At 73.5% G+C, this 228,709-nt stretch carries 195 protein-coding genes and 4 pseudogenes (2 of these 199 cut by a window edge); 88 read left to right on the top strand and 111 right to left on the bottom strand.

What is annotated here, in order from left to right:
• Positions 1-1,089, top strand: the final stretch of a protein-coding gene (locus tag ACN9MM_RS04520; protein WP_426362398.1) for a tetratricopeptide repeat protein. It extends 1,143 nt beyond the left edge of the window; the window shows 1,089 of its 2,232 coding nt (coding positions 1,144-2,232); its start codon lies beyond the left edge, outside the window; its stop codon occupies positions 1,087-1,089.
• Between the two features lie 192 nt (positions 1,090-1,281).
• On the opposite strand, the gene ACN9MM_RS04515 is transcribed toward ACN9MM_RS04520, so the two are convergent.
• Positions 1,282-1,944 carry a M15 family metallopeptidase gene (locus ACN9MM_RS04515; protein ID WP_426362397.1) on the bottom strand — a complete coding sequence of 221 codons (663 nt, stop codon included), beginning with the start codon at positions 1,942-1,944 and terminating at the stop codon, positions 1,282-1,284.
• A gap of 63 nt (positions 1,945-2,007) precedes the next feature.
• Here ACN9MM_RS04515 and ACN9MM_RS04510 point away from each other — a divergent pair, with 63 nt between their 5' ends.
• From ACN9MM_RS04510 to ACN9MM_RS04490, 5 genes are all read left to right on the top strand, one after another.
• Entirely contained in the window at positions 2,008-3,564 is a 1,557-nt protein-coding gene (locus tag ACN9MM_RS04510; protein ID WP_426362396.1) for a phytoene desaturase family protein, read from the top strand.
• A 349-nt stretch (positions 3,565-3,913) separates the two neighbouring features.
• Positions 3,914-4,948 carry an L-threonine 3-dehydrogenase gene (tdh, locus tag ACN9MM_RS04505; protein ID WP_426362395.1) on the top strand — a complete coding sequence of 345 codons (1,035 nt, stop codon included), beginning with the start codon at positions 3,914-3,916 and terminating at the stop codon, positions 4,946-4,948.
• 3 nt (positions 4,949-4,951) lie between these two features.
• On the top strand, positions 4,952-6,151 hold the full coding sequence (locus ACN9MM_RS04500; RefSeq protein WP_426362394.1) for a glycine C-acetyltransferase: 1,200 nt from the start codon (positions 4,952-4,954) through the stop codon (positions 6,149-6,151).
• Between the two features lie 63 nt (positions 6,152-6,214).
• Entirely contained in the window at positions 6,215-7,123 is a 909-nt protein-coding gene (locus tag ACN9MM_RS04495) for a LysR family transcriptional regulator (RefSeq protein WP_426362393.1), read from the top strand.
• A gap of 148 nt (positions 7,124-7,271) precedes the next feature.
• Entirely contained in the window at positions 7,272-8,048 is a 777-nt protein-coding gene (locus tag ACN9MM_RS04490; RefSeq protein WP_426362392.1) for an alpha/beta fold hydrolase, read from the top strand.
• A 114-nt stretch (positions 8,049-8,162) separates the two neighbouring features.
• On the opposite strand, the gene ACN9MM_RS04485 is transcribed toward ACN9MM_RS04490, so the two are convergent.
• The gene (locus tag ACN9MM_RS04485; RefSeq protein ID WP_426368672.1) at positions 8,163-8,702 is read right to left on the bottom strand and encodes a LamG domain-containing protein; all 540 of its coding nucleotides are present in this window, start codon (positions 8,700-8,702) and stop codon (positions 8,163-8,165) included.
• 152 nt (positions 8,703-8,854) lie between these two features.
• Positions 8,855-10,651, bottom strand: coding sequence for a serine hydrolase (locus ACN9MM_RS04480; protein ID WP_426362391.1), 1,797 nt, complete (start codon positions 10,649-10,651; stop codon positions 8,855-8,857).
• A 117-nt stretch (positions 10,652-10,768) separates the two neighbouring features.
• Here ACN9MM_RS04480 and ACN9MM_RS04475 point away from each other — a divergent pair, with 117 nt between their 5' ends.
• From ACN9MM_RS04475 to ACN9MM_RS04460, 4 genes are all read left to right on the top strand, one after another.
• On the top strand, positions 10,769-11,881 hold the full coding sequence (locus ACN9MM_RS04475; RefSeq protein WP_426362390.1) for an NAD(P)H-dependent flavin oxidoreductase: 1,113 nt from the start codon (positions 10,769-10,771) through the stop codon (positions 11,879-11,881).
• Positions 11,878-13,428, top strand: coding sequence for an acyl-CoA synthetase (locus ACN9MM_RS04470; protein ID WP_426362389.1), 1,551 nt, complete (start codon positions 11,878-11,880; stop codon positions 13,426-13,428). The genes ACN9MM_RS04475 and ACN9MM_RS04470 overlap by 4 nt, the downstream gene beginning before the upstream one ends.
• 265 nt (positions 13,429-13,693) lie before the next feature.
• Positions 13,694-14,563: a hypothetical protein gene (locus ACN9MM_RS04465; protein WP_426362388.1), complete on the top strand. Its 870-nt coding sequence runs from the start codon at positions 13,694-13,696 to the stop codon at positions 14,561-14,563.
• Positions 14,564-14,770 (top strand): hypothetical protein, encoded by a 207-nt coding sequence (locus ACN9MM_RS04460; protein ID WP_426362387.1) that lies wholly within the window; start codon positions 14,564-14,566, stop codon positions 14,768-14,770.
• Here ACN9MM_RS04460 and ACN9MM_RS04455 read toward each other — a convergent pair whose 3' ends face one another.
• Positions 14,771-15,664 (bottom strand): nitroreductase/quinone reductase family protein, encoded by an 894-nt coding sequence (locus tag ACN9MM_RS04455; protein WP_426362386.1) that lies wholly within the window; start codon positions 15,662-15,664, stop codon positions 14,771-14,773.
• A 153-nt stretch (positions 15,665-15,817) separates the two neighbouring features.
• Here ACN9MM_RS04455 and ACN9MM_RS04450 point away from each other — a divergent pair, with 153 nt between their 5' ends.
• Together ACN9MM_RS04450 and ACN9MM_RS04445 are read left to right on the top strand one after the other, a co-directional pair.
• Positions 15,818-16,222: a MarR family winged helix-turn-helix transcriptional regulator gene (locus tag ACN9MM_RS04450; RefSeq protein ID WP_426368671.1), complete on the top strand. Its 405-nt coding sequence runs from the start codon at positions 15,818-15,820 to the stop codon at positions 16,220-16,222.
• A 52-nt stretch (positions 16,223-16,274) separates the two neighbouring features.
• Complete coding sequence (locus ACN9MM_RS04445) at positions 16,275-17,372, top strand: calcium:proton antiporter (RefSeq protein ID WP_426362385.1); 1,098 nt, start codon at positions 16,275-16,277, stop codon at positions 17,370-17,372.
• Here the strand turns inward: ACN9MM_RS04445 and ACN9MM_RS04440 are convergent.
• Positions 17,362-19,776 (bottom strand): penicillin acylase family protein, encoded by a 2,415-nt coding sequence (locus ACN9MM_RS04440; RefSeq protein WP_426362384.1) that lies wholly within the window; start codon positions 19,774-19,776, stop codon positions 17,362-17,364. The two genes, ACN9MM_RS04445 and ACN9MM_RS04440, sit on opposite strands and share 11 nt — an antisense overlap.
• A gap of 157 nt (positions 19,777-19,933) precedes the next feature.
• Here ACN9MM_RS04440 and ACN9MM_RS04435 point away from each other — a divergent pair, with 157 nt between their 5' ends.
• Positions 19,934-21,442: a fatty acyl-CoA synthetase gene (locus ACN9MM_RS04435; protein ID WP_426362383.1), complete on the top strand. Its 1,509-nt coding sequence runs from the start codon at positions 19,934-19,936 to the stop codon at positions 21,440-21,442.
• Between the two features lie 56 nt (positions 21,443-21,498).
• On the opposite strand, the gene ACN9MM_RS04430 is transcribed toward ACN9MM_RS04435, so the two are convergent.
• Both ACN9MM_RS04430 and paaK read right to left on the bottom strand, forming a co-directional pair.
• Positions 21,499-21,879 (bottom strand): VOC family protein, encoded by a 381-nt coding sequence (locus tag ACN9MM_RS04430; RefSeq protein WP_426362382.1) that lies wholly within the window; start codon positions 21,877-21,879, stop codon positions 21,499-21,501.
• Between the two features lie 23 nt (positions 21,880-21,902).
• On the bottom strand, positions 21,903-23,189 hold the full coding sequence (gene paaK, locus ACN9MM_RS04425) for a phenylacetate--CoA ligase PaaK (protein ID WP_382858716.1): 1,287 nt from the start codon (positions 23,187-23,189) through the stop codon (positions 21,903-21,905).
• Positions 23,190-23,485: 296 nt separating this feature from the next.
• Between paaK and ACN9MM_RS04420 the strand changes: the two genes are divergently transcribed.
• A complete protein-coding gene (locus ACN9MM_RS04420; RefSeq protein ID WP_426362381.1) occupies positions 23,486-24,907 on the top strand; it encodes a family 2B encapsulin nanocompartment shell protein in 1,422 nt (473 codons plus the stop codon).
• 56 nt (positions 24,908-24,963) lie between these two features.
• Entirely contained in the window at positions 24,964-25,740 is a 777-nt protein-coding gene (locus ACN9MM_RS04415) for a GNAT family N-acetyltransferase (protein WP_426362380.1), read from the top strand.
• Positions 25,741-25,743: 3 nt separating this feature from the next.
• Here the strand turns inward: ACN9MM_RS04415 and ACN9MM_RS04410 are convergent, their stop codons facing one another.
• The gene (locus ACN9MM_RS04410) at positions 25,744-26,085 is read right to left on the bottom strand and encodes an ArsR/SmtB family transcription factor (RefSeq protein ID WP_426362379.1); all 342 of its coding nucleotides are present in this window, start codon (positions 26,083-26,085) and stop codon (positions 25,744-25,746) included.
• 147 nt (positions 26,086-26,232) lie between these two features.
• Between ACN9MM_RS04410 and ACN9MM_RS04405 the strand changes: the two genes are divergently transcribed.
• Complete coding sequence (locus ACN9MM_RS04405; RefSeq protein WP_426362378.1) at positions 26,233-27,237, top strand: zinc-dependent alcohol dehydrogenase family protein; 1,005 nt, start codon at positions 26,233-26,235, stop codon at positions 27,235-27,237.
• A gap of 13 nt (positions 27,238-27,250) precedes the next feature.
• On the opposite strand, the gene ACN9MM_RS04400 is transcribed toward ACN9MM_RS04405, so the two are convergent.
• Positions 27,251-28,066 carry a pentapeptide repeat-containing protein gene (locus ACN9MM_RS04400; protein WP_426362377.1) on the bottom strand — a complete coding sequence of 272 codons (816 nt, stop codon included), beginning with the start codon at positions 28,064-28,066 and terminating at the stop codon, positions 27,251-27,253.
• A gap of 119 nt (positions 28,067-28,185) precedes the next feature.
• Between ACN9MM_RS04400 and ACN9MM_RS04395 the strand changes: the two genes are divergently transcribed.
• The gene (locus ACN9MM_RS04395; protein WP_426362376.1) at positions 28,186-29,706 is read left to right on the top strand and encodes an alpha/beta fold hydrolase; all 1,521 of its coding nucleotides are present in this window, start codon (positions 28,186-28,188) and stop codon (positions 29,704-29,706) included.
• 220 nt (positions 29,707-29,926) lie between these two features.
• Here ACN9MM_RS04395 and ACN9MM_RS04390 read toward each other — a convergent pair whose 3' ends face one another.
• Positions 29,927-31,549, bottom strand: coding sequence for an acyl-CoA synthetase (locus ACN9MM_RS04390; protein WP_426362375.1), 1,623 nt, complete (start codon positions 31,547-31,549; stop codon positions 29,927-29,929).
• A gap of 174 nt (positions 31,550-31,723) precedes the next feature.
• On the opposite strand from ACN9MM_RS04390, the gene ACN9MM_RS04385 reads away from it, so the two are divergent.
• From ACN9MM_RS04385 to ACN9MM_RS04355, 7 genes are all read left to right on the top strand, one after another.
• Positions 31,724-32,524, top strand: a complete 801-nt coding sequence (locus ACN9MM_RS04385; RefSeq protein ID WP_426362374.1) for a crotonase/enoyl-CoA hydratase family protein — start codon at positions 31,724-31,726, stop codon at positions 32,522-32,524.
• Between the two features lie 162 nt (positions 32,525-32,686).
• Positions 32,687-33,646 carry a Zn-ribbon domain-containing OB-fold protein gene (locus ACN9MM_RS04380; protein ID WP_426362373.1) on the top strand — a complete coding sequence of 320 codons (960 nt, stop codon included), beginning with the start codon at positions 32,687-32,689 and terminating at the stop codon, positions 33,644-33,646.
• Entirely contained in the window at positions 33,643-34,701 is a 1,059-nt protein-coding gene (locus ACN9MM_RS04375) for a thiolase domain-containing protein (RefSeq protein ID WP_383661977.1), read from the top strand. The genes ACN9MM_RS04380 and ACN9MM_RS04375 overlap by 4 nt, the downstream gene beginning before the upstream one ends.
• Positions 34,694-35,860, top strand: coding sequence for a thiolase domain-containing protein (locus ACN9MM_RS04370; protein ID WP_426362372.1), 1,167 nt, complete (start codon positions 34,694-34,696; stop codon positions 35,858-35,860). The genes ACN9MM_RS04375 and ACN9MM_RS04370 overlap by 8 nt, the downstream gene beginning before the upstream one ends.
• A 31-nt stretch (positions 35,861-35,891) precedes the next feature.
• On the top strand, positions 35,892-36,311 hold the full coding sequence (locus ACN9MM_RS04365) for an ACT domain-containing protein (protein WP_426362371.1): 420 nt from the start codon (positions 35,892-35,894) through the stop codon (positions 36,309-36,311).
• A gap of 256 nt (positions 36,312-36,567) precedes the next feature.
• A complete protein-coding gene (locus ACN9MM_RS04360) occupies positions 36,568-37,068 on the top strand; it encodes a hypothetical protein (protein ID WP_360811160.1) in 501 nt (166 codons plus the stop codon).
• A gap of 16 nt (positions 37,069-37,084) precedes the next feature.
• Positions 37,085-37,450 carry an RNA-binding S4 domain-containing protein gene (locus ACN9MM_RS04355; RefSeq protein ID WP_329852885.1) on the top strand — a complete coding sequence of 122 codons (366 nt, stop codon included), beginning with the start codon at positions 37,085-37,087 and terminating at the stop codon, positions 37,448-37,450.
• A 51-nt stretch (positions 37,451-37,501) separates the two neighbouring features.
• Here the strand turns inward: ACN9MM_RS04355 and ACN9MM_RS04350 are convergent, their stop codons facing one another.
• From ACN9MM_RS04350 to ACN9MM_RS04340, 3 genes are all read right to left on the bottom strand, one after another.
• Positions 37,502-39,700: a terpene synthase family protein gene (locus ACN9MM_RS04350; RefSeq protein WP_426362370.1), complete on the bottom strand. Its 2,199-nt coding sequence runs from the start codon at positions 39,698-39,700 to the stop codon at positions 37,502-37,504.
• 159 nt (positions 39,701-39,859) lie between these two features.
• Complete coding sequence (locus ACN9MM_RS04345; protein WP_426362369.1) at positions 39,860-41,791, bottom strand: N-acetylmuramoyl-L-alanine amidase; 1,932 nt, start codon at positions 41,789-41,791, stop codon at positions 39,860-39,862.
• 350 nt (positions 41,792-42,141) lie between these two features.
• Positions 42,142-43,269, bottom strand: coding sequence for an aminoglycoside phosphotransferase family protein (locus ACN9MM_RS04340; protein ID WP_426362368.1), 1,128 nt, complete (start codon positions 43,267-43,269; stop codon positions 42,142-42,144).
• Between the two features lie 230 nt (positions 43,270-43,499).
• Between ACN9MM_RS04340 and ACN9MM_RS04335 the strand changes: the two genes are divergently transcribed.
• Positions 43,500-44,990 (top strand): hypothetical protein, encoded by a 1,491-nt coding sequence (locus tag ACN9MM_RS04335; RefSeq protein WP_426362367.1) that lies wholly within the window; start codon positions 43,500-43,502, stop codon positions 44,988-44,990.
• A 148-nt stretch (positions 44,991-45,138) separates the two neighbouring features.
• On the opposite strand, the gene ACN9MM_RS04330 is transcribed toward ACN9MM_RS04335, so the two are convergent.
• Entirely contained in the window at positions 45,139-46,623 is a 1,485-nt protein-coding gene (locus ACN9MM_RS04330) for a PP2C family protein-serine/threonine phosphatase (RefSeq protein WP_426362366.1), read from the bottom strand.
• A gap of 277 nt (positions 46,624-46,900) precedes the next feature.
• Here ACN9MM_RS04330 and ACN9MM_RS04325 point away from each other — a divergent pair, with 277 nt between their 5' ends.
• The 4 genes from ACN9MM_RS04325 to ACN9MM_RS04310 all read left to right on the top strand — a co-directional run bounded on the left by ACN9MM_RS04325 (position 46,901) and on the right by ACN9MM_RS04310 (position 51,262).
• On the top strand, positions 46,901-48,271 hold the full coding sequence (locus ACN9MM_RS04325) for a hypothetical protein (protein WP_426368670.1): 1,371 nt from the start codon (positions 46,901-46,903) through the stop codon (positions 48,269-48,271).
• Between the two features lie 138 nt (positions 48,272-48,409).
• Entirely contained in the window at positions 48,410-49,636 is a 1,227-nt protein-coding gene (locus ACN9MM_RS04320) for a threonine synthase (RefSeq protein WP_426362365.1), read from the top strand.
• A 113-nt stretch (positions 49,637-49,749) separates the two neighbouring features.
• Complete coding sequence (locus tag ACN9MM_RS04315) at positions 49,750-50,271, top strand: GNAT family N-acetyltransferase (RefSeq protein WP_426362364.1); 522 nt, start codon at positions 49,750-49,752, stop codon at positions 50,269-50,271.
• Between the two features lie 58 nt (positions 50,272-50,329).
• Entirely contained in the window at positions 50,330-51,262 is a 933-nt protein-coding gene (locus ACN9MM_RS04310) for a carbohydrate kinase family protein (RefSeq protein WP_426362363.1), read from the top strand.
• Here the strand turns inward: ACN9MM_RS04310 and ACN9MM_RS04305 are convergent.
• Both ACN9MM_RS04305 and ACN9MM_RS04300 read right to left on the bottom strand, forming a co-directional pair.
• Positions 51,240-52,529, bottom strand: coding sequence for an ATP-binding protein (locus ACN9MM_RS04305; protein WP_426362362.1), 1,290 nt, complete (start codon positions 52,527-52,529; stop codon positions 51,240-51,242). The two genes, ACN9MM_RS04310 and ACN9MM_RS04305, sit on opposite strands and share 23 nt — an antisense overlap.
• 248 nt (positions 52,530-52,777) lie before the next feature.
• Positions 52,778-53,137: an SPW repeat protein gene (locus ACN9MM_RS04300; RefSeq protein WP_382858794.1), complete on the bottom strand. Its 360-nt coding sequence runs from the start codon at positions 53,135-53,137 to the stop codon at positions 52,778-52,780.
• Positions 53,138-53,519: 382 nt separating this feature from the next.
• On the opposite strand from ACN9MM_RS04300, the gene ACN9MM_RS04295 reads away from it, so the two are divergent.
• Complete coding sequence (locus ACN9MM_RS04295) at positions 53,520-53,891, top strand: cupin domain-containing protein (protein ID WP_426362361.1); 372 nt, start codon at positions 53,520-53,522, stop codon at positions 53,889-53,891.
• A 65-nt stretch (positions 53,892-53,956) separates the two neighbouring features.
• On the opposite strand, the gene ACN9MM_RS04290 is transcribed toward ACN9MM_RS04295, so the two are convergent.
• The gene (locus ACN9MM_RS04290) at positions 53,957-54,904 is read right to left on the bottom strand and encodes a TauD/TfdA dioxygenase family protein (protein WP_426362360.1); all 948 of its coding nucleotides are present in this window, start codon (positions 54,902-54,904) and stop codon (positions 53,957-53,959) included.
• 543 nt (positions 54,905-55,447) lie between these two features.
• Between ACN9MM_RS04290 and ACN9MM_RS04285 the strand changes: the two genes are divergently transcribed.
• The 8 genes from ACN9MM_RS04285 (at position 55,448) to ACN9MM_RS04250 (ending at position 65,779) form a co-directional block, all read left to right on the top strand.
• Complete coding sequence (locus tag ACN9MM_RS04285) at positions 55,448-56,680, top strand: ROK family protein (protein ID WP_426362359.1); 1,233 nt, start codon at positions 55,448-55,450, stop codon at positions 56,678-56,680.
• 76 nt (positions 56,681-56,756) lie between these two features.
• A complete protein-coding gene (locus tag ACN9MM_RS04280) occupies positions 56,757-56,828 on the top strand; it encodes a putative leader peptide (RefSeq protein ID WP_313896399.1) in 72 nt (23 codons plus the stop codon).
• 332 nt (positions 56,829-57,160) lie between these two features.
• The gene (locus ACN9MM_RS04275; RefSeq protein WP_426362358.1) at positions 57,161-58,753 is read left to right on the top strand and encodes an ABC transporter substrate-binding protein; all 1,593 of its coding nucleotides are present in this window, start codon (positions 57,161-57,163) and stop codon (positions 58,751-58,753) included.
• Between the two features lies 1 nt (position 58,754).
• Positions 58,755-59,699, top strand: a complete 945-nt coding sequence (locus tag ACN9MM_RS04270; protein WP_426362357.1) for an ABC transporter permease — start codon at positions 58,755-58,757, stop codon at positions 59,697-59,699.
• A 5-nt stretch (positions 59,700-59,704) separates the two neighbouring features.
• The gene (locus ACN9MM_RS04265; RefSeq protein WP_426362356.1) at positions 59,705-60,592 is read left to right on the top strand and encodes an ABC transporter permease; all 888 of its coding nucleotides are present in this window, start codon (positions 59,705-59,707) and stop codon (positions 60,590-60,592) included.
• Positions 60,589-62,535, top strand: a complete 1,947-nt coding sequence (locus ACN9MM_RS04260; RefSeq protein ID WP_426362355.1) for a dipeptide ABC transporter ATP-binding protein — start codon at positions 60,589-60,591, stop codon at positions 62,533-62,535. Before ACN9MM_RS04265 ends, ACN9MM_RS04260 begins: the two co-directional genes overlap by 4 nt.
• A 107-nt stretch (positions 62,536-62,642) precedes the next feature.
• The gene (locus tag ACN9MM_RS04255) at positions 62,643-63,467 is read left to right on the top strand and encodes a formylglycine-generating enzyme family protein (protein ID WP_426368669.1); all 825 of its coding nucleotides are present in this window, start codon (positions 62,643-62,645) and stop codon (positions 63,465-63,467) included.
• The gene (locus ACN9MM_RS04250) at positions 63,464-65,779 is read left to right on the top strand and encodes an arylsulfatase (RefSeq protein ID WP_426362354.1); all 2,316 of its coding nucleotides are present in this window, start codon (positions 63,464-63,466) and stop codon (positions 65,777-65,779) included. The genes ACN9MM_RS04255 and ACN9MM_RS04250 overlap by 4 nt, the downstream gene beginning before the upstream one ends.
• 119 nt (positions 65,780-65,898) lie before the next feature.
• On the opposite strand, the gene ACN9MM_RS04245 is transcribed toward ACN9MM_RS04250, so the two are convergent.
• Positions 65,899-66,264 carry a hypothetical protein gene (locus ACN9MM_RS04245; RefSeq protein ID WP_382858821.1) on the bottom strand — a complete coding sequence of 122 codons (366 nt, stop codon included), beginning with the start codon at positions 66,262-66,264 and terminating at the stop codon, positions 65,899-65,901.
• A gap of 153 nt (positions 66,265-66,417) precedes the next feature.
• Between ACN9MM_RS04245 and ACN9MM_RS04240 the strand changes: the two genes are divergently transcribed.
• Complete coding sequence (locus tag ACN9MM_RS04240; protein ID WP_426362353.1) at positions 66,418-67,860, top strand: carboxylesterase/lipase family protein; 1,443 nt, start codon at positions 66,418-66,420, stop codon at positions 67,858-67,860.
• A 190-nt stretch (positions 67,861-68,050) separates the two neighbouring features.
• Positions 68,051-70,282, top strand: a complete 2,232-nt coding sequence (locus ACN9MM_RS04235) for a sulfatase-like hydrolase/transferase (protein ID WP_426362352.1) — start codon at positions 68,051-68,053, stop codon at positions 70,280-70,282.
• Positions 70,283-70,295: 13 nt separating this feature from the next.
• Here the strand turns inward: ACN9MM_RS04235 and ACN9MM_RS04230 are convergent, their stop codons facing one another.
• Positions 70,296-70,802, bottom strand: coding sequence for a DinB family protein (locus tag ACN9MM_RS04230; protein WP_426362351.1), 507 nt, complete (start codon positions 70,800-70,802; stop codon positions 70,296-70,298).
• A 167-nt stretch (positions 70,803-70,969) separates the two neighbouring features.
• Between ACN9MM_RS04230 and ACN9MM_RS04225 the strand changes: the two genes are divergently transcribed.
• On the top strand, positions 70,970-71,662 hold the full coding sequence (locus ACN9MM_RS04225) for an RraA family protein (RefSeq protein WP_426362350.1): 693 nt from the start codon (positions 70,970-70,972) through the stop codon (positions 71,660-71,662).
• 20 nt (positions 71,663-71,682) lie between these two features.
• Here ACN9MM_RS04225 and ACN9MM_RS04220 read toward each other — a convergent pair whose 3' ends face one another.
• On the bottom strand, positions 71,683-72,120 hold the full coding sequence (locus tag ACN9MM_RS04220) for an OsmC family protein (RefSeq protein WP_030689015.1): 438 nt from the start codon (positions 72,118-72,120) through the stop codon (positions 71,683-71,685).
• A 60-nt stretch (positions 72,121-72,180) separates the two neighbouring features.
• Positions 72,181-72,951, bottom strand: coding sequence for a type 1 glutamine amidotransferase (locus tag ACN9MM_RS04215; protein WP_426362349.1), 771 nt, complete (start codon positions 72,949-72,951; stop codon positions 72,181-72,183).
• 186 nt (positions 72,952-73,137) lie between these two features.
• On the opposite strand from ACN9MM_RS04215, the gene ACN9MM_RS04210 reads away from it, so the two are divergent.
• From ACN9MM_RS04210 to ACN9MM_RS04200, 3 genes are all read left to right on the top strand, one after another.
• Complete coding sequence (locus ACN9MM_RS04210) at positions 73,138-73,467, top strand: hypothetical protein (protein ID WP_426362348.1); 330 nt, start codon at positions 73,138-73,140, stop codon at positions 73,465-73,467.
• Between the two features lie 67 nt (positions 73,468-73,534).
• Positions 73,535-75,916 (top strand): molybdopterin cofactor-binding domain-containing protein, encoded by a 2,382-nt coding sequence (locus tag ACN9MM_RS04205; RefSeq protein WP_426362347.1) that lies wholly within the window; start codon positions 73,535-73,537, stop codon positions 75,914-75,916.
• Positions 75,917-75,930: 14 nt separating this feature from the next.
• A complete protein-coding gene (locus ACN9MM_RS04200; protein WP_426362346.1) occupies positions 75,931-76,410 on the top strand; it encodes a (2Fe-2S)-binding protein in 480 nt (159 codons plus the stop codon).
• 35 nt (positions 76,411-76,445) lie between these two features.
• On the opposite strand, the gene ACN9MM_RS04195 is transcribed toward ACN9MM_RS04200, so the two are convergent.
• On the bottom strand, positions 76,446-77,138 hold the full coding sequence (locus tag ACN9MM_RS04195; protein ID WP_426362345.1) for a FadR/GntR family transcriptional regulator: 693 nt from the start codon (positions 77,136-77,138) through the stop codon (positions 76,446-76,448).
• Positions 77,139-77,289: 151 nt separating this feature from the next.
• Between ACN9MM_RS04195 and leuA the strand changes: the two genes are divergently transcribed.
• Together leuA and ACN9MM_RS04185 are read left to right on the top strand one after the other, a co-directional pair.
• Positions 77,290-79,029, top strand: a complete 1,740-nt coding sequence (gene leuA, locus ACN9MM_RS04190; RefSeq protein WP_426362344.1) for a 2-isopropylmalate synthase — start codon at positions 77,290-77,292, stop codon at positions 79,027-79,029.
• A gap of 74 nt (positions 79,030-79,103) precedes the next feature.
• Positions 79,104-79,928, top strand: a pseudogene (locus ACN9MM_RS04185) (ABC transporter ATP-binding protein); the annotation flags it as partial.
• A 1-nt stretch (position 79,929) separates the two neighbouring features.
• Here ACN9MM_RS04185 and ACN9MM_RS04180 read toward each other — a convergent pair.
• Complete coding sequence (locus tag ACN9MM_RS04180; RefSeq protein WP_426362343.1) at positions 79,930-80,310, bottom strand: MerR family transcriptional regulator; 381 nt, start codon at positions 80,308-80,310, stop codon at positions 79,930-79,932.
• A 63-nt stretch (positions 80,311-80,373) separates the two neighbouring features.
• On the opposite strand from ACN9MM_RS04180, the gene ACN9MM_RS04175 reads away from it, so the two are divergent.
• The gene (locus ACN9MM_RS04175; RefSeq protein ID WP_426362342.1) at positions 80,374-81,594 is read left to right on the top strand and encodes an MFS transporter; all 1,221 of its coding nucleotides are present in this window, start codon (positions 80,374-80,376) and stop codon (positions 81,592-81,594) included.
• Between the two features lie 84 nt (positions 81,595-81,678).
• Here ACN9MM_RS04175 and ACN9MM_RS04170 read toward each other — a convergent pair whose 3' ends face one another.
• From ACN9MM_RS04170 to ACN9MM_RS04140, 7 genes are all read right to left on the bottom strand, one after another.
• Positions 81,679-82,506 (bottom strand): hypothetical protein, encoded by an 828-nt coding sequence (locus tag ACN9MM_RS04170; protein ID WP_426362341.1) that lies wholly within the window; start codon positions 82,504-82,506, stop codon positions 81,679-81,681.
• A complete protein-coding gene (locus ACN9MM_RS04165) occupies positions 82,506-83,777 on the bottom strand; it encodes a VWA domain-containing protein (protein ID WP_426362340.1) in 1,272 nt (423 codons plus the stop codon). Before ACN9MM_RS04165 ends, ACN9MM_RS04170 begins: the two co-directional genes overlap by 1 nt.
• Positions 83,778-83,862: 85 nt before the next feature.
• Positions 83,863-84,402, bottom strand: coding sequence for a hypothetical protein (locus ACN9MM_RS04160; RefSeq protein WP_426362339.1), 540 nt, complete (start codon positions 84,400-84,402; stop codon positions 83,863-83,865).
• Positions 84,403-84,687: 285 nt separating this feature from the next.
• Positions 84,688-85,911, bottom strand: a complete 1,224-nt coding sequence (locus ACN9MM_RS04155) for an NADH:flavin oxidoreductase (protein WP_426362338.1) — start codon at positions 85,909-85,911, stop codon at positions 84,688-84,690.
• 205 nt (positions 85,912-86,116) lie between these two features.
• Positions 86,117-87,232 carry a CaiB/BaiF CoA transferase family protein gene (locus tag ACN9MM_RS04150; RefSeq protein ID WP_426362337.1) on the bottom strand — a complete coding sequence of 372 codons (1,116 nt, stop codon included), beginning with the start codon at positions 87,230-87,232 and terminating at the stop codon, positions 86,117-86,119.
• Between the two features lie 45 nt (positions 87,233-87,277).
• Entirely contained in the window at positions 87,278-88,471 is a 1,194-nt protein-coding gene (locus ACN9MM_RS04145) for an acyl-CoA dehydrogenase family protein (protein WP_426362336.1), read from the bottom strand.
• Between the two features lie 23 nt (positions 88,472-88,494).
• Positions 88,495-90,060, bottom strand: coding sequence for a class I adenylate-forming enzyme family protein (locus ACN9MM_RS04140; RefSeq protein ID WP_426362335.1), 1,566 nt, complete (start codon positions 90,058-90,060; stop codon positions 88,495-88,497).
• Between the two features lie 175 nt (positions 90,061-90,235).
• On the opposite strand from ACN9MM_RS04140, the gene ACN9MM_RS04135 reads away from it, so the two are divergent.
• Positions 90,236-90,832, top strand: a complete 597-nt coding sequence (locus tag ACN9MM_RS04135) for a TetR/AcrR family transcriptional regulator (RefSeq protein WP_426362334.1) — start codon at positions 90,236-90,238, stop codon at positions 90,830-90,832.
• Positions 90,833-90,881: 49 nt separating this feature from the next.
• On the opposite strand, the gene ACN9MM_RS04130 is transcribed toward ACN9MM_RS04135, so the two are convergent.
• On the bottom strand, positions 90,882-92,234 hold the full coding sequence (locus tag ACN9MM_RS04130) for an MFS transporter (RefSeq protein WP_426362333.1): 1,353 nt from the start codon (positions 92,232-92,234) through the stop codon (positions 90,882-90,884).
• 196 nt (positions 92,235-92,430) lie between these two features.
• Here ACN9MM_RS04130 and ACN9MM_RS04125 point away from each other — a divergent pair, with 196 nt between their 5' ends.
• The 5 genes from ACN9MM_RS04125 to ACN9MM_RS04105 all read left to right on the top strand — a co-directional run bounded on the left by ACN9MM_RS04125 (position 92,431) and on the right by ACN9MM_RS04105 (position 100,046).
• Entirely contained in the window at positions 92,431-93,618 is a 1,188-nt protein-coding gene (locus ACN9MM_RS04125) for a serine hydrolase domain-containing protein (protein ID WP_426362332.1), read from the top strand.
• 175 nt (positions 93,619-93,793) lie between these two features.
• Complete coding sequence (locus ACN9MM_RS04120; RefSeq protein ID WP_426362331.1) at positions 93,794-96,028, top strand: MMPL family transporter; 2,235 nt, start codon at positions 93,794-93,796, stop codon at positions 96,026-96,028.
• 125 nt (positions 96,029-96,153) lie between these two features.
• Positions 96,154-97,665 carry a streptophobe family protein gene (locus ACN9MM_RS04115; RefSeq protein WP_426362330.1) on the top strand — a complete coding sequence of 504 codons (1,512 nt, stop codon included), beginning with the start codon at positions 96,154-96,156 and terminating at the stop codon, positions 97,663-97,665.
• 90 nt (positions 97,666-97,755) lie between these two features.
• The gene (locus tag ACN9MM_RS04110) at positions 97,756-98,502 is read left to right on the top strand and encodes a response regulator transcription factor (protein WP_426362329.1); all 747 of its coding nucleotides are present in this window, start codon (positions 97,756-97,758) and stop codon (positions 98,500-98,502) included.
• Complete coding sequence (locus ACN9MM_RS04105) at positions 98,499-100,046, top strand: ATP-binding protein (protein ID WP_426362328.1); 1,548 nt, start codon at positions 98,499-98,501, stop codon at positions 100,044-100,046. Before ACN9MM_RS04110 ends, ACN9MM_RS04105 begins: the two co-directional genes overlap by 4 nt.
• 38 nt (positions 100,047-100,084) lie before the next feature.
• Here the strand turns inward: ACN9MM_RS04105 and ACN9MM_RS04100 are convergent, their stop codons facing one another.
• The 3 genes from ACN9MM_RS04100 to ACN9MM_RS04090 form a co-directional block, all read right to left on the bottom strand.
• The gene (locus ACN9MM_RS04100; protein ID WP_426362327.1) at positions 100,085-100,633 is read right to left on the bottom strand and encodes an EF-hand domain-containing protein; all 549 of its coding nucleotides are present in this window, start codon (positions 100,631-100,633) and stop codon (positions 100,085-100,087) included.
• A 138-nt stretch (positions 100,634-100,771) separates the two neighbouring features.
• Positions 100,772-103,069: a molybdopterin-dependent oxidoreductase gene (locus ACN9MM_RS04095; RefSeq protein WP_426362326.1), complete on the bottom strand. Its 2,298-nt coding sequence runs from the start codon at positions 103,067-103,069 to the stop codon at positions 100,772-100,774.
• Between the two features lie 164 nt (positions 103,070-103,233).
• Entirely contained in the window at positions 103,234-104,115 is an 882-nt protein-coding gene (locus ACN9MM_RS04090; protein WP_426362325.1) for a winged helix-turn-helix transcriptional regulator, read from the bottom strand.
• Between the two features lie 139 nt (positions 104,116-104,254).
• Here ACN9MM_RS04090 and ACN9MM_RS04085 point away from each other — a divergent pair, with 139 nt between their 5' ends.
• Positions 104,255-105,511 carry an MFS transporter gene (locus ACN9MM_RS04085; RefSeq protein ID WP_426362324.1) on the top strand — a complete coding sequence of 419 codons (1,257 nt, stop codon included), beginning with the start codon at positions 104,255-104,257 and terminating at the stop codon, positions 105,509-105,511.
• A gap of 222 nt (positions 105,512-105,733) precedes the next feature.
• Here the strand turns inward: ACN9MM_RS04085 and ACN9MM_RS04080 are convergent.
• The 5 genes and pseudogenes from ACN9MM_RS04080 to ACN9MM_RS04060 form a co-directional block, all read right to left on the bottom strand.
• A pseudogene (locus tag ACN9MM_RS04080) lies at positions 105,734-105,997 on the bottom strand (zinc-binding dehydrogenase); the annotation flags it as partial.
• 38 nt (positions 105,998-106,035) lie between these two features.
• Positions 106,036-106,932: pseudogene (locus ACN9MM_RS04075) on the bottom strand (MFS transporter); the annotation flags it as partial.
• A gap of 624 nt (positions 106,933-107,556) precedes the next feature.
• Positions 107,557-108,288: a flavodoxin family protein gene (locus tag ACN9MM_RS04070; RefSeq protein ID WP_426362323.1), complete on the bottom strand. Its 732-nt coding sequence runs from the start codon at positions 108,286-108,288 to the stop codon at positions 107,557-107,559.
• Between the two features lie 242 nt (positions 108,289-108,530).
• A complete protein-coding gene (locus ACN9MM_RS04065; RefSeq protein WP_426362322.1) occupies positions 108,531-108,794 on the bottom strand; it encodes a DUF6296 family protein in 264 nt (87 codons plus the stop codon).
• A gap of 68 nt (positions 108,795-108,862) precedes the next feature.
• Positions 108,863-109,657, bottom strand: coding sequence for an N-formylglutamate amidohydrolase (locus ACN9MM_RS04060; protein ID WP_426362321.1), 795 nt, complete (start codon positions 109,655-109,657; stop codon positions 108,863-108,865).
• 192 nt (positions 109,658-109,849) lie between these two features.
• Here ACN9MM_RS04060 and ACN9MM_RS04055 point away from each other — a divergent pair, with 192 nt between their 5' ends.
• A complete protein-coding gene (locus ACN9MM_RS04055; RefSeq protein ID WP_426362320.1) occupies positions 109,850-110,422 on the top strand; it encodes an HPP family protein in 573 nt (190 codons plus the stop codon).
• A gap of 221 nt (positions 110,423-110,643) precedes the next feature.
• Here the strand turns inward: ACN9MM_RS04055 and ACN9MM_RS04050 are convergent, their stop codons facing one another.
• A complete protein-coding gene (locus tag ACN9MM_RS04050) occupies positions 110,644-111,072 on the bottom strand; it encodes an ATP-binding protein (protein WP_426362319.1) in 429 nt (142 codons plus the stop codon).
• 178 nt (positions 111,073-111,250) lie between these two features.
• Between ACN9MM_RS04050 and ACN9MM_RS04045 the strand changes: the two genes are divergently transcribed.
• Complete coding sequence (locus ACN9MM_RS04045) at positions 111,251-112,114, top strand: RNA polymerase sigma factor SigF (protein ID WP_426362318.1); 864 nt, start codon at positions 111,251-111,253, stop codon at positions 112,112-112,114.
• 57 nt (positions 112,115-112,171) lie between these two features.
• Here ACN9MM_RS04045 and ehuA read toward each other — a convergent pair whose 3' ends face one another.
• The 10 genes from ehuA to ACN9MM_RS03995 form a co-directional block, all read right to left on the bottom strand.
• Positions 112,172-112,951: an ectoine/hydroxyectoine ABC transporter ATP-binding protein EhuA gene (gene ehuA, locus ACN9MM_RS04040; protein WP_426368668.1), complete on the bottom strand. Its 780-nt coding sequence runs from the start codon at positions 112,949-112,951 to the stop codon at positions 112,172-112,174.
• A 61-nt stretch (positions 112,952-113,012) separates the two neighbouring features.
• The gene (ehuD, locus tag ACN9MM_RS04035) at positions 113,013-113,648 is read right to left on the bottom strand and encodes an ectoine/hydroxyectoine ABC transporter permease subunit EhuD (protein WP_426362317.1); all 636 of its coding nucleotides are present in this window, start codon (positions 113,646-113,648) and stop codon (positions 113,013-113,015) included.
• Positions 113,648-114,310: an ectoine/hydroxyectoine ABC transporter permease subunit EhuC gene (ehuC, locus tag ACN9MM_RS04030; RefSeq protein ID WP_382859094.1), complete on the bottom strand. Its 663-nt coding sequence runs from the start codon at positions 114,308-114,310 to the stop codon at positions 113,648-113,650. The genes ehuD and ehuC overlap by 1 nt, the downstream gene beginning before the upstream one ends.
• 66 nt (positions 114,311-114,376) lie before the next feature.
• Positions 114,377-115,297, bottom strand: coding sequence for an ectoine/hydroxyectoine ABC transporter substrate-binding protein EhuB (gene ehuB, locus ACN9MM_RS04025; protein ID WP_426362316.1), 921 nt, complete (start codon positions 115,295-115,297; stop codon positions 114,377-114,379).
• Entirely contained in the window at positions 115,294-116,190 is an 897-nt protein-coding gene (gene thpD, locus ACN9MM_RS04020; protein ID WP_426362315.1) for an ectoine hydroxylase, read from the bottom strand. The genes ehuB and thpD overlap by 4 nt, the downstream gene beginning before the upstream one ends.
• A gap of 47 nt (positions 116,191-116,237) precedes the next feature.
• Positions 116,238-116,642, bottom strand: coding sequence for an ectoine synthase (locus ACN9MM_RS04015; RefSeq protein ID WP_382858906.1), 405 nt, complete (start codon positions 116,640-116,642; stop codon positions 116,238-116,240).
• Positions 116,643-116,670: 28 nt separating this feature from the next.
• Positions 116,671-117,951 (bottom strand): diaminobutyrate--2-oxoglutarate transaminase, encoded by a 1,281-nt coding sequence (gene ectB, locus ACN9MM_RS04010; protein WP_426368667.1) that lies wholly within the window; start codon positions 117,949-117,951, stop codon positions 116,671-116,673.
• Positions 117,952-118,033: 82 nt separating this feature from the next.
• On the bottom strand, positions 118,034-118,564 hold the full coding sequence (ectA, locus tag ACN9MM_RS04005) for a diaminobutyrate acetyltransferase (RefSeq protein ID WP_426362314.1): 531 nt from the start codon (positions 118,562-118,564) through the stop codon (positions 118,034-118,036).
• Between the two features lie 331 nt (positions 118,565-118,895).
• On the bottom strand, positions 118,896-119,699 hold the full coding sequence (locus tag ACN9MM_RS04000) for an endonuclease I family protein (protein WP_426362313.1): 804 nt from the start codon (positions 119,697-119,699) through the stop codon (positions 118,896-118,898).
• Between the two features lie 197 nt (positions 119,700-119,896).
• Positions 119,897-120,361 carry an Lrp/AsnC family transcriptional regulator gene (locus ACN9MM_RS03995; RefSeq protein ID WP_426362312.1) on the bottom strand — a complete coding sequence of 155 codons (465 nt, stop codon included), beginning with the start codon at positions 120,359-120,361 and terminating at the stop codon, positions 119,897-119,899.
• A 118-nt stretch (positions 120,362-120,479) separates the two neighbouring features.
• On the opposite strand from ACN9MM_RS03995, the gene ACN9MM_RS03990 reads away from it, so the two are divergent.
• From ACN9MM_RS03990 to ACN9MM_RS03980, 3 genes are all read left to right on the top strand, one after another.
• On the top strand, positions 120,480-121,592 hold the full coding sequence (locus tag ACN9MM_RS03990; RefSeq protein WP_426362311.1) for an asparaginase: 1,113 nt from the start codon (positions 120,480-120,482) through the stop codon (positions 121,590-121,592).
• Positions 121,593-121,944: 352 nt separating this feature from the next.
• Positions 121,945-123,378 (top strand): aspartate ammonia-lyase, encoded by a 1,434-nt coding sequence (locus ACN9MM_RS03985; RefSeq protein ID WP_426362310.1) that lies wholly within the window; start codon positions 121,945-121,947, stop codon positions 123,376-123,378.
• 180 nt (positions 123,379-123,558) lie between these two features.
• Positions 123,559-125,208 (top strand): GMC oxidoreductase, encoded by a 1,650-nt coding sequence (locus tag ACN9MM_RS03980; protein ID WP_426362309.1) that lies wholly within the window; start codon positions 123,559-123,561, stop codon positions 125,206-125,208.
• 58 nt (positions 125,209-125,266) lie between these two features.
• On the opposite strand, the gene ACN9MM_RS03975 is transcribed toward ACN9MM_RS03980, so the two are convergent.
• The 3 genes from ACN9MM_RS03975 to ACN9MM_RS03965 form a co-directional block, all read right to left on the bottom strand.
• Positions 125,267-125,755, bottom strand: coding sequence for a carboxymuconolactone decarboxylase family protein (locus tag ACN9MM_RS03975; protein WP_426362308.1), 489 nt, complete (start codon positions 125,753-125,755; stop codon positions 125,267-125,269).
• On the bottom strand, positions 125,752-126,831 hold the full coding sequence (locus ACN9MM_RS03970; RefSeq protein ID WP_426362307.1) for a dihydrodipicolinate reductase: 1,080 nt from the start codon (positions 126,829-126,831) through the stop codon (positions 125,752-125,754). The genes ACN9MM_RS03975 and ACN9MM_RS03970 overlap by 4 nt, the downstream gene beginning before the upstream one ends.
• An 80-nt stretch (positions 126,832-126,911) precedes the next feature.
• On the bottom strand, positions 126,912-127,352 hold the full coding sequence (locus ACN9MM_RS03965; protein ID WP_426362306.1) for a GNAT family N-acetyltransferase: 441 nt from the start codon (positions 127,350-127,352) through the stop codon (positions 126,912-126,914).
• Positions 127,353-127,506: 154 nt separating this feature from the next.
• Between ACN9MM_RS03965 and ACN9MM_RS03960 the strand changes: the two genes are divergently transcribed.
• A complete protein-coding gene (locus tag ACN9MM_RS03960) occupies positions 127,507-128,304 on the top strand; it encodes a hypothetical protein (RefSeq protein ID WP_426362305.1) in 798 nt (265 codons plus the stop codon).
• Positions 128,305-128,347: 43 nt separating this feature from the next.
• Here ACN9MM_RS03960 and ACN9MM_RS03955 read toward each other — a convergent pair whose 3' ends face one another.
• Positions 128,348-129,730, bottom strand: coding sequence for an NAD(P)/FAD-dependent oxidoreductase (locus ACN9MM_RS03955; protein WP_426362304.1), 1,383 nt, complete (start codon positions 129,728-129,730; stop codon positions 128,348-128,350).
• A gap of 122 nt (positions 129,731-129,852) precedes the next feature.
• Here ACN9MM_RS03955 and ACN9MM_RS03950 point away from each other — a divergent pair, with 122 nt between their 5' ends.
• Positions 129,853-130,425: an NADPH-dependent FMN reductase gene (locus ACN9MM_RS03950; RefSeq protein ID WP_426362303.1), complete on the top strand. Its 573-nt coding sequence runs from the start codon at positions 129,853-129,855 to the stop codon at positions 130,423-130,425.
• 21 nt (positions 130,426-130,446) lie between these two features.
• Here the strand turns inward: ACN9MM_RS03950 and ACN9MM_RS03945 are convergent, their stop codons facing one another.
• From ACN9MM_RS03945 to ACN9MM_RS03935, 3 genes are all read right to left on the bottom strand, one after another.
• Complete coding sequence (locus ACN9MM_RS03945; protein ID WP_426362302.1) at positions 130,447-131,616, bottom strand: YncE family protein; 1,170 nt, start codon at positions 131,614-131,616, stop codon at positions 130,447-130,449.
• 237 nt (positions 131,617-131,853) lie between these two features.
• Positions 131,854-132,435 (bottom strand): dienelactone hydrolase family protein, encoded by a 582-nt coding sequence (locus ACN9MM_RS03940; protein WP_426362301.1) that lies wholly within the window; start codon positions 132,433-132,435, stop codon positions 131,854-131,856.
• A 123-nt stretch (positions 132,436-132,558) separates the two neighbouring features.
• Positions 132,559-132,831: a hypothetical protein gene (locus tag ACN9MM_RS03935; RefSeq protein ID WP_426362300.1), complete on the bottom strand. Its 273-nt coding sequence runs from the start codon at positions 132,829-132,831 to the stop codon at positions 132,559-132,561.
• Between the two features lie 190 nt (positions 132,832-133,021).
• Between ACN9MM_RS03935 and ACN9MM_RS03930 the strand changes: the two genes are divergently transcribed.
• From ACN9MM_RS03930 to ACN9MM_RS03905, 6 genes are all read left to right on the top strand, one after another.
• Positions 133,022-134,230: an RNA ligase gene (locus ACN9MM_RS03930; RefSeq protein ID WP_426362299.1), complete on the top strand. Its 1,209-nt coding sequence runs from the start codon at positions 133,022-133,024 to the stop codon at positions 134,228-134,230.
• A 2-nt stretch (positions 134,231-134,232) separates the two neighbouring features.
• Positions 134,233-135,150, top strand: coding sequence for an AAA family ATPase (locus ACN9MM_RS03925; protein WP_426362298.1), 918 nt, complete (start codon positions 134,233-134,235; stop codon positions 135,148-135,150).
• A 67-nt stretch (positions 135,151-135,217) separates the two neighbouring features.
• Complete coding sequence (locus ACN9MM_RS03920; protein ID WP_426362297.1) at positions 135,218-135,919, top strand: ribonuclease H family protein; 702 nt, start codon at positions 135,218-135,220, stop codon at positions 135,917-135,919.
• Between the two features lie 287 nt (positions 135,920-136,206).
• Positions 136,207-136,890, top strand: coding sequence for a GNAT family N-acetyltransferase (locus ACN9MM_RS03915; protein WP_426362296.1), 684 nt, complete (start codon positions 136,207-136,209; stop codon positions 136,888-136,890).
• A 278-nt stretch (positions 136,891-137,168) separates the two neighbouring features.
• Positions 137,169-138,272, top strand: coding sequence for an enoyl-CoA hydratase/isomerase family protein (locus tag ACN9MM_RS03910; protein ID WP_426362295.1), 1,104 nt, complete (start codon positions 137,169-137,171; stop codon positions 138,270-138,272).
• Complete coding sequence (locus tag ACN9MM_RS03905; RefSeq protein ID WP_426362294.1) at positions 138,269-139,192, top strand: glutaminase; 924 nt, start codon at positions 138,269-138,271, stop codon at positions 139,190-139,192. Before ACN9MM_RS03910 ends, ACN9MM_RS03905 begins: the two co-directional genes overlap by 4 nt.
• A 13-nt stretch (positions 139,193-139,205) precedes the next feature.
• Here the strand turns inward: ACN9MM_RS03905 and ACN9MM_RS03900 are convergent, their stop codons facing one another.
• Positions 139,206-139,814 carry a TetR/AcrR family transcriptional regulator gene (locus ACN9MM_RS03900; protein WP_426362293.1) on the bottom strand — a complete coding sequence of 203 codons (609 nt, stop codon included), beginning with the start codon at positions 139,812-139,814 and terminating at the stop codon, positions 139,206-139,208.
• 94 nt (positions 139,815-139,908) lie between these two features.
• Here ACN9MM_RS03900 and ACN9MM_RS03895 point away from each other — a divergent pair, with 94 nt between their 5' ends.
• Positions 139,909-140,334, top strand: a complete 426-nt coding sequence (locus tag ACN9MM_RS03895) for a DUF4345 domain-containing protein (RefSeq protein WP_426362292.1) — start codon at positions 139,909-139,911, stop codon at positions 140,332-140,334.
• 16 nt (positions 140,335-140,350) lie between these two features.
• Here ACN9MM_RS03895 and ACN9MM_RS03890 read toward each other — a convergent pair whose 3' ends face one another.
• Complete coding sequence (locus tag ACN9MM_RS03890) at positions 140,351-141,043, bottom strand: lysophospholipid acyltransferase family protein (RefSeq protein WP_426362291.1); 693 nt, start codon at positions 141,041-141,043, stop codon at positions 140,351-140,353.
• A 198-nt stretch (positions 141,044-141,241) separates the two neighbouring features.
• Between ACN9MM_RS03890 and ACN9MM_RS03885 the strand changes: the two genes are divergently transcribed.
• Positions 141,242-141,850 (top strand): hypothetical protein, encoded by a 609-nt coding sequence (locus ACN9MM_RS03885; protein WP_426362290.1) that lies wholly within the window; start codon positions 141,242-141,244, stop codon positions 141,848-141,850.
• Between the two features lie 145 nt (positions 141,851-141,995).
• Positions 141,996-144,284, top strand: a complete 2,289-nt coding sequence (gene secD, locus ACN9MM_RS03880) for a protein translocase subunit SecD (protein WP_426362289.1) — start codon at positions 141,996-141,998, stop codon at positions 144,282-144,284.
• 60 nt (positions 144,285-144,344) lie between these two features.
• On the opposite strand, the gene ACN9MM_RS03875 is transcribed toward secD, so the two are convergent.
• Both ACN9MM_RS03875 and mgt read right to left on the bottom strand, forming a co-directional pair.
• A complete protein-coding gene (locus tag ACN9MM_RS03875) occupies positions 144,345-144,743 on the bottom strand; it encodes a DUF4440 domain-containing protein (RefSeq protein WP_426362288.1) in 399 nt (132 codons plus the stop codon).
• 88 nt (positions 144,744-144,831) lie between these two features.
• Positions 144,832-146,025 carry a macrolide-inactivating glycosyltransferase gene (mgt, locus tag ACN9MM_RS03870; protein ID WP_426362287.1) on the bottom strand — a complete coding sequence of 398 codons (1,194 nt, stop codon included), beginning with the start codon at positions 146,023-146,025 and terminating at the stop codon, positions 144,832-144,834.
• 179 nt (positions 146,026-146,204) lie between these two features.
• On the opposite strand from mgt, the gene ACN9MM_RS03865 reads away from it, so the two are divergent.
• The 3 genes from ACN9MM_RS03865 (at position 146,205) to ACN9MM_RS03855 (ending at position 149,622) form a co-directional block, all read left to right on the top strand.
• Positions 146,205-146,972, top strand: coding sequence for an NPP1 family protein (locus ACN9MM_RS03865; protein WP_426362286.1), 768 nt, complete (start codon positions 146,205-146,207; stop codon positions 146,970-146,972).
• A gap of 65 nt (positions 146,973-147,037) precedes the next feature.
• Positions 147,038-149,089: a CASTOR/POLLUX-related putative ion channel gene (locus ACN9MM_RS03860; protein WP_426362285.1), complete on the top strand. Its 2,052-nt coding sequence runs from the start codon at positions 147,038-147,040 to the stop codon at positions 149,087-149,089.
• Positions 149,086-149,622, top strand: coding sequence for a GNAT family N-acetyltransferase (locus ACN9MM_RS03855; protein WP_426362284.1), 537 nt, complete (start codon positions 149,086-149,088; stop codon positions 149,620-149,622). The genes ACN9MM_RS03860 and ACN9MM_RS03855 overlap by 4 nt, the downstream gene beginning before the upstream one ends.
• Positions 149,623-149,637: 15 nt before the next feature.
• Here the strand turns inward: ACN9MM_RS03855 and ACN9MM_RS03850 are convergent, their stop codons facing one another.
• Positions 149,638-150,405, bottom strand: coding sequence for a class I SAM-dependent methyltransferase (locus ACN9MM_RS03850; protein ID WP_426368666.1), 768 nt, complete (start codon positions 150,403-150,405; stop codon positions 149,638-149,640).
• 129 nt (positions 150,406-150,534) lie between these two features.
• Positions 150,535-150,678, bottom strand: a pseudogene (locus ACN9MM_RS03845) (winged helix-turn-helix transcriptional regulator); the annotation flags it as partial.
• A 204-nt stretch (positions 150,679-150,882) separates the two neighbouring features.
• Between ACN9MM_RS03845 and ACN9MM_RS03840 the strand changes: the two are divergent.
• Positions 150,883-151,533 carry a phosphatase PAP2 family protein gene (locus ACN9MM_RS03840; protein ID WP_426368665.1) on the top strand — a complete coding sequence of 217 codons (651 nt, stop codon included), beginning with the start codon at positions 150,883-150,885 and terminating at the stop codon, positions 151,531-151,533.
• A 63-nt stretch (positions 151,534-151,596) separates the two neighbouring features.
• Here the strand turns inward: ACN9MM_RS03840 and ACN9MM_RS03835 are convergent, their stop codons facing one another.
• The 21 genes from ACN9MM_RS03835 to ACN9MM_RS03735 all read right to left on the bottom strand — a co-directional run bounded on the left by ACN9MM_RS03835 (position 151,597) and on the right by ACN9MM_RS03735 (position 179,182).
• Positions 151,597-152,922, bottom strand: a complete 1,326-nt coding sequence (locus tag ACN9MM_RS03835; protein WP_426362283.1) for a glutamate-1-semialdehyde 2,1-aminomutase — start codon at positions 152,920-152,922, stop codon at positions 151,597-151,599.
• A 7-nt stretch (positions 152,923-152,929) separates the two neighbouring features.
• Positions 152,930-153,481, bottom strand: a complete 552-nt coding sequence (gene rfbC / locus ACN9MM_RS03830; protein WP_426362282.1) for a dTDP-4-dehydrorhamnose 3,5-epimerase — start codon at positions 153,479-153,481, stop codon at positions 152,930-152,932.
• Positions 153,478-154,701 carry a polysaccharide pyruvyl transferase family protein gene (locus ACN9MM_RS03825; RefSeq protein ID WP_426362281.1) on the bottom strand — a complete coding sequence of 408 codons (1,224 nt, stop codon included), beginning with the start codon at positions 154,699-154,701 and terminating at the stop codon, positions 153,478-153,480. The genes rfbC and ACN9MM_RS03825 overlap by 4 nt, the downstream gene beginning before the upstream one ends.
• Complete coding sequence (locus tag ACN9MM_RS03820) at positions 154,698-155,645, bottom strand: glycosyltransferase family 2 protein (RefSeq protein WP_382859017.1); 948 nt, start codon at positions 155,643-155,645, stop codon at positions 154,698-154,700. Before ACN9MM_RS03820 ends, ACN9MM_RS03825 begins: the two co-directional genes overlap by 4 nt.
• Entirely contained in the window at positions 155,642-156,943 is a 1,302-nt protein-coding gene (locus ACN9MM_RS03815) for a hypothetical protein (protein WP_426362280.1), read from the bottom strand. Before ACN9MM_RS03815 ends, ACN9MM_RS03820 begins: the two co-directional genes overlap by 4 nt.
• Entirely contained in the window at positions 156,940-158,223 is a 1,284-nt protein-coding gene (locus ACN9MM_RS03810) for a DUF4910 domain-containing protein (protein ID WP_426362279.1), read from the bottom strand. Before ACN9MM_RS03810 ends, ACN9MM_RS03815 begins: the two co-directional genes overlap by 4 nt.
• Positions 158,211-159,236 (bottom strand): NAD-dependent epimerase/dehydratase family protein, encoded by a 1,026-nt coding sequence (locus ACN9MM_RS03805; protein ID WP_426362278.1) that lies wholly within the window; start codon positions 159,234-159,236, stop codon positions 158,211-158,213. The genes ACN9MM_RS03810 and ACN9MM_RS03805 overlap by 13 nt, the downstream gene beginning before the upstream one ends.
• Positions 159,237-159,239: 3 nt before the next feature.
• The gene (locus tag ACN9MM_RS03800; RefSeq protein ID WP_383668724.1) at positions 159,240-159,887 is read right to left on the bottom strand and encodes a PIG-L deacetylase family protein; all 648 of its coding nucleotides are present in this window, start codon (positions 159,885-159,887) and stop codon (positions 159,240-159,242) included.
• Positions 159,884-160,690: a glucose-1-phosphate cytidylyltransferase gene (locus ACN9MM_RS03795; RefSeq protein ID WP_426362277.1), complete on the bottom strand. Its 807-nt coding sequence runs from the start codon at positions 160,688-160,690 to the stop codon at positions 159,884-159,886. Before ACN9MM_RS03795 ends, ACN9MM_RS03800 begins: the two co-directional genes overlap by 4 nt.
• Entirely contained in the window at positions 160,687-161,922 is a 1,236-nt protein-coding gene (locus ACN9MM_RS03790; RefSeq protein ID WP_426362276.1) for a class I SAM-dependent methyltransferase, read from the bottom strand. Before ACN9MM_RS03790 ends, ACN9MM_RS03795 begins: the two co-directional genes overlap by 4 nt.
• On the bottom strand, positions 161,919-163,199 hold the full coding sequence (locus tag ACN9MM_RS03785; protein ID WP_426362275.1) for a glycosyltransferase: 1,281 nt from the start codon (positions 163,197-163,199) through the stop codon (positions 161,919-161,921). Before ACN9MM_RS03785 ends, ACN9MM_RS03790 begins: the two co-directional genes overlap by 4 nt.
• Before the next feature lie 7 nt (positions 163,200-163,206).
• Positions 163,207-164,475 (bottom strand): O-antigen ligase domain-containing protein, encoded by a 1,269-nt coding sequence (locus tag ACN9MM_RS03780; RefSeq protein WP_426362274.1) that lies wholly within the window; start codon positions 164,473-164,475, stop codon positions 163,207-163,209.
• A gap of 1 nt (position 164,476) precedes the next feature.
• Positions 164,477-166,030 carry a right-handed parallel beta-helix repeat-containing protein gene (locus ACN9MM_RS03775; RefSeq protein WP_426368664.1) on the bottom strand — a complete coding sequence of 518 codons (1,554 nt, stop codon included), beginning with the start codon at positions 166,028-166,030 and terminating at the stop codon, positions 164,477-164,479.
• 12 nt (positions 166,031-166,042) lie between these two features.
• Complete coding sequence (locus ACN9MM_RS03770; RefSeq protein ID WP_426362273.1) at positions 166,043-168,001, bottom strand: alginate lyase family protein; 1,959 nt, start codon at positions 167,999-168,001, stop codon at positions 166,043-166,045.
• Positions 167,998-170,184: a bi-domain-containing oxidoreductase gene (locus ACN9MM_RS03765; RefSeq protein ID WP_426362272.1), complete on the bottom strand. Its 2,187-nt coding sequence runs from the start codon at positions 170,182-170,184 to the stop codon at positions 167,998-168,000. The genes ACN9MM_RS03770 and ACN9MM_RS03765 overlap by 4 nt, the downstream gene beginning before the upstream one ends.
• Before the next feature lie 28 nt (positions 170,185-170,212).
• Positions 170,213-172,147, bottom strand: a complete 1,935-nt coding sequence (gene asnB, locus ACN9MM_RS03760) for an asparagine synthase (glutamine-hydrolyzing) (RefSeq protein WP_426362271.1) — start codon at positions 172,145-172,147, stop codon at positions 170,213-170,215.
• 3 nt (positions 172,148-172,150) lie between these two features.
• Positions 172,151-173,656, bottom strand: coding sequence for a Wzz/FepE/Etk N-terminal domain-containing protein (locus ACN9MM_RS03755; RefSeq protein WP_426362270.1), 1,506 nt, complete (start codon positions 173,654-173,656; stop codon positions 172,151-172,153).
• Positions 173,653-175,050 carry a Wzz/FepE/Etk N-terminal domain-containing protein gene (locus tag ACN9MM_RS03750; protein ID WP_426362269.1) on the bottom strand — a complete coding sequence of 466 codons (1,398 nt, stop codon included), beginning with the start codon at positions 175,048-175,050 and terminating at the stop codon, positions 173,653-173,655. The genes ACN9MM_RS03755 and ACN9MM_RS03750 overlap by 4 nt, the downstream gene beginning before the upstream one ends.
• Entirely contained in the window at positions 175,047-176,324 is a 1,278-nt protein-coding gene (locus ACN9MM_RS03745; RefSeq protein WP_426362268.1) for a glycosyltransferase family 4 protein, read from the bottom strand. The genes ACN9MM_RS03750 and ACN9MM_RS03745 overlap by 4 nt, the downstream gene beginning before the upstream one ends.
• Positions 176,314-177,630: a nucleotide sugar dehydrogenase gene (locus ACN9MM_RS03740; RefSeq protein WP_426362267.1), complete on the bottom strand. Its 1,317-nt coding sequence runs from the start codon at positions 177,628-177,630 to the stop codon at positions 176,314-176,316. Before ACN9MM_RS03740 ends, ACN9MM_RS03745 begins: the two co-directional genes overlap by 11 nt.
• 73 nt (positions 177,631-177,703) lie before the next feature.
• Positions 177,704-179,182, bottom strand: a complete 1,479-nt coding sequence (locus tag ACN9MM_RS03735) for a sugar transferase (protein ID WP_426362266.1) — start codon at positions 179,180-179,182, stop codon at positions 177,704-177,706.
• A gap of 563 nt (positions 179,183-179,745) precedes the next feature.
• Here ACN9MM_RS03735 and ACN9MM_RS03730 point away from each other — a divergent pair.
• Positions 179,746-180,879, top strand: a complete 1,134-nt coding sequence (locus ACN9MM_RS03730; RefSeq protein WP_426362265.1) for an FAD-dependent monooxygenase — start codon at positions 179,746-179,748, stop codon at positions 180,877-180,879.
• A gap of 246 nt (positions 180,880-181,125) precedes the next feature.
• On the opposite strand, the gene ACN9MM_RS03725 is transcribed toward ACN9MM_RS03730, so the two are convergent.
• Positions 181,126-181,683, bottom strand: coding sequence for a DUF664 domain-containing protein (locus tag ACN9MM_RS03725; RefSeq protein ID WP_426362264.1), 558 nt, complete (start codon positions 181,681-181,683; stop codon positions 181,126-181,128).
• A 378-nt stretch (positions 181,684-182,061) separates the two neighbouring features.
• Between ACN9MM_RS03725 and ACN9MM_RS03720 the strand changes: the two genes are divergently transcribed.
• Positions 182,062-182,607, top strand: a complete 546-nt coding sequence (locus ACN9MM_RS03720) for a hypothetical protein (RefSeq protein WP_426362263.1) — start codon at positions 182,062-182,064, stop codon at positions 182,605-182,607.
• A gap of 74 nt (positions 182,608-182,681) precedes the next feature.
• Positions 182,682-183,602, top strand: coding sequence for a GNAT family N-acetyltransferase (locus tag ACN9MM_RS03715; protein WP_426362262.1), 921 nt, complete (start codon positions 182,682-182,684; stop codon positions 183,600-183,602).
• Here ACN9MM_RS03715 and thpR read toward each other — a convergent pair.
• Positions 183,563-184,180: an RNA 2',3'-cyclic phosphodiesterase gene (thpR, locus tag ACN9MM_RS03710; RefSeq protein WP_426362261.1), complete on the bottom strand. Its 618-nt coding sequence runs from the start codon at positions 184,178-184,180 to the stop codon at positions 183,563-183,565. The genes ACN9MM_RS03715 and thpR overlap by 40 nt on opposite strands.
• A gap of 283 nt (positions 184,181-184,463) precedes the next feature.
• Here thpR and ACN9MM_RS03705 point away from each other — a divergent pair, with 283 nt between their 5' ends.
• Positions 184,464-186,500: a calcium-binding protein gene (locus ACN9MM_RS03705; RefSeq protein WP_426362260.1), complete on the top strand. Its 2,037-nt coding sequence runs from the start codon at positions 184,464-184,466 to the stop codon at positions 186,498-186,500.
• 71 nt (positions 186,501-186,571) lie between these two features.
• Here the strand turns inward: ACN9MM_RS03705 and ACN9MM_RS03700 are convergent, their stop codons facing one another.
• From ACN9MM_RS03700 to ACN9MM_RS03640, 13 genes are all read right to left on the bottom strand, one after another.
• On the bottom strand, positions 186,572-187,831 hold the full coding sequence (locus ACN9MM_RS03700; protein WP_426362259.1) for an NADase-type glycan-binding domain-containing protein: 1,260 nt from the start codon (positions 187,829-187,831) through the stop codon (positions 186,572-186,574).
• Between the two features lie 5 nt (positions 187,832-187,836).
• A complete protein-coding gene (locus ACN9MM_RS03695) occupies positions 187,837-188,406 on the bottom strand; it encodes a phage tail protein (RefSeq protein WP_426362258.1) in 570 nt (189 codons plus the stop codon).
• On the bottom strand, positions 188,403-190,397 hold the full coding sequence (locus ACN9MM_RS03690) for a putative baseplate assembly protein (RefSeq protein ID WP_426362257.1): 1,995 nt from the start codon (positions 190,395-190,397) through the stop codon (positions 188,403-188,405). Before ACN9MM_RS03690 ends, ACN9MM_RS03695 begins: the two co-directional genes overlap by 4 nt.
• A 13-nt stretch (positions 190,398-190,410) precedes the next feature.
• Positions 190,411-190,809: a GPW/gp25 family protein gene (locus ACN9MM_RS03685; protein ID WP_382871179.1), complete on the bottom strand. Its 399-nt coding sequence runs from the start codon at positions 190,807-190,809 to the stop codon at positions 190,411-190,413.
• 16 nt (positions 190,810-190,825) lie between these two features.
• Positions 190,826-192,640 (bottom strand): VgrG-related protein, encoded by a 1,815-nt coding sequence (locus ACN9MM_RS03680; RefSeq protein ID WP_426362256.1) that lies wholly within the window; start codon positions 192,638-192,640, stop codon positions 190,826-190,828.
• A complete protein-coding gene (locus ACN9MM_RS03675; protein WP_382871184.1) occupies positions 192,637-193,377 on the bottom strand; it encodes a LysM peptidoglycan-binding domain-containing protein in 741 nt (246 codons plus the stop codon). The genes ACN9MM_RS03680 and ACN9MM_RS03675 overlap by 4 nt, the downstream gene beginning before the upstream one ends.
• 1 nt (position 193,378) lies before the next feature.
• Positions 193,379-193,816 (bottom strand): phage tail protein, encoded by a 438-nt coding sequence (locus tag ACN9MM_RS03670; protein ID WP_426362255.1) that lies wholly within the window; start codon positions 193,814-193,816, stop codon positions 193,379-193,381.
• 41 nt (positions 193,817-193,857) lie between these two features.
• A complete protein-coding gene (locus tag ACN9MM_RS03665) occupies positions 193,858-194,547 on the bottom strand; it encodes a hypothetical protein (protein ID WP_426362254.1) in 690 nt (229 codons plus the stop codon).
• A gap of 2,079 nt (positions 194,548-196,626) precedes the next feature.
• Positions 196,627-196,779 carry a DUF6760 family protein gene (locus ACN9MM_RS03660; protein WP_426362253.1) on the bottom strand — a complete coding sequence of 51 codons (153 nt, stop codon included), beginning with the start codon at positions 196,777-196,779 and terminating at the stop codon, positions 196,627-196,629.
• A complete protein-coding gene (locus tag ACN9MM_RS03655) occupies positions 196,776-197,195 on the bottom strand; it encodes a hypothetical protein (RefSeq protein ID WP_382871190.1) in 420 nt (139 codons plus the stop codon). The genes ACN9MM_RS03660 and ACN9MM_RS03655 overlap by 4 nt, the downstream gene beginning before the upstream one ends.
• Positions 197,195-197,638, bottom strand: coding sequence for a phage tail protein (locus tag ACN9MM_RS03650; protein ID WP_030693830.1), 444 nt, complete (start codon positions 197,636-197,638; stop codon positions 197,195-197,197). The genes ACN9MM_RS03655 and ACN9MM_RS03650 overlap by 1 nt, the downstream gene beginning before the upstream one ends.
• 63 nt (positions 197,639-197,701) lie before the next feature.
• Positions 197,702-199,282 carry a phage tail sheath subtilisin-like domain-containing protein gene (locus tag ACN9MM_RS03645; RefSeq protein WP_426362252.1) on the bottom strand — a complete coding sequence of 527 codons (1,581 nt, stop codon included), beginning with the start codon at positions 199,280-199,282 and terminating at the stop codon, positions 197,702-197,704.
• Between the two features lie 69 nt (positions 199,283-199,351).
• On the bottom strand, positions 199,352-201,013 hold the full coding sequence (locus ACN9MM_RS03640; protein ID WP_426362251.1) for a DUF4157 domain-containing protein: 1,662 nt from the start codon (positions 201,011-201,013) through the stop codon (positions 199,352-199,354).
• A 385-nt stretch (positions 201,014-201,398) separates the two neighbouring features.
• Here ACN9MM_RS03640 and ACN9MM_RS03635 point away from each other — a divergent pair, with 385 nt between their 5' ends.
• Positions 201,399-203,024, top strand: a complete 1,626-nt coding sequence (locus ACN9MM_RS03635) for a hydrolase (protein WP_426362250.1) — start codon at positions 201,399-201,401, stop codon at positions 203,022-203,024.
• A 151-nt stretch (positions 203,025-203,175) separates the two neighbouring features.
• Here ACN9MM_RS03635 and ACN9MM_RS03630 read toward each other — a convergent pair whose 3' ends face one another.
• The 7 genes from ACN9MM_RS03630 to ACN9MM_RS03600 form a co-directional block, all read right to left on the bottom strand.
• Positions 203,176-205,185: an ATP-binding protein gene (locus ACN9MM_RS03630; protein ID WP_426362249.1), complete on the bottom strand. Its 2,010-nt coding sequence runs from the start codon at positions 205,183-205,185 to the stop codon at positions 203,176-203,178.
• A complete protein-coding gene (locus ACN9MM_RS03625) occupies positions 205,182-205,820 on the bottom strand; it encodes a DUF4255 domain-containing protein (RefSeq protein WP_426362248.1) in 639 nt (212 codons plus the stop codon). The genes ACN9MM_RS03630 and ACN9MM_RS03625 overlap by 4 nt, the downstream gene beginning before the upstream one ends.
• Positions 205,820-206,470 carry a helix-turn-helix transcriptional regulator gene (locus ACN9MM_RS03620; protein WP_426362247.1) on the bottom strand — a complete coding sequence of 217 codons (651 nt, stop codon included), beginning with the start codon at positions 206,468-206,470 and terminating at the stop codon, positions 205,820-205,822. Before ACN9MM_RS03620 ends, ACN9MM_RS03625 begins: the two co-directional genes overlap by 1 nt.
• Positions 206,471-206,843: 373 nt before the next feature.
• Positions 206,844-207,491, bottom strand: a complete 648-nt coding sequence (locus tag ACN9MM_RS03615; protein ID WP_426362246.1) for a response regulator — start codon at positions 207,489-207,491, stop codon at positions 206,844-206,846.
• Position 207,492: 1 nt separating this feature from the next.
• Positions 207,493-208,617, bottom strand: a complete 1,125-nt coding sequence (locus tag ACN9MM_RS03610; RefSeq protein WP_426362245.1) for a sensor histidine kinase — start codon at positions 208,615-208,617, stop codon at positions 207,493-207,495.
• A 4-nt stretch (positions 208,618-208,621) separates the two neighbouring features.
• On the bottom strand, positions 208,622-210,820 hold the full coding sequence (locus ACN9MM_RS03605; protein ID WP_426362244.1) for an MMPL family transporter: 2,199 nt from the start codon (positions 210,818-210,820) through the stop codon (positions 208,622-208,624).
• Between the two features lie 151 nt (positions 210,821-210,971).
• Positions 210,972-211,652, bottom strand: a complete 681-nt coding sequence (locus ACN9MM_RS03600) for a TetR/AcrR family transcriptional regulator (RefSeq protein WP_426362243.1) — start codon at positions 211,650-211,652, stop codon at positions 210,972-210,974.
• 161 nt (positions 211,653-211,813) lie between these two features.
• Between ACN9MM_RS03600 and ACN9MM_RS03595 the strand changes: the two genes are divergently transcribed.
• From ACN9MM_RS03595 to ACN9MM_RS03585, 3 genes are all read left to right on the top strand, one after another.
• Positions 211,814-213,325: a flavin-containing monooxygenase gene (locus ACN9MM_RS03595; protein WP_426362242.1), complete on the top strand. Its 1,512-nt coding sequence runs from the start codon at positions 211,814-211,816 to the stop codon at positions 213,323-213,325.
• A 66-nt stretch (positions 213,326-213,391) separates the two neighbouring features.
• A complete protein-coding gene (locus tag ACN9MM_RS03590; RefSeq protein ID WP_426362241.1) occupies positions 213,392-214,342 on the top strand; it encodes an AurF N-oxygenase family protein in 951 nt (316 codons plus the stop codon).
• Between the two features lie 48 nt (positions 214,343-214,390).
• On the top strand, positions 214,391-216,043 hold the full coding sequence (locus tag ACN9MM_RS03585; RefSeq protein WP_426362240.1) for an FAD-dependent oxidoreductase: 1,653 nt from the start codon (positions 214,391-214,393) through the stop codon (positions 216,041-216,043).
• Here the strand turns inward: ACN9MM_RS03585 and ACN9MM_RS03580 are convergent.
• Positions 216,000-217,013, bottom strand: coding sequence for a LacI family DNA-binding transcriptional regulator (locus ACN9MM_RS03580; protein ID WP_426362239.1), 1,014 nt, complete (start codon positions 217,011-217,013; stop codon positions 216,000-216,002). The two genes, ACN9MM_RS03585 and ACN9MM_RS03580, sit on opposite strands and share 44 nt — an antisense overlap.
• A 129-nt stretch (positions 217,014-217,142) precedes the next feature.
• Here ACN9MM_RS03580 and ACN9MM_RS03575 point away from each other — a divergent pair, with 129 nt between their 5' ends.
• Both ACN9MM_RS03575 and ACN9MM_RS03570 read left to right on the top strand, forming a co-directional pair.
• Entirely contained in the window at positions 217,143-218,207 is a 1,065-nt protein-coding gene (locus ACN9MM_RS03575) for a C45 family autoproteolytic acyltransferase/hydolase (protein WP_426362238.1), read from the top strand.
• Between the two features lie 44 nt (positions 218,208-218,251).
• On the top strand, positions 218,252-219,583 hold the full coding sequence (locus ACN9MM_RS03570) for an MFS transporter (RefSeq protein ID WP_426362237.1): 1,332 nt from the start codon (positions 218,252-218,254) through the stop codon (positions 219,581-219,583).
• A 15-nt stretch (positions 219,584-219,598) separates the two neighbouring features.
• On the opposite strand, the gene ACN9MM_RS03565 is transcribed toward ACN9MM_RS03570, so the two are convergent.
• A complete protein-coding gene (locus ACN9MM_RS03565) occupies positions 219,599-220,270 on the bottom strand; it encodes an esterase/lipase family protein (RefSeq protein WP_426368663.1) in 672 nt (223 codons plus the stop codon).
• A 219-nt stretch (positions 220,271-220,489) separates the two neighbouring features.
• Between ACN9MM_RS03565 and ACN9MM_RS03560 the strand changes: the two genes are divergently transcribed.
• From ACN9MM_RS03560 to ACN9MM_RS03545, 4 genes are all read left to right on the top strand, one after another.
• On the top strand, positions 220,490-221,386 hold the full coding sequence (locus tag ACN9MM_RS03560) for a hypothetical protein (protein ID WP_426362236.1): 897 nt from the start codon (positions 220,490-220,492) through the stop codon (positions 221,384-221,386).
• 203 nt (positions 221,387-221,589) lie between these two features.
• On the top strand, positions 221,590-223,947 hold the full coding sequence (locus ACN9MM_RS03555) for a collagenase (protein ID WP_426362235.1): 2,358 nt from the start codon (positions 221,590-221,592) through the stop codon (positions 223,945-223,947).
• A gap of 84 nt (positions 223,948-224,031) precedes the next feature.
• Complete coding sequence (locus tag ACN9MM_RS03550) at positions 224,032-224,991, top strand: proline racemase family protein (RefSeq protein ID WP_426362234.1); 960 nt, start codon at positions 224,032-224,034, stop codon at positions 224,989-224,991.
• A 38-nt stretch (positions 224,992-225,029) separates the two neighbouring features.
• Positions 225,030-225,926 carry an ornithine cyclodeaminase family protein gene (locus tag ACN9MM_RS03545; RefSeq protein WP_426368662.1) on the top strand — a complete coding sequence of 299 codons (897 nt, stop codon included), beginning with the start codon at positions 225,030-225,032 and terminating at the stop codon, positions 225,924-225,926.
• 64 nt (positions 225,927-225,990) lie between these two features.
• On the opposite strand, the gene ACN9MM_RS03540 is transcribed toward ACN9MM_RS03545, so the two are convergent.
• The 3 genes from ACN9MM_RS03540 to ACN9MM_RS03530 all read right to left on the bottom strand — a co-directional run.
• On the bottom strand, positions 225,991-227,271 hold the full coding sequence (locus ACN9MM_RS03540; RefSeq protein ID WP_426362233.1) for an NAD(P)/FAD-dependent oxidoreductase: 1,281 nt from the start codon (positions 227,269-227,271) through the stop codon (positions 225,991-225,993).
• A gap of 167 nt (positions 227,272-227,438) precedes the next feature.
• Complete coding sequence (locus tag ACN9MM_RS03535) at positions 227,439-228,428, bottom strand: ABC transporter ATP-binding protein (protein WP_426362232.1); 990 nt, start codon at positions 228,426-228,428, stop codon at positions 227,439-227,441.
• A protein-coding gene (locus ACN9MM_RS03530; protein WP_426362231.1) for an ABC transporter ATP-binding protein crosses the window boundary here: on the bottom strand, positions 228,425-228,709 show its final stretch. The gene runs 720 nt beyond the window's last position; only the last 285 of its 1,005 coding nucleotides appear in the window; the start codon falls outside the window, past its right edge; it ends in the stop codon at positions 228,425-228,427. The genes ACN9MM_RS03535 and ACN9MM_RS03530 overlap by 4 nt, the downstream gene beginning before the upstream one ends.

Here is a 228,709-nt window from a genome sequence, read left to right as displayed (position 1 = left end):
GGGATGGGCCTCGGCAGGCTCGGCCGCTGGGACGAGGCCGAGTCCGTCCACCGGTCCGTCGCCCAGGACCGGGCGCGCACCCTCGGCGAGGAGCACCCCGACACGCTCACCAGCCGCTACGAGGTCGGCTTCGCCCTCGCCCGGCTCGACCGCCCCGCCGACGCCCTGCGCGTCTTCGGCGAGGTCGCCGGGGCCCGCGCCCGCGTGCTCGGCGACGACCACCCCGACACCCTGGCGGCACGGCAGGAGCGGGCCTACGCCCTGGGCCGCCTCGGACGGCACCCCGAGGCGTACGAGGTGTACGCCGACGTGCTCGCCGCGCGGGAGCGCACCGTCGGCCCCGACCACCCCGACACCCTGCGCTGCCGGCACAACCTGGCGTTCACCCTGGGCCGCCTCGGCCGCCTGGAGGAGTCGTACCGCACGGCGAACGAGGTCGCGGAGGCCCGGGCCCGGCTGCTCGGCGAGGCCCACCCGGACACCCTCGTGACCCGCCACGAGGTGGCTTTCACCCTGACCCGGCTCGGACGGGGGGAGGAGGCGCTCGTCCAGTACCGCGCGGTCGCCGACGGACGCGCCGCCGCCCTCGGCCCCGAGCACCCGGACACCCTCGCCGCCCGCTACGAGACCGGGGTCTGCCTCGGGCGCCTCGGCCAGGCGGCGGACGCCCTCGGCGTGTGCCGCGAGCTCGTCGCCGCCCGCACCCGCTCCCAGGGCGCCGACGGTCCCGAGACCCTGCGCGCCCGCCAGGCCCTCGCCGTCAACCTCGGGCGGCTCGGGCGCTGGACGGAGGCGCTCGCCGAGTCCGAGGGCGTCCACGCGGACCGTGCGCGCGTGCTGGGCGCGGACCACCCGGACACGCTCCTCAGCCGATGGGAGACGGCCGTCGCCCTCGGACGGCTCGACCGCTGGGAGGAGGCGCTGGAGTGCCACCGGGCGATCGCCGCCGCCCGGACCCGGCTCCTCGGCCCCGCGCACCCCGACACCCTCGCCGCACTCGACGACGAGGCCGAGAGCCTGGAGCGCCTCGGCCGCCACGCCGAAGCGGCCGCCCTGCTGCTGAGAGCGGCCACCCCGCCGGAGGCATGACGCCCGCCGGGGCGCGACGGCCGGGGACCCGGGGGCGTGACGGGCCGGTCGAGGCGAGAGAGCCGGGCCCGCCAGCCGGCGGCGGGCGATCACCATCGCACGGCTGCCCCGGTGCTCCTGGGGCGCGACCACCCGGTCCGGCCTCCGCTGCCCGGCGGCCCCCACCGCGCCGGCCCCCGGCCGGTCCCGCGCTCAGCCGCTCGGTGTGAGTTCCTTCGGGCCGTAGGGGGCCGCCGCCGCACCGGTCGCCAGGGCCCAGTAGCGGTCGCCGAAGGACCAGTGCCACCACTCCGTCGGGTAGTTCACCAGGCCCGCGGCCGTGAGCACGGAGCCGAGCAGCTCCCGGTGGGCGCGGGCCTCCGCGCCGATGCCTTCGGCGTGGGTGTAGCAGGCGCCGCCGCTCTCCTCCGGGGACGCGTTCATCCGCGTCCCCAGGTCCAGCTCCCGCCCGTCGGCCGCGGCCAGCGTGAGGTCGACGGCCGCGCCGGCGCTGTGCGGGGCGATCTCGGGCGGCGACACGCACCGGCTCGCCGCCGCGTGGATCCGTTCCCCGGGCCACTCGGGGTGGAGCGCGCGCAGCTCGGCGGCGTACTCCTCGAAGTACGACCGCTGGAGCGACGGAGGGCGGTACCCCTCGACGAACAGCAGACGCAGGCCGTCCGGCAGCGTCTCCTGGGCCTTGAGGAGCCGCTCGACGACACCCTCCCGCAGGTACGCGAACGCGTCCGCCGGGTCCTGCTTGCGCGGGTCGACGAGCAGCGAGCCGACACCTCGCACGTCCACCAGGCGTTCACCGCACTCCGACACGGGTATCGCGGCGACCCTCGGATCCGACATCAGAACGATCTCTGTCATGCCGTGATCATGCCTGACGACGGCGGGGTTCCCCCGGCACGCGGGCGCGTGTGAGCATGAGCCATGACCGCCCCTCACGCTTCCGCCGGGCCCCGCTCCTACGACGCCGTCGTCGTCGGAGGCGGGCACAACGGGCTCGTCGCCGCCGCCTATCTGGCCCGCGCCGGACGCTCCGTCCTCGTTCTGGAGCGGCTCGGCTCCACCGGCGGGGCCGCCGTGTCGACGCGGCCGTTCGCGGGGGTCGACGCCCGGCTCTCCCGGTACTCGTACCTGGTCTCGCTGCTGCCCGAGAAGATCGTGCGGGAGCTCGGACTGCGGTTCGCCGTGCGGAAGCGGTCGATCTCCTCGTACACCCCGAAGGGCGACGGCGGCCTCCTCGTCGGTGGCGGACCGGACCGGACCCGCGCCTCCTTCGCCGAACTCACCGGCTCCGACCGCGCGTACGAGGCCTGGCAGGACTTCTACGCCCGCACCGGCGAGGCCGCCCGCCGGATCTTCCCCACCCTCACCGAACCCCTGCCCACCCGCGCCGCGCTCCGCGCCCGCGTCGACGACGCCGACACCTGGCGGATGCTCTTCGAGGAGCCCCTCGGCGTCACCGTCGAGAAGACCTTCGCCGACGACCTCGTCCGGGGCGTGGTCCTCACCGACGCCCTGATCGGCACCTTCGCCGACGCCCACGACCCCACGCTCCTGCAGAACCGCTGCTTCCTCTACCACGTCATCGGCGGCGGCACCGGCGACTGGGACGTGCCCGTCGGCGGCATGGGCGCCCTCACCGACGCCCTCGCCGACGCCGCCCGCAGCGCGGGGGTCCGCATCCTCACCGGGCACGAGGCCACCCGGATCGAGACCGACGGACACCGCGCCGCGATCACGTACCGCACCGCCGACGGCGAGGGCACCGTCGAGGCCGGGCAGGTCCTCGTCAACGCTTCCCCGCAGGAACTCGCCACGCTCCTCGGCGAGACGCCCCCGGCCGCCCCGGAAGGCGCCCAGCTCAAGGTCAACATGCTGCTGACCCGGCTGCCCAGGCTCCGCGACCGCTCCGTCGACCCCCGCGAGGCGTTCGCCGGCACCTTCCACATCGCCGAGGGATACGGGCAGCTGGCCACCGCCCACGCCGAGGCCGCCGCCGGGCGCCTGCCCACCGCCCCGCCATCCGAGATCTACTGCCACTCCCTCACCGACCCGACGATCCTCGGTCCGGAGCTCGCCGCCACGGGCCACCAGACGCTCACGCTCTTCGGCCTGCACACCCCCGCCCGGCTGTTCGCCGCCGACAACGAGGGCACGCGCGCGAAGCTCCTCGCGGCGACCCTCGCCCAGCTCGACACGCACCTGGACGAGCCGATCGCCGACTGCCTCGCCCTCGACGCGGAGGGCCGCCCCTGCATCGAGGCGAAGACCCCGCTCGACCTCGAACGCGACCTGCGGCTGCCCGGCGGCCACATCTTCCACCGCGACCTCTCCTTCCCGTACGGGGAGGAGGGCACCGGCCGCTGGGGCGTCGAGACCCACCACCCCAACCTGCTGCTGTGCGGAGCGGGTGCGATCCGCGGCGGGGGAGTCAGCGGCATCCCCGGCCACAACGCGGCGATGGCGGCGCTCGGTCGCTGACACCCGGCCGGAGGGCCGCGACCGTCGGCGGAGGGGACCGGGACCGGGACCGTCGGCGGAGGGGACCGGGACCGGGACCGTCGGCGGACGGGACCTGGGCCGCTCCCGACGGTCTACGGAAGCGGCCCCGCTCCCGCCGCCGGTCCCCTCCGCGCGGTCGATTCTCCGTTCGGCCCCGTTGACGTCGCCCCCTCCCCGCCAGGGGTGTGAAGCTGATCTGCGAGCGCGCTTAAGAAATCCTCGATGGACCGCGGGCCTCGCGTACGGAAGATTCTCTTCCAGGGATCTTGGGCGCGCAGCCGTGCCCGCACCCCCGCATCACAGGACACGCACGTCGGGAGCCGTTGCATTGAAGGCGCTGGTCAAGCTGAAGGCGGAGCCGGGACTCTGGCTCACGGATGTGCCCGAGCCGGAGACAGGCCCCGGAGACGTCCTCATCAAGGTCAAGCGGACCGGAATCTGCGGGACCGACCTGCACATCCGTTCCTGGGACGGCTGGGCGCAGAAGACCATCGCCACGCCGCTGACGATCGGCCACGAGTTCGTCGGCGAGGTCGTCTCCGTCGGCCGTGACGTCGCCGACATCGAGGTCGGCGACCTGGTCAGCGGCGAGGGCCACCTCGTCTGCGGCAAGTGCCGCAACTGTCTGGCCGGCCGCCGCCACCTCTGCCGCGCCACCGTGGGCCTCGGCGTCGGCCGGGACGGCGCCTTCGCCGAGTACGTGGCGCTGCCCGCCTCCAACGTGTGGGTGCACCGCGTCCCCGTCGACCTGGACGTCGCCGCGATCTTCGACCCCTTCGGCAACGCCGTGCACACGGCCCTGTCCTTCCCGCTCGTCGGCGAGGACGTCCTCGTCACCGGTGCCGGGCCGATCGGCATCATGGCCGCCGCCGTCGCCAAGCACGCCGGCGCCCGCAACGTGGTCATCACCGACGTCAGCGAGGAGCGCCTCGCCCTGGCGCGCAAGACGGGCGTCTCGCTCGCCCTCAACGTCGCCGAGCACACCATCGCCGACGGCCAGCGCACCCTCGGGCTCAAGGAGGGCTTCGACGTCGGCCTGGAGATGTCCGGCAACCCGCACGCGATGCGCGACATGATCGCCAACATGACCCACGGCGGCAGGATCGCCATGCTCGGCCTGCCCGCCGAGGACTTCGCCGTCGACTGGGCGAAGGTCGTCACCTCCATGATCACGATCAAGGGCATCTACGGCCGCGAGATGTTCGAGACCTGGTACGCGATGTCGGTCCTCCTGGAGGGCGGACTCGACCTGAACCCGGTCATCACCGGCCGCTACGACTACCGCGACTTCGACGCCGCCTTCGACGACGCGGCCTCCGGCAAGAGCGGCAAGATCATCCTCGACTGGACCACGGGAGCCTGACCCATGTTCGATTCCGTACGCGACTCCGTCCGCGCCACCCTCGAAGAGATCGAGCAGGCCGGACTGCACAAGCCCGAGCGGGTCATCGGCACCCCCCAGTCCGCGACGGTCGAGGTCACCGCGGGCGGCCGCCCCGGCGAGGTGCTCAACTTCTGCGCCAACAACTACCTGGGCCTCGCCGACAACCCCGAGATCGTCGCCGCCGCCCACGCCGCGCTCGACCGCTGGGGCTACGGCATGGCCTCCGTCCGCTTCATCTGCGGCACGCAGGAGGTGCACAAGGAGCTGGAGGCCCGCCTCTCCTCCTTCCTCGGCCAGGAGGACACGATCCTCTACTCCTCCTGCTTCGACGCCAACGGCGGCGTCTTCGAGACGATCCTCGGCCCCGAGGACGCCGTCATCTCCGACGCCCTCAACCACGCCTCGATCATCGACGGCATCCGCCTCTCCAAGGCCCGCCGCTTCCGCTACGCCAACCGCGACATGGCCGACCTGGAGCAGCAGCTCAAGGAGGCCACGGACGGCGGCGCCCGGCGCAAGCTGATCGTCACCGACGGCGTCTTCTCCATGGACGGGTACGTCGCCCCGCTCGACGAGATCTGCGACCTGGCCGAGCGCTACGACGCCATGGTCATGGTCGACGACTCGCACGCGGTCGGCTTCGTCGGCCCCGGCGGCCGCGGCACCCCCGAGCTGCACGGCGTCATGGACCGCGTCGACATCATCACCGGCACCCTCGGCAAGGCCCTCGGCGGCGCCTCCGGCGGCTACGTCGCGGCCCGCGCCGAGATCGTCGCCCTGCTGCGCCAGCGCTCCCGCCCGTACCTCTTCTCGAACACCCTCGCTCCGGTCATCGCCGCCGCCTCCCTGAAGGTCCTCGACCTCCTGGAGTCCGCCGGCGACCTGCGCGAGCGCCTCAACGCCAACACGGCGCTGTTCCGCTCCCGCATGACCGAGGAGGGCTTCGACATCCTCCCCGGCGACCACGCCATCGCCCCCGTCATGATCGGCGACGCGGCCGTGGCCGGCCGGATGGCCGAGCTGCTCCTGGAGCGCGGGGTCTACGTGATCGGCTTCTCGTACCCGGTCGTGCCGCAGGGCCAGGCCCGCATCCGCGTCCAGCTCTCCGCCGCCCACTCGACGGAGGACGTGAACCGGGCCGTGGACGCCTTCGTCGACGCCCGCGCCGCCCTCCAGGGCTAGGACTCGCCCCAGGGCCCTGACCTGCGGATCCGGGCAGGGTCCGCGGGCTGAGACACTGGGTGCATGATCGAAGCGCGGCGGTTGCACATCCTCCGTGCGGTGGCCGACCACCGCACGGTGACGGCGGCGGCCGCCGCGCTCTATCTCACGCCCTCCGCCGTCTCCCAGCAGCTCGCCGCCCTGGAGCAGGAGACCGGCCACCGGCTCGTGGACCGCAGTGCGCGCGGCGCGCGCCTCACCCCGGCCGGGGAGATCCTGCTCAGCCACGCCAACGCCGTCCTGGCCCAGCTGGAGCGCGCCGAGGCCGAGCTCGCCGCGTACGGCTCCGGGGACGCCGGTACGGTCACGGTGGCCGCGTTCGCCACCGGCATCGGACTCGTGGTGGCCCCCGCCATCACGGCCCTCGCCCGCACCGCGCCCGGCATCCGGGTCCGGGTCCGGGACGCGGAGGGCGACGAGAGCCTGCTCATGGTCCTGGACCGGCAGGTGGACGTGGCCGTCGCGGTCGAGTACCGGGGAGCCCCGGGCGAGGACGATCCCCGGCTCACCCGCGTCCCGCTCTACGCCGAGCCGTTCGACGCGGTGCTGCCGCCCGGCCACCCGCTGGCCGCGGGCGAGCGGGTCGTGCTCGGCGACCTCGCGAAGGACGCCTGGATCGGCCAGTCGGCCGGGAACCCCTGCCATGACGTGACCGTCCTGGCCTGCGAGTACGCGGGGTTCACCCTGAACCCGGAGCACTCCTCCGACGACTTCCGTGCCGTCGTCGCCCTCGCGGCGGCGTCCGCGGGCGTGGCGCTCGTGCCCCGTTCGGCCCTGGCCGGAATGGACCTCACGGGCGTGGAGGTCCGCCCCATCGAGGGCGTCGCCCCGACCCGCAGGGTCTTCGCCGCCGTCCGGCGCGGCGCGGAGGAACACCCCCTGATCAGCCCCGTCCTGACCGCCCTGCGTGCGGCGTCCGGAAACGGAGCCTGACGGGCGCCCCCGTCCGCCGGAAACGGAGCCTGACGGGCGCCCCCGTCCGCCGGAAACGGTGCCTGGACGGGCCGCCCCGTCCGCCGGAACACCGGAGGCGTACTGGCGCGGCTCCCGCACGCCGCACCAGACTGGGGCCGTGGAAACCATGGTCTCTGTCAAGGACGGCGAAGTCTGGACCCACGACGCGGGAGGGGACGGCCTGCCGCTGGTCCTGCTCCATCCCGGCGTCGGCGACTCCACGGTGTGGGACCCGGTCCTCCCGGCGCTCCGCGCGCGGCACCGCGTGATCCGCTACGACGTGCGCGGCTACGGACGCTCACCCGCGCCCACCGCCCCGTACTCCCCGGTCCGCGATCTGGCCGAGGTCCTGGACCGCTTCGAGATCGAGCGGGCGGTCCTGGTCGGCTCCAGCATGGGCGGGGCCACCTCGGTCGACTACGCCCTGGAGGCGCCCGGGCGGGTGGCGGGCCTCGCCCTGTTCGTCCCCGGGGTGTCGGGGTACGAGGGGCTGGACGCGGGCGAGTTCTTCGAGCGCCTCGAACCCCTGGCCAAGGCCGGTGACATGGACGCCATCGTCCGGCTCGGCCTCGCCGCGTGGGGGCAGGCCGGCGGCGGAAAGCCCGAGTCCGACCCGGTCGCGGCGCAGTTCCTCCGGGACGTGCTCCCCGCCTGGTTCAGCAACATCGGCCACCAGCTCACCGGCCCGCCCGCCTTCGACCGGCTCGGGGAGATCTCCGCGCCGACCCTGCTGGCGCTGGGCGAGCAGGACCGGCCGGAGGTCGTGCGGTGCAACGAGGAGATGGCCGAACGGATCCCCGGCTGCCGTCTCGTCAGGCTGGCCGCGTCCGACCACTACCCGACGCTGCGGGAGCCGGAGCGCGTCGCGCGGCTGATCGAGGAGCTGTACGCCGAGGCGGCGTGAGCTCCGGAGCCCGTGTCCACCAGGGCTGCGGAGCCCGCGTCGGTCAGGGCTCCGGATCCCGCGCCCACCAGGCCCGGGCGTCCTCGTCCGGTGGGCGGGGCTCCGGAACCTCGGCTACCAGATGGTGGAGAAGCCGACGCGGAGCTTCTCCGCGTCGGTCCTCACCGTGAGGGAGCCCGCCTTCACCTCGGCCGCCTCCGTGTCGGTCAGCGCGGTGCCGAACCGCCGTACGTCGTCCAGGGTGCCGCGGAAGAGCTGCGCCACCCCGGCCGGCTGGTTGGGGAAGTCGGGCCGGGCACCGATGTGGATGTTGAACTCGGCGGCCGGAGTGAGGTTCCGCTGCGCCGCCGAGTTCCCCGCCGGCATGGTCGCGGTGGCCGCGGGGCCCCCGTCCACGGCGAGGCGGAGGGTGAGGCCCTGGCGGGTGAACACGGCGTGGTGCCACGCACCGTCGTTGTACGAGGACGGGAGCGTCACCTCGGTGGTGCCGAGGTCCGTGCCGACGGTGGCGCGCATCAGACTGCTTCCGGGTTCGGCACGGACCGAGAGGCGCCGGCCCGTCATGCCGTACGCCCAGACGATCGGCAGCGTGCCCGTCGTGGCGGAGTGCCTGAACCAGGCCGTGACGGTGAAGTCCCTGTCCTCGACCCGCAGGGACGGCGAGCAGACGAGGCGCAGGGCGACGCGACGGACGCTCGCCTCGGCCTTCGTCCCGTCCCCCCCCCGGTGAGATCTCCCGGCGGCGACGCTACCTCATGGTGATCACCTGGACGCAGCCCGCTCCGACGGTCCGTCAGTTCGAAGTGTCAATCGGCGCTCCTGGTCCAGCCGTTCGCTCCGATCCGCGCCCCGTCCGCCGGACGCGCCTCGTCGAACACCGGCCGTCCGGCGCCGTCGAGGAGCCGCAGTCCGTCCACGTACACGCCCCGGCCCACGTACCGCCGATCCGTGGTGTACCGCCAGCGCAGGAGGACGTTCCCGTCGGGCAGCGCCGCGGACACGGTGTGCCAGACGCGGCCGGACCAGCCGCCGACCGTGCCCGCCGGGTGCTCGGTGAGGCCGTCGGTCGTGAAGGGGACCGGCCGCCAGGTCGTGCCGCCGTCGGCCGAGGCCTCCAGGGCGACGGGGTCGGCGCCCGGCTCGGTGTCCCACCACAGGGCGCACTCCAGGTGTGCGGCGCCCAGCACGTGAGGGAGCGTCAGGGTGGCGGTGGTGGCGCTCGCCATGCCGGAGAACCAGGACGTACGGCCCCGGGTCGGGCGTACGGGCACGGCCCTGGCGAGTCTGTCCGCCGTGGCGACGCGCGGCGCGGAGCCGGAGCGCCAGGACCGCACCGGGTGCACGGAGTTGCCGAGCACGATGAGGAACGCGTCGGTCGTCGGGTCGAGGACGAGGCTGGTGCCGGTGAAGCCGGTGTGCCCGGCGGTGCGCGGGGTGGCCATGGCGCCCATGTACCAGTGCTGGTAGAGCTCGAAGCCGAGGCCGTGCTCGTCGCCGGGGAAGGCGGTGTTGAAGTCGGTGAACATCAGCTCCACCGACGCCGGGGAGAGGATGCGGGCGCGGCCGTAGGCGCCGCCGTTGAGCAGGGTGCGGGCGAGGATCGCGAGGTCCCAGGCGCGGGAGAAGATCCCGGCGTGGCCCGCGACGCCGCCGAGGGAGTGGGCGTTCTCGTCGTGGACCTCGCCCCACACCATGCCCCGGTCGAGCCCGGACCAGGGGGGCCGGGCGTCCTCGGTGGCGGCGATCTCCGGCCGCCAGGAGAGCGGGGGATTGAAACGCGTGCGGTGCATCCCGAGCGGAGCGGTGATCTCGTCGTGGAGCAGGGTGTCCAGACCGCGACCGGTGATCTCCTCCAGGATCAGCTGGAGCGAGATCAGGTTCAGGTCGGAGTAGAGGTACGCGGATCCCGGCGGGTTCGGGAGGGTCTCGGCCCACAGCAGCCGCAGCTTGCCCTCCCGTGTGGGCTCACGGTAGAGCGGGATCCAGGACCGGAACCCCGAGGTGTGGGTGAGCAGCTGCCGCACGGTGACGTCCTGCTTCCCGCCGCCGCCGAACTCCGGCAGGTACGCGGTGGCCTTCTCCTCCAGCTCCAGCGCCCCGCGCTCGATCTGCTGCACCGCCAGGATCGAGGTGAACAGCTTCGAGACCGACGCCAGGTCGAAGACGGTGTCCTCGGTCATGGGGAGCTGTCGCTCCGGCGGCAGCTCGACCCCGCTGTCGGTCTTCTCGTCGTACGCCGCGTACCGCACGGCCGCGCCGATCGCCCGGTGCAGGGCGACGGTCCCGCCCCGCCCGGCGAGCAGCACGGCGCCCGCGTACCAGGGGTGCGTGGGGGAGGGCGCGAGGAAGCGCTCGGCCTCCGCGACCAGGCCGTCCAGGTGTGGCGCGAGCAGCCCGGCCCGCTCCGCCGGACCGCGCCGCAGCGTGGTCCGCCGCGCGGCCGGCGACTCCCGGCCGGTGCGGCCGCCGGAACCGTCCCCGCCCTGTGGGGACGCCGCCGCCCCCGGCACCGCACCGATCATCAGCGCCCCTCCGAGGGCCAGTACGCCACCGCCGAACGCGCGGCGGCTCGGCCTTCCGTCTCGTTCCGCGTCGAGTGCCATGCCCACCCTCTCCCACCGGGGGCGGCGGTGAAACGCCGACGTGCCGCCCGCAAAGAATCTGACGATGCATCAGAAAAGGTCTTCCCTCCGCCGCGCCGCTGCGGCATCCTGCCGCCCATGGAGACGGAGCTGAGTCGCACACTGGGGATCGAGCACGCCATCTTCGGCTTCACGCCCTTCCCCGCGGTGGCCGCCGCACTCACCAGAGCCGGCGGGTTCGGCGTCCTCGGCGCGGTCCGCTACACCGCGCCCGACGACCTCGCCCGCGACCTCGACTGGATGCAGGAGCACACCGACGGCCTGCCCTACGGCCTCGACGTGGTGATGCCCGCGAAGAAGGCGGTCGAAGGCGTCACCGAGGCCGAGATCGAGGCCATGATCCCCGAGGAGCACCGGGCGTTCGTCCGCGCCACCCTCGCCAAGCACGGAGTCCCCGAACTGGCCGAGGGCGAGGCCTCCGGCTGGCGGATCACGGGCTGGATGGAGCAGGTCGCCCGGAGCCAGCTCGACGTGGCCTTCGACTACCCGATCAGACTCCTCGCCAACGCCCTCGGCTCACCGCCGCCCGACGTCGTCGCCCGCGCCCACGAGCACGGCGTCCTCGTCGCCGCCCTCGCCGGCAGCGCCCGCCACGCCCGGCACCACGCCGACGCCGGCATCGACGTCGTCGTCGCCCAGGGATACGAGGCGGGCGGCCACACCGGCGAGATCGCCTCCATGGTCCTCACCCCCGAGGTCGTCGACGCGGTCTCCCCGCTGCCCGTGCTCGCCGCCGGCGGCATCGGCAGCGGAGAGCAGATCGCCGCCGGACTCGCCCTCGGCGCCCAGGGCGTCTGGCTCGGCTCTATCTGGCTCACCACCACCGAGGCCGAACTGCACTCCCGCGCCCTCACCGCCAAGCTCCTCGCCGCCGGCTCCGGCGACACGGTCCGCTCCCGCGCCCTGACCGGCAAACCCGCCCGCCAGCTCCGCACCGAGTGGACCGACGCCTGGGACGACCCGGCCGGCCCCGGCCCGCTCCCCATGCCGCTCCAGGGGCTCCTGGTCGCCGAGGCCGTCTCCCGTATCCAGCGGTACGAGGTCGAGCCGCTCCTCGGCACCCCCGTCGGGCAGATCGTCGGCCGGATGAACTCCGAGCGCAGCGTCCAGCAGGTCGTGGACGAGCTCACCCGCGGCTTCGAGAAGGCCGTCGACCGCATCAACCGCATCGCCGGACGGAGCACCCAGTGACTCAAGGTCCCACCGGATTCTGGGCCCAGGCCGCCGCCGACCCCGGCCGCACGGTCCTCGTGGCACCCGACGGCGAGGAGTGGAGCGCCGGCCGGCTGCACGCCGAGGCGAACCGTCTCGTGCACGGGCTGCGCGCCGCCGGACTGGAACGCGGCGACGCGTTCGCCGTCGTCCTGCCCAACGGCCCCGAGTTCTTCACCGCCCATCTCGCCGCCACCCAGGCCGGCTTCTACCTGGTTCCCGTCAACCACCACTTCGTGGGCCCCGAGATCGCCTGGATCGTCGCCGACTCCGGCGCCAAAGTCCTCGTGGCCCACGAGCGGTTCGCCGAGGCCGTGACCCTCGCCGCCGACGAGGCCGGGCTCGCACCCACCCACCGGTACGCCGTCGGTGCGGTCCCCGGCTTCCGCCCGTACGCCGAACTGCTCGACGGGCAGGACGGGGCGGCCCCCGCCGACCGCACCCTCGGCTGGGTCATGAACTACACCTCCGGCACCACCGGCCGGCCCCGGGGCATCCGCCGTCCGCTCCCCGGGAAGCTCCCCGAGGAGACCCATCTCGGCGGTTTCCTCGGCATCTTCGGCATCCGCCCCGCCGACGGCAACGTCCATCTCGTCTGCTCGCCGCTCTACCACACGGCCGTGCTCCAGTTCGCCGCCGCCGCCCTGCACATCGGACATCCGCTCGTGCTCATGGACCGGTGGACGCCCGAGGAGATGCTGCGGCTGATCGACCGGTACGACTGCACCCACACGCACATGGTCCCGACCCAGTTCCACCGCCTGCTCTCCCTGCCCGAGGAGGTACGGAACCGGTACGACGTCTCCTCCATGCGCCACGCCATCCACGGCGCCGCGCCCTGCCCCGAGCACGTCAAGCGGGCGATGATCGACTGGTGGGGACGGTGTGTCGAGGAGTACTACGCGGCCAGTGAGGGCGGCGGGGCGTTCGCCACCGCCGAGGAGTGGCTCAAGAGGCCGGGGACGGTCGGCAGGGCCTGGCCCATCAGCGAACTGGCCGTCTTCGACGACGACGGGAAGCGGCTGCCGCCCGGCGAACTCGGCACGGTCTACCTCAAGATGAACACCGGCGGCTTCCAGTACCACAAGGACGAGGCGAAGACCGCGAAGAACCGCATCGGCGACTTCTTCACCGTCGGCGACCTCGGGATCCTCGACGAGGACGGCTACCTCTTCCTCCGCGACCGCAAGATCGACATGATCATCTCCGGCGGGGTCAACATCTATCCCGCCGAGATCGAGGCGGCGCTGCTCGCCCACCCCGCCGTCGCGGACGCCGCCGCCTTCGGCATCCCGCACGCCGACTGGGGCGAGGAGGTCAAGGCGGTCGTCGAGGCGGCCGAGGGCCACGAGCCGGGGCCCGCGCTCGCCTCGGAGATCCTGGCCCACTGCGGCGACCGCCTCGCGGGCTTCAAGCGCCCGAAGTCGGTCGACTTCGTCCCGGCCATGCCCCGCGACCCCAACGGCAAGCTCTACAAGCGCCGCCTCCGCGACCCGTACTGGGAGGGCCACGAGCGCCCGCTGTGACCGCCCGGGCGCCCTCCGCACCGCTCGATTCCTGCCGCCGCGCGGGTGACCCCGGGCCGGCCTCGGCCCGTGGTGCCCTTCTGACTGCCCTTTCGGCCCTCTCGGGGGCCGTGCAGAGGCCCTAGTCTCGGACTTCGGGGCCGAACCGAGACCTGGGGAGCCGGCGAGCATGCACGAGACAAGGACGCCCGAGGTGCCATCGACGGCTGCGGCAGCACCGAGGAGGCAGGCACCGGGCGCGGCCCCGGAGGGCACCACCCGACAGGTGCCGCACCCCGCCGTACTCGCCGGCCTCCAACGGGCGGTGGGCAACGCGGCCGTGACGCGCTGGGTGCAGCGTCAGGAGGATCCGGAGGCCAGGGAGGAGGCGCGGCGGCACGCCGCCGATCCCACCGCGCACGGCGAGTGGGGCACGTTCCGCGACATGATGGCTCAGGCGGGCTTCCCCGACGGCGTCACGGACGACGCCTGGCAGCTCATCCTCGGTGGCATCGCCGAACAGGGGCAGCTCAACGACGAGGCCATGGCGACCTACGCCGGCCGCCAGGACCAGCGCGACCATCGCGCGTCGAACACCTGGTACCAAGACCTGGTGAAGCTCATCGGCGACTACCTGAAGATCGACACGCCGACGCTGGCTCTCTGGTCGGGCGGCAGGGAGGTCAGCGACTACGCCCTCGCCAGGGGCCACACCCCCCTGGAGGCCACCCCCTTCGGGGGCGTGGTCGACAAGCTGGCCCTGACCTCTGACTGGATGCTCAAGACGCCGATGTGGAACGTCCTGTCCAAGGCCTTCGTGAACCGTGCCCGCGGCCCCGTCCACATCTATCTGCGGACGTACAACCCCGACAGCGTGCTCATCTCGCAGGAGGTCCCGCAACTGCGCGTGGTCATGGCGCTCAACCCTGCGGTGCGACTCATCTGGCACCCGGTGTACGCCGCGGCCGACGGGACGCTGAGGGAGGTCGACAAGCGCCTTGAGCTGACCTCCGACGCCACCTACCCCACCCGGGACGAGTGCGTGCGGGTCCTCGACGAGTACCTCCGGCTCATCCACGACCCGGCCAACGCCCACTCCCAGAAAGCCCACTCGGAGATGAGCGCCCGCCTCGCCGCCAACGGCAACCCGCAGTAGGTGAGGGCGAGCCTCGGCGCCGGACGGCCGCGCACCGGTGCCACCCCGGACCGCGACTTCCCCGAGGCCGGCGCCATCGACCACGAGCGCCGGTACCACCCGACGTACCGGGACCACCTCGGCTCCGGCCCGCGGACCCGGCCCCGAACCGGCCGGAACGTGCCGGGCGCCCCGCACATCCAGTACAGCGAGGACTGGCGGGCCTGACTAGCGCTCCGGTGCCAGGGCCGGGAGCAGCTGGGACTCCTCGTACGTGAAGTGTTCCTCCAGGGCCGTCGCCAGGCGGTCGACCTCGGTGCGCAGGGTCTCCGGGGCGGCGCCGGAGGTCAGCAGGGACTCCAGTTCGCCGACCGTGCGGGCGACCACCCGGTGCTCCCGGCGCATCCGGTCCAGGGGCCCGGCGAGGTCCGGGAACTGCTCCTCCAGGAGGTCGAAGACGCCGTCCTCGTTGTGGTGGTGGGCGTGCAGCGCGCCGCAGAAGGTGAGGCAGTGGCGGGCGAGCTGCCGCCCGAGCGCGGGCGCCGGGGAGTCCGGGCCCGCGCGGAGCTCCGGGGCGTCCGGGCCCGCGCCGAGCCCGGGGGAGTCCAGGCCCGCGCGGAGTTCGGCGAGTTCGGCGCGGAGCTCGTCGTGGACCTTGACCAGGTGGGCGGCGATCGCCCGGTGGCGCGCCGGGTCCGCGAGGTCCACGCGGTGCAGGGCGACGACGGGGATGACCCGGTCCGTGCCGGACTGGTAGGCGGCGAACGCGGGGTCCCGGGCGCTCTGCTCCGCGTACAGCCGGTCCCGCTCCTCGCCCTCCGTCACCACCGCCCGTGCCGCGAAGCGTTCGACGGTCCCGTCGGGGGTGCCGAGTTCGACGGTGACGTGCGCGTCGGCGCGGAGGTTGTGGAACCAGGCCGGATGGCGCGGTCCGCCGGCGTTCGACGCGAAGACCAGGAGCCGCGCTCCGTCGCGTACGAACACGGCCGGATGGGTGTGGGGACGTCCGCTGCGGGCGCCGGTCGTGGTGAGCAGAAGTAAGGACGCGCCCTCGAACATCCCGCCCACACGGCCCCCGTTGGCCCGGAACTCCTCGATGACCCGCTGATTGAAATCGGACATGACGGTGCCCTTCGGTAGCATCGACCACGACAGATCTATTTGCTTTGAAAGCAAAGCTAAATCGGAGGGTGCAGGGTGTCAACCGCACACGAGGGGGGCGGGCGCGGCGACGGACCGGACGTCGACGACGCCGTCCGTACGCTGCTGCTGCTCATGCCCCGGATGGTCGGGCGGGTCAAGCGGATCAGGATCCCCGACGAGCTGCAGTCGCTCACCCTCGCGCCGCGCCACCTCTCCCTCCTCGCCTATCTGCTCTTCGACGGGCCGCTCGGCGTCAACGAGTTGGCGGCACGTCTGGAGGTCGCCCCGACCACCGTGAGCCTGATGGTCGGCGACCTCGCCAAGAAGGGAGTGCTGGAGCGGGCCGAGGACCCCGCCGACCGGCGACGGAAGATCGTCTCCATCGCGGAGGCCCACCGCCCCGCCATCGACGGCTGGCTGGGCCGCAGCGCAGGCGCCTGGCGCGCGGCGCTCGCACCCCTCGGCCCGGCCGAACGAAGGATGTTCGTCGAGACCCTCGCCGCGTACGAGCACGGTCTCGCCGACCGGGACGAATGAGCGAGACGACGAACGAAACGGGCGAAAGCCCCGATGTGGCAGGATGTGGATCATGAGTTCGAGTACGGCGTCAATGGCACGGCAGTGGACCACCTGGGGGCCGGTGGTGGCGGCGCTTGCGCTCGGCGTGGCCTGGGGCCGCGACCTTCCGGGCTTCGCCGTCGGCCTCATCGCGCTCTGCCTGATCGCCGCCGTCCTCGCGGCCGTCCACCACGCCGAGGTCATCGCCCACCGCGTCGGCGAACCCTACGGCTCCCTCGTCCTCGCGGTGGCCGTCACCGTCATCGAGGTCGGACTCATCGTCTCGCTGATGGCGGGAGGCGGCGAGAAGACCTCGACCTACGCCCGTGACACCGTCTTCGCCGCCGTCATGATCACCTGCAACGGCATCGTCGGCCTCTCCCTGCTCGTCGCCGCGCTGCGCAACCGCACCGCGGTCTTCAACGCCGAGGGCTCCGGCGGCGCGCTCGCCACCGTCTGCACCCTCGCGACGATGACGCTCGTCCTGCCCACCTTCACCACGAGCCACCCGGGCCCGGAGTTCTCCTCCGCCCAGCTCGCCTTCGCCGCCGTCGCCTCGCTCGGCCTGTACGCGGTGTTCGTCGCCGTCCAGACAGTCCGGCACCGCGATTACTTCCTCCCGGTGGAGCGCCCGGGGCAGGAGTCGGAGGAAGACCACGCCGACCCGCCGGGCAGCCGCGAGACCTGGACCAGCCTCGGCCTGCTCCTGCTCGCACTCGTCGCCGTCGTCGGCAACGCCAAGCTGATCTCGCCCACCATCGAGGACGGCGTCCAGTCGGCGGGTCTGCCCAAGGCCGTCGTAGGTGTCGTCATCGCCCTGATGGTGCTGCTCCCCGAGACCCTCGCCGCCGTCCGCGCGGCCCGCAGGGACCGCATGCAGACCAGCCTCAACCTCGCCTACGGCTCCGCGATCGCCAGCATCGGCCTGACGATCCCGGCGATCGCGCTCGCCTCGATCTGGCTGTCCGGGCCCCTGGTGCTCGGTCTGGGGCCGCTCCACATGGTCCTGCTCGTCCTCACCGGTGTGGTGAGCGCCCTGACCGTGGTGCCCGGACGGGCCAACCTCCTCCAGGGCGGCGTCCATCTCGCGATCTTCGCCGCCTTCGTGTTCCTGTCGTTCAGCCCCTGACGACCACCACCCTCAGCGCGGGCGAGCGCAGGATGTCCTTCTCGCAGAACCGGGAGGTCACCCAGCGCTCGCCCGCGTACAGCCGCGTCTGGTCGCTGTAGTGCGGCGACGCCGGGTTCGACGACTGGGAGTACGACAGCAGGGTGCGGGCCACCGGACACCGGCTCCCGTCCCAGCCGACCGCCTGCACGTGGCTGGTCCCGTGCGCGACCTCCGCGTAGCCCCCGGCCGCCGCGTTCCACACGGGCTCGGCCTTGTTCCAGACGCCCAGCGCCTCGGTCCCACCGCTCACCGGGATGCGTTCCCCGTTCCGTACGACGAACTGGTGGGCGCCGAGCGGCGCGTCCAGAGCGATGCCCGCAGCCCGCAGCTCCGCCGCCGCGCCCGCGAGGGCCTTCGCGAACTCGGGAAGACCGGTGTTCAGGGTGTGCGGAGTGCGGACCGGATCGGCCGCCGAGAACGGCACCGTCCACTGGTCGGCCGGCTTCACCGCGGCGGTGAACCTCCGCCAGAACCGGTCGAAGAGCAGCGCGCCCCGGCTGTCGGTGTTCACCGTCCGGTCCCAGGCACCGATCACCCGGCAGACCTCCGCGTCCTCCGGCAGCGCCGACGCGCAGGCCTTCGCCGCGTCCGCCGCCACCAGGTCACCGGCCGGCGCCCGGTTCGCGAACTGCTGGCGCTGGAGGTCGGCCACCGTCAGCCGACCCCGGTCCGCCAGCGCCGCCACGTCCTCGACCCCGCCGCGGGTGCGCAGCGAGCGCGGGGTCGCGACCGTACCGAAGATCCGCTCGTACCCGGTCAGCGGCCGGTCGGCGTTGGCCAGCCAGGCGCTGTCGTTGGAGTTCTCCACGTACGGGGCGTCCCGCAGGACCGGCATCCGCGACGGGCCGAAGACACCCGGCTGCACCGCGTCCGGGTCGGAGCCCGGCGCGCAGTCCGACCGCGAGCCGTCGAGCACGGCGACGCCCGAGGCCGGGTACGTCGCCCGGCCGAGCGGGGTCGAGCAGCGCGCGGCGAGCTCGTCGGTGATCCGGGGGAGCACCTGGGACTGGGTGAAGAGCGAGTGCCCCGCCGAGTCCGCCGCGATCGTGTTCACCCAGGGCAGCCCCTGGGTGCGCCGCAGGGCGTCGGCGATGTCCCGCGCGGACCGGGCCTTCGCGAAGCCGAGGGCGGTGTCCGAGCCGCGCAGGTTCGCGGCGTTGGGGTCGTTCAGGGCGTAGGCCGTGGTCGCGGTCCACGGCAGCGGCAGCTGCGCGCCGAGGCCGCCGACGACCGGTCCGTACCGGGTCCACCACTGGGTACGGGTGACAGGGGTGCCGTCCTTGATCCCGACGGTCACCTCGCGCGGGGTCATCCGCTCGGGCTTCCCGTCCACCAGGTACGCCGTCGGGTCGCCCGGCACCAGGGCCAGCTGGTGCAGATCGAGCGGGACGCCGGTGGCGACGGTGTGGCTCCAGGCGACCTTGTCGTTGAAGCCGATGTTCACGACGGGCGTGCCGAGGAGCGAGGCGCCGGAGACGTTCAGCTCGCCGGGGATGGTCTGCTGCGACTGCCAGAACCTGCGCCCGCCCTGCCACGGGTAGTGCGGGTTCCCGAGGAGCAGCCCGCGGCCGTTCGCCGTCGTCGTCCCGGAGAACGCGACGGCGTTGGAGCCCATGGTGGCGTTCTCGGGAGCGAACAGCTCACGCGCCGCCTCGGCCGTACGGGCCGGGTCGGGGGCTTCCGGGTCGGCGCCGGATCGCGCGGCCGAGGCGGCCGCTCCCGGGGTGGCGGCCGGCGGCCGGGCGGCGGTGATGCCGTCCACGGCCCTGCCCTGCCCGCCGAGCACCGACACGGCGAAGCCGCGCCGGGCCACGTCGAGCGCGGTCACCGGGCGGACCCAGTCGGCCTTCGCGCAGGCCGGATCGGTGACCCGGTTCTTCCGCAGCCAGGCGTTGTAGCCGGCCGCCCAGCCGCGCATCAGCTCCTTGACGTCGCGGCTCGGCCCGGCCGGCGCGGGGGTTTCGAGCAGGTCCTCGACGGTGCCCGCGTCCTTGACGCCCCGGAAGTACAGGTCGCTGGAGAGGTTCGTCGTGGCGGAGGACAGCGAGCCGTCGGGAGCGGCGTCCGGCCCGAAGTACCGGGAGCGTTCGCCGTTCACGGTCAGGAAGCCGTCGGCGAGCACACAGACCTGGTCGGCGGCCTGGGCCCAGCCCGTGCCGAAACCGAGGTCCGCGTAGTCCTCGGCCACGATGTGCGGAATGCCGTACTCGGTGTAGCGGATGACGGCCGACAGGCCCCGGTCGGACGGGTGGCGTTCCCGGCCGCCGGAGTCGGCGGCCGCCGCGCCGGGCAGCGAGGCCGTGACGACGGCGAGGGCCGCGCCGGTGAGCGCGAGATGTTTCAGACGGGTACGGAGGTGCAAGATGCCTCCCAACGGGCGGATGACCACTGCGGGTTGGACCATGCACGCAGTCGCGCGGCCCCTTGTCAACATCCCGTTCGGTATCCGAGGTCCGGGCATGTGCGGCGCGCCGCGCGGTACTTGACCTTCCGCCCGCTCCGCGCCGAGGATCACCCCCATGGATCGACTCCTCAGCCGCACCGTCGACGGTTTCCTGCGCGCGAGCGCCCGGCGCGTGCCCGACCGGATCGCCGTCCGCTACGCCGACCGGACCTGGACGTACGCGGAGCTCGACGCGGCCGTCTCCACCGCCGCCGCCGTCCTGCGGGAGCCGCACCACGGCCTCGGCCTGCCGGAGTACGCCCGGGTCGCCACGTACGGCCACAACTCCGACGCCTACCTCGTCGCGTTCCTCGCCTGCGCCCGGGCCGGCCTGGTCCACGTGCCCGTCAACCACCACCTGACCGGCGAGGACCTCACGTACGTCCTGGAGCAGTCGGGGAGCGCCCTCGTGCTCACCGATCCCGCCCTCGCCGACCGGATCCCCGAGGGCTTCGTGGTCAAGGCGCTGCGGGACGCGCCCGGTTCACTGCTCGACGCGCTCGCCGAGCCCGAGGATTTCCCCACCGACCGCGACGCCCGCGACCTCGCCCAGCTGCTGTACACCTCGGGGACCACCGCGCTCCCCAAGGGCGCGATGATGACCCACCTCGCCCTCGCCCACGAGTACGCGAGCGCGATCGAGGCGCTCGACCTGCGCGAGGACGACCGGCCGGTGCACGCGCTGCCGCTCTACCACTCCGCGCAGATGCACGTCTTCCTGCTGCCCTACCTCGCCGTCGGCGCCGAGAACACGATCGTCGACGGACCCGACCCGGCCGTCCTGTTCGACCTGATCGAGGCGGGGCGCGCCGACAGCCTCTTCGCCCCGCCGACCGTCTGGATCGGCCTCGCCAACCACCCGGGGTTCGCCGACCGCGACCTCTCCGCCCTGCGCAAGGCCTACTACGGCGCCTCGATCATGCCCGTGCCCGTTCTGGAGCGGCTGCGCGCCCGGCTCCCGGAGCTCGCCTTCTACAACTGCTTCGGCCAGTCGGAGATCGGCCCCCTCGCCACCGTCCTCGGCCCCGACGAGCACGAGGGCCGGATGGACTCCTGCGGCCGCCCCGTGCGCCACGTCGAGGCCCGCGTCGTCGGCGAGGACGGGAAGGACGTCCCCGACGGAACCCCGGGCGAGATCGTCTACCGGTCCCCGCAGCTGTGCGAGGGCTACTGGGGCAAGCCCGACGAGACGAAGGCCGCCTTCCGGGACGGCTGGTTCCACTCGGGGGACCTCGCGGTCCGCGACGCCGAGGGCTATCTGACGATCGTCGACCGGGTGAAGGACGTCATCAACTCCGGCGGAGTGCTCGTCGCCTCCCGCCAGGTCGAGGACGCGCTCTACACCCACCCCGGCGTCGCCGAGGTCGCCGTCATCGGTCTTCCCGACGAGCGCTGGATCGAGGCGGTCACGGCCGTCGTCGTCCCGAGCGGGGAGGTCACCGAGGCCGAGCTCCTCGACCACGCCCGCGAGAAGCTGGCCCGGTTCAAGGCGCCGAAGCGCGTCTTCCTCGTGGACGCGCTTCCCCGCAACGCCAGCGGCAAGATCCTCAAGCGGGAGCTGAGGGACCGCTTCGGCGCCTCGTGACACGGCCCCCCGTCACGAGGCGCGACCGTGCCTCGTGACGGGGCTCGGCGGGCGCGTCAGCCCGTGCGCTCCTCCACCACGCAGAGAATGTTGCCCTCACTGTCCTTGAACCAGGCGCCCCGCATGGTGTCCGACTCGGCCACGCCGTCGACGGTCTTGATGCCGGGCAGGTCGTACTCCTCGAAGGTGACGCCCTTGGAGCGCAGCTCCTTCATCTCGCCGTCGAGGTCGTCGACCTTCCAGCTCGCCAGCGTGTGGCCGGCCTGGCCGCCGTAGGGCGTCTCGTAGAGGCCGATCGTCGTGCCTCCGCACTCGTACCGGGTGTCCTCGGGCGTCTCCCTCGTGAGGGGAAGTCCGAGGGTGTCCGAGTAGAAGCGCTTGGCCCGGTCCAGGTCATTGACCGGAATGATCGCGGCTATGGGGGAGTCCGACAGCATCGCAACCACCTCCTCCCTCCAGGCTACGCGCCCCGCAGGTCCACGATCCGCCTGATCTTGCCCACCGAGCGCTCCAGCGTCTCCGGGTCGACCACCTCCACGCCGACCGAGACCCCGACCCCGTCCTTCACCGCCGCGGCGACGGCCCGCGCCGCCTCCGCGCGCTCCTCGGGCGTCGCGTCCGGACGGGCCTCGGCCCGCACGGTGAGGGCGTCGAGCCGGCCCTCCCGGGTCAGCCGCAGCTGGAAGTGCGGCGCCACGCCCGGGGTGCGGAGCACGATCTCCTCGATCTGGGTGGGGAAGAGGTTCACCCCGCGCAGGATGATCATGTCGTCGCTGCGCCCGGTGACCTTCTCCATCCGGCGGAACACCCGCGCGGTCCCGGGGAGGAGCCGGGTGAGGTCACGCGTCCGGTAGCGGATCACCGGCATGGCCTCCTTGGTCAGAGAGGTGAAGACGAGCTCCCCCTCCTCCCCGTCGGGCAGCACCTCGCCGGTGAACGGGTCCACGATCTCCGGGTAGAAGTGGTCCTCCCAGATGTGCAGGCCGTCCTTGGTCTCCACGCACTCCTGCGCCACACCGGGGCCGATGACCTCCGACAGGCCGTAGATGTCGACCGCGTCGATCGCGAACCGCTCCTCGATCTCCTTGCGCATCTCCTCCGTCCACGGCTCCGCGCCGAAGACGCCCACCTTCAGGGAGGTCGACCGCGGGTCCACGCCCTGCCGTTCGAACTCGTCGAGCAGCGTCAGCATGTACGAGGGGGTCACCATGATGATCTCGGGACGGAAATCCTGGATGAGCTGCACCTGCCGGGCCGTCATGCCGCCGGAGGCCGGGATGACCGTGCACCCGAGGCGCTCGGCGCCGTAGTGGGCGCCGAGCCCGCCGGTGAACAGGCCGTATCCGTACGCCACGTGCACCTTGTGCCCGGGGCGCGCGCCGGCGGCGCGCAGGGAGCGGGCCACCATGTCGGCCCACATGTCCAGGTCGGCCTCGGTGTACCCGACGACGGTCGGCCGGCCGGTGGTGCCGCTGGAGGCGTGGATGCGCCGGATACGGGACTGGTCGACGGCGAACATGCCGAAGGGGTAGTGGTCGCGCAGGTCCGACTTGGCGGTGAACGGGAACCGGGCCAGGTCCGCGAGCGAACGGCAGTCGTCCGGGGTCAGCCCGGCCGCGTCGAAGGAGCGCCGGTAGAACTCCACGTTCTCGTACGCGTGGCGCAGGGTCGCGCGCAGCCGCTCCAGCTGGAGGGCCGCGAGCTCCTCGCGCCCGAGCCGTTCGCCGCTGTCCAGCAGTTCCGTCATGCGCACTCCTCCGCCGTCGTAAAACGGACTACCGATCATTCGGTTGATCCGTTCCGGGTCAGTAAAACCGGAGGCACCCGGGGGTTGGCAAGGGGGTGGGCCGACTTTTTCCGCCGGTGCGGCGTCCCGGACGGCGGAGCGCGTGCGGCGCTCGCGGGGCGGTCGGCGCCGTCCGGCGCTCCGGCCCGTCCGCGCCGCACCCGGATGACCTACACCACCGTGCGTTACATCTGGACGCGGAGAGTGACGTACGAGAGTCCGCGAGAGCCCGAGAGCCCCTCAGAAAGCGAGTCACCATGTCGGTCGACACCGTGCCGGCGGCCACCCCGCCCGCCATCGAGCTGCGCCAGGTCCAGCTCAGCCTCAGCACCGCCGCCGCCCGCAACCTCGCCACCACCACCAAGTCCGAACCCCAGATGCAGGGCATCAGCTCCCGGTGGCTGCTCCGCAAGCTCCCCTGGATCCACACCCCGGGCGGTGTCTACCGGGTCAACCGGCGCCTCTCGTACGTGGTGGGCGACGGCCGCGTCACGTTCGTCAAGAGCGGCTCCCGGGTCGAGGTCATCCCCGCCGAGCTGGCCGAACTCCCGCTGCTACGCGGCTTCGACGATCCCACCGCGCTCGGCGCCCTGGCCGACCGCTTCGTCCAGCAGGAGTACGAGCCCGGCCAGGTCGTCGTGCACGCCGGCGGGCAGGCCGACCACGTCTACCTCGTCGCCCACGGCAAGATCGAGAAGCTCGGCACCGGGCAGTACGGCGACGAGACCCTCCTCGGGCGGCTCGGCGACGGCGACACCTTCGGCGGCCAGGTCCTCGCCGGGGACGGGACCTGGGACTTCACCGCCAAGGCCGTCACCGCCGTCACCCTCCTCGCCCTGCCCCGCACCGCCTACCAGGCCGTCGCCGAGCAGTACGAGAACCTCCGCGCCCATGTGCTGGGCGCCGGGGCCGACGGTCGGGCCCGCTCCACCAACCGGGCCGGCGAGGCGGCCATCGAGCTGAGCGCCGGTCACGTCGGCGAAGCCGAACTGCCCGGCGCGTACGCGGACTACGAACTCCGGCCGCGCGAGTACGAACTCAGCGTCGCCCAGACCGTCCTGAAGGTCCACACCCGGGTCGCCGACCTGTACAACCAGCCGATGAACCAGACGGAGCAGCAGCTGCGCCTGACCGTCCAGGAGCTCCGCGAGCGCCAGGAGCACGAGCTCGTCAACAACCCCGAGTTCGGCCTGCTCCACAACACCGACTTCGACCAGCGCATCCAGACCCACTCGGGCCCGCCGACCCCGGACGACCTCGACGACCTGCTCAGCATGCGCCGCGACACCGACTACGTCTTCGCCCACCCCAGGGCGATCGCCGCCTTCGGCAAGGAGTGCAACAAGCTCGGTCTCGCGCTCGACTCCGTCGACATCGACGGGCGCAGGGTGCCGGCCTGGCGCGGGGTCCCGCTCCTGCCCTGCGGGAAGATCCCGGTCACCGACCGGCAGAGCTCCTCGATCATCGCCGTCCGCGCCGGCGAGGACAACGAGGGCGTCATCGGCCTCCACCAGACGGGCCTGCCCGACGAGGTCGAGCCCGGCCTCAACTGCCGCTTCATGGGCATCGACGAGAAGGCGATCATCTCCTACCTCGTCTCCGCCTACTACTCCGCCGCGATCCTCGTGCCGGATGCCGTCGGAATCCTGGAGAACGTCGAGGTGCGCCCGCGCGTCTGACGCGGCCCGCGCAAATCCCGTTGCCCGGAGGCGGCCGCGGTGCTGGAGTGGCCGCCATGGAACCCCAGCACCTGCGTGACCTGTACGACCTCCAGCTGCGCCGCGAGGCCCGACCCGACGGGCCCGGCTGCCGTGTCGAGCGCGTCGGCGCCGTCGTCCGCCAGACCGGCCCCGCGCACGCGTGGAACGGAGTGCTCTGGTCCGGCCTCGACGCGCCCGCCGCCGACGCCGCGATCGCCGCACAGATCGACCACTACCGTGCCGCCGGCGTCTCCTTCGAGTGGAAGCTGTACGCGCACGACATCCCGGCCGACCTCGGTGCCCGGCTCCGGGCGGCGGGCCTCACCCCCGAGGCCCCCGAGACCCTCATGGTCGCCGAGGCCGCCGCCCTGCCCCCGGAGGTGCCGCTGCCCGAGGGCGTCGAACTCCGCGCGGTCACCGACGAGGCCGGGGTCCGCCAGGTCGTCGAGGTCCACGAGCGGGCCTTCGGCACCGACAGCTCCCACATCGGCCGCCAGCTCCTGGACCGGCTCGCCGCCGACCCCGGCACGGTCACCGCCGTCGTCGCCCTCGCCGCCGGGGAGCCCGTCAGCGCCGCCCGCATGGAGCTCTGTCCCGGGACGGACTTCGCGGGCCTGTGGGGCGGCGGCACCGTCGAGGGCTGGCGCGGCCGGGGCCTCTACCGTGCCCTCGTGTCCCACCGCGCCCGCATCGCGGCGGAACGCGGCCACCGCTACGTCCAGGTCGACGCGGCGGACACCAGCCGCCCGATCCTCCAGCGCCTCGGATTCCTGACGCTGACGACCACCACCCCGTACGTGTACGAGGTCTGAGGCCTACGCCCGGTCGTGCGCGTCCACCACGGCCCGGAGGAGGCCCGGGAAGCGCTCCTCGAACTCCTCGCGGCGCAGCGCGTTCATGCGGGAGGTGCCGGCGTAGTGCTGGCGGATCAGTCCGGCCTCGCGCAGGACGTGGAAGTGGTGGGTGGCCGTGGACCTGCTGACCGGAAGCTCGATCGTCCCGCAGGCCAGGTCCTCGCCCGCCGCGTACAGCTCGGCGACGATCCGGCGCCTGACCGGGTCGACCAGGGCCTCGAGGACCTGCTGCAGGCCGATCTCGCCCATCTCGGGGTGGGGCGGGACGCGGTCCCGCCGGCTGGTGCGTGCCGCTGCTGTCATCGTGTCGACCTCCGAGGTGCATCGTACGACAGCCGTCGAAGTTTCACGACGGTCGAAGTTTGACAGCTGTCGAACCTTGCGCTTGGCTGGGGCGCGGCGACGCAGCGGTCCGCGCGTCGCCGTCACCGAGCGGGGAGGGGAAGCCCGATGAGCAAGGCCAGGACGGTGCGGTTCCACGAGTACGGCGGTCCGGAGGTGCTCCGCCTCGAAGACGTCGAGGTCGGCGAGCCCGGCTCCGGCGAGGTCCTCCTCCGGGTGGAGGCCATCGGCCTCAACCGCGCCGAGGCCCTCTTCCGCGCCGGCCACTACATCGAGCAGGTCCGGAGCTTCCCCGCGCGGATCGGCCTGGAGGCCGCCGGTGTCGTCGAGGCCGTCGGGGACGGGGTGCCCGGGTTCGCCGCCGGACAGGCGGTCAGCGTCGTGCCCTCGTTCTCCATGAACGACCACGGCGTCTACGCCGAGCGCGCGATCGTCCCCGCGTCCTCCCTCGTCCCCCGGCCCGAGGGACTCGGCCCCGTCGAGGGCGCCGCCGTGTGGATGCCGTACGTCACGGCGTACGGCGGCCTCGTCGAGGTCGGCGGGATGCGCGCCGGGGACACCGTCGTCCTGACCGGGGCCTCCAGCAGCGTCGGCCTCGCCGCCATCAGGACCGCCCACCGGATCGGCGCCACACCCCTCGCCACCACCCGCACCCGGGCCAAGAGGGACGCCCTGCTCAAGGCGGGCGCGGCCGAGGTGATCGTCACCGAGGAGGAGGACGTCGCCGCACGCGTACGGGACCTCACCGGCGGGCGGGGCGCCGACCTCGCCTTCGACGGCGTCGCGGGACCCGGCGTCACCGACCTCGTCAGGTCCGTCGCCCCCGGCGGCACCGTCCTGATCTACGGGGCCGTGAGCGGGCTGCCCACCCCGTACCCCGGCTTCGACCTCGGGATGCCCGCCGTCTCCCTCCGCACCTACACGATGCCGGAGACCACCAGGGACCCCGAGCGGCTGCGCCGGGCCCGCGCCTTCGTCGAGTCCGGGCTGCGCACCGGGTTCTTCGAGGCGGCCGTCGACCGCACCTTCACGCTCGACGACGTCGTCGACGCGCACCGGGCCATGGAGGCCGGCCACCAGGTCGGCAAGATCGTCGTGACCGTGCCCCACTGAGGCACCGGGGGCGTCAGGACGCCCAGTGCGCCGGGCGGTCGAAGCCCTCCGGAAGGCGGGTCGCCGCGTTCCCCCGCGCCGCGTTCAGCTGCGGCTGCGTCAGGAAGAGGGCACCCGTGAGGTCCGCGCCCGACAGATCGGCGTCGCGCAGGTCGGCGCCGATCAGGTCCGCGAGCGTCAGGTCGGCCCCCGTCAGGTCGGCGGCGATGAGCAGCGCCCCGCGCAGGTCCGTGCCCCGCAGCTTCGCCCCGCGCAGCCGCCTGCCGATCAGGTCCGCCCCGCGCCGGCTCTTCGGCCGCCCGCCGGTCGTGGCGCGGACCAGCTCGCTCGTCCTCAGGAGCAGCGGGTTGACCTCGGCGCGCACCGCGGCCACGTCCAGCTTCTCCAGGGCGTCCGGCGTGCCCCCGGTGAGTTCCTCGACGCGGGCCAGCGCGGCCCGCACCCCCTCGTGCACGGGACGGGCCGTCTCCAGGGCCAGGGCCTCCGTGAGGTAGCGCAGCAGCTCGTGCAGCTGGCGCACCACCGGGAACACCTCGTACATCTGCCGGGCCGTCTCCGGAGCCTCGCGCCAGGACACCCCGCCGAACGTCACCTGGGAGACCTGCTGGCCGGCGCCGAAGCAGTCGTACACCGTGCAGCCCTGGAAACCGCTCGGCCGCAGCCGGGTGTGGATCCCGCACCGGAAGTCCTCCTGGAGGTTCCGGCAGGGGTCGCCCGAGGACTTGTTCACGGCGAAGTCGGCCGACTTGGCGAAGGGCAGTGCCACGCAGCACAGGCCGAAGCAGTTGGCGCAGTCGCCGCGGAGGGCGGAATCCCGGGTGTCGGGCACGGTGGAACGGTTCCTTCGCGGTGCGGGGACGGTCCTCCACCGTATCGCGACGCCGCCGTTCTGCCGCTCACGGCGAAATCCGTTGCCATGATCCACCGGCTCCGGTGAAGATCAGCGGCATGCCGACGTTCACCACGTATGACGGAACCGAACTCGCCTACCGCTTCCAGGGCGAGGGGGAGCCGCTCGTCTGCCTCGCGGGCGGGCCGATGCGCGACGCCGGCTACCTCGGGGACCTCGGCGGACTCGCCGCCCACCGCACCCTCGTCCTGCTCGACGCCCGCGGCACCGGGGCGAGCGCCGTGCCCGCCGACCCCGGCACGTACCGCTGCGACCGGCAGGTCGGCGACGTCGAGGCCCTCCGGGCCCACCTCGGCCTGGAGCGGATCGACCTCCTCGGCCACTCGGCGGGCGGCAACCTCGCCGTCCTGTACGCCGCCGCCCACCCCGAGCGGATCCGCTCCCTCGTCCTCGTCACCTCCGCGGGCCGCGCCGTCGGCGTCGAGACCACCGACGAGGAGTGGGACGAGGCCGCCGAGGTCTTCGCCGACCGCCCCTGGTACCCCGAAGCCAGGGCCGCGATCGACGCGATCGACGCCGACACCCCGCTGCGGCGCGTCCACGAGGTCACCGCCCCCTTCGCGTACGGCCGCTGGGACGCCGCCGCCCGGGCGCACGCGGCGGGCAACGGGCGCGAGACGAACTGGGAGGCCGCCCCCGCCTACCACGGGCCGGGCGCCTATGACCCGGCCGTGACCCGGCGTGCGCTCGGCGCGCTCACCGCGCCGGTCCTGATCCTGGCCGGCGAGCACGACGCCGGCCCGACGCCCGCCAAGGCGGCCGAGGCGGCGACCCACTTCCCGCACGCCGAGGTCGTCGTCCAGCCGGGCGCCGGACACTTCCCCTGGGTCGACGACGCGGAGGCCTTCGTCCGCCCGGTCGCCGCCTTCCTCGACCCGGCAGTCCGCACGGTCACCGTCGACGGCGTACGGCTCTCCCACCGGGTCACCGGACCCGAGGACGCCCGGCCCGTCGTCCTCGTCCACGGCCGCGGCGAGAACAGCGGGACCTGGACGGAGATCGCCGCGGACCTGGCGGCCGACCACCGGGTGTACGCGGTCGACCTGCGCGGCCACGGACTCAGCGACCGCCCCGGCCGCTACGGCTTCGACGACTTCCGCGACGAGCTCGGCGGTCTCCTGAAGGCCCTCGGCCTCACCGGCGCCACCGTCGTCGCCCACTCGATGGGCGCGGGCGCCGCGTACCTCCTCGCCCAGCGCGAGCCGGACCTCGTCGGCCGCCTCGTCCTGGAGGAGGCCCCGGCCTTCGTCCCGCTCGACCCGCCGCGCCCCGCCGCCGAGCGCCCCGAGGGCCGCCTCCCCTTCGACTGGGCGATCGTCCCGGCCACCGACGCCCAGCTGAACGCCCCCGCTCCCGCCTGGCGCGCGGACGCCGGCGCGATCACGGCCCCCACCCTCGTCCTCGCCGGCGGTCCCTCCAGCCACGTCCCCCAGGACGAACTCGCCCGCCTCGCCGACGACATCCCCGGCGCCCGCCTCGTCGCGATCGACGCCGGCCACCTGATCCACGAGACCCGCCCGGCGGAATTCCTCGCCGCGATCCGGGAGTTCGGGCTCTAGGCGGTCGATGCGGCCGTGCGTCGGCCCGGCCGTTCACCGGCGGGGAGCTGCGCGTCTGCGACGCCGACGCCGGCCCGGCCGTTCACCGGCGGGGAGCTGCGCGTCTGCGACGCCGACGCCGGCCCGGCCGTTCACCGGCGGGGAGCTGCGCGTCTGCGACGCCGACGCCGGCCCGGCCGTTCACCCGCGGGGAGCTGCGCGTCTGCGACGCCGACGCCCCTCAGGGCCGGTCCGCTTCCACCGCCACCGCGCGGGCCCAGCGGTAGTCCGCCTTGCCGCTGGGGGAGCGCTGGATGCGGTCGGTGAGGACCAGCTGGCGCGGGACCTTGTAGCCCGCGAGCTGCTGCCGGCAGTGGGTCTGGAGGGACTCCAGGTCCAGCGGCACCGCCCCGTCCCGGAGCTGGACGACGGCGGCGACGTGGTTGCCCCACCTCGCGTCCGGCACACCGGCGACCAGCGCGTCGTACACGTCGGGGTGGGACTTCAGGGCCTGTTCGACCTCCTCGGGGTACACCTTCTCCCCACCCGTGTTGATGCACTGCGAGCCGCGGCCCAGGACGGTGACCACCCCGCTCTCGTCCACGGTCGCCATGTCGCCGAGGAGCACCCACCGCACGCCGTCCCGCTCGAAGAAGGTCTCGGCGGTCTTGGCCGGGTCGTTGTAGTAGCCGAGCGGGACGTGGCCGCGCTGGGCGAGGCGGCCGGTCTCGCCCGGCGCGACGGGCACCCGGGTCGCCGGGTCGACGACCTGCGTGCGCTCGTTGACGTGCAGCCTGAAGCCCTTGGCCGGGCCGGAGTCGTCGGTGGCGCGGCCGTTGGAACCGGACTCGGTGGAGCCGAAGTTGTTCAGCAGCAGCACGTTCGGCATCAGCTCCTGGAGCTGGGCCCGCACGGTCTCGGACATGATCGCCCCGGACGAGGAGAGGCTGAAGAGGGCGGAGAGGTCCGTGCCCCGGAGCGGTCCGCGCAGCGCGTCCACGAGCGGCCGCAGCATCGCGTCCCCGACGAGGGAGATGCTGGACACCTTCTCCTTCTCCAGGGTGCGCAGCACCTCCTCGGGCACGTACTTGCGGTGCAGGACGACCCGCTGCCCGTAGTTGAGGGCGATGAACGCGGTGAGGGTGGAGGTGCCGTGCATGAGCGGCGGCGCGGGGAAGAAGGTGATGCCGGCGCCGCCGGCCGCGACCCGCTCCGCCAGTTCCTCGGGGCGCTTCACGGGCTCGCCCGAGGGGTCGCCGCCGAAGAGCCCCGCAAAGAACAGGTCCTCCTGACGCCACAGGACGCCCTTGGGCATGCCGGTCGTGCCGCCGGTGTAGATGATGAACAGGTCGTCGGGCGAGCGGGTCCCGAAGCCGCGGTCGGGTGAACCGGCCGCCTCGGCCTCCGCGAAGGGCACGCAGTCGAGCGCCGGGGCGTCCCCGGGAGGGGTCCCCACCCTCACGAGGTGCCGCAGCTTCTCCGTCTGCGGCAGCGCCGCCGCGACCCGTCCGGTGAACTCGGCGTCGAAGACGAGCGCGGCCAGGTCGGCGTCCCGGTAGAGGTAGACGAGCTCCTCCTCCACGTACCGGTAGTTCACGTTGACCGGCACGATCCGGGCCTTGAGGCAGGCGAGGACGGTCTGCAGGTACTCGACGCCGTTGTACAGGTGGAGGCCGAGGTGCTCGCCGGGCCGGAGGCCCGCGTCGATCAGGTGGTGCGCGATCCGGTTGGCGGCGGCGTCGAGCCCGGCGTAGGTGAGCCGCCGCTCCGCGCCGGTGCCCGGATGGTCGACGTACACCAGCGCTTCGCGGTCGGGGACCACGTCGACGACCGATTCGAACAGGTCGGCAAGGTTGTACTCCACCGTTCCTCCTGACCCCGGCTCGCGCTGACCGATATGGACGTGGCGGTCATTAGAGCGCCGACCGGTCACCGGGGGAAGGGGGTGCGCAGAAGAATCTGACTGAGTGTCAGAAAACTATTGAACTGGACCCCCGGCTCCTGCAACCTGTTCCAGAACTGGAGACGGGAGACCCCCATGGGCGGCACCGAACACCTCAGCGTCCGGCGCGAAGGCGCCACGCTCGTCCTCACCTTGAACCGGCCCGAGGCCAAGAACGCCCTCTCGCTGCCGATGCTCGTCGGCCTCTACGACGGCTGGCTGGAGGCCGACGCCGACGACGGCGTCCGCTCCGTCGTCCTCACCGGCGCGGGCGGCTCGTTCTGCGCCGGCATGGACCTCAAGGCCCTCGCCGGCAAGGGAATGGAGGGCGAGCAGTACCGGGACCGGCTCAAGGCCGACCCCGACCTGCACTGGAAGGCGATGCTCCGCCACCACCGCCCCCGCAAGCCCGTCATCGCCGCCGTCGAGGGGTACTGCGTCGCCGGCGGCACCGAGATCCTCCAAGGCACCGACATCCGCGTCGCCGCCGCCTCCGCCACCTTCGGCCTCTTCGAGGTCCGGCGGGGTCTCTTCCCGATCGGCGGCTCCACCGTCCGCCTGCCCCGGCAGATCGCCCGCACGCACGCCCTCGAAATGCTCCTCACCGGCCGCCCGTACAGCGCCGAGGAGGCCGCCGCGATCGGCCTCGTCGGCCGCGTGGTCCCCGACGGCACCGCCCTGGACGCCGCCCTCGACATCGCCGAACGCGTCAACGCCTGCGGGCCGCTCGCCGTCGAGGCGGTCAAGGCGTCCGTGTACGAGACGGCCGAACTGACCGAGACGGAGGGGCTCGCCGCCGAACTGAAGCGGGGGTGGCCGATCTTCGACACGGCGGACGCGAAGGAGGGGGCGAGGGCGTTCGCGGAGAAGCGGGCGCCGGTGTATCGGCGGGAGTGACCTCTCCCCGCCCCACCCCTCCCCGCCCGACCCCTCCCCTCCCCGCCCCACCCCACCCCTCCCCGCCCCTTCCCGTGACCGGGGACTCCGCCCCCCGGACCCCGCGCCCCAAACACCGGCGGGGCCGACTTCAGCGCCCGCCCCACCCCAAGGAGCCGTCCCATGACCGCACCCCCGCCGGAGGCCCTCCGCGCCCCCCTCGTCGTCGAGTTCCCCTTCACCCGTTCCCTCGGCCCCGTCCAGTCCGCCTTCCTCACCGGGCTGCGCGAGCGCACCGTCCTCGGGGTGCGCACCGAGGCGGGTGAGGTGCTCGTCCCGCCCGTCGAGTACGATCCCGCGACCGCAGCCGAACTCCGCGAGCTCGTCGAGGTCGCCACCACCGGCACCGTCACCACCTGGGCCTGGAACCCCGAGCCCCGCCGCGGCCAGCCCCTCGCGACCCCCTTCGCCTGGGTCCTCGTGCGGCTCGACGGCGCCGACACCGCCCTCCTCCACGCCCTGGACGCCCCCGGACCCGAAGCCGTCCGCACCGGCATGCGGGTGCGGATCCGCTGGGCCGCCGAACGCTCGGGCGCCATCACGGACATCGCCTGCCTCGAACCGTACGAGAGCGCGCAGGACGAGACCCGACCGGCCCCGCACGACGGCCGGTTCGACGAGCCGGTGACCGGCATCGTCGCCCCGGCCCGCCTCGATTACACGTACAGCCCCGGCCGCGCCCAGACCCGCTATCTGCACGGGCTCGGCGAGCGCCGCACCATCGGCGAGCGCTGCCCCTCCTGCGCCAAGGTGTACGTGCCGCCCCGCGGCGCCTGCCCCACCTGCGGCGTCGCCACCACCGACCGGGTCGAGGTCGGCCCCCGCGGCACCGTCACCACGTTCTGCATCGTCAACATCAAGGCGAAGAACCTCGACATCGAGGTCCCCTACGTCTACGCCCACATCGCCCTGGACGGTGCCGGACTCGCCCTCCACGGACGGATCGGCGGCATCCCCTACGACGAGGTCCGCATGGGCCTGCGCGTCGAACCCGTGTGGAGCGAGGACGGCCGCTTCCCCGACCACTTCCGGCCCACCGGCGAGCCCGACGCCGACTACGACACCTACAAGGAGCTGCTGTGACGCCGGACCGAGAGGTGGCGATCGTCGCGTTCGCCCAGAGCGACCACCGGCGCCGCACCGACGACCTCTCCGAGGTCGAGATGGTGATGCCCGTGCTGCACGAGGTGCAGCGTCAGACCGGCCTGAAGGCCGCGGACATCGGCTTCACCTGCTCCGGCTCCTCCGACTACCTGGCCGGGCGCGCCTTCTCCTTCACCATGGCCCTCGACGGCGTCGGCGCCTGGCCGCCGATCTCCGAGTCCCACGTCGAGACGGACGGCGCCTGGGCGCTGTACGAGGCATGGGTGAAGCTGCTGACCGGAGAGGCCGACACCGCCCTCGTCTACTCCTACGGCAAGTCCTCGCCGGGCTCCGTCCGCGACGTCCTCACCCGCCAGCTCGACCCGTACTACCTCGCCCCGCTCTGGCCCGACTCCGTCGCACTCGCCGCCCTCCAGGCGCAGGCGCTCGTCGACGCCGGGGACACCGACGAACCGGCCCTCGCCGCGATCGCCGCCCGCAGCCGGGAGGACGCGCGGACCAACCCGCACGCCCAGCTGCCCGGCGCCCGCCCCCAGGGCGGATACGCCGTCCAGCCCCTCCGCACGGGTGACTGCCCGCCCATCGGCGACGGGGCCGCCGCCGTGATCCTCGCCGTCGGCGACCGGGCCCGCGAGCTGTGCGAGCGCCCCGCCTGGATCCGGGGCATGGACCACCGGATCGAGGCCCACTCCCTCGGCGTCCGCGACCTCACCGACTCGCCCTCCACCCGCCTCGCCGCCGAACGCGCCGGCGCCTTCGAACGGCCCGTCGACACCGCCGAACTCCACGCCCCCTTCACCTCCCAGGAGGTCGTGCTGCGCAAGGCGCTGGGCCTCGACGAGAGCGTGACGGTCAACCCCTCCGGCGGCGCCCTGGCCGCCAACCCCGTCATGGCCGCGGGCCTCATCCGGCTCGGCGAGGCCGCCGCCCGCATCCACCGCGGGGAGTCCGACCGCGCCCTCGCCCACGCGACCTCGGGACCCTGCCTCCAGCAGAACCTGGTCGCCGTCCTGGAAGGAGACCACCGTGCCTAAGGAGCCCGTGGCCGTCGTCGGCATCGGCCAGACCAAGCACGTCGCCGCCCGCGGGGACGTCTCCATCGCGGGACTCGTCCGCGAGGCCGCCGTCCGCGCCCTGGAGGACGCGGAGCTGACCTGGGCGGACATCGACGCCGTCGTCATCGGCAAGGCCCCCGACTTCTTCGAGGGCGTCATGATGCCGGAGCTGTACCTCGCCGACGCGCTCGGCGCGGTCGGCAAGCCCATGCTCCGGGTGCACACCGCCGGATCGGTCGGCGGCTCCACCGCGCTCGTCGCCGCCAACCTCGTCTCCGCGCGCGTGCACCGGACCGTCCTCACCCTCGCGTTCGAGAAGCAGTCCGAGTCCAACGCCATGTGGGGCCTCTCCCTGCCCGTCCCCTTCCAGCAGCCGCTGCTCGCCGGCGCCGGAGGCTTCTTCGCCCCGCACGTCCGGGCCTACATGCGCCGCACCGGAGCCCCCGACACGATCGGCTCCCTCGTCGCGTACAAGGACCGGCGCAACGCGCTCAGGAACCCGTACGCCCACCTCCACGAGCACGACCTCACCCTGGAGAAGGTCCAGGCGTCCCCGATGCTCTGGGACCCGATCCGGTACTCCGAGACCTGCCCCTCCTCGGACGGCGCCTGCGCCATGATCCTCACCGACCGCGCCGGCGCCGACCGCGCCCCGCGCCCGCCCGCCTGGGTCCACGGCGGGGCGATGCGCAGCGAACCCACCCTCTTCGCGGGCAAGGACTTCGTCTCCCCGCAGGCCGGCCGGGACTGCGCCGCCGACGTCTACCGGCAGGCCGGCGTCACCGACCCCCGGCGGGAGATCGACGCCGTCGAGATGTACGTGCCGTTCTCCTGGTACGAACCCATGTGGCTGGAGAACCTGGGCTTCGCCGAGGAGGGCGAGGGCTGGAAGCTCACCGAGGCCGGGGTGACCGAACTCGACGGAGACCTGCCCGTGAACCCCTCGGGCGGGGTGCTCTCCACCAACCCCATCGGAGCCTCCGGGATGATCCGCTTCGCCGAGGCCGCCCTTCAGGTACGGGGCGACGCCGGCGCCCACCAGGTCGAGGGGGCGCGCCGGGCGCTCGGGCACGCCTACGGGGGCGGCGCCCAGTTCTTCTCCATGTGGCTCGTCGGGGACACCCCGCCCACCGGCTGAGCCAGCGCCGGGGGACGCCTACCCTGGCCCCATGAGCGCGGAACGTGACCTGACCCGGCTCCTCGCCGGGATGCGCCCGGACCTCGACCCCGGCCGCTACGTCTTCACCACGGTGGACGGCCCCGCCCCGGCCGGGGTCGCCCCCGTCGTCACCGTCGCCGAACCCGAGGGCCTCACCCTCGTCGTACGGCAGGAGGAGGCGGACGCCGCCGGGCTCGCGTACGACTACGTGGCGGGCCGGATCACGCTCCGGGTGCACTCCGCGCTCGACGCCGTCGGGCTCACGGCGGCCGTCGCCGGCGAGCTCGCCGCGGCCGGCATGAGCTGCAACGTGGTGGCCGGGTTCCATCACGACCACCTCTTCGTCGAACACGACCGCGCGGGCGAGGCGTTGGCCGTTCTGAGGACGCTCTCGCGGAGGTCGGCCGACGCGGCGGACTCGGCCGACTGAGGGACGCACACGACTCCGCCGGGTGTCCGCGGGCCGCGCACGCTCCGCGACCGGCGAGGCGCTCCGGGTGACCTCCCGAGGCCCCCGGGGAGGCCCGGTCCCGCCCGGCCCGGTGGCGCACCGGCCCGCTCCGGCCCCGGAGGCGCGCGGGCCCCGCCCGCACCCCGCGGGCCGCCGCAGGCCCCGGCGCGAGGGGCCGGCCCGGGGCGGACGCCCGGCGCGTCGCGTCGCGCGCCGGGGCACGTACCATGGCCGTATGTCCTTCCTCCGCCGCCGCAGCGCCGCCACACCCGCGGGCCCGGACTTCGACGTCCTGGCCATGGATCCGGGCGACTGGCCCGGCAATCTCGGCGCCGGTCTGCTGCCCGCACCCGACGGCTCCTGCCAGGGCGTGTTCCTCCGCTACGACCTGTTCGGCGGCCGCGGACCCGCGATGATCATCGGCAACCTCCCGGAGGGCTCCCCGGCGCGCGAGCTCGCCGACGGCCAGATCCCCTTCGAGGTGGCGCAGCTCCTCGCCGCCCTGGAGAACGACGAGCCGGTCGACGTCCTCGACACCGAGGACGTCCCCGTCATGCAGGGCGACAACCTCCTCATCGTGCGCCGCCTCAAGCTCTCCGAGAGTCGCATCTCCTGCGTCCAGTTCGACCGCAGCGACAACGTCCTCGTGACGATCGCCAGTTGGGACCGGCCGATCACCGACGACCTGTACGCGCTGCTCAAGCCGCTGCCCGCCGAGTTGTTCCAGCAGGGCTGACGGGGAGCGGGGGCCGATGAGCGCGCGCGTCGACGCCTGGATCTGGGCGGTCCGCCTGACGAAGACCCGCTCGCAGGCCGCGGCCGCCTGCCGGGCCGGACACGTCAAGGTCAACGGCGAGCGGGTCAAGCCCGCCCAGGCCGTGAAGCCCGGCGACGAGGTCCGCATCTACCACGGCGGCCGGGAGCGGATCGTCGAGGTCAAGGAGCTCCACGTCAAGCGGGTCGGCCCCCCGGTCGCCGCCGAGGCGTACGTGGACAACAGTCCGCCCCCGCCGCCGCGCGAGCACGTGGCCGTCGCCGCCGTGCGCGACCGGGGCGCGGGACGCCCCACCAAGCGCGAGCGCCGCGAGCTCGACGACCTGCGCGGCCGGCGCTCCTGACCAGGTGACCCGAAGGCCTCCGGGACCCGTCCCGGAGGCCTTCGGCGTTCCTCAGCGCGGACCCGTGCCGAGCAGCTCGGAGAGCCGCGCCGCCGAGGTGCCGAGCCCCCGCGGGCCCTGCCGCAGCAGAGCGCTGCCGCTGCCCGCACGCACGTCCTCGGAGCCGTAACGCCGCACCTTCCGGTGCCAGTTGAGGACGCCCGCGAGCCAGTCCTCAAGGCCGCGCAGATACGCCTCGAAGGCCTCCCGGCCCGCCGGGGTGAGCTCGAACTCCTCGTACAGCAAGGGGATCTCACGCTGCTTCAGCGTCTCGTACTGGCGCAGCCGGCCCCGCATCAGGTCGTCGACCATCGACACGGCGGTCGGGTAGTCGCAGTCGAAGAACTTCTGGAGCACGAGGACGCCGTTGTGCACCTCGCCCTCGACCTCGATCTCCTTCTGGTACGAGAACAGGTCGTTGACCAGCGCGCCGTAGTCCATCACCGCGTTCTCCAGGGTGCGCACCGTCCCCGACGCCAGGACGGCGGGCGGCAGCGTCGTCTCCTGCCGCATCCGGCAGAGGAGCGTGGTCAGCTCGGAGCCGAAGGTGCTGCGGCGCATCTCGATGTAGTCGACCGGGTCGGGCACCCGGTGCTGCACCACGTTGTGCATCTCCCACATCCAGCTGTCGAGCATCAGGTCGAGCGAGTCCCGCAGCCGCGCCCGCGCCGCGCGCGTCATCGTCGCGACGGTCCGCGCCCAGACGTCGGCGAGCGCCCTCTCCAGCGGGTTCGACGCGAACGCCGCGCCGGTCTCCGGCTCGTCGAGCGGCATGCACGCCTTGAGCCGGTCGGTCTGCTCCTTCGCCGCGGCCAGCGCGCCCGCCCGCCCGAAGACGGCCGGGTAGTAGTCGTCCGCGTAGGTTCCCCAGGTCAGCCAGTCGGCGCTGAGCGACAGTTCCTCCAGGGACGCGTCCGGGTCGAGCCCCGCCGCGCACAGCGCCAGGTCGAAGCCCTCCGCCATCGGCCGGTCCCACAGGTCGTCGAGGATGCCCATCTCCTCCGCCCAGTCCACGGTGTGCCGTCGCGCCGCCTCGTGGTGGGGGTTGATCGTGAGCGGGTACGGCAGGTTGAACTCGGGCAGCAGCGAAGGACCGACGGGCTGGTGCGGGACGTGCGTGAAGGCCCGGTGCCGCGCCGCCGCCGGCCGGCCGAAGAGGGTGCGGATGTCGAGCGCGGAGGTCCCGATGATCCCGTCCAGGTGCGAGGGCCCGCCGACCATGCCCTCGTTCATGTAGCGGCTGGAGCGCATGTGCCACTCGTGCCCCCCGGACTGCCAGTCCTGGAGCCCCTTCGCGTACGCCGCGACGGCCGCGCACTCCGCCGGGCTCAGGCCCTTCTCGGCGGCGAGCAGCGGCACTTCGGTGAGTGCCGTGTTCTCGAACTGCTGGACCCGCGAGGTCAGCAGGTCGTTGACGGCGTTCGCCGCCTCCTGCGTCGTGCAGCCGAGGAACCGCTCCAGGACCAGGACGCCGTTGCTGTTCTCACCCTCCTCCTCCACCTCGCGCTGGTACGAGAAGAGGTCGTTGCGCAGGTGCACCGCGTCCGAGAAGGAGTCCCTGAGCACCCGCAGGGGCCGGGAGTACGCCACGACGTCCGGGACCTCGGCCCCCGCCGCGAACTCGACGAGCCCGGCGGACCACGGCGCGCCGCCCACCTTGCGGCGCATCTCGATGTACTCCAGGGGGTTGGCGACCCGCCCGTCGTTGATGTTGTCGAGCTCCCACAGGGACTCGTTGAGCAGGTGCTCCGTCGCCTCCGCGAACCGCACCCGCCAGCCCTCGGACATCGCGGGGACGGTCCGCCGCCAGAGGTCCGCGAGACCCGCCTCGACGGGGTTGACCGGCTCGGGCATGCCCGTCGCCGGGTCCGCCGGCATGAACAGCGGCAGCCGGTCCAGGTAGGCCTTGCTGCCCGCCCGGTCCTGGGTGCGTTTGAAGACCTCCAGGAAGTGGTCGTCGAAGAAGAAGACCCAGGTGTACCAGTCGGTGACGAGGTTCAGCACGTCCTCGTCGCAGTCCGGGTGCGTGTACGAGCAGAGCAGGGCGTAGTCGTGGGAATCGAGGTCGTGCTCCTCCCAGACCCCCGAGCCCTCAAGCATCCCCATCGCCCGCGCCCAGTCACGCGTGTGCGTGCGGGCGGCCTCCACATGGGGATTGAGCCGTGCCGGATACGGAACATAGAAATCCGGCATAACGAAGGGCTGAGGCATTTCCTGGAGGGCCTTCCGGTGAGCTGGGGCTCTGACCGGCCCAGCCTTACCCGTCGCCCGGACGGCGCACGCGATCTCCCGAATAGTCGTATGAACGCCGGAAGGGTGGTGCCGGACCCCACATCCGGCACCACCCCGCACCTTTCGGCCACCCCTTGGTCAGGCCCTGGAAACCCGCACGTCGGCGGCCTTCACGAAGGCGACCCGATGGCCGAACTGGATCTGGTAGTACTCCTCCTGACCCCGGACGACCGTGTGCCCGCTCGGGTCGAACACCGGCGCGAAGTAGTACTCGCCCGGGGTGCGTCCCCCCACCACGTACCGCTGCCCGGCGAGCAGCCTGTACGGCAGCGGCGACACCGCCTGCACCGGCACGCCCGCCGGATAGGCCGAGGCCTCCGGGTACGCCCGCCCGTACACCGGCACCTCGGTCAGGCCCTCCCGGGGCGTCAGGACGAGACCCCGCGCGTTCACCGCCGTCGGCTCCTTCAGCGGGTTCGAGAACCACGCCTTCTGGCCCAGGTACCAGACGGCCGTCCAGTCCCCCTGTCGCTCCGCCACCGCGAAGCTCTGCCCGGTCGAGGCCCGCGCCCCCGTGTCGTTGACGCCGGTGGTGGAGTCCTGTCCGCCCGGCCGCAGTCCGATGTCCTTCACCAGGGGCGCGTCGGCGCTCGGCGCGGTGTGCAGGCGCACCGCCCCGCTGCCGTGCGGCGCACACGCCTCACCCGCCGTCACACAGCCCGTGTAGACCGGCTGGTGGGAGTCGTAGTCGGGCCGGATCGTCACCACGCCCGCGTGCGGACCGGCGCTCGGCGTGATCGGACGGCCGAGCAGCCGGAAGTAGTGCGCCCAGTCCCAGTACGGCCCCGGGTCCGTGTGCATGCCCTTGATCGTGGACGTCACCGTGCCCGGCACGTTGTCGTGGCCCAGGATGTGCTGCCGGTCCAGCGGGATGCCGTACCGGCCGGCGAGGTAGCGCACCAGGCGCGCCGACGACCGGTACATCGCCTCCGTGTACCAGGAGTCCGGCGAGGTGAGGAAGCCCTCGTGCTCCAGGCCCACCGACTTGGCGTTCACGAACCAGTTGCCCGCGTGCCAGGCGACGTCCTTGAGCGGCACGTGCTGGGCGACGTGCCCGTCGGAGGAGCGCAGCGAGTACTGCCAGGACACGTACGTCGGGTCCTGCACCAGCTTCAGGGTGGTGTTCCAGTCGGCCTCGGTGTCGTGGATCACGATGTAGTCGATCGACTGCGAGGCGGGCCGGTTCGCCTTGTCGTGGTTGCCGTAGTCCCCGTCGCCGAACTCCTCGTACGGCGCCGGGACCCACTCGCAGGCCACCGAGGCCGGGCACTCCACGGGACCCGCGGCGGGCCGGCGCAGACCCAGCGCCGCCACCTGGCCCGTGGCGGGCGCGACCGCCGGAGCGGCCGGGAGCGTCACCACCTGCCCGCTGTCCGTCGTCCGCGTCTCCCCGGTACGGATCACGTCGAACACGTCGTTCGCGTACGCCGCCGCCGTCTCCGAGTCGTCCGCGCCGGAGTACCGCGCCACCGCCCCGTACCAGTCGGCCGGGTCCGCGCCGGCCGGGAGCCCGGCCTCGCGCTGCGCCGCCGCGAGGAGCGCCGCACCGCCCTCGATGTTGGCGGCCGGTACGGTACGCAGCTCCTCGGCCGGAATCCCGGACAGCGCGGACGCCCGCTCCAGGGTGCGCAGCCGCCCGGGCAGCTCGGCGGGCGCCGGGAGCGGGGCGTCGCCGCCCGTGCGGACCGGGCGCGCGGAGTCGCCGCGGGCGTCCTCCCCGCCGTCGGAATGGTGCGGGGCGGTCCGGGCGAGCGCCGTCACCGCGTCCGTCAGGTGCATCGGCCCGTAGCCGCCGGTCACGCTCGGCGCACCACCGTGGGTGTCCCACCGCGACTGCAGGTACGCGACGGCGAGCAGCACGCTCTCGGGGACCCCCTGACGCTCGGCCGCCCGCGCGAACTGCCCTTGGAGGACACCCGCCTGGGGCCCCTCGGCGCCGGCGGGCGGGGCGGCGGACAGCAGGGGGACCAGGAGGGCGGCGGACGCCAGGGCGCCCACCGCCCCCGGCACTCGGAAGGGTGACGGACGTCTGCGCGACGCGGAACGGAGCAAGGCAGCCTCCAGAGGCAGGGGGTGACACGGGGGCGTGCGGGGCCGAACCCGTACAGGGGTATCGGCTCCAGGACGTCCCGTCAATCACACCTGCGCAAAAGGAAGTTCCCACGTCAGGGCGGGAATGGAGGCCAGGCGGCGGAGTTTCGCGGAGACGGGTCCCGGGCCTGGGACGCGTCACTGGAGTGGACCATTGGAGGGTCTTCCCGAGAAGTTCCGGGCGCGGACAAGCCGATGCGCCGTGTCCCGGTGTGTCGGCACCGGGCTCACGGCGCACCGCCCCCGTGTGGTCGGCCGGACCCGCCCCTTCAGCGCGTCCCGACCGCCGCGCGCACGGCCCGCCGTGCCATGGCGCAGTCGTCGTGCAGCCGCCTCAGCAGCAGCCGCTGTTCCTCGCCGGGCGCGAGCGCCCCCGAGGGCACCGGCACGGAACCGGCCGGCGGAGCCTCCTTCATGGTGCGCTGCACCGCCGTCTCGTAGGTACGGATCTCCCGCGTCAGCACGATCATCAGGTTCACCAGGAAGGCGTCCCGGGAGGCCGGGCCCGCCTGCTGGGCGAGCTGACTGATCTGGCGCCGGGCCAGCGGCGCGTCACCGAGCACCGCCCACAGCGTCGCCAGGTCGTAGCCGGGCAGGTACCAGCCCGCGTGCTCCCAGTCGACGAGGACCGGTCCCGCCGGGGAGAGCAGGATGTTGGAGAGCAGGGCGTCACCGTGGCAGAACTGGCCCATGCCCTGGCGGCCGCCCGCATGCGCCAGACCGTGCAGCAGCTTCTGCAGGTCGTCCCGGTCCCGGTCCGTGAAGAGGCCGAGCTCGTGGTAGCGAGCGATCCGGGCGCCGTAGTCCAGCGGGGCGTCGAAGGTCCCGGACGGCGGCCGCCAGGCGTTGAGCCGGGCGATCGCACCGAGCGCGGCCCGCACGTCGGCCCGGGGCGGAGCCTCGACGGGGTGGCGCGACAGCGCCGCCGCCCGCCCGGGCATCCGCTCGATCACCAGCGTGCAGTTCTCCGGGTCCGCGGCGATCAGCCGCGGCGCGCGCACCGGAGGACGGTGACGGACGAAGGAGCGGTAGGACGCTATCTCGTGCCTGAACCGCTCGACCCACGCCGGGGAGTGGTCCAGTAAACACTTCGCGACCGCCGTGGTCCGCCCGGTCGTCCCGACGATCAGTACGGAACGGCCGCTGCGCCGCAGCACCTGCACGGGGTTGAACTCCGGGCAGATTCGGTGGACCGACGCGATCGCCGTCTTCAGCTGCGCCCCCTGGGGGCCGGACAGGTCGATTCTCCCGCTGACGGGCTGGGTGCCGGTGCCGCCCGCCCAGCGCCTCGGCCTGACGGCCTGGGGGGCGGGGGCGAGGTACGGTCCGGCGCCGGCGGGGATGATCCGGTGCTGCGGCCGGGGCGGGGCGGACACGGAGGACGATGCTGTGTACATGGAGGACAGATCCCTTCGTGGCCGACGAGTTGCGTGCGTCGCCCCGCCCGCCCCCGGTCCGCACCCTGGGGAATGAGGGCCGGTCGGCGGGGCGGGGTGGCGCGTTCCTACCTGACACCCGGGCGCGGGTGGCGGAACATCTCGCGCACCCTGGCGAAGCCTGGCGAATTGTCGCCAGGCCTATGACAGGGGGTTACTGTCAACTCAGCCGAGAACCTGGGGGCTTAGACGTGACCGAGCAAACCAACACCCGCCTGGCAGACCTGTTCGGCCTGGCCGGCTGGTCCAAGGGCGAACTCGCGAGACTGGTCAACCGGCAGGCGGCGGCCATGGGCCACCCCCAGCTGGCGACCGACACCTCGCGGGTGCGGAGGTGGATCGACCGGGGCGAGACCCCGCGCGATCCCGTCCCCCGGGTGCTGGCAGCACTGTTCACCGAGCGACTCGGCCGTGTCGTGACCATCGAGGACCTCGGGTTCGTACGACACGGGCGCGCCGGAAAGAAGCAGGACGTCAGGAAGACGGAGAACCCTGACGGGCTGCCCTGGGCACCCGATCGTACGGCGGCGGTCCTCACCGAATTCACGGGAATGGACCTCATGCTCAACCGACGCGGCCTGGTGGGCGCGGGTGCTGCGCTTGCCGCCGGCTCCGTACTCAGCAACGCCATGCACGACTGGCTCCAGACCGACCCCGCACGCAAGGGCGCCGCCCCGCGGGCCACCGATCCCCTCCACGCCGACCCCGCTGGGTTCGACCGCTACGAGGCCGCCCCCATCGGGTCGGAGGAGATCGAGGCCCTGGAGCACTCCGTGGAGGTGTTCCGTGCCTGGGACGCCTCCCGGGGCGGCGGTCTCCAGCGCAAGGCGGTCGTGGGCCAGCTCAACGAGGTGGGCGGCATGCTCGCCTACCGCCACGCCGACCACCTCCAGCGGCGCCTGTGGGGCGTCGCCGCCAACCTGGCGGTCCTCGCGGGCTGGATGTCCCACGACGTCGGTCTCGAACCGACGGCGCAGAAGTACTTCGTCATCGCCGCCCACGCGGCGCGCGAGGGCGGCGACCGGCCCCGGGCCGGCGAGGCCCTGTCCCGGGCCGCCCGCCAGATGGTGCATCTGGGCCGCCCCGACGACGCCCTCGACCTCATGAAGCTCGCCAAGGCGGGCTCGGGCGAGCGGGTACTGCCCCGCACCCAGGCCATGTTCCACACCATCGAGGCCTGGGCACAGGCCTCGATGGGCCGGGGGCAGGCCATGCGGCGCACGCTCGGCGAGGCCGAGGAACTGTTCGTGTCCGACCGGCAGGACGAGAAGCCGAGCTGGATGCAGAACTTCGACGAGGCCGACATGCACGGCATGCAGGCCCTCGCCTACCGCACCCTCGCCGAGCACGACCCGGCGGCCGCGATCCCCGCACAGCGCCACGCCAAACTGGCCCTGGAACTGCGGCGCGGCGGCCACGACCGCTCGAAGCTGTTCGACCACATCTCGCTCGCCTCGGCCTGCTTCATCGCCGACGACCCGGAGCAGGCCGACCGGTACGCCCGGCTCGCCCTGATGTCCATGGGGGACACCTCGTCCCACCGGACCTGGGACCGGCTGCGGGAGATGTACCGGCTCACCGGGCAGTACGCGGGCTACTCGAGGATCGAGAACCTGCGCGAGGAGATCGAGCTGGCGCTCCCCAGGTCCCCCGTCAACCGTCCCAGGACCGGACAGGCCTGAGCCTCCCCGTCCTGCGGAGACGGGGAGACCCAGGCAGATCGTGTGGCGGAGTCCTTCAGCGGGGAACCAGGGGAACCATGGGTGCCTTCAGCGGGTGACCCGGTCAGGTGCCACGGGTGCCACCGGTGCCGGATGCCGCGGGCCGGTGTCAGCGCGTGACCCGGACCACCATCACGCAGGCGTCGTCCTCGCGCGGCTCCTCGCCGAACTCCTCCACCACGGCGCGCATGCCGTCCTGTGCGTCCCGTGCCTCCGCGAGCCGGGGGCCCAGGGCGAGCAGCCGTCGCGCGCCCGTGTCGTCGTCGGTGCCACCACCACGGGTCAGCCCGTCGGTGTGCAGGACCAGCAGGTCACCCGGGAGCAGCCGGGTCTCGGCCTCGCCGTACACGGCGCCGGTCGTCGCCCCGAGCAGCACTCCCTCGGGGCGCCGGAGCGCGTGCCCCGTCCCGTCGCGGAAGAGCAGCGGGGCGGGGTGGCCGGCCTGCGCCCACGCCAGGGTCTGGGCCACCGGGTCGTACCTGCAGCACATCGCGCTGCCGAGCGCCGGCTGGACGGAGGTCTCCAGGAGCTGGTTGAGGTGGCTCATCAGCGCGGCGGGCCGGATGCCGGCGACGGCCATGCCGCGCAGCGCCCCGAGGAGCATGGCCATGGAGGAGGTGGCGGCGACCCCGTGGCCCGTCAGGTCGCCGACGGTCAGCAGCGCGTCGCCGTCGGGCAGCGCGAGGGCGTCGTACCAGTCGCCTCCGATCAGTCCGGTGCTGGCGGCCGGGAGGTAGTGCGCGGCCACGTCGAGCGGGGCGGGGCCGCCGTGGGCGAAGCGGAGCGAGCCGCGCCACGGCGGGAGGACCGCCTCCTGCAGTTCGACGGCGACCCGGCGCTCGGTGAGCTCGATGTGGCGGCTGCGCTCCAGGCTGTCCCGGCTCTCGCGGACCGCCCGCTCGCTGCGCCGCAGTTCGCTGACGTCCCGGAGCACGGCCCACATCGAGGCCGTGCAGCCGTCGGTGTCGAGGACGGGCTCGCCGGTCATGTGTACCGTGCGCACCCGGCCGTCCGTCCGTACGATCCGGAACTCGCCGTCGATCGGCTTCCCGTCGATCAGGCAGTCCGTCACCATCGACTGCAGGACCGGCTGGTCCTCGGCGAAGACCATCGTGGGCATCTCGTCGAGGGACATCGGGCCGCTCTCACGGGGGCGTCCGAAGATCTGGAACAGCTCCTCGGACCAGCTGACCTCGTCGGTGAGCAGGTTCCACTCGGCGCTGCCGACCCGGGAGAGCAGCGAGCCGGTCCGGGGTGGGGCGGCCACGCCGTACGCCGTGCCGGGGGCGGTCGCGAGGGAGGTGTCGACGACGACGTCGATCTCCTCGGCCCCGGTCTGGTCCTCGGGGGCCGCGCTCGCCGGGACGCCCGCCCGGAGCTGGCCCAAGTGGGCTCCCAGGTCGTCGAGTTGGTGCACCGCGAGGTCGCACAGGGCGCGCTGCCAGCGCTGCTGGGGATCGTCCTCGTCCGCCGCGGAGTCCCTGCGGACGGCGTCCACCTCACCGCGCAGGCGGCGGGTCTGCGTGATCAGGGCGTCCACCGCACCCGGCTCCGGCGGCTGGGCGGGGCGGTCCGCGAACAGATGGGACGGCATGTCGTACTCCGATGCAGGCGCGGCGCGGCCGGTGTGGAAGGCGGCCCGAAGACGACTGTTGCACAGCCCGGCAGAGCCCGTAAGGGATTTGGCAACACTCGATCCGGTGGTGCTTCTGGCATATGTCAAAGGCCCGGCGATTATCGGACAGGGCGCGACGCGTTACGGTGCTGGGGTGGTGAACGACGACGGAAACGGCACGGTGGGCGCGGGTGCGACGGTCACGGGCGGGCCGGTCGCGGGGGAGTCGGACATGCGTACGGGAGTGGGTGCGGTGATGCCGGAGGGTCGTTCACCGAGTGCTTCGGGTGCTGCGGGTTCGAGCGTGGACGCTGAAGGCGCGGGCGCGAGTTCGGCCGCCGCGGGCGCCGTCGGCACGGCGGTGCTGCTCGCCGCCGCGCCCGCCGGACGGGGCCGTGTGATGGACGCCGCCTCCGTCCTTCCGGCGCTCGCCGCCGTGCCGCCCGGGGTGCTCACCGGCACGACGGCCGCCACGGTCGTCGAACTCGCCGATCCACTGGACCCGCAGACCGTCCTCACCCGCCTCCGCGCGGCGGCCGCGAGCCCCGGCCCCCTGGTCGTGTGCCTGGCGGGCCAGCTCCACCTCGACCGCCGTCAGCAGCTGCCGCACCTCGCGCTCGCCCGCACCACCCCGGCGACGCTCCGCTACACGGCGCTGCCCTGGCACTGGCTCGCCGGCGAACTCGGCGTGCGGCCACCCGGCACCACGACCGTCGTCGCGGACCTCGCGGCCGATCCGGAGGTCTGGCAGCGCCTCGCCGCCGCACCGGGGCTGCTGCACCTGGGACCCGGCCCCCTGTTCCACGCGCGCGTGGTCCCCGCCCCGCGCAGGGGCGAGCCCACGACCCCCGATTACCTGCGCGCCTGGGCCGAACTCTGGCGCTCCGGCGCCCGGTTGACCCCGGCGGCGGCGCACGCGGAGGCCGCCGCGCGCGCGGTGACGGTGGCACCCGCGCCGGAACCGGTCTTCCTCACCCCCACGCCCGCACCCCCACCGGCGCGGACGCACGCCGCGGCGCCCGCGCCCCCGCCCCGTACCGCCCCGGCGTCCCCGCCCCGGTCCTCCCGCGCGTCCGCTCCGGGGCCCGCCGCGGCGGCCGTCGCCGTGCCCCGTCCTGCCTCCGTGCCCCGTCCGGCCCCCGTGCCCGCGATCCCCCCGGCGTACGTACCCGCGACCCCTCCGGCGCCCGGGCCCGCCGGTGCTGCCGGGCCGGCGGCCCCCGTGGACCCCCATCCCGCGATCCTCGCCGCCGCCATGGCCGGGCGGCACGGCGAGGCGGCGGCGGTGGCAGCGGCCTGGGAGCACGACGCCCTGCGCCGGCACGGGCCCCGGTCGGTGGAGGCCGTGCACTGGACGGAGGTGCGGGCCGACCTCGCCCGCCTCGCCGGAGAGCCGGCCCGCAGCTGCGAACTCTGGCTCGCCGCCGCGGAGGCCCGGCTCGGCATGCTCCAGCGCGCGGACGACCCCGACGTCGAAGGAGCCGTCGACCGGGCCCACCACCAGTGGGAGCACATCGAGGATCCGGCCCGCGCCCGCGCGCTCGGCCCGACCCTGGTCGACCTCCGGCGACGCGTCCCCGGCCGCCGGCCCGGCGCGCTCGCCGCGCTCACCCGTCGCATGCGCTGAGCGGCCCGGACGGGGGCGGGCGGCGGCGCCCCGCCCGCGCCCGCAGGACCGCCCGGACCACCGGCTCCGAGCCCCCCCGCACTCGAAGGACCGCCCGGACCACCGGCTCCGAGCCCCCGCACTCGAAGGGACCGATCCGTGACCTCGCTCGCCACGGCCCAGCGCTCGCTGGCCGATCCGTCCGTACGCCACCCGCTGTGGCCGCCGCTCACCCGTGGCTGCCCCGTCACGTCCACCGAGGACGTGGCGTACCCCCTCGACATCGACTACGCCTACGACCGGGTCCCCGCGGACCTGTTCGCCCGCCCGGCCGCCCACGGCCTGGAGCGGTGGGCTCCGCTGCTCCCGCCCCTGGCCGCGCCCGGTCTCGGCGAGGGCAACACGCCCCTGGTCCGACTCCCCGACGGCGTCTGGGTCAAGGACGAGTCCCGCAACCCGACATGGAGCCACAAGGACCGGCTCAACCGGGTCGCCGTCAGTGCCGCCGTCGCCTCGGGCGCGCGCGGCATCGTCGTCTCCTCGTCCGGCAACCACGGAGCCGCGGCCGCCGCCTACGCGGCCCGTGCCGGACTGCCGTGCGCCGTCTTCACCTCCCCGTACGCGCCACCCGCCGTCGCCTCCCACCTCCGCGCGTACGGGGCGACCGTCCTCACCGTCCCGCTCGCGTCGGTGCGCCCGCTGATGCGCCGCATCGTGGACGAGCTCGGCTTCCAGAGCGTCAGCAGTGTCACGGACACCGCCCACACCGGGCACCCCTTCGGTCCCGAGGGCTACAAGACCATCGCGTACGAGATCGCCCTCGACCTCGGGTGCGCGCCGGCGGAGGTGCATCTCCCCACGGGCTACGGCGAGTTGCTCTTCGGTGTGGCCAAGGGCTTCCAGGAGCTCGCGCGCCTGGGAGTCACCGGCTCCGTGCCTCGTGTGTACGCGACGGAGCCCGCCGCGGCCGGGGCCCTCACCGAGGCCCTGCGCACCGGCCGGCCCGTCGCCCGCGTCCCCGTCGGGCCGACCGCGGCCTACGCCATCGACTGCGAGATCAACAGCTACCGCGGCGTCCTCGCCGTCCGCACGACCGACGGAGACGCCCGGACGGTGACTGACCATCAGATGGCGGCGGCGCGAGCCGAGTTGGCGTCCCAGGGGATCTGGTGCGAGACCTCTGCCGCGGCGGGTCTCGCCGGCCTCCGCGCCCGGGGGCCGCGCGAAACGGACGGCCCGGTGGTGTGCGTGGTCACCTCCAGCGGCTACAAGGACATCGCCACGGCGAAGGAGTCCCCCGCACCGACGGCCCCGGACTGGGAGCCGATCAGAGAGGCCTTGGCTTCCACGCTCGCCTGCCGGGACACCGGGGTCGTCGCCGACTGACCGCCCGTCGATCACGGGCCCGTGCGCGGGAGCGATCATTCCGGTCCTCGTCCTGGACCGCTCCCACACGGTCCCCGGCCCGGTTTCGGCGCGGGCCTGAGATGATCGGAGGTGTGACCGTCTCGCCGCACCTCGTTCCCGCCCCGGAGCCCGCGCCCCCCGCGGGGCCGCTCGTCACCGGGCGGCTGGTGCTGCGGCCCGTCCGGAGCGCCGACGTGCCGGCCGTGACGAGGCTGTGGACCGATCCGGAGGTACGGCGCCACCTGGGCGGTCCCGTGATCGACTCGGTCGTCCGGATCCGGCAGCGGCGGATCGTCGGGGCGCCCGGTTTCCACGCGGTGGTCCGGGCCGAGGACGGCGTCCTGCTCGGGCTCGTCACGGTGGAGGACGGCGGCCGGGGCGGCGAGACGGAGGTCTCGTACCAGTTCCTGCCCGAGCACTGGGGGCACGGCTACGCCCGCGAGGCGGTCGCCGCGGCCGTGGCGCGGGCGCTCGAGAGCGCCCCGAGCGTCGTCGCGGTCACCCAGGAGGCGAACCACCGGTCCCGCAGGCTCCTGGAGGCCGTCGGGCTGGAGCACGCCGAGTCCTTCGTGGAGTGGGACGCCCACCAGGTCCTCTACCGCCTGTCCCGATGACGGCCCGACGCCCCCGGCCCGCACCTCTCCCGGACCCCCACGCCAAGGAGCCCTGCCCATGTCCTTCCTGGTGATCGGCGAGTGCGTCGCCGACATCGTGCGCGGCGCCGACGGCACCGAGCGGATCCACCCGGGCGGCAGCCCCGCCAACGTCGCGTACGGCCTCGCCCGCCTGGAACGGGACGTCACCCTGCTCACCCAGCTCGCCGACGACCCCACCGGACGGCTGATCGCGGACCACCTGAAGGGCGCGGGCGTACGGGTGGAGGTCGGCGGGGCACCCGTCCGTACCCCGTCGGCGGTCGTGGGGCTCGACGCGCACGGGCACGCCACGTACACCTTCGACATCGCCTGGACCCTGGAGACCGGCGAGCTCCCGCGGGAGGAGCGGCCCGTCCACGTGCACATCGGCTCGATCGCGGCCGTGACCGATCCCGGCGCGGCCGCCGTCCTCGCCGAGGTCGAGCGGCTCCGCGACCGTGCCACGGTCAGCTACGACCCCAACGTACGGCCCGCGCTGATGGGGGAGCGCGGCGAGGCCGTCGCCCGGGTCGAGCGTTGTGTCGCGCTGAGCGACCTGGTGAAGGCGAGTGACGAGGACCTGGCCTGGCTGTACCCCGGTGAGGAGCCGGAGGCGGTCGCCGCCCGCTGGCTGGCGCTCGGCCCGGCCGTCGTCCTGGTCACGCGGGGCGCGGCCGGCTCGCTCGCCCTCACCGGGCGGGAGAGGGTCTTCGCGGAGGCGCCGCCGGTGACCGTCGTCGACACGGTCGGTGCGGGCGACTCCTTCATGTCCGCCGTCCTCGACGCCCTCGCCGGGCGGGGGCGGGAGGCCCTCCCCGGCCTCGGCGCCGACCACCTCGCGGGGCTGCTGCGGACGGCGGGCGCGGCGGCCGCCGTCACCGTCTCCCGGGCCGGAGCCCAGCCCCCCGACCGGGCCGAACTGGACGCGGCCGGGGAGCGGTTCGCCCTCAGGTCCGGGCGTGTGTCGTGATGTCCGAGGCGAACTGCTCGATCATGTCCGGCGTGACCGTCGGCCGGCACTCGGCGATGGCCTGCAGATAGTCCGTCGTACTCGCGCCGGGCGCCGGGTCGTCGCCGCCGCGGCCGCCGACCGCGAGCAGGTCCCGCTCGAAGGAGGCCTGAGCGGCGATCCGGGCCGCGTGCTCGATGTCGGCGGGGGTGAACAGCTCGCTCGCGAGCACCAGTTCGTCGATGTCGACGTCCGGCCGCCCGTCGGTGTAGCGGGACCAGATCGCCGCCCGCGCCGCCTTGTCCGGCGTACCGATCGGGATCAGGTAGTCGAAGCGGCCGGGGCGGAGGAACGCCGGGTCGAGGGAGCGGATCGAGTTGGTGGCGCAGACGAGCAGCCGCTCGTCCCGCTCCCGGAATCCGGGTATGAGCTTGAGGAGTTCGTTCGTCACCCCGTGCATGCCGCCGGGCTGGGCGGGCTCAGAGCGGACCGGGGCGATCTCCTCGACCTCGTCGATGAAGACGAGCACCCGCTCCAGCTCGGCGATCCGGGCGAACGCGGACCGCAGGGCGGCGGCGAGGTTGCCCTCGTCGGCGAGACGCGAGGGCAGGATCTCCACGAACGGCCAGCCGAGCCGGGAGGCGATGCCCCGCGCGAACGTGGTCTTGCCGGTGCCGGGCGGGCCGAACAGGCACACCGCGCGCGGGGGCCGCACCCCGTGCCGGGTGGCGCGCTCCGGTTCGGCCAGGGGCAGCACCACCCGGCGCTCGATCAGGTCCTTCTCCCGCTCCATGCCCGCGACCTTCGCCCACAGGTCACCCGGGAGCAGCCGGCCGCCGAGGTCGTCGAGGAGCCCGGCGGCGGGGCCGTGGAGCGGCTCCACCTTCTCGAAGTACGCGACGGCCGGCTGCCGGGTGTACCCGGCGTTCAGCAGGCCCTCGCCGAGGAGCTCCTCCTCGGGCAGGACGTACGCGATGCGTCCGACGCGTGCCGCGACGAGCCGCCGCTCCAGCTCCACGAGCAGGGCGCTGGCGAGGCCGCGGCCCCGCCACGCCGAGGAGATCGCGATCCGCATGACCCAGGCCCGCTCGCCGGAGACACAGGCGAGGGCCGCCCCGATGGGGGCGCCCTGGTGCACGGCGACCACGGCCGGCTGGCGGGTGGTGAGGGCGCCGATGCACTCGGCGAGGGAGAAGACGGACTCCTGCCCGAGCTCGGCGGTGGTGTCGATCAGATGGACGACGGCGGCGAGATCGCTCTCGCGGTAGTCGTGGATGTGCCAGTTCACCGGTGGTTCCGCCCCTCGTTCGTGCTGTTGCGGCGAGGCTAGGCGGGGCGGTGGGAGCGGGTCGTGCGCCATCGCGCACAAGGCGGCGCGGCCAAACGCTCCGTAGCGGCTCTATGCAGGTGCTCCCCCACGCAAGCGGTCGGGCGATTGCCGTTCCCGTGCGGTACGCGTGAACGGCGGCGCCTCCGGTGAGGGGAGGTGCCGCCGTTCCGGGAGAGGATCAACGAAGGTCCGGGGGGATCAGAACGTCACGTCCTTCTCTTGGTCATGAGCAGTCCGCCGGCTGTGAGGGAGAACAGGCAGACACACGCGCCGGTGATCACATTGCTGAGGATCATGCCCGTGTCGGGGTTCCGGGTGACCACCCACGGCGCGACGATCAGCCATGCGCCCAGGAGCAGGACGACGAAGTTCAGGTCCTGCGACCTCTCGGGGATCATCGACATGCACAAGCCCAGTACGGCGAGGGAGATGCCGACGATCAGGTTGGTGATGGCGAGTTCCGGCCGGGCGGCCGCGAAGTGGACCGTCCACGCGGAGATCGCGGCCCACACACCGGCGAGGATCACGAGCTCCTCGACGGCCGCGACACCTCTGGTCTGGAGCATACGGGCATATCGGTCCCGCATTTCCGGCGCGTCCGGGTGTCCCGCGATATCACCGTGGCGGTGAGAGACGTCGGCCATGTGACTCGCCTCCTTCTGGCGTCATGCATGTCTGGCCGCACTGCGGCAATCACGCCGCTGCTTCATTGTGCTCTTATCTGGCCTTTATGTGTAGGTCTGCCCGGTAAGGGATGCGCACAGAAATGAGACCTTTGATGTGCAGGGATCCCACAAGGTCGATTTCCCTTCGACCAAAAACTCAATGCAAAGGTGAACCGCTCTTCGTATCGATGTGCGCGGCGCCCCGCGGTACGTGGCCGGTGGTGCCCCGGCGTAGCCTGGAAGAGGACTCGGGGAAACGGGCCTTTTCACCCGGGAGTGCAAGATGGCCGGCATCGTACGGAAGAGCTTCGACGCGGCTGACGAGACGCGTCCCTTCGAGGGCGACAAGGGCAGGCTGGACCTGCTCATCGGCGACGGCGGACCGGTCGGCCGCGCCGTCTTCGAGCCGGGCTGGCGGTGGTCCCAGCACGTCAAGCCCATCGCCGGCACCGACAGCTGTCAGGCCTCGCACGTCGGATACGTGATCAGCGGCCGTATGAAGGTGGTCATGGACGACGGTGAGACCGTCGAGTTCGGCGAGGGCGACTACATGGAGGTCAAGCCGGGCCACGACGCCTGGGTCGTCGGCGACGAGGCCTGCGTGGCCCTCGACTGGACGGGCTTCGGGAACTACGCGCTGCCGCCGACCTCCTGACGGCCCCGCTCACCGCCCACCGCCCCGGGCGCGGGCGCACCACGACCACCCGGGGCGGACGCGGGTCACACCGTCGCGGGCTCCGGTGCCGCCGAGTCGCCGGACGCGATGCCGAACGCCGGGTCCGGCACCGACTCCGGCGCGAGCAGCACCGAGGAGCGGCCGTCCACGCCGACCGGGACGTCGCCGTCGATGGTCACCCGGCGCAGCTTGCGCTCGTGGTCGTCGGAGTCGTCGACGCCGTAGTGCTGGGTGGCCCGGTTGTCCCAGATGGCGACGTCGCCGACCTGCCACTGCCAGCGCACGGTGTTCTCCGGGCGCTCGATGTGGCCCTGGAAGAGGTCCAGCAGGGCGCGGGAGTCGGTGCCCGTGAGGCCGCTGATCCGCTGGACGAAGTTCCCCAGGAGCAGGGTCCGCTCGCCGGTCTCCGGGTGGACCCGCACGACCGGGTGCTCGGTGAGGAACTTCGTCGAGGCGAAGACCTCACGGAAGCGCAGCAGCTGCTCCGGCAGCGCCCCGGGGCGCAGGGCCGCGTAGTCGTAGTCGTTGGAGTGCACCGCCCGCAGGCCGTCGGCCAGGGCGCGCAGCGGCTCGGGCAGCTTCTCGTACGCCGTCGCAGTGTTGGCCCACAGGGTGTTGCCGCCGTACGGCGGGATGACGACCGCGCGCAGGACGGAGAAGGCGGGGTAGGCCGGCACGAAGGTCACGTCACTGTGCCACTGGTTGGCCCGGCCGCCGTAGTCGGAGTCGATCGGGAACGAGTAACGGCCGTCCGCCGAGGGCACGGTGGGGTGGGCCACGGGCGTCCCGAGGAGCCGGCCGAAGGCCTCGTGGGTCTCCTCGTCCAGGTGCTCCTGGCCCCGGAAGAAGACGACCTTGTGCGCCAGGAGGGCGGCCCGGATCTCGGCGACGGTCTCCGCGGGGAGGTCGCCGCCGAGGCGGACGCCGGAGATGACGGCGCCGAGGCGGCCGCCGACCTTCTGGACGGTGACGGGGGTGGTCGCGGTCGACATGACGGATCCTTTCGGAGGTCCGGGAAGTCCCGGAGCAATTAATCTCGGAGCGGAAGTAAAGCGGTGACGGGTGGTCCGCGCGGTGGTACGAGCCGGACCTCGGAGCGGGCGGCGGCCGCACTGACCCGGCGTACGGGACGACGGGGCTACGGGAGAGGGGGCGTACGGAGTGGGGCGTACGCGAGGAAGCGGCGCACGCGGGAGGCGGCGGGTCCGGCGGACCGGACACGCGCCGGGGTCGCGAGGGTCAGGCGCCGCGGACGGCGGGACAGGAGGAGGTCGCGAACATGTCCCGGAGACTCGCAGCGGCCGTCGCCGCGCGTCAAGCGACCGCCCACGCCCCGAACCACCGGCCGTGGTGGTTGAATCGGCGCCTGCCCGGCCCCGCAGGACCGACTCGGCACACCCCGCGGAACCGTCGCTGACCAGCGGCGACACCCCGTCGCCGGGAGGGCCCGGCCGACGCCGGAGGGGCGGTCGGCGGGCCGGCCCGTGGCGGCCCGGGGATTTCACACCGCCGCAACAGTGACCAGAGAGGCACCCATGACGACGACCACCCCGCACGCTTCCCGCATGGCGGGCGACGGACGGCGCGAGGCCAACGCCGCCACCGTGCTGAGGACCGTCCTCGACCACGGTCCGGTCGCCCGCAGCGCCGTCGCCCGGCTCTCCGGGCTCAGCCCCGCCGCCGTCTCGCGCCAGGCCACCGACCTCACCCGGCTCGGCCTGCTGCGCGAGCTGCCCGAACTCGCCGGGGGCGGGGGAGTGGGACGGCCCCAGATCCCCGTCGACCTGCACGTCGGAGCCTCCGGCGGACCCGTCGCCGGCGGCGTCCATCTGGGCGTCCCCGGCTCGACGTTCGCCCTCGTCGACCTGCGGGGGCAGGTGCTCGCGCGCCACGCCCACCCCCACGACGGCATCGCGCCCGACGACCTGCCCGGCGTCGTCGCCCGCGCACTGCGCGCCTTCCTCGACGCCCACACGCGGGGGCGCCCCCTCCTCGGGGTCGGCGCGGCGGTCGGCGGCTGGGTGGACCCCGCCGCGGGGGTGGTCGTCCGGCACGACGCCCTGGGCTGGCGCCGCCGCCCGCTCGCCGCCGAACTCGCCCGCGGACTCGGCGGACGCGCCGTGCGCCTGGACAACCACGCCCGCTCCATCGCCCAGTCGGAGATCCTCTTCGGGCGGCCCGCCGCCCGCCGCAGCCTGGTCCACCTTTTCGTGGGCAACGTCGTCGACGCGGCCGTCGGCCTCGCGGGCGTCGTGCACCAGGGACCCGGCGCGGCGGCCGGGGACGTGGCCCACCTGCCCGTGCCCGACTCCACGGCGCCCTGCCCGTGCGGACGCTCCGGCTGCCTGGAGGCCACCGCCTCGAACACGGCCCTCGGGGCCACCGCCGTGCGCCGGGGCATCGTGCCCGAGCCCGACACCTCCCTCGTGGTGGACGCGGCCGCGGCCGGGGACCGCCGCGCCGACCGGCTGCTGCGCGAACGGGCCCGCGCGGTCGGACGTGCCGTCGCGCTCCTCCTCGACGTCCTCAACCCCGATCTGGTCGTCGTGACCGAACAGTCCAGCGTCCTCGAACCGGACTACCTGGAGGAGATCCGCGGGGCCGCGATCGACCTCTCGCACGTCTGCGACGACCCCGAACGCATCGTCAGTCCACATGCCGGACCGGCCACGCTGCCCGTCGCGGCCGGTACGGTTCTCTTGAACTCCCTGTTCAGAAGGCCTCTTGAGACGGCCGCCGAGCTGCTCGCCGTACCGGCCGATAGCTGATCTCGTCTCAGAATGCGGTCAACGCCGGTTGACCGCTCCGCGAAGCCGCTGTCATATTGCTCCCGTGAATCCGGACATGCGCCTCATCTCCCGCAGGCACGTCGACCTCTGTCGACAGGCCAGCGCGGTCTGTGCCGTCCGCGCCTGATCCCGGCGCCGGTCGCCGCACCGGCCTCGCCCCGGCAGCGCCGCACGCGGGTCACCCGCCGTCCCCGCGCTGATCCCTTCGTGCGAACGCACCTTCCTCCGAGGGGCTCCGCGTCTCCGAGGGCCTCCGCGTCTCCAAGGACGTCCGTGTCTCCAAGGGCCTCCGCGCCTCCGCGTGCTTCCGGCGTACCCGCGTAGCTCGCGCCGTACCTCTCCGCGTACCTCCGCACACCCCGTCGGCGGTACGGGCCTCCCTCCGCGCCCCCTTCCTTCCGCAGCGGAACGAATCCGTGCACCCTGCGGCCTCACACCCTCTTTCACAGGCAGGCATCGATGACCGAGCTGTACCCCTCCACGCCCACCGCCCTCTCCCGGCGCACCACCCTGCGCGCCGCGGGCGGCGGCACCCTGCTGCTCGGGCTCGGCCTCGCGGGCTGCCGTTCGGCGGTCTCCGAGACCGAGGCACCCGCCGGCAAGGCGGCCACGGAGCCCCGCCGCGGCGGCACCCTCACCGTCGCCGTCAACTCGGACTTCACGCCGAGCCTGCTCTTCGCCCAGAGCGGCCAGTCGCTCCAGCACCGGCTGATCTACAACACCCTCACCCGCTACGACGACCGGCTGACGCCGCAGCCCGAACTCGCCACCTCCTGGGAGTACGCGAAGGACGGCCGCAGCATCACCCTCAAGCTCCGTACCGGCGTCACCTACCACGACGGGCGGCCCTTCACCGCCGACGACGTGATCTTCGCGGTGAAGAACCTTCAGAACCCGCTCCGCGCAGCCCAGTTGAGGGCCACCGCGGCTGCCGTCGTCGGATTCGAGAAGCGCGGCGACCACGAGCTGGTCCTCAAGCTCGCCCACCCGGTGAACAACCTGTTCGACCTCTTCGAGTTCATGATCCTCACCGACCGGAACAGCGTCGAGGACGCCGTCACCGGCAAGAAGCTCATCGGCACGGGCCCGTTCGAGCTCACGAAGTGGAGCCCCGGCGCAGGCCTCTCCTTCACCCGCAACGCGACGTACTGGCAGCCCGGTCGGCCCTACCTGGACGCCGTCGAGTTCCGCGTGGTGCCCCAGGCCGACGCCCTGCTCTCCTCCCTCCGCACCGGCCAGTCCCAGCTGTCCTACAGCGTCCCCGGCAAGAACCTCGCGGTCGTCGCCGGCCGGCCCGACCTCACCATCAGCGAGTACACCACCGGCGGCGGCGCCTACTACCTGGGCGTCAACACCACCGTCGCCCCCCTGGACGACAAGACCGTCCGGCAGGCCCTCGCCTGGGGCATCGACCGCGAGCGCATCCTCAGGCAGGTCCTCGGCGGCTACGGACTCGCCTCCGCCACCCCCTGGCCCAAGTCCTCGCCCGCCTTCACCGAGACCGGCCGCACCCACTACACGTACGACCCCGGCAAGGCCCGCGAACTCCTCAGGTCCGCCGGCCACTCCCGGCTCGACCTGCCGCTCCTCCACATCAACCTGCCCGGCGACACCGCGGTGGCCGAGGCGATCCAGTACGACCTCAAGCAGATCGGCGTCCAGGTCACCCTCCAGCCCACCGACCCGGCCACCGCCCAGAAGAACCTCATCTCCCAGAAGATGCCCGGCCTGTGGACCATGGGCCACAGCTTCTCGCAGGTCCAGCCCTCCACCCTGGCCGTCAGCGCCTACCCCTTCAACGAGGCCAAGAACACCTCGAAGTTCCGCTCCGCCGCCTACACCAAGGTCGTCCGCGAGGCCTGGACCACCCCCGAGACCGGCGCCCGCGCCAACTCCCTGCGGCAGCAGATCACCGACACCCTCCTCGACGAGGCGTTCATCATCGACCTCGTCATCCGCGGCTCCGTCCAGGTCGCCGCGAAGAAGCTGCACGGCGTCACCCTCAACAAGTTCGCCTACCTCAACCTCGACGACGCCTACCTGGCGGGCTGAGATGCGCGGCTACCTCCTGCGGAGACTCCCCTCCGCCCTCCTCGTGCTCCTCGCCGCCTCCTTCCTCGCCTTCGCCGTCCTTCGCCTGGTCCCCGGCGACCCCGCCGCGGTCCTCGCCGGACCCGACGCGAGCCCCGAGACCGAGGCCGCCATCCGCGCCGGGCTCGGCCTCGACGCACCCCTGCCCCTCCAGTACGCGCGGTGGCTCGGCGACCTCCTCACCGGCGACCTCGGACCGTCCTACGCGATCGGCGGCCAGACCGCCGACCTCATCGCCGACGGACTCGGTGCCACCACCGAACTCACCCTCGGGGCGCTGCTGTTCGTCGTCGTCCTCGGCGGCGCCTTCGGCATCCTCGGCGCGACCGCCCGCAACCGCTGGGTCCTCGGCACCGTACGCGTCCTCACCACCGGCGCCCTCGCCGTACCGCCGTTCGTCACCGGCGTCCTCCTCGTCCTCCTCTTCTCCGTCCTCCTCGGCGTGCTGCCCCCGGGCGGCCGCGTCCCCCTCCTCACCGCACCCGACCTCGGCGTGCAGTACCTGCTGCTGCCCTCGCTCTGCCTCGCCCTGCCCAGCGCCGCCGTCCTCGGCCGCTACCTCAAGGACGGCATCGAACGCGCCCTCGCCGAGGACTACGTCCGCACCGCCACCGCCGCCGGCATCGCCCCCCGCCGCCTCCTCCTGAAGCACGCCCTCCCCAACGCCCTCCCGCCCGTCGTCACCCTCCTCGGCATGCAGACCGGCCACCTCCTGGGCGGCGCCGTCCTCGTCGAGGCGATCTTCGCCTGGCCCGGTCTCGGCCAGCTCGCCGAACAGGCCCTGATCCGCCGCGACTACCCCGTCGTCCAGGACCTGCTGCTCCTCCTCGTCACCGCCTTCGTCCTCGTCCAGCTCCTCACCGACCTCGTCCACGCCCGGCTCGACCCCCGGATCAGGTGGGAGTGACCCCCATGACCACGCTCACGAAGCCCGCGGGCACGGAACCGGCCCCCGCGAAGCCCGCGCCGCGCCGCGCGCGCCGGCCCCGCCACGCCTACCGCGCCGCCCTCACCACCGCCCGCGGCCGCACCGGACTCGCCCTCGTCGGCGCCGTCGTCCTCGCGGGGCTCCTCGCCCCGCTCCTCACCGGACACGGCCCCACCGACCAGAGCGGCCTGGCGCTCGCCGCGCCCGGCACCCCCGGGCACCCGCTCGGCACCGACGACCTCGGCCGCGACCTCCTCTCCCGCCTCCTGTACGGCATCCGGGCGGACCTCGGCATCATCGCCGCCGCCGTCCCCCTCGGCGCCGCCCTCGGCTGCCTCTTCGCCCTTGCCGCCGCCGCGCACCCGGTCCTGGACACCGTCGTCCAGCGCACCTTCGACCTGATCCTGGCCTTCCCCGGGCTGATCCTCGCGCTCGCCGTGACCGCGATCCTCGGCCCCGGCCGACTCCCCGTGATCCTCGTCATCGCCCTCGCCGAGATCCCCGTCTTCGGGCGGCTCCTGCGCACCGGCATCCTCGTGCAGCAGGGCCGGGAGTACGTGACGGCCGCCCGCGTCGGAGGCACCTCCCGCGGCCGGATCCTCACCCGGCACATCCTTCCCAACGCCGCCGACCCGCTCGTCGTGCAGATCGCCGTCTCCCTCACCGTCGCCGTCTTCGTCGAAGGCGCCATGAGCTTCCTCGGCGTCGGCGTCCGTCCCCCCGAGCCCACCCTCGGGGCCGTCCTCAGCCAGTCCATGCCCTACCTCGCCCAGGCCCCGCACTTCGCCGCCGGACCGCTCGTGACCGTGACCGCGCTCGTCCTCGGCCTCTCCCTGACCGCCGAGGCGCTGAACCGGGAGATACGCCGATGACCACCCCGCCACTCCTCGAAGTCCAGGGCCTGGACGTGGAGTTCACCGCCCCCGACGGCGGCACCCTGCACGCCGTACGGGACGTGTCCTTCACGCTCCGGCGGGGCGAGACCCTCGCCGTCGTCGGGGAGTCCGGCTCCGGGAAGTCCACCACCGCGCTCGCCCTGCTCCGGATGCTCCCCGGCACCGGACGGATCACCGGCGGCGCCGTACGCCTCGACGGCGAGGACCTCGTCACGGCCGGCGAGGAGCGGCTGCGGGCCGTGCGCGGCGCCCGGATCGGCATGGTCTTCCAGGACCCGATGACAGCCCTCAACCCCGTCCTCACCGTCGGCCGCCACCTCGACGAGGTGCTCCGCGCACACGAGGGGAGGAACGGCCGTCCGGAGAAGGCGCACCGGGGCGGGAGCGGCCGTCCGGAGAAGGCCCACCGGGGCGGGAACGACCGTCCGGAGAAAGCCCACCGGGGCGGGAACGGCCGGCGGGACAAGGCCGCCCGCCGGGCCCGTGCCGTCGAACTCCTGCGCCTCGTCGGCATCCCCGACGCCGAGCACCGGCTCGACGACCACCCGCACCAGTTCTCCGGCGGACAGCGCCAGCGGATCCTCATCGCCATGGCCCTCGCCGGCGAACCCGACGTCCTCCTCGCCGACGAACCCACCACCGCCCTCGACTCCACCGTCCAGGAACAGATCCTCACCCTCCTCGGCGAACTCACCCGCACCACCGGCACCGCGCTCGTCCTCATCACCCACAACATGGGCGTCGTCGCCCGCGCCTGCGCCCGCGTCCTCGTCATGTACGGCGGCACCGTCGTCGAGGACGGCCCCACCGCCGACGTCCTCACCCGGCCGCGCCACCCCTACACCGCGGGCCTCCTCGCCGCCGTGCCCCGGCTCTCCGCCCCCTCCGGCACGCGCCTCACCGGCATCCCCGGCGTCCCGCCCGACCTGAGCCTCCCGCTCGCCGGCTGCGCCTTCGCCGCCCGCTGTGCCTTCGCCGAGGACCGCTGCCACACCGCCGCACCCCCGCTGACCGCCGTCACCGGAACCGTCCGCGCCGCCTGCCACCCCGCCGCCGAACGCGACGAACCGCTGCCCCCGCCCCCGCCGCCCGCCCGGATCCACCGGCCCGCGCCCGGCGCCGTCGTCCTCCGCGCCGACGGGCTCACCAAGACGTACAGGAGCCGGGGCCGCCGCTCCTTCACCGCCCTCGACGGCGTCTCCCTCACCCTCGCGGCGGGGGAGACCCTCGGCATCGTCGGCGAGTCCGGCTCCGGCAAGTCCACCCTGGCCCGCGTCCTCGCCCACGCCCACCCCGCCGACGGCGGCCGCATCCTCCTCGACGGCCGGGACGTCACCCGCCCCGGCCGCGCCGAGCTGCACGCCGTACGCCGCCGCGTCCAGATGGTCTTCCAGGACCCCTACGCCTCCCTCAACCCCCGCATGACCGTCGGCGAGATCGTCGCCGAACCGCTGCGCGCCTTCGGGATCGGCGCCCCCGCGGAGCGCGCCGACCGCGTCGCCGCACTCCTCCGCCTCGTCGGCCTCGACCCGGCCGCCGCCGACCGGCACCCGCGCTCCTTCTCCGGCGGCCAGCGCCAGCGCATCGGCATCGCGCGCGCCCTCGCCCCCGAACCGGCCGTCCTCATCTGCGACGAACCCGTCTCGGCCCTCGACGTCTCCGTCCAGGCCCAGATCGTCGGCCTGCTCACCGACCTCCAGCGCGACCTGGGCCTCGCCCTCGTGTTCATCGCCCACGACCTGGCCGTCGTCCGCCAGGTCAGCCACCGCATCGCCGTCATGCACGGCGGCCGGATCGTGGAGACCGGCGGCGCCGACGAGCTGTGCGAGCGCCCCCGCGACCCGTACACCCGGGCGCTGCTCGCCGCCGCGCCCGAACCCGTACCCGTACGCCTCCTGCCCGAGGCGGTGTCCGCGTGAGCGCCTGCTGCACCCCGGGCCGCGCCTGCGGGGGCTCCGCAGGACACCCGGCCGCCGCGGAGCCGCTCCCGCTGCCGACCGTACGGACCGCCCCGCCGGCCCACCCGATGCTGCGGCTGCCGGGCGGCACCTTCCGCATGGGCGACGCGTTCGGCGAGGGCTACCGCGCCGACCACGAGGGACCCGTACGGGACGTCACCGTCGCCCCCTTCGCGATCGACGCCACCGCCGTCACCAACGCCCGGTACGCCGCGTTCGTCGAGGCCACCGGGCACCGCACCGACGCCGAACGCTTCGGCTCCTCCTTCGTCTTCCACCTCCTGCTCCACCCCGCCGCCGAACCCCACGTCCTCGGCCGCGTCCCGCAGGCCCCGTGGTGGCTCGGCGTCGCCGGAGCCGCCTGGCACAGCCCCGAGGGCCCCGGCTCCGACCTCGAAGGCCGCGCCGACCACCCCGTCGTCCACATCTCCCACGGCGACGCCCTCGCCTACTGCGCCTGGGCCGGCCTCCGGCTGCCCACCGAGGCCGAATGGGAGTACGCGGCCCGCGGCGGCCTCGAAGGCGCCCGCTACCCCTGGGGCGACGAGCTCACCCCCGTCGGCAACGAGCGGTGCAACACCTGGACCGGCGACTTCCCGCACCGCTCGGACCGGCCCGGCGGACACGTCGGCACCGTCCCCGTCACCGCGTACGAACCCAACGGCCACGGCCTGTACAACACCTCGGGCAACGTCTGGGAGTGGTGCGCCGACGACTGGGACCCGCACGGCCGCGAGCGCGTCATCCGCGGCGGCTCCTACCTCTGCCACGCCTCGTACTGCAACCGCTACCGGGTCGCCGCCCGCTCCCACAACACGCCCGACTCCTCGACCGGCCACGGCGGCTTCCGCTGCGCCCGCACCCTCCCCCCGGAAGGACCCACCCCCGCATGAGCACCGCTCCGCGACGCGACCCCTACGAGGGCTTCGCCGGCCGCGTCGGCCGCACCTTCGCCGAGTCCGAACCCGCCTGGCCCACCCGTACCACCCCGCCCGCCAAGGCCCCCAACATCGTCGTCGTCCTCGTCGACGACATGGGATTCAGCGACATCGGCCCCTTCGGCTCCGAGATCCCCACCCCCGTCCTCGACGGGCTCGCAGGGACGGGCGTCCGGCTCGGCAACTACCACACCATGCCGCTCTGCTCCCCGGCCCGCGCCGCCCTGCTCACCGGCCTCAACCCGCACCGCGTCGGCTACGCCATGGTCGCCAACTCCGACCCCGGCTTCCCCGGCTACGGCATGGAGGTCGCCGAGGACATCCCCACCCTCGCCGAACTCCTCCACGACGCCGGCTACGCCACGTACGCCGTCGGCAAGTGGCACCTCGTCCGCGACTCCGCCTCCAACGCCGCCGACCACCGGGGCAACTGGCCGCTCCAGAAGGGCTTCGACCAGTACTACGGCGTCCTGGAGGGCCTCACCAGCCTCTTCCACCCGCACCAGCTCGTCCGGGACAACAGCCCCCTCGACATCGACGAGTTCCCCGACGACTACTACTACACGGACGACATCACCGACCAGGCGATCTCCATGGTGAAGTCGCTGCGCGCCCACGACCCCGACAAGCCCTTCTTCCTCTACCTCGCGCACAACGCCGTCCACGGGCCCCTCCAGGCTAAGGCCGAGGACATCGCCCGCCACCGGGGCCGCTACGACGAGGGCTGGGACGCCCTGCGCGAGCACCGCTTCGCCGCGCAGCTCGCCGCCGGACTCTTCCCGCCCGGCACCCGGCTGCCCGAGCGCAACAGCGAGGCCGGACTCGACGTCCCCGCCTGGGACTCCCTGACGGCAGATCAGCAGAGGCTCTACGCCCGCTACATGGAGGTGTACGCCGCCCTCGTCGACAACATCGACCAGAACCTCGGACGGCTCACCGACACCCTCGCCGCCCTCGGTGAACTCGACAACACCATCATCGTCTTCACCTCCGACAACGGCGGCACGGGAGAGGGCGGCCTCGAAGGGACCCGTTCCTACTTCAGCCGCTTCGTCCACCACCCACGCCTCCCCGGCGACTGGGACCCGGACGTCGACCGCGACCCCGAGCTCATCGGCGGCCCCCGCAGCCTCGTCCACTACCCCCGGGGCTGGGGCATGGCCTCCAACACCCCCTTCCGCCTCTACAAGGGCCACACCTACGCGGGCGGTGTCCGCGTCCCCTTCGTCCTGTCCTGGCCCGAGGGCGCGCGGGACGGCAGGCTCACCGCCGGACACCGCTCCCAGTACCAGTACGTCACCGACATCGCGCCCACCCTCCTCGAACTCGCCGGCCTCACCCGCCCCGAGACCCGCCGGGGCGTCCCCCTCCAGGAACCCGACGGCACCAGCTTCACCGCCGTCCTCGCCGACCCCGCCCACGACTCCACCCACCCCGAGCAGTACTGCGAGATGACCGGCAACCGCAGCCACTACCGCGACGGGCACAAACTCGTCACCCTGCACCGGCCCGGAACGCCTTACGACGACTCCGAATGGGCCCTGTACGACATCAGGACCGACCCCACCGAGATCCACGACCTCGCCGCCGCGAACCCGGACCTCGTCAAGGAGCTCTCCGCCGCCTGGGAGCAGGCCGCCTGGCGCAACGGCGTCTTCCCGCTCCCCGACCACAGCGGCGCCCTCGCCCGCCGCAACCCCGCCGAGGAGCGCTACTCCCGCCCCCTCACCCTGCTCCCCGGCACCCCGGAACTGGAGCGCTACCGCTCCTCCCGGCTCGTCTCGCTGCGTTCCTTCGAGATCGCCGTGGCCGTCGACGAGAGCGGCGAGGGCGTGCTCGTCTCCCACGGCGACCAGGGCGGCGGCTACAGCCTCTACGTCGAGAACGGGCGGCTGACCTTCGCCTACAACGAGTACGGCGACCTCCACGAGACCGACGCCGGGCCCCTCGCCCCCGGCCCCCACGAGATCCTCCTCGTCGCGACGGCCGAGGAGGGACTCCGCTGGCGGTTCACCGTCACCGTCGACGGCGAGCACCGGGCCGCGCCGGACAGCGTCCACCAGCTCATCGGGATGGCCCCCTTCCAGGGCATCAGCGTCGGCGTCGACCGCAAGTCCCCGGTGTCCTGGCCCCTCCACGAACGCCACCGGTCCTTCCGCTTCACCGGCCGCCTCCACTCGGTCACCTACCGCCCCGGCGCCCCCGGCCCCGACGCCCCGGAGGCGGTCGCGGCCGCCCTGAAGGAGGCCGCGGCGGCGTTCGAGTGACCCCACGGTCCGGGTACGGCTCCCCGGGGCCCTATCCGAAGGCGTCGGTCACGCAGTCCGCGGCTCCCCGGGGTCCTATCCGAAGGCGTCGGTCACGCAGTCCGCGGCTCCCCGGGGTCCTATCCGAAGGCGTCGGTCACGCAGTCCGCGGCGCACCGCCCGTGCTCGAAGCGGCGGCGGAGCGCCGCGGCCGCGTGCCGCCGCTCGACCCCGGCGTAGCCGTACCGCTCCTCGGTGGTCCGCCGCACCGCCTCGACGGTGACGATCGCCGGCTCGCCCTCGCCGGCGGAGCCGCGGGCCGCCGCGATCACGTGATCGGCCGCGCGCTGGAGGTCCCGAGCGTACTCGCGCTGGGCGACGGAGCGGGCGCGCGAGGCGGCGAAGGGCCGGACCGAGCGGCCCTTCCAGACGACTCCGGCGATCACGAGTCCCACGCCGAGCAGGGCGACCAGCGCCCCCACCGCGGCATCGGGGTCCCACCTCATGGCCTGCCGCCTTCCCCCGGGACCCGCGGGTCCTGCACGAGCCTCCGAGTCTAGAGGCCCGGGCTCCGTCGTCGAGAGTGTTGACACGTGTAAGCGGCGGGTGACAGGCTCTTTCTCCGGCCCCGAGTGCCCGTGCAGAAGGAGCAGCACCCCATGAGCACCATCGTCACCACCGTCCGAGGACCCGTGCGCGGCGAGCGCCGTGCGGACGGCAGTCTGCGGTTCCTCGGCATTCCGTACGCGCAGCCGCCGGTGGGCGAGCTGCGGTTCGCCGCGCCCGTGGAGCCGGAGCCGTGGTCGGAGCCGCTGGACGCGACGGCGTACGGTCCGACGGCCCAGCGGCGCCCGTTCGCGGACGTCACGACGATCCCCGAGCCGTCGATCGCGGGCGACGGGGTGCTGAACCTGAACGTGTTCACCCCGGACACCGCTCCGGCCGCGGGTCTGCCGGTCCTCGTCTGGATCCACGGAGGCGGGTACGTCGCGGGGTCGGCGGCGAGCCCGTGGTACGACGGGGCCGCGTTCAACCGGGACGGGGTCGTCCTGGTCTCGGTCGGCTACCGGCTCGGGATCGAGGGGTTCCTGCGCCTGGACGGCGCTCCGGACAACCGGGGCGTACGGGACTGGATCGCGGCCCTGGAGTGGGTGCGGGACAACATCGCGGCCTTCGGCGGCGACCCGGCGAAGGTCACGATCGCGGGTCAGTCGGCGGGCGGCGGCGCGGTGCAGACGCTCCTCGCGGTGCCGTCGGCGCGAGGTCTCTTCCGGGGCGCGCTCTCCGTCTCCGGCGCCGTCATGCGGCCCGACGGTCCCGAGACCGCCTGCGCCGCGGCCCGGCTCCTCACCTCCCGCACCGGCGTACCGGCCACCGCCGCCGCCCTGCGCGACCTCACCGACGACGAACTCCTCGACCTCCAGGACCGCTTGGCCGAGCCGGGCCCCGACCGCGAGGGCCTGCCGCCGATGCTGGCCCTCGCCCCCTTCGCCGACGGCGAGCTCATCCCCGTCCCGGTCCTTGACGCCCTCACGACGGGCGACGCGGGCGCCGACGTCCCGCTGATGCTCGGCTTCACCGAGGACGAGTTCTCGATGATCCCCGCGCCCGGCCCCGACGGCCCGCCGCTGCCCGTCCTCCTCGGCGGGCTCGGCCTCGACCCCGCCAGGGCCGAGGCCTTCGCCGAGACGTACGCGGCCGCCGGCGCGGAGCGCTACTTCGGCCAGGCGCTGACCGACACCGTCTTCCGCGCCCCGAACCTCGCCGTCGCGGACGCCCGCGCCGCCCACGGCCGGCCCACCTGGTTCTACGAGTTCCGCTGGCCGTCGCCGGCGCTCGGCCTCGCCTTCCACTGCCTGGACCTGCCCTTCGCCTTCGACCTCCTCGACGCCGAGGGCGTGACCGCCGTCGCCGGGGCCGAGCCGCCGCGCGCGCTCGCCGACGCCATGCACCGGGCGTGGGTCGCGTTCGTCACCGACCAGGACCCGGGCGCCGACTGGCCGCGCTACACCTCCGACGAGCGCGCCACGAAGATCTGGGACGCCGAGTCCGGGATCGCCGCGGACCCCGTGCGCCGGGTCCGCGAGCTCTGGCTCGACTGAGCCGGGAGGCCGCCCCGCCACACGCTCCCGGGGCGGCCGCCGGGGACCGTGTCACACGTTCTTCATGCGCTGTGCATGGTTCCCCGGGGCGGGTGCGCCGATGATCGACTGACGTCCAGGACCCCTGTCAGGGGCCGCGGTTCGGACGTCGCACGCCATCCGCGCCCGCCGCCACCCGAGGAGCTCCGACATGTCCAGCCGCCGCCGCTTCCTCGCCGGGTCAGCCGCCACGCTCGGCCTCGGGGCCCTGCCCGCGACCGGCGCCGTCGGGACCCTGGCCGCGCCGGCGGCGGCGCTCGTACCGGAGGACACCACCCGCCCGCCGAACCTGGTCGTCGTGCTCGCGGACGACCTCGGGTACGGGGAGCTCGGCGCGTACGGCCAGAAGCTCATCGCCACCCCGCGCATCGACGGACTCGCCGCCGAGGGACTGCGGTTCACCGACGCGTACTCGACGGCGGCCGTGTGCGCACCCTCCCGCTGCTCGCTCCTCACCGGCCTGCACACCGGGCACGCGACCGTGCGCGCCAACCCCTCCGGGGCGCAGGGCTCCCTCACCGCCGACGACACCACCTTCGCCCAGGTGCTCAGGGCGCGCGGCTACCGCACCGGCATCATCGGCAAATGGGGCTTCGGGCCGGAGAGCGCCGGCCAGGACAGCCACCCCAACGCCCGGGGCTTCGAGGAGTTCCACGGGTACATCGACCACGGCCACGCCCACGAGTACTACCCGGCGTACCTGTGGCACGACGGAGTCAAGGAGGCGATCCCCGCCAACGCGGGCGGCGCCAAGGGCGTGTACGCGCCGGACCTGCTGCGGCAGAAGGCCCTCGACTTCCTCGACCGGCACGCGGCCGAGCCGTTCCTGCTGCTGCTCACCCCGACCGTTCCGCATGCCCCCAGCGACATCCCCGACACCGGCGCGTACGCGTCCCGGAGCTGGAGCGCCGCGAACAAGGGGCACGCCGCTCAGGTCGGCCTCTTCGACGCGCTCGTCGGCGACGTCGTCGACCGGATCCGCGCCCTCGGCCTGGCGGACGACACCGTCGTCCTCGTCACCAGCGACAACGGCCCCCACGAGGAGGGCGGGGTGAACCCCGACCTGTTCGACGCCAACGGGCCGCTGCGCGGATACAAGCGCAACCTGTACGAGGGAGGGATCCGCGTCCCCCTCCTCGCCTGGGGTCCCGGCCGGGTCGCGCCGGGCACGAGCGACCGCCCGACGCCGCTCACCGACCTCCTCCCCACCCTCGCCGAACTCGGCGGCGCGCCCGCCCCCTCGGACGTGGACGGACTGTCCGCCGCGCCCCTGATCACCGGCGGGGGAGCGGTCGCCGCCCGCCACGACCACCTGTACTGGTTCCGTGACGAGCGGGGCGTCACGTCCCGCGCCGACGCCCAGGACCGGCAGCGCTCCACCTGGCTCGCCGAGGCGCTCCGCAAGGACCGGTGGAAGGCGGTCAGGTTCGCCCCGGTCCGCGACCACGCCCTGCCCGACGACCAGTGGCAGGTCGAGCTGTACGACCTCTCGACCGACATCGGCGAGACCTCCGACCTCGCCGCCCGCCACCCCGCCCGGGTGGCCGAGCTCGTCGCCCTGATGCGCTCCTCCTGGCGGGACGCCTACCCGCGCGTCTCCTTCGGCGCCGGCCTGACGGTGCCGTCGCTCGCCCTGCCGGGGCAGCCGTTCACCGCGACCGCCACGCTCGCCAACGGCTCCGCAAGGACGTGGACTTCGGTTTCTCTCGCGCTGCGCACGCCAGAAGGTTGGACGGTGCGGGCCACCACGGCGACGACCGCCGGGCAGCTCGCGCCCGGAGCGCGGCTGACCGCCGGCTGGCAGGTCACCGCGCCCGCCGACGCCCCCGCGGCCACCCCGTGGACGCTGACCGCCGAGGGCATCGCGATCGCGCCCGGCGGCCCCGTGCGGTACGCCGCCCACGGCACGGTCACCACCCCGCCCCCGGCGCCGGTCCGGGACAGCTACCTCTCCGACCTCCCGTGGATCAGCGCCGTCAACGGCTGGGGCCCCGTCGAACGCGACACCTCCAACGGGAAGAACGCGGCCGGGGACGGAACCCCGATCGCGTTCGGCGGCACCACCTACCCCAAGGGGCTCGGCGTCCACGCGTACAGCGACATCGCCTTCCACCTCGGCGGCGCGGGGAAGCGGTTCACCGCGCTGGTGGGCATCGACGACTTCTCGGCCCGCCAGAGCTCCGCCGGCGCCACCCGGGCCGCCGTCCTCGGAGACGACCGCGTCCTCCTCACCACCCCCACCCTGACCGCCGCCGGCGGGCCCGTCCCGGTGGACGTCGACGTGCGCGGGGTACGCGTCCTGCGCCTGGAGGTCACGGACGCGAACGCCAAGACCTCCTTCGACCACACCTCGTGGGCCCTGGCCCGCGTGACGGTCGGGTAGCGCGGGCGGCCTCTCAGTCTCCGGTCGTGCCGTCGAGCAGCTCGCGCAGGATGTCCAGGTGGCCGTTGTGGCGGGCCGTCTCCTCGGTGAGGTGGAGGAGGATCCAGCGCAGGTCGACATGGAGGCCGTCGCGGACGGGCCGCTCGGCCTTGGCGTCCAGGTCGTGCGCGGCGACCAGCTCGCGGTGGCGGGCGCTCTGTTCGGCGTACTCGTCGAGCAGCTGGGAGAGCGGGAAGTCGACGGCGACGCGCATCTCGCCGTCGGGGTCCTCATCGGTCCAGGGCCCCTGGTCCTCCTCGCCGAGGAAGACCACGCGGAACCAGTAGTACTCGACCCAGCGGAGGTGGTTGACCAGTCCGTTCAGGGTCATCAGCGGTGAGCCCGGCAGCAGCGCCTTCCGGGCGTTCTCCGCGGAGACGCCCTCGCACTTGGCGCGGGTGGTGTCACGGGCGTAGTCGAGGAACGTGGTGAGCTGGGTGCGCTCGTCCCACGCGGGCGGTGTGTCGTCGATTCTGGTCATCGCGCGAAGCCTCCCTGATCACCGTGACCTGTGTCGAGGCAATTACGGCACCAGGACCGCCCTTCGGGCGACGACGGGAAGGTGACGACACCCCCTAGCATCGGTGGAGCCCACGGACGGATGCGGCGCGGCCCACGCGCGCGCCACGGACCGATCGGAGACGCCGGATGCTCAAGGACTTCGAGGACCTCTCCACGCCGCTGATCGCCGACGCCTGCGTACGGCTCGGGGAGCCGCTGCGGGCCGCGCCCGCCGGGATCCTCCCCGTCGTCGCCGGGCAGCGCGTCGCCGGGCGCGTGCTGCCGGTCCGCCACTACGGAAGCGTCGACGTCTTCCTGGAGGCCTTCACGCACGCCGCGCCCGGTGACGTCCTCGTCATCGACAACGCGGGCCGTCGCGACGAGGCCTGTGTCGGTGACCTCGCCGTCCTGGAGGCCGAGGCGGCGGGCGTCACCGGGGTCGTCGTCTGGGGGCTGCACCGGGACACGCCCGACCTGGTCGAGATCGGCCTGCCCGTCTTCTCGTACGGACGGCACGCGCCCGGCCCCGTGCGCGTCGACGAGCGGGACGCGGACGCGCTGACCGCCGCACGGTTCGGCGACCACCGGGTGACCGCCGCCGACGTGGTGTTCGGCGACGACGACGGTGCGGTCTTCGTGGCGGCCGGCCTCGCGGACGCCGTCCTGGAGACCGCCCGGGCCCTCTTCCGTACCGAGCGGGAACAGGCCCGACGGATCAGGGCGGGGGAGACCCTGCGCGCCCAGACCCGGTTCGACGACTTCCTCGCGGGCCGGGCCGCGGACCCCTCGTACACCTTCCGCCGCCACCTGCGCCGGATCGGCGGCGCGATCGAGGAGTGACGCGGACGGACGCCGGCCGGTCAGCCCTCGAAGCCGACCGTGCCGTCCGGCAGGATCGCCTCCACGCGCGCGCCGTGCTCCACGGTCCGGCTGACCGTGCAGAACTTCTCGTGCGTCAGGCGCACCCCCCGGGCGAACACCTCGGCCGCCTTCGGGTTGTTGTCGGGCAGGTCGAACTCGTAGCTCACCCGGATCCGGCCCACCCGGCCGTCGTCCTCGGGCCCCGACACCGACTCCACCACGATCCGCAGGTCGTCGTGGTCCACCGCCCGGGCCGTCCGGTCGACGACGAGGCCGCCGCAGCCGCCCATCGCCGCCAGCAGCAACTCGACCGGGGTGAACGACGGCTGCGCGTCCGCGTCGTCGGCGGCGGCCATCCGGACCTCCGCGCCCCGGTCGTTGCGGGCGGTCCAGTTCCGGTACCCGGTGCGGACGGTCTCGATCCGGTAGTCGGCCATGGCGGCGAAGCTCCTTCGTTCACGTGCGTGTCCTCGTACCGTACGCGCCGGGTACGCGTCTCAGACGCCGCGCGCGCCCGCGTGGGCGTGGACGACCGCGCCCCAGGCCTCGGACACCGCGCCCCAGACGGCGCGGAGTTCCGGCTCCGCCGCCCGTACCGACGCCACCGTGTCCCCGGCGTCGACACCGGCCGTGTGCAGCTGCGGGGCGTCCACGGCCGCCCACGCCGCGACCGTGTCCGCGCCCGCCTCCGGATGGAACTGCACCGCCCAGCCCGCGGCCCCCACCCGGAACGCCTGGTGGGGGCAGTCGTCGCCGGTCAGCAGCGGCACGGCGCCGGCCGGGAGGCGGTCCACCTCGTCCCAGTGCCACTGCGCCGCCGGGGCGCCCTCCGGCACCCCGCCCAGCACCGGGTCGCCCTCGGCCGCCGGCAGCCTGCGCAGCGGTACGGCGCCGACCTCGGGCCCACGGTCCCGCCGGGCCACCGAACCGCCCAGCGCGTGGGCGACGATCTGGCCGCCCAGGCATATCCCGAGCAGCGGCACCTCCCCGGCCACGGCCTCGCGGACGAGCGAGCGGACCCGGGGCAGCCAGGGCGCGGCCTCGTCCTCCTCGCAGTTGACGGACCCGCCGAGGACGAGCAGCCCCGCGTGGCCGCCGAGGTTCTCCGGGAGCGCCTCGCCCTCCCACGCGCGGATCACGTCGAGGCGGAGACCGGTCCCCGTCAGGTGCTCCCCGACGAGGCCGGGCCCGGCGTCCTCCTCGTGCTGCACCACGAGGACGGCGGGCGCGCCGCACGCCGCCCCTGCCGGTTTCGTCTCCGTCGTCACGGTCGCCCCGCCTCCACGTCCAGCCCCGGGAACGCCAGGCGCGTTCGCTCTCCCCGAGGATCTCCGATTCCGCGCCGGTGCGGGAGCCCCCGGAGACCCGTGCGTGATCACATCTGAGTAGCGCGGTGCGGGCGCCTGAGTACGCCGACCGATACGGTTGCCGCCGCCCGCTGGTGGACTGGGGTCATGACCTTCGACGCCCGGCGCAGCCGCCGCCTCCAGCACGTCACCGCCACCGGTACCGCCCTCGCGGTGGCCCTCGGCCCGCTGGTCCTCGGCGCGCTGATCGCCAGGTCGGTCGGCGGGGACCCGATGGTCTCGGTCAACGCCATGATCGCGGGCGGCGGCCAGCGCGCCCGGATCTCCCGCGCGCAGCTCCGCTCGGGCGCCCGGCTCCGCCCCGGAGTCCGGCTCCGCCCCGGCGTCCGGCCGCGGGGCCGTGGACGCGACGGTCTCCGTGCGGGGCTCCGCCACAAGAAGTCCCCTGCGAACGGCTCCCGCACGCCCCGCACATGAGCGATGATCGTCGCCACTGGGAATACCCGGGAGTAACACCCCGGGTTCATGGCGAAAGGCACACCGAATGGCGAGGCGGCACCCCGCACGGGACGAGGACCACACGAGCGGCACCGGGGACGGGAGCCCGGACCGCCCGGCCGAAGGCGGCATCGGACGCCGGCGGTTCCTCGGGTACGTCCTGGCCGCGCCCACCCTCACCGTCGCCGCCCAGCTCGGCGTCGAGGCCCTCGCCCCGCGGCAGGCCGCCGCGGCGGTCCCGGCGCTCATCCCCTCGCTGCCGGGCCCGGCCGAACTCCTCGACCTCAACGAGCTGCTCACGCTGGCCGCCCTGCCCACCAGCAACCTCATCACCATCCGGATCGAAACCGACGGCACCGCCCACTTCGCGCTGCCCCGTGCCGAGGTCGGCCAGGGCGTCACCACCTCCAGCGCCATGATCGTCGCGGAGGAACTCGACCTGCCCCTGGACAAGGTGAAGGTCACCCTCGCCGACGCCCGCCCCGAACTGCTCTTCAACCAGCTCACCGGCGGCTCCAACACCACCTACTCCACCTACACCCCGATCCGGGTCGCCGCCGCCCTCGCCCGGGGCAGGCTGCTGCACGCCGCGTCGCTCGTCCTCGGCGCCGCCGTCGGCACCCTCACCACGAAGGCCGGCGCCGTCGTCTCCCCGGCCGGCGCGCTCCTCGGCTACGGAGAACTGGCCGCGAAGGCCGCCGCCCTCACCGACGCCGCCGTCGAGGTCACGCTCAAGGACCCGGACCGCTTCCGCGTCATCGGCACCGGCCGGCGCCGCGTGGACGCCCTCGAAGCGGTCACCGGGCGCAAGAAGTTCGCGATGGACCTCCAGGTCCCGGACGCCCTGCCCACCATGGTCTGCCGTCCCCCCACCATCAACGGCACGGTCCGCTCCGTCGCGAACCTCGCCGAGGTACGGGCCATGCCCGGCATCACCGACGTCGTCACCGTCTCCACCGGCGTCGCCGTCCGCGGCCGCACCTTCGGCCAGTGCGTCGACGCCGTCCGCGCCCTCCGCGTCGACTGGGGCCCCGGCACCGCCGAGGGCGCCTCCGACGCCACGGTCCTGGAGAAGCTCCGCCGGGCCGAACTCCCGCTCGTCGTCCCCGCGCTGCCGCTCCTCACCAAGGCGGTCGACGCCCGCTTCACCTTCCACTTCGCGAGCAACGCCGCCCTGGAGACCAACTGCGCGATCGCCGACGTGCGCGAGGACTCCGCGGAGATCTGGGCCTCGCTCAAGGCGCCGGTCGTCGCCCAGGAGCAGATCGCCCTCAAGCTCGGCCTGCCGCCCACCGCCGTCCGCGTCCACGTCACCGAGGGCGGAGGCTCCTTCGGCCGCAAGCTGTTCTCCGACGCCGCCCACGAGGCCGTGGAGATCTCGAAGGCCCTCGGCAAGCCGGTGAAGCTGATGTGGCACCGCACCGACGACTTCCGCCAGGGCCGTACGCACCCGATGTCCACCTCCCGGGTCCGGGCCACGTACTCGCTCGGCGAGGTCCTCACGTACGAGCAGCGCCACACCTCCGTCGCCACCGACTTCGGACACGGCATCGGCGAGGTCCTCACGGCCGAGGTGGCCCGGCTGCCCGTCGCCGACGCCACCTTCTCCGAGACCATGTTCCAGCTCACCCAGATCAGCCCCTACCACCTCGGCGTCACCACCCAGCTCCTCGCCGAGACGGACAAGGGCTTCAACACCGGTTCCATGCGGAACATCTACTCGCCCAACGTCCGCTGCGCCCAGGAACTCGTCATGGACGAACTGGCGAAGCGCACGGGCCAGGACGGGTACGCGATGCGGCGCCGGCTCCTCAAGGACGCGCGGGCCCGCGCCGTCCTCGACAAGGTCGCCGAGGCGGGGGAGTGGGGCCGGAGCATGCCGGCGGGCACGGGCCAGGGCATCGCAGTCCACACCGAGTACCACTCGGCCGTGGCGATCCTCGCGGAGATCGACTGCCGGCCCGAGACCACCGGACGGAAGATCCCGGGCGCGTACACCGGGCCGCGCGTGACCAAGGTGGTCTGCGCCGTCGACGTCGGCCTCGCGGTCAACCCGCGCGGCCTGGAGGCCCAGATGATGGGGGGCATCGCCGACGGCATCGCCATCACCCTGACCTCCGGACTGCACCTGCGTGACGGGCACTTCCTCGAGGGGAGCTGGGACCAGTACTTCTACACCCGGCAGTGGAACACCCCGCCCGAGCTGGAGATCATCGTGATGCCCCCGAGCGGCGACAAGCCCGGCGGCGCGGGCGAGCTGGCGGTCGCCGGCGCCATGGCGGCCGTCGCCTGCGCCTACGGACGCGCCACGGGCACGATGCCGACGGTCTTCCCCGTCAACCACGCCGAGCCGCTCGCCTTCACCCCCCTGCCGACCGTCCCGCCCGTCCCGGCCTCGCCCACCGACGGCCGCGACCGCACCATCTGAGACCTGGAGTCCCCGTGCCGCAGCACACCTTCATCCTGAACGGCAAGGCCGTCACCGCCGACGTCGAGGACGACGTCCGGCTCCTCTGGGTCCTCAGGGACGTCCTCGGCGTCACCGGCCCCAAGTACGGCTGCGGGGTCGGCGTCTGCCGGGCCTGTACGAGCCACCTCAACGGCAAGGCGTTCACGCCCTGCGCCGTACGCGTCGACGACGTGGCCCCGACCGACGAGATCACCACCATCGAGGGACTCCCGGACACCGTCGGCGCCGAACTCCACCCGATGCAGGAGGCCTGGCTCGACCTCGACGTCGCCCAGTGCGGCTTCTGCCAGCCGGGCCAGATCATGGCCGCCGTGGCCACCGTCCGCCGGGCGCGCGAGGCCGGACACGAGGTCACCGAGGCCGACCTCGACACCATCCGCAACATCTGCCGGTGCGGCACCTACCACCGCATCCGTCAGGCCGTCCTGGAGGGCGCCCGCCGGATGGGGTGACACGAGGAGCGGCGGCCCGTGCGGCCGCCGCCCGCTCACGGGGCCGACTGCAGCAGGGCCAGCGTGGACTCCAGCTCCTGGCGGGTCAGCCGGGCGGCCTCGTCCGGGTCGCCCGCCTCCACCGCCCGGACGACGTCGGCGTGGGCGTCCTCGCCGTGACGGAGGTCGGTGCCCCGCAGTCCCAGCAGGTCGAGCAGTTCGATCAGGCCCTCGCGGAGCACCGGCGCGAACTCCCCGAACAGATCGGTCAGGACGGGGTTGCGCGACGAGGCGACGATCGCCGCGTGCAGGGCGATGTCGGCGTCCACGAAACCCGCGTCGTCGAGCGCGGCCGCCGCCCGGCGCGCGGCCAGCGCCTCCCGCATCGCCGTCACGTCCTCCTCGGTCCGGCGCCGCGCCGCGAGCCGCGCCGCCTCCACCTCGACCAGCATCCGCACCTCGTACACGTCCGTCACCGCCGCCCGGCGCAGCCGGGCCGGCCAGTCCTCCGTCGGGCGCGTCGCGATCACGAAGACGCCCGCGCCCTGCCGGGGCCGGACGAGCCCCGCGCCCGCCAGGGCGCGCAGCGCCTCGCGGACCGTGGAGCGTCCCACGCCCAGTTCCCTGGCGAGCGTCGTCTCCCCGGGAAGCTTCGTGCCGACCGGCCAGTGGCCCCCGACGATCTGCTCGCGCAGCCGCTCGGCGGCCTGTTCGACCAGGGGGCTGGGGCGCAGGGCACCGAGCGACATGGGGTCACCTGTTTCTCTGAGGGCCGGAGTCTCGCTGCCGGTCCGGACCGCGGGCGCGTCCCCGGATCACGGGGGCGCTGCCGAAGAATCTACCCGAACTTGTCTGAGGAGTACTTGTCTGAGGAGCTGAGGAGTGGTTACGGTACCGGCCATGATCCGCAATCCCCAGCGCCCCGGCCCGATGCCCCACCACCGCTACCGCCCCTTCCAGGAGCGCGTCCACGTCCCCGAGTTCGACCGCCGCTGGCCCTCCGCGCGCCTGGAGAGCGCCCCGCTCTGGGTCCCCGTCGACCTCCGCGACGGCAACCAGGCGCTCGCCGAGCCCATGGACACCGACCGCAAGCACCGCCTCTTCGACCTGCTCGTCCGCACGGGCTTCAAGGAGATCGAGGTCGGCTACCCCTCCGCCAGCCGCGCCGACTTCGACTTCGTCCGCCACCTCGCCGGACTCGCCGCCTCGGGTGCCGTCCCCGAGGACGTCACCCCGGTCGTCTTCACCCCCGCCCGGCCCGAACTGATCGAGCGCACCTTCGAGGCCGTCGACGGCCTGCCCCGCGCCGTCGTCCACCTCTACATCGCGACCTCGCCGGTCTGGCGCGAGACCGTCCTCGGCCGCGACCGCGCCGAGGTCCGCCGCACCGTCCACGAGGCCGCCACGCTCATGGCACGGCTCGCCGCGGCCCGCCCCGGCGCCGACATCCGCTTCCAGTTCTCCCCGGAGACCTTCAACCTGACGGAACCGGACTACGTCCTGGAACTCTGCGACGGCCTCACCGCCCTCTGGGACGCGAGCCCCGACCGCCCCGTCACCCACAACCTGCCCGCGACCGTCGAGATCGCCACCCCCAACGTGTACGCCGACCAGATCGAGTACGTGCACCGCCACCTCGCCCGCCGCGACTCCGTGATCCTCTCCGTCCACCCCCACAACGACCGCGGCACCGGCGTGGCCTGCGCCGAACTCGCCGTTCTCGCCGGCGCCCAGCGCGTCGAGGGCTGCCTCTTCGGCAACGGCGAACGCACCGGCAACGTCGACCTGGTGACCCTCGCCCTCAACCTCTACGCCCAGGGCGTCGACCCCATGCTCGACCTCTCCGACATCGACGCCGTCCGCGACGTCGTCGAGTACTGCAACCGGCTCCCCGTCCACCCCCGCCACCCCTACGCGGGTGACCTCGTCCACACGGCCTTCTCCGGCACCCACCAGGACGCCATCAGCAAGGGCCTCGCCCGGCACGCCAAGGACGCCGCCGAGGCGGGGATCCCGCCGGAGCTCGCCCCCTGGAACGTGCCCTACCTGCCCCTCGACCCCGCCGACCTCGGCCGTGGCTACGAGGCCGTCATCCGGGTCAACTCCCAGTCCGGCAAAGGCGGAGTCGCCCATCTGCTCCGCACCCACCACGGCCTCGACCTGCCGGAGCGGATGCGCCCCGACGTCTCCCGCGCCGTCCAGGCGGTGACCGACGACAGCGGCCGCGAGGCCACCCCCGACGACCTCCACGCCCTCTTCCGCACGGCCTACCTGGCACCGGGCCGGGGGGAGGGCCCCGTCGCCCTGGAATCCTGGAGCACCGACCGCGACGCGGCGGGCGTCCACCGATTCACGTGCGTCCTGCGCGTCGGCGACCGCACCGCACCGGCTGAGGGCCGGGGAAACGGGCCGCTCGCCGCCCTGGCCGACGCCCTCACGCGCGCCGAAGTCCCCGGCGCCGTCGACGTGATCGACTTCGCCGAGCACGCCGTCACCACCGGCAGCGCGGGCGAGGCCGCCGCCTACGCCGAGTGCCGGGTGGGGGACCGTACCGCCTGGGGTGCGGGCGTGGACACCTCCGTCCTCACCGCCTCCGTGCAGGCCGTCCTCTCCGCCGTGAACCGGGCGTACGAGGCATGAGCCGGCCCCCGCAGCCGCCCGCGTCCCTGCACCCGCACCCGTACCCGTCCGCGTCCCCGTACCCGTCCGGTTCCGTGCCGACGCCCGTACGCACGTCTCCGCACCCCGCCGCGCCGCCCGTCCTCCGTGCCGAGGGCGTCACCGTCGTCCGCGAGGGCAACCCCCTCCTGCGCGACATCACGATCACCGTCCGGCCCGGCGAGCACTGGGCGCTCCTCGGGGCCAACGGGGCCGGGAAGACCACGCTCCTCGGCCTGCTCGGCGCGCAGACCCATCCGACGCGCGGCCGGGTGGACGTCCTCGGCCGCCGGCTCGGGCGGGTGGACCTGCGCGACCTGCGCACGGCCATCGGTCACGTCACCCCGCGCCACCCGCTGCGCTCCGCCCTCGCCGTCCGCGACGTCGTCCTCACCGGAGCCGTCGGCTCCGTCGAACGCCCGCCCCGGTGGACCCCCGGCCCCGCGCAGGAGGCGAGGGCCGACCGCCTGATCGCCACCCTCGGGCTCGCCGGGCGGAGCACCGCCCGCTGGCCCACGCTCTCGCAGGGCGAGCGCGGCCGGGCCCTCATCGCCCGCGCCCTGATGCCCGAGCCCCGGCTCCTGCTGCTCGACGAGCCCGCCACCGGACTCGACCTGCCGGGCCGCGAGCAGCTCCTCGACGCCCTGGACACCCTCGGGGAGGAACACCCGGACCTCGCCACGGTCCTGGTCACCCATCACCTGGAGGAGCTGCCCTCGGGCACGACCCACGCCCTGCTCCTGCGCGAGGGCCGGGCCCTCGCGCGCGGGCCCGTCGACGAGGTGCTCACCGGGGAGCTCCTCGGCGCCTGCTTCGGGCTGTCCCTCGCGGTGGAGCGGCACGGCGGCCGGTACGCCGTCCGGACCGTACGGCCCCGGCGGGCTACGCCGACGGGCCCGCCGCCAACTTCTCCCGCACCGCGTCGAGATACTCCGCCACCGCGTCCCGGTTCCGGGTCAGACAGCGGATCCGGTCGGACATCCGGTCCCGCTCGTCCTCCAGGGTCGCCAGCATCTCCGGGGTCGCGTCGGGGAAGTGGATCGTCCGCGGCTTGTTCAGGCACGGCAGGATCTGCTTGATGATCCGGGTCGGCAGACCGGCGTCGAGCAGACCCCGGATCTGCATCACCCGGTCCACGTTCGACTCGTCGTAGACGCGGTAGCCGTTCGGCAGCCGGTCCGCGACGATGAGAGCCTGCTCCTCGTAGTAGCGCAGCAGTCTGCGCGGTGTGCCGGTGCGCTCGGACAGCTCGCCGATCCGCATGGGAAGCCCCCTCCAGGCAATCGCTTGACCTTCACATCAATGTGATGGTTCGAGCATACGGGCATGACCCACGACACGACAGTGGCGGCCGGTTCCGCCACGCCCGCGCACCCCGAACCCCGCCCCGCCTCCGGCCGGCTGCCCCTTCCGGCACTGCTCGCCCTCGCCACCGCCGTCTTCGTCACCAGCCTCACCGAGACCCTCCCCGCCGGGGTCCTGCCCGCGATGAGCGCCGACCTCGGCGTCGGCGAGGCCGCCATGGGCCAGTCGGTCACCGGCTACGCCCTCGGGACGGCCCTCACCGCCGTCCCGCTCGCCGCCCGCACCGCCGCCTGGCGCCGCAAGCGCCTGCTGCTCACCTCCATGGCGGGCTTCGCCGCCGCCAACACCGTGACGGCGTTCTCCACCTCGTACGCCCTCACCATGGGCGCCCGGTTCCTCGCCGGTGTCGCCGCGGGCGTCGCCTGGGCCCTGCTCGCGGGCTACGCGCGCCGCCTGGCCCCGGCGCACCTCCAGGGCCGCGCCGTCGCCGTCGCGATGACGGGCATCCCGCTCGCGCTCTCCCTCGGCGTCCCGGCGGGTACCTTCCTCGGCGATGCCGTCGGCTGGCGGGCCGCCTTCACCGCCATGACCGTGATCGCCGTCGTGCTCCTCGGCTGGATCGCGCTCGCCGTCCCCGACCTGCCGGGCGAGCCGCGCGGCGGGCGCGCCCCGGTCGCCCGCACCCTGAAGGTCCCCGGCGTCCTCCCGGTGCTCGCCGTCACGTTCACCCTCGTCCTGGCCCACACCGTCCTCTACACCTACGTCGCCGCCTACCTGGACCACCTGGGTCTCGGCGGGTCCACCGGCCTCGTGCTGCTGGTCTTCGGCGCGGCCTCGCTCGCCGGGATCTGGTTCACGGGCCGTCACATCGACCGCAGGCTCCGGGTCCTGACCCTCGCCGGAACGATCCTCTTCGCGGTCGCCGCCGCCGTGCTCGCCGTCCCCGCGGCGAACACCGCCCTGGTCCTCGTCGCCGCCGCCCTCTGGGGCCTCGGCTGGGGCGGCGCGCCCACCCTCCTGCAGACGGCCGTGGCCGAGGCGGGTGGGGACGACGCGGACACCGCGCAGACGATGCTGGTCAGCCTCTGGAACGCGGCCATGGCGGCGGGTGGCGTCGCCGGCGGCCTCCTCCTCGACGGGCTCGGTGCCGGCGCCCTGCCCTGGAGCGTCCTCCTGCTGCTCGTCCCTGTGGTCGCCCTCGTGACCGGGGCCCGCGCCCACGGCTTCCCGGTCCGCGGGTGAACCCCGCCTGTCCCTCCGGACGCACCGAGGCCCCCACCGCGCGCGGTGGGGGCCTCCGTACGTACCGGACGAGGGCTGGGGAGGTCAGACGGCCGGCGGCACCCCGGACGGGCGGCCCGAGCCGCGCGTCAGGGCGTAGCCGCCGATGCCCGCGAGCGCCGCCAGGACGCCGCCCGCCAGGGTCCAGATCCAGCGGTCGGACCACCAGCCGGAGGACCAGCCGTCCTCCGGGGCCGCCGCCTCGACGGCCGTGCTCCGGCCCGCGTCCTCGTCCGCCTTCGCCTGATCGGCGGTGGTCGCCCCCGGGACGAGCGGCGCGGCGAGCGAGCCGTCCGTGGCGTAGGCGCCGCCCTTGTCGAGGACGTCGGCCCCGATCCGCGCGGTGAACGGCTGGCCGAGGTCCTCCTCCGGCAGGCCGGTGACGGTCAGCCGGACGTAGTAGCTGCCGGGCAGCGGGTCGTTCGCCCACGCGTCGGCCGAGGACCGGACCGGGCGCAGCACACAGGCCAGCTCCACGGTCGCGGCCTCCTTCGCCGCCGTACGGGACTGCATCCCGTACATGCACGGTTGGCGCCGCCGCAGCCCGTCGTACACGTCGATCCGCCAGGTGGCGGGGCCGTGCCGCAGGGCCGCGTCGGGCAGCGTGACCGTGGCCTTCACGGTCGGCCGCTCGCCGGTGTCCGCGGGGAACACCCAGTACAGGTAGTCACCCGTGGCGGCCTGGGCCGTGGCCTGCTGCCCGGGGAGGAACCGGGCGGCGGTACGGAAGGTGGTGCCGGCCTCGGTGGGACCGGCCTCCTCGGAGGGGGAGGCCGAGGCGCTGGGAGAGTCGGCCAGGGCGGCCGGGGCCGCGAGACCGAGCAGGGCGGCGCCGGCGAGCGCGGCCGTGGCGAGCATCCGTACGGTACGCATCAGTTGGTCCTCCAGACAGCGAAGCGCCAGCGGGACAGCCAGCCCCAGAGCAGACCGGCGAGGAAGCCCACGAGCACCAGCGTGCCGAGCAGCCACCAGCCGCGGCCGAGACCGAAGGAGGCGATGTCCGAGGCGGTCGAGGGGCCGTCGACGACGTCCACCGTCAGCTCGACCGGCATGCCCGGCGTCGTCTTGACCGACGGGGGCGCGGAGAAGGAGTTGCTGACCTGGAGGCAGACCGTCTCGGCCGCCGGCTTGGCGTCTCCGGGGCCGTCGTCGAGGTCCGGCTTCGGGTAGCGCAGTCCGGTCGAGATGACGTCCGTGCGTCCGTCGCCGGCCTCGGAGCCGCGGACGATCTCCCGGCCGTGGAGCGTGACGGCGCGCAGCAGCACGCCGTAGTCGTCGTTGACGGCGCGGTCGGCCGACACGCTGACGGAGGCGCGCAGTTCCTGGCCGGGCAGGAGGTCCACCCGGTACGAGCGGTGCTCGCCGAAGGACTCGCGGTCCGTGTACAGGCCGGGCTTCAGGAGGGGAGCGTCGGCACAGCGTGCCGCCCCCTTCGTGTCGACGGGGACCACCACGGGGTCGGCGGCGCGGTCGACCAGCTGCCGTACCCGGCGGGAGAGTTCCTCGGTGCGGTGGACGGAGGTGTACGTGCCTCCGGTGGCCTCCGCGATGCAGGTGAGCTGCTGCCGGGTCTTGGCGTCCGGCACGAGGCCCAGGGTGTCGATCACGAGGTGGATGCCCTCGGCTGCGATCTGGCGGGCGATCTGGCACGGGTCGACGTCGCAGGTGTCCTCGCCGTCGGTGATGAGGACGATCCGCTTGGTCGCCCCGTCCTTGCCGAGGTCGCCGGCCGCGCCCAGCAGCGCCGGGCCGATCGGCGTCCAGCCGGTCGGGGCGAGCGTGGCGACGGCGGTCTTGGCCTCGGTCCGGTCGAGCGGCCCGACCGGGTACAGCGAGCGGGTGTCCTTGCAGCCGCGCTTGCGGTCGTTGCCGGGGTAGTCGGCGCCGAGGGTGCGGATGCCGAGCCGGACCTCCTCGGGCACCGCGTCGAGGACCTCGTTGAAGGCCTGCTTGGCGGCGCTCATGCGGGACTTGCCGTCGATGTCCTTGGCCCGCATGGAGCCGCTGACGTCGAGGACCAGCTCGACCTTGGGGGATTCCTTCGCCGCGGGCTCGTCGGCGGCCGCGCCCGTCGGCAGGAGCGCGACGCTCAGGGCGGCGAGCAGCGCGCAGGCCCCGGTCGCCAGCCGTTTTCTCGTGATCATCGCCGGATCGTATTGATGATCGTGCGACAAACCAAAACGGGGGTGGGGCCGGGGCCCGAGAGCCGGTCGGAACGGCGGACCGGGGTCACGCCCCCTGGCTGTTGACGAAGCCGATGAGGCAGGCGCCCCACCAGCCGGTCTGGCTCACGGTCGCGGCCAGTCCCGAGCGGACGAGCAGGCGCCGTGGGACGGTGCCGTCGCGGTGGGTCTCCAGGAGCTGGCCGAGCCGGTGGGCCCAGAGGCCGTTGAGGGTGACGGCGAGGACGAGTCCCAGCTTGACCAGGGTCAGCGGGGAGTGGAGGTCGGGGCGGAGGAAGAGTCCGGAGACGACGAGTCCGCCGAGACCGGCCCAGATCGGCGTCTGGAGGGCGACGGCCGTGTCGAGGACGCCGGCGAGGGGCCGCTTCCCCGTCAGCCAGAGCACCGCGAACCAGTCGACGGCCAGGACCGAGCCGAGCCCGACGACGAGGAAGGCGACGTGCAGGAAGCGCGCCACCGTCAGCAGGGAGGCGTCGGCGTGGACGTGGCCCGCGGTCCAGCAGGCCGCCGCGATCCCGGCGGTGGAGGCGAGCCCGAGGACGGTGAGGAGCCAGGAAGGGGTGAGCTCCTGCGCGGTTCTGGACATGCGGTGATCTTCCGGACGTATGAGCGACGTAAGTAAGGTAAGGCGAAGCTAAGTGCAGCTCGTGTGCACGTCAAGCCGGTGTGGCGCACGTCCTACGCCTCGGAAGGACCGCCCCGCCGCCCAGGGGAGCCGTCCCGCCTCCCGGCAGGACCCGGACCGCCGGCTCGGCGGTGGTCCGGGTCGGGGAACTCCGGACGGCGCCCCGCGTCCCGGGCCGCGCGCTGGTTGCCGTGCGCGGGGGAGGCCACCCGCTGCTGACCATTTGCTGACTTCGCCGACGGATCGTCAGGCGTCGCGGTCGGGTGGCGCGACGCGGAGCGGTGCCGGGTCGACGAGGACGCAGCGAGTGCCGCTGTAGATGGTGGGCATGCAGCGGTTGCAGTGGATGCACAGGGACGTGCTGCTGGTTCCGGCCGCGTAGCGGTTGACCAGGTCGGGCTCGCGCAGCAGAGCACGGCCCATGGCCACGAAGTCGAAGCCTTCGGCCATGGCCCGCCGTGCGGTGGCGAGATCGGCGATGCCGCCGAGCAGGATCAGTTGCAGGTCCACCGCGGCGCGGAACTGGCGGGCCGACTCCAGCAGGTAGGCCTCCTGATAGGGGTACTCGATCAGGAAGCGCCCGCCGAACGCCCGCACGCCGAGCCGCTGGGGCTGAGGGAAAGTGGCGGCGAACTGGCGTAGGGGCGCCTTGCCGCGGAAGAGGTACATCGGGTTGAGCAGGGAGCTGCCCGCGGTGAGCTCCAGCGCGTCGACCGTTCCGTCCTCCTGGAGCCACCGTGCGAGCTGCAGACTCTCGTCCAGCCAGATGCCTCCGGGAACGCCGTCGTCCATGTTCAGCTTGGCGGTGACGGCGATCCGGTCTCCGACCGCGTCGCGCACGGCGCGGGCGGCCGCGCGGGCGATCGCGGCCCGGTTGGCGAGACTGCCGCCGTACCGGTCCCGGCGCCGGTTGAGCTTCGGGCTGAGGAACGCGCTGGCGAAGTAGTTGTGCCCGAGATGGATCTCCACGGCGTCGAATCCGGACTCGACGGCGAGCTTCGCGGCCTCGCCGTGCGCCTCGGTGATCCGGGCGATGTCGGCCTCGGTGGCGGCCTTGGTCGTCCTCATGCCGAGGGGACTGAACCGGCGGGAGGGGGCGAGCGCCGGCCTGCGGTTGGAAGCGGCGTTCGCGACCGGTCCGGCGTGGCCGACCTGGGCCGACACCGCGGCGCCTTCGGCGTGTACGGCGTCTGTCAGGCGGCGCAGTCCGGGGACGGCTTCGGGGCGCATCCAGATCTGGCGGCGTTCGGTGCGGCCCTCGGGGGCCACTGCCAGATAGGCGACGGTGGTCAGGCCCACCCCGCCGGCCGCGGGTCTGCGGTGGTACTCGATCAGCTGGTCGGTGACCAGCGCGTCCGGGGTGGCACCCTCGAAGGTCGCCGCTTTGACGATGCGGTTGCGCAGCGTCAGCGGGCCGAGTCGCGCCGGGGCGAGGACATCGGGGACGTCATCAGGCACCGAGGTGACCATGCGTCAGGCATCCTTTCTGCGTGCGCAGGAAGAGGAGCGATCCCGCACCGAGCGTGCCGTGCCGGGTCGTCGTGCCGTGCAGGAGAACACGGTGCCCCTTGACTTTCAACACCGACTGAGAAATGCGTACTTGGCCTGCCGGCTGAACGTGACTCCCTCTCGGGAAATGGCCAATCCATCGCACTTCTCTTGCTGACGTCCCGACCTACACCGGCAGTTCGCCGATGAGGTCCCGGGTGTGCTCGCCGAGGGCGGGGGCCGGGTGGCGGAAGGTCGTGTGGCCGGCCCCGAAGAGGACGGGGAAGCGGGCCTGGGGAGTGCCTCCTTCCTGTGTGTCGAAGAGGTTGCGGGCAGTGACGTGCGGGTCGGTCAGGAGATCGGCGGGCCGGGTGAGGACCGGAGCCCAGGGGGCGTCGATCTCCGTGAGGCGCTGGTGCCACCAGTCGTGGTCACGGGCCGCGAAGACGTTCGCCAAGAGGGTGTAAACCTGCTCCTTGGCCGCCGTGCGGTCGGTCCGGCGGTCGTAGGCGGGGGTGTCCAGTTCGGGGAAGTCCACCGCGAGTTCGGTCCTCACGCGGTGCCAGAACTTGTCCTCGAACGTCGCCAGGGACAGGAGGCGGCCGTCGGCGGTGGCGAAGACGTCGTTGTCGCCCTGGACGAGTCCCGCGGCCAGGGGGTCGTCGAACCCGAGGAGGGGGAGGGCGAAGAGCGAGCACCAGGCCGTGATCGACTCGGTGAGGGAGACGTCGATGTGCTGCCCCTCGCCGTCCCCGGCCAGGGCGGCGGTCAGGGCGAGGGCGGCGTGCAGGGCGCCGACCAGGTCGCCGATGCGGACGCCGGGTCGGACGATGCTGCCGTCGAGGCGGCCGGGGACGGCGAAGAAGCCGGAAAGACCGAGGAAGTTGAGTTCGTGGCCGGGCTTCGTGGCGTACGGGCCGGTCTGGCCGTAGCCGCTGAGGGAGCACAGGACGAGCCGCGGGTTCGTCTCGTGCAGGGTGTCGAAGCCGAGGCCGAGACGGTCGAGAGTTCCGGGGCGGAAGCTCTCGACCACGGCGTCGGCGGTGCGGACGAGCCGCAGGAAGGCATCCCGGCCCCCGCCGGTGCGCAGGTCCAGTGCCACGGAGCGTTTGTTGCGGTTGAGCGCCTCGAACAGGGGCGGTGCGACGCGCAGTGGGTCGCCGCCGGCGGGGTCCTCGACCTTGATGACGTCTGCGCCGAGGTCGGCCAGCATCGACGTGGCGTACGGGCCGGGCAGGAGACGGGAGAGGTCGAGGACGCGCTTGCCCGTGAGGGCCGACCAGGGCGGGGATGCGGCGGTCATGGTGGAGGAAACCTTCCGGGTGGTGCGGATCGGCGGATGAGCGGATCAGTGGTTGAAGGCCAGGAGCTTGGCGATGCCGTTCCGCTGGATCTCGGAGGTGCCGGTGAGGACACGGAACATACGGATCTTGCGGAAGAGGTACTCGATCTCGTTGCCCTGCGTGAGGCCTTCCTTGCCGTGGATCTGCACGGCCTCGTCGAGGATGCGGAAGGCGGACTCGGCGACGAACAGCTTGCACATGAACGCCTCGGCGTGGACCTCGCGGCCCTCGTCCAGCGCCGCCAGCGCGTTGTACGTCATGGAGCGCGCGGCATACAGCTCGGTGGCCATGTCGGCGACCTTGTGCTGGATGGCCTGGAGCATGAGCAGCGGCTGACCCGCGACCTGGCGGGTCCGGGTGCGGTCCAGGGTCAGCTTGAGGGCGCGGCGGGTGGCGCCGAGCACGGTGGGGCAGTGCAGGAGGCGGTTGGTGGTCACCCGACCGAGCGCGATCCGCATGCCCTTGCCCTCCTCGCCCAGCAGGTTGGCGGCGGGGACGTAGCAGTCGTCCAGGACGATGTCGCTCTCGATGTGCTCGCCGGACATCGGGGTCGCCCCGTCCTCGACGCGGCAGCCGGGGCTGTCGAGGTCCACGAGGAGCGCGGAGAACAGCGGCTTGTCGCCCTCCTGTTCGCCGGTTCCGGCCATGCGGGCGACGACGATCGCGAAGTCGGCGAAGGGGCCGGCCGAGGAGAACACCTTGTGTCCGGTGAGGCGGTAGCCGTCCCCGTCCGGCACGGCGACGGTGCGCATGGAGCGGACGTCGGAGCCGGCGTCGGTCTCGGTGAGGGAGAAGCAGCAGGCCCGCTCGCCGCGGATCAGTGGCAGCAGGTACGTCTTCAGCTGGTGCTCGGTGGCGTGCTGGAGGATGTCGCCCGCGCGCAGCGGTCCGCCCATGTCGCCCAGGACGCAGTGGGACAGGACGCGTCCGCTCGCGCCCACCTCCTCCTTCAGGGCGGCGAGCTGGGTGTAGGTGAGGTTCTGGCCGCCGTACTCCTCGGGCAGGTGGACCCCGTAGAAGCCGAGTGCGCGGCTGCGGCGCCAGACGGGTTCGAGGTCGGTGCGGGTGAGGCGGGTGGCGGGTGTGATGCCGCGCTCGCGTTCGTAGTCGGCGAGCTCGCCGTCGAGGTAGTCGCGCAGGCGCTCGACCAGCTCGGCGGTGCGCGGGTCGGCGTAGGTGGGGAGAAGGGAGAAGGTCACCGGGAACTCCGTGGGATGGTGGGTCAGTTGACGCGGCGGGCGGTGTTCGCCCAGTACGGCTCGCGCACGGCCTTGCGGTCGAGCTTGCCGTTGCGGTTGTGGGGGAGCTCGGTCACGAAGTCGACGGAGCGGGGCTTCTTGAGGCGGTCGAGGCGGGAGGCGCAGAAGGCGATCAACTCGTCGGGTGTGACGATCCTGTCGGGGTGGGCGACCACGATCGCCTTGACGGCCTCGCCCCACTGCTCGTCGGGCACGCCGACGACGCACGCCTCCTGGACGGCCGGGTGCTCGTACAGGGCGGCCTCGACCTCGGTGCAGTAGATGTTGAAGCCGCCCGAGATGATCATGTCCTTCTTGCGGTCGACGAGGAACAGGTAGCCGTCCTCCCGCATCCAGGCGAGGTCGCCGGTGTGCACCCAGCCGTCGCGGAAGGTCTCGGCCGACAGCTCCGGTTCCTTCCAGTACTCCCGTACGCAGTCGGGGCCGCGCACGATGACCTCGCCGACCTCGCGCGGGGCGAGCTCGCGACCCGTCTCGTCGACGACGCGTATCTCGGTGTCGTACGTGGCCCGCCCGCACGACTGCAGCAGTTCGGCGTCCTCCTTCACCGCGTGCGCGATCTCCTCACCACTCAGGCCCGCGACCACGCTGGTGGTCTCACCGAGGCCGTAGCCCTGGGCGACGACGGGTCCGAAGAACTCGACGGCGTCGCGCAGGCGTTGCGGCGAGGTGGGTGCTCCGCCCACGCGCACGCTGGCGAGGGAGGAGAGGTCGTGGTCGGCGGCCCCGGGGTGGGCGAGGACCATGTTCACCATGGCCGGCACCAGGAAGGTGGTGGTGATGCGTTCCTTCTCCACGGTCTCCAGGAAGCCCTGCGGGCTCCAGGTGGGCAGGACGTACGTGGTCGAGCCGCCGAACACGCCGGCCAGCAGGCCCATTCCGGTGGCGTGGGTGATGGGGCCGCAGGCCAGGTAGCGCGTCCCGGGGCGGGGTCGGGACTCGTCGGCCATCAGCAGCTTGCGCATGTTCGCGAGACGGTTGCCGACCGTCTGGACCGCCGCCTTCAGGGCCCCGGTGGACCCGGAGGTGAAGTTCAGGACGCACGGCTCCGACTCGTCGATCTCGACGAGGAACGGAGCCTCGTCACCCTCGGCGAGCAGTGCGTCGTAGGACACCTCGCCCGGAGCGGCCTCGTGCGGGGCGTCGAGCGGGACGGGCAGGCAGCCGGTGCCCGCGGCGGCGATCGCGGCGAGCGCGTCCTCGCGGTGCGCCGCGTCGAAGACCAGGGCGCGGACGGGGGCGTAGCGCAGGATGTGCTCGATCTCGCCGCGTCCGAGTCGGGCGTTGATCGGAGCGCGCGTCAGACCGGCCTTGTACAGGGCGAATTCGACCTCCACGAGCTCGCCGCGGTTCCACGCGAGCGACGCGACGGCGTCGCCGGGCCGCAGCCCCCGGGCGGACAGGGCGGAGGCGAGGCGGTCGGTGGCGCGGTCGAGTTCGGAGAAGGTCCATGACCGGTCGCCGCACACGAGGGCGGGGGCCTGGGGCCAGTAGCGGGCGCTGCGCGACAGGTAGGTGCCGAGGTTCATCAAGTGACCTGCTTCCGAGCGGAAGGGGAAATGAGCGCTGGGGCGGCACGGCGGCCGGCCCCGCAGAGAAACTGAACTGTCTGCTCAATTACGTACAGCTTGTTCAGTAACGTGTGAGGTGTCAAGAGTCCCTAGACTGGGCACGCACGCGGAGCGACGAACGAGGAGGGGCCCGATGGCCGAGGACAGAAGGACGAGACGGTCACGCCGCGCCCTGGGGGCCGCCCTGGTCGAGCTGGTCCTTGAGCGCGGCTTCACCGCGCTGACCGTGGAGGACATCACCGAGCGGGCGGACGTGGCGCGCGCCACCTTCTATGCCCACTTCCGGGACAAGGAGGACCTGTTCGCCCGGGTGACGGCCGATCTCCTGGACGAGCTCGGCGAGCGGCTCGCCCCCGCCGTGGCGGACAGCGCGATCGGCTTCACGGGCAAGCCGGTCCTGGAGATGCTGCGGCACGCGCGCGAGGAGCGCGACCTGTACCGGATCGTGCTGCGCGGTGACGGCGACGGCAAGCCGCTGCAGATGTTCACGGACGCCTGCGCGAAGGCGACCGCGGACGAGTTCCGTGCCCGTGCGGAACGCAATGCCGTCCAGCCGCGCATCGACTCCGATCTCCTCGCCCGGGTGTGGGTGGGCGAGCAGATCGCCGTACTGCGCTGGTGGGTCGAGCAGGAATCGCCGTCCCTGCCCGCCGAAGAGGTCGTGCGCATGCTCCTCGACCTGGCACTGCGCGGGCGGTACTGGGCCAGCGGCTTCGAGCAGCCGGTCTGAGTCGGACGGTGGGCCGCGGGCCGCTCACCCGTCGAGCCGCCCGCCGGCCTCATCGCGGGGGACCGGCCGGCAGGGCCGTAGCCAGTCGTCGCGCGTCGTGCTCCGGCCGGATGGCGACCAGAGCCACGAGCCCGCAGACCGCCATGACGGCGGCGGACAGGAGGAACGACTGGGTGTACCCGGCGCTCTGCGAAACAGCGGAGTCCAGGAGGTGCCCGGTCAGGTACGGGGCGATCAGCCCGGGCAGGGTCCCTGCCGCCGCGACGATGCCGAAGACCGCTCCCCGCTGCTGCGGAGGCACCACGGCGGAGGCCGTCATGTAGTGCAGGGGGAACGTGATGGCGTGCCCGCCGAAGGCCAGGGCGAGCAGCACCAGCCGGATCCCGCCGTCCGTGAACGGGAAGGCGGCCATGGCGAGGCCCGCGACCGTGACGGCGATGCCCTGCGGGGCGCCGCTCGACCACCGGCGTGAGAGGCCGCGCCGGTGCAGGAGATCGAGGACCGGGGGCACCGAGAGCAGCAGGACGAGGCTGAACGCGGAGACGGCGCTGATCAGCGTGGCCGCCGCTCCGGGCGTCATGTCTACCTGCGTACGCAGGTAGACGGGCAGCCAGGCGTGGCTCAACGCCATCGCCCAGGAGGCGCCGAACGCGCCGGCGATGCTCCCGAGCACCGTGCCGTTCAGCAGCAGGCGCCGGTACGGCAGCCGCTGTCCGACGGGAGACGCGTGCGCGGCGCCGACGGGCGGGCGGGCGACTCGGGAGTGCTCCGCTCCGTACGGGCCGTCGTGCCCGTTCCGCCACCATGCCAGGCTCCAGGCCAGGCTGGCCGCCGCGAGTGCGGCGAACGCGGAGCGCCAGCCGAATCCGGTGATCAGCCATGTCAGGACCGGCGCCGCGATCAGCATGCCCAGTGCGGCGCCGCTGATCTGCAGGGCCGAGGGCAGGCCGCGCCGGTCCTCCGGGAACCACTTGTACAGGGCGTGCATCGACATCGACGACGCCGGTCCTTCGGCGGCCCCGAGCAGGATCCGCCCCGCGATCAGGGCAGGCACCGACGCCACGAGCAGCACCGGCAGCTGGGCCACCGCCCACAGGGCGGCCATCGCGAACAGCAGAACCCTGCTGGAGACCTTCGCGGAGACGAAGCCGACGATCAGCCCGGACAGGCTGAACAGCAGCGCGAACGAACTGGAGATCAACCCGTACGAGCTGTTGCTGATGCCCAGCTCGTCCATGATCGGCACGGCCGCGAGTCCCAGGACGGCCTTGTCCGCGTAGTTGATGAGCATGAACGTCACGATCAGCGCGGCGATCATCCAGGCTCGCCGCCGGTCGAACACCGGATGCTGTGGTGCTCCGGCGGTCTCGCGGGGCGGTGCGGGCGGGGACGGTTCGGCCATGGGGAACTCCTGCGGCTCGGCGGGGAAGGGCGCGGAGGCGGTGCGAACGGGCCGATCCGGTGGGGCGGTCGACGGTTCACGCGGAAACGCGCATGGCAGGCGTACGGCGAACGACGCCGAGGTCTGTTGCCTGCTGTCGAACAGGTTGTACGTTAACGGCGTACTTGTTCAAGACCTCTGCGGTACGGAGTACCCCATGACCGACCTGACCCGACTCGGCGACCTCTCGTGGACCCGCGGCTACACGGACCCCGCCTGGATCCGCCGCTTCACGTCCGTGGGCCGCGAGCTCACCCCCAGCCGCCGCGTGTGGCGCGGCTCTGAGCCCGCACGGCCCCTGCCTGCCAGGGCCGCCGACCTCGACGCGCTCGACATCGAGCTCGGCGGCACCACGCTCAAGCTGGAGGAACTGTTCGCAGCGGCCCAGACGGACGCGTTCCTCGTGATGCACCACGGCGCCGTCGTCCACGAGACCTACCGGCACGGCACCGAGGCGCACACCCCGCACTTCAACGCCTCGGCGGCCAAGTCGTACATCGGCCTGATGGCGGCGACCCTGGCGCACCAGGGCCATCTGGACCGGTCTGCCCGGGCATCCGCCCACATTCCCGAACTCGCCGGTACGGCGTTCGGCGACGCCACGATCGAGGACCTGCTGCACATGGGCACCCAGGTCAGCTACGCGGGCCGGCCCTTCGACAAGGCGATCGAGGCCCAGCGGTACTTCGCCGTCATCGCCCCGCAGCTGCGACCGTTCGGCTACAACGGCCCCACCACCATCCGCGAACACCTCCTGACCGCCCGCGCGACCGGCCGGCCGGGCACGGAGTTCCGCTACGAGAACGGCAACGTCGAGACGCTGGCCGAGGTACTGCGCCGGGTCACCGGTCTGACCACCTCCGCACTGCTGAGCGAGATGATCTGGTCGAAGATCGGCGCCGAGGAGGATGCCTACTACATCCTCGACGGCGACGGCGTCGAGGCGGCGTGCGGCGGCTTCAGTGCCACGCTGCGCGACGTCGCCCGGCTCGGCGAGATGCTGCGCTGCGGCGGTGCGGTCGGCGACCGGCAGGTCGTACCCGAGGAAGTGGCGACGACGATCACGAGTGGCGTCCCGGACGGCCATGCCCGGCGCGTAAGGTTCCCGGCCGCACCGCCCGACTCGCCGGCCACGCTCTCGTACCACGACCTGTGGTGGATCCCGAACGACCCGTACGGCTCCTACCTGGCCAGTGGCATCCACGGCCAGCGGCTCTTCGTCTCACCCGGCCTCGACCTCGTCGCCGTCCACTTCGGCTCGCAGGTCATCTCCCCGGACGTGCCGGTCGCCCCGCTCGTCGAGGTGTTCCTGCGGATCGGGACCTCCCTCGCCTCGACCCGGTGAACTTCCTGTGAATCGGGCCGCGGTGACGGCGGCTTTGCCGGATTTCCGGGCATCGCCCCCGCGGTGACGCCCGGAACTCTCAGGAAGTTCCCAGGATCTCTCCGGAGGCGATCAGGACGGGCTGGCAGCGTCAGCCCCTGTTCCGATACGCCTCGATCGACGTGGAGCGTCTGCTGTGGCCACATTCCTTTCCCGGCTGGGCCGGTTCTCCTTCCGGAGGCGCTGGCCGGTCGCGCTGCTGTGGGTGGTACTGCTCGTGGGAACGGGGGTGATGGCCGGCAAGGCTGCCGCCCCGCCGCCCAACGACTTCTCGATGCCCGGTACGGAGGCGCAGCAGGCCTACGACCTCCTGGACAGGGACTTCCCCGAGCTGAACGCCGACAGCGCGACGGCCCGGGTCGTGTTCCGGGCGGAGGACGGAAAGATCACCGACCCGGAGGCGAAGAAGGCCGTTCAGGAGACGGTCCGGGAACTGGGCGGCGATCCGCAGGTCACACGGGCCACCGACCCGTACGCCACCCGGTCGGTGAGCGCTGACGGGTCCACCGCCTACGCCCAGGTCTCCTACGAGGTGCCCGCCTCGAAGCTGGAGGAGAGCTCGCGCACCGCGCTGCAGGACACCGTCGAGAAGGCGGGTTCGAAGGAGCTGACGGTCGAGGTCGGCGGCAACGCCGTCAGCGCCGTCGCCGGCGGCCATTCCTCCGAGGCCCTGGGCCTGGCGGTGGCCGCCGTGGTGCTCGTCATCACCTTCGGCTCACTGCTCGCCGCCGGGCTTCCGCTGCTCACCGCCATCCTCGGCGTGGGCATCGGCGGACTGGCGATCAAGGTGCTGGCGGAGCCGCTCGGGCTCGGCTCCACCACGAGCGGACTCGCCACCATGATCGGCCTCGCCGTCGGCATCGACTACGCCCTGTTCGTGGTCTCCCGCTACCGCGCCGAACTCGCACGGGGCCGCAGTCGTGAGGAGGCGGCCGGGCACGCGGTCGGCACCGCGGGATCAGCGGTCGTGTTCGCGGGCCTGACCGTGGTCATCGCCCTCGCCGGGTTGGCGGTGGTCGGCATTCCGCTGCTGACGCAGATGGGTCTCGCCGCGGCCGGTACCGTCGTCATCGCGGTGCTCATCGCCGTCACCCTGATCCCCGCGCTGCTCGGGATCTGCGGCCGCCGGATCGGTCCGCCGCGCGCCAGGCGGCGCCGCCGCGAGGACGACAGCCCGAAGCCGGCCATGGGCGTGCGCTGGGCCCGGTTCGTCGTCCGGCGGCCGGTCGCCGTCCTCCTGGGCGGCATCGCCCTGCTCGGCGTGATCGCCGTGCCGGCGGCGTCACTGGAGATGGGGCTGCCGGGCGACGAGAGCAAGCCCTCCTCGACCACGCAGCGCCGCGCGTACGACCTGGTCGCCGACGGCTTCGGCCCCGGCTACAACGGCCCGCTCACCGTGGTCGTCCAGGCAGAGGGAGGCGGCAGTGCCAAGGCCGCCGCCCAGAGCGTGGCCGAGGACATCCGCGACAGGAAGGACGTCGCCGCCGTCGGACAGCCGAGGCTGAGCGAGAACGGCGACACCGCCGTCCTGAACGTCGTCCCGGCGGCCGCGCCGTCGAGCACCGAGACGGCCGATCTCGTGCACGCACTGCGCGCCCCGGCGCTCGCGAGCGACAGCGACGCCCACGTGCTGGTCGCCGGATCGACGGCGATGAACGTGGACGTCTCGCAGAAGCTGTCCGACGCACTGCTCCCCTACCTGGGACTCGTGGTCGGCCTGGCGTTCCTGCTGCTCATCGCCGTCTTCCGGTCCCTCCTCGTCCCGCTCAAGGCGGCCCTGGGCTTCCTGCTCTCCGTCCTCGCCGGCCTCGGCGCGGTGGTCGCGGTGTTCCAGTGGGGCTGGCTGTCCTCGGTCTTCGGGGTCGCGGTACCGGGACCGGTGATGTCGATGATGCCGATCTTCATGGTCGGCGTCGTCTTCGGACTCGCCATGGACTACGAGGTGTTCCTCGTGACACGGATGCGCGAGGCGTACGTCCACGGGCAGTCGCCGAAGGACTCCGTGGTCAGCGGATTCGAACACAGTGCACGCGTGGTGACCGCCGCCGCCGTGATCATGATCTCGGTGTTCGCCTCCTTCATGGGCAGCGACGAGCAGATGCTCAAGACCATCGGCTTCGGTCTCGCCGCCGCCGTCCTGTTCGACGCCTTCATCGTGCGCATGGCGCTCGTCCCGGCGGTCCTCGCCCTGCTCGGCCGGCGCGCGTGGCGGCTGCCCCGATGGCTGGACCGGCTCGTGCCCGACCTGGACGTCGAGGGCGAGCGGCTTGAGCGGGACCAGATCCACTCCACCCGTACGGGCGCCGAAGCGGCACCCGGCGACGGCCGGGACCTGGTCGTCGAAGCCGCAGGAAGCGGCCGCGGCAACTGAGCCCGCGCCTCTGACCGGGGCCCGTGCGCCCCGGTCCCGCGCCCAAGCCCACGGGGCGGCGACCCCTCCCGCCGCCCCGTGCCCCTCACTCGTACCCAGTTGTCCCGTACACAGGAGCCTGCCCGATGTCCTCCTCCCCGCCGTCCCTCCGTCCTCCCGGTACTCCCTGGCGCCACGCCCTCGAAGGAGCCCTGTCCGTCGCGGCCGCCGTCATGACGATGACCACCGCCGCGTGGGCGGCGCTGACCGTCCTCGGCGCCGGCGCGATCGCCCCCGTCTCCCACCTCGTGCCGACGATGGTGAGCATGGCCGTCGGTGGCCGCGTCACCGTGGAATCGGCACCCTCCGCCGAGTCCGCCGACGGCGGCGGCGGGCTCGGCGGGTTGCTCGGGGGCCTGGGTGGCGGCGGCGGAGGTCTGAGCCTCGGCTTGACGGGTAACGCGGCGGTGACGCCACTCATGCTGACGTTCCTCGGCACGGCCGTCCTGGCGATCGGCTTCTTCCGGCCCCTGCGGCGACGGCGGCGGCCCGCCCCGGCGCTGCTGTGGGCCCGGTGCGGCGGGGCGCTCGTGACCTCGGCAGTGGTCCTCCCGATACTCGCCGGCATGGCCCAGGGCACGGCCCGGCTGCCCGAGAGCGTGACGGAGCGCTTCGGCAAGGGCGCCTCGTCCGGAGCGCTCAGCCGGTTCGGCGGCGGGGGCGGAGGTCTCACCAAGGGTCTGTCGTCGGTGATGTTCGAGACCGACACCCCGGCGACCGTTTTCTTCGGCCTGCTGTGGGTCTGCGCCGTCCTCGCCCTCGGCTGCCTCGTGTCCCGTCGTACGACCCTGCCGCGCCCCCTCGCCCTCAGCCGCCTGCGCCTGAAGTGGAACGCCGTCACCTCCACCCTGACCGGGATCGGAGCCGTCCTGTGCTGCTCGACCCTGGTCGTCGCGCTCCTGGCCGGGGCGGCGGCCCTGACCGGCCGGGACCAGGCGGCCAAGGCGGCGGGCCTGCTGCTGCTCCTCGGCCCCAACCTGCTCGCCGTCCTGCTCACCTCCGGGCTCGGCACCTCCTGGCAGGCGGGCATGGAACGACTGCAGCCCGAAGGCGGCGGGATGCTCGGCATGCTCGGCGGCATGGGTGCCGCTCAGGGAGACGCGGCGGGCAAGGACAAGTCCATCGACCTCGGAGGCTGGTCGGGCGCCGGAGTGCCGCTGTGGCTGCTCGCCCTGGTCCTCGTGCTGCTCCTCCTGGTGATCGCCGGATACGCGGCCTCCGCCCGCACTCCGGCCCGCACTCCGCGCGAGGACTCCGAGGCCCTGCTCGACCGCCACGCGGAGATCGCCCTGCGAACGGGCATCGCCGTGGGCATCTCGGCCCTGCTGCTTCCCCCGCTCGCGCAGGGGTCGGTACGGATCGGCATCAGCCTCATGGGCAACGAGATGGGAGGCATGACGGCGGGCCTGGACGGAGGGATGGGACTCTCCGCGCTGACCAGCTTCGTCCTGGCCGGCCTCGCCTCGTACGCCGGCAGCCGCCTGCACGGTCGGCGCTCCCGGCGTTCGGGCATCGCCCCGCAGCGGCCCGGCAGCACGAACCGACGGCCGGCCGCCACCCGACCCGCCACCCGGGTCCCGTCGGACACGGTGTCGTGACCTCGCCTGTGATCTCCTGAGAACCCTCCGACGGCCCAGCCTCGGCCACCCGTCCCCAGTCCCCGGTCCGTGAAGGCGGCGATCCACACCATGGCGGCATCCACACCCACCCCGCACTCCGTGGGTCGCCCCGGCCGGCACCACCTGCTCGTCGTCGACGACGAGCCCACCGTCCGGGAGCTGCTGCGCACCGCGCTGAGTTACGCCGGCTTCGACGTCGACGCCGCCGCCACCGGCCAGGAGGCACTCGGCCTGGCCGCGGCCCGTACCCCCGATCTCGTCCTGCTCGACGTGATGCTCCCGGACATGGACGGCTTCGAGGTGATCCGCCGCCTGCGGGCCCAGCCCCGCTCACCCCTGCCCGGTCGCGGCGGAGACGTGCCCGTCCTGTTCGTCACCGCGCGCGACGACCGCCAGGACCGGCTCCACGGCCTGCGGCTCGGCGGCGACGACTACGTCACCAAACCCTTCGACCTGGAAGAACTGATCGCCCGCATCCAAGCCGTCCTGCGCCGCACCCAGGGCGAGCAGCCGGCCCGGATCACCGTCGGCGACCTCGAACTGGAACCCGACAGCCATCGCGTCACCCGGGCGGGACGGGCCGTGCGCCTGTCGCCGACCGAGTTCCGCCTGCTGCACTTCCTCGTCGCCAACGCCGAACGGACCATGACGAAGCATCAGATTCTCAACGCCGTATGGGAGTACGACTTCGGCGGCGACCCCAGCATCGTCGACACGTACATCAGCTATCTGCGCCGCAAGGTCGACCGGGTCGAGCCCAAACTGATCCACACCATCCGAGGCGTGGGCTACGTGATCCGCGAGCCCCGGCCGTGAAGCGCCCGACCTGGTGGCCGTCCAGGAGGCGGCCGAGCAGGCTGTCCCTCCGCACCCGCCTGCTGTGCCTGACCACGGCCCTGGTCGCGGTCGGTCTTCTCAGCACCGGCGTGATCGTCACCGCGGCCCTGCAGGGCTACCTCCAGGACCGCGTGGACGAACGGCTCGTCCTGACCGGGCAGATCGCCGCCCGACTCTCCCCGCCGGCGGGTACCGGGACCCCGCCGGGCGTGCAGGCCCTCGGTGTCCTCGGCGACACCACCGTGACGTATCTGGACGACGAGGGCGCCACCACCAGGGAGTTCGAATCGGGCACCGTACCCCCGGGCGGCGGTCCCGAACTCCCGCCCCTCGACCGTGCGGCCGTCGTCGCCCACGAGGGCCGGCCCTTCACCGTGCCCTCGAAGGACGGCGACCACGAGTGGCGGGTCATCGCCCTCACCCAGCCCGCCCAGGTGTTCCCACCTGAAAGGGCGGACGGCCGGGGCAGCGTGGTCGTGTCGACCTCCCTCGACGAGGTCGACCGCACCGTCACCAAGACCCGCAACCTCTCCCTGACCGTGGGTATCGGCCTGCTCGCGATCCTCACTGCTGCCGGCTGGTTCGCCGTCCGCTCCGGGCTTCGCCCCCTGACCCGTATCGAGGAGACGGCGACCGCCATCACCGCCGGCGACTACTCCCACCGTGTCCCCGAACTGGCCTCCCCCCACACCGAGGTGGGCCACCTGACCGCCTGCCTCAACGAGATGCTCGACCGGATCGACACGGCCTTCCGGGCCCGTGCGGAAGCCGAGGCGCGCACCCGGCGCTTCTTCGCCGACGCGGGACACGAACTCCGCACGCCGCTCGTCGGCATCAAGGGCTACACCGACCTCTACCGGATGGGGGCCCTGCCGACCCGCGAGGACGTCGACCAGACCATGACCCGGATCGCCGCCGAGTCCGAACGCCTCACCCGGCTGGTGGAGGAGATGTTCCTCCTGGCGCGCCTCGACGAGGACACGGTCTCCGACCGCGAACCCGCTCTCGCTCTCGATCTCGATCTCGCCCCCATGGACCTCCGCACGCTGGCCGCCGACGCACTGCACGACGTACGCGCCCTGGACGCGACCCGTCCCGTGGCCCTCACGGGTCCAGGCGGCGGAAAGCCCGCCACCGCCCCCGCCGTCGCCGACGAGGCCCGCCTCCGCCAGGTCGTCACCAACCTCATCGGCAACGCCGTCACCCACACCCCGCCCGGTACCCCGATCCGCATCGGCGTCGGCACCGCGGGCGACAGGACCGTCCTCGAAGTCTCCGACCAGGGCCCCGGCCTCACCCCCGCCGAACGCGACCACGTCTTCGACCGCTTCTACCGCACCGACGACTCCCGCACCCGCACCACCGGCGGCTCCGGCCTCGGCCTCGCCATCGCCCACGCCCTCGTCACCGCCCACGACGGCCGGCTCACCCTCGACACCGCCCCCGGCCAGGGCTGCACCTTCCGCATCGAACTGCCGCTGCCCGAGGAGCCACATCGGGCGGGTGCCGACGAGAGGGCGTGAGGCGGCCCGCCGGGAGGGAGGTTTCGCGGTCCCTCTCGTCAGTCGGGGATCCTGCCGAAGAGGTGGTTGGCAGGGGCGTCCGGGTCGTTGCCGTAGAAGAACTCCGTGAGCGCCTGGTGGAATTCGGCCCGGTCCAGCGCGCCGGAGCCGTCCCGGTCCAAGGCGGCGAAGACGGCGGCGCAGTCGTCGCCGGGAACGCCGGCGACCGAGGCGAACATCTGCTGGAACTCCGCCTGGTCGATCTTGCCGTCTGCGTCGAGATCGACGAGGTCGAAGAAGCAGTCGGTGATCGGCTCGATCTGTTCCGGGTAGAGGGTGGGGTCGGTCAGGACCCGCCTGAATCCTTCGGTCATCTCCCGCAGATCGACCTTTCCGTCACCGTCCTGGTCCATGGGAGCGATCACGTTCGTCCAGAACCTGTCCATCCCACCGGTGAGGTGGGCGGTCGTGGAGTCCGGTGCGGAGCCGCGGGCGGAGATGTAGCGCTCGCTCATCATGCGGACGTCCCGCTGGGTGATGAACCCGTCGCCGTCGACGTCGGCGCCCCTGAACCACTGGCCGTACTTGAGGTCTTGAAGTGCAGTCACGAATGCGCACAGTATTCATACGGTTACGCAAGCGCAAACGCGTATGTGGAGAGCCCGTCGGCGGACTGGGGCAGCCTGGCACGCACGTGACGATGAACGGCACGAGAACTGCCCCGGAGGAGGCCGGAAGCCTTCGCGTCAGCGTTCGAGTTCGGGTGGTGTGAAGGCGAGCACCTCAGGAGGAGGGTCGCCGTACGGCTCGACGTCGACCAGCGCGCTGAGGGCACTCGGCCCCTGGGACAGGCGCGAGCACGGCCGATCCGCCGTGAGGACGTTCGGATTGCCGTGGCGGTCCATCGTTCCGCTCAGGCCCGGCCGGACCGGATCCCACCACGCTCCGGTGGACAGTTGTACGACGCCTGGCATGACGTCGTCCGACAGGACCGCGCCCGCGAGGCAGCTGCCTCGGTCGTTGTAGACGCGTACGATCATGCCGTCCTCGATGCCGCGCGACGCGGCGTCCGACGGATTGAGCGTCACGGGCTCACGGCCACGGATCTTCGAACTGAGGCTGTGACCGCCGTTGTCGTACTGGCTGTGCAGGCGTGAGGCGGGCTGATTCGAGATCAGATGAAACGGGAATCGGTCCGCCAGGTCAGCGTGAAGCCACTCCACCGGCTCGAACCATGACGGATGCCCGGAGCAGTCGTCGTATCCGAACGAGTCGATCTCCTCGGAGAAGATCTCGATCCGGCCCGACGGCGTCGACAGGGGGTGACGCTGCGGATCTGCGCGCAGTGCCTCGAAGCTCCCGGGAAACGGTCCGGCCGGCGCCGGCAGCTCAGCGGTGGAGCTGCGCCAGAAGTCGTCGAAACTCGGCAAGGCGGCCTCGTCGCCGAGGTCGGCCCTCGTCCGCTCGTAGAGGTGCCGGACCCATTCGGTCTCGGAACGCGACTGTGTGAACTCCTTCTCGTATCCGAGCCGGGCGGCCAAGGCGGCGAAGATCTGGTGGTCAGTGCGCGACTCGCCCTCCGGCTCACGGACCTTCGGCATGGCGACGAGGTGGGGATCGGAGAATCCGGCGGTGAAATCGTCGCGCTCCAGGCCGGTGGCGACGGGCAGGACGATGTCCGCGAACTTGGCCGTGGTGTTCCACCAGGCTTCGTGAACCACCACAGTGTCGGGAGTCTGCCAGGCACGGGTCAACCGATGCAGGTCCTGGTGGTGGTGGAACGGGTTCCCTCCGCACCAGTACACGAGGCGCAGCTCGGGCAAGGTGAGGCGACGGCCGTCGTAGTCGATGGTCTTCCCCGGATGCAGCAGGGTGTCGGCGATCCTCGCGACCGGGATGAAATCCGGAACGGGGTTGGGCACCTCGGGAATCGTCGCCACGGAGGGGCGGCCCGGGGCGACGCCGGTCGCGTCCATCGTCGCGTAACCTGCGCCCCAGCCGCAGCCGCGCCGGCCCATCGAGCCCGCCATGGCCGCCAGCACGACGGACATCCAGATCGGCTGTTCGCCGTGGTCCGCCCGTTGCACCGCGTAGTTGACCATGATGAGCGAGCGCTGGGTGGTGAGGCGGCGAGCGAGGCCGGTGATCGCGTCCTGGCGGATGCCCGTGATCCTGGCTGCCCAGGCAGCGTCCTTGGGGACACCGTCGAGGTCGCCGGCCAGGTAGGAGGCGAATCGGTCGAACCCGACGCAGCACCGGCGGAGGAAGTCCTCGTCGTGCCACCCGTTGACCAGCATCGTGTGGGCGATGCCGAGCATCGCGGCGGTGTCGGTGTTGGGGACGACGGGCAGCCACTCGGCGTCGAGGAAGCCGGCGGTGTCGCTGCGGAGGGGACTGACGTTCACGAACCGTACCCCGGCCTCACGGCACCGGCGCTGCAGGTCCTGCGTCTGGTGCCTGGCCAGCCCACCGGGGTTGATCTGGCTGTTCTTGAGGGCCAGCCCGCCGAACGCCACCACAAGCTCACAGTTCTCGGCGATCTCGTCCCACATCGGCATCCGGGACTGGTAGCTCCACGGATGCCCGCCGATCACATGGGGGAGGATGACCTCCAACGCCGCGGTGCTGTACGTGTTGCGCGAGTCGGTGTATCCCCCGCCCAACGCCAGGAACCGATGGAGTTGCCCCTGCGCGTTGTGGAACGCGCCCGCACTCGCCCAGCCGTAGGATCCGCCGAACACCGCGCTGTCTCCGTGCTGTGAACGCACCCGGCGGAGTTCGTCACTGACCAGCGTGAGCGCATGGTCCCAGCTCACCTCCACGAAGGCGTCCGCGCCTCTGGCCGTGTCGTGGGTGCGCGGCAGGCCGTTCAGCCAGCCCTTGCGCACCGCGGGGCGCAACACGCGAGCGCTGTCGTCGGCGGCTGCCACCATTCCGGGGCCGATGGGGGACGGCGCGGGGTCATCGCTCCTCGGCTCGATGCGCACCAACCCGCCGGAATCGACCACCGCGACAAAACTGCCCCAGTGCGTCGCAACCGACATGCGTCGTTCCACCATGCATCAACCCCACCCCGGAGGTCCCCCCGCTCTCGCACAGCGGCTGCCTACGTCGCAGGGACCCCCGGCCGGCCGACGGTCCGCAGGACGGAGGCTTCCCCTGAGGCCCGCCGATCAACCCCGCCTGTCCCTCGGGAATCCCGTAGGTGTCAGTCCTCCGCGGCCAGGCGTCGTACCTCGGTCAGCGCCTCGCTCACGGCTGCCGGGATGTCCGTCACCGGGAACCGCGCGTGCCGCACCGTGCCGTCACGGTCGACGACCAGCACGGTCCGTTTCAGTCGCAGCAGTTGTCCGGCGCGAAAGGTGGGCAGGCGCAGGGCGGCGGCGAGGCGGAGGTCGACGTCGGAGAGGAGGGTGAAGGGGATGTCTTCCTGGCTCGCGAACACGCGCTGTTCGTCAGGGCGTTGGGTGCTGATGCCGTGCACCTCCGCGCCCGCGGCGCGGAAGTCCTCGTAGGCATCCCGGAAGAGCCGGTTCTCCAGCGTGCAGCCGACGGTGCCGGGGATGTCTGACCAGCCCTCCGGCAGGGGGCTGGGGCTCCCGGTCGCCGGATAGCAGAACAGGACGGTGGCCACGCCGCCGGCCACCGGGTCGACCGGCGCGCCGTCCCGGTGACCGGGCAACCTCAGGCGCGGCAGTCGCCGGCCCGTCAGGTCCGCGACGCGCCGTGCCTCCGCGCTCGTCTCGTCGGCGGTGCCGCTGAGCGAGCCGTCGCCGAGGAGCCAGCGGTCGGCCCAGTCCTGCATCGACAGCAGGACCGGCAGCAGCCCCCGGCCGCTCTCGGTCAGCCGGTACTCGTGCCGCGTCGGCCGCTCCTGGTACGGGACCTTCTCCAGGACCCCCGTCTCCACCAGGTGCGCCAGGCGCTCGGTGAGCACCTTCCGGGAGATGCCCAGCTCCTCCTGGAGCGCGTCGAACCTGTGGTGCCCCCGGGCGGTCTCCCGGATCAGGAGCAGGCTCCACCAGTCGCCGACCACCGACGCGGCCTGCGCGATCGCGCAGGCCGCGTCCCGCTCGGGTACCGACCTCATCACGGCGTCTCCACTTCTGCGCGCACGGCGGCCGCTCTTCGGGACCATCTTGCGCCACCAGGTCGGTTCCGGATAGAAACTCACCTGGAACGAGTGAGTTCCGAAAAGAGACTAACAAGATCCGGGGGAGGGGCGCCGTATGAGCGGAACACAAGCGATCCAGGAGCACGACCGACGCGACGACGAACGGGAGACCTCATCGCCGGGCGTCTTCTGGCGCTTCTGGGCCGCCGCCGGCGTCAGCGGCGCGGGCACCGCCGTCACCGCCCTCGCCCTGCCGCTCGTCGCCCTCACCGTCCTCGACGCCACCGCCTTCGAGGTCGGCCTGCTCGCCGCCGCCGGGCAGGTCTCCTGGCTGCTGCTCAGCCTCCCGGCGGGCGTCCTCGCACAGCGCGTGCCGCTGCGCCGACTCCAGGTCACGCTCGACCTCGTACGGTTCGCGGCGCTCGGATCGCTGCCGCTCGCCTGGTGGATCGGCACGCTCACCTATGGGCACCTGCTGTTCGCGGCGCTCGTCACCGGCTCGGCGACCGTGCTGTTCGACATCGGCAACTCGACCTTCCTGCCCGCCGTCGTCCCGGCCCGGCAGCTGGCCGCCCGCAACAGCGTCATGTCGGGCACGCATGCCGTCACCGACACCGGCGGCCCCTCCCTCGGCGGCGTCCTGATCGGCGCGACGGGCCCGGTCGGCGCGCTCGTCGTGGACGCTGCCAGCTACCTCGCGTCCGCCGTGCTCCTTCGCACCCTCCCCGAGAGCCGCCCCGCGCCCCGCACCGGCGAAAGCGCGCTGCGGCTGATGCGCGAGGGATGGCGGTACGTCACCGGGCACCCGGTCATGCGGCCCTGCATGATCTGGGCGACCGCCGCCAACTTCCTCAACGCGGCCCTCGTCGCCCTCACCCCCCTCTATCTGGTTCGCGAGGCCGGTCTCGATTCCGTGCAGCTCGGCGTCGTCCTCGCCATGGACGGGGTCGGCGCCCTCGCCGGCGCCGCCGTCGCGGTCCGGGTGACCACCCGCCTCGGTACCGCGTGGGGCGTCATCGCGGCCGACCTGGCCGGCGGCGCGCTGCTCCTGCTCGCCCCGCTGACCACGTCGGCGGGGGACGCGTACTGGTTCGCCCTGGGCAACGCGGGCTTCGCCTTCGGCACCGTCATCGGCTCGATCACCACCCGCACCTACCGGCAGACGCAGTCGCCCCCGGAACTGCTGTCCCGCGTGATGGCCACGGTCCGCTTCGTCTCCTGGGGCGCGTTGCCGCTCGGCGCGCTCACCGCCGGCCTCCTCGCCACCCACTTCGGCGCCCACACCGCGCTCTGGACCGTATGCGCCGCCGCCTTCCTGCCCCCGCTCTACCTCTTCTCGACCAAGGTGGGCCGCCACCGCGACCTCATCTGACGCCCTGGCGCCACGACACCGTCGGATCGGTGAACGTGGCCGGCATGGTCGCGGCGCTGGACGGCGGGGCCGGTGGCCGGCCCGCCCGCGCCGGGCGCGGCGAGCCGGCCACCGGCCCTCCCGCTCAGGGGGGAGCACGAGGCGGATCGGGTCGCCGATCTTGTTCTCCAGGCGGGCGACGGCGTCCGCGGCCTCGGCCAGCGGGACGTGGGCCGTGATGGAGGGGGCCAGGTCGATGCGTCCGGCCGAGGCCAGGCCGACGAGCTGCTCGACGTGCTCGGGCTCGGAGCCGTAGTGGCCGCGGACCTGGTTGACGTTGAAGCAGAATCCGATGCTGTCGGCGATCGTGACCGGTTCCGGGGTGAGTCCGGCGAGGACGAGCGAGCCGAACGGGCCGAGGACCGACGCGGCCTGGGCGCGGGCCGCGCCCACGCCGGCGAAGTCGAAGGCGACGTCGAGGCCGCGCCCGGCCGTCGCCTCCCGCACCGCCTCCGCGAAGTCCGGCGCAGCACGAAGCCCGTCCCGAGGAGCATGAGGAAGGCCATGGGCGTGCTCGGGACCAGGACGAGATGGAGGCAGGCCCCGGCAGTGAGAGCGATCGCGCCACCCATGACCTGGACCTCGCGGCCGCGTCGGTCCGCCCAGACGGGCACGACGGCGCAGCCGATCACACCGGCGATCATGGTCAGCGCGAGGATCAGACCGGCGGTGTATTCCGAGACTCCCGCCGGCGCCAACAGCGGTTGCACGAACGTCGCGAGGGCGATGAACGTGCCCATCGGGATGGCGACGACCGCGCACAGACGTCGTACGTAGCGATTGCCGAGTGCCGTGCGAAAGGCCTGGAGCCCACTGGTCGCGGGTGCGGACCCGGGGCGTGCCCGCGGCGGGAAGCGAAGTGCCGCGACGAGACACAGCCCGGCGTCCATCGCGATCAGGGCGGTGATGAGGGTGAGGGTGCGGATGTGGCTCTCACCGGGCAGGAACGCGCCCAGCAGGTAGCCCAGGACCATGCCGGCGAACGTGGCCGAGGAGGCGGCGGCGATTCCGGTGGCGCGGTGCTTCTCGGCGAGATAGCCCACGGCGAGACCCGGTATGGCGTTCAGGATGAAGGGCTGTCCCGCGGCGGCGACGGCCTGTCCGATGAACGCCCAGGTGAAGTCGTCGGCAACCAGTCTCAGGAACGCCCCTGACGCGGTGAGCACCGCGCCGACCACGAGGGCCGGACGGAGAAACCGGTCGAGCGCGATGCCGGCGGGGACGGCAAGGAGGACGTAGACCAGCGGGAAGACCTGGGACAGCCAGCCGATCTCGCCGATGGAGACGCCGAAGTGCCGCGCGGCGTCCTCCGTCACGGGCGCGTAGTTGACGAAGAGCGCCTGGGTCGCGGCGGCCAGGAGGCCGTAGGCGAGGAAGACCATCCACCGACTCTTCGCGTGCTGCTCGACGCGCGGCGCAGCCGTCGTCGCGGCCGCTCGTGTGTTCTCGTTCGTGCTTCCGGGCAGTGCGTGACGACCGAGCGACTCGCCGCGCCTCCGGGTGCTGCGTCGGATCACGACCGTGGCGACTGCACCAACACCTATGGCGGCGGCTCCGCGTGCTCGTCGCTGAGTGCTCGTCAACTCCGGCATCTCGTTGTCCTTGTCGGTCGACAGTGGTGCTCCACTGTCGCGATCCGGACCGACCTTGGGTACGACACACTGCACCCTGGTTCGCGCAGCCCTGTGCACTCGGCACTACCGGCGCGGACCCCGGCGCCGCCTGGGTGAGGATTCGTACGGCGAGGGACGACTGGATGACGTCCGACCGCTTCGGCGTGGCGCCCCGCGTGCCTCGAGACCAGGAGCGACGGGACGAGGACCAGCACTACTGGTACTGCTGGAATTCGGGGGACTCCAAGAGGTCCTCACAGAAGCTGTTGATCATGTGAACCCACCGACACGTCCAACGCCTTTGTCAGGACGTCGTCGCAGGCACTGCCGCGTGACGGACCTGCTCGACCCGGAGCTGAGTTCCCCCGGATCTCCGGCCGCTCCGGCCCGCGCTCAACGGTGCTCGGGGTTCTCGAAGTCGAACCGGCAGCCGGCGTCCCACTCGGCGCGCTGGTTCCCGTGGGCGGGGATGCCACCCGCGTCCTTGAGCATCCTTGCCAGGTGGAGCTGGTTCCAGGTCATGAAGGTCGTGTTGCGGTTCGTGAAGTCGTTGTCCGGCCCGCCGGAGCCGGGGTCGAGGTAGGACGGGCCCGGGCCGGCCGGGCCGACCCAGCCCGCGTCGGCCTGCGGCGGAATGACGTACCCGAGGTGCTGGAGGCTGTAGACGACGTTCATCGCGCAGTGCTTGGCGCCGTCCTCGTTGCCGGTGATCAGGCAGCCGCCCACACGACCGTAGTAGGCGTACTGGCCCTGCTCGTTGAGGATCGACGAGCAGGCGTAGAGGCGCTCGATCACCTTCTTCATGACCGAGGAGTTGTCTCCCAGCCACACGGGCCCCGCCAGGGTCAGGATGTCGGCGGCCATCACCTGCGAGTAGATCACCGGCCACTCGTCCGTCTCCCACCCGTGCTCCGTCATGTCCGGCCAGACGCCGGTCGCGATGTCGATGTCCACCGCCCTGAGCACCTCGACCTGTACGCCCTGGCGCTCCATGATCCCGGTGCTGATGTCGATCAGCCCCTGTGTATGGCTGCGCTCGGGGGAACGCTTCAGGGTGCAGTTGATCACCAGGGCGCGCAGGTCGGCGTACGACGTCGTCGAGTCCGGCACGGAATCCTCCTCCATACGCTGCGGGAGTCCGGACGTGACGGCGCCGGAGGCCTCCCGGTACAGCTCACCAGGCCTTCGCCCCGGGCGCTCGCGGAGCTGGGCCGGTCGCCTGACGGTCCGCCCTCGGGGCCGGGCCCTCCCGGGACCCGACCCCGTCCCGCGCACCCCGGGGGTGCCGGGCCGGCCCGGAGCGGCACCCCGGGGGTGCCGGCCCGGCCCGGAGCGGCCGAACGCTTGAGGGGACGGGGTGCGCGGCGTCAGAAGGCGGAATCGGCGGGATCCGCCCGACCCGTGTCGGGGAGCGGGCGGGCCCGGACGGTCTGGGACGGTTCCTGATGACCGCCCGAGGCGATGATGCGCACCTCGTCCCGGTCGCTGATCTCGGCCCGGATGATGCCGGTGGCGTCGGTGTAGACCGGATGGCCGCCGGACCCCTTGACCTGCGTGCGCTCCACGATCACGACGTCCTTGGCAGAGCCCGTGCCGTCGGAGAACACCAGCTCGTAGCGGAGTGGGTTCATCTCCCCGATTTTACGCCGATCGGTCGCGGCCACCCGCCGGGACGGAACCCGCCCGACGGGCGGCGCCCTCAGGCCACCGCGTCGACCAGAGCGGCCAGGGCCAGCCCGAGTGCCTCGGCACCCGGGCCCGCGGGGCCGCCCGGCTCGCTCATGTAGAGGTCACGGCGGATCTCCACCATCAGGGCGCTCACCCGGGGATCCCGTCCGTAGTGCTCCAGCGGCACGTACGTCCCGGCGAACGGACTGTCCGTCCCGACGCCGCCGAACCCGCCGAAGGCCCGCCGGGCCGCGTCGAGCAGCGCGGGCGGCGTGTGGAACGCGTCCGTGCCGAGGCAGACGGGAGGGCGAGGGCCGTCGCCGTGCAGCTCGTACGGCAGCCGCTCCGTCGGGTACGAGTGGACGTCGACGATCACCACCCGGCCCGCCACGGCGAGGCGCTCGGCCACGACCTCGGTCATCGCCCGGGCGTACGGCGCGAAGTACCGGTCCAGCAGCGGACCGGCATCGAACCCCTCGGGCCGCAGCGACGCCCGGTGGGTGGTGCGGGTGTACACCGCGCCCATCCCGGCGGACAGCATCTCCTCGCGCTCGTCCGGGAAGCGCTCGGGGTCGACGACGAGGCGCGAGAGCCGGTTGACGAACCGCCAGGGTGCCGCGCCGGCCGCCGCCGCGGCCACGGCGGCGATCTCCGCCGTGTGGGAGTCCGTGATGTGGTCCAGCTCACGGGCCAGTTCCTCGTCGCCGAGCAGGATCCCCTCGCGTACGTCCGGAGGTATGTCGCGGGAGGAGTGCGGTACATGGAGCAGGACGGGGGAGTCGGGGGCTCCGGGCACGAGACGGAACGAGGGCGTGGTGTCGGTCATGGGTCGATCCTGCCCCCGACCCCGCCATCGCCGTGGCGAAACCGCTGGTTAGAGTGGTGCGAGGTCGCGCCGCCGCACCAGGACCAGGCGTGAGACCGGGCCGACTGTCGACCACAGGGACCCGAACGACCGCCTTCTCCCGTCCCCGTCCCGCCCGGCCCACGGCCGCCCGCCCCGGAAATCCCGCATCCCATGAGCACCGACGCCGCACCGCGCCCCGACACCCGCTCCGACATCGGACCCGCCGGCGCCCCCCGGGGGCCGCGCCTGCCGTGGATCGCCGGCCGCGCCCCGGCCCGTCCCGCACCCGGCGCCGCCTTCCACAGCGTCAGCGCCGCGACCGCCGCCCTCCTCGGGCTCGTCGCCATCGGCGCCCTCATCCACGAGCCGGTGCTCATACCCCCGCTGGCCGCCAGCGCCGCGCTCGTGCACTGCGCCCCCGCGCTGCCCCTGGCCCAGCCCCGCAGCGTGATCCTCGGCCACCTCCTCGGCGCCGCCGCCGGATACACCGTGGCGGCCGTCGCCGCCCACGGCAGCGCCTGGGCCGCCGCCCTCGCCGCCGGAATCACCCTGGCCCTGACCACCCTGGCCCGGACCCCGCACTCGCCGGCCTGCGCGACCGCCGTCGTCATCGTGCTCCAGGCCCCGGCGCCCGGCCGGTTCGTCCCCCTGCTGTTCGGCGCCACGGTGCTGCTCGTCCTCACCGCGTACGCCGCCTCCCGCATCCGCCGCGCCGCACCGAGGTACCCCGCCTACTGGTGGTGAGCGCCCGGGGCGTCGCGCCCCCGGGGACCGGCCGCACGCGGTGCGGCTAGGCCCTGTCGTCAAACTCCCGTCGTCGCCCGAAGGGCGGCCCCGCGGCGTCAGGTGCGTGCTCTCGGCGTGCCGGGCGCGAGCCCTCGTACTGGACGTACTCGGGCTTGTGCCCGGTGCGGCGAGAGCGCGTGCATGGCGTCGCGGGGCAGGCGGGAGTTTGACGACAGGGCCTAGCGGTCGACCGTCACCGCCGCGTGGACGGTCTTGCCGTCCAGCCGCGCGTCCACCGTCACCTCGCGGCACAGGCGCAGCACGATCGGCCAGCCGAAGCCGCCGGGCCGCAGCTCGTCGCGGAGCTCGTGGCGCGGCGGCTCCCCGCTGGAGTCGGCCACGGAGACGGTGACGCGGTCGCGGCCGACGGCGATCCCGAACGAGGTGACGCCGCCGCCATGGCGGTGGGCGTTCGTGACCAGTTCGGAGGTGACGAGCAGCAGGTCCTCGACCTGGGAGGCGGGCAGCGGGCCGAGGGCCGTGAGCGTGTGGCGGACCAGCTGCCGTGCCTGCGCCGGTGTGACGAGCTGCGACGGTCCGGCCCGCATCGCGGCGGTGCGCGGGGCCGCGACGGACGTGCGGGTCCTTGTTTCGCTCCGGCTGTTCATCGCGGGTCCCTTTCTGCCCGATGTGTCAGGGGTGATGGGATCCGCCTGCCCGGGCACGCCGGAGTGATGCCTTCCCCGGCGCCGGACGCGGCGCGCGGCCACGAGGAGTGCCTCCGCCGGGAGCGGGTACGCGAACCGGGACCGCCGAACGGACAGTGAGCAGGAGGAGGTCGTCCCCGTGCGGACCGAGGTGGCCAAGGCGACGTACGTGACGAGCGGTACGGGGGAGGACCTCCCCGACATCGAGGTCCCCCACGAGGTCGCGCCCCGGGACGCGCGCGCTCTGACGCGGGTGTTCCTCCGCGAGCTCGCGGCACGGGAGGAGGGGACGGCAGGACACCAGTACGTCCGGAACACCCTGATCGAGATGAACATGACGCTGGTGCGGTACGCGGCCGGCCGCTTCCGGGCGCGCACCGACGAGATGGAGGACATCGTCCAGGTCGGCATGGTCGGCCTGATCAAGGCGATCGACCGCTTCGACCTCTCCCGCGAGGTGGAGTTCACCACCTTCGCGGTGCCGTACATCGTGGGAGAGATCAAACGGTTCTTCCGCGACACCTCCTGGGCGGTCCACGTGCCGCGCCGGCTCCAGGAGGCGCGGGTGGAACTCGCGAAGGCGACCGACGAACTGAGCTCGCGGCTCGGCCGCGCGCCCCGCGTCGCGGAACTGGCCCCCGTCATGGACCTGTCCGAGGACCAGGTGGTCGAGGCCCAGCTCGCCGCGAACGGCTACCACTCGACGTCCCTGGACGCCGCCGTCGTCGGCGACGACGAGAACGACGACGCGGCCCTGGCCGACCTCATCGGCGAGGAGGACCCGGCGCTCGAACTCTTCGAGGACTTCCACACCCTCGCCCCGCTCGTGGTCGCCCTCGGCGACCGCGACCGGCTGCTGCTGCACCTGCGATTCGTCGAGGAGCTGACCCAGACGCAGATCGGCGAGCGCCTCGGCGTGTCCCAGATGCACGTCTCGCGGCTCCTGGCCCGGAGCCTGGCCCGGCTGCGCGAAGGCATGGTCGGGGCGGTGACCCGCGGCTGACCGGCAGGGCGCACACCCGGGTCCGGCCGGATGCGCGCCCTGCCGGGCGTCCCCGGCTCACCGGACCGAGCTGAGGAACGCGCGCGTGCGTGCGTGCCTGGGCGCATCCAGGAGCTCACCGGCCGGGCCCGACTCCACGACCCGGCCCCGGTCGAACATCAGGATCCGGTCCGAGACGTCCCGAGCGAAGCCCATCTCGTGCGTCACGCACAGCAGCGTGATGTCGGTGGAGCGGGCGATGTCCCGCAGCACGTCGAGGACCTCCGCCACCAGTTCCGGATCGAGCGCGGACGTCACCTCGTCGAGGAGCAGGATCCCGGGCCGCATCGCCAGGGCGCGGGCGATCGCCACGCGCTGCTGCTGGCCGCCGGAGAGCCGGGTCGGCCGCGCGTCCGCCCGGTCGCCGAGCCCGACCAGGTCGAGCAGGTCCCGCGCCCTGCGGCCCGCCTCGTCCCGGCTCTCGCCGAGCACGTGCACGGGCGCCTCCACGATGTTGTCGAGGACGCTCATGTGCGGGAACAGGTTGAACTGCTGGAACACCATGCCGATCCGACGGCGGCGCGCGGCCAGATGGCGTTCGTCCGCCGGCACCGGTTTCCCGCCCCGGCGCCCCGGCATGTGCGAGAACGGCTCGCCGTCGACGAGGATGAGGCCGTCGGTGACCCGTTCCAGGGTCATGAGCAGCCGGAGGATCGTGGTCTTCCCCGAGCCGCTCGGGCCGATCAGCGTCACGCGCTCCCCCCGCCCGACCTCCAGGTCGAGGCCGTCGAGCACGGTGTGGTCGCCGTACCGCTTGGTGACCCGCTCGAAGCGGACCGCGGGGACGGCGGGGACCACCGGGCCGGCCGGGGCCGTGAGAGCCGCCGGGTCCGGCCGCCCGGTCAGGTCTTCCCGGTCCTCAGTGGGCAAGGCGTGCCTCCAGTCGTCGGACGAGCAGGGACGTCGGCCAGCTCGCGAGCAGGAACACCGCGGCGGCCAGGGTGAAGCTCTCCAGATAGGCGAAGTGCGTGCTGCCGAAGGTGTTCGCCTCGTGGACCATCTCGTGCACGGTGATCACCGAGAGCAGCGGCGTCTCCTTGAACATGGAGACCGCGTAGTTGCCCAGGGGCGGGAGCACGTTCCGCACGGCCTGCGGCAGCACCACGGCCCGCCACACCCGCCGGCGGGGCAGCGACAGCGCGGTGCAGGCCTCCCACTGCCCCTTCGGCACGGAGTCGAATCCCGTCCGGTACACCTCGGAGAGGTACGTGGCGTAGTGCGTGCCGAGGACCAGGACGCCGAGCACCGGAGCGTCGAGCGCGGGCACCAGCACCCAGGCGGCGAAGAGCTGCACCAGGAGCGGCGTCGAGCGGACGAACACGGCCGCCCCGCGCACCGGCAGCGCCAGCCAGGCGGGCCCCGCCCGCTGGACGAGGGCGAGGGCGAGCCCGAGGACCAGGGCGACGGCGAACGCCGGGACGGTCGCCAGGACGGTGACGCCGAACCCCTCCAGTACGGCGGGCAGCGCGGCCCGGGCCGCCTTCCCGTCCCACATCAGGCACCGCCTTCCTGCCCGAGCCGTGCCTTCGCGGCCCGTTCCAGGGCGTTCATGAGGAGGCTCAGCACGACGGCCATGCCGAAGTAGAGCCCGAGGAGCAGCAGGTACGAGGCGGCCGTCGCGCCCGTCGCCGAACGCAGCTGGTCGATCTGGAAGGTGAGGTCGGGGACCGTCACCAGCGAGAGCAGCGGCGTCGCCTTCAGGAGCTGCACCAGCAGGTTCTTGAACGGCGCGACCATCAGGGCGTGCGCCTGCGGCAGGACGACCCGCCGCAACCGCAGTCCCGCCCCCATGCCGAGCGCGATCCCCGCCTCGGTCTGGGCGCGGGGGACCGCCGCCACCGCGCCCCGCACCACCTCGGCACCGTAGGCGCCGTAGTTGAGGCCGAGCGCGAGCACCGCGCAGGCGAGCGGTTCGAGCCGGAAGCCGACCATCGGCAGGGCGAAGAACAGCCAGAACAGCTGCACGTACAGCGAGGTGCCCCGGAAGAACTCGACGACGAGCCGCGCACCGCCCCGCACCGGCAGCCGCGCCGACCGGGACAGCAGCCCGAGGACGTACGCGAGGACCAGGGCGAGCGCGGCGCCGAGCACCGTGGCCTCCACCGTGACGAGCAGCCCCTCCGCGAGCCGGGGCAGCGCGCTGCGGAACTCGGGCAGGAAGCCGGCCGCGACGGGCAGGGAGCCGGTTCCCGCGGGCAGGACGTCAGCCACGCCGGCCACCCCTCACCCGGCGCCGCACAGGTCGGCGGTCCGCAGCGAGCGGGGCGGCACCTCGCGCGCGGTGAAGCCGTACTTCCCGACGAGCCCGACGAAGCGCTCGGGGGATCCGGTGATCTTCCGCAGCTCACGGTCGAAGGCGTCGCGGAGTCCGTCCGCCCCCGGCCGGAACACGGCCCCGCCCGCGCCGAGCTGCCGGGCGCCGTCGACCACCGGGACGAACGCCTCGCCCACCTCCACCGGCGCGCCCTCGTTCGTCCGGGCGAGCCAGCGCAGGGAGATGGCGGTCAGGGCGAAGGCGTCGATCCGGCCGGCCAGGAGGGCGTCGAGCCCGTCCTGCTGCTTGGCGAGCGTCTTCACCGACCCGTCGGGCACGCCCGCCGCCTTCGCGTAGGACGCCTCCACCGCGGCGGTCAGCACCCCGACGGTGGCGCCCTTCGCCGCACAGGACTTCAGGTCGCTCACCCCCTTCGGATTGCCCCGGCGGACCATGAGGGCGGTGGGGGAGACGAACTCCGGCTCGGAGAAGATCACCTTGGCGCAGCGCTCCGGGGTGATCGCCATGCCCGCGCTGACCACGTCGAACCGGCCGGCGAGCAGTCCGGGGATCAGCGCGCCGAACTCCGTGAGCGTCGGGCGCAGTTCGCGCACGCCGAGCGCCGTGAAGATCTCGCGGTGCAGCGTGGGGGCCTCGCCGGCGAGTTCGCCGCGGTCCTGGAAGCCGTACGGCGCCTCGCCGGCGAACCCGACGCGCACGAAGCCCTGTTCGCGCAGGGTCGCGAGCAGCTTCCCGTCGTCGGCGGGCGCTCCCGTCCCGGCCTGGGTGCGCGTGCACGCGGTCAACGGCCCGGCCGCGAGGGCGAGCCCGCCGAGGAGCGACGCCCGGGTGAGGAAGCGGCGGCGGCCGAACGGCGCGGCACCGGTCACGTCCGGTCCCCGGGGCGCGCGGCGATGAAGGAGGGACGGCGGACCGGGGCGGCGAAGGGGGCCTCGGGCGCGTTCTCGACGCTGTTGAAGACGAGGAAGACATTGCTCCGGGGGTACGGGGTGATGTTGTCGCCCGAGCCGTGCAGGGCGTTGCAGTCGAACCAGGTGGCCGATCCCGCCGGACCCGTGAAGTGCCGGATGCCGCAGGCGTCGGCGAAGGTGGTGAGCGCCTCGTGGGACGGTGTCCCCGCGTCCTGCATCCGCAGCGACTGCTTGTAGTTGTCCTCGGGCGTCTCGCCGGCGCAGCCCAGGAAGGTGCGGTGCGAGCCCGGCATGATCATGAGGCTGCCGTTGGTGGTGTGGTTCGCGGTGAGCGCGATCGAGACCGAGACGGTACGCATCCGGGGCAGGCCGTCCTCGGCGTGCCAGGTCTCGAAGTCGGAGTGCCAGTAGAAGCCGCTGGCGCCGAAGCCGGGCTTGACGTTGACCCGTGACTGGTGGACGTAGACGTCGGAGCCGAGTATCTGGCGGGCCCGCCCGACGACCCGCGGGTCCTCGGCCAGCCGGCCGAAGACCTCGCTCATGCGGTGCACCTCGAAGACGGAGCGGATCTCCTGCGAGCGGGGCTCGACGACGGCCCGCTCGTCCGCCCGCACGGCGGGGTCGGCGACGAGCCGGTCCAGCTCGGCGCGGAGCGCGTCGACCTCGTCCGGGGTGACGAGCTCGTCCACCGTGACGAAGCCGTCGCGGTCGTACTCCTCCAGTTCCCGGGCCCAGAACGGGCCCGGCGTGCCGGGCTCGGACCACACCACGGGGTCCTTGCGGCCGATGAGTTCCTCCCGGGAGCCGCGGGTGGGGTAGAGGTCGACGGGGCGGGTGGGTGCGGAGACCATGGGGTGGGACGCCTTCCTTTCGCGTACGGAATCAGGTGTGGGGAGCGTCAGGCCTGACCGGGTTCGGTGAGGAGTGGGTAGACGCCGTTCTCGTCGTGGTCCTCGCGGCCGGTGACGGGCGGGTTGAAGACGCACAGGCAGCGGAAGTCCCGCTTGACCCTGAGGGTGTGGCGCTCGTGCCCGTCGAGGAGGTACATGGTTCCGGGCAGGATCGTGTACGTGCGCCCGGACTCGTGGTCGGTGAGCTCGGCCTCGCCGGCGGTGCAGACGACGGCCTCGACGTGGTGGGCGTACCACATGGAGGTCTCGGTCCCGGCGTACAGCACGGTCTCGTGGAGGGAGAACCCGACCTGCTCGCGGGCGAGGACGATGCGCTTGCTCTCCCAGGTCCCGGAGGCGGCCCTCACGTGCCGGTCGGTGTTCTCGAGCTCGTCGAAGGTGCGGACGATCATGGTCGGTGGCCTTTCCGTGGCGGGGTGATCAGGCGGCGCGGCGGAGGGCGGCGTGGCGGACGGAACGGGCCAGGATCCCGAGGCCCTCGTCGAGTTCGTCGTCCGTCGCCGTCAGCGGGGGCAGCAGCTTGACCACCTCGCCGCGTGGCCCCGACGTCTCCAGGAGCAGACCGGTCTCGAAGGCCCGCCGGCACACGGCCTCCGCGCGCTCCCCGTCGGCGAACTCCAGGCCCCAGACGAGGCCCCGGCCGCGCACCGCCAGGCCGGTGCCCTCGTCGTCGCCGCACAGGTCGAGCAGGGCGCGCTCCATTCGGTCGGCCCGGCCGAGGGTGCGACGGCGCAGGGCGTCGTCGCGCCAGTAGGCGTCGAGGGCGGCCGTGGCGGTGACGAAGGCGGGGTTGTTGCCGCGGAAGGTGCCGTTGTGCTCGCCGGGCTCCCACAGGTCGAGCTCCGGGCGGAAGAGGCAGAGGGACATGGGCAGGCCGTAGCCGCTGATGGACTTGGACAGGGTGACGATGTCGGGCGTGATGCCCGCCTCCTCGAAGGAGAAGAAGTCGCCGGTGCGTCCGCAGCCCATCTGGATGTCGTCGACTATGAGGAGCATCTCGTGCCGGCGGCAGAGCTCCGCCAGGGCGCGCAGCCACTCGGCCCGTGCGACGTTGATGCCGCCCTCGCCCTGGACGGTCTCGACGATCACGGCCGCCGGGTGGTCGAGGCCGGATCCGGCGTCGTCCAGGAGCCGTTCGAACCAGAGGAAGTCGGTGACCTGACCGTCGAGGTAGTCGTCGAAGGGCATCCGGGCGGCGTGGTGCAGCGGGACGCCCGCTCCGGCGCGCTTGGCGGCGTTGCCGGTGACGGCCAGCGAGCCGAGCGACATGCCGTGGAAGGCGTTGGTGAAGGAGACGACCGTCTGGCGTCCGGTGACCTTGCGGGCGAGCTTGAGGGCGGCCTCCACCGCGTTGGTACCCGTGGGGCCGGGGAACATCACCTTGTAGGGCAGGGCGCGGGGCTCCAGGACGGTGCCGCGGAAGGTCTCCAGGAAGGCGCGTTTGGCGGTCGTCGACATGTCGAGGCCGTGGGTGATGCCGTCGTCGGCGAGGTAGTCGAGGAGGGCACGCTTGAGCACGGGGTTGTTGTGGCCGTAGTTGAGCGAGCCCGCCCCGGCGAAGAAGTCCAGGTACGGACGGCCGTCCTCGTCGTAGAGCCGGCTCCCCGCGGCGCGTTCGAAGACGACGGGCCAGGCACGGCAGTAGCTGCGGACCTCGGATTCGACGGTCTCGAAGACGGAGGGGGCGGCGATCTCGGTCAGGGTCACGAAGTCTCTTCTCCAGAGTGGGGTGCGGGGGAGGGGTGAGGGGACGGGCGAAGCGGAGTGGCGGCGCGGGGCCGGCTCAGGACGCCGGGGATGCGAGGGGGCCGATGCCGTACAGCACCTCGGCCTCGTGTCCGGACCCGGGGAATGAGGCGGACGGGAAGAGGACCTCGCGTGTCAGGTCCGCCCCGTGCCGTCGGGCGTAGGACCGGAAGAGCCGGTCGGACGCCTGGTTCCCCGGAGTGACGGTCGCCTCCACCCGGTCGAGTCCGTGCTCGGCCGCCACCCGGGCGGACAGAGCGTCGAGCAGGGTCCCGGCTACCCCGGTTCCGCGGTGCGAACCCTCCACGGCGACCTGCCAGACGAAGAGCGTCCCGGGCGCGTCGGGCCGCAGGTAGCCGGTGACGAAGCCGACGGGTCGTCCGGAGGAGTCACGGGCGACGGCGGTCGTGTCGGCGAAGTCGCGGCACCACAGCAGATAGCTGTACGGCGAGTTGAGGTCGAGTTCTCCCGAGCCGCGTGCGATCCGCCAGAGCTCGGCGCCGTCCGCGATCTCGGCCGGCCCGACGGAGACGCCGCTGGTCGGGGATGTCAGGGGGGCAGTGGTCATGGGCGCCGAAGTTACCGAGCGGACCGCTGAACTTCCTGGGGCGGAGATCTTGTTCGGGGTGGGGTGGGTGTGATAGGTGCGCCGACGCGTTCCGTGGCGGGAATGTCCGCCCGGGGGTACGGAAAATGCGGGCAGACTCGGTCGAAATCACCGTTTATAACGGACAGGTAACGGCTTTGGGTTCTCGCGATCGGCCTGTCAGAAACGTGAGACGATCCGCGATTTCGCGTTTGAAGGCGCCGGGAGCGGTCAGGCGTAGCAGCCGACATGGCGGGAGCCGGGCCGGGTGCGTCGCACCCGGCCCGGCTCCGTCACGTCCGTGCCGCGGGGGCTACCAGATCGCCTCGACCCACTCGGGGTGGTCGATGAACGGGTTCCGGTTGCCCTGGTAGCTGGAGTAGATGACGTCGTTGCGGCGCTCCTCGAAGGCGCTCGGCGGGTCCTGCTCGTTCCACTGCTTCAGGACCGAGAGGCGCCCGTGGAAGGGGACGCTGCCGTTGGTGGACGACTCGTTGGGCTCCAGGTCGGGGAAGCCGTCGCCGCCCTCGTAACGGACGGCCATGTAGAGGATCATGCGGGCCACGTCGCCCTTGTCGGCGTCCCGCGGCTCGAACGAGTTGCTGTCCGTGTAGCTGCCGGGCGCGCCGCTGACCGCGCTGCCGCCGTTGTCCCAGTCCTTGTTGCCCCGGGTGCTGTTGACCTGCACGTCACAGGCGCGCAGGTGGTGCAGGTCGGTGCCCGGTCCGGCGGACGTGCCGAAGTTGCCGTGCGACTGGGCCCAGGTGTGCTCGCGGTTCCAGTCGCCGACGGCGCCCCCGTTCAGGGACTTGCTGCGCGAGGTGCCGCTGTAGAGCAGGATCACGTTGTTGGTGTTGTTCGGGTCCTGGTCGGTGTTCTTCAGCGCGTTCCAGACCGCGTCGTACGAGATCTTGCTCTGGCTGCTGATGATGGTGTGCAGCGAGGACTTGAGGCTCGTGCCGGTCTTGCCGATCGCGTTCTTGTAGTACGTGGCGTCGTACGCGGTGGTCGTGGCGCTCGCGGGGGTCGCGGTGACCGCGGGGAGCGTGATGCCGACGAGGGTGGCGGCTACCGCCGCCGCCCACACCTTCCATCTGCCGATCCGCACAACGGACATGGGGGGCCCTTTCCCGGGGACGGCACGCGTCGGACGGCGGGCGGCGGCTCGACGCCCCTGCTGTCTACGCGTGTTGACTTCGTGTCACCGGGAGGGTGGCACACGTCAGGTACCTGTCATGTAACGGGGAGGAGGCTGTTCCATGACGTTCTCGCATAGAGCGGAACCTGATCCGTTCCCCCGATGCCCCCGGAGCCTCAGGCGCCCCGGACGTCCACCGGCATCCCCTTCGGCTCCTTGATCCGCTTCATGATGATCTGCGAGTTGACCTCGGTGACCCCGGTCAGGGTCGTCAGCCGCTCGATCCACAGCCGCTCGTACGCCGCGAGGTCCGCCACGGCGATCCGCAGCAGACAGCCGGGGCTCCCGAACAGCCGGTACGCCTCGATCACGTCCGGCACGTCCTGGAGCGCCTCCTCGAAGGCCTCCACCGTCTCCCGGTCCCGCCGCACCTCCACCGAGACGAGGACCTCGAAGCCGCGCCCCACCGCCGCCGGATCGATGATCGCCCGATAGCCCTGGATCACCCCGTCCTGCTCCAGCTGGCGCACCCGGCGCAGACAGGGGGAGGGGCTGAGCCCGACCCGCTGGGCCAGCTCCTGGTTGCTCAGTCGGCCGTCGCTCTGGAGCTCGCGCAAGATGTGGAGATCGATCCGGTCCATGGCGCAATTATCTACCACGATGAAACAAGCAGGGGGCTGATTTCGCAATCGCCTTGCGCGCTCCCTGTCCTATCGTTGCGAACGCAGGAGAAATGGGTACGGAGTAAGGACGGCAGGCATGAAGCGGACGAACGACGGGGGAGAGCGCCGGATCGTCGTCATCAGCACCGGGGGCACGATCGCCAGCCGCTGGCAGGGCACCGGTTACGCGGCCGACGCCTCGGGCGACGACGTCCTGGCCACCGCACCCCTTCCCGAGGGCGTCACCGTCGAGGTCGTCGACCTGTTCAACGTGAACAGCTCCCGCATGACCTCGGCCCATCAGCTCGCGCTCCTGCGCACCGTCCACGAGACCCTCGCCGACCCCGGCGTCGACGGCATCGTCGTCACCCACGGCACGGACACCCTGGAGGAGACCGCCTTCCTCCTGGACCTCCACCACGCCGACCCCCGCCCGGTCGTCCTCACCGGCGCCCAGCGGCCCTTCGGCACGGGCGACGGCGACGGCCCCGGCAACCTCTACGACGCGCTCCAGGTCGCCGCCTCCGTCCGCGACCTCGGCGTCCTCGTCGTGTTCGACGGCCGCGTGCACGCGGCGCGCGGCACCGTGAAGACCCAGACCCTCGCGGCCGACGCCTTCTCCGACCCCTCCGCCGAGCGCCTCGGCCGCGTCGGGTTCTCCCGCGTCGACATCGAGCGGCAGCCCGAGCGCCCCGCCCCGCTGCCCCTGCCGGCCGCCGCGCGGACCGCGGCTCCCGGCCCCGACGCCACCCCGCTGCCGCGGGTCGACATCATCACGCACCACTCCGACGGCGACCCGTTCCTCCTGAACGCCGCCGTCACCGCCGGCGCCCGGGGCGTCGTGCTCGTCGCCACCGGAGCGGGCAACGCCACCCCCGAGATCGCCGACGCCGTGGCCGACGCGGTCGCCGGGGGCGTCCTCGTCGCCGTGACGACCCGCGTCCCCGCCGGACCGCTGGCCGAGATATACACCGGGGGCGGCGCGGTCGACCTCGTCGCCTCCGGGGCCCTGCTCACCGGCACCCTCCGGGCCGGCCAGGCACGTATCGCCCTCCTCGCCACGCTCCTCGCCGAGGACAGCGTCGGCGCGGGCGACCCCGCCCGTGGCACCGCGCTCCTGCGCCGCCTCCTCGAAGGTCCGGTCCGCATCGAGCCGGCCCTCGCGACCGGTGGCTCCCGGTCCGCGTCGGCGGTCGCCGCCCGGGTGTAGAGCCCGGCACACCCCCAGAACCCCGGCTCGCGGACGGCGCCCCCCCCCCGCCCGCCCGCGAGCCGGAATCAATCTCCCCCACCGGCGCTCCGTGTCCTGGCGGGACCGCCCGGCGGCTCCGCCACGCCCGGAACCGGCCGAGGGCCCGTGCCCGCGTGACCGCCACCGAGTCCCCGCACGCACCCGCGTGGCCCGCCGAGCCCCGCACACGCCCGCGTGCCCCGCAGACGCCCGCACGCGCCCGCGTGGCCCAGCCGACGCCCGTACGCCCCCGTGCGGCCGTCGCGGGTGCCCCTGTGCCTCCCACGTACAACACCCCTCCCCTCTCCTCCCTCCCCAAGGACGGCCCCTCATGGTTCCCGCACCGGCCCCGCACGACGTCCCCGTCCGCAGCGAGCACGATCTGCTCGGCGACCGGGACGTCCCCGCCGACGCCTACTGGGGCGTCCACACGCTGCGCGCCACCGAGAACTTCGCCATCACCGGTACGCCCATCTCGGTCTACCCCCTCCTGATCGACGCCCTCGCCGCAGTCAAGGAGGCCGCCGCCCGCGCCAACGAGGAGCTCGGCCTGCTCCCCTCCGACAAGGCCGCCGCCATAGCCGGCGCCTGCCGGGAGATCCGTACCGGACACCTCCATGACCAGTTCGTCGTGGACGTCGTCCAGGGCGGGGCGGGCACCTCCACGAACATGAACGCCAACGAGGTCGTCGCCAACCGCGCCCTGGAGCTCCTCGGCCACGCCAAGGGCGACTACGGCCGGCTCCACCCCAACGAGGACGTCAACCTCGGCCAGTCCACCAACGACGTCTACCCGACCGCGATCCGCATCGCGGCGATCGGCGCCGCCCGTGAGCTCCTGAAGGCCATGGCCGTGCTCCAGGACGCCTTCGCCGCCAAGGCCCTGGAGTTCCGCGAGGTCGTCAAGATGGGCCGCACCCAGCTCCAGGACGCGGTGCCCATGACGCTCGGCCAGGAGTTCTCCACGTACGCCGTGATGCTGGAGGAGGACCGCGGACGACTCGCCGAGGCGATCGAGCTCATCCACGAGATCAACCTCGGGGCCACCGCCATCGGCACCGGCCTCAACGCCGCCCCCGGCTACGCCGAGACGGCCCGCCGCAACCTGGCCGGACTGACCGGCCTGCCGCTCGTGACCTCCGCCAACCTCATCGAGGCCACCCAGGACTGTGGCGCCTTCGTCCAGCTCTCCGGCGTCCTCAAGCGCATCGCGGTCAAGCTGTCCAAGACCTGCAACGACCTGCGGCTGCTCTCCTCCGGGCCCCGCGCGGGCCTCGGCGAGATCAACCTGCCGCCGGTGCAGGCCGGTTCCAGCATCATGCCCGGCAAGGTCAACCCGGTGATCCCCGAGGTCGTCAACCAGGTCGCCTTCGAGGTGATCGGCAACGACATCACCATCACCATGGCCGCCGAGGCGGGACAGCTCCAGCTCAACGCCTTCGAGCCGGTCATCTTCCACGCCCTCTCGAAGAGCCTGCTCTCCCTCCGCGCCGCCTGCCTGACCCTGGCCGAGCGCTGTGTCAGCGGCATCACCGCCAACACCGAGGCGCTCCGTGCGGCCGTGGAGAACTCCATCGGCCTCGCCACGGCGCTCAACCCCCACCTCGGCTACACCGCCGCCACCGCCATCGCGCAGGAAGCCCTCGCCACCGGCCGCGGGGTCGTCGAACTCACCGTGGAGAAGGGTCTGCTGCCCGCGGAGCGCCTCGCCGAACTCCTCACCCCCGAGCGTCTCACCGGCGCCCCGGGCCCGGCCCTCGCCTGACACGGCGTCCGGTCCACGGGACGGGCGGAGCCGCCCCGGCGGCGCGGGCCCGCGCCGCTTCCGTAGCACAGGCGATCAAGAGGGCCTCTCCGGCCTTAAGTTACCCGGCAGTTTCTCGTGACTTCCTTGGCGGGCAGTCGTAGAACGTGTTCCCATTCACTCGCGAGTGAGGAAGATCACATGAGTGAACACCCCTTGTCCGCCCAGGGAGATCACGGGGTAAGCCGCCGCAGATTTCTTGCGGGAACAGGTTCTGTTCTCGGCGCCGCCGCCCTCGCCGGAACGATCACGGCCCCGGCCCGAGCCGAGGTCCCCGGCCTGAACTGCACCCCCATCCCCGACGGCTCCCAGGTGCGCGCCCTCGTCATCGGCACCGGCTACGGCGGCTCCGTCGCCGCCCTGCGGCTCGCCCGCGCCGGCGTCGACGTCCACATGATCGAGATGGGCATGGCCTGGGACACCCCCGGCCCGGACGGCAAGATCTTCGCCAACACCACCAAGCCGGACTACCGGTCCTTCTGGCTGCGCACCCGCACCAAGCAGCCGCTGAGCCAGTTCCTCGGCTTCCCGCTCGACAAGGACGTGCCGGTCCACACCGGCATCCTCGACGCCGAGGACTTTGCCGGCATCACCGTCTACCAGGGGCGCGGCGTCGGCGGCGGCTCCCTCGTCAACGGCGGCATGGCCGTCACCCCGGTCCGGGAGCGCTTCCCGGCGATCCTCCCGACCGTCGATCCGGCCGAGATGTACGCCACCTACTACCCGCGCGCCAACGCGGGCCTGGGCGTCAGCTCGGTGGACGTCAACTGGTGGGAGAGTCAGGACTGCTACCAGTACGCCCGGGTCGGCCGCAAGCACGCCCAGCGTTCCGGCTTCCCCTTCGTCTTCGTGCCCAACGTCTACGACTGGGACTACATGAAGCAGGAGGCCGCCGGGGCCGTCCAGAAGTCCGCCCTGGAGGGCGAGGTCATCTACGGCAACAACGCCGGCAAGAAGAGCCTCCAGAAGACCTATCTCGCCCAGGCCGCCGCCACCGGGCGCGTGAACGTCTCGCCCCTCCACCGGGTGACCTCGGTCAGCCCGGCGGCCGCGGGCGGCTACACCGTCGTCATCGACCAGATCGACACCACCGGCGCCACCCTCGTCACCAAGACCGTCCGCGCCGACCGGGTCTTCTTCGCCGCGGGCAGCGTCGGCACCAGCAAGCTCCTCACCCGCCTGAAGGCGACCGGCGCCCTGCCCGCGCTGAACGAGCACATCGGCAAGGGCTGGGGCGACAACGGCAACGTCATGTGCGGCCGCGCCAACCACATGTGGGACCCCACCGGAAAGCTCCAGTCCTCCATGCCCACCGCGGGCATCGACAACTGGGACGCCGGCGGCGCCTTCGCCGAGGTCGCCCCGCTGCCCACCGGCATCGAGACCTACGCCTCCTTCTACCTCTCCATCACGCGCACCCCGCGCCGCGCCGAGTTCACCTGGAACCCGGCCACCGGCAAGGTCGACCTGAGCTGGGACCGGGCCTGGAAGCAGACGTCCATCGACATGGCCAAGTCCATCTTCGACAAGATCAACAGCAAGGAGGGGACGATCTACCGGACCGACCTCTTCGGTGCCTACAAGATCTGGGGCGACCACCTCACCTACCACCCGCTCGGCGGCGCCGTCCTCGACCGGGCCACCGACAACCACGGGCGCCTCCACGGCTACCAGGGCCTCTACGTCATGGACGGCTCCCTGATCCCGGGCAACACCAGCGTCAACCCGTTCGTCACCATCACCGCCCTCGCCGAGCGCAACATCGAGACGATCGTCGCCGAGGACTTCTGACCGCCCCCACGCGAGAGAGGGGCCGGCCGGATCCCCGGCCGGCCCCTCTTCGCGCGCCTCAGTGCGTCGGCAGCACGCACACCGTGTCGAGGCCGAGCACCCGGTTGAGCCGCCCGAACGCCAGCCACGACCCCAGGCTCATCGTCAGCTCCACGATCTCCGCCTGGCTGTACCGCGCCGTCATCCGCGCCCAGAACTCCTCGTCGAGGCCGTGGTGGTCGAGCGCGTACCGCTCCGCGTACTCCGCCGCGAGCCGCGTCCGCTCGTCGAAGGCCTCCGAGACCTCCGTCTCCCGCCACGCCGCGACGAGCTCGTCGAACCCCTCCTCGACCTTCACCCCGTCCCGGTCGGTGCGCCAGTCCAGACAGAAGCCGCAGCCGTTGATCTGCGCGATCCTCAGCCGGGCGGCCTCGAACTCGCGCAGCCCCAGGGACGTGTGCGCGTACACCGACAGCGAGAAGTTCGCCGCCGCCGTCCCGATCTCCGGGACCATGTCGCCCCACACGTACCCGATCGGCTCCTGGCCCTCGGGAATGTCGATGATCACAACGGTCTCCTTCCCAGCTTCCCGACCGCCGGCCGCAGCGGCACGTCCAGCGCGTCGTACAGTCCCGGCTCCGCCGCCACCAGCCACTCGATCGCCCCGACGAGCCGTCCCACCGCCGTGGCGTTCCCGCCCGCCGACCGGTTCTCGCCCTCGTCGGTCGCCGCCACCGTCACCTCGATCCGGGGGCTGCCCTCGACGATCACCCGGTGCGCGCCCGCCCCGTCCGGCGGCACCGGCCAGTCCGGCGCGCACGAGGGATGGATCCGGGTGACGTGCTCGATCACGATGCGGGGCTCCCCGCCGACGATCCCCTGCACCTCGAACCGGACCGCGCCCTGCGTCCCCGCCTCGAAGACGCCCATGGTGCGCGTCTTCACCGAGGACTCCAGCGGGCGCCGCTCCAGCGTCTCCCGGATCTCGTCGACCTCGGCCCCGAGCGCGCGGGCCATCAGCCGTATCTGACCGCCCCAGATCATGGTCGGCACGGAGGGCCACAGCATCGGCGGCTCGTACTCCATCGGCCGGCCCATCCCCACCAGCTCCCGGACCGACTCCTCCTGCTCGTACGTCGAGTAGTCGAAGATCTCCTGGCAGCGGATCACGTCCACCGTGGCGGCCAGGCCGCTCACCAGGAGCGGCAGCACGTCGTTGCCCCAGCCCGGGTCGACGCCCGACACGAAGAGCGAACCGCCGCCCTCGGCGACCGCCGCGAGCACCGGATCCCGGAACTCGGGCGGCGCGTTGCGCTGGTCGTACAGCGGATACAGGGCGGGCGTCACCACTGCCGCGCCCGCCGCCACCGCCCGGGCCACGTCGGCGAGCGCCCCGTCGGGCCGGGTGTCGCCGGAGGCCGCGTACACCACCGCCCCCGGCCGCCCGTCCAGCACGGCGCCGACGTCGTCGCGCGCCGCCACCCCGAGATCGCGTCCGAGCCCCGCGAGCCGCCCCGCGTCACGGCCCACCTTGGCCGGGTCGGACACGAGCACGGCCGCGAGTTCGAGCCCCGGATGGGCGTCCACGGCGCGAATGGCCGCGCGACCCACGTTTCCGGTACCCCACACCACCGTCCGAATCATGCGCGGAGGGTAGCGCCGGGCGCCGGAGGTTCCCAGACCCGCGACGACATGTTCTGACGGATCGTCAGGATGGGTGTCCGTCAGGCCAGGCGCAGCGCCACGAACGGAATCGTGTCACCCGGCAGCACGTACCGCTCCACCTCGACGAACCCGCGCGCGAGCGCGAACCGCAGCCCCTCCTCGTTCGAGGCGAGCACCACCGTCTCCACGCCCTCGTCGCTCAGCGTCCGCGCGTGCGCCAGGCCCCGCTCGTACATCGCGGTCCCGAACCCCCGCCCCCGGTACCCGGGCAGCGTCCGCGCGATCACGGTCGCCGCCGGGGTCTCCTCGTCCGGCGGGCGCACCGTCGAACACCCCACCGCCACGTCCCCGAGGTACGCGACGTCCAGCCGGTTCCGGCCCGCGCGCTCCCGCACGTCCTCGGTGGAGAGCACCGCCGTGGGGATGATCGTGTTGTGCACGGCCCGCCAGTCGGCGAGCTGCTCCTCGGTCCGCGCCTGTTCGATACGACAATCACTCATGCCCGCAGACAAGCGTGCCGGGGCCGTCCGGTCAACCTCGTTCCGGACCGGGGAAACGCGTCCGTCCGGGTGAGCGCGCGGGCACGGCGGCAGCACCGCACGCCGAACGGGTACGGATCGCCACCACTGCCCCCGGCCAGGAGGATGCCGTCCCATGCCCGTCCGCAAGGGCGCCCCCGCGCTGCTGAGCGCCGGCACACTGTGCGCGGCCCTGTTGCTCACCGGCTGCGCGAGCCCCACCCCACCCGCGCCCGCCGCACCCACCCCCACGCACGCACCCGTCCCGGGCGACGCCCGACCCGCCCCGGCCCCGCCGGCCGCGGGCGCCGGCAACAACCTCGCCTCCGCCCCGGTCCCCACACCCCGGATCCCCGGCCTCGGCGCCGCCACCCAGGCCCTCGTGCCCGACGGCGCGGCCCAGGCCTTCGTCGTCACCGGCGGGACCGCGGACTCCAGCACGGCCACCGCCACCCTCTACCGGCGCGACCCGTCCGGCCGGTGGACCGCGGCCGCGGGACCCTGGCCCGCGCACAACGCCCTGGAGGGCTGGACCGACGACCACAACGCCGGCGACCTGCGCACCCCCATCGGGGTCTTCGGCATCGGCGACGCGGGCGGCCTGCTGCCCGACCCCGGCTCCCGGCTCCCGTACGACGAGGACGAGGAGTTCGCCATCAGCGGCACCGGCTTCTCCGGCGAACCCCTCGAAGGCTCCTTCGACCATGTGATCGCCATCGACTACAACCGGGTGCCCGGCCGCACACCGCTCGACAAGGAACGCCCCCTCGGCGAGGAGAAGGGCGGCGGCGTCTGGATCCACGTCGACCACGGCGGACCCACGCAGGCCTGCATCGCTCTGGAGCGGGAAGCGCTGCGCACGCTCCTGCGCGCCCTCGACCCGGCCGCGGACCCCGTCGTCGTCATGGGCCCGGCGGCGGTGCTGGCGCGGTGACCGGACCCGCGGCGCCGGGAGCACGCTCCCGGCGCCGCACCGGTCACTTCCCGTCGCCCGACCCGACCGCCCCGCGGAACGACCCCGTGTGCTCACGGACCTGCTCCGGCGTCAGATACGCGTCGGTGTACTCGAAGTCCCGCAGCGTCCCCGCCTTCGAGGCCAGGAACCCGGTCCGTACGTAGTCGTCGCCCGCGACCGCGTTGAGCAGCCAGTTCGTCATCACCCGGGTCTTGGCCACGTTGGTCCGCAGCGCCGCCCAGTGGTAGCCGCGCGCCACGGCCTGCGCGGGAGCCCCGTGCAGCTCCACGCCGAGCGGCTTCGACACCCCGTCCATCCCACCCAGGTCCACCACGAGGCCCAGGTCCTTGTGCGTGTACGGGTGGGTCGGCTCGCCCCGCAGGCGCGCGACCAGGTTGTCGGCGACCGCCTTGCCCTGCCGCATCGCGTGCTGGGCGGTGGGCGGGCAGATCGCCCCCTCCTCGCCCTTGGCGAGATCGGGGACCGCCGCCGCGTCGCCGAGCGCCCACACCCCGTCGAGCCCCGGCACGTCCATCTCCGCCGAGACGGCGAGCCGGCCCCGGAGGGTCTCCGCGCCGAGCGTGCCGATCAGCGGACTCGCGGCCACCCCGGCCGTCCAGATCAGCGTCCGGCTCGGCAGCACCCGCCCGTCCGTGAGCGTCACGTTCTCGTCGTCCACCGAGGCCACCGACACGCCGAGGGACACCTCGATGCCGCGTTTCGTGAGGATGTCCATGGCGGCGGCGCCCAGTTTGTCGCCCAGCTCCGGCATCAGCTTCGGCGCGATGTCCACCAGGTGCCACTTGATGAGGGCGGGGTCGAGCCGGGGGTACCGCTTGACCGCGTTGTACGTGAGCAGCTGGAGGCAGGCCGCCGTCTCCGTCCCCGCGTAACCGCCGCCGACCACGACGAACCGCAGCCGCGCGGCCCGCTCCTCGTCGTCGTTGCTCGCGTCCGCCAGGTCCAGCTGGGCGATGACGTGGTCCCGGATGTACACGGCCTCCGCGAGCGTCTTCATCCCGCGCGCGTGCTCGGCGAGTCCCGGGATGTCGAAGCTGCGGGTCACACTGCCGGGCGCGAGCACCAGATGGTCGTACGGCTCCGTCACGTACTCGCCGGAGATCGTCCGCACCACACAGACCTTCGCCGCCGTGTCGATCCCGACCACACCGCCCGGGACGATCCGGGTCCGGTGCCGCCGGCTGCGCCGCAGCGACAGGGCGACCGACTGCGGGGTCAGGACGCCCGCGGCGACCTGGGGGAGCAGGGGCAGGTACAGCTGGTACGCGAACGGCGACAGGAGCGTGATCATCGCCTCCCGCTCCCTGAGCCGCCGTTCGAGCCGCCGTACGCAGCCCACTCCGGCGAAACCGGCGCCCACCACGAGGATCCTCGGTCGCGTCACGCTGTCCGCCCTTCCGTATGAGCGTCGTTTCACCCTTTTTATCGTGATTGGTTGTGTATCGCTCTTCGGGTTACGTTGCGGAAGGAGACCGCACGGCCCCCACGGAAGGCGGAACAGCGCGCATGACCACGTACAAGGTCGGCTACTTCGTCGGCAGCCTGTCGGAGAAGTCCATCAACAGGATCCTGTCCCGCGCCCTCCTGCGCGTGGCACCGCCGGGCCTGGAGTTCGGGGAGATCCCCATCAAGGACCTCCCGCTGTACAACCACGACTTCGACGCCGACTACCCGCCGGAGGGCAGGGCCCTCAAGGAGGCCATCGCGGCCGTCGACGCGGTCCTCTTCGTCACCCCCGAGTACAACCGGTCCATCCCCGGCGGTCTCAAGAACGCCATCGACTGGGCCAGCCGCCCCTGGGGCACCAACTCCTTCACCCACAAGCCGTCCGCCGTCATCGGCACCTCGCCCGGCAAGATCGGCACGGCCGTCGCCCAGCAGAGCCTCCGCTCGGTGCTCAGCTTCTGCAACTCCCCACAGATGAACGCCCCGGAGGCGTACATCCAGTTCACCCCCGGGCTGTTCGACGAGGACGGCGAGGTCACCGACCCGACGACCCAGCAGTTCCTCACCGACTTCATGGCCGACTTCAAGGCCTTCGTGGAGCGCGTCCTCACGGTGCTGCCGCCCCAGCGCTGAGGGGCTGCGGCCCGGCGGGCGTCAGAGGACCACGATGCCCAGCGGTCGCGAGCCCGCCGGAAGCCGGCGGGTGTCACCCGTGTCGAGGTCGACGACGCTCAGACCGTCCCAGTACCCGTCCCGGGTGAAGCCGCCCGTCACATAGGCGGTGCGGCCGTCCGCGGACACGGCGAGGCTCTCGTGCGGGCCCTCCAGCGGGTAGACCCGCTCGGCGCCGCCGGGCGTGCGCACCGTCAGGGAGGGCCCCTCGTCCTCGGACGGGTCGATCGGTCCGGTGCCGACCGTGAGCAGCGTGCCGTCGGCGGTCACGGTGGTGCCGTGCTGATGGGTGTTCGCGGTCATCCGCTCGATCGTCGTCCGGCCCGTCCGGGGATCGACCACCGCGAGCCGTTCGCCCTCGAAGGGCAGCAGCAGCTTCCCGTCCGAGGGCCGCACGGCGGTGTAGTGCGGCTTGAGCCAGGAGCCGAGCCCGCCCTCCGTGCCGTACGGGGCCACCTCGATCCGGCGCGGTGCGAGCGTACCCGCCGCGACGGCCGTCACGTCGAACGAGTCGTGGTTCGTCGCGTACACCTCGGCGCCGTCCCGCGAGACGTCCACGTCGAACGGGCGCCGGCCGACCGGGACGACGTCCGTGACCTCCAGCGCCGCCGTGTCGACGACCTCCAGGGTGCCGTTCCCGCCGGGCACGTTGACCCCCACGTACACCCGCCGCCCGTCCGGGGCGAGCGCGATGCCCATGCCGCCGCCCCGGTACTCACCGGTGGTCACCGGCCCGGTGTCCGTCCGGTACGGAATCAGCGCGAGGCGCTCGCGGCTCGCCGTGTCCACGACGGCCACGCCCTCGGCGGTCGCCACCCAGGCCCGCCCGTCCCCGCCGACGACCAGGCCGTACGGAGCGGTGCCGACCTTCACGGAACCGGTGGCGCCCCGCGCCGGGTCGACGAAGGTGACCGTGTCGGAGCCGAAGTCGGTGACGAGCAGCGTGCCCGGGGCGGGTGCTCCGGTGGCGGGCGGGACGGAGGCGCCGGGGGCCGACGGTCCGGCGGACGGGGAGGCCCCGGCGGGTGCCGTGGTGCCGGCGGCCGAGGCGGTCCCCCCGGAGCCCCGGGCGCAGCCCGCGAGCAGGACCACAGCCACCGCGCCGGGCACCAGCACCCGGGCGGCACGGGACGAACGGCGGAACTTCGGCATGACGGACTCCTCGGTACGGCGACCGCGCGGACGGCCCCGCCGGGGGTCCGCGCCCTGCCCCGATCCTCCGCCCGCGACCCGCTCACCCCGGTCCGCCGCCCGGCCCCTCCCGGACGGAGGGACGGCCGACACAGGGGTCCACCGATCGGCTGACCCCGCCGCGCCGCGAGGACCGGCCCGCGAGGACGGACCGCAGGACGGACCGCCAGGACGGCCCGCGAGGACGGCCCGCGAGGCTCAGCGGTCGAGGGCGTCCAGGAAGCACAGGACCCGCTCGGCGCACAGCGCGGTCGCCTCCGGCACGTGGTCGGCCGTGCCGACCTCGGCGAACAGGTGGGCCGTCCCCGGGTACAGGAACAGCTCCCGGTCCCGGGCGCCCGCCACCAGGGCGCGGGCCGCCTCCAGGTCCCCGTCGCCGACGAAGAACGGATCGGCGTCCATGCCGTGCACCTGCGCGGGCACGCCCTCCGGCCAGGCCGCGCCGAACTCGCCGACCGGCACACAGGCGCTGAACAGCAGCGCGCCGACGGCCCCGGGCCGGGTCTGCGCCAGCTTCTGCGCGGGCAGGACGCCGAGCGAGAACCCGGCGTACACGATCGCCTCGGGCAGGCCCTCGGCCGCCTTCTCGCCCCGCGCGACGATCGTGTCGAAACCGACCTCCTGCGCGTACCCGACGCCGGCCTCGAGCTCCCGGAACGTACGGCCGTCGTACAGGTCGGGCAGGTGCACCGTGTGCCCGGCCCGCCGCAGCCCGTCGGCGAACGCGCGGACGCCCTCCGTCAGGCCCAGCGAGTGGTGGAAGAGCAGTACCTCGGCCATGTCGTCATCCCCTGTGTCACCGTACGAGACCCGTCCACCGCGCGGCTCGGGCCACCTCGGGAGGCAGCATGCCGCACGCCACCGACAACGGCCCGGAAGCCAGCTCGGGAACCGGGGACGGGGTCAGCGCATCGGCCGGTGCGGGACGACGGCGCCCGCCTGGCCCACCATGCCCCCGGGTCCGCCGACGCCCATCGGGCCACCGGCACCGGGGTGCGCCACACCGGCGTGCGCGACGGCGCCCTGCTGCCCCGGGATCCCCTGCGGAGGCATCTGGATCACGCGGCTCAGATCCCGCATGACCTCCTCGGCGACCTGACGGACGTCACCGGGAACGTCCCCCCGCTCCCGTATGAGCTCGGCGTAGATCGGTGCCGTGCCGTCCGCGTGGTTCATGGGGCTCGCTTCCTCTGTCTGCGCCGGATCCGTCACCGACGGGCAGACGGCGAGTCTACGGGGCACCACCGACACGCCCCGGTTCGGGAGCCGGATCGGCACCCCGCACCCGTGCCCTCCCATGAAATTCGGTGTCCTCCGGCGCCCTTCCCCCGGAGAATGGATCACCGAACCACACGGGAGGGACCCCATGAGCCAGGCGACCCTGACTCTGCACGACCTGATGCCGTCCGACGAGCTCGCCGCGGCGATCACCGACGGGCACGTCACGCGCAAGCGGCACCCCGAGCTGCCGCTGTCGATCTACACCTACACGCGCGCGTGCCAGTACGCCCAGCACTGGAACCGGGCCACCACCCGCTGCCGCGGGCTCGTCGCCGACGACACCACCGGGCGGATCGTGGCGCTCCCCCTCCCCAAGTTCTTCAACCTCTCCGAACACGCCGGCGGACGCCCCTACGCGCCGCCGCTCCCCGACGAGCCCTTCGAGGTCTACGACAAGGTCGACGGCAGCCTCGCCGTGGTGTTCCACTACGCCGACCGCTGGCACGTCGCCTCCAAGGGCTCCTTCACCAGCGGCCAGGCCACCTGGGCCCAGCGCCGGCTCGACGCCGCCGACACCACGGGCCTGACCTCCGGCGTCACCTACCTCGCCGAGATGCTCTACCCGGGCAACCGCATCGTCGTGAACTACGGCGAGCGCCGCGACCTCGTGCTGCTCGCCGCCTTCCGCCCGGACGGCACCGAACTGCCCCTCGCCGAGGCCGCCGAGGGCTGGCGCCCCCTCGGCTCCGTCGTCCGCACCTGGCCCGCCATGCGCGTCGACGAGCTCGTCGCCCTCACCGAGTCCAACACGCTCCCCGGCGGCGCACGGGCCACCGGCACCGACGCCGAGGGCTTCGTCCTGCGCTTCGCCTCCGGCCTGCGCGCCAAGGCCAAGCTCAGCGAGTACGTGCGCCTGCACAAGGTGCTCACCGGCGTCACCGAGCGCGACATCTGGCGCGGCCACGGCATCCAGCGCTTCGCCGGCCTCCCGGCCGGCGAGCTGGCCAAGGGCCTCGGCTGCGCCCTCACCGACGTCGAGGCCTCCGGAGGCAAGCCCCTGGACGCCCTCCTCGAACAGGTCCCGGACGAGTTCGACGCCTGGGTGCGCGAGGTGATCACCCGGCTGGAGACGGCCGCGGCGGACCGCGAGCGGGCCGTCGACGAGGCCTACGCACGCCTCGCCCACCTCGCCGGCGACCGGGCGGCCTTCGCCCGCGCCGCCGCGGGCCTCACCGACCGCGCCCTGCGCGCCCTCCTCTTCCTGCGCCTCGACGGCCGCCCGACCGACCTCCTCGTGTGGCGCCAGCTGCGCCCCGAGGCCACCGACCCCTTCGCCCACGACCAGGAGAACTGACCGTGCCTGTCGTCCACCTCATGACCGGCCTCCCGGCCTCCGGCAAGACGACGGCCGCCCGCGCCCTCCAGGCCGCCGCCGAGGGCCGGATGCGCCGCGTCAACCTCGACGACCTCCGCGCCATGCTCGACGTCCCCTCGCCGGACCGCGGCCGGTCCCACCAGCACGAGCAGACCGTGCTCGGCATCCAGGACGCGGCCGTCCGCGCCGCCGTCGACGACGGCTTCGACGTGGTCGTCGACAACACGCATCTGACCCCGTACATCCCCAAGCGGCTGAAGGCCGCCGTGGGCGGCCTCGCCACCTTCGCCGTCCACGACTTCACCGACGTCCCCGCCGACGAGTGCGTCCGCCGCGACGCCGCCCGCGACCGGCCCGTCGGCGAGGAGATCATCCGCATCCTCGCCGAGAAGCACGCCAAGGCCACGCGGGGCGGCTGGCGGCTCACCGCGGACTGGCTCAACGACCGCCCCACCGTCGGAGCGCCCTACGTCCCCGACCCGAGCCTGCCCACCGCCGTCCTGTGCGACATCGACGGCACCCTCGCGCTGCGCGTCGACCGCGGCCCGTACGACTTCAGCCGCTGCGACCGCGACCTGATCAACGCCTCCGTGCGCGACGCCCTGCGGGCCTTCCGGCAGAGCCGGCAGGACCGGATCGTCCTGCTGTCCGGGCGCAGCGAGGACCACCGGGCCCTCACCGAGAGCTGGCTCGCCCGCCACGAGGTGCCGTACGACGAGCTGTGGATGCGTCCCTCCGGCGACGGGCGCGGCGACGACCTGGTGAAGGCGGAGCTCTTCGACGCCCATGTCCGCCACCGGTACGCGGTCCGGGTCTCCCTGGACGACCGCGACCGCGTCGTCGCCCTGTGGCGGCGGATGGGCCTGCCCACCTGGCAGGTCAACTACGGAGACTTCTGACCCGGCCCCGGCCGGGCGCCGACGGGGGTGGGACCGCCCACCCCCGCCGGCGTGTCAGGATCGTGGGATGGTGGAGAAGATCATCGCGGCGTGCGACGGCGCGTCGAAGGGAAACCCCGGCCCCGCGGCCTGGGCATGGGTCATCGGCCGCGCCGACGGAGCGATCGACCGCTGGGAGGCCGGCCCCCTCGGCCGGGCGACCAACAACGTGGCCGAACTCACGGCCCTGGAGCGTCTCCTGGAGGCCCTCGACCCGGCCGTGCCCGCCGAGGTCCGCATGGACTCGCAGTACGCCATGAAGGCCGTCACGACCTGGCTCCCCGGCTGGCGCCGCAAGGGCTGGAAGACGGCCTCGGGCACCCCGGTCGCCAACAAGGACCTGGTCGTACGGATCGACGCCCTGCTCACCGGCCGGGACGTCGACTTCGTGTACGTCCCCGCGCACCAGGTCGACGGCGACCCCCTCAACGACGCCGCCGACCGCGCCGCCAGTCACTCCGCCCGGACGCAGGAGCCCCTGGCCTCCGCGGGCGGCTCCGAGCTGCCCCCGGCGGAGCCCGCCGCACGCGCCTCCACGCCCCGGGCGCGCTCCTCTGCGCCCCGTACGGGCTCGCCGAGCGCCGGCGGGGGTCAGGCCCGCAGGACTCGCCCGTCCGGCGGCACCCTGAACGCGAAATTCCCGGGCCGCTGCCGCTGTGGTCGTGCCTACGACAAGGGCGAGACCATCGCCAAGAACGCCGACGGCTGGGGCCATCCCACCTGCGTCTGAGCCGAAGGGCCGTCCGACTGGCGGGCGGCCCCGTCCGGCCCGTGAGACCGTCCGGGCCGGGCGTACCGGAGGCTTCACTCCCGCGTGGACGCGGGTTCTCCCGGGGTTCTGTTCTCGGAGCGGTTGTGGCTGCATACTGATCCTCCTCGCACCCGGTGGCGAACCGTTTTACCTGCTCATTTGTCGTTCTCACGACACTGTCGGCACCGGACGAGAACCCCCTCCTGCTGCCGCCACGGCCTCTCCGTGGTGGTGGTCGTCCCTGCCCGTGAAAGACCCGAGGACCCGTGCCAGTACCTGTTCTCCTGACCGGGCGCTCCGTGCGCCTGGAGCCGCTGGCGATGCGGCACGCCGAAGCCCTCGCCCGGGCCGGCGGGGCGGACCGATCGGCCTACGCCTTCACCCCCGTACCCGACGGCTTCGAATCGGCCCTCGACTACATCGCCCGTGCCCTCACCGATCAGGCGGCAGGCCGGTGCCTGCCCTTCGCCCTGGTCAGTACGGCCGACGAGCGAGTCATCGGCTCGACCCGTTTCCTCGAACTCGACTACTGGCGGGGCCCGCTGGTCTGGCCGCCCGTCCCCGGCATGCCCCACGGCGATCCGCTGACCGCCGTCCCGGACGCCGCCGAGATCGGCAACACCTGGATCGCCGGCGACGCCCGGGGCACCGGGATCAACACCGAGGCCAAGTACCTCATGTTCCGGCACGCCTTCGAGGCGTGGGGGGTGCGGCGCATCACGATGCGCGCCGACGCCCGCAACACCCGGTCCAGAATCGCCATCGAACGCCTCGGGGCGACCTGCGAGGGCATCCGCCGGGCCCACTCCCGCGGCCTCGACGGCGCCGTCCGCGACACGGCCTTCTACTCGGTCCTCGACGAGGAGTGGCCCACCGTCCGGGACATCATCGAGCTGCGCCTGTCCACCCCCCGGCAGGTCCGGATCCCGCAGGACCTGCTGCCCGCCTGAGACCCGGGCGACGGGACGTGGCCACCCGTGGCCACGTCCCGTGCACACCGGTGGGAAACCGGCGTTCGCGCCCCTGTCCCGCCGGTGGTTCCATGGAGGTGACGGGAAGGACTCGGCGTGAGGACGCGGAGCAGCGGCCGTCACCGGACCGCGCACCGCGCAATCAGGATCCGCGAGAAGCGGATGAGTCCTTCCCGCCCCCGCACCCCGTCCCGGGCGGTGCGGCACGCCCCGGTACGGTGGCCGGGACACAGAGCCGTGCCACCCGAAGGGACCGAGTGATCGTGCCGACCGGAACTCCCGACGTGCTCCTCCGGACGGAGGGCCGCGCCGGGTTCATCACCCTGAACCGGCCCCGCGCCATCAACGCGCTCACCCACGCCATGGTCCGCGCCGTCGACGGCGCGCTCACGGACTGGGAGCACGATCCGGCCGTCACCACGGTCGTCATCGAAGGCGCCGGGGAGCGAGGCCTCTGCGCCGGCGGCGACATCCGCGCCATCCACGACGACGCGCGCGCCGGGGGCTCCGCCTCCGCGGCCTTCTGGCGGGACGAGTACCACCTCAACGCCCGCGTCTCCCGCTACCCGAAGCCCTACGTCGCCCTCATGGACGGCATCGTGATGGGCGGCGGCGTCGGCGTCTCCGCGCACGGCTCCGTCCGCGTCGTCACCGAACGCTCCCGGGTCGCCATGCCCGAGACCGGCATCGGCTTCGTCCCCGACGTCGGCGGCACCCACCTCCTCGGCCGCGCCCCCGGCGAGCTCGGCACCCACCTCGCCCTCACCGGCGCCCCCGTCGGCGCCGCCGACGCGATCCTCACAGGCCTCGCCGACGCCTTCGTGCCCTCGGCCGAACTGCCCGCCCTGGCTCGCGACCTGACGGACCTGCCCGCCGGGGAGGCCCTCGCCCGGCACGCCGTCGCCCCGCCGGCCGGCGTCCTCGCCGAGCAGCGGGAGTGGATCGACGCCTGCTACACCGCCCCGACCGTCGAGGAGATCGTCGAGCGCCTCTTCGAGAGCGGGGTGCCCGCCGCGAAGGAGACGGCCGAGACCCTCCTCGGGCGGTCCCCGGCCGCTCTCAAGGCGACCCTGGCCACCCTCCGCCGCTCCCGTGCCCTCGCCTCCCTGGAGGAGGTCCTCGACCTGGAGTACCGGGTCTCCTGCGCGGCCCTCACCACCCCGGACCTCGTCGAGGGCATCCGGGCCCAGGTCGTCGACAAGGACCGCGACCCCCACTGGACCCCCGCGACCCTCGCCGAGGTCACGGAGGCCGACGTCGCCCGCTACTTCGCCGTGCCGGACGGCGGCGATCTCGGCCTGGCCGCGGCGCTCTCCGCGCCGGCCGGGGCCGCCGACCGGGGCGCCCGGGGCGGCGCGTGACCGCGAACACCTCCTTCCAGCCCGTCCTCGACCGCATCGCCGAGGAGCTCACGGAGCTCACCGACCGGGGTACGCCGGCCGACTACATCCCCGCGCTCGCGGCGGGTGACCCGCGCGACTTCGGCATGGCCGTGGCGGAGCTCGACGGCACGGTCTACGGCGTGGGGGACTGGCGCCGCCCGTTCTCCACGCAGTCCGTCACCAAGGTCTTCACCCTCGCGCTCGCCCTCGCCGGAGAGGGCGACGCACTGTGGGCGCACGTCGGCCGGGAACCCTCCGGCGACCCGTTCAACTCCCTCGTCCAGTTGGAGTACGAACACGGCATCCCCCGCAACCCGTTCATCAACGCCGGCGCGCTCGTCGTCACCGACCGGCTGCACCGCCTGACCGGCGACGCCTCCGGAACCCTGCTCTCCTTCCTGCGCGCCGAGAGCGGGAACCCTGAGCTCGCCTTCGACACCGGGGTCGCCGACTCCGAGGCGGCCCACGGCGACCGCAACGCGGCCCTCGCCCACTTCATGGCCTCCTACGGCAACATCACGGGCCCCGTGCCCGAGCTGCTGACCGAGTACTTCCGCCAGTGCTCGCTGGAGGCCTCCTGCGCCGACCTCGCCCTCGCCACCGGCTTCCTGGCCCGGCACGGGCTCCGCGCCGACGGCAGCCGTCTGCTGACCCGCAGTCAGGCCAAGCAGGTCAACGCCGTGATGCTCACCTGCGGCACGTACGACGCGGCCGGTGACTTCGCCTACCGGGTGGGGCTCCCCGGCAAGAGCGGCGTCGGGGGAGCGGTCGTCGCCGTCGTCCCGGGCCGCTGCACCCTCTGCGTGTGGAGCCCGGGCCTGGACAGGCGGGGCAACTCGGTGGCGGGCGTGACCGCTCTCGACCGCTTCACGACCATCACGGGCCTGTCGGTCTTCTGAGGGGCGCGGCCGGTCAGCGGGGCCAGTCGGGAGCCGGGTCCTCGTCGAGCAGGGGCCGGAGGCCGCCCACGACCGCGCCGACGCACACGTCGCGCAGTTCGGTGCGGGTGCAGGTCTCGCGGGTGAGCCAGTCCACGCACAGCACCTGCACGAAGACCAGCCAGCTCTTCAGGACGCCCGACACGGCCTCCCTCGTCCGGTCGTCGGCGAGCGGCAGCACGCCGAGCAGGCGTTCCCGCAGGGCGTCGAGTTCACCGGTGATGATCGTCTGGACGAGGCGGTCGCCGGCCAGGACGCGGTTCGCCGCGAGAACGGTGTGGCGGTTCTCCGCGAAGTACGCGATGTGCGTGTCGAGGCCCTGCGTCAGCTGCTCGACCAGGGTGTCGGCGGGGTCGAGCCGCGTCTGCGCGAGGAGTTGCTCGGAGGCCTCCTGGTAGAGCGCGGCGAAGAGGTCCCGCTTGCCGGGGAAGTGCTGGTAGAGGAGGGCGCGGGAGACCCCGGCCCGCTCGGCGACCTCCTCCATCAGCACCTCGTCGTACGGCAGGGCCGCGAAGAGCCGGGCGGCGACGTCCAGGAGCTGGGCGCGGCGTTCGGCGGGGCTGAGGCGTCGGCGGGGAGGCACGCCGCCATGCTACTTGACATGTGTCCAGTAAGGGGCCGTACGCTGACGCCGGCGCCACTACTGGACGCGTGTCTACTTGATGGGGGTCGCGGGCATGACCAGAGCCAAGGCACTTCGGGGACTCGTCCTCGCCATGGGGTACGCGTGCGTGGCGATCGGACTCCTCCACGTCCTGCTCGGCAACGCCGCGATTCCCGGCGCCGAGTCGGCCGGTCCGACGGTCGACAGCCTCGGCCGGTTCTTCGGCGCGACCTTCGCCGGGTACGGGCTCGCCTGGCTCTGGGCGGCGCGACGGTCGCCGATCCCCGCCGGGGCCGTACGGGCCCTCACCGCCGTGTTCCTGCTGGGAGCGCTCGGGAGGCTCCTCTCCCTCGCCGTGGAGGGACGGCCGCACGGGTTCCAGCTGGCGCTCGGCGCCCTCGAACTCGCCCTGTCCCCGCTGCTGTTCTGGCTGGCGGACGCGGACGCGAGGGTACGGGCCGAGGCCCCGCCGGCGCGCGTCCAGGACGGTCCCGCCTGACGGAGGCCTCCGGCGCTCAGCCCCGCGGACCGGCCGTCCGTCCCCCGCCGACGAGGGCCGCCGGCTCGCCCAGCGCCCCCGCGGCCGTCCGCCAGGCCTCGGTCACGGCGCCGTGCGCCAGCTCCGTCGCGGCGGCCACGTCGTCCGGCAGACGCAGCGGCGTCCCGATGTGGACGTGCAGGCCAGGCCTGCGCACGGGTGCGGTGAGCACCCCCGCGAGCTGCTTCGCCCGCCCGCCCGAGGTGATCCGCCGCGCTCCGGCCTGGCCGATCGGCACGACCGGCGCGCCCGTGGCCCGCGCGAGCCGCGCGAGGCCCGTACGGAACGTCTCGGGCGGGTTCTCGGCGGCGTCCCGGCGCGGCGGGATGCGCCCCTCCGCGTACAGCATCACGTTCCGCCCCGAGGCGAGCGCGACCGCCGCGTGGTCGAGCGCCGCGGCGGCGCGCGCCGAGTTGCGGTGGACGGGCACATGGCCCTCGCGGGTCAGCGCCCGGCCGAGGACCGGGATCCGCCACAGGCCGGACGTGGCCAGCAGGACGGGCTCCACGGCCAGCCGTCTGCGGAGCGCGGCCAGGACGAGTGCCGGGTCGGCCAGCGAGGTGTGGTTCACGACGAGGATGCTGCCCGGCTCGACACGGGCCCCGGGGTCCGAGGTGACGGTCAGCCGCCCGAAGAACGGGACGACGTGGGCGGCGATGCGGCTGAGCACGGGAGGCCCCCTGGAGGCGAGGCGGTACGGTGACGGACCCATCGTCCCGGGACCCCGCGGCCCCGGACATGAGCATCCGTACTCAACCGCCGGGCACGGCCCCGTACTCAACCGTCGTGCGTACCCGCTGCCCGGCCGCCCGGCGCCCCGCATAGGCTGAGGCCGCACGGACGATCACGAGGCGACGGGGAGGGCACGGTGGGCGGTTCGGCTCGGCGCCTCGCGACCCTCGTTCCCGCGATCCTGTGCGTGCTCTGGTCCCTGCTCGCCGTCCCGTCCTCGACGGAACCGCCGCGGGACCTGCGCACGGCGGACGCCGTCCGGCAGACCGTTTTGCGGGACCCCGTCCCGGCGAGCCCCGGACGTCACGCCCTCCGCGGGGCGGGCGCCGTCGCACAAGGGGACGCCTCGTCGGGCGCCGTCGCACAGGGCGGCATCTCGGCCGGCTCCGTCGCGCACGCCACCTCGACGGGCGCCGTGCGCGCGGCGGCCCTTCCGTTCGCGAGCACCTCGCCCCAGGGCACCCCGCCCGTGGGTGTCCCCCCGCACGCCGCCGCCCACGGCGTACCCCGAGCGGCCCCCCAGGAGCCGCAGCTCTCCGCCGCCGCCGTCGTGGGTCTCCCGGCCGCCGTCGAGAACCCCGTACGGTTCCCGGCCGCGCCCGCCGCTCCGGCCGCCGCGCCCACCGCCCCCTCCGTACCCGCGCGCGGCCTCCTCGAAGGCGACCCGCGCCGCGAGCGCGCGCCGCCCGGCGGCGCCCACGGCCCGCGCGTACCGCGCGGCCCACCCTCCACCCGGCACAGCTGACGTCCACCCGCGTCGCCGTCCGGGTCCCCGGCATGCCCACGGACCGGTCCTCGACGCGCATCCGACCGCACCCCCGCACGGACCGCGGGCGCCCGTCTCCCGGAGGCGGTGCCCGCCGGGCCGTGCGCCCGCCCGTGGAGAACCCATGTCCTCTCGTGCCTCGCTCCGGCGCGCGCTCCTCGCGCTCGCCGTCGTCGCGCTCTCCCTCTGGATCACCCTGACCACCCCGCCGCGCCTCGGACTCGACCTGCGGGGCGGCACCCGCATCGTCCTGCAGACCGAGGACGGACCCACCACCCGCGCCGACGCCGCGGCCACCGACCGCGCCCTGGAGGTCCTCCGCAAGCGCGTGGACGGCCTCGGCGTCGCGGAACCCTCCCTGGCCCGCTCCGGCGAGCGCCGCATCGTCGTCGAACTCCCCGGACTGCGCGACCCGCGCCAGGCGGCCGAGACGATCGGCCGCACGGCGCAGCTCACCTTCCACGCCGTCACCGGCGCCTCCCAGGGACCCGCCCGACCGGCCGCCGCCGACGGGACGCGCGTCCTGGCGGACCCCGACACCCCGGGCGGCTTCCTCGCCCTCGCCGCGCCCGCCCTCACCGGAGACGGCGTCAAGGGCGCCGAGGCCGTCCTCGACACCGTCACCGTCCGAGGCTGGACCGTCGACCTCTCCTTCCGCGACCGCGCCGCGGACGGCTGGGCCAAGCTGACCGGCGCCGCCGCCTGCGCCGCCCCCGCGGACCCGGCGCGCCGCGTCGCCATCGTCCTCGACGACCGGATCGTCTCCGCGCCCGGCATGCAGGCCGGTGTCCCCTGCGGGGCGGGCATCGGAGGCGGCTCCGCACAGATCACCGGGGGCTTCTCCGGGGAGGAGGCACGCGACCTCGCGGCGCTCGTCGAGGGCGGCGCGCTGCCCGTACCGGTGACGACGGTCGAGCAGAGCACCGTGGGCCCGACGCTCGGCGCCGAGGCGATCCGGGCCAGTGCCCTGGCCGCCGTCATCGGCCTGGCGTGCACGGGCCTGTTCGTGATGGTCGTCTACCGGCTCCTCGGCGTCCTCGCGACCGTCGCGCTCCTGATGTACGGACTGATCTCGTACGCCGCCGTGGTCGCCCTCGGCGCCACCCTCACCCTGCCCGGCCTCGCCGGCTTCGTCCTCGCCGTCGGCATCGCGGTCGACGCGAACGTCCTCGTCTTCGAACGGGCCAGGGAGGAGTACGCCCTGCTGGGCCGGGCGGCCGGGCAGGATCTGCGGAGGCCGGTCGCGACGGCGTTCGGCAAGGTGTGGAGCGCCGTCGCGGACTCCCACGTCACCACCCTGCTCGCGGCCGGCCTGCTGTTCGTCTTCGCCACGGGACCCGTCAAGGGCTTCGGCGTGACGCTCGCGATCGGCGTCCTCACCTCGCTGATCACCGCGATGGTGATCACCCGGCTCCTCGCCGACCTGGCACTCCGTCTGCCCGCCGTCCGCCGGCGGCCCGCGCTCACCGGCATGGCCGCGCTCGGCCGGCTGCGGACCCGGCTCACCCGCCGGGTACCGCGCCTCATGGACCACCGGCGCCGCTGGCTGACAGGCTGCGCCGGACTGCTGCTCGTGGCCCTCGCCGGAATCGGCGTGCGGGGAGTGGAGTTCGGCGTCGAGTTCACCGGCGGCCGGGTCGTCCAGTACGCGGCCGAGCGCCCGGTGGACGCCGACACGGCCCGTACGGCCGTCACGGCAGCCGGCTTCCCCGACGCCGTCGTGCAGACGACCGGCGACGGCGACGTCTCGGTGCGCGTCCGCGAGACCGGGGACGGCGAACAGCGGGAGATCAGCGAGGCGCTCACCCGGATCGCGGGACCGGTGACGGTCGAGCGCGACGACCTGATCGGCCCGAGCCTCGGCGGGGAGCTGCGCACCCACGCCCTCCTCGCGCTCGGCCTGGCCGTGGCGGCCCAGCTGCTGTACCTGACGGTGCGGTTCCGCTGGACGTACGCGACGGCGGCCGTGGCCGCGATGGCACAGGACGTGCTGCTGGTGGTCGGTCTGTTCGCGTGGCTGGGCAAGCCGGTGGACAGCGTCTTCCTCGCGGCGCTGCTCACCGTCGTCGGGTACTCGGTGAACGACTCCGTGGTCGTCCTCGACCGGCTCCGCGAACTGCGGCGCCGCGGCGGGGGCGTGCCGCTCGCCGACCTCGCCGACCGGGCCGTCGCCCAGACCCTGCCCCGCACGGTCAACACCGGCATGGGCGCGCTGTTCGTCCTGGTGGCCCTCGCGGTCCTGGGCGGGGACTCGCTCACGGACTTCTCCGTGGCCCTGCTCGCGGGCGTCGTCCTCGGCATGGCGTCGACGGTGTTCACGGCGATGCCGCTGGCCGTCGCCCTGGAGACCCGCCACCCGGCCCCGGCCGTCACCGCGCCGCACCGGCGCGCGGGGGCCGGAGCGGTGGTCTGACGGCGGCCGGTCCGTCGCCCGCCCCGCCCGGGCGGGGCGGGCGACGGACCGGCGTCCCGGTCAGGTGTGGTCGAACCAGGAGAAGGCCGCGATGCGCCAGCCGTCCGGCGTCCGGACGAACTGGATCGTCTTGGTGCCCTCGCCCTCGTACGGCTTCCCGTCGAAGACCCCCGACTTGCGGTAGGTGCCGAACCGTGAGGCGACGTCCCTCTCGACCCGGGTCTCCTCGGAGGTCTCCCACTCGGAGAACTCGACGAGCCGTCCGCTGGAGAGCAGTTGCGCGCGGGGCTCCACGAACTCCTCCACTGAGTACGCGGTGAAGGTGGGCGCGGTGCAGATGATGACGCCCTGGGGCAGGACGAGCCGTCGGATCCGGTCCACGTCGGCGGCTTTGCCGCCCCGGTTGTCGAACGCGCCGTAGAACTCGGCGGTCACCCGGTCAATCTCGGTCTTGGACATGACATGACCCTACGCCTCGCCCCGCCCGGCCCTCCTCGCTCGGTCGGGCACGGCATCACGCGGACTCCGCGTCCGGTGCGGTGCGGCGTCACGCGAGCTCCGCCTCGATCAGGTCCGCGGCGCGGAGCGTGCCACCCTCACGGGCCATCGACTCCTGGATCTCCCGTGCGCGGCGCGCCACTTCGGGGTCGCCCAGGAGTCCGAGCACGGCCTCGCGCAGGCGCTCGGGGGTCACCTCGTCCCTGGGCAGGTGGCGCGCCACGCCCAGCGACTGGAGCATGTCGGCGTTCCCGAACTGGTCGACGGCCTGCGGCACGGCGACCATGGGGGTGGCGGTGGCGAGCCCCTCCTGGCTGCCGCCCGCGCCCGCGTGGGTCACGAAGGCGTCGGCCTGCCGCAGGATCGCCAACTGGGGGACCCAGGAGTGGACTTCGACGTTCGGCGGAAGCTCGCCGAGCTCGGCCGGGTCGACGAACCTGCCGATCTGCAGGACGACGTGCCAGCCCGGCAGTCCGGCGAAGGCCGCCACGCAGTCCCGGTAGAAGCCGGGCTGCTTGGTGAAGGAGGAGCCGAGCGAGACCAGGACCACCTTCTCCGCCCCCGTCGGCCGCCGCCACTCGCCCTGCCCGGCGCGGGCGCCCTGGCAGGCGCCGACGAAGGTGTACACGGACTCGTCGACCCGGTCCGCGTGCGGCTGGAGGGCCCGGGGGATGAGGACGACCGCGCGGCGCGGCCGGGCGACGAACCGGTCGGGATCGGTGTCGAGCCCGTGCCCGGCGAGCCACTCCGTGAAGCGCGCGTAGTACGCCCGGCCGCGCGGTGAGGCCTTGAGTCCGGCGGTCATCGGCTCGGCGACCTCTTCCTCGTACCCCTCCCACGGCACCAGGTTCGGCCACAGCGAGACGGCGGGCACGCCCCAGGTGTGGGCGAGGACGGGGGCGGGGTACGAGGTGATGTCGTGGAGCACGAGGTCCGGCCGGTCGCCCTCGAAGGCCTCGGCGAGCTGCGGCAGTGCCTGCGTCGCGTCGGCGAGGAACGGTTCGAGGTTGTCGATCAGCTCGGTGCCCCAGGCGTCCGGGTCGTCGTCGGTCGGCAGGGTGGAGCCGTAGACGACGGGCGTGGCCCCCGTCTCGGCGACCTTCTCGGCGAAGGACGCGGGGACGGCGTAGCTGACCCGATGGCCCCGGGCGACGAGCTCGCGGATGACCTCGAGGCTCGGGTTCACGTGGCCGTGGGCGGCGATGGAGAACATGGCGATGTGTGCGGGGGATGCGGTGGTCATGACGGCCACAGTAGGCGAGACGATACGTATCGTCTACTCGATTCGAGTCTCCCCTGGAGGGCGTACGCCGCCCCGATTTGCGGGAGATCCTCGTGCCGCGCGACGACGCGACCCTCGCGCGCGTGGGGTGTACATGCCAAGATGCGGTTCGGTCCACGCCCACCGACCCAGGGGACGCAGTGAAGACACCCGCGTACGCCACCAGGGGCGCGCTCGCCCTCGCAGGCGCCCTCGCGCTGATCATCGCCCTCCCGAGCAGCGCGCTCGCCGCACCGCCCACCGCCCTGCCCGCCGACGCCGACGGCCTGGAGCAGACCTTCCAGCCGGCGTTCGACTACGACACGGACGGCTGCTACCCCACCCCCGCCATCGGCCCCGACGGAACGCTCAACGGCGGCCTCAAGCCCTCCGGCGCGCTCAACGGCCAGTGCCGTGACGCCCCGGACCTCACGAACACCAACGGGTACGCGCGCGCGAAGTGCAACAACGGCTGGTGCGCCATCATCTACGGGCTCTACTTCGAGAAGGACCAGGCCGTGGCCGGCAGCGGCCTCGGCGGACACCGGCACGACTGGGAGCACGTCGTGGTCTGGGTGCAGAACGACCAGGCCCAGTACGTCTCCACGTCCGCCCACGGCGACTTCAACGTCTACGGCCGCGACCGGATCCGCTGGGACGGCACCCACCCGAAGGTCGTCTACCACAAGGACGGCATCGGCACCCACTGCTTCCGCCCGGCGAACACGAACGACGAACCGCCCGAGAACCACCAGCACACCTGGCAGTTCCCGAGTCTCGTCGGCTGGAACGGCTACCCCGCCGGCGTCCGCGAGAAGCTCACGCAGGCGGACTTCGGCAGCGCGGTCTTCGGCCTCAAGGACGGCAACCTCGCCTCGCACCTGGCCAAGGCGAAGCCCGCCGGCATCCCCTTCGATCCGTACGCGTGATCACGAAGGGATGAATATGCCCGGATGTCGCCCCGCCGGCCACGGCGGGGCGACACCCTGCTGACGTGCGACAAGAAGACAAAAAGGTCGTTCCCGGGCAGCGTGAGGCCGCCCCGGGCCCCGTTCCCGGCCGGACCGGGGAAACCCGGTCTCCCAGGACCGCGCCGCAGGGCCGGATTCCCCGCCGGCGTCACCGGAACCACTCCGCCGAGGAACGCCTCCGCTACTGGTTCGACACCACCCTCACCCGGGGCACCGCCGCGCTCTGCGGCTGGCTGGCCCTCGTCTGCCTGGCGCTCGTCGTCCCCGTCAGCACGGTCCTCGCCTGGACCGACCAGCACACCCCCGCCTCCCTCGGCTCCAGGATCGCGGCCGTGTGGCGCAACACCGGACAGACCATGCGCCTGGGCGGCGAGGTCGGCCCGCCGCTGCGCGTCGCCCTGTCCGTACTCCTCGCCCTGATCGCGCTCTTCTACGTCTCCACCCTGGTCAGCCTCATCACCACCGGCCTCACCGACCACCTCATCGCCCTCAACCGGGGCCGCGCCAGGATCCTGGAGCGCGGACACACCGTCGTACTCGGCTGGTCCGAACAGATCCCCACCGTCGTCTCCGAACTCGTCGCCGCACGCACCGACCGGCGCCGCAGAGTCGTCGCGGTCCTCGCCGACCGCGAGAAACCCGCAATGGAGGAGGACCTCCAGGCCACTGTCGGTGGCACGGGCCGCACCAGGATCGTCTGCCGCACCGGCCGGCCCACCGATCCCGCCGCACTCGGCCGCGTGAGCCCGGCGACGGCCGACTGCGTCCTCGTCCTGCCCCGTGACGACCCCCGCGACGACGCCGAGGTCGTCAAGACCCTGCTGTCCCTCGCGGCGGCGGTGGGGGAGAAGGAACCCGTCCGGGTCGTCGCCGCCGTCCGCGACGACCGCTACCTCACCGCGGCCCGTCTCGCCGGCGGACCCCGGGCCACCGTCCTCGACATGGACGACATCGCCGCGCGGCTCCTCGTCGACTGCGCGCGGCAGCCCGGACTCTCCCATGTCCACCAGGAACTCCTGGACTTCGCGGGGCACGAGTTCCACACCGTCCGGGAACCGGGCCTGCCCGGCCGCATCTTCGCCGAGGCGGCCCGCGCCTGCCCGGTGTCGACCGCCGTCGGCATCGTCCACGGCGACGGCACGGTCGCGCTCAACCCGCCCCGCGCCACGCCGCTCCTCGCCGGGGACGCCCTCCTCGTGATCGCCGAGGACGAACGGTCGACCCGGCTGTCGGTGACCCCCGCACCCCACGACCCGACGGCGTTCCCGCACGAAGCGCCCGACGTCCCCGTACGACCCGAACGCTTCCTCCTCCTCGGCTGGAACCGCCGGGCACCCCGGATCGTCGCCCAACTGGCCCTCCGCACACCGCCCGGGTCGGCCCTCGACGTGGTGGCCGAGCCGCGCGGCGCCACCCTCGCCGGCATCCGGGCCGTCGCCGCGGCCTCCGGCCCGGGCCTCACGGTGCTCCACCGGCCCGGCGACCCCACGCTGCGGGGGACCACGGACGCGCTGGAAGCCGCCGACCACGACGCCGTGATCGTGCTCGGCCCCGACCACCGGCCCGGCCACCCCGACCCGGACGACCGCACGCTCGTCACGCTCCTCCACCTCAGGGCCCGGGAACGGGCGAGCGGCCGCCGGATCCCCGTCGTCACCGAGATGACCGACGACCGCAGCCGGCTCATCGCACCGCGCGCCCCCGGCGACGACTTCGTCGTCAGCGGCCGGCTCATCGGACTCCTGATGACCCAGATCTCCCAGAGCCCCCACCTCGGCGCCGTGTTCGAGGAACTCCTCGCCCCCGGCGGCAACTCCCTCCACCTCCGTCCCGCGGCCCACTACGTCAGGACCGGACGCACCGCCTCGTTCGCCTCCGTCGCCGCGTCGGCCGCCCGCCAGGGCGCCTGCGCCATCGGGTACCGCTCCCACTCCCGTACCCCGAGCGCCCCCGACCACGGCGTGCGCCTCAACCCGCCGAAGGCGCACGTCCGTCACTGGCATCCGGAGGACCTGGTCGTGGTGATCGACGGGACCGGGCCACCCCTCGGGCGTGCGGTAGGTTGCCCGCCATGACCGAACTCGGACCTGACACCTGGCCTCCCGCCCCGATACGGACCGAACGCCTCGTCCTGCGTGAGTCCGCGGCCGAGGACCGCGCCGCGTTCCTCGACCTGTTCTCCTCGCCGGAGGTGGGCACCTACGTCGGTGGCCCCCGGCCGCGCGAGGAACTCGTCCGCACGATGCCGGAGGTGCCCGGTCGGCGCCCCGGGGCCTTCGTGATCGAGCTCGACGGGGCGATGATCGGCGTGATCACCCTCGACCGCCGCGCCGCGGAGCGCCGCGGGCACGTCCGCCCCGAGGGTGGCGAGACCGAGCTCGGCTACATGCTCCTGCCGGAGGCGTGGGGACGCGGGTACGCCGCCGAGGCGTGCGCGGCGGCACTCGACTGGTGCGCCGTGGCGCGCCCCGGCGAGCCCGTGGTCCTCACCACGCAGACGGCCAACGACCGTGCCGTGCGCCTGGCGGTGAAGCTCGGGTTCAGCGAGGTGGAACGGTTCGAGGAGTACGGCGCCGAGCAGTGGTTCGGCGCCCGGTACCCGGCCTGACCGACACGACACCTCCTACGTCCGCGAGGAAGGCTTCCGGGCCTCGATCAGGGTCCGTGCGGAGTGGGCCACGAACGGTCCCTCCGCCCGGATCCGGGCGTCCAGGTCGCGCAACCGGGGGATCTGACCCTCGACGGTGAACCCCGGCACGATCCAGATGACCTTGCGCAGGAACCAGACGACGGCGCCGATGTCGTCGAACTCCATGCGCAGCCGCTCGGCGCGCACGTCCACGACGTCGAGACCGGCCGCCCGGGCCGCCGAGGTCTCGTCGTCGGGATGGCGCTGCAGGGCCGCCTCGGGCTGCGGCCCGAGGAACCACTCGACCAGCTCCCAGACGCTGGCGGGCCCGACGTGCTGGGCGAGGTAGGTGCCGCCCGGCCGCAGGACGCGGGCGATCTCCGCCCACCACACGGTGGCCGGGTGCCGGCTGCTCACGAGGTCGAAGGCGGCGTCGCCGAAGGGCAGTGGCGGCTCGTCGGGATCGGCGACGACGACCACGCCCCGGGGGTGGAGCCGCGCCGTGGCCCGCGCGACGTTGGGCGGCCACGACTCGGTGGCCGCCATGGTCGGCGGGAGCACCGGGACCCCGCCCAGGACCTCCCCGCCGCCCGTCTGGATGTCGAGTCCGGCCGAGACGCTCGCCAGCCGTTCGCCCAGGAGCCGCTGGTAGCCCCAGGAGGGCCGTTCCTCGCTCGCCCGGCCGCCGAGCCAGGAGAAGTCCCAGCCGTCGACCGAGGCCGCGGCGGCCTCGGCGACGAGCTCTTCGAAGGTGCGTGTCATGCCTTCATGATCGCGCCAGGGGTGGTGAACCGCACGCACGTCACGCTTCCCCGCCCCCGGCCGGTGCGCCGGCGGCGGGACGGCGGGGACTCTGCGCACGACGGAGCCGTCAGGGACGTACTCCCGGTAGGCGCTGCCGTCCGAGGCGGGCACGGACTCCAGGACCCCGCCGGCGACCAGGTCGCGCAGGCGCGCGGCGAGGATGTTCTTCGCCACGCCGAGGCCGCGCTGGAACTCCCCGCACCGGCGGCTCCCGTCGAAGGCGTCCCGCACGATCAGCAGCCCTCACCCGCACCGGCACGTCGCCCCGGGACGATCTCGCGCACTCCTGAACCGCCCGACGTCCAGGCTGACTTCGGCGTGCCGCGGCCCGGGGTTGGCTAGGGTGACGGGACTAGGGGGAGTCGCGACACGACGGGGGAGCGCACGGTGGATCGCCTGGCCGAAGCGGACGTGGAACCGGGCCCGGCCCGGCAGGTGACCGGAAGACCGGGGCGTACGGTGCTGCCGGCCGAACTACGCGCCTGGTGCGGAGCGCTCGCGGCGCTCGCCGCACTCGCGGTCGGCCTGCTCGGGATCCGGTACGCCGGCGACGGCGCGCCCAGCGCGGTGGACACGCGGCTCCAGGCGGCGGCGGACGGGGCGGGGCCGTGGCGATACGACCTCGCCCACGCCGTGGACTTCCTGGGGGAACCGGCCGGAGCGGCGCTGCTGGTCGCGGCCACCGCGGCGGTCTGCCTGCTGCTCCGGCGCCCGCGCGCGGCGGTCTTCGTATTCGCCGCGGTCGGCCTGAGCGTGGTGACGGCGACGCTGCTCAAGCGCCTGGTGGGACGCACCATCCACGGCGGGTACCTGTCCTTCCCGAGCGGGCACACCGCCTTCCTCACCGCGTTCGCCCTCGCGGTGGCGCTGCTCGTGACGGGCAGACCGGGCCTCGGCAGGGCGGCCGGCACGTCGTTCGTCCTCGCCGCGGGGCTGGCCGCGGGCGCCGTGATGGGCTGGGCGCAGGTCGTCCTGGGCGCGCACTACCCGACGGACACCCTGGGCGGCTGGTGCACGGCGCTCGCGGTGGTGCCGGCGACCGCGTGGCTCGTCGACCGCGTCGCGGGCCGGGAGGACCGCCCCTGACGCCGTGGCACGTCAACGGCCCGCCCCTGACGCCGTGTCACGTCAGGGACGGGCCGCCGCACCTCACGCCAGGCGGCGGAACACGGGCTTCACCGGCCTCCCGCCCAGCCAGGGGGCCGGGTCCCCGGCGTCCAGCGCCTTCCGGTACACCGCGCACGCCTCGGCCACCACCTCGACGGTCCGGTCGATGTCGGCGTCGTCGAGCGCGCTGCTCACCACGAACGACGGGGCGAGGACCCCGCCCGCGAGGAGCTGCCGGAGGAACAGGGTGCGGTACTCCTGCGACGGCCGCCCCCGCTCGTCGAGGGTCGCGAAGACCAGGTTGCTGGCCCGGCCCCGTACGAGGACGTGGTCGCCGACGCCCGCGCCGGCCGCGACCTCGCGGACACCGGCGGCCAACCGCTCGCCCAGGGCGTGCAGTCGCGCGGTGACGCCCTCCTCCACGTAGGTGGTCTGCACGGCCATCGCGGCGGCGAGCGCGTGGGTCTCCGCACCGTGCGTGGTGGACAGCAGGAACACCCGGTCGCCGGAGTGGCGCAGCCCGCCCCGCTCCATCAGCTCGCGGCGCCCGGCCAGCGCGGAGACGGCGAACCCGTTGCCCAGCGCCTTGCCGAACGTCGAGAGGTCGGGGACGACCCCGTACAGACCCTGCGCGCCCGCCTCGGACCAGCGGAAGCCGGAGATCATCTCGTCGAAGACCAGGACGCAGCCGTGCCGGTCGGCCAGCTCGCGCAGCCCGGTGAGGTACCCGGGCGGCGGCTCGGTGTGTCCGGCCGGTTCGAGGATCAGGCAGGCGACCTCCCCCTCGTACCGGTCGAGCAGCTCCCGCGTGGCGGCCAGGTCCCCGTAGGGGAAGGCCACGGTGAGCTCGGTGGTCGAGGCCGGAATGCCCGCGGACATGGGCGTGGTGCCGATGAACCAGTCGTCGACCGAGAAGAACGGATGGTCGCCGCAGACCGCCACGCGCGAACGCCCGGTGACCGCGCGGGCGAGCCGCACCGCGGCGGTCGTGGCGTCGGAGCCGTTCTTCGTGAACTTCACCATCTCGGCCGTCGGCACCGTTGCCAGGAAGCGTTCCGCGGCCTCGACCTCCAGGACGGACGGCCGGACGAAGTTGCCGCCGCGGTCGATCTCCCGTCGCACCGCCTCGACCACGCGCGGGTGGGCGTGGCCGAGGCTGACCGACCGCAGGCCGGAGCCGTACTCGATGTACTCGTTGCCGTCGACGTCCCACACATGGGCGCCCCGGCCGTGGCTGATGACCGGGGCCAGGTGCTCGGGGTACTGGTCGTCGCCCTTGGCATAGGTGTGCGCGCCCCCGGGGATCAGGGCGTGCAGCCGCTCGTTCGCCTCGCGCGACCGGGGCAGGTGGAGCTCTTCGGTGTTCACGCTGATCTCACTTCTCCGCTTGCTTCAGGGCCTCGGCGAGGCGCGGCGCCTCCCGGTCCCGCTGGGACATCGAGGTGGCCGGCAGCGGCCAGGGAATGGCGAGTTCCGGGTCGTCGAAGGCGATCGTCACGTCCTCGGCGGGATCGTGGAGGCGGTCGATCCGGTACGAGGTGTCGGCGGTCTCGGTCAGCGCCTGGAAGCCGTGCGCACACCCGGCCGGGATGTACAGGGTCACCTGGGTCTCGCCGGACAGCTCGAACGAGGCGACGTTGCGGTAGGTCGGCGAGTCCTTCCGCAGGTCGACGACGACGTCGAAGATCCTGCCGTACGAGCAGCGCACCAGCTTGGCCTCGCCGGCGCCCGAGCGCAGGTGCATGCCGCGCAGCACGCCCCGGACCGAGCGGGACACGCTGTCCTGGACGAAGGAGTCCGGGTCGAGGCCCACCGAGCGGACCACGTCGGCGTCGAACGTGCGGCAGAAGAAGCCGCGTTCGTCGGCGTACGGCGTCGGCTCGAACAGGTAGGCGCCGGAGATCTCCGGGACCTCGGTCGCTTTCATGGAGTCTCCCGCGGGGTGGGGGCGTGGGCAGGGTCGGTCTTCGGGAACAGCGCCGCGGTCAGGGCGGTGAACTGGTGCTCCAGGAGCCGGGCGGCGGCCGCGTTCCGCTCGGCGAGCGTCCGGCGCAGGTCCGCCGCGTTCTTCTCCAGCTCCCGGAACTGCTCCAGGAGGCGGCCGGGGTCGACCTCGCGGGCCGGGTGGCAGTACGCGGCGAGACCCATGCCGGCCATGAGGGCGTCGCTCTTCGCCGCGTAGCTGAGCGCGAGCGTCGGCGTTCCGGCCTTCAGGGCGCAGACCAGGTTGTGGTAGCGGGTCGCGACCACCGTCCCGGCGGCCGCCGTCTCCTTCATCAGGTCGGCGAGGGAGGCCGCCTCCGCGGCGGTGACCAGCGGCGAGTCCACCGCGTCGAGGATCGCGGCGACCACCGGCGCGTCGCACGCGTCACCCGTGAGCAGCCGGACCGGCCTGCCCTCCTCGACGAGGGAGCGGACGAACCGGGTCGTCCCGTCGAGGTACCGCCGGTGGATCTCCTCGGCCCGGGGACGGTCGTCGTTGCCCCCGTGGAAGTCCATCACGCCGACGCACACGAGACCCGCCGGGGCCGGGGGCCCGGGGGACGGCGGCGCCGGCAGGGCGAAGGCGAGGTCCGGGTGGACCTCGTCGCGCGCGGTGTCCACCCCCATCGCCCGCATCGCGTCGCGGGACTGGGCGTCCCGGTACGACCGATGGGTGGCGAGCCGCGCCGACCAGCGGACCAGGGCCCGCGTCGCCCGGTCGCCGATCGGCCCCGCGCCGACGCCCGCCAGCGCGACCCGGGTGCCGAACAGCCGGCCGGACGCGCACAGCAGGAACAGCGCGTACGGGAAGCCCCACGGCCGCAGCGGCAGCGTGGCCTCCAGGACGCCCATGCCCGGCACGATCACCACGTCGTGCCGGCGCACCCAGGAGGCGGTGCGGAAGGCATCGACGACCTTGCCCAGACCCTTCCCGGCGATCGCGCCCGCGCGGGACGCGGTCCGGTACTCCCCGCGGTACCAGTGCAGTCGCGTCGCGGGGATCCCGTACCGGGCCGTCACGGCCTCGGGGCCACCGCACAGCGCGTCCACGACCGCCCCGGGGTGCTCGGCGCGGAGGTAGCCGAGCACCGCCTCCAGGGACCCGTCGTTGCCGAGGTTCCCGGAGCCGAGCAGGCCGAACACCCCGACCCGTACCGGAGTCACCCCTGCCTCCCCTCGCGCCCCGCCACGAGGTCGTCGACGGAGACGCCGAGCCGGGCCGGGTCGACCGGGGTGCGGTCCTCGACCCGCTCGCCCGCGCCGGGCCGGGCCCTGCTGGTCGCCCACGCGGCGAGGTGGCCGTAGCAGGCGCGGCGGTCGGCGGCGGAGAGCGGCGCCCGCTGGATCGCCGAGACGAAGCCCCAGACGTACTCGGCGAGCAGCCGGGGCGTCGGGTGCAGCGGGCCCGAGCGGCGCGGGTCCAGGTTGACGCACCGGGAACGCTTGGACGGGTTGGCCCGCTCGGCGCGCGTCGGGTGGTCGCGGCGGAAGTACAGCAGCTCCGGCACCTGGTGGAACGGCCCGTGCAGGCCGATCTCGGAGACGAACGTGCGGTCCGCGTGGTGGTAGCTGTCGTGCGGCTTCACCCGGCGCAGCACATCCGCCCGCATCACCCCGTAGAAGTCGTCGCCGCCGGGCTCGAACAGCATGCTGCGGAACCGCTCCGGCGCCGACGGGGAGGCCGTCGCGAGCGTGTACTCGTACGGCACCTTCACCTGGCCGTCCTCGTCGATGACCGCCTGGTCGGCGTGGGCGAGGATCACCTCCGGCCGCTCGTCGAGCGCCTCCACGCAGCGCCGCAGCAGGTCCCGGGCGTACAGGTCGTCGTGCGAGGCCCACTTGAACAGCTCGCCGCGGCACTCGGTGAACACGTAGTTGTGGTTGGGCGCGGCGCCGATGTTCCGGGGCAGCCGGATGTACCGGATGCGGGAGTCCTTCTCGGCGTACCGGAGGCAGATGTCCCGGGTGCCGTCGGTCGAGGCGTTGTCCGAGATGACCAGCTCGAAGTCCTCGTACGTCTGTCCGAGCAGGGCGTCGAGGGACTCGGCGAGGTACTCCTCGCCGTTGTAGACGGGCAGGCCGATGCTCAGCCGGGGTCGGGCGGTCATGAGGTCCTCACTTCGGGAATGGAGTTCTGGTGGTGCTCCCGCAGGGCGGAGCGCAGCTGCAGCCACCACACGGCCGAGCTGCAGACGGTCGCGGCGGCGACGCCCCAGGCGGAGCCGACCGTGCCGGCCGCGACCGCCCCGCCGAGTCCGCCGGTGACGTAGCAGGCGGAGGCGATCAGCTGGCTGCGCAGGCTGCGCCGGGCCGCGCCGAGCGCGCGGAGCCCGGCCGCCGCGCCGGTGCCGAGACCGGCGCCCGCGACGCCGACCGTCACCGGCACGATGAGCTCCGAGGCGGCGCTCCAGACGTCGCCGAGCACGAGCTGGCCCGCCCCGTCCGGAACGAGCAGCAGCGCCCCGCCCCAGAGCAGCGCGGCGACGGCCTGCCCGCCGCCGAGGAGAAGACAGAAGGCGCCGAGGCGGTGCGGGGCCCGCCGCAGCACCCGCGCCGCCTCCGCGACGGTGACCAGGGACAGACCCATCAGCACGGCGAGGAACGGGCCGAGCAGGAGCTCGGCGCCCCGGACCACCCCCACCGCGCCGACCCCGACGATCGCGCCGAGCCCGTACGCCCGCAGCTGGCTGGCGCCGCTGTTGGTGACGTTCTCGACGAGGTACCGGGAGCCGAGGTCGCGGTGCTCGCGCAGCCACGCACCCGCTCCCGCCGGCCGGGGCCGGATGCCGGACTGGAACCAGCCGTACGCCGCGGCCACCGCGGCGGAGACGCCCCAGGCGAGCACGAAGGCCGCCACGCTGCCCACGCGGGCCGCCACGACCATGGCCGGGACGAGCGCGACGGCCCACACCATGTCGTTGACGAACGCCTTGCGCCCCGCGCCGGCGGCGAAGAAGGCGAACCGCCACGCGTCCTGCAGCAGCAGCCCCGGCAGGACGACGCCCAGGCAGGCGAACGCGGTCCCCACCCGGCCGCCGAGGGCGAGCCCGAACAGCAGGGACCCCGCGCCGAGAGCGGCGCCGACGCCGAGCGCCGTACCCGACGAGCGGGCCACCGCCGCGCGCCAGGACGCGGCCGGCACCCCGCTGAAGCGCACCACGAGCGGGTCGGTGGCCAGGCCACGGGAGACGTTCAGCACCACGCCGTACGTCACCCAGGCCAGGCTGAAGACACCGAAGGCGGTGAGCCCCAGCGAGCGCGCCACGTAGATCCCCACCGCGAAGTTGGAGATGCTGGAGGCCGCCTGGTCGGCCAGTCCCCAGGACAGCCGTCCCGCGACGGCCCGCTTGGCGGACCGCCGGCCCGCCGGTGTCGTCGTCTCCTCCTCGGTGGTCATCGGCGTCATGCCTTGATCAGCCCGGCGGCGGCCAGGGCGTCCGCCGCGGCGGCGACCGTGTCGAACGGCAGCCCGGACCGCTCGGCGACGTCCAGCAGACCGTGCTCGCCGTCGGAGAGGCTGAGCACCCAGAGCATGGCCATCTGGGCCTCCTTGGTGTCGCTCCGGCCGCCGAGCGCGTCGTACAACCCCCTTCTGCCGAGCTGGGGTTCGCCGTACGGACTGAGGTTGACGTACCGGCGGTTGCGGTCGAGCACGGCGAAGGCCTCGCGGCAGACGGCGAGCGTGTCCGCCATCGCCTCCGGGGAGACGAAGTCCGGGTTGTCCGCCGAGGTGTGGTACTCGGGGTAGCCCGCGTACGGGGTCCGGCTGAGCGACCCCACGCCGAGGTCGAACCCCGGCGAGCAGTACTGCCGCTCGTCGTAGCCGTACGGCGTGAACTCGTTGACGCTGTGCGGGCGTTCGGACGTGCGCAGGACGTGGCCCATCACCCGGTCGATCTCCGCGTCGCCGCGCCTGCTCCGCTTGTACGTCAGCTGTCCCGAGTCGCCCGCGCAGGCCAGCACCAGGCCGTGCTTCACCCGGTCCACCCGCTCCGCGTTGCGCGCGAGCCAGGTGATCGCCCCGATGGTGCCGGGCGCGTAGATGAACCGGTAGGTGTAGTACGGCGTCCGCTCCGCCAGCGCACGCGCCAGGAACGTCGCCACCGCGATGCCCGCCAGGTTGTCGTTGGCCAGCGACGGGTGGCAGACGTGGCAGGAGACGATCACCTCCTCGGCGACCTGCCCCGGGACGACGTGCTCGGCGTAGGTCAGGTGGCCGTCGGCGAGCGTGGAGTCGATCCGCACCTCGTACTCGCCGTCCGGCAGCGCGTCCAGGGTCTCCTGGGCCAGGCAGAACCCCCACTCGGGCTTGTAGTAGCTGGTGCGGTACGGCACCCAGCCCGGGTGCTCCGGAAGGGTGTACAGGTGCTCGCGCAGCTCGGACAGCGGCATCGTCGCCGACACCGGCACGCTGTAGCCGAGCACGTGCAGGCTGGACGCGGCGAAGTCGACGACCCGCCGCCCGGAGGCGTCGGCGACGTACGCGTCCCGGATGTTCCACTCCTGCGGCACCGTCCAGTCGAGGACCTGCGTCCCGGTCGGCACCTCGTGCACCCGCAGCGGGACGTACTCGCCGACGATGTCCAGGGTGGCGCGCACCCCGTCCCCGGTGATGCTCCGGCAGAGCGGGTACAGCCGCTCCACCAGCGCGTGCATCTCCTCGCCGACCTCGGTCACCGGCGCCACCGCAGCGTGTCGTCGACGGAGCCGGCGTCGGACGCCGAGCGCAGCACGGCCAGGCGGGTGAAGCGACGCTCGAAGGCCTCCCGGGTCAGGACGTGCTCCCGGTAGGCGTCGGCGAGTTCGAGCGCGCCCCGCTTCACGGTCCACTCGGTGTCGAAGCCGGGGATCGCGGCGCGGAACCGGGAGAAGTCCACCCGGTACGACCGGGGGTCGGCGCCCGTCTCCCCGGTGATGACCACCTTCGCGCCGGCCACGGCCTCGGCGACCTGCCCGGCGATCTCGGCGACCGTGACGTTGTTGACCTCGCTGCCGATGTTGAAGGCCCGGTCGTGCACGGCCTCCTTCGGCGCGGTCAGCGCGGCCGTGAAGGCCCGCGCGATGTCGGCGGCGTGCACCAGCGGGCGCCAGGGGGTGCCGTCGGAGAGCACGAGGACCTCGCCGGACAGCAGGGCGTGGCCCACCAGGTTGTTCAGCACGATGTCGGCGCGCAGCCGCGGCGAGTAGCCGAAGGCGGTCGCGTTGCGCATGTACACCGGGGTGAAGTCGTCGTCGGCGAGGGCGTGCAGATCGTCCTCCACGCGCACCTTGGACTCCGCGTACGGCGTGACCGGCCGCAGCGGGGCGTCCTCGCCCACCAGGTCGTCGCCCCCGGCGGCGCCGTACACCGAGCAGGTCGAGGCGTACAGGAAGCGGCTCGCGCCGGCCTCGCGGGCCAGCCGGGCGAGGCGTACGGACGCGTGGTGGTTGATGTCGTAGGTGAGCTCCGGCGCCAGCGAGCCCAGCGGGTCGTTGGAGAGCGCCGCCAGGTGGATGACGGCGTCCACCCCGGCCACGTGCTCGGCCGTGATGTCGCGCAGGTCCACCCGGTGCCCCGGAGGGTCGGCGGGCTGCGGGCCGAGGACGCAGTCGGCGAACAGGCCGGCGTCGAGACCGACGACCTCGTGCCCGGCGGCCGCGAGGACGGGAGCCATGACGGTGCCCAGGTAGCCCTGGTGTCCGGTCAGCAGTACGCGCAAGGTTCATTCCCCCAGATCGAGAGTGAGTTTGGTGACGGTGAACGCCTCGGCGTAGCGCGCGTGGCATTCGATTCCGCGGATGCGCGCGAGGCCGAGGAAGGCCTCGCGGTCGTACCAGGGCCGGTGCCGCTGCGAGGGGTAGTGCTCCTGCAGCAGCCGCACCTTGTCCTCGGCGACCTCGTCCGACAGCGGCTGGTACGCGGTCGGACGGCCGAGGTCGCCGTCCCATTTGACGATCTCGTAGCGGAGCACGAGGTGGTCGCGGAACGCGGTGGTCACGAGCTTCGCCAGGCCGCGGTGGTCCTGGTGCGCGTCGTCGGTGCGCGGGGCCAGGATCAGCTCGGGCTCGGTCCGCCCGCGGAGCTCCTCCACCGCGGCCTTGGCCTCGTCCCAGTGCACGGGCAGCCGGCCGTCCGGCAGCTTGAGCACGGTCAGCCGCAGGTCGGCGTCCGGGCAGAAGGCGGAGAGCGCGGCCCGCTCCTCCTCCTCGCGCTCGGTCCCGCCGCCCGAGAGCACCAGCGCGTCGACGCGTACCCCCGGCCGCGCGCGGCACAGCGTCAGCAGCGTGCCGCCCGCGCCGATCGCGATGTCGTCGCAGTGCGCGCCGACCGCGACGACCCGGTCCGGCCGTCCGGCGGCGAGCCGGATCACGCGCGCGCTCCGGCGGTCGCCCCCGCGCCGTCCCGCTCCCACACGGCCCACGGGCGATCGCCCGCGGCGTAGGAGGCGTCGAGCGCGGCCCGCTCCTTCACGGTGTCCGTCGGCTTCCAGAAGCCGCGGTGCTGGTGCGCCACGAGACGGCCCTGCTTGGCCAGTCCGGCACAGCCGTCGGCGACCAGGTCCCCGTTCTCGGGTATGTGGTCGAAGACCTCCTGGCGGAGGACGAAGTAGCCGCCGTTCTCCCAGAGCGGCATGTCGCTCACCGCGGTGATGCCCCCGACCAGGCCGTCCTCGCCCAGGTCCACGCAGTGGAACGACTGCTGGGGCGGCACCACCATCATCGACGCACCCGCGTCACGCCGGGCGAACCGGTCGATCATCTCGTCCAGCGGGGCGTCGGTGAGCACGTCGGCGTAGTTCGCGAGGAACATCTCGTCGCCGTCCAGGTGGTGCCGCACCCGGCGCAGCCGCTCCCCGATCGGCGACTCGATGCCGGTCTGCGCGAACGTGATCGTCCAGTCCGATATGTCGGTGGACAGCAGCTCGGTCCGGCCGCCGCGCAGCACGAAGTCGTTGGACGCCGTCTCCTCGTAGGTGAGGAAGAAGTTCTTGATGTGGCGCGCTCCGTAGCCGAGGCACAGGATGAACTCCGTGTGCCCGAAGTGCGCGTAGTAGCGCATGACGTGCCAGATCAGCGGTCGCGGACCGACCATAGCCATCGGCTTGGGCACGTCGTCGGAGGCGCCGCTGCGCATCCGCATCCCGTAGCCGCCGCAGAACAGTACGACCTTCATGCCTTCACCTCGACGATGCTCAGTTCCGGGATGGGGAAGACGAGCCGGCCGCCCCACTCGTGCACGAAGGACAGCTGCTCGACCAGCTCGGCCCGCAGGTTCCACGGGAGGACGAGGACGTAGTCCGGTCTGTCGGCGGCGATCCGCTCCGGCGGCAGGATCGGGATGCGGGTGCCCGGGGTGAACCTGCCGTGCTTGTACGGGTTGCGGTCGACCGTGTACGCGAGCAGGTCGGGCCGGATGCCGCAGTGGTTGAGCAGGGTGTTGCCCTTGCCCGGGGCGCCGTAGCCGACGACCGTCTCGCCGCGCTCGGCCGCGTCGATCAGGAACCGCAGCAGGTCCCGGCGCACCTTGGCCACCCGGGCGGAGAACTCCGCGTACCCGGACAGCTCCTGGAGCCCGGCGGCCTTCTCCCGGTCCAGCACCTCGGCCACGCGGCTGCTCGGCTCGCCCGCCACCGCGGCCGGCCGGGCCCACAGCCGGATGGAACCGCCGTGCGTGGGCAGCAGCTCGACGTCCACGAGCGTGAGCCCGCCGCTCGCGAGCGCCCGCGCCGCGGACGCGACCGTGTAGTACTGGAAGTGCTCGTGGTAGATCGTGTCGTACTGGTTCTCCTCGATGAGGGTCAGCAGGTGCTGCACCTCGATGGAGACCCAGCCGTCGTCGGCGACCAGGGCCCGCAGCCCCTGGGTGAAGCCGACCACGTCGGGGATGTGCGCGTACACGTTGTTCGCCACGACCAGGTCCGCCGGGCCGTGCTCGGCGCGGACGGCCGCGCCGGTGTCCGGGGACAGGAACGCCGTGAGCGTGGGCACGCCCGCCTCGCGCGCCGCGGCGCCGACGTTCACCGACGGCTCGACGCCGAGGCAGCGGATCCCCCGGTCCACCATGTGCTTGAGCAGGTAACCGTCGTTGCTGGCGACCTCGACCACGAACGCGTCCGGTCCGAGCTCCAGACGCTCCACCGCGCCGGCGACGAAGGTGCGCGCGTGCTCCACCCAGGACGTCGAGTACGAGGAGAAGTACGCGTACTCCTGGAACGTCTCCTCCGGCGTGATCAGCGGCGGGATCTGCGCCAGCCAGCAGTCGGTGCAGACCCGCAGGTGCAGCGGGTACGCCGGTTCCGGCAGGTCCAGTCGGTCCGCGGCGAGAAAGCTCTCGCACGGCGGCGTCGCCCCCAGGTCGACGACGCTGGCCAGCGCCCCCGAACCGCAGAGTCGGCATCGTGTCATTTCTCCTGCCCCCCATCTCCGCTCGCGCGGGTGCCCCGCGACGAGCCGGCTTCTTCGTTCCGTACCGGCGGCGCACCGTTCTCGCCGCCCGACCGGCCCGCGATCGCGGACCGGTACTCCTCCAGCAGGCGTTCCAGCCCGACGGCCGGGCTGAACCGCTGCTCGTATCGGCGCCGGGCCGCCTCGCCCATCTCCCGGCCGCGGGCCGGATCGGCCGCGACCAGCCGGATCCGGGACGCGAGCGAGGCGGGGTCGCCCGGCTCGTGCAGCAGCCCGGTCACCCCCTCCTCGACGAGTTCGACGAAGGCACCGTGCGCGGCCGCGACGGCCGGCACCCCGGCCGCCATCGCCTCCGCGACCACCAGGCCGAACGTCTCCAGCGACATCGACGGCGCCACCACGGCGACGGACCGGGCGACGGCCTTCCGGCACTCCTCCGGGTCGAGCAGCCCGACGTACCGCACGTCGTCCCGGCCCGCCGCCCAGTCGGCCACCTCGCGCTCCAGCGGCCCGGCACCGGCGATCACGAGCGGCACGCCCACACCGCCGCCCGCGGCGATCTCGTCCCACGCGGCCATGAGCGGCCGCACCCCCTTGGCCTCCGCCAGCCGGCCCAGGAAGAGCAGGTGCTCGCCGTCGCCCTCGCGGCGGGCGCCCGGATCGGGCACGAAGTTGTACTTCACCACCAGGCGTGAGGCCGGCATGCCGGACCGCACCAGGATGTCGCGCTGCGCCCCGGAGATGCAGAAGAACCGGTCCACGCCGGACCACCACCGGCGCCGGTTGACCGACATGCTCACCGCGAGCGGAACCGTCGCGAGCCGCGAGCTCCGGTAGCAGCCGTGCCGCACGGCGGGCAGCGCGGTCGACGACCCGACGCACTCGGTGCACTGCCGGCCGTCCCGGTGGAGCGTGCCGGGCGGGCAGATCTGGGTGTAGTTGTGCAGGGTGGCGACGACGGGCACACCGGCGTCGGCGCAGGCGGCGAGCACCGCGGGCGACAGGAGCGGGAAGACGTTGTGCACGTGCACCACGTCCGGCCGTTCGGCACGGAGCCGGGCGGCGAGCTCCGTTCGGACCCCCGGGTTCCACGGCACGAGCAGCGGCACCGCGGCCTTGCCGAGCAGCGACAGGTCGGCGATGTCGTCGCTGCGCCGTTCGAACAGCTCGACCCGGTGGCCGGCCGCGCGCAGCAGCCCCACCTCTTCGTCGACGACGCGGTTCTCCCCGCTCGGCTGTGCCGAGGAATAGCGGTTGTGCACGACGAGGACATGCATGCTCAGGTCACCTCCGGGCCCAGCGCGGGATACGCCGTCGAGGGACCTCGACGGTCGGCGGCGGCGTCGCGTCGGCGGGTGCCACGAGCAGCGAGGCGGCCAGGGTCAGATGCAGCAGATAGGCCGAGGCGTCACCGAGACCGACCTCGGTGTACGAGGAGATCCCGCAGTAGCTGATCAGGAAGATCGCGCAGGCCCTCGGCAGCGAGGGCGGCCGCAGCAGCGCGACGCCGCCGAGCACGATGATCATCGCCGCCACGATGGTGACGCCGATCAGCCCCTGCTCGTCGTAGACGGCCAGCCAGCTGTTGTCGATCGGCAGCCCGTCGAACGACTTGTCACCGAGCCCCGTGCCGAACACCGACTCCTCGACCGTCCGGGGCGCCGAGAGGAGGGCGTCCCAGACCTTGGCCCGGCCGGTGAGGTTGGAGAGGTCCCCCTGGCTCTGTCCGCGCAGGAACCACGTCCGCAGCGCGGAACTGAACACCACCGCCGCCACCGTGGCGCACAGCACCGCCCAGGCGAAGAACCGGCGGGCGGCGGCGCTGGTCAGGATGAGCGAGCCGATCGCGAGGACCAGCCCGATGAGCAGCCCGAGCGTCGCCGTCCTGGTGTGGGTCATGGCGAGCAGGACGAGCGACGGCACGATGACCAGCGCCGCGCCGGCCCCGGTGGTCCTGCGGCCCAGGAGCAGCAGCACCGTGAGCCCGATGATCACCGCCGCGTACTGCCCGATCTGCGGCGGGGTGAGCGGCCACAGCGCGCCCACCAGCCGCTGGCCGTAGTACTCGGGCATGGCCGTGCCCGGGGCGATCACCAGGCCGGCGGCCACCAGTACGAGCACCGCGAAGTACATCCGGATGTGGTACCGGACGAAGGTGAGACTGCCGTCCCACCAGCGGCTCAGCAGCCACAGCGTGCCGACGAACAGAGCCAGCCGGGCGCAGCGGAACAGCGCGCCGTACCCCAGCTGCACGCTGGAGATCAGGCTCGGCACCAGCAGCAGGGTGAGCAGGAACAGGAAGGCGCTGGCCCGGAAGCGCAGCCGGGGGTTGAGCGCGAGCGCCAGCGCGAACGCCGCGACCAGCGCGCCCATCGTGACCATCTGGATGAGGGAACGCGGCAGCGGGATCACGGTCTTCGCCCCGGCGGAGCCGAGCGTGTTGAGGGCGAGGCACGCCCAGACGACTCCGACGGCCTTCGGCGTGCCCGCGGCCGGGGACGCGGCGGCGGCCCGGGTGCCCGGCACCCCGCCGGACTTCAGCTTCCCGTCCATCTCAACCACCGGCCCGCGGTTCGAAGGTGCTGCCCGCGTCCTGCCGGTACGGCGCGCCCCGCCACCGCCCGGAGTCGAGCCTCCGGCCCGCGTCGTGAGCGGTGAAGGTCCACGGACCCCGGTAGGCGTTGTCGTGCCAGCGGTTGTGCTGCTCCCGGGTGATCGCACGGGCCACCCGGTCGCCCCGGTACGGCGACCAGTCGGGGGAGCCGCCCTCGTTGGAGAGCACCGCCATGCGGCCGCACTCCTCGGCGCATCCGACGACCGACGGGTCGAGGACGAAGCGGTTGTCGTGGATGTCCACCCGCTGGGTCTTCCACCGGCAGTCGGCGTACAGCGGCGCGGTGGCGATCGCCGGCCGCGCGCAGCGCGCGGTGTCCTTCACCAGCAGCGTGCAGTAGTCGGAGGAGGTGTTGGAGGGACTGTTGCAGAACCGGTCGGCGTTCTCCCACAGGGTGATGCCGTTCCAGTTGTCCTCCAGCAGGTTCCGGTAGATCTCGATCCCGTCCGTGCGCGCGGGGACCCGCGGTTCGCCGCCGGACTCGGACACGTAGACGGTCGCGTACGGGAAGTCGTCGCCGTCCTTCGCGGACGCGCGGCCCTCGACCCAGTTGTTCCGCCGGATCGTGTTGTTCCGGACGACCGCGTTGTAGCTGGTCTCGTACATCAGCGCGGCACCGTCGTTGGACTCCAGGACGTTGTCCTCGAAGAGGAAGTCGTTGTTGTTCGTGTCCGCCCACAACCCGGCCCCGCGGTTGTCGTGCACCCAGTTGCCGCGGATGTCGGCGCCGTCGACGGCCCAGAACTTGATGCCCGCGGTGCAGCCGCAGCCCGGCTGCCGCCGCTCCCAGTCGTCGGTGTTGTTGCCCGTGATCTCGTTGCCTTCGACGACGAGGCCGCGGATGGAGTCACCGGTCTTGTAGGCGTTCATGCCGTACTGCCCGTTGCCGCGCAGACAGCTGGCGCGGACCCGCTGACGGGCACCGGCCATCAGGCCCGCGCCCGAGTTGTGCTGGATCGTGCTGTGCTCGACGACCCATCCGTCGGCCATGTCGTGATTGACCACGCCCTCGTCCTGCGGCGCGACGAAACCCTGCACGGTCAGGTAGCGGATGGTGACGCCGGGGGCCGTACCGCCGAACGCGTACTGATTGGTTCTCCGGCCGTCCAGCACCGCGCCCGGCGCGCCGAGGTAGCGGTTCCCCGCCTTGGCCTCGACCTGGGCGTAGGGGTCCGACCGGAGCCGGTGCGTGCCCGGCCGCAGCCAGAACGTGGTGTTCGGGGGGCTGTTCTCGGTCTTCGTCTCCAGGTCGCCGACCACCGCCGGGTCGACAATCACGGCGCCCGCCGGCGCCTTCGACGGACCGGCCGAGGGCGCGTCGCACACCCGGGCCCGGGACGCGGCGGGCGCCCCGGACGGCTCGGGCGCCCCGGACGCCGAGGACGTGCCGCCCCGCTTCGCCGGGGCGTCCGGCGCACTCGTACAGCCGGCCGCCACCGGCAGGGTCAGCGCGAGCGCCGCCACCGGCAACGCCCAGCGCCGCCTCTCGAACACCACGCCTCCTCCCTAGCCGCCGAACCCGAGCACGGTGACGAACTCCCGCGTGCCGTCGGCGAATCCGCTGCCGACCAGCGTGGTGCTGGGCTCCTTGCGGCCGAATCCGGCCGAGTACCAGCCCAGCGGCGGCTCGCTCTCGCCGCGATGCGCCCGCCAGGTCAGCTCTCCGGGCAGGTCGAGCACCGCGGAACGGTCCTCTCCCTCCCGGCTCCAGGTGAGCACCGCGCGGTTCCCCGTCAGTTCGGCGGAGACCAGCGGCCCGAGGTGGAACGCCAGCTCCACGGACCCGCCCCGGCCGCGCACCTCGTCGACGACCTTCACCTCCCGGCTCGCGGCCGTCAGTTCCACCCGGCGGCGGTGCACGGAGTCCTCGTATCCGTCGTGCTCGGCGGACCAGCGGGCCACCTTCTCGTCGGACGTGTCCGCGACCAGGACGCGGCTGCGGGCGTGCCGGGTCCACAGGAACGGGCCGCCGGACACGGACTGGTCGGCGCCGCCGAGCCGCAGGGTGTTGTGGCCGAGGGTCGACCGGAAGTACTGCCGCCACTCGGGCTGCCCGTGGTAGCAGAACGTCCCCGGGTCGGCGAGCACGTCGACCCCGTCGTGCCGTACCTCCACGGACAGCGCGTCCGCGTGCGCGTGCGCGGCGATGGACAGGAACCCGTGCGGACCGCCGTCGCAGCGGACCCAGATCTCCTCCGGACCGCGCAGGACGGTCATCCCCGCGTCGGGGAAGTGGGCCGGCCGGGTCGCCGGGCGCGGCAGCGCCGGGGCGCCGCCTCCCTTCCCGTACGGCCGGACGAGCGCGGCGAGGAGCGGGGTGCGCACATCGGTGCCGGTCACCTCCGGCCACCAGTCGAGCCGGCCGAACACGGCGTCCCCGGTGGCGAGCAGCGAGCCCCAGCGGTCGGTGTCCGCGCCGTCCAGGACCAGACCGTGCCCGTCGTCGGAGTCGCCCTGGCGCGGCGGCCGCAGCCGGCCGTCCACGACGGTCGCGAGCGCGTCGGTCATCCGCAGCAGCACCGGCCGGATCGCCCCGGGGACCGGCACGCCTGCGGCGTCCGCCTCGGCCACCGCGGCCAGGCCGAGCTCGAGGACCAGCCCGTGGTACTCGGAGGCCAGTTCGCGGTTGAGGCCGGAGAGGAACGTGTTGCCGCGCAGGTGCCGCTCCAGCGACCGCAGCGCGTCGTCGCGCCAGCGCGCCGAGGAGGGGAACCAGTCGAACGCGCAGGCCGCGGCGAACTGCCCGGCGGTCTCGGCGATGACGTGGTTGTTCGCCGAGGACCCCCGGCTGGGGAACGCGGCAAGCCAGCGCTGGTGGTGCCAGATCTGTCGCAGCGCCACCGGGTTGTCCTCGAAGAGACCGGCGGCGCCCGACCAGCCGTCGAGCAGCCGCCGGACCCACACCCAGGAGAGGAGACGGATCCCCAGCTCGATGCCGCTCGTCCAGTGCACCCCGCGCAGCGGCGCGTTGGCCGCCCACCACGACCGCAGGTGCTCGGCCACGCGCTCGGCGTACCGCTCGTCCCCGGTGACCGCGTACGCGGCGGCGAGCACGGTGAGGTACTGGTGCCGGGACGGCTCCCAGATCTGCTTGATGTCCCCGACCGCCTCCTCGCTCCGGTACGGCACGTCGAAGGCGTAGACCCACGGCGCCCGGCGTCCGGTCTTCGGGTCGCGGCACCAGTCCGGGGCGACCATGTCGTCGCGCTCCACCCCGAAGTACTCGGCGTGCCCGGCCATCAGCCGGTCCGCGTCGGCGACGAGGCGCTTCGCGGCGTCCGGCGGCACCGCGGCGACCGCCCCCGCGGGCAGCACCGCGGTGAACCGGGCGCCGGTCACGCTCGGGCAGACCGGCGGCGCCGACCGCCACCGCCGCCTGCGCACCGCGTCGCCCACCCGGCCGCCGACCTCGCTCGGCCCCATCCGGGACAGGCGCCGCAGGTACCAGCCCGCGCTCATCGTCATCGGGCGCCCGCCAGCGTCACCGGCACACCGGAGGCCAGGCCGGCCCCCACGGCGAGGGTGGCCGCCGTGGTGGCAACGAGCGACTCCAGCGGCACCGGCATCGGGCCGCCGGTCCGCACGGCCCTGACGAACGCGGCCAGCTCGGCGTTCTGGCCCTTGTCCCGGGCCTTGGGCAGCCGCGAACTGACCCACTTCTCCGGGCCGTACACCTGGGCGCGGACGAAGTCGTCGAGGCGCAGCACCTTGCCGTCCGCGACGAGGTCCAGCGTCTCCTTGGGGAAGGCGGCCGGTCCGGTCGTGACGTAGCTGATGGTGGCGGTGGACCCGTCCGGGTAGCGCAGGACGACCTGGAGGTCCTCGTTGCCGGCGGGGGCGACCGCGTACACCGAGACCGGATCGGCCCCGAGGAGCCAGCTCGCCGTGTCGACGAAGTGCCCGCCCTCGCCCGCGAACCGGGAGCCCTCGGAGCCCTGCTGGAGGTACCAGCTGCCGTGCTGGAGCCGGCCCGCGTTGACCAGGTAGCGCAGGCTCGCCGGGCCGGTCCGGGCGCCGAACCGCTTCCGGGCCTCCTGGAGCAGCGGGGCGAACCGGCGGTTGAAGCCGACCTGGAGCCGGTCGTTGCCGGACTTCTCCACGGCCGCGAGCACGCCGGCGAGCTCGTCCTCCGTGAGCGCCAGCGGCTTCTCCACGAACACGGCCTTGCCGGCGTGCAGCGCCTTCTGGGTCAGCTCGGCGTGCGAGCTGTGGCGGGTGACCACGAACACCGCGTCGATCGACGGGTCGCCGAGCACGGCGTCGAGATCGGTGGTCGCCGCGCCGAAGCCGAACTTCCGCTGCGCGTTGGCCGCGGACAACGCGGTCGTGGTGACGACCGTGGACAGCTCGACGCCGTCGCGGCCCACCAGGTGCGGCAGCAGCATCGACGTCGCGTAGTTCCCGGCGCCGACGAACGCCAGCCGCACCGGCCCCTTCACGGGCCGGGCCGGGGTGGACGCGCCGCCGGCGCGGCGCACCGCGGGCACGGCCACCGCCGGGGCCTCCGTCTCGGCCTCCGCCGCCTGCTCGGGGTACCGGAACAGCACGGCCACGGCCTTCAGTTCGCCGTCCTTCAGACTCCGGTACGTCTCGACGGCGTCGTCGAAGTCGGCGATGTGGGAGACCAGGGGGTCCACGTCGACGCGGTCGCGGGCGAGGAGGTCGATGAAGCACGCCAGGTTGCGGCGCTCGGTCCAGCGCACGTACCCGATCGGGTAGTCCCGCCCCTCCAGCTCGTACTCCGGGTCGTAACGCCCGGGGCCGTAACTGCGGGAGAACCGGACGTCGAGCTCCTTCTCGTAGTACGCGTTCCACGGCAGGTCCAGTCGGCACTTGCCGATGTCGACGACCCGGCCCCGGTCCCGGCTCAGCCGGGCGGCCAGCTCCACGGGCTGGTTGCTGCCGCCGCCGGCCGCCAGGTACACCTGGTCCACGCCGTGACCGCCGGTGAGCTCGGCGACCGCCGCCTCCACCGCCGGGGACGAGGGATCGCCGCAGGCCGCGGCGCCCAGGCGCTCGGCCAGCTCGCAGCGCGCCGGATCGGGGTCCACACCGACGACGACGGCCCCCGAGGCGGAGAGCAGCTGCACCACCAGCTGACCGATCAGCCCGAGGCCGATCACCAGCGCCACGTCGCCGAGCTGCGGCTCGCCCTGGCGGACGCCCTGCAGCGCGATCGACCCGACCGTGCCGAAGGCCGCGTGCCGCGGCGAGACGCCGTCCGGCACCGGGGTGTAGAGGTTCTTCGGCACCCAGTTCAGCTCGGCGTGCAGCGCGTGCTCGTTGCCGGCGCAGGCGACGAGGTCGCCGACCTTCACGTCGTCGATCCCGGCGCCGACCTGCTCGACCACCCCGCACAGCGAGTAGCCGAGCGGCGTGTAGGAGTCCAGCTTGCCCATCACCTTGCGGTAGGTGGCGGGCACCCCGTTGGTGGCCACGCTCTGCATGACCTTCGCCACCTGGTCCGGCCTGGAGCGGGCCTTGCCCAGCATCGACATGCCGGCCTCGGACACCTTCATGAGCTCGGTGCCGGTGGATATCAGCGAGTACGCGGTGCGGACCAGCACACCGCCCGGCTTGCACCCCGGCACCGGCACGTCGAGCACCGCCAGTTCGCCGCTCTTGTAGTTCTGCACAACCTGTTTCACCGATGTCCCCTTGTTTCTGAGCCGTCTTCTACGCCGCCGGGCGCGCGCTCCGGCCGGACCCGGAGGTCGCGTCGCGATACCAGTACTCGAGGGTCAGCACGTGCCAGAGGTGCTTGGAGAAGTCCCGCTGCCCGGCCGCGTCCTCGGCGACCATGCGCGCCAGCGCGTCCCGCCGCAGGAGCCCCGAGTTGACGAGCACGCCGTCGTTCACCACCTCGCGCACCAGCGGCGCCAGGTCCCGGCTCATCCAGGCCCGCAGCGGGGCGCTGAACAGACCCTTGGGCCGGTACACGATCTCCCGGGGCAGCACCGAGGTCGCCGCCTCCTTGAGGACGGCCTTCCCCTGCCGTCCCACGATCTTGCGGTCGCCGGGCACGGTGAACGCCGCCTTGACCACCTCGACGTCCACGTACGGCACCCGCACCTCGGTCGACGCGGCCATGCTCGACCGGTCCGTGTAGGCGAGGTTCAGGCCCGGCAGGAACATCCGGGCGTCGCCCAGGCACATGCGGTTGACGAAGTCGTCGAGGTCGTTGTCCGCGTAGACGTCGGCGTGCTCGGTCAGCACGTCGTCGACCGTCCCGGCCAGGTCCGGATCGACCAGCGCGAGCAGCTCCTCCTGGTCGTACATGGTGTAGCTGCGCCGGAACGCGGTCTCCTCCGGCAGGTCGGCGAAGGAGAGGAACCGCTTCGCGAACCGCACCGACCGGTAGCCCCGGCGGGCCGTGGCGACCGGCAGCCGGTCCACGGCCGCGGACAGACCGCTCCGCAGCGGCCGGGGGACGCGCTGGTAGCGCAGCGCGATCAGGTTGGCCAGGTGCTTGCGGTAGCCGGCGAACAGCTCGTCGGCCCCCATCCCCGACAGCATCACCTTGACGCCGGCCTCGCGGGCGGCCGAGCAGATCAGGAACGTGTTGATCGCCGCCGGGTCGCCGATCGGCTCGTCCAGGTGGTACGTCATCTCCGGCAGCAGGTCGAGCACGTTCGGTGCGATCTCGATCTCGTGCAGGTCGACGCCGAACTGCTCGGCCACCTGCCGGGCGTAGCGCAGGTCGTCGGGCATCGCCTCGAACCGGGCGTCCTCGGCGCGGAACCCGATCGTGTAGGCGGAGATCCCCGGCCGGTCGCGGGCCGCCAGCGCGGTCAGGTAACTGGAGTCGAGCCCGCCGGAGAGGAAGGTCGCCACGGGCACGTCGGACAGCAGGTGGCGCCGGGTCGACTCCTCGACGATCGCGGCGATGTCCGGCCGCTCGCCCGCCAGGGCCCGCTCCCGGCCCTCGGCGGCGACGTCCCTCAGGTGCCAGAACCGGCCGCGCTCCACCCGGCCGTCGGGCCGGCACCGGAGCCAGCTGCCCGGCGGCAGCTTCTCCGCCTCGCGGAACGCGCACCGGGAGTCCGGCACCCAGTAGTAGAGGAGCGAGGCCACCAGCGCCGCGTGGTCCACCTCCAGCCTCCCGCCGGTGGCGGTGGCCAGCGCCTTCAGCTCGGAGGCGAACACCAGGCCCTCACCGCGCCGGAGCAGGAACAGCGGCTTGATGCCGAGCTGGTCGCGGGCGAGCACCAGCTCACCCGTCCGCTCGTCGAAGACGCCGAACGCGAACATGCCGCGCAGCCGGGGCAGGCAGTCCGTGCCCCAGCGCCGCCAGGCCTCCAGGAGCACCTCGGTGTCGGAGGTGCCGCGGAAGCGCACCCCGGCGGCCGTCAGCTCGGCCCGGAGCTCGGGCGCGTTGTACAGCTCCCCGTTGTACGTGAGGACGAGACCGTCCGAGACCATCGGCTGGGCGCCCGTCTCCGACAGGTCGACGATCGCCAGCCTCCGGTGCCCGAGGTGCACCTCGCCGTCGGCGACGGGGTGGCTGTACCGGCCGGCCCCGTCGGGACCGCGGTGGGCGAGGGTATCGGTGAGCCGGTCGGTCACGACCTTCCCGTCCGGCCATCGGTACGTACCTGCGATGCCACACATGCCTTACCGAGCCTCCTGGTCGCTGTCCGGAACGCTCGCCGCCCACAGCGGCACCCGCTCCGTCCGATGCCGGCTCGCCCCGTTCTGCCGGGGCGGCCTTTCGTTCCGTCCGCGCGGCGCGGTCTCCGGCCCGTCCCACAGCGTGCCGTCGGTCCGGTCACGCGGATCGGGGTCGACCAGCACCACACCGATCACCGGGATGTGCTGGTCGGCGAGCTGCCGCGCCACCGTGTGCAGCCACGCGGCGCTGCCGTGCCCGGCACGCACCACCAGCACCGTGCGCGTGCCGAGGTACTGGAGGTCGGTCCACGCCGTGCCGGGCGCCACCGAGCCGACGCCGAGCCTGCGCTCCTGGTACCGCCCGGCCGTGGCACGGTCACCGCTGACCACCGTGGGGTCTCCCGGCTTCGACCGGCGGCCGGCGAGCGGCAGACCGGGCAGCCCGTCGACGACGACCACCGGCCCGTCCGCCCCCAGCGCCGCCGCCAGGTCCAGGGCGATCGCGCTCGTGGCGCCCACGGCGCCCAGTTCGAGCAGCGACACCGGTTCCGCGGAGCCGCGCGCCGTGCGGGCCAGGGACGCGGTCAGCCTCGTCCGCTCCGCCCGGATCCCGCGGCGCCGCCACGGCGCGGCCGAGCCGTGGGGCAGCTCCGCGATCACGGAGGCGCCCAGGTTCGCCGCGATGTCCCGGCGCAGCACCGGGCGGTCCGCCACCACCGCGCCGACCGCGGCCACCGCGAGGCCGAGACCGAGCCCGAGGGCGAGCCCGATCGCGGCGTCGGTGGCGGCGGTCTTCGGCAGGGAGTGCCGCACCGGGCGCGGTGCGTCCACGATCTGCGTACCGGCGACGAGGTGGGGCGTGCCGATGCGCGCCTGCGCGGCACGCTGGCCGTAGTCGGCGATCTGCGAGGTGAGTTCGGCCCGCCGGGAGAAGAGCGACTCCATGTCGGCCGACGCCTTCGACCCGTCCGCGATGGCCTTGTTGACCTGGGCGAGGTCCTCCCGCAGCCGGTCGCGCTGGTCGAGAAGGGCCTTCGACTCGGCGTTCGCCGCCTCCTGTATGCGACGCACGTGGTCCGCGACGAACGCGTCGGCCAGCGCCTGGACGCGGGCCACCGCCTCGGCGTCGCTGTCCGCCGACACGCTGATCTCCAGCACGTTGTTGGTCAGGCCGATGCCCGAGTAGTCCTCCATGAAGTCCTCGGGCTTCTCCGCGGACCCGAGGGTCCCCAGGGCCTTGGCGGCGATCCGTGTGGTCTGCAGCAGCGCCACGTCGGTGCGGATCAGCGTCCCGGGGTCGTTCGGCTGGTCCTCCTGATGCGCGACCAGGACCTTGACCACCGCCGTCGGCGGAGGCGGCAGCAGAAACGCCAGCGCCACGCCGGCGAGCATCCCGAGCAGCGCCAGGGAGGCCCAGAGGCGGCGCCGCCTCCGTACCGCCGCCACCAGCGGCTGGAGGTCGAGCAGCGGAGCCGGGGCCGAGGACTCAGGGGTCGTACGCGTCGTCACTCCGTACCTCCCGTCACGCGCCCGCCGACGGCGGACGCGGGCGCGGCGGCGTCCCGGGAACGGCCGGAGGACCGTTCCGGACGCGCCGAGACCGTGCCGGCGAGGACCACGCCGACGACGTCGTGCCGGGCGTCGGCACACGCCTCGGCGAGGCCCGTGAGCTCGCCGGCCGTCCAGCTGCCCGCACTCAGCACGATGACGGCACCCGACTCGTCCTGACGGTCCGGAACCATCGGCTGGGACACCGACACCCCCACCGTCCGCAGCACCGGCTCCCCGCCGCCGGAGGCGTCCGGGGCCGGGCCGGTCCCGGCCTCGGCGACGAGCTGTCCGGCGGCCCGCCGGGCGATCTCGTCCCCCTCCGGGACGACGACCAGCACCCGCCGGGGCGCCGGCACCTGGTCCCGGAGACGGGCGTACACCCGCCGGTAGCGGATCTGCCGGCTCGCCTCGTCGCCCGAGGTCCGCGGGGCCGGTACGTCCCACCGGATGTCGAGGCCGAGGAGCCGGCGGACCAGGGCGCGCGGCCCACGGCTCCCCGGCCGCCGCCCGGACTTCTCGGCCGGTACGTCGACGGTGCCGAGGAGCGCCGAGCCGAGCGCCGCGGCGATCTCCGGCTCGGTGCGCAGCCGGCGGCTCACCCGCGCGGCGGAGAGGTGGCCGACGACCGTGATCAGGAAGAACAGCAGCGCACCGGCGACGACGAGCTGCGTCCTCGTCGGCGGCGCCTCGCCGTTGGGCCGGGCCGCCGGGCCCATGACGACCAGCTTCGCCTTCTCGGTCGACGGGTCGGCCTTGTCGAGCTTGTCCATGGACTCCTGCAGCGTCGTCCGCAGCTTCGCGAGCTCGGTACGGGTCTGCACGCTCTCCACCGAGCTCCCCGAACCGGCCGATTCGGCCAGCTCGTTGATGCGGCGGCTGGTCTGCTCCACCAGCTTCCGCAGCGCCTCGGGCCGGCCCGCCGCGCCCGGGTCGGTCTTGTCGCCCAGGATCTCCGCGGCGAACGTCACGAACTGCCGCGCCACCTCGTCGGAGAGCCGCTGCGCGCGCTCCGGGGTGTCGGCCGTGCCCGAGATCTTGATGATGTTCCCGTCGGCGATCTCCGCGGTCACCCGCTCGCGCAGCTCGCTGCCGCCGACCCCGGTCCAGCCGAGCGAGGCGGCCGTGCGGTCGACCACCACCGAACTGGTCGCGATCTGGGCCTGGGTCAGCAGCTCGCGCTCCTCCCACGCCCCCGGCAGCAGCACCGAGGCCGAGGTCGTGTAGCGCGGCGGAAGCAGCAAGGAGGTGCCGTAGCCGACGAGCGCGCCCACCACCACGAGGAGGGTGAGCAGCCGTCGGCGCCGACGGACGATCCGCCCGATCGTGACCAGGCGTATGGTGTCATCGCTCAACGACGCGGCCTTCTCCCCGCTCGTGCTCGGCCGCCCACGGATGCGGGAGCGTGGTCACGGCAGGCGGCGGCGTAGGCCGCCAGCAGCGATCGCTGCGAGTGCCGCCAGGAGAGCTGCCCGCCGATCCGCTCCTGGCCGATCTTGCCCATCCGGGCCCGCTCCTCGGGATCGTCGAGGAGCTTCGCGATGAGCCCGGCGAACTCGGCCTCGTCGTTGGCGGGCGCGTAGACGGCGGCGTCACCTGCGGAGACGCGCGCCTCCCGCAGGTCGAACGACACGATCGGCCGGCCCATCACCATGTACTCGAGGACCTTGTTCATGGTCGACACGTCGTTGAGCGGGTTGCGCGGGTCGGGGGAGAGGCACACGTCGGCGGTGGACAGGTAGCGGGCCAGGTCGGCGTCCGGGATGCGCCCGGTGAACTGGACCTGCTCCGAGAGCCCGAGCCGCCGGGACAGCTCGACCATCGCGTCGAAGGCGTCGCCGGAACCGACGAACACCGCGTGCCAGTCGGTCCGCCCCAGCTCGTCGCGGAGCTTCGCGAGGGACCGCAGGGCGTAGTCGACGCCGTCCTGCGGGCCCATGACGCCGAGGTAGCACAGCAGATGGGGCTTGCCGCGCTTCAGCTCCGGCTCGGCCGGCACGGGGTGGAAGCGGTCGATGTCGGGCGCGCTGCGCACGACGAAGACATCCTCCGGCCGCCGGCCGCCACGGCGCACCGCGACGTCCCGGTAGCTCTCGTTCGTGGCGAGCACGATGTCGGCGGCCCGGTAGGTCATCCGCTCCAGCGCGCACACGGCGCGGTAGAGCACGTCCTCGCCGCGGTCGAACCGGGAGAGGTACAGCTCGGGCACCAGGTCGTGCTGGTCGAAGACGAACCGCGCCCCCTGCCGCTTCATCCAGAGGGCCGGCAGGAACAGCAGGTCCGGCGGGTTGCAGGCGTGGACCACGTCGACCGGACCGACCTTGCGGGCGAGCCGGACCGTGTGCCACAGCGCCGATCCGTACTCCCGCAGATAGCCGGCCGGGCCTCCTGTGGCCGCGCGCAGCGGGTAGCGGTGGATCCGCACCCCGTCGATCACGGCCTCCGCCTCGGTGTCCCGCTTCTGCCCCCGGGGGCAGATGACGTGCACCTCGTAGCCCGCGTCGCGCAGCGTCGTGCACTCCTGCCACACGCGCCGGTCGAAGGGGACCGAGAGGTTCTCGACCAGGATCAGCGCACGGCGTCCGGCCCCTTGGCCGTCCGTTCCGGCGCCGGTCTCATTACCAAGCAAGGCCCACGTACCCCGGTTCGGCCCGTCGCTCGTCGGCGTCGGGAAGGTGGATGAGATCGACGATCACCGGGCTCTCGCCATGGGGGAGCGCCGCGAGGACGTCCGGGTCCCTGGTGCCGACCAGGCACACCTCGGCATGGTCGAGGACCTCGTCGACGGACTCCGCGAGCAGCTGCGCGAGGTGCGGGAGACGGGTCTCGATGTACTCGCGGTTCGCGCCGAGCAGCCGGGACAGGTTCACGTTGGGGTCGTAGATCCGCAGGTCGTACCCCTTGCCGAAGAGGCGCTCCGCCAGCTCGACGAGCGGGCTCTCGCGGAGGTCGTCGGTGCCGGGCTTGAACGAGAGGCCGAACAGGCCCACCCGCCGCTTGCCGGTGCGCTCGACCAGCTCCACCGCGCGCTGCAGATGGTCGGCGTTGGAGGGCAGCACGTGCGACAGGATGGGCACCGAGACGTCCGCCCGCTGCGCCGCGTGGACCAGGCTGCGCAGGTCCTTGGGCAGGCACGAGCCGCCGAAGGCGAAGCCGGGCCGCAGATAGGCGGGGCTGATGTTCAGCTTGCGGTCCGCCAGGAACACGTCGATCACCTGGTGCGAGTCCACCCCGAGCGCCTGGCACACCGCGCCCAGCTCGTTCGCGAAGCCGATCTTGAGGCCGTGGAACGCGTTGTCCGCGTACTTGATCGCCTCGGCCGTCGGCACCGGCACCCGGAACACCTCGCCGGGCAGCCCCTCGTACAGCGCCGCGACCACGTCGCCGCTCGCCGTGTCGAGCTCGCCGATGACGGTCTTCGGCGGGTCGAAGAAGTCCCGCACGCTCGTCCCCTCGCGCAGGAACTCCGGGTTGACCGCCACCCCGATGTCCACGCCGGCTGTCCCGCCGGCGTACTTCTCCAGGATGGGCACCAGCAGGTTCAGGCAGGTGCCCGGGAGCATGGTGCTGCGGAAGACGACGGTGTGCCGCCCGCCGCGCTCGGCCACCGCGGCACCGATCTCCTCGGTGACGCGCTCCAGGTACGTCGTGCACAGGCTGCCGTTGGGCTCCGACGGCGTGCCCACACAGACCAGCGACACATCGCTGTTCATGATCGCCTCGCGGACGTCGCCGGTGGCGCGCAGCGACCCCTTCTCCACCACGTCGGCGATGAGTTCGCCGATCCGCTCCTCCACCACCGGCGCCTTGCCGTCGTTGACCAGGTCCACCTTCACCTGGTTGACGTCCACCCCGATGACCTCGTGACCCATGCCGGCCAGGCACGCGGCCGACACGCAGCCCACGTACCCGAGCCCGAAAACGCTGATCCTCATGACTCGTTCCTCCCCCCAGTCAGGCCCTCCCGGTCGGCGCTCCCCGCGCCGCCCGGACGATGAACTCCCTGCATCAGTAGGCCCCCTGCCCGTACAGCACCGCCCGCAGCGTCTTCCACAGGATCACGGTGTCCAGGGCGAGCGACCAGTCCTCCACGTACCGCAGGTCGAGACGGACCGCCTCCTCCCAGGACAGGTCGCTGCGTCCGCTGATCTGCCACAGACCGGTGAGCCCCGGCTTGACCAGCAGGCGCCGCCGGACGTCCGGGCCGTACGCGGCGGACTCCTCCGGCAGCGGGGGCCGCGGGCCCACGAGCGACATCGATCCGGTGAGGACGTTGAACAGCTGCGGGAGCTCGTCGAGCGAGTACCGGCGCAGCACCGCCCCCACCCGGGTCACCCGGGGGTCCCGACGGAGCTTGAAGAGCAGGCCGGCGCCCTCGTTGTGGGCGGCCAGCTCGGCACGCGCCCCGTGCGCCCCGGTGACCATGGTGCGGAACTTGAGGATGGTGAACTCGCGGCCGTCCTTGCCGACCCTGCGCTGGCTGTACAGCGCCCCGCCGCGGCTGTCCGCGAGGACGAGCAGCCCCACGACCACCATCAGCGGCGCGAGGAGCAGCAGCAGCACCGCGGCGCCCACCCGGTCGACGACTCCCTTGACCGCCCGACGGCCCCCGGTGAACGTCGGCATGCTGACCCGCAGCAGCGGGATCCCGAGCACCGCGTCGACGTGCAGCCGCGGGCCCGCCACCTCCATCAGGACGGGCGCCACGACCATCTCGGCGTCGCTGCCCTCCAGATTCCACGCCAGCCGCTGCAGCCGGTCCGGCGACCAGTGCGGGTCCGGCGTGACGGCGACGACGCGGTAGCCGTCGCGGCGGACGTGGTTGGCGACGTCCGCCAGCGGGCCGACGACCGGCACCCCGTCCAGCTCGCCCGAGTCCGACCCGCGGCCGTCCGTGGTGCACACCGCGTCCACCCGCCAGCCGAGGTGCGGGAACTTGCGGGTCCGGGTGATGAAGTCGCGCACGGTGGCCGGGCTTCCGGCGGCGAGGACCGGGCGCAGACAGCGCCCTTCCTTCCGCTGCTTGTGCAGCCACAGGCGCAGCAGGTACCGCGCGGGAATCGTGACGAGCGCGATCATCGGGACCGCGACGAAGATCCAGAGCTTGATGTTGTTCGAGGTGAGGGCGATCCCGCCGAGCGCGAGGACGACGGTCGCCGTGAACAGGGAGCGTCCCAGCCGGCGGAACTCCTCGGCACCCTGGCCGAGCACGGCCGGGGCCCACGCACGGCCCACCGCGAGCGCGCTCAGCACCAGCAGCTCGGTGCCGAACGCCAGAATGCCCCACTTCTCATGCCAGTTGGCGGCGTCCCGGGCCCCGAAGAAGCCGCCGATCGCCATCACGACGAAGGCGGTGGCCATGGTGTCGCTGGCGATGACGGCGGCGCGGTACCGCTGCTCCCAGTCGGTCGCGGGCCGGGCTATCGCCCCGCTCTCCAGCTGGTCGCGCGCCGATGCGAACGGGCTGACCAGTTCCCCCTGCTGCACGGACCCCCCCAGGGTGCCAGTGGGCTCGACGTGTTGGCTCCACACGGTTCCTCTCCCCCCGGGAGGCCCCCGCCTCCCGCGCTGTCCCTCCCCTCGGGAGGCCCCCGCCTCCCGCGCCGCGCCGTTCCTCTCCCCGGGAGGCACCCGCCCACCCGGCGAATGACACCCCAACTACCGCAGCGCTACGCGAACACCCCATCCGGGCGATTGATCACGCTTTGTCGCCTGGTGTCCGGGGTTGTGAAGCAAGGTCAATCTAGAGCATCGAGGACCCTCCGGAAGAGGGATGTGCGCAACTTGTGCTGAAGCTTTGGAGGTTGATCACCATTGGTCGGACCAGTCGGAGGCGCTCCGGCGACGGGGATGTGCCTTGTGACCTGTGGTGACGGGTGTTCACCGGGCTGTAGGCGCCCGCGGTCCGAGGAAGTTCAGGCGTAAACGGAGGAGCGTAGCTTGGCTTGTTTTTTAACCTGGTCGGAGGTGGTCGGGGGGACAAGTCGGGCTCTGGACAGCGGGGTTACACTCCTGCGCCTTGTTCCGATCACCCACTGGAGACATCCGAGATGGCAACATCCCTGCGCGTCCTGATCCACGGCGGCGGCATCGGGGGCCTCGCACTCGCCACCGCACTCGCCCGGCGCGGCCACACCGTCGAGGTGGCCGAGCTCCGGGAGGAGCTCGACGCCCTCGGTGTGGGCATCATCCAGCCCTCCAATGCCCTGCACGTCATGCGCGAGTTGGGCGTTCTCGACGCCTGCCTCGCCGAGGGCTTCGCGTGGGACGTCCTGACCATCGCCGACCCCGCGGGGAACCCGCTCGCGCGGATACCCCAGCCGCGTATGGGCGACGCGCCCGCGAGCAACGGCATTCCGCGGCCCGCCCTCGCGCGCGTGCTCGGCGGCGCCGCCGTCGCCGCGGGCGCGAAGGTCCGCCTCGGCGTGACCGTCACCGCACTCGACGACGACGGTACGGGCGTCACCGTCACGCTCTCCGACGGATCCACCGACCGCTGGGACCTGGTCGCGGGCTTCGACGGCATCGGCTCCCCGCTCCGCACCCGCCTCTACGGCGACCGGTACGCGCCCGCGTACACCGGATTCGCCAACTGGCGCGTCACCGTGCCCCGCCTGCCCGACGTGCGGGGCGTGGTCATGGCCACGGCCGGCCGGGAGGCGAAGGCCCTGCTCACCCCGATCACGGACGAACTGATGTACCTGGGAGCCGTGTTCGCCGAGGACGAGGACTTCCGCCCGGACCCCGAGCGCGCCCACGAGGAGCTCGCCGAGCGGCTCGCGGCGTTCTCCGGGCCCGTCGCCGAGGCACTCGCCGCGGTCACCGACCCCTCCGCCGTCGTGTACTCCCGCATCTCCCAGGTGACGGTCGAGGAGCCGTGGCACGTCGGCCGGGTGGTCCTGGCCGGGGACGCCGCCCACGCCTCCACCCCGCACCTCGCGCAGGGGGCGGCGATGGCCGTCGAGGACGCCCTCGTCCTCGCCGAGTCCCTGGACGCCGCGCCCTCGGTCCCCGAGGCCCTCGAAGCCTGGGAGGCGCGGCGCCGGCCCCGTGCCCTGTGGGTGCAGGCGATGTCCCGGGCGGTCCTCAAGCAGGAGACGGGCACACCGACGACCCCCGAGGAGGACGCGCTCCTGGAGACCGGCATCCCCGGAGCCGCCCACGTCCTCGTGAAGCCCTACTAGGTCCTGTCGTCAAACTCCCGTCGTCGCCCGAAGGGCGGCCCCGCGGCGTCAGGTGCGTGCTCTCGGCGTGCCGGGCGCGAGCCCTCGTACTGGACGTACTCGGGCTTGTGCCCGGTGCGGCGAGAGCGCGTGCATGGCGTCGCGGGGCAGGCGGGAGTTTGACGGCAGGGCCTAGGACCCCCGGGGGGCCGGAGTCCCGCGACCGGCGCCCGCCCGGTCACCCCCGAAGGGCGGGCGCCAGCGCGGCTACTGGCCGACCCTCCCGTCGACGCACTCGCGCAGCAGGTCGGCGTGGCCGCAGTGACGGGCGTACTCCTCGATCCGGTGCACCATCAGCTCCCGCACCGCGATCCCGTCCTTAGGAAGGCGCTCGCCCAGGTCCGGGTGGGCGGCGAGGACGGCGTCGGCCGCGGCCTGCTCGCGCTCCAGATCGGCGTACGCGGCGTCGACCACCGCCCGGTCGGCGACGGCCTCGTCGAAGTCGGCGTCACGCCTCCCGTACACCTTTGGCAGCGGCTCACCCGTGATCCAGGTGATCCAGTCCCGTTCCACCTCGGCGAGGTGCCGGACCAGACCGAGCAGCGACATCGTCGACGGCGGGATCGAACGACGGGCCAGCTGCTCCGGGTCGAGGCCCTCGCACTTCATCCGCAGGGTCAGGCGGTAGCCGGAGAGGAAGTCCTCCAGGGTCGCGCGTTCGCCCTCCGGGGCCTCGCCGTCGGTGTCACGAGGGTCGTCGGCGGGGTCCGCCCACATGTCGGGGTAGACGGTCGCCCGGCTCCACCGCTCGGGTTGATCATTCATGCGCCCATCCTGCGGTGCGCGGGTCCGGCCCCGCCACGCAATTGTCCGGCCGCGCCGCCGGGCCGGCCGCACGGATCAGGTCGTACAGAAGGGCAGGGTCCGCACGGACCCGCCGAGGTTCCCGTCGTCGGTTTCGACGACGGCGTCGGCGGAGCCGGGCAGGCACTCCACGGCCTCGATCTGGTACCGGACCCCGGGAACGTCCCCAGCACCGTCGGCGAGGCGGCCAGGGTGGTCCGTAACCGGCCCGCCGCCGACAGGGTCACCCGGCCCCCGTCGCTCACCGCTCCGTCCACGTGTGGCCGAGGTTCACTCGTCACGGTGGACTCGGGCCGAGCCGTCGTCCCCGTCCGTCGGGCCTCGGGCACCGTGGCTCGCATGCACGCCCGCCGCACGACGTTCCTCCTGCTCGTCACGCTCCTCACCTCCGCCTGCGTGGCCGTCCCGCACGATCGCGCCCCGGCCCCACCGCCCCGCCCCGGTGGACTCGCCCCGGCGGCGGACCGGGCCCCCGCCCCGCTGCCCACCTGGCCCGCGCCTGTGGAACCCGCACCGCGTGAGGCACTCACCGCCACCGAGCCCCGCCCGGAGGCCCGGCCGTCCCGGCCACCCGCCCGGCAGAAGGCCCGCGCGGTCGGCGAGGCGCCTTCCTCCGACCGGCGCCCACCCGCCCACCGGCCGGCCCCGAACCGCCCGAACCGTCCGCACCTCACGCCGTACAAGCCGGGGCAGCCCCAGGGCAGGAGGCCCGGGACGGCGAGGGCCGTCCCCCGGCCGCCGCAGAAGAGCAGGCCCGCCCCGGCCGGTCCGTACGGGCCGGCGGACGCCCGGCCGCCCGAGATGCGCCGGCTCTGCCGTCAGGCGGAGTCCGTCCGGGCGCCGATGGGCGCGGCCGACCTCTGCCGGGGGCTGTACGGCCGCTGACCTCGACGGACCGCTCGTCCGCCCCGGCGGAAACTCGCTTGAACCGGCCCGGAGGGCCTGGATATAAGACGATCATGCTCACGCCTCGGCCGTTCCTCCCCTCCGACATGCCCCGCCTCCAGACGACCGTGGCGCAGTGGATCGCCGCCGCCGGCCGTGACGCCTACGACCACGTGGGCGAACTTCCGCACCGCGTCTACGACAACCTCCGTGGCGGCCCGCCCGTCGGGGACCTCGTGCACGTCTGGGAGGACGAGCGGGGACGGATCGGGGGCATCACGCTCTGCCTGCGGTTCGGTGCGGCGTTCGACGCGTTCTGCGCGCCGGAACTGCGCGGTACCGACACCGAGCGCGCGATGCTCACGTTCGCCGCCGACACCACCTCACGGCACATGGCGGCGGACCAGGAGGACGTCCTCACCGACCTCTTCGAGACCGACACGACCCGGGCACGTCTCCTCGGCGAACTCGGCTTCGCCCGCTTCCGGGTCTGGGACGACGTGAACACCCGCGACCTGACCGGTCTCCCGCCCGTCGTGGTGCCCGCCGGATTCACCGTCCGCGCGGCCACCCTCGACGACGCCGAAGCGCTCGCCGAGGCGCGCAACGCCTCCTTCGGCTCCGACTGGACGGGCGAGTCCTACCGGGACGGCATGATGACCCGGCCCGGGTACGACCCGGCCCGCGAGATCGTGGCCGAGGCACCGGACGGGCGCATCGGCGCGTACACCGTCTACTGGACCGACGAGCGCAACGGACTCGGGCACTTCGAGCCCGTCGGCACCCACGGGGCCTTCCGCCGCCTGGGCCTGGCCCGCGCGGTCATGACCGAGTCCATGCGGCGGATGGCGGAGCTCGGGCTCCGGCGGGTCACGGTCAACCACGACGCCGAGAACCTCCCGGCCGCGAAGCTGTACGGCTCGCTCGGCTTCACCGTCGAGTGCCGCACCCACGGCTATCGCCGGGCGAAGGACCAGGCCTCGATGTCGCGGTAGCGGATCGGGCCCGGACCACGGCCGAAGTCGCTGCCGACGAGATGGAGGCGCTCGGCGGGCCACCGGCGTCCGGTGAAGCCGGCGAGCCCGGCGGCGGCCGCCGGCACGGACGCCGGATCGTCGCGGCGGGCCCGGGCGAGCGTCAGATGGGGCCGCAGCGGCCGGTCCTCGAAGGGGATCCCGCACTCCTTGACGACCGTCCGCACCTCGGTGGCGAGCGCGTGCAGGCCGTCGAGGTCGCCGTCGATCCCGCTCCACAGCACCCGGTCGTCGAAGTGCCCGCCCCCGCGCAGCGCCAGCTCCACGGGCCCCCGCGCCGCCGCGACGTCCGCCAGTGGGCGACGCAGGAGGGGGACCGTCTCCACCGGGAGTTCCCCGAGGAACGCCAGCGTGATGTGCCAGTCCTCGATCCGGTTCCACCGCATGCGCGGGTACGCCTCGTAGGCGGGTCCCAGCGCGCGGGCCAGCTCGTCCTTCGCCTCGTCGGGCGGGGCGAGCGCGACGAACACGCGCACGGTCGCGGCGCGCGCCCTGTCGCCGTCACCGGACTCCGTACCCTGCCCGGGCGCCTCAGCCATCTTCCGTTCCCTACCCACCGTCTGTCCCGCCACCTTCGCAGGCGAGGGTACGCGGTGTCCCAGGCCACCCCCGTCGCCAGGGGCACCGGCCTGAGCTCCACGGCCGCCGTCCGGCCCCGTGGGACGCCAGGAAGCCCGCGCGCCCCACGCGCTCCCCCGCGGGGGTGGATCCCCCGGGGCCAGTGGGGCGCAGCACGGCACGGCCCGCGCGGACACGGAGCACCACGGCCCGAAGCTGTGCGCTGCTCCCTGTTCACCTGCGAAGACGGAGGTTCGTCCCCCCATGATCCACGCACTTCTCAGACCGGCGGTACGGCGCCGAGGACCCGGCCGGAGGGCCGGGGCACCGCTCGCGCTCGGCCTCGCACTCGTCCTCGCCCTGCCGGGCACCGCCCTCGCGGCCCCCGGCGACCTGGACCCGGCCTTCGGGTCCGGGGGCCGGGTGACGACCCCCATCACGGGGTCGGCGGAGGGCCACGACATCGCACGGCAGGCCGACGGCAGGCTGGTCGTGGTGGGGACCAGCGAGGCCGGCTTCGCGCTCGCCCGCTACACCACCGCCGGCGCCCTGGATCCCGGCTTCAGCGGCGACGGCATCACGACCAGCGACTTCGGCGGCGGCGCCCACTCGGCCAACGCGGTGGCGATCCAGCCCTCGGACGGCAAGATCGTCGTGGCCGGCACGACCGAGGTGATCGCCGAGGAGGGCGGAGGCTGCTGCTTCTTCTCCGTGGCCCGGTACAACACCGACGGCAGCCTGGACTCCGGCTTCGGCGACGGAGGCCTGGTGAGGGTCGACGAGTTCGGCGGCTCCGCCGACGGCGCGGACGTCGCCGTGCAGTCCGACGGCCGGATCGTCGCCGCGGGCAAGGGCGCCGGCGGTGGATTCGCGCTGGTGCGCCTCGACACGAACGGGAACCTCGACCCGAGCCTCGGCGGCGACGGGGCCGTGGTCGCGGGCTTCACGCCCACCTCGCCGCAGGACGCCGGCGGCACCGCCCGGAGCGTGGCCCTCCAGCCCGACGGCAAGATCGTCTCCGTCGGCTACGTCGGCAACACCGCCTTCGACATCGGCGTGGCCCGCTACAACAGCAACGGCACCCTCGACACCACCTTCAGCGGCGACGGCATGGTCACCGCCGACTTCGGCGGCACCGAGTTCGGCAACGCCGTGGCCGTGCAGCCCGACGGCAAGATCCTCGCCGCGGGCTCCGGCGGCTCCGGCTACGCCCTGCTCCGCTACAACGCCAACGGCACCCCCGACGCCGGATTCGGCACGGGCGGACGCACCTCGGTCGCCTCCCCGGGCGACGGCGGCCTCGCGTACGCGATGGCGCTCCAGCAGGACGGCAGGATCGTGCTCGCCGGCCGGGCCGACGACCCGAACAGCTCCGAGGCCAACGACTTCGGCCTGGTCCGCTTCCAGACGAACGGCACCGTCGACACGAGCTTCGGCGGGGACGGGTTCGTGGTCACCGGCTTCAACGACTTCGACGAGGCCCGCGGGGTCCTCGTCCAGCCGGACGGCAAGGTCGTCGCGGCCGGATACGGAGCGGGCTTCCAATTCGCCCTCGCCCGCTACGAGGGCGGCGGCACGCCCCCGCCCCCGCCGTACGCCGACCTGTCGGTGACCAAGTCCGGTACGACCACCGTGAGCATCGGCGACCGCGCCACGTACACGGTGACCGTCACCAACGCCGCGTCCTCCACCGCCACCGCCACCGGCGTCACGCTGACCGACACGCTCTCCGGCGCCGGCGGGACCCTCATCTCGGCGGTCCCCTCGCAGGGCACCTGCACGACCACCGCCACGGGCGCCACCTGCGCCCTCGGCTCCCTCACCCCCGGCGCGAGTGCCACGGTCGCGGTGACGGCCGAACCCCGCGCCACCGGCACCCTCACGGACACGGCCGGCGTCAGCGCCACCCAGCCGGACCCGGTCACCACCGGCAACACGGCCACCGCCACCACCGCGGTCAACAACGCCCGCGGCTGCACCATCATCGGCACCAGCGGCGCCGACACCCTGAACGGCGGCTACGCCAACGACGTCATCTGCGGCCTCGGAGGCAACGACACCATCCGCGCGAGCTACGGCAACGACACCGTCCACGGCAACTACGGCAACGACAACCTCGACGGCGGCTTCGGCGACGACACCATGAACGGCGGCCCGGGCAACGACACCCTGACCGGCTCCTACGGCAACGACCGCCTCACCACCACCGACAGCATCGCCGGCAACGACATCGCCAACGGCGGCCCCGGCACCGACACCTGCACCACCGACCCGGGCGACACCCGCATCAGCTGTCCCTGACCCCGATCCCTACGCCTCCGAGTGCCGTCGCCGCCACCCGCGGCGACGGCACTCGGCCGTGCGGTCGCGGGTCAGACGGACCTGCCGAAGAACTCCAGCTCGGCGACGGCCACCTGCTTGCGCGGGTCGGCGCGCCAGGCCGTCCGCAGCACCAGCTGCACCGACAGGGCGTCCCGGACGCGCAGGTCGACGCGCTGGGTGCCGCCGTCGTTGATGCGGTGGTGCGAGACGTGCAGCTCGCCCCCGGCGTCCTTGACCACGAGGTCGAAGGTCTGCGGGGTGGCCTGGCCGTCCGCCTGGGTGGTGTTCTTCGCGCTGCCGGGGGTGATGAGGAGGCTGAGCAGATCGGTCGGCTCGGCGAAGCGCGCCTCCAGGTACTGACCCGCCGAGTCGCCCGCGTAGCCCGTGCCCCACCAGGTGTTGGAGTAGCCGTCGCCCGCCAGCTTCGGGTCCTGCTTCGGCGCCGCGTGCGAGGCCACCCAGGCCACGGGGTGGACCGGGACGCGGGTGGCGAAGTGGTCCTGCACGGCGCGGACGGCCGGCGGACCGCCGAACACACCGCCGATGACCACGGCCGCGACCCCCGCGGCGATCAGGGCGCGGACCAGCACACGGCTCCGGTCGCGGGCGAGCCTGGGCCGCCGGCCCGCGTACGGCCCCTCGGCCGTGGAGAGCCGCTCCGGGACCATGGGGGTCGCGCAGAACCGGCAGAAGTGACGCCCCGGCGTGTTCGCGAGCGAGCAGGCCGGGCACGGCGTCCCGCCCGCGACGGGCGCGGGCGCCGCGACGGCCCGGACCTCCGGACGCGCCGCCTCCGGACGCGCCGGGAGCACGGGAGCGGCGACGGCCGGCTCCACGGGCCGGCTCCCGGGAACCGGGACGAGGAGCGAGCGCACGACCGTGTCCGAAGGGTCCTCGGGGGCGGAGGACGGCTCCTCCGTGGCGGGGCCCCCGGCCACGGGCCGCGCGGCCGGCGCCCCCACCGACTCCTCCCGCGGCTCCGGTACGGGCACGCCTCCGGACGCACCGGTGGTGGCGGGGACGGCGGGCAGCGGGGCGGTGACCTCCTCGGCACCGGCCACGGACCGGTCCTCCCGCGCGACGGCGGCGGCCGGCTCCGGCGCGGCGGTGCCCCGGGCCTCCGTGTCCGGCGCCTCGGCCGGTCCCCGCGCGGGGGCCGCCTCGGGCACGGACCGCTCGGCGGCCGGTGCCGGACCGGCCGGGGTGTCCCAGCGCAGGAACGCTCCGCAACTGTCGCAGAACGACTGGTCCGCCGTCCGCACCGGGCTCGCGCAGTCCGGGCACGGACGGGACTGGGGCGCGTCACTCATGGGGGTCATGCTCCTTCGGATGTACGGGAAGAGGTCACGGCGACCGTGAACGGCAGGTGCGCGGGGCGGGCCGCCGCCACCACCGCGCGCAACCTGTGCGGATCGACGGCGGACGGGTCGTCGACCCGCAGGACGACGTGCAGCCCGGCCACCGGCACCCCGGGGAACGGGCCGAGCGGGCGGGCCGACCAGCTCGCACCGCCGCTCTCGGTGATCTCCGGGGCCATGCCGAAGGCGAGCCGCACCGCCGCCGCGAGCCCCTGCCGGGTGCCGCGGACCCGGTGCAGCGCCACCGCCGTGGCGACCGCGTGCCGGCGCAGCGGCAGCGGCTCGCTGCCGTCCAGCTCCGCGCCGACCCAGGTCGCCAGGTAGTCCACGAAGTCCGCCGGGGCCAGGGCGGGCGAGAAGTACGCCTCCAGCGAGTCCAGGACGTTGAACAGGGGCGCGAGGACGACGTCGAGACCGGACATGAACCGCTGCCCGAAGTCGTCCTCCGCGTAGACGGCCGGCAGCACCGCCCCCAGCGGGTACGGGGTCGCGAGCCCGGGGACCGTACCCCGCGCGGAGCCGCTCACCGGGCCTCGATCACACGGACGCGGTGGTCGAACGGGAACAGCAGCGCGGACGGCGCCAGTTCGATCCGGTCCGTCGTGTCACCCCGCCGCCCGGTCAGCGGATCGGCCGGATGCAGCAGGACCTCGTCCACCAGCTCCACGCCCGGGACCCGCTGGAGCGCCGCGAAGATCTCCCCGGCGCGCAGCGGACGCCCGAACGGCCACCCCTCGCCGTGCGCCCCGCCCGTCAGCGGGTCCAGGTACGCGTACAGCGTGTCCAGCGCCTCGGCGCGCACCCGCTCCGCCTCGGCCGCCCGGAACGAGTGCAGCGTCGCGACGACCGTCACCCCCTGGTAGAACGGCGGCCCGACGGCGAGGCGGGTGCCCAGCGGCCGCCGCTCGTCGAGGAAACCCGTGACCCGGGACAGCAGTTCGTCGCCCGGGACCAGCTGCTCGAAGCGCAGCCGCCCGCCCCGGTCCGGCACCGCCTGCGGCACCACGAGGACCCGCACCGCGTTGTCCCCGGCCTCGGCGCTGTCCGCCGCCAGGCACGAGATCCGTGCCGCCTCGGGCGCCGCCCGCCGGGCCAGCTCCTCGTAGTCGCGGGCGGTGACGGCCCGTTCCTGCGCCCGCAGGGTGACCGGAGCGCGGGACTTGGCCTCCTCGACCGTCTCCCCGTCCACCCCGCCCCGGGCCGCCTCGCGGTTCTCCACGCGCGCGATGTACGGGATGGAGCTGCGCAGGACGCTGATCGTGGAGCGGGCCACGTTGCCCGCGCGGCCGCCCCCGGTGCCGTAGCGGACCGCGCGGATCGAGGCGCCCTTCGGGGGGACCGCACCGAACTGCCGCAGAGTGCCGTCCGGTTGCCGTACGGACGGGCCGAAGGCGATCTCACCGGTCGTCGCGTCCAGGGTGTAGTGCCGGTCCCCGGGCCGCGAGGAGGCGAAGTCGCGGACGACCGTCCACTCCTGCCAGCCGGCCTCCGGGTCCTCGCCGTCCCCGTCCCCGCCGCCGTCGGCCCGCTCGGCGACCTGGAGCAGCAGCGGCGGCCGGTCCACGACCGGCGCGTGCGCGAGCCGGACCCGCTGGCCCGGGACGCCCTCGGACTCGCCCAGACGCTCGTCCCGCACGGCCTCGGCGTGCGCCGCCCGCACCGTACCGCCGATGGTGAACGCGCCCGCCGCCCGTACCGTCGGCGACTCACTGTAGGACGGCAGGCCCTCGACCGGTTCCACGACCCGGCAGCGCACCCAGCCCGCCTCGTGCCCGCCCAGCCGCGACACCGCGTGCCCGGACGGCATGTGCAGCACCACCTCGCCCGGCCGGTTGAGTCCGCCCGTCGAGTCCTCGTCCACCTCGCACCCGACCCAGCCGTCGGCCGCCGACCACGCCTCCCACACGAGGGGCGGGCGGCGCGGGTCCACGCCGACGCCGTCCACCCGGCTGTCCAGGTCGAGGACGAGCACACAGTCCGGGACGGCCGCCGACAGACCGAGGAGCAGCACGTCGCCGACGCGCGGCGAAGGAGCGAAGGCCGGGACGTCCTCCCCGCCCACGATGTCCTGCGAACGGTCCTCGGGCACACCCCCGGCCTCCTGCCGCAGCAGGTGCGTCAACGCGCAGGGCACGACGGTCAGATCGGCGGTCGTCGCGAAGACGACCGCCTCCTCCGTCTCGGTGCGCCCCGTGGAGACCTCCGTCCCGGCGGGCAGCACCACCGGCTCGGGCTGCGGCGCGGAGAGCCGGAAGGTGATGTCGGCGCGGGCGGCGGCGGGCGGGAACAGCGTCACGCCCAGCAGGTCGAGGAAGGCCAGGTGGTTCTTCTCCGGGACCCGGTTGAGCCGGTAGACGAGCTGGTCCGCCATGTGCGCGACGGCCTCGACGAGGGTGACGCCCGGGTCGGAGACGTTGTGGTCGGTCCACTCTGGGCACGCCTGCTGGATGTAGCGCTTGGCGTCGTCGACGAACTGCTGGAAGCGGCGGTCGTCGAGATGGGGTGCGGGCAGGGCCATGGCGGCGGCTCTCTCAGTCCTCGGAGGGGATGACGTAGAAGGGGAAGACGAGATTGCGGGGGTTGTTGGCACCGCGCACCCGGTAGCGGATGTCGATGTACAGCGTGGTCGGCTCCCCGGGCACGGGGGCGACCGTGACGTCCTCCACCTCGATGCGCGGCTCCCAGCGGTCGAGCGAGGACATCACCTCGTACCGGACCCGGCCCATCGTCGCGTCGTTGACCGGGGCGAACACCAACTCGTGCACCGCGCAGCCGAACTCGGGCCGCATCGGCCGCTCGCCCGGCGCCGTGGCCAGGACCAGGCGCATCGACTCCTCGATCTCGCGGTCGCGCCGGACCAGGGCGATGGAGCCGCTCGGCCCGGTGCGCAGGGGAAAGGCCCAGCCCGCACCGACGAAGTGCTCACTCATGGCTTCCTCCTTCCGATCAGAACGGCAGGTTCGCCGCGACGGGGTTCGGCATCGGCACGGTCGAGGTGACGAACATCGGCGCGTTGACGACGGCCTGGGTCAGCGCCGACACCTTGAACTTCGCCCCGGCCTTGATGTCCACGCCGAGGCCCGCGTTCAGCCGGATCCTCCCCGCGGCGGAGAGGGTCAGATCCATCCCCGACTCGACCGTGACCCCCCGGGCCCCGCTGATCGTGACCGTGCCGTCGCTGTCGATGGTCAGCGTCGTACGGGCCTCGTTCAGCTCGACGCTCAGCCCGCCCTTCGACGTCCGCAGCCGGATGCCGTGCGAGGCGCGGGTCCGGCCGCCCTCCTCGCGCAGCTCCACGGTGTGCCCGGTGCGCGAGGTCAGGGCACGCCACTGGACCCGCCCGCTCGTCGGGTCGACGGGCGCCACCCGGTCCGTCGCCGGCGTGTGCCGGTCGACCCCGTTGTACAACCCCGCGAGGACGTAGGGGTGTTCGAGCGAACCCCGGTCGAAGGCGCACAGCACCTCGTCGTCCACCTCGGGCAGCATCAGACCGCCGCCGCCGCGCCCGCCGAGCTGGGCGACCCGGCACCAGCCGCTCTCGTACGTGGCCGACAGCCACGGGAAGCGCAGCCTGACCCGGCCGAGCGACAGCGGGTCCTTCGTGTTGGTGACCAGCGCGACCGCGACGCCCGGCATCGGCGGCGCGGGCTCGCCGCCGCCCGAGGCCGTTCCGTACAGCGAACGGAACTGGCGGCCCGAGACCGTCAGCCACGTGGTGAACTGCCGTCCCGAGGCGAAGACGTGCCGTACCCCGGTCGCGGTGTACCGCCCCTCGAACGGGAAGCCCGCGCCCTTCACGGCCACCGGCTGCCCCGGTTTCAGCGAGGGATTGCCGGTGACTGCGACCTCCACCTCCGCGAACGAGCCGGTGACGTCGTCGGCGAGGGCCGTGGCCGCCTGCGTCACCTCCGACTGCGTCGTGAACGGCGTCCCGGTCGCGGCGAGTTCGGAGGCGCCGAACGGGGCCGACAGCTGCGCCGGGGTGATGTCGGAGACGATGTCCCGGCTCGCCACGGCGGGCGTCGGCGAGGACAGCGCCTGCTTGGTACGGGGATCCCAGCCCCGCACGTCGACCTTCCCGACCTGCCCGGCGGCCGTCACCGACACCCGGCTGTGCAGTGTGTTCGCCCCGAAGTCCAGGACGTACGGGCTGGCCGCGGCCGGCGTGGTGTCGGCGGGCGCGGACGAGGCCGGCGGCAGCGCCGCGAACCCGAGCCGGCCCGCCGCGTCGACGGAGAGCCGCACGTCGTTCTCGCGCGCGAGCCGGGACAGGAAGTCCCAGTCCGTGATGTTGGGCTGGGTCGCCAACTCGTAGACGGTGGGCGTGGCTTCGACCTTGCCGAGGGGAATGCGGTTGAGCCCGGCGAGCTTGCGCACGATGTCGGACGCCGTCATGTTCGGGTAGCCCTCGACGCGCCGGTTGCGCAGCAGCCGGTGGCCGGGGTCGTAGCCCCGCAGGATCAGGTACCGCCCGTGCCCGGGAGCCGCGTCCACCTCCACGGCCGTGACCTCGCCGGTCAGCATCGGTTCACCGAGCCGCCCGTCGGTGAACGGCGACAGCACCGCCATGGCCCCGACCTTCAGGAAGGGGAACTTCTCGGTGAGCGTCCCGTCCTTGTCGCTGAACGTGAGCTGGAACGCGGACGGGACGTTCACGCTCGCGTCCACCCAGCCCTCCGTCAGCCGGACCGCCAGAGGGTCCGGGAGCGGCGTGCCGTCGAGCTGCACGTGGAGGACGGTGGTGAAGGTCTTCTCGCTCATGAGGCGCCCTCGGTCTCCGGCATGTCGGTGGTGGACGGGAGCAGCAGTTCCGTGCCCGGGCGCAGCCGCATCGGATCGTCGATGCCGTTCGCCTCCGCGATGACCCGCCAGCGCGTCGCGTCGCCGTACTCCCGCCAGGCCAGCGAGGCGAGCGAGTCACCCGCGACGGTGCGGTGCGCCTTGCGGGCCGACAGCGCGCCGGACGTCGGGTTCTGCTTCTTGGTCGCGGTGGCGACCTCGGTCAGCGAGAGCGAACAGGTGGCGCGGATCGGAATCCCGCTCGGACTGAAGAGGGTGTACGTCGCGGACACGGACGTCACGTACGCGACGAACCGCACCGTCGAGAACGAACCCCACGAGAACTCCACCCACGGCGGCGACGGCGCCTTCGCGCCGATGCTCTGCTGCGTCACCTCGCAGCAGGACAGCAGAAGCTCCACCTGCTGCTGGACGTCGTTGGACGAGGGATCGTCCGACCGGTCGAGGAACACCTCCAGCTCCAGCCGCGCGGGCTCGCTGCCGGTGAACTTCGGCGGCGCGCCACGGGTGTACGCGACGGCCGGCTCCGTGTGCCAGTGAGCGGACCGGCTGAGCTGCAACTGGTCCGGATTGAACTGGAACTTCACCTCGCCCATCCGGCCGCCCATCGAACCGCCCAGGTCCGTCGGCGGCTGATGGATGGCGAGCGAGGCGCGGGACAGCCCGCGGGCCGCCAGGGCACCCATGATCCCGGCCATCTCAGGCGCCCCCCGCGTCGGTGAAGCCGTGGTGCGCGATCTCCAGCGTCTCGGTCGCGACCGCAGGACTGGCCGGGTCCAGGGTCGGGCCCGTCCACCGCACCGGCAGCACCTCGACGAGACCCCACTGCGCCACCGTCGAACCGTCCGCGCGCAGCGCCGCGATCTGCGCCGTCGGGCGCGTGATGCCGGTGGCGAGGGACGAGATCCAGGCGGCGACCTTGGCCGTGTCCGGAGTCAGGGGACGGCTGAGGCGGATGGTGGAGAAGGAGACGCGTGTGGGCAGCTGCCAGACGAAGCCGTTGTTGCCGCCCTCCCGGCGCTGCTCCACCTCCACCTCGGAGGACAGGCCGTCGCAGCCGTTGAACAGGCCGAGGTCCTGGCCGTCGATCGTGAGCTTGAAGAAGACGGTGGATGCGGGATCCAGCTGCGTGGGCATGAGGAGGGTCTCTCGGGTAGGCGGTTGCGGTGTTTCTGCGGTCAGTGGCCGTGGTCGCGTAGCCGGCCCACCCGCTCGCGGTCGGCGCGGAGCTCGGCACGCAGCAGACGCGAGAGCGGGGTGACGAGGCGACGGGCCAACTCGTCGAGATGGGTGGGTGACTCGGTCCCGGTCGGCGATGCCGGGGCCGAGCCGCCGGGCGGGGCGGCAGCCGTCCCGGCGCTCCGCTGTACGGAGGACGGGGCGGGCGCGGTACGGGCGACGGCGGTGGGGCGCGGTGTCCTTGGCGCGGCACCGGCACCGGCTCCGGGAGCGGCGGTGGTCGTGCGGATCGGCACGGGGAGCACCGGCGGGGGAGCGGGGGCGGGCGCGGGAGCGCTCTGGCGCTGTACGACCACCGGGCGGGCGACGGGCCGCGTGGCGGACGGCGCGGCGAGCGGGACGACGAGAGCCTGCGTGGTGGGGGCGGTCGCCGGGGCGGCGGACCGCTGGACGGCGTTGCCGGGCGCGGGAGACGGCGCCGGCCGGGAGAGGGGGGCCACCGGGGCGCCGGCGGGTCCGGTCGCCGGGCGCGGGGCGGCTCCGGCGGGCACGCCGGCGGGCGCGCCTGCGGTGCCGGGGAGGCTCGGTGCGAGCGGTCGGTCGGTCGCGAGCGGCAGGACGGAACGCCGCTGGACGGTGGGTGCGCCGGCCCGGGGGACGTCGGTGACGGTGACCACGGGGAGCGGCACGGGGGCGCCCGACGGAGCCGATGTGACGGGGAGCGGCTCGTCCCTGACCGGCTCGGCGTGGCGCGGGCCCGCCGGGGTGCCGGGGGTACCCGGGGCGGTGGGCGACGCCGGGGCCGTCGGCCGGGGCGCCTCCGCGCGCTGGACCGGGGGGGAAGCGGGTGCCGCGGCGGCGGACGACGGTGTGACCGGTGCCCCGATCGGGGACCGGCGCGGTGTGGGCTTCGCCCGCGGCGACGGCGAGTCGGCGCCGGACCGCTGCACGGGCGCGCCGAGTCCCGGCCGGGCCGGGGGAGTCGCCGCGGCGGAACGCGACTCGGGTGCCACCGGGGGAGCGGGGGGCGGCGTGGGCGCCGTCGTGCTCCATTCGGCGCCCGGGGCGCGCCGCGAACGCCGCACGGAGGGGCGGCGCTGCACCGGAGTGTCGGCCGCGCCGAGGGGAGTCCCGGGCCCAGCGGGGGAAGCAGGGCCCGGGACGTTCTGGGGCCGCCCGGGAGCCGGAGGCTCGGGGGCGGGGAGGGCGGGCGCGGCCGTGGGGGCCGCCGCCCGCTGGACGGAGACGGGACGTGCGGAACCGGCCGGGGCCAGACGCCGTGGCGGCTGTACGGGCCGGGCGGAGACCAACGGCGAGCGCCGCGCGGGCGCGGGCCTGACGGGCCCCGGCGGGGTGGCCGCACGCGGAATGACGACGGCGTCGCCCACGGGCGGTGTGGAAGAGGGGGCGGGGGCGGCGGACCGCTGTACCGAGGGAGGGGTGGAGCGGGGAGCACGGGAGGGAGGGGTGCTGCCGCCCCGTACGGGAGCGGCGGTCTCGTTCCGCACGGTCCGGGGGGCGTCGCCCCGCACCGGGGTGACCGTCTCGTTCCGCGCGGACGCCGGGGCGTCGCGCCGTACCGGAGCGCCTCCTTCGTTCCGTACGGTCCGGGGTGCCGCGCCCTGTTCCGGAGCGTTCCTTCCCTTCCGTACGGGCGCGGGGGCGTCGCGCTGCAGGGGAGCGCCTCCCTCGTTCCGTGCCGAACGGGGCACGCCCCCTTGCGTAGGAGCGCCCGCTTCGCTCTGCACCGGAGCGCTGCCCTCGTTCCGTACGGTCCGGGGGGTGTTGCCTCGTACAGGGGTGCCCGGTTCGTTTCGTGCGGGCCGGGGCGCCGCGCTCCGGTCCGGAGCGCTGCCCTCGTTCCGTACGGGCCGCGGTGCATGGCCTTGTTCCGGAGCGCTGCGCTCGTTTCGTGCCGGCTGGGGGGTGTCGCCTCGCGGAGGAGTGCTCGTCTCGTTCCGTGCGGGCCGGGGTGCCTCGCTCCGCACCGGAGCGCTTTCTCCGTTCCGTACGGGCCCGGGGGCGTCGCCCCGTACAGGCGCGCCCGTCTCCTTCCGTACGGGTACGGCCTGGTCCGTCCGTGGCGCGGCAGCGGCGGCACGCTGTACCGGCGCGGGCATTCCACCCCGTACCGGAGCGGTTGCCTCACCCCGTACCGGGGCAGCTGCGGCGCCACGCACCGGAGTCGTCGCCTTCCCGCGTCCCGGGGCAGGGACCGGAGCGGGCGCTTCGGCCCGGGCGCGGGACGGTTCGGTCGTCCCCGGCCGTGCCGGGACGGCGGCCCGTACCTCGGTCGAGGCCGGGCGGGACGCCCGTACGCCCTGCCGGTCCGGCGCCGCCGCAGCGCGCTGGACGGACGGTGCGGCCTCACCCGACGGGCCGGCGGCGGTCGCCTGCCCCGCAACCGGCAGCCGCAGCCCCGGCAGTTCGGCAGCCGGCCCGCCCGACGGCTCCCGTACGGGACGCACGGCGTCGAGGAGTACGCCGCCGGGCGCGTCCGGCAGCGCGCCGTGGCCGAGGCCGGTGTCGAAGGAGGGGTTCCAGTGGGTGGCGAGCGACGCGGCGAAGCCGTGCTCCGTGAGGGTGCGCGGAGCGTCGTCGAGGACGCGCCGGACGGGCGGCACGGTCCGCCACGCGTCCCCGGACGCGACGGCCGCGACGGGCGCCGCGACAGGCGCGGACGCACCGGCCTCCGGCGCGGACGACCTCCGTGCCCGCCACTTCTCGAACATGCCCACCTTCTCCAACCTCCTTTCCCAGTACTGCCCTTACGCCTGCGACCGCTCCACCAGCGAGGCCACCTGTGCCACGTACCTGCGCCGGTCCGCGTGCTCCAGGTCGAGGATGTGGTCCATGCCCCAGTGGAAGTGGAAGGCGAGGTACGCGGTCTCCTCCTCGATCCGGTCGGCCGCGTACGTCACGATTCCCCCAGGCGGCTCCCGGCCAGCTCGACCTCGAAGGACTCCTCGCAGTGGGGGCAGGCGACGGCGGCCCTGGTGTGGCCCTCCGCGTTGATCTGCCGGTAGAAGTCCTGGAGGAACGCCAGGTCGGAGGCGAACATGTTCTCCACCGTCCCGTCGTGGACCGACGGGAGCGTGCCCAGCCGGGTGATGACCCGGCCGAGCAGCACCACGGACAGGTACGCCGGGTTCTCGCGGACCCGGATGTCCCGCAGGGGGAGCAGCTCGTCCCGGGCCGTGGCGAGCCGCATCGCCCCGTGCCGGTGCACGGTGCCCGCCTCGTCGACGAAGCCGCGCGGCAGCTCGAACTCGAACTCCGTGCGCAGCGGCTCCTGCGGGCGGTCCGGCTGCGATCCCGCCGATCCTTCGCGTCGCATCAGCCGAGCGTCAGCTCTTCGAAGGTGATGGTGACCTGCTCGGTCAGGGCGGCGGCGTCACCGGCCTTTGTCGAGCTCAGTTCCACCTTGGTGCACCAGGCGTTGCGGAGGTTGTACCGCTTCACCTCGGTCAGCTGGTAGTCGAGGAAGATGATGGACGCGTCCTTGCGGGCCGAGCCCATGTCGCCGGCGATGGACGCGGAGATCCACTCGGTGAAGGCGGCGGACTGCGTGGCGCCGCGGGTCACCGTGCACTCGCCGGCCTTCTTCACGCCGGGGAGCTTCTTGATGATGGGCTTGCCGTCCGCCGAGACCTGCTGGAACTCGATGACGTCCTGCTCCATCGTGAGGCCGCTGATCTCCTGCAGGGTCTCGACCATGACGCCGTCGATCTGCAGGCCGAAATTGTGGGTGGTGAGGGCGTCACCGGTGTCGAGGGACATGCGGTTCACTCCTGTTCATGAGGGGGGTCGGGAAAGTCGGGGTGGGGCGGAGCGCGGGGAGGACTACTCCTCCAGCTCGCCGCCGCCCCCCTGGAACTGCGCGAGGCGGAAGACCACGAACTCGGCGGGCTTCACGGGGGCGATGCCGATCTCGCACACGACCCGGCCGAGGTCCACCGACTCCGGCGGGTTGGTCTCCGCGTCGCACTTCACGTAGAACGCGTCCTCGGCGCGCTGGCCGAACAGGGCGCCCTGGCGCCACTCGTTGACCAGGAAGGCGGAGATGTTGCGGCGGATCCGTGCCCACAGGGACTGGTCGTTGGGCTCGAAGACGACCCACTGCGTCCCGACGAGGATCGACTCCTCGAGGTAGTTGAAGTAGCGGCGCACGTTCAGGTAGCGCCAAGCCGGGTCGGAGGCCAGGGTCCGCGCGCCCCACACCCGGATGCCCCGGCCGGGGAAGGCGCGGATGCAGTTCACGCCGACCGGGTTGAGCAGGTCCTGCTCACCGCGGGTGATCTGAAGCTCCAGGTCGACCGCGCCGCGCACGATCTCGTTGGCGGGGGCCTTGTGCACACCGCGCTCGGAGTCGTTCCGCGCCCAGACGCCGGCCATGTGGCCGGACGGCGGGACCGTGCGGGTCTGGCCGCCGGCCGGGTCGAAGGACTTGATCCACGGGTAGTACAGCGCCGCGTACCGGGAGTCGTAACCGGCGGTGTCCTGGCGCCACTTGCGGACGTCCCGGGCGTTCAGACCCGGCGGCGGGTCGAGGATCGCCATCCGGTCGCCCATCAGCTCGCAGTGCGCGATCAGACCGAGCTGGACGGCCTTGACCTGCTCCAGGTCGATGAGCCCCTGCTGGTAGGCGGCCATCAGGTCCGGCACGGCGACCATGTTGATCTCGTCGAAGGCCTCCAGGCCTCCGAAGCCGGTGCGGTCGGCGGAGTCGCCGATGAACTGCCCGGACTCCATGGCGGCGGGCGCGTCGACCCGCGCCACGACCGGTGCGGGGGCCGGGGCGGGCGGGGCGAGGGTCACGGTCTGCGCGTCGGGCCTGACGAGCTGCGCGCCGGCCGCGGCCTCCTCCAGGACGATCGTCTTGGAGCGCTGCTTGACCTGGGCGACGACGTAGTTGCGGGCGCTCTTCTTGGCGGAGGCGTCGAAGCTCTCGACGACCTTCTCGCCGTCCTTGACGACCAGCTTGAACCGCTCGGCCTCGCCCTCGACGTCCTGCACCTCGACGGTGAGCGCCCCGCCGGCCTCGGTTCCCGCGGTGAGGGCCGCGACCCGGAAGGTGCCGAGCGCGACGGCCTCGCCCGCGGTGAGCTCGCGCGGAGCGGCGGTGCCGGCCCCGACGGGCTCCGTGGCGCCCTGGGCGTCCCCGCCGCCCACGCGCACGACGTAGGCGGCGGTGCCGCCGTTGTTGAAGAAGCCGTAGACGGAGTGGGCGAGGTAGTACCCGTCCGTGAAGTCGCCGAACGACGCCACGTACTGGGACCAGTTGGTGACGAGCACGGGCTCGTTCAGCGGTCCGGCCGGCGAGAGTCCGACGAAGGCGGCGACCGAGGTCCCCACACCCTCGATGGGGCGGGAGCCGCTGGCGACTTCCTCGACGTAGACGCCGGGGGACAGGTAGGTGGGCATGGTGCGTGCTCTCCTTGGACGGGGCGGTGTGGACGGAAGTGAGGTCTGTTCCGGGCGGCAGGACGCTCGCTAGCGGTTCGACTTGCGCAGCGTCGCCTTCCCGACGTCGGTGGCCGCCCAGCGCACGAACCGGTCGCCGGCGGCGGCTTCGAACTGCCTGAGCGCCTGCTGGTCGCTCACCTGGATGGAGACCCCCAGGGCGTGCTGGTTCTTCGAGGGCTTGATGTGGGCGCGCAGCGTGGTGAACCCGACGATCTCGCCGTCCGCCCCCCGCTCGGCCTTCCCGTGGATGTGGAGCTCCCAGGCGTTGATCCACTGCAGCTTGCCGGTCTCGGCCGTCGGTTCGAGGCCCCACGCCCCGCCGAAGGCGTCGGTCGCGCTGTCGTAGTCCGACGCGTAGTAGACGGCCGATCCGGAGGACTTGATCCTCACCATGGACGCCTCGAAGAGCCGCCCCACCTCCTCCGCCGACCGGCCGCCGCTCTCGGCGCGCAGCTGCTGCATCTCCGCGCTCGTCGAGACCACCGTCGACTGGATGGCGCGCCGGAAGCCGTCCAGCGCGAGGAAGAACTTCCGCGCGGTGTCCGTGCTGGAGGCCCAGGCCTGCTTGGCCAGCTTCCTGAGCTCCTTGTCGTGGGCCGCGAGCCGGGCGTCGCCGAACGTGGTGTACACGCGGGCGATCTGGTCGAGGTGGGGCCGCGCCTCGGTGACGGCGCCCCGCAGGTACGTCACCTGGTTGCGTACCGCGGTGATGCGCTCGGCCGGCGTCCCCATCTCCGGTTGGGTGCCCTCGATCACCTGCTGGACCGCGGTGATCCCCGGATGGTCGCCCTGCGCGTGGCGCGTGATGGTCTGCGGTATCTGCGCCAGGACGCCTTCCAGCTCCGCCTCCAGCCGGACGCAGTCCGCCTTCTCGTCCTCGGTGAGCCGCTGGACCGGCGCGTCGGTCCCGGGGGTGAGCGGGGCCGGGGCCGACTGGATCGCCGTGCCCGGCTCGCGCACCGGAGCCGGTCCGCTCAGGGCGCGCGTCGCGTTCGCCTCCGCCTCGCGCTCGAAGCGGTCCGACGGGTCGGAGACCTTCAGGCCCGAGCCGTCGTCCGTGCCGGCCACCGGGCCCTTTCGCTGCTGGATCACGTGGGTCAGCTCGTGTGCGAGGGTGTGCCGGTCGGCGCCGCCCTCACCGATGACCACGTGGGACCCTGAGGTGTACGCACGGGCACCCACCTCGGCCGCCGAGACCTTCGCCGCCGCGTCCGTGTGCACGCGTACGTCGGAGAAGTCCGCGCCCAGCCGTGACTCCATGTCCGCGCGGACCGAGTCGTCCAGCGGGCGGCCCGCCGAGCGCAGCACATCGGGGACGGTGGACCGCTGGACGGCCGCCCCGTGCCCGCAGCCCGCGCCGTGCACGTGCGTGTCGTGGTCGGTCGTGCGCTGTACGGCTTCTCCGTGCCCGCAGCCCGCGCCGTGGACGTGCGTGTCGTGGTCGGTCGTGCGCTGCACGGTTTCCCCGGGCCCGTCGCCCGTCCCGGGCGTGTCCCGGCGTACCGCCGCTGCGAACGCCGCGTTCCCCACGGCACGCTGCAGTGCGGCCGCCGCGTCGGGGGCGAGGTGCGCCGTCCCGCCGGCGGCGGCGAGCCGGGCGGCGTCCTCCGGCAGGGACGCGCGGGCAGGGCGCTGCACCGGGCGGTCGCCCCGCTGCGCTCCAGGCCCCTCGCGGTGTGTCGACTCCATCGCGCTCGCCCTCCCCTTGACTCGTGGACATCGGCCGAACGTCTCCGACTCTCGCCGAGCCCCGGCCGCCCCGACGAGGGAGAAAGGGGCGCCGACGAGGGCAGCCGGGGCTGCCCCAACGGTCACGCCCCCGGGCCCGCCCGCACGGCACGGGTGCCGTCGGGGCCGGCGGAGCCGTACGACGACGGAGGATCCCCGGGGGCCCTTGACACCGGGCCCGCGCATGCGAGGCTGGGGCCCCGACCGCACCCGCCCCGGCGGGGACCGGCATGGTCCCGGGACTCCGTCCCCGACGCCGCCAAGGGGCGTGGGGGCAGGCCATGTTGCCCCCGCACCGGCACTTTCGGGCATCCCGAACGCGCCCCCGCCGCCCTAGCCTGCGCTCATGACCATGTGGACCTCTCTGGACCCGGCCGATGTGACCACCGAGCCGGGGGCCCGGACCTCCGCCCGGTTGCGGGTGCGCAACACCGGGGACACCGTCGAGGAGTACCGGCTCTCCCTCGTCGGCAAACCTTCGGGCTGGTCCCGGGTGGAGCCGGACGTCCTCCGTCTCTACCCGGGCAGCGAGGGGACCGCCGAGATCACCTTCGCCCCGCCGCGCTCGTCGGACGTGGAGGCCGGACCCCTCGCCTACGGCATCCGGGTCGACCCCCGGGAGAACTCCGCCGCCCGCGACGTGGTGGAGGGCCGGCTGACCGTCACGCCCTTCACCGAGACCCGCGCCGAGGTGCTGCCGCCCGCGCTCTTCGGCCGTTTCCGCGGCCGGGCCCGCATCGCAGTCGACAACCTCGGCAACACGCCGCTGACCGCCTCCCTGATCGCCCGCGACGAGGCCAACCGGCTCACCTTCGACGTACGGCCGAACGCCGTGCAGATCGCGCCCGGCCGCGCCGCCTTCGGGGAACTCGTCGTGCGTCCGCAGGCCGTGCGGTGGACCGGCGCCGAGGAGTCGCACCGGTTCACCGTGGCCGTCCGCCGGGCGGGCGACGACACCGCCCTCGACCTGGAGGCCACCTACGACCAGCGGCCCGTCTTCGGGAACTGGCTGGTCGTGGTCGGCGGACTCCTGGTGACCGCGGCCATCGCCTTCGCCGTGCTCTGGTTCGGCTTCTCCCCGAAGATCGTCAGCGCGGCCAAGGAGATCCAGGCGTCCGGCGCGCCCAGACCCGCGCCGCAGGGCGACGGGGACGAGCTGCCCGACGCGCCCCCGCCCAGCGCCACGGCCCCCACCCCCGGCGGGCCGCCGCCCGGCGACGAGCCTCCGCCGGTGGACGGGGGCGGCCCCCCGCCGCCCGCCGAGGGCAACGGGGGCGGCGGCGACGCGGGCGGCGGGGCCACCGGAGGCTCGGGCACGTCCGGCGGCTCCGGCGGAGGCGCGCCGACCGACCCCGGCCCGGGCGACGGCGGCGACAAGCAGCCCGCGCCCCCGCCGGCGTCGGCGAAGCCCGTCCCTCCGTGGGTCCAGGGCAACGTGAAGGACGTCGTCGTCGAGTACGCCCAGGAGCGGCTCGCCCGCATGAGCAGCAGCAACCCCTGCCGTCTCACTGGGAACTGGAGCCGCGGTGTGATCGACAGCGCGACGCGCGACTCGATCGCCTGCTACCAGCGCGCCGTCGTCGCCGACGCCGAGAACGGCAAGAACTCCGGCGAGATCCTGAACACCGACGCGCCCGGCACCCTGGGGCGCGCCACCCTCCTCTCGCTCTGGGCCCAGGGCGTCACGCCCGACGAGGTGAGGTCCGGAAGCAGCACGATGGAGAACTACCAGCTCATCGCGGGCTTCTGGTGGGCGTACAACCGCAGTTACTCCGCGGACGACCTCTCCAAGGCGCGCATCCGCGCCCAGAGCGGCGTCGACAACCTCCGTACCGGCAAGGTGACGCCCATCCGCTACAACAGCAGCGTCGCGGAGCACATCCGCCAGTACCAGACGGCCGTCGGGCTCAATCCCACGGGCGAGACCGACTGGCCGACCCTCCGCAAGATGGTCGGCGGCAGCGTGATGTGAGCCGGCGACGGCCATGAGGCGACGGCAGAGGGGGCCACCCGTGCGGGTGGCCCCCTCTGCCGTCGCCTCATGGCGTGTGCCTCATGGCGTGTGCCTCATGGCGTGTGCCTCATGGCGTGTGCCTCATGGCGTGTGCCTCATGGCGTGTGCCTCACGGCGCCCAGGGCGCGCCCGCGTCCAGGACCAGCCGCCCCGCCTTCTGGTACTCGCGCCGCGCCCCGGCCCGTACGTCCTCGCCGGTCACCGCCGAGCCGCGGGCCGCCGCCAGATAGCCGGCCGTCACCGCGGCCGCGCGGATCGCGCCGCCCGCCAGCTCGAACTCCCCGGCGCACCGCGCGATCTCCTCCGCCACGCCCTCCGCCTTCGGCGTGCCCGCCAGGCAGGAGTGCCAGAGCGAGACGCGCTGTGCCGGATCCGGGAACGGGAAGTCGACGACCAGGTCGAGCCGCCGGGTGAACGCCTCGTCGATGTTGGCCCTGAGGTTGGTCGTCAGCACCGCGATCCCGTCGAAGGCCTCCAGGCGCTGGAGCAGATAGGCGCTCTCCAGGTTGGCGTACCGGTCGTGCGAGCTCCTCACCTCCGAGCGCTTCCCGAAGACCGCGTCGGCCTCGTCGAAGAGGAGCACGCAGTCCGTGCGGTCCACCTCGGTGAAGATCCGCTCCAGGTTCTTCTCGGTCTCCCCGACGTACTTGTCGACGACCGACGACAGGTCCACCACATAGAGGTCCAGGCCCAGTTCACCCGCGACGACCTCCGCGCCGAGGGTCTTGCCGGTGCCGGACTCCCCGGCGAACAGCGCGACGACGCCCCGGCCCCGCCCGCCGCCGGTCCGCAGCCGCCACTCGCCGAGCACCCGGTCCCGGTCCCTGGCCCGGCCCGTGAGCTCGCGCAGCAGCCCCAACGGCTCCTCGGGGAGCACGAGGTCGGCGAACCCGACGGCGGGCCTGATCCGCCGCGCGTGGCTGTCGAGGAGCGGCGCCGAGACCAGCCGGGCACCGCGCTGCACCTGCGCGAGGGTCAGCGGGGTGCCCTCGAACGCGGCGAGCGCCCGGGCGGACCGCGCCGCCCGGCGTACCTGATCGCCGCTGAGACGGTACGGGGCGGTGGCGGCGTCCAGGTCGAAGTCCACCGACAGCGCCCCGAGTTCCCGGTGCCACAGATCTTCCGGACCCGCCGTGCCTCCCGGAGCGTCGACGGCGACGAGCTCCGCCTCCGGGGCCCACCGGGGATCGGGCGCCTCGGTGCCCGCCAGGACCACCGTGGTGGCGGACCGGGCGAGGACACGGACCAGCGGTCCGGGCCGCGCGGGCAGCGGCTCGACGACCACGGCGGCGCCCCGGAGCCGTGCCTCGCGCAGCAGCACCCGCGCCGCCGTCTCGTCCACGGACTCCGGCCGGTACCGCAGCACGGGCCGACCGGCGGTGCGCAGCGCGGCCACCACACCGTCGGTCGCGGCCCCGGGGACACGCTCCCGCAGATGCACGGTGACGGGCCCGGCGGCGACGACCCGCGCACCGAGCGGCGTGGCCGCGGCGGCGGTGTCCGCCGGGAGCGGCGGCAGCCACTCCACCCCGGCGTCCAGGAGCCGGGCGTCGAGGCGTCCGTCGTCGCCGAGGAGGTGCGCCACCACCCGCTCCGGCACGCGCAGGGCCCGCCCGGGCAGCGGCCGGTCCTCGTCCTCGATCTCCAGGAGGCCGCCGGACCGCAGCGGCGCGGCCGGGTGGAAGCGGTCGCGGGCGGCGGGATCGAACGGGCCGGTGCCCGCCAGGTCCAGGGCCAGCGCCACGGTGGCGCGGCGCCGGCCCACGTCGTCGTTGAGGTAGCCGTACAGCGCCTCGAAGCCCCGGTCCACGTCGGGCGCGAGCGCGGCGACGAGGATGTGCGCGTCCAGCGCCGTGAGCCCGAAGGCCCGCGCCAGCCCGGCGAGCCGGTCCGGTCCGCCGAGCCCGGGCAGCGGGACCCCGTCGCCGTGGACCACGGCCGGCGACGGCTCCGCGGCGATCCTGCGGGCGGTCTCCTCCGTGACGTACAGGCCGCGCAGCGGGTCGCCCGCCGTGGGGTCGCCGGCGCTGCGGGCGTCCACGAGCGCGGCGACCCGGGCCCGGAGCGCGGCGACCGAGCCCAGCACGCCGCCCGGATCCGTACCCTCGTCCCCGGTCACGCGCCGCCCTCCCCCCGCGCGTCCGGCCTGACGCCGACACGCCGGCGCATCCGGGGCCTGGAGTCGGCCGGGACGCCGTCGATCCCGCGCACGAGGACCTCCGCCTCGGTGACCGGCGGGGCCACCTCGTACACCGGGGTGACGGGGAAGGGGGTGCTGATCACGACGTCCAACGAGGGTTTGAGCTCGCCCCCGAGCGCCGACCAGATGTCGGCGAGCGAGCGCGACTCGGCGGGCGGCACCGCGACCGAGAGGGGCAGGGACGCGGCGAGCGGGCGGACGGACTCCGGCACCGTGTCGCCGGACAGCACCTCGTGCGGCAGGAGCAGCGCGAGCGCGCCCGACAGGAGCCGGTGCTCGTCCTCGGGCCGTGAGGTCCAGGCGGTCACGAGGTACGAGAGGCGGAACCAGCGCGGCGGCTGGCGCCTGCGCGTCACGATCCCGTCGGCGTCCCGCTCGGCGAGGGCGCCGCGTTCGCGCCGGGCCACGTCCTCCCGGATGTCGTACAGGTAGGCGTTGAGCGTGGGGGCGTTGCGGCGGGCCGCCCAGTCGCGGGTCGGCGCGTCGAAGGCGACGTCGCCCGTGACGGCGGGGGCGAGCAGCCGCCGCAGGGCCTCGTCTATCTCGTGGATCATCAGATGTAGCCTTCGCGGAGCGCGTACGCGACGGCATGCGCCCGGTTGGTGAGCTGGAGACGGGTCATGAGCGAGTGCAGGATGTTCTTGACGGTGCGCTCGGAGTAGGCGAGCTTCTCGCTGATCTGCCGGGTGTCGAGCCCCTCGGCGAGGAGGCGCAGCACGTCCACCTCGCGCGGCGCCATCCCGAAGAGGGGCGCCGTCCCGGCGGCGCCGGTGCCCGCCGCCGTGGCCCGCTGGAGCCGGCCCACCTGGTTGAGCAGCCGGCTCACCAGGTCGGGCGGCAGTTCCCCCTCACCGCGTGCCGCACTGTGCACGGCGCTCAACAGCTTCTGTTCGGTGGCCTGATGGCGCCAGATGATGGCCCGCACCCCGTACTCGACCACCGCGAGGAGGTCGGGTTCGCGCAGCTCGCGGGCGATGAGCACGACGCGCTGGTCGCGGCCCCGCAGCAGGCGCCGGAGCTCCGCGGTGGTGGTGTCGTCGATCCGGTCCGCCAGCATCACGGCCACGGCGGGGGCGTTCTCGCTCCCGTCGTCGGGCTCGGGAACGAAGTCGATGCTCGGCTGGTGCCGTAAATGGCTGATGAGCCCGGCCCGGCTGAGCGGATCGGATGCGTGGACGGTCACCGTCACCCGTGTGGTGAGCACTTCCGCTACCTGCTCTTTCTCACTCGCCTCGGCCGTCCGGGCGTCGGTCGGGCGCCCGGGGGTGACCGGCGTGGCGACGGCGGCGGCCTCCCGGCCGGCGCGCGCCACGCAGGGTGAGGCTCCCCGTGGTCTGCTGGTCCGTGTCCGGTACACCGGACACGTTGGTCTCTACCAGCTTCCCGCGCGGTACTCACGTCTCGCTAACGCCCCGCTGCCGCGGTTCGGGACCTCGCGGCAGGGCCCTCCACAACTCTCCTCCCGTGTGGCGCCCGCCACTTGGGGTGCTCGTCCGGCAGCGGATCCATCCTTCGCCCCCCGGAACGCCGCCGCGCCCGGTGCGGCGGCCAAGGGCCCCGGGGGAGTGGCGGTTCGGTCAACCCCGGCGGGTCAGGAGGCCCTGCTCCAGGGCCACGACCACGGCGCGGGTGCGGTCGCTGACGTCCAGCTTCGCGAAGACGCGCAGGAGATGGGTCTTGACCGTGGCCTCCGCGATGACGAGACGCCGGCCGATCTCGGCGTTGGAGAGGCCGTCGGCCACCGCGCCCAGCACGTCCTGTTCACGCGCGGTCAGGACGACCGGGGCGGGCCGGCGCATCAGGGCGACCAGGCGTTCCGCGACGCGGGGCGCGAGGACGGTCTCGCCGCGGGCGGCGGACCGGACGGCCTCGGCGAGCTGGTCGGCGGTGGTGTCCTTCAGGAGGTAGCCGACGGCTCCGGCCTCGACCGCCCGCTCGATCTCGACGTCGGTGTCGTACGTGGTGAGGATGAGCACCCGGGTGGGGGCGGGGCCCGCCGTGATCGCGGCGGTGGCCTCGACCCCGTCCATGACCGGCATCCGCAGGTCGACGAGCGCGACGTCGGGTGCGAGCCGCTCGACGAGACCGAGGGCCTCGCGGCCGTCGCCCGCCTCGCCGACGACGGTGACGTCCGGGACCGGCGCCAGGAGGGAGACCACTCCGGCGCGCATCACGGCGTGGTCGTCGACGACCACGACGCGGAGGGGCTCGTGGGATTCGGGCATGTCAGGGCCGTCCGTTCGTGTGGAAGGTCGCGAGGACGCGGGTGCCGTCCCCGACCGAGCTGGTCACCGTCAGTTCTCCGTCGAGCTCGTCGAGCCGCCTGCGCATGCCGTCCAGACCGAAGCCGCGCGACTCCTCCACCACGAAGCCCCGTCCGTCGTCGGTGATCTCCAGGTCGATCGCGTACGGACCCTGGGTGAGGACCACGCCGACGGTGCTCGCGTCGGCGTGCTTGCGCACGTTGGCCAGCGACTCCTGGGTGCAGCGCAGCAGGGCGATGCGGGTCTGCTGGTCGCAGTGGACGTCCTCGGCCAGCTCCGCGTCGACCGCGATACCCGTGTCCTGGGTGAACCGTTCCAGGGTGCGGCGCAGGGTCGGCACCACCGAGCCGGGCCGGAGTCCGCTGTGCGGGGCGGCGCCCACCAGGACCCGGGCCTCGGCGAAGTTCTCGCGGGCCGTCCGCTCGATGGAGCACAGCTGCCGGGCCGTGTGCTCCGGGTCCGCGTCCAGTCCGGCCCGTGCGGCCTCGGCGAGGACGATGATGGAGGCGAAGCCCTGGGCGAGGGTGTCGTGGATCTCGCGGGCCATCCGCTCCCGTTCGTCGGCCGCGCCCTCGCGGCGGTGGGCCTGGGCCAACTGCTCCTGAGCCACGGAGAGTTCGGCGGTCAGGGCGACGGTGCGGGCCTCGCCCTCCGCGGCCAGGCGGTGGACCAGAAGCCCGACCAGGACCGAGACGATGTATCCGGTCAGGGCGACGGCCGCGTTCCCCGGCGAGTCGTACAGGATGCTTCCGGCGGCGGTGGCCGCGGCGGCGCAGCCGCTGACCAGGACGGCGAATCCCCGGCCGCGGGAGTGGAACCAGAACTGCGGGAGCGCCGCGACGAGCAGGGCCGCGCCGCCGCCGGGCAGAACGGCCATCGCTCCGACGCCGGCGGCCAGCGCCGCGAGGTAGGCCGGCCCGTGGTCGCGGGTGCGGTGGACGGCCGTGTAGGCGAGGGCGGCCCCGAGCAGGGCCAGGACGGCCCATCTCGGGGGGCCCGCGTCGTCGCCGACGGCGATGAGGGGTGGGGCGAGACCCAACAGCAGCCAGGCGGCGGTGTACCAGCGTCGGAGGGTCGTGTCGGTCATGCGGTCAGCCTACGGACGTGGGCTGACGCTCCGTCGGCGCGGGCCGGGCGGCCGGGCGCGCTCCGCGTGACGGCCACCAGTTCGCCTCGCCGAGCAGCAGCATCAGGGAGGGCAGCACGAGGACCCGGATCACGAAGGCGTCGAGGAGGACCGCGACCGCCAGGCTGAACCCGATCTGCTTCATCTCGATCAGGTGCAGCGCGGCGAAGCTCGCGAACACCGTCACCATCACCACGGCCGCGCTGGTGACGACCCCGGCGGACGAGGAGAGGCCCTGGAGGACCGCCTGCCGGGTGGGGACGCCGGAGAGGCGGGCCTCGCGGATCCGGCTGATCACGAACACCTGGTAGTCCATGGAGAGTCCGAAGAGGATCACGAAGAGGAACAGCGGGACGCGGGATCCGATCGAGCCCGTGGACGTGAAGTCGAGGATTCCCTCCGCCCATTCGTGCTGGAAGACCAGGACGAGGAGACCGAGCGAGGCGAACGCGGAGAGCAGGTTGAGGACGACGCCGACGAGTCCGAGGACCACGGAGCGGAACGCCCACACGGTCATGACGAAGGTGACGAGGAGCAGGGCTCCGATGATGACCGGCAGCTTCCGCTTCTGGTGCGCGGGGTAGTCGGCGTAGCGGGCGACCTCGCCGGTGACGGCGACCTCGGTGCCGGAGAGGGCGCCGACGGTCGCGGGCACGAGGCGGCCACGGAGCAGGTCGAGCGAGGCACGGGCCTCCGGGCTGTTCACGGAGTGCGGGACGGCCAGCTCCAGGAGCGCCGTCCGGCGGTCGGCCGAGGTGCGCAGGACGGGGGTGCCGCCGATCGCCGGGTCCTCGGCGCGCGCCCGGTCCGCGAGCGCGCGCAGGGCGCCGGCCACCTCGTCGGACCGCTCCGCGTCCGCTCGTACGACCACCTGGTGCATGGCCTTGAGTTCGGGATAGGCGGCCATCAGACGGTCGTAGGTCCGCATGGCGGGGATGGCGCGGGAGTGCGTCTCGCGGCTCATCTCCGTGATGTCGATGTTCAGGACGGGCAGGGCGAGTGCGAGGAGCGCGAGGGTGGACACGGCGAGGGTGACGGCGGGGTGCTCGGCGACGGGCCTGAGGACGGCGGCGGTGATCCGGCCGCCGGCCCGGCTCGTACGCGAAGCGCGGTTCCCTACGGGCTTCTTGCGGTCCCTGCGGCGTTCGGCGCGGTCGCCGAGGAGGGCGAGGAGCGCGGGCAGGACGGTCAGCGAGCTGAGGACGGCGACCAGGGTGACGACGACCGCCCCGGTGGCGATGGAGGAGAAGATGACGTCGTCCGCGAGGTACAGCGTGGCGCTGGAGACGGCCACGGCGAGCCCGGACACCACCACGGCCCGGCCCGAGGTCGCGGCGGCGAGCTCCACGACGGCCTGGGTGCCGAGGCGTCCGCCGGCGGCCCGGGCCCGCTCCTCGCGCTCCCGCTTCAGGTAGAAGAGGGTGTAGTCGACGCCGACGGCGAGGCCGATGAGAAGGATGACGTTGGTGCCGACGCCGGCGTCGGGGAAGACGTGCGAGGCGATCATCGAGAGGCCGACGGCGGCCACGATCGAGGAGAGCGCGAGCAGCAGCGGCACCACGGCCATCACCACGGAGCCGAAGACGATCAACAGGGTGATCAGGGTGACGGGCAGCGCGATGACCTCCGTACGGGAGAGGTCGTCGCCGCGGAGCGTGTCGACTCCCTTGCCGATGGAGGGGCTGCCGACCTCCTCGACGAGCAGCAGGGGGTGCGCGGCCCCGACCTCGGCGGTCTGCGCGAGCAGCGCGTCGACGTGTTTCTTCCCGTCGAACTCGGCGCCCTTCATGGTGACATCGACGCGCAGGGCGGTGTGCTGCGCGTCGGCGACCGGCGCGGCCACCGACAGCACTTCGGGCAACTGCCGCATCCGGGAGCCGATCTCGCGTGCGGCGGCCTCGGCCTCGGCCCGGTCGAGGGGGCCGGAGCCGGGCGCGGCCGTGATGAGGACGCGTTCGAGGGGCTTCTGCTGGAGCCCGCCCCCGGCGGCGAGGGCCTCCGCCCGGCCGGCCTCGCCGATGCGGAAGTCCTCCGTGGTCGCGGGGTGGGAGCCGAGGGCGAGGCCCGCGCCCAGGCAGAGGGCCACGAAGAGGAGCCAGCCGATCAGCGCGTACCAGGGGTGGCGGGCGCTGTGGCGGGCCATCCGTACGGTGGGGTTCGTCATGCGTCCCAGACTCGTCCGCGGAGCCTTCCCGCCGACAGGTTCGGCCGGTTGAACCTGGTGTCCACCGGTCGGTGGACACGGGACCGTCTGCGCGGATCGGGCCGGGCGGCGCCAGGTCACGTCCGGCCGGGTCACGTCATGCCGGGCGACGTCACGTCAGGTCGATCGGCTGGTCGGGGTCGAGCTTGACGCCCAGCCGCGTGGTCGCACTCGCGAGCACCCCCCAGAGCGCGTCGCTCAGGAAGTCGGTCAGGTCGTCGAGGGAGCTCCGCGCTTCGGGGCGGGCCGCCCACTGGTTCACCACGCCGTCCACGAGGCCCACCATGCCGAACGCCAGGTTGAGGTTGAACCCGGTGGGTGCCGGCCCGTCGTCGAGGAAGCGCTCGGCGTACGTGTCCAGGAGCAGGGCCAGGCGGAGGGCGATGGCGGTGCGGGTGCCGGTGACGGCGGGGGAGCCGGTGCCGAGGAAGCGGTGGAGGTGGGGGTGGAGCGCCACCCAGCCCACGTAGGTGGCGGCGCCGAGCTCGATCGACTCGCGGATGGTGCCCTTGGGGTCGAGGGCGGGGGAGAGCGCGGCCATCAGCTCGTCGGTGATGCGCGCGCGGATCTGCTCGTCGAGGTCCTCACGGCTGCGGAAGATCCGGTAGACGACGGAACGGGGCATCCCCGCCTCGGCGCCGATCGCCGCCACGCTGACCGCCGGTCCCTCGCGGCCGATGACGGTCAGGGCCGCGGTGAGCACCTGGTCCCGGCGCTCGGCGCGGTGGCCGGTCCAGCGGGTGTCGCGGCCGTCGGGGCGCCCGTCGTTGCGTGTGTCTCTGTCCTCGGCCACGGCCTGGATCGTACCCGCCGACCCGCACGGATCGACGCGCAAGGGGTGGCGCACGTCACGTTACCGCCAGTACCCTGGACGCGGTGACACAGGTAAATTCCGGGCCGGGGGAACCTCCGGGGGAGAATGCACCGCCACCACCGGCCGCAGAGGGGATCGACATGGAGAACCAGCACGTCGACGTGCTGATCATCGGCGCGGGGCTGTCCGGGATCAGTGCCGCCTGCCACCTGCTCGCCGGCAACCCGGGCGTCACGTACGCCCTCATCGAGCGACGCTCCGGGATCGGCGGCACCTGGGACCTGTTCCGCTACCCCGGCATCCGCTCGGACTCGGACATGTACACCTTCGGCTACGGCTTCCGCGCCTGGCACGGCACCAAGGTCCTCGCCGGCGGTTCGGACATCCGCCGCTACATCCGCGCCACCGCCGAGGAGCACGGCGTCACCGACCACATCCGCTTCGGCCGCCGGGCCGTGCGGGCGGACTGGTCCGGCGACGAGGCCCGCTGGACCGTCGAGACCCTCGACGAGGCCACCGGCGAGACGCACGTCCTCACCGCCCGCTTCCTCGTCGGCGCCACCGGCTACTACGACTACGACGCGGGCCACCGCCCGGAGTTCCCCGGCGAGGAACGCTTCCGGGGCACCCTCGTGCACCCGCAGCACTGGCCCGCGGACCTCGACCACACGGGCAAGCGCGTGGTCGTCATCGGCAGCGGCGCCACCGCCGTCACCCTGGTCCCCGCGATGGCCCCCGAGGCCGCGCACGTCACCATGGTCCAGCGCTCGCCCACGTACGTCCTGGCCCTCCCCGCCGACGACCCGCTCTCGGTACTCCTCCGCCGGCTGCGCGTCCCGGCCGCGGTCGTCCACCGGATCGGCCGCACCCGCAACATCGCGATGCAGCGCGGCCTCTACGCCCTGTGCCGCAAGGCCCCCCGGCTCATGCGCAAGGTCCTCCTCGGCGCCGTGCGGGCCCGGCTCGGCAAGGGCGTCGACATGCGCCACTTCACCCCGTCCTACAAGCCCTGGGACCAGCGGCTGTGCGTCGTGCCCGGCGGCGACCTGTTCAGGGCGCTCAGGAGCGGCCGGGCGTCCGTCGTCACCGACCACATCGAGACGTTCACCGAGACCGGTGTCCGGGTCAGGTCCGGCGAGGAGATCCCCGCCGACATCGTCGTCACGGCCACCGGCCTGCGCATGCAGCTCGCCGGCGGCATGGAGATCGCGGTCGACGGCAAGCCCCTCGTCACCCGCGACCACCTGCTCTACAAGGGCGTCATGCTGGACGGCGTCCCCAACCTGGCGATGATCATCGGCTACACGAACGCCTCCTGGACGCTCAAGGCCGACCTCGCCGCCGCCTACGTCAGCCGCCTCCTCGCCCACATGGACCGGCACGGCCTCACCGCCGTCACCCCGGTCGCGGACGAGGCCGACCGGTCCTCCGTCTCGGTCATGGGCGAGTCGCTGACCTCCGGTTACATCGCGCGCGGCGACGCGATCATGCCCCGGCAGGGCACCCGCGACCCGTGGCGCATCTGGAACAACTACTACCGCGACCGCCGCGCGCTGCGACGGTCCCCGATCGAGGACCCCGCGCTCCGCTTCGACCGCGCGGTGCCCCCGGGGCGGCCGGCCGACCGGCAGGACAGGACCCCCGCGGCCTGAACCCGCCCCGCCCCCCGCCCCCTCCGGACAGTCGACCGCGAGAGACCGAGGACGATGATGACCAGCGTGCAGAGTTATCACGAGAGGCTCCGGACCCTGTCCGAGGCCTCGGTGCACATCCACTTCGACGCGTTCACCGACATCGACTGGGACCACCCCGACTTCGCGATCGACCCGGCGGACCCCCGCTGGGTGCTCCCCGCGGCCGACCCCCTGGGCGGCCACCCCTGGTACCGGGAGCAGCCGCTGGAGGTGCGGACGCGCATCGGACTGTGGCGGTACGCCAACATCGTCAAGGTGGGCATGCAGTTCGAGAACGTCCTCATCCGCGGGGTGATGGACTACCTCTTCTCCCTGCGCAACCAGGACCCGGAGTTCCGCTACCTCACCCACGAGGTCACGGAGGAGTGCCACCACACCCAGATGTTCCAGGAGTTCGTGAACCGCGCGGGCGCCGACGTGCCCGGCGGGCGACGCTCCTTCCGCGTCCTCAGCCGCTTCCTGCCGCTGGCCGGATCCCTGGTCCCCGAGTCGTTCTTCACCGGCGTCCTCGCCGGGGAGGAGCCCATCGACCACCTCCAGAAGGCGATCCTGCGCGGCGGCGAGGACATGCACCCGCTGATGCGCCGCCTCATGCAGATCCACGTCGCCGAGGAGGCCCGGCACATCTCCTTCGCCCACGAGTTCCTGCGCGTCAAGGTCCCCGGCTACGGCCGGGCCCGCCGGGGCGCCCTGTCGGTGGCCTTCCCGGTGATCATGCGGGTCCTCGGGGACGTCATCATGGTCCCCGACCGGAAGACCGCCGAGACGATCGGCGTGCCCCACTGGGTGATCAAGGACATCTTCTGGAAGTCGCCCGACGGCGAGAAGATGCTCCGCGACCTCTTCTCCGACGTGCGGATGCTCGCCGAGGACATCGGCCTGATGAACCGGGCCTCACGGCGGATCTGGAAGGCGCTGCGCATCGACGGCCGCCCGTCCCGCCACCGGGGTGAACCCGCCCCGTACGCCGCCTGACGCCGCGGCACCCGAGAGCCGTCACGGCGCATCCGCGAACGGAGAACCATGCCCTACGTCGTCACCCGGTCGTGCTGCGCCGACGCCTCCTGCGTCCTGGCCTGCCCGGTCAACTGCATCCACCCCGCCCCCGGCGAACCCGGCTTCGGGCAGACCGAGATGCTGTACGTCGACCCCCGCACCTGCGTCGACTGCGGCGCCTGCACCTCGGCCTGCCCGGTGGACGCGCTCAAGCCGCACACCCGGCTCACCGAGGCGGAGCTGCCGTTCCTCGAACTCAACCGCGCCTACTACGACGCCCATCCGCACGAGGACCGGACACCGATGGCCGTCGTGCCCCCGCAACGCCGCATCCCGGACGCCGAGTTGAGGGTCGCTGTCGTCGGCGCCGGACCGGCGGGGCTGTTCGCCGCCGACGAGCTGCTCCGGTACCCGGGCGTGACCGTCACCGTCCACGACCGGCTCCCCACCCCGTACGGGCTCGCCCGCGCCGGAGTGGCGCCCGACCACCAGGACACCAAGCGGGTCGCCCGGCTCTTCCGGGCCGTCGAGAGCCAGCCCGGCTTCTCGTACCGCCTCAACACGGAGATCGGCCGCGACCTGCGCCACGAGGACCTGGTCCGCGACTTCCACGCCGTGGTCTACGCCGTGGGCGCGGCCACGGACCGGCGGCTCGGCATCGACGGCGAGGACCTGCCCGGCAGCGCCTCCGCCACCGACTTCGTGGCCTGGTACAACGGCCACCCCGACCACGGCGCCGACCACTACGCCCTGGACGGCGAGAGGGCCGTCGTCATCGGCAACGGCAACGTGGCCCTGGACGTCGCCCGCATCCTGACCGCCGACCCCGACACCCTGGCCCGCACCGACATCTCCGACCGGGCACTCGCCGCGCTGCGCACCAGCCGCGTCCGCGAGGTCGTCGTCCTCGGACGCCGGGGTCCCGCCGAGGCCGCCTTCACCCTGCCGGAACTGCTCGCCCTCGCCGCCCTCGACGGCGTCGACGTCCTCGTCGAGGACCGGCCCGAGGACCTGCCCGGCGACGACACCCCGCGGATCAGGGTCCTCGCCGAACTCGCCGCGAGGACCCCCGTCCCGGGACGGCGCCGCATCGTCCTGCGCTTCCGCACCCGCCCGACGGAGATCCTCGGCGACGACCGCGTGACCGGGCTGGCCGTGGAGGGGACGGGACCGCGCGCCGTCGAGGGCACCGGGACCGTCGAGGCGTCGCTCGTCCTGCGCGCGATCGGCTACCGCGCGCGGCCCGTCCCGGGCCTCCCGTTCGACCAGGCGACCGGCACGGTTCCCCACGAGCGGGGCCGCGTCGAGCCGGGCGTGTACGTGGCCGGCTGGATCAAGCGCGGCCCCAGCGGGTTCATCGGCACCAACAGGTCCTGCGCCCGGGAGACCGTCTCCGCGCTCCTCGACGACCTCGAAGCCGGCCTGCTCACCGCCCCCGCCGACGGCGGTCCGGTGGGCGCCGGGCACCCGGAGGCCGTCGGTCTCGACGGCTGGCGGGCGATCGACGGGCGGGAGCGCGCCGAGGGGGAGCGCCAGGGGCGGCCCCGCGTCAAGCTCGTCGACAGGGAGGCCCTGCTCGAAGCGGCCCGCTCCGGCGACCGGCCCCGCCGCACCGGCGGGCTCTTCTCCGGCCGTTCTAGCGCCGGGTCGACGCCCGGGGGCGGAAGCGAGCCCGCGTGAGGCGGGGCGCTTCGGTGGGGCGGCCGGCGATCAGGTCCTGGAGGATGTCGAGGAGGGCCGCCGAGGTGTCCACCGGGTTCAGCTCCAGGGCGGAGATGGCCGGACGGCTGTTGCGGGCGTGCTCGGAGTCGGATCCCGCGGCCACCATGGTCCGTGCCGGGACCCGCACGCCCCGTGCCGTGAGCCCGCGCTGCACACCGGCCGCGTGCCGTCCGGTGAGGCAGAAGACCGCGTCCGGGACCCCGTCGTCGACGAGCCGGCCGGCCAGCGCCACACCGCCCTCGACGCCCGCGCGCTCGGGGAGTTCGTACAGCCGGGGCGTGCTGCCGCGCTCCGCGCACCAGCCGAGGTAGATCTCCTGGTGTTCGAGGTTCCAGGCGTTCGGGTCGGTGCCGCGTACGAGCGCGACGGAGCGGGCGCCCGCGGCCGCCAGGTGGTTCAGGACCAGGTGCGCGGAGACGGCGTCGTCCTCCGAGGCCCAGTGCGTGAAGTCGGGGCGCCCGGGCGGGCGGCCGTGGGTCACGTACGGGATGCCGCGCTCCTCCAGGCGGGCGATCACCGGGTCGTCCACGTGCGGGTTGGTGACGATGTATCCGTCCAGGGAGAAGGCGAGCGGTGGAACCGGAGCCCGTGTCAGGTCCGGCACCAGCATCAGGCTGAGGCCGCGCGCCAGGGCCTGTGAGGCGGCCGCGCCCACGAACCGCTCGAACACGTCCACGCCCGCCGGCGCGTAGTCGCCGAGGGCGTCGAGGGAGCGCAGCACCAGACCGACGGCCCCCATCGTGGAGCGGCGCAGTCCGCGCGCCAGGGCGTCGGCCTCGTACCCCATCTCGTCGGCGACGGTCCGGATGTGCTCGCGCGTGGCCCGGCTGAGGGTCCCCTTGTCGTTCAGGGCGTGCGAGACGGCGGTGATGGAGACCCCCGCCCTGCGCGCCACGTCCTTGATCGTGATGCCCCGCGTCCGTGCCACCGCGCCGCCCGTCCTGAAACGAATGCTCCGAATACTTCCCCGAAGCATTGCATAAAACGTTTTACGTTCCTAGCTTGATGCGCGCCGCCCCTCTGGGCAGGCACCCTCACCAGCTCCGAAGGAACGCGCGTGGAACTGCACACCCTCACGACCGAGACGACCGACCCCCGCGAGCGCGGGACCCTCGTCGGCACCCGGTTCGCCCCGCAGGTGCGGCGGGTCGCTGAGCTCTACCGGGAGCACTTCGCCGTCCTCGGCCTGCCCGAGGAGCAGGTCCGCGACATCGCGGGGCGCAGCCACGAGGCGCTCCGGGCCTGGGCGCCCGCCCTGGCCGAGGAGTCGGACGCCTGCGCCGACGCCGCCGGCGCCGAGCGCTGGACGGTGGCCGCCGTCGGCGCCCGCACCGAGATCCTCGCCGGCTGCCCGCAGCCCGGGAAGGGCGAGTGCTCCACGGCGGTGTTCGCCCCCGCGGGCGCCGCGCCGCAGACGGTGCAGACCTGGGACTGGCACGACCTGCTCGTCCCGGACGCGCTGCTCCACCGGCTGACGCCCGCCGAGGGCCGCACGGTGAAGCTCTTCACCGAGTTCGGCGCCCCCGGCAAGATCGGCGTGAACAGCGCCGGGCTCGGCGTGCACTTCAACATCCTCTTCCACGTCTCCGACTCCGGGAGCGGCGGCGTGCCCGTGCACGCGGTCGCCCGCCGCATCCTCGACGAGGCCGACACCCTCGGCCAGGCCGTCGAGATCGCCTCGACGGCACGCGTCAGCGCGTCCACCTCCCTGACCGTCGTCACCGCCGACGGCTCCGCCGCGAGCCTGGAACTCTCTCCCGCGGGCCTCGCGGTCGTCCCGGCGGGGGAGGACGGCTGGCTGCTGCACACCAACCACTTCCTCGACGCCGGACTCGCCGCGGCGGACACCGGCCCGGCCGACTCGATGACGGTCGAGCGGCTCGCCCACCTGCGCGGGGTGCGCGCCACGATGCCGGGACTCCCGCCCGCCGAGCGGGCGGCGGCGTTCTGCGGGGACGCCGGGGCCGACGCCGTCGTCTGCATGCGGCCCGACGCGCACAAGCCGCCGCACGAGCAGTGGGGGACCCTGCTCACCATCGGTCTCGACGTGACCCGCTGCGCGATCGACTACCTGGCCGGCGCTCCCCACGAGGCCCCGACGACCGGCCTCGCGCGCTTCTGAGCCGTTCCCCTTTTCCGCTCCCTCCCCACCCCGAAGGACCCGCCATGACGGAGACCGTCCGGCCCGGCCTCAAGGCCCAAGCGGCCAGAGGCACACGCACCTTCCTGATCTCCGGATTCGGAACGGCGCTGGAGTTCTACGACTTCATCATCTACGGCCTCGCCGCCGCGATCGTCTTCCCGACGGTCTTCTTCCCCGAATTCGACCGCACGGTGGGCACCCTGGTGGCCTTCGCCGCGTTCGGCAGCGGCTTCGTCGCCCGGCCGCTCGGCGGCATCGTGATCGGTCACTTCGGCGACCGGATCGGCCGCAGGTCCATGTTGATCCTGACACTGCTCGTCATGGGCGGCAGCACCTTCCTCATCGGCTGTCTGCCCTCGTACGGGACCCTGGGCATCGCCGCGCCGGTCCTGCTCGTCGGCCTGCGCCTCGTCCAGGGCTTCGCGGCGGGCGGAGAGTGGGGCGGCGCCTCCCTCTTCGGCATCGAGAACGCCCCCGAGGACCGGCGCGGTCTGTGGGGCAGCTTCACCAGCGCCGGCATCGGCATCGGCAGCCTCTTCGGCACGGGCGTCTTCACCCTGATCACCCTGCTCCCGGAGGACCGGCTCGAAGCCTGGGCCTGGCGCCTGCCGTTCTGGCTGGGCGGCCTCCTGGTGCTCGTCGGCGTCCTCGCCCGCAGTCGGATGCCCCAGGAGGAGCGCCGCACCGAGAGCGCGCCCCGGGTCCCCATCCTGGACTCCATCAAGCGGCACCCGCGCCAGATGCTCCTCGCCATCGGCGTGGCCTTCGGCTACAACACCCTCGCGTACATCGGCACGATCTTCACCGTGACCTACGCCGAGGAGCGCGGCTACAGCTACACCGAGTCCCTGCTGCTCCAGGTGGCGGGCTCCGTCGCCTTCACGATCGCCGTCCCGGTCATGGCCCTGCTCTCCGACCGGAAGGGCCGCAAGCCGGTCGTCATCCTCGGCACCCTCGCCTACGCGGCCTTCTTCTTCGTGTACTTCCCCCTGGTCGACGGCCATGTCCTCGTCCTGGCCACGCTCGCGTACGTCGTGGTGAACGTCCTGATGGCCGCCCCGCAGGGCTGCATCCCCGCCTTCCTCGGCGAGCAGTTCCCCGCCGCCACCCGCTACTCCTCGCTCTCCGCCACCTACCAGACCGGCGCCGCGCTGGGCGGTGGCACGGCGGCGACCGCCGCGACCGCCCTGCTCATCGCGTACGACGGCAACCCCCTCGGCGTCGGCCTCTACTCCGGTGCGGCGGCGCTGGTCCTGGTGCTGTGCGCCTGGGGCCTGCGGGAGACGTTCCGGGTGCCGACGGCCCGGCTCGGCGAGCGGGTCGCGGAGCCCGCCGCCGAGCGGGTCACGGTCTGAGACCCGCCGCCCGGACTAGGAGCGGAGGAACGCGCGGACCCCCGCGGAGACCGCGTCGTCGCCGAGGAGCGCGTTGTGGTCCAGACAGCCGGCGCCGTTGTTGACGGCGCCGGCCAGCGGCACGCTGCTGTCGGGGTTGATGACCTCGTCGCAGTTCGACCACCAGGTCGCGTACCGCACGTCCCCCGGGGTCTCGTCGCCCTCCGCGAGCTTCTTCTGGACGTAGGAGTTCGGGGTCATGTCGCGGCAGGCCTGGTCCCACAGCGCGCACGCCCACGCCGTGCCGGTGCCGTGGTTGGGGCCGGCGAGGGAGACCCAGTGGTCGACGGAGGACCGGCCGGCGGCGTCGAACTTCACGTACCAGCGGGTGACGAGGCTGCCGAAGGAGTGGGCGACGAGGTCGACCCGGCTCGCCCCGGTCTGCCGCTTGACGCCCTCGACGTACGCGGCGAGCTCGCCGGACAGGACCTCGTTGACGGACCGGTGGGTGTCGTAACCGAAGGAGAACAGCTCGGCGTCGGTGTACCCGTCGGCCGCGAGGTCCGCGCGCAGCCCGCCCCAGACGCCGGGGTCGGCGTTGTAGCCGTGCACGAACACGACGGGGACGCGGGGGGACGAGGCCGGGGCGGGAGCCTCGGCCCGGACGGGCGCGGCCGACAGGAGCAGGGACGTGACGACGGCGAGCAGTGGAACGGCGGTCCGGCCACGGAATCTCAACACGCTTTCCCCTAGGATGAGTTACGCACGAGTAGTCACGAGCATGGTGGGGGTCCGAGGGGCGGATGGCCAGCCCTGGGCGCGGCTTCGTCGGCCCCCGGTTTCGTCGGGTGATCGCGAAGGGGGACGCGCGTGCGGGGGAACAGGGGAAGTCGGGGGAGCGGCGGGGACGGCGGGCGGGGCCCGGACGTGGGGCGCCTTCGCACGGCAGCCGAGACCGGCGACGTCACGGCGATGTTCCGGTACGGCCTCCACCTCGGGACGCACGGCGACCGGGAGGACGGCGAGCGCTGGCTGCGCCGGGCGGCCGCGGCGGGGCATCCCGAGGCCGGTGTGACCCTCGGCGTCCTGCTCCACCGGTGGCAGCGGCCCGCGGAGGCCGAGCCGCTGCTGAGGGCGGCCGCCGGGGCCGGACACGTACGGGCGATGGAGATCGTCGGGTACCTGATGCGGCAGCGGGGCGAAGACGCCGAGGGCGTCCTCTGGTACCGGCGGTCGGCCGAGGGCGGCAACCCGTACGCGATGGCCGTCCTCGGGGACCTGGACCGGGAGCGGGGAGCCCTGCCCGAGGCCGAGGGCTGGTACCGGCGGGCCGCCGAGGCGGGCCTCGCCGACGCCGCGTACGTCCTCGGGAAGCTGCTGCACGAGCGGGGCGAGAGCGCCGAGGCCGACCGCTGGGCCCGCCGTGCCGCGGCCGGCGGCAGCACCGCCGCGATGAACACCCTCGGAATCCTCGCGCAGGAGCGGGGGGACCGTGAGGCGGCGAAGGCCTGGTACCGCAAGTCGGTCGCGGCCGGTGACGACGAGGGCGGGCGTCTGCTCGCCGGGGTGCTCACCGACGCCGAGATGCTCGGCGAGCTCGAGGCCTGGCTGACCGAGCGGGCCCGGAGGGGAGACGTCGACGCGTACGTCGCCCTCGGGCGGGCCAGGGAGCGGAGCGGTGACCTGTACGCGGCGCAGGGGTGGTACGAGAAGGCCGCCAAGGCGGGGCACGTCGGCGCGATGATGCGGCTGGCCCGGCTCTCGGAGGAGCAGGGGCACGCCCGTCAGGCGCGGGCATGGCGTCGGAAGGCCGCCGAATCCTGAGACCTCTGTGACGGATTGAGGTGGTTCGGCGGCGGTCCGCGGGGGTCGCCGGGGAACTGGTGCCGCCACAGGGGTTGTCAGTGCAATTTCACATTACTATGTTACAGCGCACACGGCCTGATGAACGCCCGTCATACGCCGTGCGAACCCGACCAGTTCGCGAACCCATCCCCGCGCCACCCCCCTCATCAGCTGGAGTTCCGTTGTCCCTCCACCGACGTGTGCGCTCGTCCCTCCTCGCCTCCGCCATCGCCGTCACCGTCCTCGCCTCCGCCGGCCAGGCCGGTGCCTTCACGACCGTGACGGACGGACAGCCCGCCGCCCCCGCGCCCCTGCTCGGCGCACCGGCCCCGCAGGCGCAGCCGGGAGCCAACCCCTTCGACGAGGTCGAGCACCTCGCCACCGCCCCGCGCACCACCTTCGGCCCGGCCCCCGCCCCCGGCGGACTCGCCACCGGCCGCGTCCCCGGCCGGGCCCCGGCCGCCACCACCGCGCGGTCCCTCGCCGCGGCCGCCCCCGGCACCACCGCCGCCGGCGTCCCCTGCACGCTCGACGGCATCACCGGCCTCGCCCCCGAGCAGTTCGCCGACTTCCTCGCCGACCCGGCGGTCACCGCCGACGGCTGTCTGCGCACCCTCATATGGACCTGGGACGCCCGGCTCGCGCCCGTGATGTCCGACGCCCACGTCCAGGCCGTCGCCCGCCGCATATCGAGCCTGTCCGCCGCCCACGACGGACGGAACTCCTCCCACCTGGAGGAGATGTTCACGTACCTGCACGCCGTCGCGTACCACGACTTCTCGCGCGGCGAGATCGACACCACCGACGCCCCCACCGTGGACGCCGTCCGCCGGGCCGTCGCCGACTTCGGCGCCGCCGCGCACACCTTCGACGTCACGGGCACCAACGCGAACACCCTCCGCGAGGCCCTCAACGCGGCGAGCGCGCCCGGCCTGCGCCAGCACCAGCTCGGCCTCATCAAGCGGGTCCTCGCCACCATGGACCCCTCGCACACCGCCACGAACCTCGACCCGGCCTGGGCCGGTGCCGCGCTCGCCGGCCTCTCCGTGAACTACCTCGGCGTCTACCCGGGCAACCAGGACAGCGCCTTCCAGGCGGCCGCCGCCGCCGACCCCGCCTACCGCGCCGCCTTCAAGGCCTTCGCCGGCTACAGCCACCTCAAGGGCACCGCCAACGCCTGGGTCGTCCGTGACGCCCTCGGCGAGTACGGCCGCTTCGGCCAGATCGCGGCCCTCAAGGACGGCATCGTCGCCGACCTCGGCCCGCTGCTCACCACCGTCGTCGACACCTTCGGACGCGGCAGCCAGCCGTGGGCGAAGGTCGTCTCGTGGCTCAACTTCTACGAGGCCTGCAAGCCGTACGGGGTGTGCAAGGAGGACATCGAGAAGCAGCTCTTCCCGTACACGTACACCTACGACAACGGCGGCATCAAGGTCCGCACCGCGCTCGACCGGGCCACCGTCGACCAGCTCTACTACGCGAGCAAGCAGGTCAAGGCCCAGTTCCACCGGGTGATCGGCACCGATCAGCCGCTCGCCGGCGACACCAACGCCACCCTGAACATCGTCCTGTACGGCTCCCGCGCCGACTACGAGAACTACCACCCCATCCTCACCGGGATGGACACCAACAACGGCGGCATCTACATCGAGCGCGGCGCCACCTTCTACACGTACCAGCGGCGCGTCCCGCAGGACTCCTCCCTCACCCTCGAAGAGCTCTTCCGCCACGAGTACACCCACTACCTGAACGGCCGTTGGGCCGTCCCCGGCTCCTTCGGCGAGGGCCCCTGGTACCAGGGCGACCGCACCACCGCCATGGACGAGGGCACCGCCGAGTTCTTCGACGGAGCCACCCGCGACAACGGCATCGCCGTCCGCAAGTCCCTCGTCCGCGGCATCATCAACGACACCGCGGGCGGCGGCCCCCGGATGAACATCCGCCAGATCCTCAACGCCACCTACGCCGGCGACGGCTTCCGCTTCTACAACTACGCCGGCACCTTCTTCGAGTTCCTCTGGACCGAGCGGCCCTCGCTGCTCCGCGAGATGTACACGAACCTGCGGGCCAACGACGTGGCCGCGTACGACGCCTGGCGGGCCCGGCTGGGCTCCGACGCCGGCCTCCAGCGCGACTACGACCGCTTCCTCGACACGCAGATCGCCAAGGTCGACCAGCTGTACGTGCCCAACACCACGTTCACGCCCAACGACCAGCTGCGGGACTCGGCCCTCGCCTCCGTGAAGTCCGCCTTCGCCACCGCCACCTACAACACCCCCGACTGCGTCGAGAACGGCGAGCCCGGCAAGCGCCGCTTCGTCTGCACCGGTCGGATCACCGCCAACCTGTCGGACGCGAACAGCCCCGACCGGAACTTCAAGGACATGTCCGAGACCGTCGACTACTTCATCCTCGACCGGGCCGGCGCCGTGTCGAACAACCTGGCCGACATGAACTGCAGCTTCGGGCCCATCGACATCTGGTCCACCAGGGTCGCGGGCACGTCGAGCTACAGCTGCGAGGGCCCCCTCCGCAGCTGACCCACCCACACCGTCCGGGCCGGTCCTTCCACGGGGGGAGGGGCCGGCCCGGCACCGCACCACTCCCTCCGGAGGACGTACGACGTGAGCACCACCCCGCACTCGGTCCACACCACCGACTACCACACGGCAGGCGAGCCGTTCAGGATCGTCGCCGAGGACCTGCCGCCCATTCCCGGCGACACCGTCGCCGAGCGCCGCGCCCTGGCCCTCCGGCTCGGACCGCTCGACGAGCTGCGCCGCCTCCTGGTCCGGGAGCCGCGCGGCCACTCCGGCATGTACGGCGGGTTCATCGTCCCGCCCGACGACGACGGCGCCCACTTCGGCGTGCTGTTCTGGCACAAGGACGGCTACTCCACCGCCTGCGGCCACGGCACCATGGCGCTCGGCGCCTGGGCCGTCGACACCGGACGGGTCCCGGCGCCCCACGACGGCGACGTCCCCGTCCGCGTCGACGTGCCCTCGGGGCGCGTCACCGCCACCGTGCACCGCGCGGACGGCCGCACCACCGGCGTCACCTTCCGCAACGTCCCGACGCGCGTCCTCGACCGCAAGGTCCCGGTCACCCTCTCCACCGGCACCGTCGAGGCCGACCTCGCCGACTCCGGCGCCGTCTACGTCTCGGTCCCCGCGCGCGCCCTCGGACTCGACACCACCAGGGCCTCCCTGCCCGCGCTCGTCCGGGCCGGGCGGGAGATCCGCGCCGCGTTCCCCGAACATGACGTGTACGGCGCCATCCTGTACGAGGACCTGCCCGACACCGCCACCGGGCCGCACCAGCGCAACGTCACCGTCTTCGCCGACGGACAGATCGACCGCTCACCCTGCGGCTCCGGCACCTCCGCCCGGCTCGCCCTGCTCGGCGACGAGGGGCGCCTCGCCCCCGGTGAGGTCCTCACGCACGAGTCCGTGGCCGGCACCGTGTTCACCGGCCGCCTGCTGCCCGGCGGGATCACGGAGGTCACCGGCACGACCCACCGCACCGGCACCCACACCTTCGTCCTCGACCCGCACGACGACCTGGGCACGGGGTTCCTGCTGTGACCACCACGACCGCCCCGCTCCGGATCGACGGCCCGGCCATGACCAGCCTGCTGACCCCGGCGGCGACGGCCGACGTCCTCGCCGCGGTTCTGCGCGCCGGACTCGACCCCGAGACGGCCCCGCCCCGCACCGCTGTCCCCGTCCCGGCGGGCGAACTCCTGCTCATGCCCGCCGCCGACCACGCGTACGCCGGCGTGAAGATCGCGGGCGTGGCCCCCGGCAACCCGGCCCTCGGCCTGCCCCGCATCACCGGCTCCTACCTGCTCCTGGACGGATCGGACCTCCGGCCCCTCGCCCTCCTCGACGGCGCCGCTCTCACCGAGCTGCGTACCCCGGCCGTCTCCGCCCTCGCCGTACGCCACCTCACGCCGGACGACCGGCCGCTGCGCCTCGTGCTCTTCGGCACCGGGCCCCAGGCCTACGGCCATCTGGAGGCCGTCCTCGCCGTGCGCGAGGTCGCCGAGGCCGTCGTCGTCGGACGCAACCCCGTCGCCGCCCGCGCCCTCGCCGGATACGCGCGGACGCTCGACGTGCCCGCACGCGCCGGCACACCCGGGGACGTGGCCGGGGCCGACCTCGTCGTCTGCTGCACCACGGCCCGCGAACCCCTCTTCGACGGCGCCCTGGTCGCCCCCGGCGCCACCGTCGTCGCCGTCGGTTCGCACGAGCCGACGGCCCGGGAGACCGACACCGCACTCGTGACCCGCGCCGAGGTCTACGTCGAGGCGCGCGCGGCGGCGCTCCGCGAGGCGGGGGACCTGCTCGTCCCCCTCTCCGAGGGCGCGATCGGCGCGGAGCACATCACGGGCACCCTGGCAGACCTCGTACACGGCCACACGCCCTCGGAGCGCCCGCGCTTCTTCAAGAGCGTGGGCATGGCCTGGGAGGACCTCGCCGTCGCGAGCGCCCTGTACCGCGCGGTCCTCGGAGCCTGAACACGTCGACGCCGGCACCGCTCGTGGGGAGCGGTGCCGGCGTCCGCGTGTCCGGGGGTGCCGGTCACGCCTCCGTGCGCGACAGACGCGCGGGCGGCGCGGCCGCCCGGCGGTGCCTGAGGTTGACGACGACGGCCCTCGCCACCGCCGCGGGGCTGAGGAAACGCGGCGGGCCGATCAGACGGGACGCGAACAGGTGCATGTGCCGCGCCAGGGCCCCGTCGCGCGCCGCCCCCGAGAACATCAGCCGCTCCACCGGGTTGAACGGCCGCCCCTTGGCGAAGTCGGCCGCCAGGAACTGGTGACCGCCGAGGCGCCGCCGGTGCCGCCGCGCGTACACCGCGAGGGACCTGTCGAGATCGCCCCCACCGGTCAGGGCCGGGGCGACCGCGTCCGCCAGCCACCGCGCGGACTGCAGGGCCCATCCGCAGCCCACGCCCCACAGCGGGTCGCCGGTCAGGGCGGCGTCGCCGACGAGCGCGAGACCCGGGGCGGTCGGCGTCCGGGTGTGGAGCGGATAGTCGACCGTGCCGGTGATCTTCGTGACGCGCTCGGCGGAGTCGATGGGCGGCGCGTCGGGCAGCGAGCGGACGAACGACAGGAAGCTGCCCTCCAGGTCCGCCCGGAACTCCGGCAGCCGCATCTTGTCCGGGAGCACCGCGACGACCGTGATGCCGTCGTCGTTCGGGAACGCGTACGCCATGTCGGGCACCAGGAACCAGGCGTGACTGATCCCGTCGGGCAGCGGCAGGTTCCGGAAGTGCGCCAGAAAGCCGAACCGCGCGTTCTCGTGCTTCCGGGTCGGCGCCCCCGCGAACGAGGCCACGGCCGAGTCCTTGCCGTCGGCGCCCACCACCAGACGGCCCCGGATCTCGCGCTCGCCCCCGTCCGTCGTCGCGCGCACGCCCACCGTCCGACCGGCCTCCTGGAGCAGTCCGGTCACCCGATGGCCGAGCAGCACGTCGACGCCGGGCGTCTCGGCGGCGCGGGACCTGATCAGCGGGTCGAGGGTGCTGCGCCGGACGTTGTAGCCGTACGGCAGCTCGGGGCCCGGCGCCGCACCCGGCTCGATCCAGCCCCAGCGGGTGTACCAGCGGGCCTCGTTGCGGACGGCCCCCGCCTTCTCCAGGGCGGGGAGCAGGCCGAGTTCCTCCAGGACCGGGGTGGCGTTGGCGGTGAGGGAGTGGGTGCACAGCGCCTTGTACGCGGTGGGGCGCGAGCGGCGCTCCAGGAGGGCGACGCGGGCGCCGCGCCGGGCGAGCAGGATCGCCGCGGCGCAGCCGGCGAGGCTCGCTCCGCTGATGACGACGTCGTAGTCGTGCCCCGCGCTCTCGGGCTTGCTCATGCGCTGGTCTCCCCCTCGTGATGTGCTGACACTTCTGTCAGGGACATGAGGACGACGGACATGAGCGATTGTCAAGAGCGCGGGCGTGGAATCGGATCCCCTCCGTGTCCTGGGCTCCCTTCCCTGTCCTCAGCTCCCGTCCGTGGAATCGGATCCCTTCCCTGTCCTCAGCTCCCCTCCGGCCCCTCGGGGAAGTGGCAGGCCACCTGCCGGGCCTCGCCAGGGACGGCGACCCGCAGTGCCGGTGCCTCGGTGCGGCAGATGTCCCGGGCCTTGGGGCAGCGCGGGTGGAAGGTGCAGCCCGGCGGGGGAGCGGCCGGGCTCGGCGGGTCCCCGAGCAGCGTGATCCGCTCCCGGGCCCGCTCCGCCGCCGGGTCGGGCAGGGGTACGGCGGAGAGCAGCGCCCGTGTGTAGGGGTGGGCGGGTGCCGCGTACACCCGCTCCTTCGTGCCGATCTCCACGATCCGGCCGAGGTACATCACGGCGACCCGGTCGCAGACCCGCTTCACGACCGAGAGGTCGTGCGCGATGAAGAGGTAGGCGAGGCCGAGTTCCCCCTGGAGCCGTTCCATGAGGTTGACGATCTGCGCCTGGACGGAGACGTCGAGGGCCGAGACCGGCTCGTCGGCGACGACCAGGCGGGGGCCGGTGGCCAGCGCGCGGGCGATGCCGATGCGCTGGGCCTGCCCGCCCGAGAACTCGTGCGGACGGCGGTCGATGTGCTCCGGGATGAGCCCGACCAGCTCCATCAGCTCGGCGGCCCGCTTGCGCGCCTCGGCGGCCGAACTCCCCTGGACCAGCAGCGGGTCGGAGATGATCCGGGCGACGGTCTGCCGGGGGTTGAGCGAGGAGTGCGGGTCCTGGAAGACCATCTGCAGGTCGCGCCGGAGCGGCTTCAGCTCCCGCTGGGACATGTGGCTGATGTCGCGCCCGTCGTACGCGACGGAGCCGGCGGTCGGTTCGAGGAGCCGCACGATCATGCGGCCCGTGGTCGACTTGCCGCAGCCGGACTCGCCGACGAGGCCGAGGGTCTCGCCCGCCGCCACGTCGAAGGAGACCCCGTCGACGGCCCGGACGGGCGCCGAGCGGGCCCGGCGCCCGGGGAACGTCATGGTCAGGTCCCGTACGCGCAGGAGGGGCGGGGGTGTGGTGGTCATGAGGGAACGCCTTCGTACGCGGGGAAGTGGCAGGCCGCCGGGTGCCCGTCCAGGCCGCCGAGCAGGGGCCGTTCGCCCGCGCAGCGGGCCCGTTCCTCCTCGGAGCCGGCGGCGGCGCGGGAGCAGCGGGGTGCGAACGCGCAGCCCGGTGCCGGGTCGAGCAGCGACGGCGGGCTGCCGGGGATCGCCCGGAGCGGCGCGTCGTCCTCGTCGTCGAGCCGGGGCAGCGAGTCGAGCAGGCCCCGGGTGTACGGGTGGGCCGGGGCGGCGAACAGGGCGTC

Source organism: Streptomyces sp. E-08 (assembly GCF_049913095.1).
Lineage (GTDB): Bacteria > Actinomycetota > Actinomycetes > Streptomycetales > Streptomycetaceae > Streptomyces.
This window is presented reverse-complemented; position numbering and strand designations above follow the sequence as displayed.

Coding starts and splice junctions, on each gene's coding strand:
- mgt (WP_426362287.1), bottom strand. CDS start 146,025: ATGACCACCGCATCCCCCGCACACATCGCCATGTTCTCCATCGCCGCC.
- ACN9MM_RS03610 (WP_426362245.1), bottom strand. CDS start 208,617: ATGACCGACACGACCCTCCGACGCTGGTACACCGCCGCCTGGCTGCTG.
- ACN9MM_RS03770 (WP_426362273.1), bottom strand. CDS start 168,001: ATGACGATGAGCGCGGGCTGGTACCTGCGGCGCCTGTCCCGGATGGGG.
- ACN9MM_RS04295 (WP_426362361.1), top strand. CDS start 53,520: ATGGCCGGCATCGTACGGAAGAGCTTCGACGCGGCTGACGAGACGCGT.
- ACN9MM_RS03935 (WP_426362300.1), bottom strand. CDS start 132,831: ATGAACCACGCGGACGGCACGGCACCGATCTACGCCGAGCTCATACGG.
- paaK (WP_382858716.1), bottom strand. CDS start 23,189: ATGACGGAACTGCTGGACAGCGGCGAACGGCTCGGGCGCGAGGAGCTC.
- ACN9MM_RS03965 (WP_426362306.1), bottom strand. CDS start 127,352: ATGAGTGATTGTCGTATCGAACAGGCGCGGACCGAGGAGCAGCTCGCC.
- ACN9MM_RS03570 (WP_426362237.1), top strand. CDS start 218,252: ATGACGGAGACCGTCCGGCCCGGCCTCAAGGCCCAAGCGGCCAGAGGC.
- ACN9MM_RS04365 (WP_426362371.1), top strand. CDS start 35,892: ATGAGCGCGGAACGTGACCTGACCCGGCTCCTCGCCGGGATGCGCCCG.
- ACN9MM_RS04515 (WP_426362397.1), bottom strand. CDS start 1,944: ATGACAGAGATCGTTCTGATGTCGGATCCGAGGGTCGCCGCGATACCC.
- ACN9MM_RS04055 (WP_426362320.1), top strand. CDS start 109,850: ATGAGCACCGACGCCGCACCGCGCCCCGACACCCGCTCCGACATCGGA.
- ACN9MM_RS03920 (WP_426362297.1), top strand. CDS start 135,218: ATGGTGGAGAAGATCATCGCGGCGTGCGACGGCGCGTCGAAGGGAAAC.
- ACN9MM_RS04495 (WP_426362393.1), top strand. CDS start 6,215: ATGATCGAAGCGCGGCGGTTGCACATCCTCCGTGCGGTGGCCGACCAC.
- ACN9MM_RS04510 (WP_426362396.1), top strand. CDS start 2,008: ATGACCGCCCCTCACGCTTCCGCCGGGCCCCGCTCCTACGACGCCGTC.
- ACN9MM_RS04350 (WP_426362370.1), bottom strand. CDS start 39,700: ATGCCTCAGCCCTTCGTTATGCCGGATTTCTATGTTCCGTATCCGGCA.
- ACN9MM_RS04170 (WP_426362341.1), bottom strand. CDS start 82,506: ATGCGTACCGTACGGATGCTCGCCACGGCCGCGCTCGCCGGCGCCGCC.
- ACN9MM_RS03545 (WP_426368662.1), top strand. CDS start 225,030: ATGACCAGCCTGCTGACCCCGGCGGCGACGGCCGACGTCCTCGCCGCG.
- ACN9MM_RS03535 (WP_426362232.1), bottom strand. CDS start 228,428: ATGACCACCACACCCCCGCCCCTCCTGCGCGTACGGGACCTGACCATG.
- ACN9MM_RS04475 (WP_426362390.1), top strand. CDS start 10,769: ATGGAGACGGAGCTGAGTCGCACACTGGGGATCGAGCACGCCATCTTC.
- ACN9MM_RS04195 (WP_426362345.1), bottom strand. CDS start 77,138: ATGTCGCTCGGTGCCCTGCGCCCCAGCCCCCTGGTCGAACAGGCCGCC.
- ACN9MM_RS04175 (WP_426362342.1), top strand. CDS start 80,374: ATGACCCACGACACGACAGTGGCGGCCGGTTCCGCCACGCCCGCGCAC.
- ACN9MM_RS04430 (WP_426362382.1), bottom strand. CDS start 21,879: ATGCTGTCGGACTCCCCCATAGCCGCGATCATTCCGGTCAATGACCTG.
- ACN9MM_RS04290 (WP_426362360.1), bottom strand. CDS start 54,904: ATGTCGACCGCGACCACCCCCGTCACCGTCCAGAAGGTCGGCGGCCGC.
- ACN9MM_RS04360 (WP_360811160.1), top strand. CDS start 36,568: ATGTCCTTCCTCCGCCGCCGCAGCGCCGCCACACCCGCGGGCCCGGAC.
- ACN9MM_RS04285 (WP_426362359.1), top strand. CDS start 55,448: ATGACGACGACCACCCCGCACGCTTCCCGCATGGCGGGCGACGGACGG.
- ACN9MM_RS04205 (WP_426362347.1), top strand. CDS start 73,535: ATGGCGAGGCGGCACCCCGCACGGGACGAGGACCACACGAGCGGCACC.
- ACN9MM_RS04325 (WP_426368670.1), top strand. CDS start 46,901: ATGCCGGAGGGTCGTTCACCGAGTGCTTCGGGTGCTGCGGGTTCGAGC.
- ACN9MM_RS04265 (WP_426362356.1), top strand. CDS start 59,705: ATGACCACGCTCACGAAGCCCGCGGGCACGGAACCGGCCCCCGCGAAG.
- ACN9MM_RS04000 (WP_426362313.1), bottom strand. CDS start 119,699: ATGTCCGTTGTGCGGATCGGCAGATGGAAGGTGTGGGCGGCGGCGGTA.
- ACN9MM_RS03785 (WP_426362275.1), bottom strand. CDS start 163,199: ATGCATGTCCTCGTCGTGCACAACCGCTATTCCTCGGCACAGCCGAGC.
- ACN9MM_RS03650 (WP_030693830.1), bottom strand. CDS start 197,638: ATGTCCCTCGACACCGGTGACGCCCTCACCACCCACAATTTCGGCCTG.
- ACN9MM_RS03605 (WP_426362244.1), bottom strand. CDS start 210,820: ATGACGAACCCCACCGTACGGATGGCCCGCCACAGCGCCCGCCACCCC.
- ACN9MM_RS04480 (WP_426362391.1), bottom strand. CDS start 10,651: ATGGCACTCGACGCGGAACGAGACGGAAGGCCGAGCCGCCGCGCGTTC.
- ACN9MM_RS03950 (WP_426362303.1), top strand. CDS start 129,853: ATGACCACGTACAAGGTCGGCTACTTCGTCGGCAGCCTGTCGGAGAAG.
- ACN9MM_RS04135 (WP_426362334.1), top strand. CDS start 90,236: ATGGCCGAGGACAGAAGGACGAGACGGTCACGCCGCGCCCTGGGGGCC.
- ACN9MM_RS04070 (WP_426362323.1), bottom strand. CDS start 108,288: ATGGAGGAGGATTCCGTGCCGGACTCGACGACGTCGTACGCCGACCTG.
- ACN9MM_RS03740 (WP_426362267.1), bottom strand. CDS start 177,630: ATGAGGATCAGCGTTTTCGGGCTCGGGTACGTGGGCTGCGTGTCGGCC.
- ACN9MM_RS03990 (WP_426362311.1), top strand. CDS start 120,480: ATGAAGCGGACGAACGACGGGGGAGAGCGCCGGATCGTCGTCATCAGC.
- ACN9MM_RS04340 (WP_426362368.1), bottom strand. CDS start 43,269: ATGTACACAGCATCGTCCTCCGTGTCCGCCCCGCCCCGGCCGCAGCAC.
- ACN9MM_RS03875 (WP_426362288.1), bottom strand. CDS start 144,743: ATGTCCAAGACCGAGATTGACCGGGTGACCGCCGAGTTCTACGGCGCG.
- ACN9MM_RS03815 (WP_426362280.1), bottom strand. CDS start 156,943: ATGACGCCGATGACCACCGAGGAGGAGACGACGACACCGGCGGGCCGG.
- ACN9MM_RS04260 (WP_426362355.1), top strand. CDS start 60,589: ATGACCACCCCGCCACTCCTCGAAGTCCAGGGCCTGGACGTGGAGTTC.
- ACN9MM_RS04150 (WP_426362337.1), bottom strand. CDS start 87,232: ATGACCGCCGCATCCCCGCCCTGGTCGGCCCTCACGGGCAAGCGCGTC.
- ACN9MM_RS03945 (WP_426362302.1), bottom strand. CDS start 131,616: ATGCCGAAGTTCCGCCGTTCGTCCCGTGCCGCCCGGGTGCTGGTGCCC.
- ACN9MM_RS04210 (WP_426362348.1), top strand. CDS start 73,138: ATGACCTTCGACGCCCGGCGCAGCCGCCGCCTCCAGCACGTCACCGCC.
- ACN9MM_RS04250 (WP_426362354.1), top strand. CDS start 63,464: ATGAGCACCGCTCCGCGACGCGACCCCTACGAGGGCTTCGCCGGCCGC.
- ACN9MM_RS03820 (WP_382859017.1), bottom strand. CDS start 155,645: ATGACCGCCCGACCCCGGCTGAGCATCGGCCTGCCCGTCTACAACGGC.
- ACN9MM_RS04065 (WP_426362322.1), bottom strand. CDS start 108,794: ATGAACCCACTCCGCTACGAGCTGGTGTTCTCCGACGGCACGGGCTCT.
- ACN9MM_RS04085 (WP_426362324.1), top strand. CDS start 104,255: ATGAGCGGAACACAAGCGATCCAGGAGCACGACCGACGCGACGACGAA.
- ACN9MM_RS04245 (WP_382858821.1), bottom strand. CDS start 66,264: ATGAGGTGGGACCCCGATGCCGCGGTGGGGGCGCTGGTCGCCCTGCTC.
- ACN9MM_RS03980 (WP_426362309.1), top strand. CDS start 123,559: ATGAGTGAACACCCCTTGTCCGCCCAGGGAGATCACGGGGTAAGCCGC.
- ACN9MM_RS03625 (WP_426362248.1), bottom strand. CDS start 205,820: ATGATCCACGAGATAGACGAGGCCCTGCGGCGGCTGCTCGCCCCCGCC.
- ACN9MM_RS04160 (WP_426362339.1), bottom strand. CDS start 84,402: ATGTCCAGAACCGCGCAGGAGCTCACCCCTTCCTGGCTCCTCACCGTC.
- ACN9MM_RS04230 (WP_426362351.1), bottom strand. CDS start 70,802: ATGACCAGAATCGACGACACACCGCCCGCGTGGGACGAGCGCACCCAG.
- asnB (WP_426362271.1), bottom strand. CDS start 172,147: ATGTGTGGCATCGCAGGTACGTACCGATGGCCGGACGGGAAGGTCGTG.
- ACN9MM_RS04060 (WP_426362321.1), bottom strand. CDS start 109,657: ATGACCGACACCACGCCCTCGTTCCGTCTCGTGCCCGGAGCCCCCGAC.
- ACN9MM_RS04385 (WP_426362374.1), top strand. CDS start 31,724: ATGGGCGGCACCGAACACCTCAGCGTCCGGCGCGAAGGCGCCACGCTC.
- ACN9MM_RS04420 (WP_426362381.1), top strand. CDS start 23,486: ATGTCGGTCGACACCGTGCCGGCGGCCACCCCGCCCGCCATCGAGCTG.
- ACN9MM_RS04405 (WP_426362378.1), top strand. CDS start 26,233: ATGAGCAAGGCCAGGACGGTGCGGTTCCACGAGTACGGCGGTCCGGAG.
- ACN9MM_RS04355 (WP_329852885.1), top strand. CDS start 37,085: ATGAGCGCGCGCGTCGACGCCTGGATCTGGGCGGTCCGCCTGACGAAG.
- ACN9MM_RS04275 (WP_426362358.1), top strand. CDS start 57,161: ATGACCGAGCTGTACCCCTCCACGCCCACCGCCCTCTCCCGGCGCACC.
- ACN9MM_RS04130 (WP_426362333.1), bottom strand. CDS start 92,234: ATGGCCGAACCGTCCCCGCCCGCACCGCCCCGCGAGACCGCCGGAGCA.
- ACN9MM_RS03540 (WP_426362233.1), bottom strand. CDS start 227,271: ATGAGCAAGCCCGAGAGCGCGGGGCACGACTACGACGTCGTCATCAGC.
- ACN9MM_RS03730 (WP_426362265.1), top strand. CDS start 179,746: ATGGCAACATCCCTGCGCGTCCTGATCCACGGCGGCGGCATCGGGGGC.
- ACN9MM_RS03725 (WP_426362264.1), bottom strand. CDS start 181,683: ATGAATGATCAACCCGAGCGGTGGAGCCGGGCGACCGTCTACCCCGAC.
- ACN9MM_RS03700 (WP_426362259.1), bottom strand. CDS start 187,831: ATGAGTGACGCGCCCCAGTCCCGTCCGTGCCCGGACTGCGCGAGCCCG.
- ACN9MM_RS03790 (WP_426362276.1), bottom strand. CDS start 161,922: ATGACACGATGCCGACTCTGCGGTTCGGGGGCGCTGGCCAGCGTCGTC.
- ACN9MM_RS04240 (WP_426362353.1), top strand. CDS start 66,418: ATGAGCACCATCGTCACCACCGTCCGAGGACCCGTGCGCGGCGAGCGC.
- thpR (WP_426362261.1), bottom strand. CDS start 184,180: ATGGCTGAGGCGCCCGGGCAGGGTACGGAGTCCGGTGACGGCGACAGG.
- ACN9MM_RS03720 (WP_426362263.1), top strand. CDS start 182,062: ATGCACGCCCGCCGCACGACGTTCCTCCTGCTCGTCACGCTCCTCACC.
- ACN9MM_RS03970 (WP_426362307.1), bottom strand. CDS start 126,831: ATGATTCGGACGGTGGTGTGGGGTACCGGAAACGTGGGTCGCGCGGCC.
- ACN9MM_RS04050 (WP_426362319.1), bottom strand. CDS start 111,072: ATGAACAGCCGGAGCGAAACAAGGACCCGCACGTCCGTCGCGGCCCCG.
- ACN9MM_RS03635 (WP_426362250.1), top strand. CDS start 201,399: ATGACCATGTGGACCTCTCTGGACCCGGCCGATGTGACCACCGAGCCG.
- ACN9MM_RS03645 (WP_426362252.1), bottom strand. CDS start 199,282: ATGCCCACCTACCTGTCCCCCGGCGTCTACGTCGAGGAAGTCGCCAGC.
- ACN9MM_RS03675 (WP_382871184.1), bottom strand. CDS start 193,377: ATGGCCGGGATCATGGGTGCCCTGGCGGCCCGCGGGCTGTCCCGCGCC.
- ACN9MM_RS04140 (WP_426362335.1), bottom strand. CDS start 90,060: ATGAACCTCGGCACCTACCTGTCGCGCAGCGCCCGCTACTGGCCCCAG.
- ACN9MM_RS03615 (WP_426362246.1), bottom strand. CDS start 207,491: ATGCCCGAATCCCACGAGCCCCTCCGCGTCGTGGTCGTCGACGACCAC.
- ACN9MM_RS03690 (WP_426362257.1), bottom strand. CDS start 190,397: ATGGCCCTGCCCGCACCCCATCTCGACGACCGCCGCTTCCAGCAGTTC.
- ACN9MM_RS03960 (WP_426362305.1), top strand. CDS start 127,507: ATGCCCGTCCGCAAGGGCGCCCCCGCGCTGCTGAGCGCCGGCACACTG.
- ACN9MM_RS03940 (WP_426362301.1), bottom strand. CDS start 132,435: ATGGCCGAGGTACTGCTCTTCCACCACTCGCTGGGCCTGACGGAGGGC.
- ACN9MM_RS03855 (WP_426362284.1), top strand. CDS start 149,086: ATGACCGAACTCGGACCTGACACCTGGCCTCCCGCCCCGATACGGACC.
- ACN9MM_RS04415 (WP_426362380.1), top strand. CDS start 24,964: ATGGAACCCCAGCACCTGCGTGACCTGTACGACCTCCAGCTGCGCCGC.
- ACN9MM_RS04330 (WP_426362366.1), bottom strand. CDS start 46,623: ATGCCGTCCCATCTGTTCGCGGACCGCCCCGCCCAGCCGCCGGAGCCG.
- leuA (WP_426362344.1), top strand. CDS start 77,290: ATGATCCGCAATCCCCAGCGCCCCGGCCCGATGCCCCACCACCGCTAC.
- ACN9MM_RS04500 (WP_426362394.1), top strand. CDS start 4,952: ATGTTCGATTCCGTACGCGACTCCGTCCGCGCCACCCTCGAAGAGATC.
- ACN9MM_RS03780 (WP_426362274.1), bottom strand. CDS start 164,475: ATGGACGGGAAGCTGAAGTCCGGCGGGGTGCCGGGCACCCGGGCCGCC.
- rfbC (WP_426362282.1), bottom strand. CDS start 153,481: ATGAAAGCGACCGAGGTCCCGGAGATCTCCGGCGCCTACCTGTTCGAG.
- ACN9MM_RS03655 (WP_382871190.1), bottom strand. CDS start 197,195: ATGCGACGCGAAGGATCGGCGGGATCGCAGCCGGACCGCCCGCAGGAG.
- ACN9MM_RS04225 (WP_426362350.1), top strand. CDS start 70,970: ATGCTCAAGGACTTCGAGGACCTCTCCACGCCGCTGATCGCCGACGCC.
- ACN9MM_RS04445 (WP_426362385.1), top strand. CDS start 16,275: ATGAGTTCGAGTACGGCGTCAATGGCACGGCAGTGGACCACCTGGGGG.
- ACN9MM_RS04300 (WP_382858794.1), bottom strand. CDS start 53,137: ATGCTCCAGACCAGAGGTGTCGCGGCCGTCGAGGAGCTCGTGATCCTC.
- ACN9MM_RS03850 (WP_426368666.1), bottom strand. CDS start 150,405: ATGACACGCACCTTCGAAGAGCTCGTCGCCGAGGCCGCCGCGGCCTCG.
- ACN9MM_RS03930 (WP_426362299.1), top strand. CDS start 133,022: ATGAGCCAGGCGACCCTGACTCTGCACGACCTGATGCCGTCCGACGAG.
- ACN9MM_RS03685 (WP_382871179.1), bottom strand. CDS start 190,809: ATGAGTGAGCACTTCGTCGGTGCGGGCTGGGCCTTTCCCCTGCGCACC.
- thpD (WP_426362315.1), bottom strand. CDS start 116,190: ATGGTCTCCGCACCCACCCGCCCCGTCGACCTCTACCCCACCCGCGGC.
- ACN9MM_RS04115 (WP_426362330.1), top strand. CDS start 96,154: ATGTCCTCCTCCCCGCCGTCCCTCCGTCCTCCCGGTACTCCCTGGCGC.
- ACN9MM_RS03680 (WP_426362256.1), bottom strand. CDS start 192,640: ATGAGCGAGAAGACCTTCACCACCGTCCTCCACGTGCAGCTCGACGGC.
- secD (WP_426362289.1), top strand. CDS start 141,996: ATGTCCTCTCGTGCCTCGCTCCGGCGCGCGCTCCTCGCGCTCGCCGTC.
- ACN9MM_RS03670 (WP_426362255.1), bottom strand. CDS start 193,816: ATGCCCACGCAGCTGGATCCCGCATCCACCGTCTTCTTCAAGCTCACG.
- ACN9MM_RS04235 (WP_426362352.1), top strand. CDS start 68,051: ATGTCCAGCCGCCGCCGCTTCCTCGCCGGGTCAGCCGCCACGCTCGGC.
- ACN9MM_RS04015 (WP_382858906.1), bottom strand. CDS start 116,642: ATGATCGTCCGCACCTTCGACGAGCTCGAGAACACCGACCGGCACGTG.
- ACN9MM_RS04155 (WP_426362338.1), bottom strand. CDS start 85,911: ATGGTCACCTCGGTGCCTGATGACGTCCCCGATGTCCTCGCCCCGGCG.
- ACN9MM_RS04090 (WP_426362325.1), bottom strand. CDS start 104,115: ATGAGGTCGGTACCCGAGCGGGACGCGGCCTGCGCGATCGCGCAGGCC.
- ACN9MM_RS04435 (WP_426362383.1), top strand. CDS start 19,934: ATGGATCGACTCCTCAGCCGCACCGTCGACGGTTTCCTGCGCGCGAGC.
- ACN9MM_RS04125 (WP_426362332.1), top strand. CDS start 92,431: ATGACCGACCTGACCCGACTCGGCGACCTCTCGTGGACCCGCGGCTAC.
- ACN9MM_RS03585 (WP_426362240.1), top strand. CDS start 214,391: ATGCCCTACGTCGTCACCCGGTCGTGCTGCGCCGACGCCTCCTGCGTC.
- ACN9MM_RS04395 (WP_426362376.1), top strand. CDS start 28,186: ATGCCGACGTTCACCACGTATGACGGAACCGAACTCGCCTACCGCTTC.
- ACN9MM_RS03895 (WP_426362292.1), top strand. CDS start 139,909: ATGACCAGAGCCAAGGCACTTCGGGGACTCGTCCTCGCCATGGGGTAC.
- ACN9MM_RS04220 (WP_030689015.1), bottom strand. CDS start 72,120: ATGGCCGACTACCGGATCGAGACCGTCCGCACCGGGTACCGGAACTGG.
- ACN9MM_RS04165 (WP_426362340.1), bottom strand. CDS start 83,777: ATGATCACGAGAAAACGGCTGGCGACCGGGGCCTGCGCGCTGCTCGCC.
- ACN9MM_RS03995 (WP_426362312.1), bottom strand. CDS start 120,361: ATGGACCGGATCGATCTCCACATCTTGCGCGAGCTCCAGAGCGACGGC.
- ACN9MM_RS04380 (WP_426362373.1), top strand. CDS start 32,687: ATGACCGCACCCCCGCCGGAGGCCCTCCGCGCCCCCCTCGTCGTCGAG.
- ectA (WP_426362314.1), bottom strand. CDS start 118,564: ATGACCACTGCCCCCCTGACATCCCCGACCAGCGGCGTCTCCGTCGGG.
- ACN9MM_RS03715 (WP_426362262.1), top strand. CDS start 182,682: ATGCTCACGCCTCGGCCGTTCCTCCCCTCCGACATGCCCCGCCTCCAG.
- ACN9MM_RS04110 (WP_426362329.1), top strand. CDS start 97,756: ATGGCGGCATCCACACCCACCCCGCACTCCGTGGGTCGCCCCGGCCGG.
- ACN9MM_RS03985 (WP_426362310.1), top strand. CDS start 121,945: ATGGTTCCCGCACCGGCCCCGCACGACGTCCCCGTCCGCAGCGAGCAC.
- ACN9MM_RS04490 (WP_426362392.1), top strand. CDS start 7,272: ATGGTCTCTGTCAAGGACGGCGAAGTCTGGACCCACGACGCGGGAGGG.
- ehuD (WP_426362317.1), bottom strand. CDS start 113,648: ATGTGGGACGGGAAGGCGGCCCGGGCCGCGCTGCCCGCCGTACTGGAG.
- ACN9MM_RS04270 (WP_426362357.1), top strand. CDS start 58,755: ATGCGCGGCTACCTCCTGCGGAGACTCCCCTCCGCCCTCCTCGTGCTC.
- ACN9MM_RS03595 (WP_426362242.1), top strand. CDS start 211,814: ATGGAGAACCAGCACGTCGACGTGCTGATCATCGGCGCGGGGCTGTCC.
- ACN9MM_RS04450 (WP_426368671.1), top strand. CDS start 15,818: ATGCCCCGGATGGTCGGGCGGGTCAAGCGGATCAGGATCCCCGACGAG.
- ACN9MM_RS03640 (WP_426362251.1), bottom strand. CDS start 201,013: ATGGAGTCGACACACCGCGAGGGGCCTGGAGCGCAGCGGGGCGACCGC.
- ACN9MM_RS04255 (WP_426368669.1), top strand. CDS start 62,643: ATGCTGCGGCTGCCGGGCGGCACCTTCCGCATGGGCGACGCGTTCGGC.
- ACN9MM_RS04410 (WP_426362379.1), bottom strand. CDS start 26,085: ATGACAGCAGCGGCACGCACCAGCCGGCGGGACCGCGTCCCGCCCCAC.
- ACN9MM_RS04310 (WP_426362363.1), top strand. CDS start 50,330: ATGTCCTTCCTGGTGATCGGCGAGTGCGTCGCCGACATCGTGCGCGGC.
- ACN9MM_RS04180 (WP_426362343.1), bottom strand. CDS start 80,310: ATGCGGATCGGCGAGCTGTCCGAGCGCACCGGCACACCGCGCAGACTG.
- ACN9MM_RS03795 (WP_426362277.1), bottom strand. CDS start 160,690: ATGAAGGTCGTACTGTTCTGCGGCGGCTACGGGATGCGGATGCGCAGC.
- ACN9MM_RS03705 (WP_426362260.1), top strand. CDS start 184,464: ATGATCCACGCACTTCTCAGACCGGCGGTACGGCGCCGAGGACCCGGC.
- ACN9MM_RS04095 (WP_426362326.1), bottom strand. CDS start 103,069: ATGTCGGTTGCGACGCACTGGGGCAGTTTTGTCGCGGTGGTCGATTCC.
- ACN9MM_RS04455 (WP_426362386.1), bottom strand. CDS start 15,664: ATGTCCGATTTCAATCAGCGGGTCATCGAGGAGTTCCGGGCCAACGGG.